This window comes from Sulfuriferula nivalis, assembly GCF_009937995.1.
Lineage (GTDB): Bacteria > Pseudomonadota > Gammaproteobacteria > Burkholderiales > Sulfuriferulaceae > Sulfuriferula > Sulfuriferula nivalis.
Window position 1 is genome coordinate 57672 of record NZ_AP021881.1, and the last position, 227972, is coordinate 285643.

Genomic DNA, 227972 nt, shown 5'->3' on the forward strand with positions numbered 1-227972 from the left:
GTCATGGCGCGACGGTCGTACATGGCAGTATCAATCAGATGCAGCCTGATCCTGAGTTTGCTGAATCTATCGTCGATTTTATGCAGAATTTTTGCACAGGCTTGCGGCAGACGACGACATGATAGCGCGCGGTGCCGCTGCGGAACAGGCGGCTGCGGATTATCTGGCGCAACAAGGGCTGGCATTGGTGACACGGAATTTCCGATGTCGTCTGGGTGAGATAGATATCATTATGCGTGATGGCAAGACGCTGGTGTTTGTTGAAGTTCGCGCCCGTGCCAGCCGTGAATTTGGCGGTGCGGCAGCGAGTATCGATGGTCGTAAACAGCAAAAGCTTATCGCCGCTGCGCAAATGTATTTAACTCAGGTATCCCCCACTCCGCCATGTCGATTTGATGCGGTGCTCATAGAAAACGGTGCGCTACGCTGGGTGCAGAACGCTTTTCAGACCTAGTGCGGGTATAATTTGCAGCTTAACTAAAACAGACTTTTGAATATGGATTTAACCGAACATATCGCCGAACATTTTAACGCCAGTGCGCAATTAAAGTCAGAGTGCGCATTTAGCCTTGCCCCACAAATCGCCGCAGCCATAGAGTTATTGAGTCAGTCACTATTGAGTGACGGCAAAATTCTGGCCTGTGGCAATGGCGGCTCTGCAGCTGATGCACAACACTTTTCTTCCGAATTGATTAATCGTTTTGAAATGGAACGTCCAGGTCTGGCGGCGATTGCGCTGACCACGGATAGTTCAGCGTTGACATCTATCGCCAATGATTACGATTTCAGTGTTATTTTTTCCAAGCAGGTGACTGCGCTAGGGCATGCGGGTGATGTGCTGCTGGCTATATCCACCAGTGGTAATTCACGCAATGTGGTTGAAGCCATTGCCGCAGCGCAACAGCGTGACATGCATGTTGTGGCGTTGACGGGTAACTCTGGTGGACTGATGAGTGAATTACTTACTGAAGATGATGTCCTAATTTGTGTGCCGTCGACCAGTACGGCACGGATACAGGAAGTACATTTGCTGGTGATACATTGTTTATGCGATGGCATAGATAAAATAATTTTAGGAGTCGAATAATGCGTAAAGCGATATTAGTAAGTGTGTTGGGTTTGTCACTGTTGCAATTACAGGGTTGCGTACCGCTGGTAGCAACAGGTGCAGGTGCTGGTGTGATGATGGCGACGGACAGACGGAGTTCAGGTATTTATATTGAAGATCAGGAAATTGAATTGCGTGCTGCAAACCGTACACGTGAAGCTTATCCGGCTGATAACGTTCACGTTAATTTCACCAGTTACAATCAACTGGTATTGATTACGGGTGAAGTGCCCGATGAAGCCACCAAGCAGAAAATCAATACCATCGTGCTGGGTGTTGGCAACGTGAAATCCACCTATAACGAATTGCGTATCTCTACACCTACGCTGTTAAGCGCACGGAGTAATGATGCCTATATCACGACCATGGTTAAAACGCGATTCTTTGATGACAAACGTTTCCCTGCTACAGCGGTGAAAATAGTCACTGAAAATGGCGTAGTCTATTTAATGGGTATGGTTACGCAACAAGAAGGTGCTGATGCTGCGCAAATAGCCAGTACCACTTCAGGTGTAGCTAAAGTGGTCAAGTTGTTTGAATACATAGTTAAGGTGCCGAATGCCTGAACATGCAACGCCTGATTTTGAATCTAAAATAGTAACGCCAGCAAACCTGACTGAACATCTGGTGCAACTGCAGGTGCCATTGGTATTTACCAATGGCTGCTTTGATATATTACATCGCGGTCACGTGACTTATCTTGCGCAAGCACGTGCACTGGGTGGAAGTCTGGTCGTGGGTGTGAACAGCGATGCCTCTGTGCGTCGTCAGGGCAAAGGAGATGACCGGCCTATTAATTCGTTAGCCAACCGTATGGCCGTATTGGCGGCGCTGGCGTCAGTGGATTTAGTGATCGCTTTTGATGAAGATACGCCGCTTAATCTGATACGTGCTGTTCGTCCGGATTTGCTGGTCAAAGGTGGCGACTGGGCGGTAGCGGATATGGTGGGTAGTGAAGATGTGCTGAGCTGGGGTGGCAGTGTTTTTTCCATCCCATTTTTGTACGAGACCTCTACTACCGCGATGCTCAAGCAAATAAGGAAATAAATGAAATACCACGACTTGCGCGACTTCATCGCCCAGCTGGAAAAAATCGGCGAACTCAAACGCATTAAAACGCCTGTCGATCCGGTGCTGGAAATGACGGAGATTTGTGATCGCGTGCTAAAAGCGGGCGGCCCGGCAATATTGTTTGAAAATCCCATAGGTCACAACATGCCCGTGCTCGCCAATTTGTTCGGCACGCCGCATCGGGTAGCGCTGGGCATGGGCGAGGATAATGTCAGCGCATTGCGTGAGGTAGGTAAGTTATTGGCATTTCTGAAAGAGCCTGAACCTCCCAAAGGCTTAAAGGATGCATGGGATAAATTCCCGCTGTTCAAGCAAGTGCTGAATATGGCACCGAAAGTCGTCAGCCGCGCACCGTGTCAGGATATCGTCTGGGAAGGCAAGGATGTTGATTTATCTCGTCTGCCGATACAAACCTGCTGGCCAGGTGATGCAGGACCGTTAATTACCTGGGGTTTAGTCGTCACGCGCGGGCCGCACAAATCGCGGCAGAATCTGGGCATCTATCGTCAACAAGTGATTGCACCTAACAAAGTCATCATGCGCTGGTTGGCACATCGCGGCGGCGCACTGGATTTTCGTGAATTTCAGCAGTTGAATCCAGGCAAGCCTTATCCTGTTGCGGTTGCTCTCGGCGCCGATCCGGCTACCATACTTGGTGCGGTCACGCCGGTACCGGATTCGCTGTCAGAATATCAATTTGCAGGGCTGTTGCGTGGCGCAAAAACTGAAATCGTTAAATGTCTGGGTAGCGATTTGCATGTTCCTGCCAGTGCCGAGATAGTGCTTGAGGGCTTCATCTATCCCGACGATATGGCTGTCGAAGGTCCATTCGGCGACCATACCGGCTATTACAACGAAACCGACAGTTTCCCTGTTTTCACCATTGAGCGCATCACCATGCGCCGTGACCCGATTTATCACAGTACCTACACGGGCAAACCGCCTGATGAGCCCGCGGTGCTGGGCGTGGCGTTGAATGAAGTGTTTGTGCCGTTGCTGCAAAAGCAATTTACCGAAATTGTCGATTTTTATTTGCCGCCCGAAGGCTGTTCATATCGAATGGCCATCGTCAGTATCAAAAAATCCTATCCGGGTCATGCCAAGCGCGTGATGTTCGGTATCTGGAGTTTCCTGCGCCAGTTTATGTACACCAAGTTCATTATCGTCGTTGATGATGACGTCAACATCCGTGACTGGCAGGAAGTGATCTGGGCGATCACCACGCGCATGGATCCCGTGCGCGACACGCTGCTGGTGGAAAACACCCCGATAGACTATCTCGACTTCGCCAGTCCGGTGTCAGGACTGGGTGGCAAAATGGGTATGGACGCGACCAACAAATGGCCAGGTGAAACCAACCGTGAATGGGGCACGCCTATCGTCATGAGCGATGAGGTAAAACAGCGCGTGGACGCGATGTGGGATGAGCTGGGGCTGTGAGTTTAAATGCCGTCATCAACTATCCCCTCCCCCTGCATCCGTAATTGTTGTCTGAATGAGGAGGATGTATGCCTGGGATGTTTTCGGCATATTGACGAAATCGTAAACTGGGGAGCGGCGGGGGATGATGAGCGGCGACAGGTTTTGTTGAACACTGTACAGCGGCGTAATGCGTATCAGCTAAAGTACCCTGATTCGGCCTGGATGTACGCTAGGGTTATAAACCCAGATATTGAGTAAGCAGTTTAAACGGCCATACCTTTTCCCAAAGAAAATGCTCTATCGGAAAGCCCAGGGTCAAACCTAGCCAGAAACCGCCAGATAACAGCGCGGATTTGGATTTGTGATAGCACTTCACCATCAAACCATTTTCATCTACATGCGTATGCGACATTGCTTAACCTTATTGTGTTTATGCCAAATGAAGAGTGTCTCATAATTTTAGACTATGCATGTCAGAAGTTGTTGTCACCAAAAGGTCAAAAAAACTTCATGGAATTCCACTATTCAAGACTTGCAGTTCTCGTTTATGCTCAGTGCTTTTTGAGGTGAGCTCTGTGGAAGAATCTCCATTCAAAGGCAAGACAGGTCCCAAGCGCGTAATCAATGCATTTTTCTATTCTGTCGATGGCCTGAAAGCTGCTCTGCAACATGAAGATGCATTCCGTCAAGAAATGTTACTGGCGTTAGTCCTCATCCCATTGGCGTTATATCTGGAGCCATCAGCGATCGGGCGTGTGCTGATGATAGCGGCGGTCTTGCTGGTGCTTATCGTCGAGTTGCTCAATTCTGCGGTTGAGGCTGCGGTAGACAGAATCTCGTTTGAGCATCATCACCTGATCAAGCGTGCCAAGGACATGGGTAGTGCTGCGGTATTAGTATCGCTGTTGAATGTTGTGGTTACTTGGGGATTAATCTTGCTGGGCTAAGTTATGCATCATGTTATATTTACATGATGCATACTCTACAACAATTACAAAACGGCGAATTAGCGGGGATTAAGCGACTGGATTTATCGTGCGGCTTGCGTGAATTTCCCGCTGAAATTTTCAACCTTGCGGACAGTCTGGAAATTCTTAATCTGTCTGGCAATGCATTGTCTACGCTACCCGATGACCTGCCGCGTTTGCACAAGTTACGGGTAATATTTTGCTCGGATAATCTGTTTACTCATGTGCCCGAAGTATTGGGTAAATGTACGCAGTTGCAAATGATAGGTTTCAAGGCCAACCAGATTCAGCACTTGCCAGCCGCTGCCCTGCCCCCGGCTTTGCGCTGGCTGATACTCACCGATAATCAATTGCGCGAGCTTCCTGACGCGCTGGGGAATTGCACACATCTGGAAAAACTCATGCTCGCGGGCAACCAGTTATCGGCGCTGCCTGATAGTCTGGCGGGGCTGCAGCAACTCGCATTATTACGTATTTCGGCAAATCAATTTACTGAATTGCCGGACTGGCTATTTCAGCTTCCTCGTCTTGCATGGCTGGCCTATGCTGGAAATCCAGTAAGTAGGCGCTCACACTTTCCGTCATGTGATACGGTTGCATGGGATGACTTGCAACTGGGTGAGCTGTTAGGTGAAGGCGCATCAGGGAAAATCTATCAGGCACAATGGCGTGATAATCAGCCCGTGGCGGTGAAGTTATATAAAGGCAGCGTGACCAGCGATGGCTTGCCGAGTTGCGAGCTGGCCGCGTGCGTGACTGTGGGGGCGCATCCGCAATTGATGCCGTCGCTGGGCATTATCGCCGACCATCCAGAAGCCACAGCGGGTTTAATCATGCCCATGATTGCCACCCACTACATCAATCTTGCCGCACCACCCAGCCTGGAAAGCTGCACGCGAGATGTTTATGCACCCGATATACAGTTCAGTCTGACCAGCGCTTTGCTGATGGCATCCCGTTTGGCCAGCGCAGTGCAGCATTTGCATGAATGTGGACTGACGCATGGCGACTTGTATGCGCATAACGTGCTGTGGGATGGCGTGGATGATGTGTTGCTGGGAGATTTTGGCGCAGCCACGTTGAGTGACGATGTAAGGGCGCAACGACTGGAAGTATTGGCATTTGCGCATTTGTTTGCAGAATTGCTGGAACGCACGGTGGATACCGATAAGTGTGTGCTCGCAGCCGCATGGCAACTACAGCAGCAGTGCGCGCAAACCGACATGACTCAGCGCCCATTGTTTGCGGCGATTGCAGCGCAGCTGACGGAACTATGTCAGTTATGCGCCAGTCACACTGGACATAATTAAGGAGCCACCATGTTAATCCGCCGCGCCAATGATATTGCCTCATCAGAAATTACGCCCGAAGCGATTTATCGGCAACGTCGCCAGTTTATGCAAGCGAGTGCGTTGTTTGCTACCGGCGCACTGCTACCTGGTATTAGTGAAGCGAATGTGCGACTGGCAGCGGCGGCGAATGCGCGTTACAGCACCACCGAAACTCCTACACCCTACAAAAGTGTAACGACGTACAACAACTACTACGAATTTGGCACAGATAAATCAGACCCCGCTGAAAACGCGCAGAATTTCAGAACTCATCCGTGGACAGTCAGCATAGAAGGTGAAGTCAAACACCCCAAAGTGTGGGATATCGACGCGCTGATCAAGGCGTTCCCGCTGGAAGACCGTACTTACCGGTTACGCTGCGTCGAGGGCTGGTCTATGGTGATCCCGTGGGTAGGATTTCCGTTGGCGAGCCTGATTAAGCAAGTTGAGCCGACAGGCAATGCCAAATATGTAGAATTCACCACGCTGCACGACCCTGCGCAAATGGCAGGGCAGCGTATCGGTGTACTGGATTGGCCATACACCGAAGGCTTGCGTCTGGATGAGGCCATGCACCCGCTGACGCTGATGGCGGTGGGTTTATATGGACAAACATTGCCTAATCAGAATGGCGCGCCGATACGTCTGGTGGTGCCGTGGAAATATGGTTTTAAAAGCGCAAAAGCTATCGTCCGCATCCGCTTTACCGACAAGCAGCCGCAAACCGCGTGGGGTCGTGCTGCGCCGAGTGAATATGGCTTCTATTCCAATGTGAATCCCGCTGTCGATCACCCACGCTGGAGTCAGGCCAAGGAGCGCCGCATTGGTGAATTCTTCAAGCGTGATACGTTGGCATTCAACGGCTACGGCGATCAAGTTGCGCAAATGTATCGTGGTATGGATTTGCGCAAATATTATTGATGAATGTCACCCGCCTGAAAATCGCCACTTTTCTGCTGGCGTTATATCCGTTAATTCGTTTATTAGTCTTTGCCGCAACTGATAATCTGGGCGCAAATCCCATAGAGTTCATTACCCGCTCAACGGGAACATGGACGCTGGTGGGCTTGATGTTAACACTCACTATCACGCCATTGCGTAAGATGACGGGCTGGAACAGCCTGTTGCGGGTAAGGCGCATGCTGGGGCTATTCAGTTTCTTTTACGCTAGTCTGCATTTCATTACCTATATCTGGCTGGATCAGTTTTTTGATCTGGGTGCGATTATTCATGATGTATACAAACGCCCATTCATCACCGTAGGATTCAGTGCGTTCATCTTGCTCATCCCGCTGGCACTGACTTCCAGCAATGCCATGATACGGCGCCTGGGTGCAAAACGCTGGCAGCAACTGCATAAGCTGGTTTACCTCATCGCCATCCTCGGCGTGCTGCATTACGTGTGGTTGGTGAAAAAAGACCTTACCCAGCCGTTGATCTACGCAGGCGTATTGACGTTGTTGCTGGGCTGGCGGCTATGGCATGCGAGGGAGACCAAATGAATACCGCAATAGTCTGGCTGCGTCGTGATTTACGTTTGTATGATCATGCGGCTTTGTACCATGCCACCAGGCAAGCAACACGGGTGGTCGTCGTGTTCATTTTTGATACCGATATTCTCGCTGATTTACCCCGCACAGATCGTCGAGTGGAATTCATCTGGGTGAGCTTGGTTGCGCTCAAATCCGAGCTGGAAGCGCACGGCAGCAGCCTGATAGTACGCCATGGACGCGCAGTCGAGCTGATTCCGCAATTAGCGGCTGAATTTCAGGCCGATGCCGTGTTCTGCAACCGCGATTACGAGCCGCAGGCGATAGCGCGTGATGCGCAGGTGGGTAACCAGTTACAGCAAGATGGCCGTGCACTGCACAGCTACAAAGATCAGGTGATATTTGAATGTGATGAGGTGCTGACTCAGGCTGGCAAACCCTTTGGCGTATTCACTCCCTATAAAAATGCATGGCTCAAACGCCTCACACCATTCTACCTGCAAGCGTATCCCGTACGCACCGAAACATATGCAAGCATGCCCGCACAACCCATGCCCAGTCTGGCTGAACTCGGCTTTGTCCGAACCAATTTAACCCAACTGCCTGTTAAACACGGCAGTGAAGGCGCGGCGCAAACCTGGCAGGATTTCCAGACACGGATAGACAGTTACCAGGATGCACGTAATTTCCCCGCGATCAAAGGTCCATCGTATTTATCCGTGCATATCCGCTTCGGCACGCTGTCCATACGGCAATTGGCGAATTACGCCTATCATCACGGCGGAGCTGGTGCCGAGACCTGGCTGTCCGAGCTGATCTGGCGGGAATTCTATCAACAAGTGCTATGGCATCACCCGCAACTCGCCGCTGGTCAGACCTATAAAGCCGATTTTAATGACATAGACTGGCCCAATCCAGACGGCCATTTTGCCGCATGGTGCGAGGCGCGCACAGGCTATCCGCTGGTTGACGCGGCGATGCGGCAGCTGAACAAGACCGGCTACATGCACAACCGCCTACGCATGGTGGCCGCCGCATTTCTGGTGAAAGACCTGCACGTCGATTGGCGTTTGGGTGAAGCGTATTTTGCCCAGCACCTGATAGATTTCGACCTTGCGGCAAACAACGGCGGCTGGCAATGGAGCGCATCCACAGGCTGCGATGCCCAGCCCTGGTTTCGTATCTTCAATCCCATCACCCAATCAGAGAAATTTGACCCAGAAGGTAAGTTTATTAAACGCTATCTGCCTGAACTGGCAGCCCTCCCCGCCAAATACATCCACGCTCCCTGGCTGCTCACGTCGGCACAGCAGCAAATGTACCATGTGCGCATTGGTGTCGATTATCCCCCGCCGATAGTCGATCATTCCGTAGCACGTGGAGTGACGCTGGTGTTGTTTAAGTCGGTAACGGGTGGTTAATTATTTGGATTTATTGCGCATAGCCATTTCCTAATGGGTTTTTTTGATGGGTATGAAAGTTAGGGTTGTGCTAGGAACGGTCAGTCATAGGCATGACCTTGAAGGTCTGTTGCTCGGCCAATCCGGACGGTCATAATCTCATCATTAAAGATCCGTATTACGCTCAACAGCAGCCACCAGATTGATGAATTTCCCCTGTTCCATTCCAGTCAGGCGAGCGTCATTGATTTACCGTATTATATCTTGTACGGACAGGGAAATTGATTGAGTTAATATAAATCAACAACTTACCAATAAACAACAAGCATCATTATTAACAATATTACTGACCGTTGGGTCCGTCTAATTACCGTTAGGGGAAAAACGCATGAAAGAATCTATCACGCCTCTTCGTTACACAAAGCGGTGGTTTGCGTACTTCGATCTGCTTGGGTTTTCTAATTTTGTAAGACACCATGAAATAGAGCACGTGCTACCTATATATGAGGAAGTGCTCAATATAATAAGCCAGAAGGCGGAACCCAAAAGAAGTCAAGGTATCTCGTATAGTTGGTTCTCGGATACCTTTATTATTTTTTCTCGTGGATCATCAGAAAGCGAGTTTGCATTAGTAGAACAAGCATCAAGATTATTTTTTCAAAAACTAATAATGCGTGAAATACCTGTTAGGGGTTCCCTCACTGTAGGAAAATTCTATACTCAACAAAAGAAAAATATTTTTCTTGGTGAAGCATTAATCGACGCCTATGAATACGGAGAAAAACAGAATTGGCTAGGCTTCATTTTGACGCCTAGTGTTTATCATCACCTGAAAGAAAGTACGCTTCATTTAGAAAGAAGAGCGCATTACCGGCCCGTTACAATCCCTAGCGTAATTAGCCATCATAATCCAGATAATGTATATGCGTTCGCTTTCAATAATGTTAGGTTGAATGGTGAAAATCTATATTTAAATGCGATTTCAGCCATGAGAGCTAGAGCCGGTATTAAATATGAAGAAAAGTACAAAAATACAGAACAGTTTATCCGGCTTCATGATGTGTAATGCCGTCTGGTTTGGCCGAATTCATGACTATCGCCGTTATTGATGCAACCGTCCGAATCTCGGCCATTGCGATCATTTCACATTGATATGTACAATGACTGCTGAGTGCCACAAACGTTCATCTGGTCATTTCGCCCACAGCAGGCATTCGGTCCGTTGCATCATTACATATGCGGACAGGCACCTCGACGAAACTACCGTGATGAATCGATCAGTTACGGCACATCAGCATGTTTCTGCGAATTTCAATAATACGGGCGGATCGGTCTGGTAAATAACTGTTGGGCGCTGGGGGAGCGATATGACTTCTATGAGCACGCTATCCATCGTAGGTCTTCAATAATGGCTAACCTTGACGGGGAATAGGTATGTTTAGTTTTATCAAGAAACTTTTTTCGGGCAACGTTAAACGGCTAGCGAACTACGGCGACGGGTTGGCCCAAGTCGCACAAATCACGTTGTACATGATCCTAATGGAACAGCTTTCAAACCAGAACTCCAACAAGGACAAGGACGCGATTCGCTCGGTCGCCTCGTCTTGGTCAAATTACCTGTTTGGAAGGCCGCCATCAGACCAACATAAGAACCTAGACCTTGATGCAGAACACGCCAAGGCTATTCGGTGGCTAGACAATGAGGGGGCGCCCTACCAAAAACTAGTAATTCAAGGTTTGCGAATAATAGCAACCGCCAACTATGCGAGAAGTGGAACGGCAAAGTCGATCGGTATTGAAATTCTGGAACGGTATGGAAAGAACTTTCCGGACTCGCCTGACTTGGATAGCTATGGGGCATCGCTAGTACTTATCATAGTAGGAGACCTTGACGAGGAAAGCCGTAATAACGTGTATCACTACATCTGGACGGGGCCATATGCCCCTTATTTCAAGACATCCAAAGCATTGGGGTGGAATTAGCAATGACTTTGCAGAACACCACTAAAGCAACCATAGACGGATTGGATCTTGAACCGCTGTCTCCCTGTTTTCGAAGTAACGGCAAAATCAGATAAGGCAATGCGATGAAATATAAATTCGCCACAAAGTCATTGGCCAGCGTTAGAGAGGCGCGAACAAATAGCACCATTAATTTGGTGGCTCTTTACCAACAACACACTTACAAAACCGTGCTTGAAGGCCTGCCGGATGCAAGAATGAATAAAGAAATACTAAATGAACTAGAAACCATCCCTAAGCAGAAACATCAGGGACAGGTCTAGATATGTAGTGCATTTATGCATATTTTCTCAAGCAGGCCTCAGGTTTCTTAGCTTCTTGGGGCTGGAAAATAGGCATGTATGGGTTACGAATCAAGATTTTGTATTTCCCGCCCGAGTTTTCTTGTATCCCCGCGGAGAAAAACGCCATCAATCACCGCAATAATGGCGGCGAATAATTTGCATCTGCGGAGAATGTGGAACATAATCTCCGCATGAATAGCGGTGATTACACATATATATGGCAAGCCAGTGATTGGCCGAACTGGCATTATGATCTGGCTGCGCTGGCTGGATCTATGGCTGAGGCCAGTCGCGCCCAGGGTTTGTTGATGGGGCGTTTGGCTGATGTGGGCATGGCATTGCGCGATCAGGCTAGCCTTGCTGCGCTAACTGAAGACGTGGTCAAGACCAGCGAGATTGAGGGTGAGATAGTTAGTGTCGATTCCGTGCGCTCTTCCATCGCTCGGCGTCTGGGTGTGGACATCGGTGCCTTGGTTCCGGCGGATCGTCACGTTGAAGGTGTGGTTGAGATGGTGATGGATGCTACTGTTAACTGTATGGCACTAGTCACCCAGGAGCGCCTGTTCGGCTGGCACGCGGCACTTTTTCCTACTGGCTACTCGGGTCTTGCTCAGATCAACGTGGGTGCCTGGCGTGACGATGGTAGTGGTCCTATGCAAGTGGTGTCTGGACCTATCGGGCGGCAGCGAGTGCATTTCGAAGCGCCGCCTGCTGAAAACTTGAATATCGAAACAGAACGATTTGTGGACTGGATCAATGGCTCATCTAATGAATCCCCGCTGATCAAGGCTGGCCTGGCTCACCTGTGGTTCGTGACTTTGCATCCATTCGACGATGGTAATGGACGTATCGCCCGCGCCATTGGTGACCTGTTGCTGGCTCGCGCTGATGGCAGTCCGCAGCGCTTTTACAGTTTGTCGGCGCAAATTCAGCGGCAGCGCAAAGTCTATTACGAAATTCTGGAGCGGACTCAGAAGGGGGCTATGGATGTTACTGAGTGGCTGGCCTGGTTTCTCGACACTTTGCATCAGGCTGTCAATCAAGCACAACTTACACTGGATGCTGTGCTAATAAAAACTCGCTTCTGGCAGCATTGGGCGACAACGCCGCTGAATGAGCGGCAAGTGAAGTTGCTCAATCGGCTGCTTGATGGTTTTGACGGTAAACTCACCAGCAGCAAGTGGGCGGCAATCGCCAAGTGCTCACCAGATACTGCCCTGCGCGATATTAATGATTTACTGGTGCGCGGCATTTTGTTAAAAACGGATGCAGGTGGGCGCAGTACCAGCTACGAGTTGAATAATCCAGGTCGAACAGAGCTGAGTTGACTCGTGGATGGAGCTAGATGTTAAATAAGTGATGACGCATCGTGAGTAAGATGAATGGTGTAAGCGCTATCGAAAAGGAAAGATCTAATCATGCAATCAGCTCAAGTTAATTTCGATATTCAAGCCATCCAGTCTTCCTGGGCGGTGTTCGATGCTATCGCGCACCTGCGTCCTATTCATGACGAGGTAGATTACGATCAGATGATAGCCCTCATGAATTCGCTGCTGGATGAGGTTGGCGACGATGAGGATCATGAGCTTGCTGGTTTGCTGGAATTACTTGGCGATATCGTATCCAAGTATGAACAGGAACACTATCCCATAGAAGCCGCGGCACCAAACGATGCGTTGCGATTTTTAATGGAAGCTCGGGGTCTGAACCAAGATGACCTGAGCGCTATCGTGCCGCAGAGCAATCTTTCTGCAATCCTGGCTGGAAAGCGAAAAATCAGTGCGACATTGGCAGGAAAGCTGGGTAAGTTCTTCGGCACCAGCCCAGCGCTTTTTGTGCCAAGGTAACTCTTCCTGTAACATTTATGAACGGTCAGTTAAGATTTTAGTTCATGTATTCTCAATGTTCACGTTACATGTACATCTTAAATGTATGAACAGATGCTGCCCTACTCCCCAAAATAAGCCTGCTTAATATCATGATCCTGCGCAAGCTGGGCGGCGTTGCCGTGCTGGGTGATCTGGCCGTTGGCGATGATGTAGGCGCGGTCGCTGTGGGCGAGGGCGAGGTGGGCGTTTTGTTCGACTAGCAGGATAGCTACGCCTTGTTGATGGGCTGCTGCCAGTGTTTCGAATATGGCTTTGACCATTAGCGGCGCCAGTCCCATGCTCGGTTCATCTAGCAGCAGTAAACGCGGGCGTGACAACAAGGCGCGGTTGATGGCGAGTAGTTGCTGTTCGCCGCCTGATAGCTGCCCGGCTGGCTGTTGGTGGCGCTCTCCCAGGCGCGGATAGCGTTGGTAGATAGTGTCGATTTCACTGGCGACTACAGCTTTGTCTTTGCGTATATAGGCACCCATGGCCAGGTTTTCAGCGACGGTCATGCGGGTAAAGATGCCGCGTCCTTCGGGAACCAGAGTGATGCCTAGCGGCACGATGTTATGTGATGGCAGGTGTGTGATGTTGTGTCCTGCGAACTGTACGCTGCCACCTGCGTGCGGGAGCATGCCAGCGATGGCTTTGAGTAGCGAGGTCTTGCCCGCGCCATTGGCACCGATCAGGCATACGCGCTCATTTTCTGCGACAGTCAGACTGACATCCTGCACTGCATGAATTTGCCCGTAAGCGACACGAAGGTTGTTGACGCTGAGTAACTCGCTCATGCGCCGTCTCCAAGGTAGGCGCTGATAACGCGCGGGTGTATGCGAATTTGATCGGGTGTGTCTTCGGCGATTTTTTCACCAAAATCCAGCACGGCGATGCGGTCACACAAGCTCATCATCCATTTCACATCGTGTTCTATGACTAACAGCGTTAGCCCCAGCTTATCACGTAAGTCACGAATCAGTTGTTTCAAGGTGTCGCGTTCTGCTGGGTTCATGCCTGCGGCAGGCTCGTCCAGCGCCAATACCTGCGGGTCGCTGGCGAGGGCGCGGGCGATTTCGAGTCGGCGCTGGTCGCCGTAGGACAGATTTTTTGCCAGTGTGTTGCTGTGGCGGCTAATGCCGACCAGATGCAGTAATTCATGTGAGCGGGTGCGGATGGCGGCTTCTTCTTCGCGGCTGCGACGATGGCGCAATATTGCACCGATTACGCCAGTACGCGTGCGGCTATGGCGACCAACCATGACGTTTTCCAGTACGCTCATGTTGGCGAATAATCTGATATTCTGAAACGTGCGGGCGATGCCGTGCTGCACTACTTGATGCGGCTGCAGGCCGAGCATGGATACATCATTGAACCATAGCTCGCCTCTGCTAGGTGTGTAAAAGCCAGTCAGAATATTGAACAGTGTGGTTTTGCCCGCGCCATTGGGGCCTATCAGTCCGAGTATCTCGCCTTTGTGTACACTGAGCGACACATCGTTAAGCGCACGTATGCCGCCGAACTGCTTACTCACATTTGTTACTCTGATCAGTTCAGTCATGCTTGAACTCATTTTTTCGCTGACGTGAGGGTAATAATCCCGCCGGGCGGAACAGCATCATCAGGATGAGGGCGAAGCCGAACATCAGCATGCGCAAGTCATCGGGTGCCACCACCACGTGACCTAACAGGCTGCGTTGCAAATCGCCGACGTAGCGCAGCGCTTCGGGTAACACGGTAAGCATGACTGCACCCAGTACCACGCCAGGAATATTGCCCATCCCGCCCAGCACTATCATGCACAGTATCATGATTGATTCCATCAGGTTAAAGCTCTCGGGGCTAATGAAGCCCTGGAATCCGGCAAATAATCCACCTGCCAGTCCACCAAAAGTCGCGCCCATGGCAAAGGCGAGCAATTTGGTATTGCGCAGATTGATACCACTGGCTTGCGCAGCCAATTCATCCTCACGTATCGCCGCCCATGCTCGTCCTATGCGTGAATCCTGCAAGCGCAAGGCAACAAAAATAGCGACCAGGGTGAGTATCAGGAAAAAATAATAATAAAGCTGGGGTGAGGAGACCGTGAACCCTAATATATGATGGGTTTTGCCTAATGAGAACCCTGCTATTCGGATAGGGTCAATCAGGTTTACCCCTTGCGGGCCATTGGTCAGGTTGAAGGGCGCGTTCAGGTTGTTGAGGAATATGCGTATGATTTCACCAAAGCCCAGCGTGACAATGGCCAAATAATCTCCACGCAGACGCAATGTCGGTGCGCCCAGTAGTAAGCCGAATAAACCTGCCAGTGCCGCGCCCATGGGCAGTAACAGCCAGAACGGCAGGTGCAAGCCAAAGTGTGGCGAAGCCAGCAGTGCGTAACAATATGCGCCCACTGCATAAAAAGCGATGTAGCCCAAATCCAGTAGTCCTGCATAGCCGACGACAATGTTTAGTCCCACGGCCAGCATCACGTAGAGCAGCGCCAGATCCATGATGCGTACCCAGGAGCGACCCAAGCCTGCTTCTACCAGAAAGGGTAACAGCGCTAAGCCTATCGCCAGGGCGACAAAGGTGAGCCAGGCGGACTTACGCGCGGTCATGGCTGGCTTGCCCTAATAATCCGGATGGACGTACGATGAGGACGACGATGAGAACGAAAAAGGCAAACACGTCCTGGTAATTACTACCGAGGAATCCACCGGTAATGTCACCGATGTAACCTGCACCCAGACTTTCAATCACGCCCAGCAATAATCCGCCCAGCATGGCGCCAGCCAGATTGCCGATGCCGCCGAGAACAGCGGCCGAGAATGCCTTTAATCCTAATAGAAAACCCATATAGTAATGGGCTAATCCATAGTAAGCACTCACAAGCACACCTGCAACTGCGGCGATACCAGAACCGATGATGAAGGTAAGCGAGATGACATGATTGGCATTCACACCCATTAAACCCGCCAGCTGTGGTGACTGCGCGGTGGCACGCATGGCGCGGCCGAGCTGAGTACGTTTGACTAGTAAGGTCAGCGCGATCATTAATACGACTGAGGTGATGAGGATAAGGATTTGCACATCGGTGATGCGTGCACCGAGTAAATTATGATGTCCTTGCGGCAAAATCGGGGGGAATGAAATATACTGCCGTCCCCAAATCAGCATGGCGATGTTTTGCAATACGATGGATACACCGATAGCGGTAATCAGCGGTGCGAGTCGTGGTGCGTTGCGCAGTGGCCGGTAAGCCAAGCGTTCTATGCCGTAGCCCAGCAACATACAGGCAGGTATGGCAGTGAGCAGCCCAAGCAGCGCAATGACTACCCCGGGTAAATCTACCCCCGCACCCATCAGTGCAGAAATCACTGCTAACGCAATCATTGCACCGAACATGGTAACTTCGCCGTGGGCAAAATTAATCAGTTCCAATATGCCGTAAACCATGGTGTAACCTAATGCCACCAACGCATAAACGCTGCCCAGCACCAATCCGTTAATCAACTGCTGTACTAAAATGTCCATGTGTTATTTGCTGTTGATGGTTTGCAGCGGCTGCCACTGTCCTGCCTTAACTTGATACAAAGTAACAGCGCCACCGGTCAGATCGCCTTTGCTGTCAAAGCGGATATGTCCTGTTACGCCCTGATAATCGGTCTTGGGCAGTTCTGCCAGATATTTCACAGGGTCAGATGATTTGGCGCGCTTCATTGCTTCCACCATGACATAGACTGCATCATAGGCGTAAGGTGAGTAATTCTGTATCTCACCAAAGCGTGCGTTGAATTTCTGCTTGAATGCTTCACCACCCGGCATTTTTGCTAATGGTAAACCTGGATTAGAGGCAATTGCACCTTCTGCGTCTGCACCCGCAAGGTCAATGAATTTAGGTGTTTGCATGCCATCGCCACCCAGGAACTGGGCATTGACTCCCAGCTGCTTCATTTGCTTGATCATAGGGGCGGCTTGCGGGTCCATACCCGCAAAGAATACCACTTGAGGATCATGAGATTTGATGGAGGTCAGTATCGCCATAAAGTCTGTGGATTTGTCCGTGGTGTACTCGCGCGCTACAACATCTGCGCCCGCTGCTTTGGCTGCACGTTCGAACTCATCGGCTAACCCTTGGCCATACGCGGTACGGTCATCAACGATGGCGATCCTTTTTGCACCTAATTGGCTGATTGCATATTCAGCAAGCGCTGAGCCTTGTTGCTTGTCGTTGGTCATGACGCGATATGCGGTATTAAAGCCCGACGCAGTGTAGGCAATAGCAGTCGCGGAAGGAGATATCTGCGGTATGCCTGCATCGAAGTAAATTTTTGATGCAGGAATAGTTGCGCCAGAGTTTAAGTGGCCGATTACGCCAACTATGCCTTCATCAACCAATTTTTGTGCAACGGTGGTTGCAGCTTTGGGATCCGCCTGGTCATCTTCAGCGATCAGGTCAATTTGGACTTTTTTACCATCTAAAGTCAGTCCCGCTGCATTAATTTCATCTACCGCTAAACGCGCACCATTTTCATTATCTTTGCCTAAGTGTGCTTGGGGTCCTGTGAGTGGAGAGGCTGAGCCGATTTTAACGATGTTGTCATCGGTACCGCTTTTGCTGCAACCAGTTAATAAAGTGGCACCTATCAGTGCTGTTAGTAAACTAAGGCGAAAAGTGGTTGGCACAGCGAGCTCCATGACAAAAATAATGAATGCTTTGTTATACCACAAAGCCTAATCAAGTTGAATGCAATACGCAAAAAAGCCAGCACTAGGCTGGCTTTTAGCTGGATTAGATCGATTTATTTGAGGCTAAGTATCCATTTAACGATAACATGCAAGTCGCCAACTTTAGCTTGTGGGTGAGGTGGCATAGGAATTTCGCCCCATACACCGGAACCACCCTTTTGCACTTTTTCTACCAGCTTGTCTTCAATGGCATTTTCTGCAGTTACTTTATCAGCAGGTTTTTTAAATACCATGGAGGATAGTTCGGTGCGATATTTGGAAGAAACATCCATAAATGCTGGTCCGACTATCTTTTTCTCAACACTGTGACAGGTCATACATGCATTTTTTTGTGCCATGGACATACCTGTTTCTGCATGAGCATTCAAGCTAAGTGTCAAGCATGTTGCAGCTATGATTTTGAAAGTCATTTTCATTGGATGTACCTATAGATTAATGAATACTTAATGGGCATCGTAGCAGATAGACTCATCTATTTGCTATGGTAAATAACTACTGCGCTGCGTTTAGCCAATTTAATAACGGTAACCATTGCTCACGTTCTCGCTGGGTTTGGTAGCTGGGTAGATCGAATACACTTTTGCCGTCAAACGCAGCATTGACGTAGGCTTGGGTATCCTGAATGTGGGTGAGCACAGGTAATTCGTGCTGCTCCAAAAAGCTTTCCAGTACTTGTGCCACACGCGTCCTCGGCGTGACGCGCATACCCACCATGCCGACAAAAGCACGTTCTTTGCGGATAGCTTTTTCGGTTTTGAGGGCATCCAGAAAAGTGCGGCTGGCTTCCATGTCGAACAGGGATGGCGCTATTGGCACAATGACACGCTCAACCATTTTCAATGCACGTTCCAGATTTTTGCCATGTAAACCGGCGGGTGAATCAATAATCAACCAGCCTGACTTATCTACGGTAGGCTGATCTTGCTGAAAAGGCCAGATTGCAGGTAAATCGGCAGTTCGACGCGCTAACCACGCGTTCGCTGACTGCTGTTTATCCAAATCCAGCAGACGTACGTTCTGCCCCGTTGCAGCTAATGCACCTGCAAGACTAACGGCCAGGGTGGATTTGCCACTGCCGCCTTTTGGATTGGCAATCAGTATTGCACGCAGGTTATTTTTACTCGCCAAGATTAACGCTTGCGCTCGACTTGGGTGACATCACGAATTGCACCAGTTGCCGCCGAGGTCGTCATTGCCGCATAGGCGCGTAACGCTACGGAAACTGCACGGTTGCGATTGACGGGTTGCCAGGCTTTATGACCTCGGTTATCCATATCAATACGACGCGCTGCCAGCACTTCATCGCTCACGGCCAAATGGATGCTGCGTTTGGGGATATCGATTTCTATGATATCGCCCTCTTCCACCAGACCGATGGTGCCACCTTCAGCTGCTTCGGGAGAAACGTGGCCTATGCTCAAGCCTGAGGTGCCACCAGAGAAGCGTCCGTCGGTAATCAGTGCGCAGGCTTTACCCAGTCCTTTGGATTTGATGTACGAGGTTGGGTAAAGCATTTCTTGCATACCAGGGCCGCCTTTAGGACCTTCATAGCGGATCAGTACGATGTCGCCAGCAACAATCTGGTCAGCCAGAATTGCTTCAACAGCGCTATCTTGCGATTCAAAAATACGTGCAGGACCGCTGAATTTAAATATGCTTTCATCCACGCCTGCGGTTTTGACGATACAGCCGTCCTTGGCAATGTTGCCATGCAATACTGCCAGGCCACCTTCTTTGTTGTATGCATGTTCCAGACTGCGGATGCAGCCAGCAGCACGGTCAGTGTCCAAGGTCGCCCAACGTTTATCCTGACTGAATGCGACTTGAGTAGGTACGCCACCTGGACCAGCACGGAAGAATTTCTGCACCGCTTCGTCACTGGTTTGCATGATGTCATATTTGGCTAATGCTGCTGCCATAGACGGGCTATGTACCGTCGGTAAGTCACGATGCAGCAGCCCGGCACGATCCAATTCGCCCAGTATGCCCATCACGCCACCGGCACGGTGCACATCTTCCATATGGAATTGTTGCGTCGCTGGTGCAACTTTGCACAGGTTAGGCACGCGGCGGCTCATGCGGTCGATATCCTGCATGGTAAATGGTACGCCTCCTTCATATGCAGCAGCCAGCAGGTGCAGCACAGTGTTGGTCGATCCGCCCATGGCGATGTCGAGTGCGATCGCATTTTCGAATGCGCCAAATGAAGCGATGCTGCGTGGCAACACTGTGTAATCGTCCTGCTCATAGTGGCGTTTTGCCAAATCCACGATCAGGCGCCCTGCTTCCAGGAATAGTTGTTCGCGGTCAGCGTGCGTCGCCAGAGTCGAGCCATTGCCTGGCAGGCTCAATCCCAGTGCCTCGGTCAGGCAATTCATCGAGTTGGCGGTAAACATGCCCGAGCAGGAGCCGCAGGTTGGGCAGGCGGAGCGTTCTATCTGCTCGACTTCAGCATCAGTTTCTTTGGTATCTGCGGCTGATACCATGGCATCAACCAGATCCAGCTTCATTACTTTGCCGTGGATAGTGGTTTTGCCTGATTCCATCGGGCCACCAGAAACAAATACCACCGGAATGTTCAATCGCATTGCTGCCATTAACATGCCCGGGGTGATTTTGTCGCAGTTGGAAATACACACCAACGCGTCAGCGCAGTGGGCATTGACCATGTATTCCACACTGTCGGCTATCAACTCGCGTGACGGCAGTGAGTAAAGCATGCCGCCGTGCCCCATGGCGATACCGTCATCGACAGCGATGGTATTAAATTCTTTGGCAACACCGCCTGCTTTTTCAATTTCACGTGCAACCAGTTGGCCCATGTCCTTGAGGTGGACGTGTCCTGGTACGAACTGGGTAAATGAGTTAGCAACGGCGATGATAGGCTTTTCGAAATCACCGTCTTTCATGCCGGTGGCGCGCCATAATGCGCGGGCTCCAGCCATGTTGCGACCTTGGGTAGTAGTGCGTGAACGATAAGTGGGCATGTGCAACCTTTAATCTAATGCGATAATAGCCTCAATTTTATCTCATTCCGCCCTGCTATGCTTATACATCCTCAATTTGACCCTGTTGCGATTGCTATTGGCCCTCTTTCCATACGCTGGTATGGACTGATGTATTTACTGGCTTTTGTCTTGTTGCTGGTACTTGGACGTGTACGTATTAAGCAACGTCCAAATTCGGGTTGGGATATAAAACAGCTCGACGATGTGTTGTTTTACGGGGTGCTGGGTGTGGTGCTGGGTGGCCGACTGGGATATGTGCTGTTTTATAAATTCAGCTATTATTTGGCGCATCCGATAGAAGTTTTCTATGTGTGGCAAGGTGGCATGTCTTTCCACGGCGGCTTTCTCGGTGTGGCGTTTGCCATGTGGTTATTTTCCCGTAAAGAGCACAAACCCTGGCTGGCAATTACTGATTTTATCGCGCCACTGGTGCCGCTAGGTTTAGGTGCGGGACGTATTGGCAATTTTATTAATGGCGAATTATGGGGTCGTCCGACTGACTTGCCGTGGGGTATGGTTTTCCCGCAGGTTGATTCAGTGCCGCGTCATCCTTCGCAATTGTATGAGTTTGGTCTGGAAGGCTTGGTATTATTTGCGCTGGTCTGGTTTTACTCTGCACGGCCTCGTCCAGTTGGCGCGGTTTCGGGATTGTTTCTGGTAGGCTATGGGACGTTCCGCTTTCTGGTTGAATTTTCGCGTGAGCCTGATGATTTTCTTGGCTTGCTGGCGATGGGTCTGAGCATGGGTCAATGGCTGTCGTTGCCGATGATAGTGGCGGGTGTATTCATGATGATATGGGCATATCGTAAAAAATGACTTTAACTGAGTTGCGTTATATTGTGGCCGTTGCGCGTGAACGGCATTTCGGGCGTGCGGCCGAAGCCTGTTTTGTATCGCAACCTACACTGAGCGTGGCGATTAAAAAACTGGAGGATGAACTTGGTGTAGCGCTGTTTGAGCGTGGTAATAATGAAATCAGCGTTACCCCGGTGGGTGAACGTATTGTCGATCAGGCGGCGCAGATACTGGAACAGACGCAATCACTCAAGCTATTGGCGCAACAGGGTAAAAACCCGCTGGTAGGAACATTTAAAATAGGCTCGCTGTACACAATAGCGCCGTACTTGCTACCCTATCTTATACCCGCACTGCAAGAAATTGCGCCGCAGATGCCGCTGCAACTGGAAGAAAATTTCACCCGTAAACTGGCCGAAAAGCTGCGGTTGGGCGAGCTGGATGTGATTATCGTATCGTTGCCGTTTGATGAGCCCGGTATGGAAACCTTGATGCTGTATCATGAACCATTCAATGTGGTATTACCTGTGCATCATCCGTGGGCAAATAAATCCAGTATTGCCGCGGTTGAACTGAGTGGTGAGAACATGTTGTTGCTGGGAGATGGACATTGTTTCCGCGATCAGGTGTTGCAGGCATGTCCAGCATTGAATCGTTCGGCGGCATCTTCGGGTACGATACAAAAGACACTGGAATCCAGTAGTCTGGAAACCATACGTTATATGGTGGCTTCTGGCACCGGAATCACTATCATGCCGTGCACGGCGGCCACTAGTGCGACGGTCAATCAGGGGCTGCTTAAATTTATTCCATTTGCGCACCCTGTTCCCACCCGTCCCGTGGTGCTGGCATGGCGTAAAAGCTACCCGCGTATGGCCGCTATTGAAGCCTTGCGTCGTGCTATTTTGCAATGCCCGCTGAGTTGTGTTGATTTTGTACCCAGTGCAGCGCTTGATAGTTAATTGCTATTAACATTATTGTGACAATCAATTAGATATATCAAATTGCCTTGCGTATTATGTGAACTGTGAGCACGCGCTCTCAGATTAATTAACCACAAGGAGATTTATCATGGCAAACACAGATTCAGTCACAGTTAAAAATATAGAAGCCGCATTTGCAGGCGAATCGATGGCGCATATTAAATATATGTATTTTGCAAAAATGTGTCGTGCTGTCGGCGATGAAGCCACAGCAAAAGTATTTGAAGAAACGGCAGCACAAGAAGTGATGCACGCTTTTGGTCATTTGGATCTGCTCTACCCTAAAGACACGATGAGCCCGGCCCGTTGTCTGGATATGGCGATAGCAGGTGAGACCTACGAGTACACCGAAATGTATCCTAATTTCCGTCATGCTGCGGTAGAAGAAGGCAATCAGGCGGCAGTAGCTGAAATGGACGAACAAATTGCAGAATCCAAAGAGCATGCAGCGCGTTTCCAGGCTATGCTGGAAAAGGCCGCTAAACGTTTTGCCGCATTGGCAAAAGTTGAAGAAAAACATGCGAATCATTATCGCGACACCTTGGCTAAAGTCCAGGCTGCGTAAAAATTACTGATTAATTATTTAGGAGTATGAACATGAAAACTTGGCAATGTGTAGTATGTGGCTTTATTTACAACGAAGCAGCGGGCTTACCTGAAGAAGGTATTGCAGCGGGTACAGCGTGGACGGATATTCCAGAAGACTGGGCTTGTCCTGACTGTGGTGTAGCCAAAGCTGATTTTGACATGATAGAGGTTTAATTATGAATACGTCCCCCATTATCATTATTGGTAGCGGCATGGCAGCTTATACCCTGGCACGCGAATTTCGCAAACTGGATGCTGATACTGCCTTAACCATCATCACCGCTGATGCGGGGGACGCTTACAGCAAACCTATGTTGTCCACTGCCTATACGCAAGGTAAATCAGCCGCACAGCTGGTGACTATGTCCGCAGATAAAATGCGTGAACAGCTCAAAGCTACGATCTTGACCCATACTCGGGTGATCGCAATTAATGTTGCCGCTAAACAAGTTCAGCTGGCCAGTGAAACGCTGGATTACAGTAAGTTAGTACTCGCACTTGGTGCAGATACTGTGAAACCTAAGCTGGAGGGTGATGCGACTGATGCAATCTACTCGGTTAATGATCTGGAAGATTATGCACGTTTTCGCACAGCCGCAGAGGGTAAGAAGCGCGTCACTATCTTTGGTGGTGGCTTGATAGGTTGCGAATTCGCCAATGATTTGGTCAATGCAGGCTACAGCGTTGATATTGCACATCCGCATCACTACCCTCTGGAAAGGTTAATGCCAGAAGTGCCGGGTATGGCGATTAAAAATGGTTTGGCACAATTGGGCGTGCGCTGGCATTTGGGTTTTGCCAGTGCAGTTAATCACGGTACTGATGGTTTAGTGGTTACCTTGAATGATGGCACTACGATAAATGCGGATGTCGTGTTGTCAGCAATTGGTTTGCGCCCACGCATACAGATGGCGCAAGCGGCGGGTATTAACGTTCAACGCGGTATCGTAACTGACAGGCAGTTGCGCACCAATGCGCCAGATGTATACGCATTAGGTGATTGTGCGGAAGTTGCGGGACATGTGCTGCCATATGTTTTGCCACTCATGGCTCAAGCCCGTGCACTCGCAGCAACCTTGTCCGGTACAGCTACCGAAGTCGCTTATCCCGCCATGCCCGTCGTGGTTAAAACGCCCGCCTGCCCCACCGCTGTTGCCACAGCGAACCCGCTGGATGGCGCTACCTGGCAAGTCAATTGCACTGAAGATGGTGTGTGTGCGCTGTATCAGGATGCAGAGGGTAAATTACTGGGCTTCGCGTTGACTGGCAAAGAAACCGCGCAACGGCAGACGCTTGCAAAACAGCTGCCACCAATATTGAATTAGTTCATGTTGTTATATAACTGAATGTTATTGCGGCCTTGGGATTTAGCGAAAAATAACGCCTTATCCGCATGCTGCAATAAATTATGACTGGTATCTGCATCATCGGGGAAAATTGCGGCCCCTATGCTGAGGGTGACTAATTTACTGATATCGTCGTCCATATTTTCTATTGCGCGCATTAATTTCTCGGCAATGTTGCAGATTTCACTCACCTGCTGCATTCCTTGCAATAGCACTACAAACTCATCGCCACCCCAGCGTGCCAATGTGTCACTGGTGCGTAAATTTGACTTCAAAATATTGCTGATGGCGATAAGAAGTTGATCTCCCGCCTCGTGACCATGAACATCATTAACCTGTTTGAAATTATCAAGATCAATAAACAATAGTGCAACTTTAAACTCCGTACGTCTGGCCTGATTAATGGCTTGTTCCATTCGTTCTTCCAACAATATGCGGTTAGGCAAGTTGGTTAATGCATCGTGCATCGCCAAATGAGCAATACGTTTTTCTTGTAAATTTGATTCGGTTACATCCCTTAAAACGCCGCGAATTACCGATTGCTCATGGTTATTAACAAATAATGTAAATTTACCTTCCACCCAATTCTCAGCAAGGTCTGCTCGCAACATGCGGAACCGTAATGTGCTGATTTCATTTTGTTTTAGTTGGCTGAGCAGCTGACTCAAAGCAGTGCGATCTTCAACTTCTACGAAGTCGGTAAAGGGCTTGCCCAGACAGGGGCAGCTGGTTATGTTGAAAATTTCTACACCCAATAATTTATTCCAGCTTTCAGTCAGCCGTATTAATTTGCCATCAGTGGAGAGTTTAATCACCACCTCACTCAGCATGTTTAAGGTCGCAAGATGGGCTGCATTAATTTTATTTAAACTCTTGATTTCATCCATCTCACTGCGAAACCCGAATTGTTTAAGGACTTTTTCCATTAAGCAAAAACGGGTAAAACTGGACTGAAGCAAATTTATACTGACAAAAAACAAGATCGTAAGCCAAATAAATTTCAAATCTGGACTCACATACAACAACACAACCGAGGCAGTGACGAGGCCACCTGCAATGGAGCGAATAGTTGGTTCGATGTAGGGAAGTTTAGCCATGAGACAAATTTTAAGAGTCGCGTGGGACTAATAATACGTCAATCAATTTTACTTTAATAGGCACAGCGCAAGATATTACTTAGAGTAATTGCATTAGCTGAAGCACGTATTTCAACAGGGCATGCTTGCTATTATGTGCGGTAGCGCACAGATAGTCATAGCAAATTAATCCACAGTACTCTTGTGGAAATTAAATGTTGGGATAAGCTTAAGTTTGTATTTGGTACTTAACTTATTGTTCAAAGTCAGCATGTATGATGTTTGCCCAATTTATCAGGTGTTGTCTTTATGCGCCATCATCCTGATGGTCGCTAGTAAATTAAGTCTGGAGGATAAAAATGCGTTTCAAAACTATTGCATTATCATTGTTGATTGTTCCGCTAGTGGCAACCGTAGCAGATGCTTCTGGGAGTCGCCCCACTCAAGTATCCGTTGGCATCAATTATCCTGGCGTCAGTCTCGGTATTAACATGCCAGCGTATCCGCGACTTGTCCCAGTGCCGGGCTATCCCGTCTATTATGACCCAAATGCAAATTCAAATTACTTCTTCTATGATGGGTTGTACTGGGTATTTCAGGGCGATAACTGGTATGCCAGCAGCTGGTATAACGGACCGTGGGATATGATCGGTTACGATTATGTGCCGCTATATGTGCTACGAGTGCCCGTGCGTTATTACCGCCAGCCACCGACCTATTTCCGCGGCTGGCGTGATGATGCGCCTCCACACTGGGGTGAGCATTGGGGACGTGACTGGGAGCAACGTCGTAGTGGCTGGGATCAATGGGATCACCATGCTACGCCTGCACCTGCGCCATTGCCGGCCTACCAGCGTGAATACTCGGGAGATCGCTACCCTCGTGCAGCAGAGCAACAACGTTCTATAGAGTCTGAGCACTACCGTTATCAGCCGCGTGAGCCTGTAACGCAGCAGTATATACAACGTCAGGGACAGCCAAATCAACAAAGGCAGCAAGAGCAGCAACGCTTGCAGGAACAGCAGGGTCAGCAACGCCAGTCAGATCAACAACATCAACAGGATCAGCAACGTCAGCAACAGCAACAGCAGGATAAGCAACAACAACAAAAACAGCAGGATCAGCAGCGCCAGCAGGAACAACAGCGCTCGCAAGATCAGCAACGTCAGCAACAGCAACAACAGCAGGATAAGCAACAGCAACAAAAACAGCAGGACCAGCAGCGCCAGCAGGAACAACAGCGCTCGCAAGATCAGCAACGGCAACAACAGCAGCAAGTACAACAGCGAAAGTTGGAGCAGGAACGACAACAGAACCAGCAACACTCACAAGGTCAGCAGCAACAACAGGATCAACAACGTCAACAGGATCAGCAGCGTCAGCAAGGTCAACAGCAGCAGGATAAGCAACAGCAACAAAAACAGCAGGCTCAGCAACGTCAGAAAGATGAACAGCATCAACAGAACCAGCAACACCCAGATCAGGGTAGTCAGGGTGGGTCGCAAGACCGAGGCGGGAAGCCCCAGAATGACGATCACAATCAGTATCGTTAATCATCATGGCTATTTGAATTAATCAGGAAGGTCGGTTTTAACGACTTATTATTGCGGTGTTAAATTGACCTTCTCATTCCGTTACCAAAAAATGGATTTAATGTGCGCGCAATATATGAATAACAGTACTCGCATCATTTTTAAATATTCATGGCGCTAAGACTATTCCCGACGCCTAAGCGTACACTTAGTTAAATCCATTTTTTATACTTGAAGAATAGATACATTCCCACGCCAGTCACCAGCATTAGCAGCAATGTGCCTTGCAGGCCATGGGGCCAGTCTAGCTCGGGAAAGTTACGGAAATTCATGCCAAATATACCGACGATGAAGGTGAGTGGCAGAAAGATGCTGGAAAATAATGTCAGTACTTTCATGATCTCATTAGTGCGGTTGCTGATGGTGGACAGGTACACGTCCTGCATGCTCGATAGCATGTCGCGGTATGTGTCGATACTGTCGGTAACGCGCAGCACATGGTCGTGCAAGTCGCGCAGGAATAGCTCGGTACTGTCGCGTATCAGCGGCGATTCGGCACGCTGCATGGAGGCAACTACGTCACGCAAAGGCCATACGGATTTGCGTAGAAAAATCAGCTCCTGACGCAGCTTGTGGATGTTGCGCAAAGTGTCCGGCTTAGGGTGTTTTGCCAATATCGTTTCCAGCGCTACGATACGGTCGCCGAATTTTTCAAGCACATCGAAATAACGGTCAACGACTAAATCCATTAAAGCGTAGGCGGTGTAATCGGCTTTCGATTTGCGAATACGGCTGGCATTCTTACGTATGCGCTCACGCAGGGCATCGAACATATCGCCAGGACGTTCCTGAAACGAAATTATGTAATTCTCGCCGAGCACCAGACTTAATTGCTCAACGACGATTTCATTTTTGCCGCTGTCGAAATCCAGCATTTTGACTACGAGGTACAGGTAATCACCGTAATCTTCATATTTTGGACGTTGATCGGTATGCAGGATGTCTTCCAGCATGAGCGGATGAAACCCCAATATTTTACCAAAGCTTTCCAGCAATCCAGGTGTTTGTACATCATCGACATTAACCCAGGTCACAGTCTGTGCGTTGATAAACGGCAGACATTCAGCAATCTCATGAATAGCATTTTCAACTACAAGCTGCTCATCGAAATCGAATAGGGTAACTCCTGCATCCCGAGTTGTGGGCTGATCTGTAGCATAGACCAAGGTGCCAGGTGGCATGCCAGATTTGTGGATATTCTTCTTGTGTCGCATAACATCAGCTTGCCAGGTCAGAATTGTTTATCCTAGCACAGACTTGTGCCCAGCAAAATTTACAGGGAGCAGGGGTTGCTGATTCTCAGCCAGTTCTCGCCGACTGCCCGCCTTGCCTGCCGCTACAGAATGGCGCAAAGCGGGGTGACTCCATTACAGCGCGACAAAGCGCCCAAGCGCTCCGCCCATGCTCAACATGGCACCTAAAACAAAGTTAGTGAGTATAAGCTTACGCACAAAATCCAGTTTCTTGGCGGCGGCAGCGTTATTTCCTGCCAGCAATTCAGTATTGAATTGGCGGAATGGCACAAAATAGGCGAATAGAAAAATAGCGAACATGGTGTTGCCAAATATCAGCATCATTTTGACATGCCATGGCAGACCGTCCATCTGACTGACTACAAAATAGCCGCTGGTGGCCAGGGTGATAACCAATATCCAGACCACTTTAAAAAATCGTTCCATAACGCCCCGCATCAACTTGATACGGAAAGGTCCCTCGAGATTTTCAATACAGGCCGGTCGCAAGATAAACAGAGAAAAAAACATACCCCCTATCCAGATAATGGCAGCAAATAAATGTAATGGAATGATCATGCTCATAGTGGTTTCCTTTGATGTTAAAGCGTTAAGGGGGTGATTTAGTAATCCAGACGGAATATCCAGTCGGGTACGCGGATTTCATCCTGTTCCGTACAGTCATACTGTGGTGTGACTGGTTTGATATCGATAATAGGCGTTTCATGCACGGCATCCAGCCCCTGTAGCGTGAGGATATTGTCTTTGATTTCCAGCAATCGTACGGTCGTGCAGCCAACAGGATTAGGGCGTGCAGGACAGCGGCAGGCAAAAATACCCACTTCGGGTACTAGTTCCTTGGCTTGCGGTACATGGACTGATTTGCTATAACAGACATAATGCATCCAGAAAACAACCATGACGTGCGAATAAGTTAATAGCCCCTGTAACGAAGCGGCGTGGGCTGGGTCAAGTACGATCTGGGAGATATGGTCTCGCCAGCCGCCGAAAATGGGCTCGATAATTTCACTGCGTACATGACCAATGGGCTGTACCGTAATTTCTTCTTGCATTATGTATGCATGGTTAGAATCGACTGTTTGTGCTACAGCGTTCATGACGTATCTCCTTTATTAATTATTTAATCGGCACATCAGGTGATGTGTGACGAGGAGCTAGCTTAACTAACAAAGTTGAATTTGAAACTGGCTGCGAGGCTATTTTTTCACGCTATCTTATTAGACAAATGGCTAGGTTATAACGCCTTAAAACTAGACCATTGGGGTATTTCATTAATGGTATTTTTCTACTATAAATATATACTTGGAAAATAATAACCTTTCGGGGATCAGGAGAATGTATTGTGGAGACATTAGCAGAGCAGCCAAAAAGTACGCAGGTGCAGATTAATCCAGTCCGGGTATTGGTATTGGCAAATCATGACTTTTACGTAGAAGGCATTTTGGGTATCTTGTCGCGTTCGTCAGAAATTGGTCTGGCGCGTTGTGAACGCCCGAATGGCGATTGTAAAAAAATACTGGCACAGTTTCGACCTGATGTATTGCTGGTGGACAGGCGTGTCGTACCCGATGAGCCGGGGTCATTAATCAAACAGTTCAGAGAAGGTGCGCCTGATGGTGGCGCGATAGTGTTTGGTCAGGGTATGCAGGATTTTTTATTGATCAAACTGGTACGTGCTGGTTTTGATGGGTATTTGCGCGACAGCATGACCGCGGAGGATGTGGTTAACTCGATATTGGCAGTAAGTCGTGGCGAAATTTGGGTAGAACGGCATATAGCCGCACGTCTGGTGCGTAATTCACGCCAGATTGAAGACATCATTCAGGAATCTATCGACGCAATCAAAAAAATACTGACCTCCCGGGAGGCAGAAGTATTTCGTTATGTACTGGATGGTTTATCCACTAAGGAAATCGCCAATGAAATGCATTTGTCAGAGCAGAGCGTCAAATTGTACCTGTCCAATTTATTCAAGAAATTTGATGTCAACAACCGTGCACAGTTGATTTTGCTGGCATTTCAGCGGGTTTGCCCAGTGAATAACGTGTTGAAACTGTTTCGGATGTCTATGGATAAGCATCGTATAGACCGGGGTGAGACCGCAATTATTCCAGATCCGTTAGATGTATTGTTTGATGCTGCCAAGGAAGAAAGTTGATACTTGGTATTTTGATGATTGTAGTACCTAATATTACTACCTGACTTTTACTTAATCAATCAAGGCGTGCCTGCTGCTCATCACCATCCAAAAAAAACTCGCGCCAAGTGACGCGAGTTTGTGTGGTGTTGCTGACTGGATTAAGCCTTGTCAGCTTTTGCCTGCTCTTCAGCGATTTCCTTGTGGACTTCTGCCATGTCCAGTTCGCGGACTTTGCCGATTAATTCATCCAGGCCTGATGCTGGCAATGAGCCTGCTTCCGAATAAATAATGACTTTTTCGCGGAATATCATCAAGGTTGGAATTGAACGGATTTGAAAGCTGCCTGCGATACCTTGTTCTACCTCGGTGTTTACCTTGGCAAAAACGATGTCGGGGTGCTTTTCAGCTGCGGCTTCAAAGGTTGGCGCAAAAGCACGGCAAGGACCACACCATGGTGCCCAAAAATCAACAATAACGAAGTCGTTGTCGAGGACGGTAGATTCAAAATTCTCTTCGTTTAAGTCTAAAACAGCCATGAGTTGCTCCTGATAAAAAGTGACATAACAATATCACGAGATTTACACGGTGTCACTTTGTGGTGACAGGCATTCTATGCCGTTTTCACTGGCTTGCAGCCAATGACCATCGCGGATGCGCTGTACGCTTACGATAGGCATGACCCAGATTAAGCCATCGCCTATCTGGCTGGTGCGACATTCGTCCATAATAACCTTGGTGATGACATCGACCATTTCATCCCGCGCGATAACGGAGACTAATACTTTATCAGTGAAGTCAGTCAGTTCCGCACGCAGGCTACTGCGGTCGGCTGATTCTGGTGCGGTGAAGCCTTCGCCGCGAAAAACGGTTACGCCGGGAAAGTGAGAAATATCCCGTAGCGCCTCGCGTAATTGCGACAGGCGTTTGGGGCGGATAACGGCACGGATTTCTTTCATGGTATTTTCCTATTCAAAATCAGGCTTCAATTGGTGGCTCATCGAACCATTTATAGAGCGAAGGCAACACTACCAACGTTAGCAATGTTGAGGTAATCAGCCCACCGATAACGACGATAGCTAATGGGCGTTGTATTTCAGAGCCGGGTCCGGTTGAAAACAGGAAGGGTACCAGCCCCAGCATCGCCACCGTCGCGGTCATCATCACCGGGCGGAAACGGGCAGTTGCGCCCTCGACCACGGCATCCGCGATAGATTTTCCCTGTTCGCGGAGTGAGCGTATATAGGTCACGAGTACTACACCGTTAAGCACCGCCATCCCCCACAGCGCGATAAAGCCGACGGATGCAGGCACGGAGAGATACTCACCCGTCACAAACAAGCCGATGACACCGCCGATAGAGGCGAATGGCAGCACCAGTATGATCAGGCTGGCTAAACGCAATGAGCCAAACAGCAAGAACAGTAAGAAGAAAATAGCGCCTATGGTAATCGGGATAATTAACATCAGGTGACCCATGGCGCGTTCCATGTTCTGAAACTGACCACCCCACTCCAGATAATAACCCTCTGGTAACTTGATCTGGCTGTCGACTTTTTGTTGCAGCTCGGTCACAAAGCCACCGAGGTCACGATCTTTGACGTTGACGCCCACTACGATGCGGCGTTTGCCCATTTCGCGGCTGATTTGCGCCGGGCCTTCGACTATATTGATTTTGGCCAGGCTGCTCAGATTAACTTGTGCGCCTGACGGAGTACTCATCAAGATATTGCGGATGGATTCGATATTGTCGCGGAAGCCTTCTGGTAAGCGCACAGTGGCCTGGAAGCGCCGCTCGCCTTCAAAAATTTCCGTGGCAACTTTACCACCGATAGCCGTTTCGATAAGGTCTTGTACATCGGCAACGTTGAGTCCATAACGCGCAATCGCGGAGCGATCAATATCAATTACCAGATATTGCTGTCCGGTGACGCGTTCTACCCGGATGTCCTGTGCACCGTTGACGGTGCGTGCGACTTTGGCAATGGCATCAGCTTTGCGTTTGAGTTCATCCAGATCATCACCAAATACTTTGATCGCGACGTCTGAGCGCACCCCTGTGAGCAGTTCATCCACTCGATCAGAAATCGGCTGCGCCATCACGATTTGTACGCCGGGTAACACTGATAACTTACTGCTGATAGCATCTGCAATGGTGTCCTGAGTCCAGCCTTTAGGCCACTCATCGCGCGGCTTAAGACTGACAATAGGGGTGGACTCATTAGGGCCTTGCGCATCAGCCGGGCTTTCACCACGACCAACGCCTGACACCACTGATTTTACGCCCGGCACTTGCATGACGAGTTTCATACCCTCCTGTTCCATGCGCAATGATTCTTCCAGCGAGATATTGGGCACGCGGTTAATCGCTGGCACGATAGAGCCTTCTTTCATTTCCGGGATGAAGCTGCTGCCCAGAAATGGTACGAGCAAGACTGCGCCGATAAACGCACTGGTGCTGATGATGAGGGTTTTGCGTCTGTGCAACAATGCGGTGTTGAGCAAATGCAGATAAGGTCGCTTGATCGCAGCAATCAGCCGTGTGTCATGCTCTGCGCCACCTTTGAGCAGGTAAGAGGACAGCACTGGGGTGAGTGTAAGCGACAGTACCAGCGAAATCGCCAGCGCGATGGAAATAGTGAAAGCTAAAGGCGCAAACATCTTGCCTTCCATGCCTTCCAGCGTCATCAGCGGCAGGAATACCAGGATGATGATGCCCACGCCAAAGATGACCGGAGTTGCCACCTCCGTTGCCGCGCCGAGGATAATCCGCGCTTTGCTGTCATGGGGCTTGGCATGGCCGAGCTTGCCAAAGGCATTTTCTACCATTACCACCGAGCCATCGACCATTAAACCAATAGCAATGGCAAGACCACCTAATGACATTAAATTAGCGGAGATGCCGAGCTGATTCATTGCCAGAAATGTCAGTAATGGGGTCAGTACCAGAGTTGCCACGACAATGAGCGACGAGCGCACATCACCCAGGAACAGGAACAACACGATGACGACGAGGATAACACCCTCTATCAGCACTTTTGTCACCGTATGCAAAGCGGCATCGACCAGTTCGGAACGGTCGTAATAAGGTACGATTTTAATTCCGCCCGGCAACATGCCTTTGGCGTTAATTTCCGCTACTCGGGCTTTGATGCGCGTGACCACTTCTTTGGCATTACCACCTCGCGCCATCATGACAATACCGCCGACGGATTCAGTGACGCCATTCTTGACGACAGCACCATAGCGGACTTCGTGGCCTATCTGCACATCCGCGACGTCACGCAGGAAGATAGGAACATCTTCTTTTTCTTTGACCACGATGGCGCGGATATCATCCAGATTTTTTACCAGACCGATACCACGGATTAAGTATTGTTCGGTACGTTGCGGCAAAATACCGCCGCTGGCATTGGCGTTGTTACGCTCTACCGCCTGATAAATATCGGCTATGCTGAGTTTGTAGTGGCGTAATTTATCTGGGTTAACCAGAATTTGATATTCTTTGACATAGCCACCCTGAGAGTTGATTTCGGCCACGCCGGGAATAGACCGTAACAGTGGGCGCACGACCCAGTCTTGCGCAATACGACGGTCGGTAAGCTCAGTTTGGGTCAATTCACGATTGCCGTCATCAGGTCGGTCGAGTGTGTATTGATAAACCTCGCCTAGCCCTGTCGAAACAGGCCCTAGCACGGGGGTGATGCCTTGCGGCATTTTGGGCTGTACCTCCAGCAAGCGCTCCATTACCAGCTGACGCGCAAAGAACACATCGGTTTGTTCGGTAAATACCAGCGTAATCAATGATAAGCCGGGTTTGTTTAACGAACGCATTTCAACCAGACCCGGCAGGCCGGTCATAATCACTTCCAGCGGTACAGTGATACCGCGCTCTACTTCTTCAGGTGATCGTCCCGAGGCATCGGTCGCGATTTGTACCTGGACGTTGGTGACATCAGGGAATGCATCTACGGACAGTTTGCGTGCTGCGTCCAGCCCAAAAAGCAGCATGGCAACAGCGACAACGACAATAATCAGGCGTTGAGCGAGCGCATTTCTAATTAATCCAGCAATCACGACTATGCTCCTTCCAGCGCTTGGCGATTGCGTTCGTTATTGAGGTGGAATGCACCGTCAATCACTACGTTATCACCCAGCTTCACGCCTGACAGCACTGGGCGTAAGCCATTCACTTCAGGCGCCAGACGCACTTCTGTCAGTTTGAATTGCCCCGGTTTGATTTGTAAAAATACATAGTCCAGGTTGTTTTCTCTAACCACTGCGGTGACTGGAACTGCCAGGCGTGGTACGGCTTCAGTCGCAATCAGCATAGTGGACAACATGGCGGGTTTTAATCGGCCATCAGTATTGTTTACTACTGTGCGTACCAATACGGTTCGTGTTTCAGGGTTGACGGTATTGCTGATGTAAACCAGATGGCCAGCCACGTGCTCACCATTTAATGCCGGGATTTCGATGGCGACTTCCTGGCCAATTTTGACATTGGCAGTCTGCTGCTCAGGCACTTCGGCAATCACCCATAAATGGGACAGATCAGCGATCGTGAACATAGGGTCAGAAGGTGCAACAACCTGACCCTGAGTTACATTGCGCTCCACGACTATACCTGACCTGGTTGCCGTTACTGGTTTTACGGAATCGATGCTGCCGGTTCGCGCAATACGTTGCAGACCGGCGCTGCTCATGCCCAATACTTTCAATTGATCAGCGGCGGCACGCATTTCCGCCTGTGCCATTTCCAGTGCATTTTCACGGCGTTGCAGTTCGGCAGTACCTATCACGTCAGCGGATAATAATAATTTTGCCCGTTCTACGTTACGCTGCTCCAGTGCAGACTGGGATCGGGCTTTGAGATACGCTAATTGCGCCTGACCCAATTCAGCGCTGTTTAATATGGCCAGTACATCACCTTCTTTGACGGTATTGCCCAAGTGCTGGCGAACTTCCACTACTCGTCCAGCGACGGTAGAACCAATGCGTTCGATACGCTGCTCATCAAAATCTACCTGCCCTGCCACGCGCAGCATGTCGGCTATTGGATGTTCGGTCAGTGGTGCGACTTTAATTCGGGCAACTACAGTAGCAGGCGGTGTAACCAGAGTAGGGTCAACCTCAACAGCAGCGGGCGCCGGAGCTGGTTTTTTTTCTTCGCCACAGCCAGTCAGGCCGAATGTTAGCGCACTGGCTACGCACAAACTGATAATTTTGGATGATGTATTCATGGTGCGGGGCTTTCTAAATTAAGGGCTGTGTAGCGTTCTAGTTCGACTAGTGCGGCGCCTTGTTCATAACGGGCTGCGATCAGATCATTGCGGGTAGTACGATATACACGCTGTGCATCCAGATAATCGAGGATGCCGCGTTCACCAAAACGGTATGCGGCTTCGGCAACTTTTAATGCGGCTTCAGCCTGGCGCATGACGCCTTCTTCCAGCGCAGATACCTGAGTGGTAGCAATTTCATATTCGTTTAATGCGGTAATCAGGCTTTGTTTGACGTTGTAATCCACTGCGTCATAACGATTGCGCGCTTGTGCCAGCTGCGCCGCGGCCACATCGATAGGGCCCTGACGCTGGTTCCAGATCGGCAGTGTGACTTGTATGCCGATACGTGAGGCATTGATGTCTGGTTCTCTATCCCAGTCTGCGCGTAAGCTGATGTCAGGCGTGCGCAAGTTGCGTTCAAGCGTGAGTTGTTGTTGTGCGCGTACCAGATCGGCTTGTGACTGACGCAAATAGGGGTTGTTGGCGATGGCTGCTTTCAAGTCAGCACCTGCTAACACCAGGCGTTTCACGCTGTAGTCTGCCACATTAAATTCAGGTGGTAATGCGCCACCGACCTCACGGCTGAGAGCCGTTTTGGCCTGGGTGACGCGTAAGGTTGCGGCTTGTAATGTGCGTTGGGTGTTGAGTAATTCGGTTTCAGCCTTAATCAATTCATAGCGTGGCGCTTCACCAGTATCTACCCTGACTTTTACGCGATTGAATATTTCCTGCACCAGTCTGTTGTTTTCTTGCGCTGCTTTTAGTTCTTCCTGGCGGCGTAGTACATTGAAATAGGCCAGCTTGATGCGTGCTCGCACTTCACTGGTGACTACAGTTTTCTCGCTGCTTGCATAGGCGACATTGGATTGCGCTACATCCACGCGGGCATTACGGACGTTGGGCAGATCCAGCCGCTGGATCAAGCCCATGGTCACTGTATTGCCTTCGGTTGCACCTGGCTGACGCGCGCGAATTTTGCCTGTGGTGGCTTCCAGCTCAGGGTTGGGGAAAGCGCGTGCACTTGTTATTCCTGCCTGTGCTGCCACGACGCCAGATTCGGCTGCCTGCACGTTTTGATTATTAGCCATACCCAGAGCGATCAGCTGTTCTACGCTATAAGTGGGTAAATCTGCCGCCCACGTTGATAGCGGCAGTAACAGTGCGGCTATTGTGACCTGCTTGAGCAAATTCAATGCTGCATTATCCTTGGCGTAAAGCATTTATGCGTTCCTCCAACGGTGGGTGAGTCATGAATAAGCGACGTAAGCCTGATGTGCCATTGCCACCAGCGATACCAAAAGCGGCCATTTTCTCTGGCAATGCAGCAGGTTCGTGGGCGCGTTGTAACGCTTGTAATGCAGCTATCATGTTTTGACGACCAGCCAGTTGTGCGCCGCCTGCGTCAGCACGGAACTCACGCTGGCGTGAAAACCACATGACGATAGTCGAGGCCAGAATCCCCAATACCATTTCTGCAATGAAATAAGTTACAAAATAGGCGGTGCCCTGTTCATTCTCGTTTTTAAACACCAATTTATCCACAGCATAACCAATTATTCGCGCCAAGAAAATCACAAAGGTATTCACTACGCCTTGTATCAAGGCCAGCGTTACCATGTCGCCATTAGCAACGTGGGCGATTTCGTGACCAATCACGGCCTCGGCTTCTTCGCGGCGCAATTGCTGCAACAGTCCCGTTGAAACGGCAACGAGTGCGCTATTGCGGTTCATCCCTGTGGCAAATGCGTTAATTTCAGGGGAATCATAAATTGCCACTTGCGGCATGCCTATACCGGCTTCTTTTGCGTACATCTGCACCGTGGCAAATAACCAGGCTTCCTGATTGTTTTGTGGCGAGGTAATCACCTGCCCACCGACCATACGTAATGCGCTCCACTTAGAAATCGCCAGTGAAATAAATGCACCACCCATACCCATCAGCGCCGCAAATCCGAGCAAGCTACTGAGGTGCAAGCCATTGGCGTCTAAATAACGATTCAGTCCGAACACTTGGGCGGTCACTGACAGCACTAAAATAATGCCCAAGTTGGTTAATAAAAATAAAAAGGTACGTTTCATGTTAAATGCTCCTGAAGTAGAGAGAGTTGATAACACCCATTTTACGCATCAACATTGCACATGAATAATCGAATATAATTGAATAATTGTTCGTAAAAAACTTACTATCATGAGTCAGATTAACTATAAACATTTGCATTATTTCTGGGTTGTCGCCAAAGCTGGCGGTGTTGGTAAAGCCGCTCAGCAATTGCATCTCACGCCCCAATCTATTAGTGGGCAACTCGGTATATTGGAAGAATCACTAGGTGTACAACTGTTTCGTAAGAGCGGGCGAAAGCTGGAACTGACCGAGACGGGGCGTTTAGTGCTTGGTTATGCAGAAGCAATTTTCGTGCTAGGTGAGGAAATGCAGGACGCGTTGCGTCAGCATCCGAGTAAACGCGCGTTGCAATTCAAGGTGGGTATTGCTGATGTCGTACCTAAAACCATGGCTTACCAGCTACTCGAACCCGCTATTCACATGGACGAGCAACCAAAAATGTTGTGTCGTGAGGGACGACTGGCAAGTTTGTTAGGCGACTTGGCGGTGCATAAACTGGATTTAGTCATTGCCGACAGAGCCATGCCCAGCAATCTGAATGTGCGTGGCTTTAGTCATTTACTGGGCGAATGTGGCATCAGCTTTCTCGCGAGCACCAGCCTTGCCGAGCAATATCAGGGGCTGGCTTTTCCTGCATTATTGGCCGAGGTGCCGTTGCTGCTGCCTGGGGAAGACGCGTCTATGCGACCGCGTTTGATGCGCTGGTTCGATAGTTTGCACATACGCCCTAATATCGTCGGTGAATTTGACGATAGTGCGTTGCTGAATGCATTTGGGCAAGAGGGTGTGGGCGTTTACCCTGTGCCGACTGCGGTAGTTAAACTGGTACAGCAGCAATCAGGCAGTGTCCTGCTGGGCGCCACCACGGCGGTTACCGAACAGTTTTATGCGATTTCTACCGAGCGGCGATTGACTCACCCCGCCGTGCTGGCAATCAGCCAGGCGGCACGGCAGGTGATGGTGGCGGGAACGAAGTTAAATACCGAAGTTCACACCAAATGAAGCATTCCAGCGCGGTGCGAGTTGCAAGCCTTCTACATATTGATAAACAGGCAATTGCACGAAGCCATAGACCTTAACTTGATCGCTGACTTTGATGGTAACGCCAGGGCTAAGGTAAGCCAGTTTGCCACCAGTGTTCATTGGGTCGCTTAAATTACCACTATCGCTCTGACGTTGCTGCGCGTTGATTTGCAATTGCGGCATGATGTTACCAAATCCCGTGTAGCGCATACCCAGATTGAGGTTGATGGCATTGCCGGGGCGATAATCATTACGCGCACTCATCGCTGTCTGGTACAGGCCTTGTGCAAACCAGTCTACAGTCGGGGTGAGCCTGTCAAAATGGTATGCTCCGATGATTAAATCAGTACTGCCCGTGCCTGGCTGCAGGCTGGCATCCAATGCGCCACCTGCTCCAGGGCCGCTGTTGAAGGTGTAGTCCTGCTTACCCGTGGCAAATTTCATCCCCAGCATCAGCCCGGTTTTGGCATCAGGAAACAGTCCTTGGTAGCGCCCTATCAGCTTGATGTCACCCAGACTTTGCGTGTGTGAAGATGTGACATCAGTTTCGCTTGCACCCAGCGTGCCATGTTCGCGATCCATGTAAGGCACTTGCAGATTCACACCCCAGTTACGGTTAATCAGATAATCCAGCCCTAAAGTGTAGTAATTGTTTTTGGTGTATTGCTCAGTTTCACCCGCGCTACCATTAGCTAGTGCGTTGGCGACATCTGCGCTACTGGCAACACCACTGCCATGCCGTAATTGATCCTGATTGATATAGTCATAACGCAAGTCCACGCGTAAACCTTCCTGAGTGGTCATGCCCTGGTTTTCCCCAGACAGGGCTTAGTGTGCAGCCGCAACTGGAGCATGCAAAAGCCGGAGTAGTAAGTAGCAAGCTGCTGAGTATGAGTAAATGTTGAGTTTTCATGTTGTTTTTGTAAATTGAGAAAAACAACATTATAAATAAAGGTATTACACACAAACCGCGTCAAATTGTCGCAGTCGGGTGTGTTTGCAGATTTGAGTGGGTAATAAATTTGCCCGAGAGGGCCAGATAGTTTTGTGTGGGTGCAGGCCAGTAACCGTCACCCTGAACTGATAGCTTAAATCAATTACGCTTTGATGTTAATGACGCCACCCACTGCAGAACCGATAGTTGGTTGATTCTGACTCGGAGGAACGCTGTTAGCCTGTTGTGCAATCTGTTTTTGCACTTCCTGAACTTGCGTATTCTGTTGCGCACTGTTGTTTTGCTGCGCTTGCATTAACTGTTGATAGGCCTGTAGTGAATTGGAACCACTACCTGATTGGCAAGAAGCACATCCGCTGGTACTCATCATAACCTCCTGTGTCACGGTACAACTAAAACAAATAAACTACTTCGTGTTCTGTTAACGGCAGCATTTCATGAATATTTAGCCCTGTTTAGTTAAGAATAGTATATTTTTTGCAAATAGGTAGATCATTCAGGCCGCCAGCGTTTCAATAAAAGCGCATTGCTCACCACGCTGACACTGCTCATTGCCATGGCTGCACCGGCAATGACGGGGTTCAGCATGCCTGCTGCCGCGAGGGGAATGCCGATGAGGTTGTAAACAAATGCCCAGAATAAATTTTGCCGTATCTTGTTATAAGTGCGGCGCGAAATATCCAGCGTGGCGGGGATGAGCATAGGGTCGCCGCGCATCAGTGTTACCCCCGCGGCATGCATGGCGACGTCGGTGCCTGTGGACATGGCGATACCGACGTCGGCTGCAGCAAGTGCGGGTGCGTCGTTGATGCCGTCACCGACCATGGCGACGATGGCTTTATTCTGTTTGAGCGCCAGCACCTGCGCGGCTTTGTCGACAGGCATCACTTCGGCGTGATATTCGTCTATGCCTAATGCCTGCGCGACGGCGGCTGCACTGGCGTGGTTGTCACCCGTGAGCATGACGCTGCGCACGCCCAAATCGCGCAATGCGCTTATTGCTGCGGCAGCGTTGGGTTTAATTTCGTCGCCAAATACCAGCATGCCCAGTAATTCGGATTTATCACCCTGCTGCCGTGCCAGCCATGAAATCGTGTGTCCTGCTGCGACATCGGTTGTGAGTAAAGCTGACAGGGTTGCCTCGTTAATCTGCAATTCCTGCATTAAGCGTGCATTGCCAAGATACAGCGTGGCGTCGTTGATTTGTGCGGATACGCCCAGTCCAGGCCGCGCAGTGGTGAGTGTAGTCGCTGTCGGCTGAATGCTGTGTTCCTTCGCCGTTTGCAGAACGGCACGTGCAAGTGGGTGCTCACTACCTTGCTGTACGCTGGCGGTCAGCTGCAATAATTCATCTGCGCTGATTTGATAGGGAATGTATGCTACCAGGCTGGGGCGACCTTGCGTGAGCGTGCCGGTTTTGTCGAAAGCGATGCAGGTTACGCTGTGTGCAATTTCCAGTGCTTCGGCATCTTTAATCAATATGCCGTAACGTGCTGCTACGCCTGTGCCTGCCATGATGGCGGTAGGCGTGGCTAAACCCAGCGCGCATGGGCAGGCAATGACCAGCACCGCGACGGCGTTTAATATCGCCACTTGCCAGTCACCACCGAGCAAGCCCCAGCCTAATAAGGTGATGAGTGCAATCACCAGCACCACGGGAACGAACACCGCACTGACTTTATCGACCAGATGTTGTATCGGTGCTTTGGCGGCCTGGGCGGATTCGACCAGCTGGATAATGCGCGCCAGCAGGGTATCGTGGCCGATAGCGGTGGTGCGGATAACTAATACGCCATCGTAATTCACTGTGCCACCGATGACTTTATCGTCCAACGCTTTATGCACGGGCACGCTTTCGCCTGTCATCATGGATTCATCAACCAGACTCTGCCCTTCTATGACTATCCCATCCACCGCAACACGCTCACCCGGGCGTGTGACGACGATGTCATCGATATGCACACTGGCTAACGGGATTTCGCTATCCACGCCATCACGCCGCACCCGTGCAATGTCAGGACGCAGCGCAATCAGCGCACGGATAGCCGCAGCCGTCTCCCGCTTGGCACGAGATTCCAGCCATTTGCCGAGCAGTACCAAGGTGATGACCGCAGCAGACGCTTCAAAATATAAATGCTGATCTTGCCCCTGCGTGAGTAAATACAGTGACAAACCATAGGCTGCGGAGGTGCCGATAGCGACCAGCAAATCCATATTGCCCGCGCCGGCCTTGACTGCTTTCCAGCCCGCCCGATAAAAGCGTCCGCCCAGCCAGAACTGTACTGGTGTCGCCAGCAGCCATTGCAGCCAGCCGGGCAAGTTGAATTCGGCACCGAACAGCATCGCAAACATAGGCAGCGTTAGTGGTATCGTTAATATTGCTGCGAAAGCAACCGGCAGCCAGTCGGGTGTACGTGGTGCTGGTGCGGGTTCGTCGGTCAGCGCCGTTAATTCAAACCCTGCCGCTGTCACGGCCGCTTGCAATTCGCCGAATATGACAGGTGTGAGGCTCACTACATGCGCGCGCTCAGTCGCCAGATTGACCGCAACTTCGGTCACGCCCTCCACCTTGCGCAGCGCCTTTTCCACTCGCGCCACACATGAGGCGCAGGTCATGCCTTTGATAGCGACATCCATGCTGAATTTGGCGACTTCGAAACCCGCAGCAACAACACCAGCCTCAAGCGTAGCGATGGAAGTGCCTGCCTGAGTATGCAGCGTCGCCTGTTCGGTAGCCAGATTGACACTGCATTCCACCACCCCGTCGACTTTCCCCAGCGTCTTTTCCAGCCGGGCGACGCAGGAGGCGCAAGTCATGCCTTTGATGGCGAGCTGATGGGTGCTGTATTGTGGTTTCATGATAGACCTGCTTATGGGTGTTTAACTGAGACAAGTACAGGAAGGAAAAATTCGTCCTGTGTCACCAGACGTATTAATTATCTTGCTGTTCGTCATTCGAGGTGCATCCAATCCGCATTTCTGCATCATTTGACGAACATTCCCCGTCTCGCATCATACGTCCAATAGAATTCTTTCCAGGCCCAACCCAGGCCTCTTTGTAATAAATCAAATTCATACACGAGGTGTTGGAATACCGCCCAGATGTCGGCGCGTGAAGAATAAAGTGGTATTCGGGCTGAACAAAACTACCGTTGAGTTTCTGAATCCCCTCTGGCGTAATGGGCGACTGGCTGGTCAAGTCGTCTTCATTACCCTGTATCACTAAATTAATCCGGGTTAAGTCAGCCGGGAATTCAGATAACGGAATGCGTTGCCATGCATTACTGTCGTATTTAAAAAATACATAAGGCGGATTGGGTCTGCCCCATTTGTTATAAGAAAGACAAAGATTGGGCGAAGTCACCAGATAGGGTGTGCCGTTTTCTACGTGCAAAGCCAACAAATCAAAATTGGCATGCCCAATGGCCTCAGTCGCCTTGTCTTCCCAGCTGATGGTTTTGTCTGTGCCAGGCAAAGTAAAACTCAGGGATTGTTTCTTTATAGGCGGCGACTGGCCAATTTCGTGACGGCCGCCATAACTTTGTGATCGGCTAACCAGTATCGTACTGCCATCATTTTGCAACGCCTCTTCCTTCCAGCTTGTGCCACCGAACCCGAATAATCCTGCATGGGCGTTCAGGCTTAACCCCACGGCCAACACCAGCCCGATTATTTGGAATATCCCCAACCACGATTGTTTGTTATTCATCTTGCCCTCTTGATTATGTTTGTATGTTTTATTTATTGATGTGGACTTAGTCTAGTCATTGCATCAGTTGATTACGCTACTTATCCAGTGCCCTATTATTTTACTTGCACTGATGACGGCTACGGCTACCAGCAGGTGTTTAATGATTTCCGGCAGCAGTTTTACCTTGCGCTCCCATGCCACCATGCTGGTGATGCTAGCCAGAAGCAGCATACCCCAGATGATGGATAATTGGTCTATATGTGTGAGCGGGAAGTATGCGATCAGGGGGATAAAGCTGATGCACAGCAGTAATCGGGTGATGAAGTTGGTGATGGTGCCGATGAATGCGGATTTTTGATCTAGTTGCGCTGATTCCTGAAAGACGTGGATGCTGAGTGCGTCGGTGAGGTTGTCAGCAAACGCGGCGATTAGCAGTGCGCTGATGATAATGGGTTTGGTGGCGTCAGCAGAATGGAGGCCAGTAATCAATGCCATGCTGGTAACGACAGCGGCTGTTCCGCCATAACTTATGCGGCTGGTCTTGAACATGGGTATGCCTCACGGAAATACAGAAGTTGATTGTATCTGGTTGGGACGCGTTATGGTTGTAGATGACAGGATTATGGAAATTCAGTCTCGGTACCCGCCCAGGTTGCATTGAGGTTAATCGCGTTCTCCGCAACTGACATGCCGCGTTCGGCGATGAAGCCTTTGCCTGCGGCAGTGAGTTTCAGGTGAAAGTTATCGGGAAACTCGGTGAGCATCCAGTGGATTTCGGAGGGATGGACGGGCATGTCGTTGCGCACCAGATGGCGTACCCAGAGCTGATTGTCGATGACTTTGACAATAAATGGTGTCGGAATATGGTGGGTGAGCAAGTGCTGATGCACGACCCATTCGATGGGCGTGGGGCGGCGTGAGGGTGGACGGCGGGCGTCAATGCGGAAATGACTGCCACCGCCCGCCTCTTTTACCAATTCACCTACCCAGCCTATGGTTAATCCGGTGTGGACGATAATTGTGCGTCCTGCAAACCGACTTAAAAAGCGTTCGCGTAATACTGTGGGATTGGGGCGGAATACCGCTATAATCTTATTTATCATTCAATGTCTAGAATAACTATGCAGTCTGCATCATCAACTCAAAATATGGTCGTCGCCGCACAAACTGCGCATTTCGACACCCCGCTGACGCTGAAAAGCGGCGCGGTGCTGGATAGCTACGACCTCGTTTATGAAACTTATGGCACGCTCAATGCGGATGCCAGTAATGCTATTTTGGTATGTCATGCTTTATCTGGCAACCATCATGTTGCTGGTGTGTATGAAGCAAGCGATAAAAAGCCGGGCTGGTGGGATAACATGGTGGGCGCGGGCAAGCCTATCGACACTGATCGCTTCTTTGTCATCGGCTTGAATAATCTGGGTGGTTGTCATGGTTCGACCGGACCTAAATCCATTAATCCTGCTACAGGTCATGCTTATGGCGCGGCTTTCCCACTGGTGACGGTGGAAGACTGGGTTGCCAGTCAGGCACGGCTGGCGGATAAGTTGGGCATACGCCAGTTTGCTGCGATTATGGGTGGCTCATTGGGTGGCATGCAGGTGTTGCACTGGAGTATTGCTTATCCCGAGCGTGTGCGGCATTGTCTGGTAATTGCGTCTGCACCCAAGTTGACGGCGCAAAATATTGCTTTTAATGATGTGGCACGGCAAGCGATTTTGACTGACCCTGATTTTCACGGTGGTGATTATTATCAGCATGACACTTATCCACGACGTGGCTTGCGGCTGGCGCGGATGCTGGGGCATATCACTTATCTGTCCGATGATGTGATGGGCAGTAAATTTGGGCGTATTTTGCGTCAGGGCGGGTTTAATTATGGCTACGATGTGGACTTCGAGATTGAGTCCTACTTGCGCTATCAGGGCGATAAATTCGCCGACAGCTTTGATGCCAATACCTATTTGCTGATGACCAAGGCGCTGGACTACTTTGACCCTACGCACACTGCGCCTGAAGCGGGCTTGTCAGCAGCACTGGCGCCTGCGCAGGCGGCGTTTCTGGTGATTTCGTTTACCACTGACTGGCGTTTCGCGCCGGAGCGTTCACGTGAGATAGTCAAGGCATTGCTGGATAACGGCCAGCAAGTAAGCTACGCCGAGATTGTTTCTAAGCACGGCCATGATGCATTCCTGATGCCTGACGCACATTACCATGCCCTGGTGCGTGCCTATATGGAAAGGGTGAGCGGATGATACGGCAAGATTTTAAAACCATCGCTGACTGGGTACCTGTGCGCGCGAAAGTGCTGGATCTGGGTTGCGGTGATGGCAAGTTATTAAAGCATTTGCAAGACACTAAACAGGCGCATGCCTATGGCGTGGAGCTGTCTGATGCCAATGTGCTGGCGTGCGTGCAAAATGGCGTGAATGTGATCCAGCGCGATCTGGAAGCAGGTCTGTCTGAGTTTGCGAACGATAGTTTTGACTATGTGGTGCTGTCGCAAACCTTGCAGGCCATGCATCACACTGAGGCCATATTGCGCGAAATGCTGCGCGTGGCGCATGCGGGCATTGTCACTTTTCCCAATTTTGGCTACTGGAAAAACCGCCTGCAAGTCATCCGTGGTCACATGCCGGTATCTACGGATATTCCCTATCAATGGTATGACACGCCTAACGTGCACCTGTGTACGATGCATGACTTTGAGGCCTTGTGTGCCAAACTGGACATCCGTATCTGCGAACGGGTGGTGATGACGGCGGGCAAGCGAGTGCATTTCATGCAAAACCTCGCTGGCAGTCTCGCCGTTTACCGGTTTGAACGCAACTAATCATGCTCCCCACGCTGCATGCTACCTCGACGGATAAGGCCATACGCCTGGAAGTTGCAGGGGCGTGGCGTTTAAGTACATTCAATCAGCTGATACCACTGGACTCACCTGCTGCTATTTTGCCTGTCGAGGTAGATGGTAGTGCCATTACTTATTTAGATACCAGCGGTGCCTGGGCACTGTTGCGTGCGCTGCATGATGGTGGGCTGGCACCAGATACAGCCACATTTTCTGGATTCAGTACTGAGCATCTGGCGATACTGGATTTGGTAAAACAGAATTTTGATGCCAGCTTGATCAGCAACCGTCACAGACAGCATTCTGCGTTAGCCGGTCTAGGTAAGTTAGCCACCACCGGCTGGCAACGCGCACATGGGCTGCTGGCATTTATCGGGGTGTTGAGCACAGAATTCATGCAGCTGCTCCGTTATCCCCAACGTTTTCGCACCAAAGAATTTACCAATCAAATCGAAGTGATACTGGTGTATGCCATTCCTTTGGCATTTGCCATGATGTTTCTGCTTGGCCTGGTGTTCAGTTATCTGTTGGGCATACAGGCCAAACAATATGGCGCAAATATCTTTGTGGTTGATGGCGCGGCATTAGCCGTGTGCCGTGAGCTTGCGCCAGTGATTGTGGCGATACTGGTGGCGGGGCGTTCAGGGGCTGCGATTACGGCACAACTGGGCACGATGAAAGTGTATGAAGAAATTGATGCGATTAGTGTGCTCGGATTGTCACCCTACGCTGTCTTGGTGATCCCCCGCATTCTTGCGCTGATCATCGCGCTGCCTTTGCTGGTATTTGTCGGTGATGTGGCGGGCTTGTTGGGGAGCATGCTGGTCGCGGCGCAACAGCTGGATATTACCCCTGCCAGTTTTATGAGTCGTCTGGATCAGGTGCTGGAAATAAAAACCGTATTGATAGGTTTGCTGAAAGCGCCAGTATTCGCGGCCTTTATCGGCGTGATTGCCTGCTATATGGGCTTTAATGTTGCCAGAGATGCACGCAGTATCGGCTTGAATACGACGGCGACGGTGGTGGAAAGCATCGTTTCAGTCATACTGTTAAATGCGATTTTCGCCATTTTATTAGTGAAGCTGGGTATTTGAGATGAGCGACGATACCCTTATCGCAGTTGAAAATATTGTGACGCGATTCGGCGTTAATACCATACACGATGGTGTCAGTATGTCGGTGCGGCGTGGTGAAGTGGTTGCGTTGATCGGCGGTAGCGGTACTGGTAAGTCAGTGCTGTTGAAAGAAATGATAGGCTTGCTGCGGCCAACAGCTGGGCAGGTGCAATTGTTTGGTGAGTCGGTGTGGACGTCGAGTGAGGCTGAGTTACGCAGCCTGCGCCAGCGTTTTGGCGTGCTGTTTCAGGATGGCGCTCTGTTTTCGTCCATCAATGTCGCACGTAATGTGGCCACGCCATTGTTTGAGCATACTGATCTGGCACAAGCCGATTGTTTGCAACTGGCGCAGCTTAAACTGGCACTAGCAGGATTGTCGCCTGATGCCGCAACGAAGATGCCAAATGAGTTATCTGGCGGTATGCGCAAGCGCGTTGCGCTGGCACGGGCGCTGGCGCTGGATCCGGAACTGCTGTTTCTGGATGAGCCGACGTCGGGACTGGATCCTATTTCAGCGCGGGCTTTTGATCATTTAATACGTACACTGGCGGATAATCTAGGGTTAACGGTATTGCTGGTAACGCACGACCTGGATACTTTACTGAGCATCATAGATCGGGTGATAGTGCTGTCTAACGGCAAGGTGCTGGGTTCGGGCACGGTCGCGGAAATTAAGCAAATTGATGATGATTGGCTGCAAGCGTATTTCGCAGCGCGTGCCAACACGGAGGATGGTAATGGAAAATGATGCGCGTTATACCTTAATCGGTAGCATAGTGCTGGCTATGGTGTTGTTGCTAGCCGCGAGTCTGGTGTGGCTGATGGGCGGCAGCGATAAACAGGATTATCAGCATTACAGCATTTATTTCCATGATCAGTCCATGGATGGGCTGGATGTGAATAGCGCGGTCAAATTGCGGGGGGTGAAAGTAGGTGAAGTAACTGATTATGGTTTTGTTGCTGGGACGAATGAAGCTGTACGTGTGAATATCAAGCTGCAAAGCAATACGCCTATTCATGTGGACAGTCTGGCATTCATCAAGCGTAATGTGGTTACAGGTATCGCTACGGTAGAAATCAGCAATCCCCATGCGGATACCGAATTGCTTACTCTACGGCTGCCGGGTGAACGTTATCCGGTCATTGCTGAAGGTCGTTCAGATATAGATAAAGTCACCACAGATCTTTCCAAAATGGCAGAAAATGGCGCACAGTTGCTGGATAAGGTTAATTTGCTGTTAAGTGTAGAAAACCGTGATGCAATGACCAGAACATTAAGTAATGTACAAGCGATAACGGGGCAATTGGCGGGTCACAAACATGCACTGGATGGCGCGATTAATGATTTTGCTGCGGCAGCGCAAGAAATGAAATTAACTGCACAAAACCTGAATCAGGTAAGTACGCATGCAGATATTGAATTACAAAATCTGAGTCATAAAGCCAGTCTTACGCTGGATCAGGCAACAACGGGAATGGCTGAGGTACAACAACAATCAGTGATTATTTCCAGGCAGTTACAGTTGCTGACTAATACCGCAAATTATCAAATCAAGCAGATAGGTCGAGATGTCCGTGATGGCAGTGATGCGATTACCGAGACCAGTCAGCGCTACGCAAATCCACGAGACCTGTTGTTTAATGCCGGCAAATCTGATGCCGCGCCAGGGGAAGAAAAATGAAGTCATTGATATTGGTACTGATGTTGGCTGGGTGCGTCAATTTAGGTGGTGAAACCAGACCGAGTACGACTTATATTTTGCTGGATGCTCACAGTGCGTCTGCGGCAAGCGCGCAGCAGTCGCAGACCTTGATGGTTGCGCCGATACGGACCAGTAGCTTTGATGACAATGATAAGTTGGTCTTTGCGCGCACTGCGAATACGCGTGCAGTCTATCAATTGGCACGTTGGAGTGAGCGACCCAGCAGTCGATTGAATGAATTGCTGTTCAGTCGTTTAAGCAATAGTGGGGTTTATGCCAATATTGTGCCTGATGACAGTGATGTGATTGCCGATAGATTGCTCACGGCAGATTTGCTGAGCTTTTATCATGATGCCAGTACGCAACCGGGTCAGGTATACGTGCGTATGCGTTTCACCTTGTACGATAATCAACAGCATATGCTGATTTCACAGCGGATATTTGAACAAACTGCAGCGGTGAAAACGTATGACGCAGCAGGTGCCGCGACTGCGTTTGATCAGGCTACTACGGCGTTATTGGATGATGTCGTGAACTGGTTAGCGCAGCCCGCTGTTACGCATGGCCATTAATCTGTCAACACGTTCAGCTGTGGCGGGGTGAGTACGAAACAGGCCTTGCACACCTTCACTACTGAGCGGGTTGATTATCATCATTTGCGCCGTTTCAGGATGCAGTACGGCTGTTTCCATGGGTGTGCCATGAGCATAGGCTTCGATTTTTTGTAATGCCATAGCCAGTGCTTCCGGGTCACCTGATATCGCTGCACCGCCAGCATCGGCACCAAATTCCCGCGCACGAGAAATCGCCATTTGTATCAACATCGCAGCTATCGGTGCAAGCAGCATAATCAGGATTGCTACTACTGGGTGTACGTTACGCTCACCCTGGCTGTTACTGCCACCACCAAATAACATGCCAAATTGAGCAATAGCGGAAATCGCACCGGCTATGGTCGCTGATATGGTGGAAATGAGCGTATCACGGTTTTTTACATGGGTGAGCTCATGTGCCATTACACCGCGTAATTCCCGTGGGCTGAGCATGCGGATAATGCCTGTGGTCGCTGCGACGGCAGCGTGTTCAGGATTGCGCCCTGTGGCAAAGGCATTGGGTTGAGCTTCGTCGATGATATAAACCGCTGGCATAGGCAGGCCAGCACGTTGAGCCAGTTCGGCTATCATGCCGTAAAACTCAGGCGCGGTAGATGCATCCACAGGTTGCGCATTGTACATTTTCAAGACGGCCTAGTCGGAGAACCAGTAAGCATAGATATTCATTGCGCCTGCAAATGCCAGCGCGATTAACATGCCACTTTTGCCACCCAGCAACATGCCCACCGTCGCAAATAAAACGACGATGCCTGCCATTAAAACAGTGGTCTTGAACCAGTTATCTAACATGTTTTCTCCTGTATGGAAGCGTTCCAGGGCAAAAACAGCATGCCCTGAACTAGGTGCTTGAAACTGGTAATTAGATGATGGTGTTTTTCAGAAATTCAACGCCAGGCCCAGCGATAAATTGTGCGGCAGATAACCGCTTGCCACCAGCTGGCTGTAATTCAGTGATACACAGGGCTTGCTGCTGGCAGGCTATGGTGATGCCGTGCGCGTCAGCGCTGATTAATTTGGCAGGGGTGCCGGATTGGTCTACTACGTGGGCTTGCCATACTTTGATGATTTTTTCCTGCGCAAGGAAATAGGCACCTGGGGCGGGGTTAAAGGCGCGAATGTTACGAGCTAATTGCTGTGCTGGCAGATTGAAATCCAGCAGTGCTTCGGCTTTGGTGATTTTTGCGGCATAAGTGACACCTGCTTCTGGCTGCGGCACTGGGGTAAGCTCAGTGATCTGTCCTAGCGTTTCCACTATCATGGTGCCGCCCAGTGTCGCTAGCTTGTCATGCAGGCTGCCTGTGCTGTCGTCATCAGCGATGGCGATAGTTTCGGTGGTTAACATTGCACCCGTATCCAGACCTGCATCCATTTGCATAATGGTGATGCCTGTAGTGCTGTCTCCAGCCAGTATGGCGCGATGTATGGGCGCCGCACCGCGCCAGCGCGGGAGCAGGGATGCGTGAATATTGAGGCAGCCGTATTTGGGCATATCCAGTACGGCTTGCGGCAAGATCAAACCATATGCAGCAACCACCATAACATCGGCGTTGAGTGTGATGAGTTGCTGTTGTATGTCACTGCTTTTTAACGTCAATGGTTGCAATACGGGAATGTTAAGGTGTATCGCTTCCTGTTTTACAGCGCTAGGTGTCAGCTTCATGCCGCGTCCTGCGGGACGGTCAGGCTGGGTCAGCACAGCAACTATTTCGTGACCCGCATTGTGTATGGCGGTGAGTGCAACACGAGCAAACTCAGGCGTGCCTGCAAAAATTACTCGCATTACATGGTCTCAAGTACACGCTTTTTAAGCTTGTTCTTGATGCGGCTTTGCTTGAGTGGCGAGAGGTATTGGACAAATACTTTGCCCAGCAAGTGATCCATTTCGTGCTGTATGCATACACCCATCAGGCCGTCAGCTTCTAGGGTAAAGGTTTTGCCGTCCAGATCCATGGCTTCTACTGTGATTTTTTCAGCACGAGTTACTTTGTCGTAGATGCCGGGCACAGATAAGCAGCCTTCTTCATGCACAGCACTACCGTCAGCAGTGAGGATTTTAGGGTTGATAAATACGCGTAAATCATCATGTTCTTCGCTGATATCGATGATCAGCAGTTGTATATGCTCATCGACTTGTGTAGCAGCCAGGCCTATGCCCGGCGCGTCATACATAGTCTCAGCCATGTCAGCAACCAGCTGCTTAATTCGCGCATCTATTTTAGCAACGGGTTGTGCTACCGTGTATAAACGGTAGTCTGGGTAACGTAAAATCGAGAGTTTAGCCATAAGTGCTTGCCTGCAAAGATAATTAGATGCAGAATTGGAAAAATGTATAGCTATTATACGATGGTTGCGGGTAGAGTTAAAATATAGTGTCAAATCATAATCAATTAAGCGCGAGGGGAAATAATGTATAAATTAGGGATTTCAGTTTTATTGGCAGGTCTGATGAGTATGACCAGTTATGCTGATGAATTGCAGCTGCAGAAAGACGCGCCTAGCCGTTATACCGTTGTCAAAGGCGATACGCTGTGGGATATTTCAGGAAAATTTCTGAAAGACCCGTGGAAATGGCCGCAGATCTGGGGCATGAATAAAGCTGAAATAAAAAATCCGCATTGGATATATCCCGGTGATATTGTTATTTTGGATCTCAGTGGCAAAACCCCAAGATTATCCCTGCAGTCTTCAGGCATGCTACAGACTGTGAAGCTCAGCCCGACTATGCGTGCTACCAGCATAGATGAAATGGGGATTCCCCCTATCCCTGCATCAGCGATTAATGCTTTTATTAAACAGCCGTTCGTGATGGGCGAGGGTGCGTTGGATAAAGCACCGCGTATATTGGCGGCGCAAGAAGACCGGATGATGCTGGGTGCGGGTGATTTGGCCTATGCAACGAATGACGGTAGTGACACAACGGACTGGAAAATATTGCGTCCGGGTAATGCATTAATTGACCCGGATACTAAAGAGGTGTTGGGATATGAGGTGAAATACCTCGGTGAAGCGCGTACACAGGTGAAAGGTGATCCGCAACGGGTATTGATTACTGCTGCAGTACAAGAAGTCCAGGCCAGAGACAGGTTGATTCCTGCGGATGATAATTATTCTTTCCGTTATGTACCACATGTATCTGGCAGTAATATTAACGGGAAAGTGATTTCCGTTTCTGGTGGTATGACTGAAGCGGGGCAGTTTGCCACCATAATTATTAACAAAGGTTCGCGCGATGGTGTCGATGAAGGTACGGTGTTAGCTGCTTATAAAAATGGCGGCAACTTGAAAAATGAACTCAGCGTGGCTAATGCACGGCTTAACTGTACTGTATCTGGCGGGGATTCCTGTGGCAAAGTAGAAGATATTACATTACCTGATGCGCGCTCTGGCCTGGTGATGGTGTATCGTGTGTTTGATAAGGTTTCGTATGCGTTAATTATGCAAACCACTCGTCCTATCAGCAAATTAGATTTTGTGCGCAATCCTTGAGTAAAGTTTGAACGACGCAGAACGTAACGCCTGGCTTGGCCTGTCACTGACAGCCGGGCTGGGTGCACTTTCATATCGCAAGTTGCTCACCGCTTTGGGCGGTCCCGAGCAGATTTATGCCGCTACAGTCAGCACACTGAAACTATATGTGCCTGTCGCCTTGGCGCAACGTATTGCCCTTGGCGTTGATACCGATGCTATTGCGCCGACATTGGACTGGCTGGCGCAGTCTGATAATTATTTGGTCACTTTGGCGGATAGTGATTACCCACAACGACTGTTAGAAATCCCCGATCCCCCGCCGCTTCTGTATGTTAAAGGGCGGCGGGAATTATTGAACAAACCGAGCTTGGCTATTATCGGTAGCCGTAGTACGACACCACAAGGTCGGCTTAATGCGGAAAATTTTGCGCATAGTTTGGCTGATGCGGGTTTGACTATCGTGAGTGGATTGGCATTGGGTGTGGATACGGCGGCGCATCAAGGTGGTTTGCTAGGCGCTGCAAGTACAGTGGCGGTCGTGGGTACGGGTTTGGATATTGTTTATCCGGCCAGCAACAAAGCGCTGGCGCATCAAATCGTCGCACAAGGTGCAATAATTTCCGAGTTTCCACTAGGTACGCCATCAATTGCAGGTAATTTTCCCCGTCGAAATCGGATTATTAGCGGTATGGGATTAGGTTGTCTGGTGGTTGAGGCAGCGTTGAAAAGTGGCTCGCTGATTACTGCGCGACTGGCTTCTGAACAAGGGCGTGAAGTGTTTGCGATCCCCGGTTCTATACATTCACCTGTGGCGCGTGGCTGCCATTATTTAATCAAGCAAGGCGCAAAGCTGGTAGAAAGTGCGCAGGATATTCTGGATGAGCTACGCTGGCAAACGGATGCTGTTCCTAGTGTTGTGCAGGCGGAAGTAAGCGACCCTCTATTTGATGCAATGGGGTTTGAGCCCTGCCATATTGACACACTCATTATGCGTAGCGGGTTGACGGCGCAAACGCTTTCCGCCATGCTGTTAGAAAAAGAGCTGATGGGGCAAGTGGCAACACACCCTGGCGGCATGTACCAACGAATATTTTAAATGACTATGCTAGAAATTCTGATTTTTTTATTTGAGAGCTACCCACAGATCGAGCTGGCACCCGACAGGGACGCGCTTACGGTAAAATTGCATGCAGCTGGTTTTAATGGGCTGGAGGTCAATCAGGCATTAGACTGGTTCGCTGATTTAGGTGCGCTTAATTCGTCACAGTACCCTACCAGTCTGGCGCAGCACTCGGGTGTGCGCATTTACGCTGAGGAAGAGCTGGCTCGTATAGATACCGCCAGCCGTGGTTTTTTGATGTTTCTGGAACAGGCAGGCATACTGAATCCGTTACAGCGTGAGTGGGTGATAGATCGTATCCTTGCGCTTGATGAAGATGAAGTGAGTCTGGAAAAAATCAAATGGATAGCGCTCATGGTGTTGTGGAGTCAAAACCCCAATCAAGATTACTCACTTTTAGAAGATATGCTGTTTAACGACGGTACTGGTCTTCCTGTACATTAAACCCATGTCCACGCTCGTTATTGTAGAATCGCCTTCCAAGGCAAAAACGCTTAATAAATACTTAGGTGCCGATTACGTAATCCTTGCTAGTTATGGTCACGTTCGTGATCTCGTGCCGAAAACGGGTGCGGTAGATACGGATAACGAATTCGCCATGAAATATCAGCTCATAGAACGTAATGAGCGGCATGTCGACGCCATATTGCGCGCAGCAAAAAAAGCTGACCGCATCTTGCTTGCAACCGATCCGGATAGAGAGGGTGAAGCGATTGCTTGGCATCTGGCAGAGATACTGGCGGAGAAAAAAATCACGCCGAAGAAGCCTGTCTCTCGGATAGAGTTCCACGAAATCACTCAAAGTGCGATACAGCATGCGGTGGATAATCCGCGTGAAATTGCTATGCCGCTGGTTGATGCACAACAGGCACGGCGGGCATTGGATTATCTGGTCGGGTTTAATTTGTCACCGCTACTATGGCGCAAAATCAGCCCGGGGCTATCCGCAGGACGCGTACAAAGTCCTGCGTTGCGGCTGATAGTCGAGCGGGAACTTGAGATTGAGAAATTTATTGCGCGTGAATACTGGAGTATCCACCTCGATAGTCACAAAGCCAGCCAGCCGTTTTCTGCGCGTCTGGTACAGTTCGCGGGTGAGAAACTGGAGCAATTCAGCGTGCCCACTGTGGACGCGCAACAGAACATACTTGACCAACTGGCACCGTTTAACACCGGTACAGTCACTCGCGTCGAAAAGAAACGCAAATCACGCAATGCCGCGGCGCCATTCACGACCTCTACGTTGCAGCAGGAAGCCGTGCGCAAGCTGGGTATGACCACTGATCGTGCCATGCGTACCGCGCAACAGCTCTATGAAGGTATAGATACCGGTAGTGGTGCTGTGGGTTTAATTACCTATATGCGTACTGACTCGGTGAATTTGGCACGTGAAGCGATAGAAGATGTGCGTGGCTATATTCAGAAGAATTTCAGCGCGGATTACTTGCCAGCTGCACCTGTGTATTTCCGTAACAAATCTAAGAATGCGCAAGAAGCACACGAGGCGATACGTCCGACAGCGATTGCACGTACGCCTGATTCTGTACGTCAGTTCCTGACTTTAGATCAGGCGCGGCTGTATGAAATGATATGGAAGCGTACCCTCGCCTGCCAAATGGCGCCTGCACAATTTGATACTGTAAGTCTGGATATTGCAGTAGGTAGTCCTGCCAACTTGTTCCGTGCCAACGGGCAAACCTTGGTGTTTCCGGGTTTTATTGCGGTCTATCAAGAACATCAGGATGATGCAGCGGAAGAAGATGAGGCGAAACTGCCTGTGTTGGTTGAGGGTGAAACGATATCGGTTGATAATTTAAGCGGCGAGCAGCATTTTACCCAGCCACCACCGCGTTACACAGAAGCCAGTCTGGTAAAGACCTTGGAAGAATATGGTATTGGTCGCCCTTCAACTTACGCCAGCATTATCTCTACCTTGCAAGACCGAGAATATGTTGAGCTGGATAAGAAACGTTTCACGCCTACGCCCACAGGCCGGTTGGTCAATTGTTTCTTAACTACGCATTTTACATCTTACGTAGATTATGATTTCACCGCAAAACTGGAAGATAAGCTAGATGATGTGGCGAATGGTGAGATGAAGTATCTGCCTCTGCTACATGAGTTCTGGGACGGCTTTTCCAGCACGCTGACTGCCAAAGCGGATGTAGAGCGTGGCTGTCCGATAGAAGATGAGCCCTGCCCTAAGTGTGGCGCAAAATTATTTCTGCAAGCCAGCAAGCGCGGCTTGTTTATCGGTTGTTCTGGCTATCCTACTTGCGACTATACGCGGCCATTACATGGCGGCAATGAAGAAGGTCCTGTGGTGCTGGGCAGCGATCCTGCCACTGGCGAAGATATCTTATTGCTGAACGGGCGTTATGGTTGGTACGTTCAGGTAGGTGCAACGCCAGAAGATAAAAAAATCAAGCCACGTCGCGCATCCTGGCCAAAAACTGTGCCGCACGAAGCAGCGGATTTACCTACCGCATTGCGACTGTTATCGCTGCCGCGTGAGGTGGGTACGCATCCAGATACCGGGTTGACTATTGTTGCCAATATTGGACGATTTGGCCCTTATTTGCAGCATGACGGCAAATTCAAGTCCGTCCCTAAAGATGACGATGTTTACACTATCGCTTTACCTAGAGCATTGGAAGTATTGCTGATGGAGCGTGCACCTCGTGCAGGCGCGCCTGTAGGTAAGCCATTAGGTAATCATCCTGAAGATGGCAAGGCAGTTACCTTGAACGAAGGTCGTTATGGCTGGTACGTCAAACATGGTAGTGTAAATGCCACCATACCTAAAGATACCAAGCCAGATGAAGTAACTCTGGAAATCGCATTACCTTTACTTGCGGATCGCGCCAGTAAAGGTAAACCAGCGCGCAGGAAAGCGGCCAGCAAAACGACAGCAGCGAAGAAGCCCGCAGCAACTAAAAAAGTCGCTGCTAAAAAGCCAGCTGCTAAAACCAGTGCAGCTAAGAAACCTGCTGTCAAGAAAACCGCAACTAAAAAAGCAGTCGCCTGATTATTAACCTCAATGCTCAATCAGCTCTGCCATAATCTCCAAGCAGCATTCAGCGATGATGGCAGAGCTGTGATTTTTACTTGGTGTTGTTTTTGAGATTATTAAGGGCGTATTTTATGGTGGATTTCGCGTAAAATTACGTTTTTATTACTCGCCTTACTGAACACGCTATGTCCGCAATTGCCGCAACTGTATTAGACCAACCCCAAATCTGGGAAGCTCAAGCTGATTTCAAAGAATATATGTCGGCGGTCAATCCGTCCATGCCTAAAATCGAGGTGGTTGGTTATCCCAATACCCTGCACGCGGATGGCCCAACACGGCTGATTCCATTTGATTTGTCCGCAAGTTTGCAAACCCGATATGCTGCGACTACACCTAATCTTTATGCGGGCTATCTTCGTATTTGTGCTGGCGAGCAATTGCAAACTGATTTTATTGCTGCGTCACAGATGTACTTTGTTATTAGCGGCGCAGGTAGTACCGAGATGGATTTTGGCACGATATTTTGGAAGACTGGTGACTTGTTCACTCTGCCCTCGATCAAGTCTGCCTTGCATCAAGCCAGCACAGATACCGTGCTGTTTTGGGTGAATGATGCGCCATTGATGCGCTATCTGGGCGTGACACCAACTGAGCAACGTTTTGAGCCTGTACTTTACACACAAGAGCGCATTACTGAGGAGCTCAATAAAGTTCGTGCTATGGGTGAGGATAGAAATCGTGTTGGCATATTGTTGTCTAACCCACATTTCCCCTCGACGATGACATTGACTCATACTTTGTGGTCGCTTTATAACATTTTGCCGAAAGGTGTAGTGCAAAAGCCACATAGACATAACTCGATAGCAATTGATCATTGTGTATCCGCAGGTGAAGATACTTATACGCTCATAGGTAAAGATGTGGATGCTGATGGCAATATTGTGAACCCTATCAAAGCCATGTGGGTTCCTGGCGCTACATTTATCACGCCGCCAGGCTGGTGGCATTCACACCACAATCATTCTGGACAGGATGCTATCGTTTTGCCTATACAGGATGCAGGTTTGGTGATGAATATGCAGGTGCTGGATTTTCAGTTGGTGAAATAATGTTGGGTCAAGCGCGGCTTAACTTAATGTGTGAATCTGCTTGTTAAATTGTATACAATTATCTTTAATTTGTATGAAATTAGTGGTAATCTTTCATTCACCATTACAAAAAAGTGGTTATTGTGGTGGTCATAACTGATTCGTTTTTTACGGCTCATGTTTTGGGAAAAATTATTAATAAAACAGCTAATTTTAATTTGCGAGAGGGATGATCATGGATTTGACGAGTGCAGTTGGTAAGCATGCTGAATGGAAAACAAAATTCCGTAGTGCGATTACTAAAAAAGAAGAGATGGATGCCGCAACAATCGCCAAAGATAATTGTTGTGAATTAGGTAAGTGGTTGCATGGCGAAGCCAAGGCACAATTTGGAGCGTTAACGAGTTATAAAGAATGTATTCAAAAGCATGCGGCGTTTCATACTGAGGCGGCTAAAGTTGCTGCGGCGATTAATGCGAAAAAATTTACTGAAGCAGAGGCAATGCTGGGTAATGGCACAGGATATACAAAAGTGTCGGGTGAAGTAGGTGTTGCAATTATGCATCTAAAAAAAGAAGCGGGTTTGTAATTAAAGATTTCCTGTAGATTCTCGCTACTGACCCAATTAACACCTAAGAGCCGTTGGTTTTTAGGTGTTTTTTATTACAAATGGGTAGTTTGGCAATTGCTAGATATGGCGCAGCGCATGTGATCTGTATGCAAATTGATCATGCGTATGTAGGCGGTATGGAAATATAAATTGTTCAGGGTGGTGGGATGGGCGGAATCGAACCGCCGACCTATGGGTTATGAATCCATCGCTCTACTAAATATAACCTTACTATTCAATTGGTTAGACATTAACCAACAGCCAATTATAACCTAATGAATGATGTTAGTGTGAACAGAATGTGAATGAAATAGGTAACACTAGTTGTTCCAAGGTAGGGCTATCGGCAAGGGAATGAAGGGGTGGGTAGGGGCAAATGTGCACCTGCTTATTATCTACATAAGGCACCTTGATATTTTTTATAATATTTTTAGATTTCTCAAAAGATATAACTTTGTAAGTTATTGATTTGTATAGGTTGCTCTTTGTTATGTAATATAACTTATTGATTTGTATTGTTATTTATTTCGCTTTTTAGCTTTTCATTTTCAAGGCGCAACTTTTCCATTTCTAACTCTCTCATTTGTATTAATTGCTGATTCTGTGCTGCTGTTTGTTGGTTCTCAAATTGCTGTTGCTGAAGTTTTTGATAGGCTGTACTTGAATAGACCATACCTTGTAAGCCTTGAGCATTATTATTATTGTAGGAACATGCCTGCTGGCAATACTGATATGTTGAGCCTTGCCCAATACAATTATTCTGGCATGTGTAATCCACATCGGCATAACAAATGGAAGAGATGAACAATGCCGCAAATAGAATTAGGGTGCTTTTGGTGGTCATGATGTGTCCTTCATATTTTACATGTGATAAAGGTTAACAATTTAATTTATAAATGTTATTTGCTGGTATTGTCTTTTAAAAACTGCATGTGAGTTGTCCCAATTTCCCCTGTGTCATCTAGCACATCCATTTCTTCCCATGCGCTTGGTTTTCCTGGTAAATCGCTAAATTGGGTTTGTTGCCATATCCGACCTTTTTGAGTATCTATTAAAAATGTATCAGCCCTCATCTGTGGATTAAATACTATTTGGAATCTTCCAATTCCAGTTGATGTAGTGGTGGTTGGTAAAGTAGGGGTTATTGGTAGGGGGGTGGGTGGTGCTTTAGTGGTGTTGTCACACCCAGTCACCCCAAGGGTTAGTAGCAATATTATGATTTTCAAATCTCTCATGATATGACCTTTGAGTTAAGTTAAAAATGGGGTAAATCCAGTTACCTTATAATAAGCATTAATGATTGTTTCATGTAGTAAATGTTTATCTTCCTTTTTAGCAATAAAGCTATCATGAACTGTAAGAACAGGCTTGCCTAGTCTGGTAAATTCTTTGATTACAGCTAAGGCTATTTCACTCTCAAGAAACATCATAGTGCTGCCTACTTCTCCATTAAAGAAAGGTATTTGTGGATGCTTAGCTATAAGCTTCTTTATTAATTCTGGGGCTTCTTCATTTACTCTTTTAGAGATGTTTTCTTTTCTGATGATTCGGGTAAGCCACCCCTGATTTTTCCCTTCATTGGTTGCATTGATTAATGAGCTAGAAATCTTCTTGAGTGCCTTTCTGTGATCTTCTCCTGTGTATCCTTCTATATAGTAAGGGTCTACCTCTTCTATCCATTCCTCATTACTTAGATCGCCCCAATAATCAATGCCTAATGAATGATAGACCAAGATAGGAAATGTAGCCCTTATGTCTATCTCTGTAACCTCTTGACCATCAAGCAGTATGGTAAGCCGCGCTTCTTTAGAAAAGCCCTGCCATAATCCACCAGACAGCCTACCGCCTCTATCCCAAGAGCCATTGTTAAATACCCTTCTTACATATTTATCATAAGGGGTGAATTCACCTTTAAAAATGTCTCCCTTTTTTCCTGTTATTTCAGCAGGTAAGCTGATGATAGTAGTGTCTAGAAGCTCTTGATACTTTTCTAAGAGCCTCTGACACTCTGCAATATGACTGGGTAGTCTTGCTACTGTTATAGGTTGTTTATCGGTATCCCTTAACTCTATCCTTGGTCTATCCTTCGCTGACTTGTATCTGTGCTTGTCTTTAGCTAAATTAACTAAATCTACTGCTTCTATTAACTTCGCTGTTGCTCTAAACCTTGTCTGTTTTCTCTTATCTGGATTCCAATGTTGATTACCTTTAACTAACTCACAATAACCATTTTCTTCTAATCTCTGTATTGCCTTGCTTAACTGTTCAGCCTTTAACCCTAAGGTGTAATATCTGCCACCTTTATCCCAGTCATTTTTATTTAAGCTTACTGTTTGCCATTTGGTTGGGTTTTTCTCAAAGACTTTGATTGAACTTATAACTAGGGTTCTAATTACTGTTCTTGCCTTTCCTTGCTTCGCTCTTGTGCTTAACTCTCTGACTGTATAACATTCCTTCATTACCTTGTTGCATACACCTAGAAGATGTTTATTATCTGTTACTAAGTACTTGTAAAAGCCTTGGCTGTTGTCGACCCCTACAGAAGGCTCTAGGATGCTCTCTGTTGCATTTAACTCATATTCTGATATGATTGTATAGACTTCTTCATTTAAATCGATTTTAGAGCTTCCTATGGCTTCATCATAGTTCATACATTTGCCTCATGAAGTCATGGGTGCCTAAACCTAGCATGTCGCATAAATCCTTAGCTTGTTCTCTGGCATAAGCCCGCGCTTCTTCAATGTGCCTGTTGTATTCTCCTATGCTGTGAAAGTATGGATAGATAATGTTCGGTATGCTTATGGTAAATCTTGAGCCTGACATTTTGGCTTTGAAACAAATTTCTTTAGACCAGTTGCTCCTAGCTGTCGGAAAACCATACCCATTAACACCAACAGGATTTACCATATATGGTAGCCCCCCTTTGACTTCCTCCTTGAAACTGCCAGTCCATAACCACCTCATCCACCCTTCATTGTGCATTAGGTTCTCACCAACTAAGGCTAAATCAATAATATAAACATCCTCTAGGGTTGACTTGGAATCATCTTCATCAGCAAGGCAATAAATAAGAAAAGATGACTGATATTTCCCTTCTAGTATTTTGTATATTTCTTTATCTCTTAGAACAAAATCGGTAGGGTAGTATTTTTTATTTCTATTCCCTCTTGCTCTGTAAGCTAGCCATATCTCTACACCATCCAATATCATTAGGGCATCTATACCATCTTTCATATCTTGGGAGTCTGATGCGCAAACGAATTCAGGGTGTTTGCAGTAGGGCACCAGCCCCCTCCCATGCAGCATGTGATAGGCGCTAGTATTTTGTGCGGAAATGTATTTGTCAGACCAGCTCCTTCTGTCTGGACTATAGCTGCTCAAGGATTAGCCCTCATCAATCGGGAAACATAATGCTGTTGCCATGATACTTCGCCTTTGCTGTTCTGATAGCCATGCTCTTTTAACCATTCTGCTATTTGGTACTGACTAAGCCCTTGAGAATGAAGCTCTCTGATAACAGCCATAATGTCTAATAACCAGATTAAATGTTCTTGTAATTTTTTTATTGAATTCACTTGCTCTTCTCCTTTAGTTGTTGTATAATCTTTTTAATCACTTAATTGATGATGTATTTATTCGCCTTTTTCAAGTGTAATATAACTATTATATCATCAAAAGCTTATGTTGTCAAGCATTATTTATGCCAGTTAATGTAACTCTATGATTTATTGGTAATCTATTTTTAATAGTGTCTTTAGCAAGCCTGGTGGAGTTTTTGAGACATGAAAGACAACAAAGGTTGGAAGTTTCCAGAAGCATGGCTTATAGAGGATGATGGACTGATAGTGCGGCTTATAAGAGGGGTTGCGCTTATTTTGACTTGGTTAATAATGATTGTTGTTTTCGGTATGCCGCTATACCAATTACTTTACCCAATTATTCTTAAAAGCTATTCTTAAAGGTAAAGGTAAAGGTAAAGGTAAAGGTGAAGCAGGGTTCTTCCAAGGTAGAGCGTAGCGACACTCTTATAGTGTCTTATTTACAAAGTATTGAATGGTTGTAAGCTTTATATAATAAATCCAATCACCAATCTGGCATCCAGTCTAGTGGCTCATTAGGTGGAAAGACTAGTATTATCAGCAGGAGTCCATAAAAAACACCAAGCCAGAAAAGTCTAGCGCCTCTGTCCTCATTATTAATTCTTCCTGCTCCATACCCAGTTAGTAGTACAACAGCTATTCGGAGTGATTCCATAGCATGATATTCTGTAATCATTATTACCCCCTTATTTCTAAAGTAGAAAATGGCTGTAAGCCTTATATAATAAAGCATACAGACTTATTATTAGAAATAACTCCCTTAGTATTGCTACTTATACCTATAATAATAATAACTAGTAAGTATTAAGGTAGAGCGTAGCGAGACCGATGGTCTCTTAGTGAAGTCTTACAGCTAAATCAGTAGCCTTTAGATGAGTATATCTTTTAAGCATTTGTAATGTTCTATGTCCTGTTATAGATGCTACTTCCATTACATTAAATCCCTTTTCAAAGAATCTTGTTGTGGCTTCATGCCTTAGGTCATGGAAATGAAAGTTAGTTATACCCGCTCTATTTAATGCAGTATGCCAAGACCTTTTAATGCTGTCGCTTCGCTTCCAAGTATAGAATATATAGACATCCTCCGATGTCGGCTTATAGAGATTGTCGTTATCTCTTTTAATGTCTCTTGGAATGGTCTTTAGCAGGTGTATTGCATGACTAGATAAGGGAACAGTGCGGCTATCTCCATTCTTGGTGGTGTTAAGCTTTATGGTCTTATCGGTGTAATTAACCATATCCCAAGTAATAGAAAGTATCTCACCTAACCGCATACCTGTTTCCATTGCAAACTCAACAAGGTATGGCAATAAGTGGCTATCAGACAAAGAACAAGCAGCTAACAATCTAATCAGCTCATCCCTGTCTAATCTTCTGTCTCTTGCATTGTCAGCCTTGGGCTTGCGAATATTGTCTATTGGATTAACTAAAGACATTCCCCATTCTTTCGCCGCAATTGTGAATAGGTGTGAAATGATTGCAAGTTCTGATCTAATTGTAGAAGCGGCTATTCCAGCCTGTAATCTGCTGTCTCTATGCTTGGCAAAGTCCAAAGGTTTTAATGTATCAAGGGGCTTTTGTGCTAGTGGATTCTGTAGCCATTGATTGATTCGGATTAGCTCTATCTTAGCCCCTTTCTTACTAGGGGTTATCTCAAGCCTGTATCGGTCTAATGCTTCTGCTAGTGTGGTAGTGTTGGTTTTGGTGTAGATATGCCTAATCATTTCAGACTCAGTAATCTTGACCCACTTGTCTGCTAGGGATTTACTTGGAAATGATTTAGATGCTTGTGGATGCCCTTTCATTCTAATTTGGGCATTCCATTTACCAGAAGGAAGCTTGCGAACTGTAGCCATAATCTTACTCACTAAGTGGAGCACAGCGACACTGTTGGTGTCTCACTGTGAACAGGTTGTGAATGGCATAGGTGTTTAGATAAGCTAAATAGGCGCAAAGCCTTATAGGTCTTGGTGGTGATGGGCGGAATCGAACCGCCGACCTATGGGTTATGAATCCATCGCTCTAACCGTCTGAGCTACATCACCAACATACTACGAAGCCGCGCATTATGCGGGCTAAATGGGTGTGCTGTCAAGGTGGTATTATTTAAAATTCAATAAAATCAAGTTTGCACCTTGCACATATTGAAGTTTTGCCTGATAATGACGTCCTTTCTGCGTACACGCCGCAGCACCTTAGGAAAAAATATGAAAGCTGATACCCATCCAACTTATGAAGAAATTAACGTGACTTGCAGTTGCGGTAATAAATTTGTGACTCGTTCAACCATGAACAAAGCTTTGCACGTTGAAGTATGTTCAGAGTGCCACCCTTTTTACACGGGTAAGCAAAAGATAGTAGATACCGCTGGTCGTGTTGAGAAATTCCGTCAAAAATACGGTATGAAATAATCAACTGCGCATTATGCAGGTGTTAATAAAAAAGACAGCTCAGGCTGTCTTTTTTGTTTTTTGGCGTAAAATTATGACTTTATCTCGTCAGCGAGTGCCGCGTGTCTAATCTGTTTACTGTTCGACCTTATCGATTTGTACCAAGCTTACTTACACTGGCTTTGTGTCTTGCTTGGTTGCTGCCTGGTTTAATTGGTCATGAACCGTGGAAAGGTGACGAAGCTGAAACTATGGGGCTGATACATAGCGTACTTTCAGGTATGCCTGTGGCAGTACCAACTTTGGCAGGTGAGCCTTGGCTGAGTGTGCCACCCTTGTATAGCATAATTGGTGCAGGGTTTGCGCAGGTGTTGGCGCCTTGGCTGCCTGCACATGATGCAGCACGTCTGGCGGGTGGTTTTTTTGTATTATTGGCATTGTTGTTTGCCGGTTTTGCGGGGCGAGAGTTATACGGTAGCGAACATGGGCGTTTAGCTGCGTTGGTATTAATTGGCAGTGTCGGGTTGTGGGTACGTGCGCATGAGGCGATACCGCAAACGATACTGCTGGCAGGTGTGGCGATGGTGGGTTATGGTGCCGCGTTGTCGGTGCGGCGGGCGTATGTCGGTGGTGCAGTAGTCGGCACGGGCTTGGGTCTAAGTTTCATGAGTGTGGGTGTGGCGGAAACCTTGGCACTGGCGCTGGCTTTGTTGGCACTGCCTGTTTTTAGTCCGCATTGGAGGCAATGGAATACAGCTAAGGCGGCCGGACTAACGGTGTTGTTTATGGCACCGTGGTTGCTGATTTGGCCTTGGGCTTTGTGGCAGTCGTCACCAGGCTTGCTAATTGATTGGTGGCATAGTCAGGTACAGGAGCGCTTTATTTTCTGGTCACCCCATGCACAATCGTGGACAGGGTACTATTTTAAGTTTCTACCGTGGTTTGCATGGCCGGCGTGGCCATTGGCATTGTGGACAATGTGGCATGCTCGTCGTGAGCAATTAACCACGACGGGGATCGTTCTGCCATTGGCAATGTGGCTGAGTTTAACAGTAGTGCTTGGGTTTACTGTTGATCCGTCACCTGATGATGGCTTGCCTATATTGATTCCTCTGGCGTGGCTGGCGGCAGGCAGTACATTTACGCTGCGCCGCGGCGCGGCAAACGCATTGTACTGGTTTGCCATGATGACCTTTGGTGTGGTCGCAATTACGGCGTGGGTGTATTGGAGCGCGTTTGATTTAGGCATTCCAGCTGCCTTATCTGCACATTTACACAAGTTGCAGCCAGGATATCAGGGGGAATTTCATCCATTCCCTGTGGTCATGGCAATTTTGTATTGCATCGCGTGGGTGTTGCTATTATTGCGTATGCAGCGTTCACCACAGCGGCCATTGATTGCCTGGGCAGCAGGAATGGCGTTAACTTGGGGTTTGGCAGCGAGTTTATTTGAGCGACCTATGGATGAACGTATGGGCTATGAATCAGTAATGAAATCCATGCAGCCACATTTGCCCAGTCGGTCATGTGTTGCCAGTCTGGGCGTGAATGCAGGAGCACGGGCGATGCTGGATTATTATCTGGGTGTACAGACTTTGCGGATGGAAGATACACATGCGCCTACCTGCCCTATGTTACTAGTGGAAGAAAATGGTGGTCAGGAAGCCTTGCCGCAACGTGAGGGATGGCGTGTAATATGGCATGGTAATCGTCCTGGCAATCGCACAGAACGCTATATCTTATATAAGAAAATTAAATCCAGGCAGCATGGTTGACGCTGTTATTCTTGCAGGTGGAGAAGCGCGCCGTATGCATGGGTGTGATAAAGGCTTGTTGCTACTGAATGAGCAACCTTTGGTGCAGCATGTGATTACTCGGATTGCACCACAAGTCGATGCTGTATGGATTAGTGCCAACCGGCATGTGGATGTATATCAGCGTTTTGGTTACCCTGTGATACGCGATGCAACTGATGACTATTTGGGACCATTGGCCGGTGTTCTGGCTGGGTTACAGCACGCTCAGGGCGAGTGGGTGTTGACGGTGCCATGCGATACCCCAAGTCTGCCAGAAAACTTGGTGGCACAGATGCTGGCTGCCAGCGCAGGCAAAGATGTCGTAGTTGCTGCTGCCGAGAGAGTGCATGCAACGGTGATGTTATGTCGGCGCAATTTAGTGAACAATCTCGCTGAATTCCTAGCGCGAGGGGAACGTAAGGTTCAGGTCTGGCAAGCACAGCAAAATTCTGCAATTGCTCAGTTTGATGATGAGTCTGCCTTTGCTAATTTGAATACACCTGAGCAGTTATTGCCTAAACAGTGAATCCTTCTGCCCAGATCAGGGTTTTGACATGCATCACATTAACGCTGTTTACATCCAGATGTATGGCTTGAGCCAATTCTGAGATTTGAGCCTGGTCACCTTGCTCGCAAGCAATCGCCAGACGCAGGTAAGGTGCATAAGGGCCATTGTCATCGACTAAGGCCTGGGTGAGCGCTTCGTTCAGATTTAATTCGGCAACTGCTGATTTGATAGGCGTGTTTAACAGCGTATCTAATAATGAAAAAATACCGACGATAAACAGGCTGTCTCTTTCACTCGCAGGTAAAGTATTTTCTCCCAATAATTCAGTTAATCGACCCCGTATCAGCGCATTTTGTAACAGTGCTCGACCTCGAGCATCCAGATTTCCGCTGCTAAACATAAGCAGAGTCAGCCAACGATAGAATTGTTGATAGCCTAACAGGATCAGCGCTTGTGAAATGGACTCAAGCTTGCGGGTCAGTCCATTGGCGGCAGAATTGATAAAGCTGAGCAATTTATAAGACAGCACTGCATCCCGTTTGAGTACGGCTTCTAATTCATGTATTTCTGCTTGTTTGATTACCATGTTAAGCAGTTCGATAACGTGGGCGCGATTTTTGTCTATGCGTTTTGCCTGATTGGGGATGGCATGGGTAAAGAAATATCCCTGGAAGGCATGAAACATCATGGACTGGTAAGCAACATATTCATCTTCTGATTCCACATGTTTTGCGATGATTGTGGCTTTGCTCCGCCCCAGTGTAGTAATCATATGTTTGCTGAGTTCAATCGCGCTATATTGCTCTGTATCAAAGCGTATATATTTTGCTAGCGCAATAATAGGCATCTGTTCAGCGCTAAAAGTAGGATTGTCGATGGCAATGCAAAAGCCTTCGGCGATACGTTGCTGGCAAAGGGCGAGCGTGGTATTGGGGTCTGTAATTTGTGTGCTATTTAACGCCAGGACAATATGGAAACTCGGTAGTCCTACTAACCAGTCACTTGCTAACATGGGTGGGGAGATGGAGATGAATGCCACTTTGTTACCGAGCATGGGCTTGAGGTCCAGATCGGTAATGCTGGCAATCAGCATTTCATCCTGCATTTGCTGGATGGTCGCAGTAACCGGCGCGTCGAGTTGATTGCGCAAACTGAATTCGTAGCCAATGATGGATTGGCTGTTGCTGAATATTGGCTGCCTCCCTAAAAAGCGCTTGGTCATTTCAATGGGGTTGTTGCGTTCCCCATAGGTAGGGATGTCGAGTGCATCAACTACGGTTGTGGTCGCATCAACCTCGCTGGTATTAATGCTGTAAGTTTTGGTGGTGGCTATGAGTGTTTGTGGTGTAAGTGCGGGTACCACTTCATCGACTGTAGGTGGCGGAGGAATATCTGGTTTGGCATCAGGGGGTTGTTCTTGTGATGGTTCTTTTTTGCCGAATGCTTTAAATAAGTTGCCCAGCATATATCCTCCTAGTAAGTGAGGATGATACCGTTATTTCTGTAGATTTGGAAATGACGTTAAAATTCACGTGATGCCTGCTAAGTGCTGGTTCGTAAGTAATGGCTATGAGTACACGGCACGGTGATCATGAATCTGATGTGTCTTAATCAAATGTCACCGTCCCGCCACCCTGCTCCGCCACCATACGCGCCAAGCTGGTAAATAACTCACTGCCGTCGCGCGAATTACGCCATGCGCCATCTTGCCATTGATAATGGAAACCACCCGATTTCGCAGCGACCCACATTTCATACATGGCGATCTGGCGGTTGACAATGATTTTGCCACCCGCGCCGCAATCTATCTCTAAAACGTTGCCTGCAGCCAGCTCAAAATCGACATCACCATCAGCATTTTCAAGTGCAGATTCGATGCGACGAAAGGTTTCGTCGGTTAGCTGATTAAATTCGGTTTCTGTCATGTTAGACTATGTCCTTTTATTGATTCAGTAAGCATTATGCTAAATCGCGCATTCACGTATTTTGTCCGTCTGTCGTTGTTGACCGCATTGTTGAGTTTGTCAGCATGTGGCATTAAAGGCGCACTGTATCTTCCCCAAAATCCATCTCAAACGCAAGCGACATCATCATGAATTTAACTGCATTACCCGCAATTCAGCTCAATCACATTGCTGAAACGTATGGCACACCCTGCTATGTCTATGATCACGCTGCTCTAGTGAGCGCGTTTCAAGCATTTGATACTGCATTGCAAGGTCGGTCACATTTAGTGTGCTTTGCGGTGAAAGCTAATCCCAGCTTGGCAATATTGAATACATTCGCTCGCCTGGGTGCGGGTTTTGATATTGTTTCCGGTGGAGAACTTGCGCGCGTTATTGCAGCCGGTGGAGATGCAAGTAAGGTGGTATTTTCTGGTGTGGGTAAAACTGCTGATGAAATGCGCCAGGCGCTGAACTATGGCATCAAATGTTTTAATGTGGAATCTGCCAGCGAGTTATCACGTTTGAATCAGATTGCAGGTGAGATGGGGAAAATTGCACCTATCAGCTTGCGCGTTAATCCTGACGTTGATGCTAAGACGCACCCCTATATTTCTACAGGTTTGAAAGGTAATAAATTCGGCGTGGCGCACGAGGATGCCTTGCGTATCTACCAGCTTGCCGCAACCATGCCTAACCTGAAAATTACTGGCATAGATTGTCATATAGGCTCACAGCTCACAGAAACTCGTCCTTTTGCCGACGCGCTGGATCGTGTACTGGCGTTAGTTGATGCGCTATCTGACGCGGGCATCACCTTGGAACATCTGGATCTGGGCGGCGGGCTGGGCATATGTTACGACAATGAAACCCCACCGCCAGTTGCTGACTACATTGCGGCCTTGTTGCAGAAACTGCAAGGTCGTAAGCAGATGATACTGTTAGAACCTGGTCGCGCGCTGGTGGGTAACGCAGGCGTGCTGCTAACCCGTGTGGAATATTTGAAAGCGGGTGTGGAAAAGAATTTCGCTATCGTTGATGCCGCAATGAACGACTTGATGCGGCCCGCTCTGTATGATGCTTATCATGCCATAGAGCCAGTCAATCCGCGCACATCGCCAGCTACTGTTTATGAAGTAGTTGGTCCTGTGTGTGAAACTGGTGATTTTCTTGGCCATGAGCGTGAATTGTCATTGGAAGAGGGTGATTTGCTGGCGATCATGTCTGCAGGTGCGTATGGCATGTCCATGAGTTCCAACTATAATACTCGCCCCCGTGTTGCGGAAGTGATGGTGCGAGATGGCGTGGCTACACTCGTACGCGAGCGTGAGCAGATTGCTGATTTGTTCAAGTTGGAGCGTGTTCTGGAGGCTTAAGTGAAGTGGCTTATCAGCTGGCCAGATGTCCGGCTGATAAGCTGGAATTAATTTGGTTTAGATAGTTCTGTTATCAATTTTGCCACTAAATCACGGCCTTTGGCGCTCATGCCGCGACTTAGTAAATCAATGTTGCGTTCACCATTGATGATGCGGCGCATAGAGCCACCTAATTTCGCCATATCGCCCCCCGCCTTTACCATTTGTTCGGCCATGTTGGCCAATGCTGATAATGCAGCGACATCGCCCTTGGCGGAAGCGTCTATCATGGAGGCTAATCCAGGTGCGGCTGCATTCGGGTCGGCGGATTGGTTCGGGTTAGGTAATGTAGTCGGATCTTGAATGCCGCGTAAAATGGCTTCGACAATAATCTGCTCATCCCCATCCAGTTCGGCATAAATACCGCTGTCTCGCCGTCCAGCAATAACCAGGCGCAATGCAGCTACCAGTTTGCCCCAGCCCTGTTGTTCCGCTTGCGCTAACATCGGTTGTAATTGATGTGTCAGCGCCGGCTGCGAACAAGCAGTAGCGACACCGTGGATAAACGGTGCATAGCTGATGATGATTTGCTGGACGCGGTCTGGTAGTGCCATGTTACTTAGTTTGCTGGTGGCACGTAACCTTGTACTTGATCTGCGCCATCACCAAAGAAGTATTTTTCAACTTGTTCCATCAAGTATTTACGCGCCTTGGCATCAGCCAGATTGAGGCGGTTTTCATTGACCAGCATGGTCTGTTGACGTAACCAGCCCGCCCAAGCTTCCTTGGAGACATTAGCAAACAGGCGTTGACCCATTTCACCAGGCAAAGGTGGGAAATCCATGCCTTCGGCTTCGCGACCTAATTTGATGCAATTGACTGTACGTGCCATGTTATTTACTCCTAATGCTTATAGATTGATAATAGTTGGTTCTTCGTCAGCAGCGCGAGTACGAATACTGCCTATGTGATGTACGGTTTCGCCCGCTGCTGTGAGTTGTGCTATTGCTGTTTGCGCATGTTCGGCGGCGACAATAACCACCATACCGATGCCACAATTGAAAGTACGGTGCATTTCAGCATCGGCTACCCCGCCTTGTTTTTGCAGCCATTGAAATATCGCCGGGAGCTCCCAGCTTTTGGCATCAATTTCGGCCGTTAAATTATCGGCAAGTATGCGTGGCACATTGCCGGTCAAGCCGCCGCCAGTGATGTGCGCCATGCCTTTTACTGGCAAGCTTGCCATCAATGCTAACAGTGGCTTCACATAAATGCGTGTCGGGGTCATCAACACATCGCGTAGTGGCTGACCGTGAAAATCACTGTCTAAATCCACACCACTGACTTCGATGATTTTGCGAATGAGTGAGTAACCATTTGAATGTGGGCCGCTGGAAGCCAGGCCTAATACCGCATCACCTGGGCAGATGGTACTGCCGTCGATAATCGCTGTACGCTCTACTACCCCGACGGCGAAGCCTGCCAGATCGTATTCACCAGCAGGGTACATGCCTGGCATTTCAGCAGTTTCGCCACCAATAAGCGCACAGCCGGCTTGTTCACAACCTTGAGCAATGCCCTTAATAACTTGCTCAGCGGTATCTACATCGAGTTTGCCGCAGGCGAAGTAGTCAAGGAAAAATAAGGGTTCAGCACCTTGTACCAGAATATCATTGACGCTCATGCCGACTAAATCAATACCTACGGTGTCATGCTTATTGAGCATGAATGCGAGTTTCAATTTTGTGCCCACACCGTCGGTGCCCGATACTAAAACAGGTTGTTTGTAGCGTTCAGGCAAACCCATGAGTGCGCCGAATCCACCTATGCCCCCCATGACTTCGGGACGCATAGTGCGCTTGGCCCATGGCTTGATACGGTCTACAAGCGCGTCGCCAGCGTCTATATCTACGCCAGCATCACGATACGAAAGAGAGGGTTGGGTAGGTTGCGTCACTATGATTTCCATGCATTGATTTAAGTAGCGATATTTTAACCTAGAAAGGGGGTTTGGAGGAGTTGATCTAGTGATGATAGATGAGTGCAACGGATTGAATGTAGTTAAGTTAGAACTGACCCCACATAAATATACGTGTTGCTGGTTCAAATGTATAATGTTGTTTTATCTTAAACTTGCCCGTATTTTAAAGATGACGACAGCGCTACTCGAATCACATATCCCTTCTTTGCAATTACTTTCTCGCGGTAAGGTGCGGGATTTGTATGCGGTTGATGATCAACGCCTGTTGATGGTGGCAACTGATAGATTGTCGGCATTCGACGTGATTTTGCCTACCCCGATTGCAGGCAAGGGGCTGATGCTGACCGAGATTTCTCATTTCTGGTTTAAGCAACTGGCTCAAGTGATGCCGAATCATTTAACAGGTGATGCACCTGAATCAGTGGTGCAGCCAAATGAAGTGGATCAGGTAGCGGGGCGGGCGATGGTGGTGAAGCGCTTGCAACCATTACCGATAGAATCCATCGTTCGCGGCTATCTGGTCGGTTCTGGCTGGAAAGAGTATCAGGCCAGCGGTAGCGTCTGTGGTATTCTTTTGCCCGCGGGGTTGGCATTGGCGGCGCAGTTGCCGCAGCCATTGTTTACACCGTCGACCAAGGCCGCGGTTGGCGATCATGATGAAAATATTGATTACGCACAAACGGTAAAATTGTTAGGTGCTGAGATGGCAGCGCAGGTGCGTGATGCGAGTATTGCGCTTTATACACAAGCCGCGGCTTATGCTTTAACCAAGGGTATTATTATCGCTGATACCAAATTCGAATTTGGTGTGGATGCAGCAGGCAAGTTGCATTTAATAGATGAAGTGCTTACTCCCGACTCATCAAGGTTCTGGCCAGCAGAGGGCTATCAAACAGGGTGCAATCCGCCTAGCTACGATAAGCAGTTTGTGCGCGATTGGCTGGAATCATCAGGCTGGAACAAGCAACCACCTGCGCCTGAATTACCCGCGGATGTGGCTGCTAAGACAGCAGACAAATACCGCGAGGCTGTGGCGCGATTGGTAGGATAAGTCGGGTTACTCGTAACCTATCCACAAGAATCAGGCGTCGCCCATGCCTAATTCTTGAATTTTTCGCGTTAATGTATTTCGCCCTAAACCCAACAGATTCGCTGCTTCTATGCGCCGTCCGCCCGTATGTTTGAGGGCGATGGTGATTAGCGTTTTTTCAAATTCCTGGGTTAAGTGTTCAATGATCCCCGTTTCACCCTGATTCAGCGCGGCCTCTGCGCTATGAGCCAGGGCTGCACGCCAGTCACCACCACTGATTTCTGCTGGTCCCGCGTTGAGAATTTCTGGTGGAAGATCGGAGACGTCCACGGTGTTGCCAGGCGCCATGACGGTGAGCCAGTGGCAGACGTTTTCGAGCTGTCTGACGTTGCCACTCCAGCTGTATTGACTTAGGTGTTTAATCGCGGCATCAGATAATTTTTTGGCATCGACAGCTTGTTCTTGAGCGCTCTTCTGCAAGAAGTGACGGGCAAGCAAAGGAATGTCTTCACTGCGTTCGCGTAACGCGGGCAAACGCAGGCGGATTACGTTGAGGCGGTGATATAAATCTTCACGGAACAAGCCTTCTTTGACGCGCGTTTCCAAATCCTGGTGGGTTGCAGCGATGACGCGAACATTGACCTTGATGGGCTGATGTCCACCTACGCGGTAGAACTGCCCATCGGAGAGCACACGCAATAAGCGAGTTTGTAGTTCAGCGGGCATATCGCCGATTTCATCCAGGAATAATGTGCCACCATCGGCTTGTTCGAAGCGCCCTCGGCGTTGCACCGCAGCGCCTGTAAATGCGCCACGTTCATGGCCGAAGAGTTCAGATTCCAGCAAATCCTTAGGAATCGCGGCGGTGTTGAGTGCAATGAATGGTTGGCGCGCGCGCGGGCTGTGCTTGTGTAGTGCGGAAGCAACCAGTTCTTTACCTGTACCAGATTCGCCTGTAATCAGTACCGTGGTGTGTGATTGTGATAAGCGCCCAATGGCGCGAAACACCTCTTGCATGGCAGGTGCCTGACCGAGTATTTCTGGTACTTCATCTATTTGCACAGCGGCGGCATCGTCAACCCTCAGGCTTTCATCTATGGCGCGGCGTATAAGGTCAATGGCGTGGTCGACATCAAATGGTTTAGGTAAATATTCAAAAGCCCCACCCTGAAATGCGGCAACTGCGGACTCCAAGTCGGAGTAGGCAGTCATGATAATCACTGGCAACTTGGGGAATTCTGACTTAAGTCGTTGTAATAAGTCCAGCCCCGAGCCGCCAGGCATATGGATGTCACTGACCACTACTTGCGGTAAGCTGATGGCTAAAGCAGCTTCAACTTCAGCAACAGAGGTAAAGCTAACAAAAGCGATGCCTGCGCGTTGTAATGCCTTTTCAAACACCCAACGGATGGAACGGTCGTCATCTATAATCCATACTGGTTTTGTCATGATAATTTCACTAAGTTGTAGTGGGCGTTATGCCCAATGGTAGGAGTAAGGTAAAGCAGGTTTTGCCGGGTTCGCTAGTAACTTCTATGGTGCCGTGATGTTGATGGACAAAGGTTTGTGCCAAGGTAAGTCCAAGACCACTGCCACCTTCACGGGCGGAGACCAACGGGAAAAAAATACGGTCGCGGATGGATTCAGGGATGCCAGGCCCATTGTCTATAATTTGTATCAGCGCTGCCAGTGGATAGCGCTTCATGGCTAATGTGACTTGGCGAGCAATGCGAGTACGCAGGCGAATTTCCCCTTGTCCGTGCATGGCCTGCACTGCATTGCGCACGATATTGAGAACCACTTGTATGAGTTGCTCACGGTCGCCGATAATGTCGGGGATGCTGGTGTCATAGTCACGTTGTATGCGCAGGCCTTTGGGTGTTTCTGCCAAAGTAACGCTGCGTACACGTTCCAGCACTTCATGGATATTCAGCGCTTTGATTTGTGGTAATCGGTGTGGTGTGAGTAGCCTGTCCATCAAGCTTTGCAGGCGGTCAGACTCCTGAATGATGACTTGGGTGTATTCACGTGTTTCGCTGGAAAGTTCATATTCCAATAGCTGAGCCGCACCGCGTATGCCGCCAAGTGGGTTTTTGATTTCATGCGCCAGATTGCGTACGAGTTCACGGTTGGCTTGTTGTTGCAGCAGCATGTGTTCGTCACGTGATATTTTCAGCTGCTGATCCATCGCGTGAAATTCCAGCATGAATGCTGCTGCGGGTGATTCAACTGGCGTAAATGTTCCGCTGAGTTGCAAAGTGCGGTCATCAATCTGCAGGTGTAACTCATGTTCGGTAAAGCTGGCATTGTTATCGATGGCGTAGTCGAGTGCAGCGTGTATCTGGGTTGGTTGATGAAACACCTGATCCAGTGGTAATCCATGTGTCTGTACTGCACTCAAGGCGAGCAGGTTTTCGGCTGCAGGATTGATGTAGCGAACGCAACGGTGCTCATCTAACGCGATGACCGCTGTCGCTAACCATTCTAAACCTACAAAATAAGGATTCATCACGCGGATACCATTTATATGGCGCACCAAACAAGGGCGTACGCCAGCTTAACAAGCTAATAATTGTGGTTATGCACCATTTTGAATTAAATTAAGCAATTTGTAAGCCAGCTAAATTTAAATTTGGACTATTTAACAGTACTGAGTTCTTTGCGTAGTGCATGGATGTTGTCTTGATGTAACTTGATAGCGTGGTCAAGCTTGTCGATACGGGTTAAATAGCCGGGGCTGCTGGCTTTCTCCCCCGCTCGTAGCGTTTCACCGTCTTTCTTGGCATTAACGGCATCTTCCAAAGCTTGCTCTTCAGTGTTTAACTCTTCAGTTAATACTCTTCGGCGCACACTATCGCGCTGGTTTTGAGTATTGCTGTCTATGCGTGGAAAGTCACTGGGTGTGCTGGTATTTCTACTGGACGTGCTGTGAGTCGATTTGTTGGTAAGCACTGGTGTGGATGATGGCATAGGGCCAAGATCCAGTCTTTTTGAGCCTTTAACCGCTTTGTCGGTGTAGGTTACTTCACCATTGGGAGCCACAATCTTATAAATCTCGGCATGGGCGGAGAGGCTCGTTAGCAATAATGGGAGCAGTAGTTTTAAGTGAGTTTTATGCATGAGCCAAGTTTAGAATAACCGCTGTGAACATACAAGCGTGATAAAAAAAGGGGCGGAAATCCGCCCCTTTTTTTGCTGCTGAAATTACAGTGAATAGTACATTTCAAATTCAACTGGGTGAGTCGTCATACGGAATTTCGTGACTTCTTCCATTTTGAGTTCGATGTATGCATCAATCATCTCGTTAGAGAATACGCCGCCACGAGTTAAGAAATCGCGGTCTTTGTCTAAAGCTTCCAACGCCATGTCTAAAGAATGGCAAACTTTAGGGATTTTTGCTTCTTCTTCAGGTGGCAAGTCATACAAGTTCTTGTCTGCAGCATCACCAGGATGTATCTTGTTTTGAATACCATCCAGACCAGCCATCATCAATGCAGTGAATGCCAAGTATGGGTTAGCTGATGGATCAGGGAAGCGAACTTCGATACGGCGACCTTTTTCACTCGCTACGTGTGGAATACGAATAGATGCAGAACGGTTTTTAGCTGAGTAAGCTAGCATCACCGGTGCTTCGTAGCCTGGAACCAAACGCTTGTATGAGTTGGTGCCTGGGTTGGTGATTGCGTTTAATGCTTTAGCATGCTTGATGATACCGCCGATGTAGAACAAAGCAGTTTCTGACAAGCCAGCGTAGCCGTTACCAGCAAACAGGTTTTTGCCATCTTTCCAGATGGATTGGTGTACGTGCATACCAGAGCCGTTATCGCCAACGATAGGTTTAGGCATGAACGTTGCTGTTTTGCCATAAGCATGTGCAACATTGTGAACTACGTATTTTAACACTTGAGTTTGGTCTGCGCGTTTAACCAGGGTGTTAAATACAGTGCCGATTTCGCATTGGCCGGCAGTTGCAACTTCATGGTGATGTACTTCTACTGGCACGCCCATGTCTTCTAAGGCTAAACACATTGCTGAACGGATGTCATGCAAGCTATCAACTGGAGGTACTGGGAAATAACCGCCTTTAACGCCTGGACGGTGTCCCATGTTACCACCTTCGTAATTCTCACCAGAACTCCAGGCAGCTTCTTCAGAGTTGATTTTAACAAATGTGCCTGACATGTCAGTTTTCCATGTCACAGAATCAAAAATGAAGAATTCTGGTTCTGGGCCGAAATAAGCAGTGTCACCTATGCCGGTAGATTTCAAGTAAGCTTCAGCACGTTTGGCGATAGAGCGTGGATCACGGTCATAACCCTTCATGTCAGAAGGTTCAATAACGTCGCAAGTGATGATCATGGTGGATTCATCCATGAATGGATCCATGCGTGCGGTGTCTGCATCAGGCATCAAAATCATGTCAGAAGCTTGGATGCCTTTCCAGCCAGCAATAGATGAACCGTCGAAAGCGTGGCCGTCAGTAAATTTGTCTTCTGTAAATTGCTTTACAGGTACAGTTACGTGCTGCTCTTTACCGCGTGTATCGGTAAAACGAAAATCAACGAATTTAACATCGTTGTCTTTAACCATTTGCATTACATCAGCAACCACCATCATCGTGTTTTCCTCGCTTAAAAATAATCTAAAAATTGTAACTTACCCAATCAGTCAAGCATGTTTTATGCTAATACATTGTTAATTAAAAAATCAAACTAGCTTAAACATATCCGTGATTATGCTGGTTTAGCTTGGTGTATGTAAAGGATGTTGATAAACAATTTTATGACGGAGTGAAATGCTGCGCACCAATATGGTGCTATGCAAAATAATGCAAACCAAAATGGTGCGAAATTTCGATTTGTGGTGTTCTGTATCTGTGGCTATACTGAACTTTGAGCTTCGTGCTTATCATAAAGGAGAATTATCATGCCGACCTTAAGTGCCATATTACAAACCGCCAGAGAACGTGCTGCTGCGGCTAATTTACCTTATTCTGGTTTGTTGACTCCGGGCGAGGCGCATTATTTGAGTCAGCATGCGCCGAGTGCACATATTGTCGATGTGCGTAGCCATGCTGAGCTTGATCTGGTTGGCGTTGTCGAATCCGCAGTAAATATTGAATGGCAAACTTTTCCTGGTTGGCGAGCTAATCCAGATTTTATCTCGCAATTAAAAGCGTCTGTTGATCCTGAGTCTCTGGTAATGTTCATGTGCCGCTCCGGTGGGCGTTCCAACAGTGCTGCGATTGCTGCTCAGGCTGTAGGATATAGTGAGGTATATAATATACTCGAAGGCTTTGAAGGCGATAAAAATGAAGAAGGGCGGCGTGGGTATAAAAGCGGCTGGAAAGTTGCTGGTTTGCCGTGGAAGCATAAATAGACTGTTGCTATATCGTGGATGACGTTAGAATCGTGACTTCTGATTCTATCTGATGAGCTAGTTCGTGGAAAAATATTATGCCGTTATTGGCAATCCTATTGCCCATTCCAAGTCACCTTTAATCCATGCTGCGTTTGCCGAGCAGCTGGGGTTGTCTATACGTTATGAACGACTGCTTGCACCGCTGGAGAATTTTGCCGGCACCGTTCGTCAATTTCAAACCGATGGCGGGCGTGGCGCAAATGTTACAGTGCCGTTTAAAGAGGTCGCCTGTCAGTTAGCGGATACCATCACTGCGCGTGCACGTTTAGCCGGTGCAGTGAATACATTGGTGTTTTCGGATTTGGGTATACATGCTGATAATACTGATGGGGCGGGACTCATTGCCGATATACAGGTCAATTTGGCTTATGCGTTAAAGGGGCGACGTGTGCTTATAATGGGTGCAGGGGGTGCGTCTCGTGGTGTTATCGCCCCTATTTTAGCGATGCAACCAGCCTTTCTGGTGATTGCTAACCGTACGTTAGCGAAGGCGCAGACATTGCGTGCGCAGTTCTCCCCCTACGGTATCGTCGAGGCGGCTGATTATGCTGCACTGAATGGTATGCAATTCGATTGCGTTATTAATGCCACTTCGGCGAGTCTGGCTGGGGAATCCATTGCTATGCCTGACGGTGTGTTTGCCCAAGGCAGTCTGGCGTACGACATGATGTATGCCTCTGCGCCAACCGCCTTTATGCAATATGCACAGCAACAAGGCTCAGAACGGGTAGCAGATGGCTTGGGTATGTTGGTTGAACAGGCAGCGGTATCATTTCATCTTTGGCATGGTGTACATCCCACTACGCAACCCGTCATTTCTTTACTGCGTAACTTATGATACTCAAATGGATTAAACGCAGTATTCTTGCGCTGCTAGCAATTATCTTACTATACCAACTCTGGTTATTTGCACATGTCTGGTGGTGGGTCGATCATAATCCTGATAATAGTGCGTTTATGGATGAGCGCCTTAACATCATGCAGCAGCAAAATCCAGATGCCGAATTACGGTTTAAATGGGTGCCATATAGTCAAATTTCCATCAATTTAAAGCGAGCGCTGGTTGCAGCTGAAGATAGTAAATTCTTGAATCATGATGGTTTTGATTGGGAAGGTATACAAAATGCAGCAGAGAAAAATATTAAGAAAGGCAAGATAGTTGCAGGAGGTTCAACTATTAGTCAGCAATTAGCTAAAAATTTATTTTTGTCGAGTCAGCGTACACCCTGGCGTAAACTCGAAGAGGCGATGATTACGGTCATGTTGGAACAAATGATGAGTAAGCGTCGTATTCTGGAAATCTATATGAATGTGATTGAGTGGGGTAATGGTGTATTCGGTGCGCAGGCTGCTTCATATTATTACTATCGTACCAAGCCAGCCAATTTAAGCTCGGCGCAGGCTGCCAAGCTTGCTGCAATGGTGCCGAACCCACGTTATTACGATACCCATCGTAGCGCTAGAGGTCTGTTACATAGAACGGCAATAATTCAGGCGCGCATGAGCCAAGTTGCGGTGCCTAGGTAAAAATGGCTTGACGTGGCTGGTTAATTAGCGTCTAATAGCGGGCTGTTGTGGCTGGATAGCTCAGTTGGTAGAGCAGCGGATTGAAAATCCGCGTGTCGCAGGTTCGATTCCCGCTCCAGCCACCATCAGAAAATCCATTGCAATCAAATGGTTGCAATGAATCTTCAGAAGGTTCAATCTGGACCCGGCTTGTTTTAAGGCGTTGTTCTGACACTTTTCTGTCAGTTTTGACCCGGACAGCCCGCGGTTACTTGCGTTCAACGGCGCTCAGCCGTAAATTTATGCGCAGAATTCGAATTTGATAGCTATACGCAACTCCCAACCAAGGAGTTGTCATTCATGTACTATCCCCTGTTTCACCCCCATCAAGTTAAGTTTCCCCCAGCTGTATCCTGGCCGCATCACGTCTTCGGTTTAACCGTGGAGGTGCACCATCATGGCTAAACCTTATCAAGAAGGTAAAACCTGGTCAATCCGCCTGCGCATCAAGGGTCAGGACATCTACCTGAGCGGTTTTGCCAGTGCTGCCGCTGCGCTGAAAGCAGCCGTTAAACAGCAACACGCACTGGAAAATCTGGGCAAGCCGATCGGGCAGGGACCCTGGCGCACCAGCGTCGGACAAGCTCTGCAAACTTACGCATGCGAGCGGCTACCCTTTCTAAAAGGGGCCCGCCAGGATGCGGATCGCATCAATCGATTCTTGCGCCACCTCGGTCTCGACCTGATCCGGCTCAGACGGCCTGATCCTGCAGCATCGGGCAACACCCCTAAAACCACATACTGGAAAGTTGAACTAGCCCCTTGCCCAAAAAAACGTGCGGTGCCGAAAGGCTTGCACGCGCACCGGAATCAGCAGCAGCGGCGCACCAAAAATACCGACGCGCATCGCGCCAAATTGGCATGCACCATGATGGCCGATGTGACGGCGCATCAGTTGCAGTCATTGATCGACGTGATGCGGCAAGACGGTTATGGTGCCTCCAGCATCGCGCTGGAACGGGCGGGACTACGCAGTCTGTTTAACCATGCACAGCGCAGTTGGTCTTGGCCGGAACCGAACCGCAATCCTGCCAGCGGGCTGATCATGCCAAAGATAGACAACGCACGTGATCGTGTCTTCAGTAATGCCGAATGGGACCGGCTTATCGCCGCCTTGCAGGAAAGCACAAACCCTTATGTCGCACCCGCACTGGCCCTGCTGTTGCAAACCACCATGCGTTCATCAGAAGTCCTGCTCAGGGCACTTTGGCAAGATGTCGATTGGGATCGCTGCATCCTGAAGCTGGGCGATGCTAAGGCAGGTGCGCGCGACGTGCCGTTGAGTCCACCCGCGATTGCTGTGCTGCGCGAGTTGCAAGAGCGGGCGGGTGAAGCGGATCCGCAAGCGCGCATACTGCCCATCACATACGAATCACTTAAAGCCGCATGGAACCGTGCGCGCGACCGTGCCGGCTTAGAAAACGCTAACCTGCACGATCTTCGCCATACCGGGGCCACACGCTTTGCTCTCGAATTTCACGGCAACCTGCCCGTGCTCAAACTCATAACGGGACACAAGACCGATGTGCAGCTGCAGCGCTACGTAAACGTCAAAGTTGACGACGTGGTGCGCTTGATGCACGGCCGGACACTCAATGAAAACGATGCACCCGCGGGCCTCACTGCCGCAAGGTTGGCGGAGCTTTTTAAGCTGGAGCCAGAAACCGTGGCCGTGGGAAATACGGAATCTCCGCCAGACAATGTGGTGCAATTCGATTTCAAGCGGAGGTCAGCATGAGTAAGCCAAAGTTACCATCCGTTGAAACACAGACCGTCGCATTCATAGAGGCGGTACGGGCCGGGAGCCGATTTCGTAACAGTTGGATAAAATTTCGCGGATTTGAGGTTTACTTGCGCTATGCGCAAACGTACAAGTCAGGTGAAATGGAGCTCGGTGAAACCCTGGTCATTGCAAATATTATGGTGCCCGGGCGTTACCAGAACCGTGGCTGGTTCATGCACTACTGCGAGCTGTGCTCTGGTTTAGTCGATGATGCAGTTGTCATTGAGTGCGTCGAAAACCCCCATCTGTATGCCTCTTTATTGCGAAAGGAGGCATTCATCGAAACCAAAGAAGCTGAATTCGTGCTGCCCAAACGACACCAGCGTACCGGATCTGGGATTATCATTAAACCCCGTCCTATACGCTAACAACGACCATCGCGCCTGCTTCCGCAGGCGCAAACACTTTCCAAATCACATCACGAAGCTTGCTGCAGTACGCAGTCCACCAGCATAACAACAAAAAATGGCGGGTTCTCATTGCGCGTAGCTATATGCGTATGTAAAGCAATGTAAGTGTGAATTGCAGTGCAAATCAGTGGAAAAGGCATTACACCGGATTTACACATGAATTACATCACTACAGTGCATTTACATTTTAACTACAACTACAGTAATTGGAGCGCATCATGTGTATAGAAAAGTACGTCAAGATTGTTGAAGAAATGCTCGCACGAAACGAAAAGGTAACATTGCAGGAAGTACGCCGCATTGCCGGTAAGGGCAGCTTTTCCACGATATCAGAAGCAATAAAGCTGGTGCTAACCCGGGGTTTAATACCTGTTGAAGTTACTGGCCCAGTGCCGGAACACCTGATTGAGGTGACAAACGAGCTTTGGCAAGAAGCATGTAAATTGGCAAGTTCGGCTGTCGCATCTGAACGGCTGGCACTGCATAGTGCACGTGTTGCATCGCAGGAGAATCTGCGTGAGTTAACGGCACTTGCGGATACATTAGCGGTGCAGGTAGATGATCTGAGCTTGCAAGTTGAAACCCTGCAAGTTGAACGCGACAAGCTGGAAAATCGGGCACAGGAAGCGGAGATCAGTTTGAAAACGATGAAACAGATGGTTAAAGATATTGGGCTAAAACCCGTAAAGCCAGACAACGAGAAAGGACAAATGGTTATCGAAGCTTAATTCTAGGTTATTCATTATTAAAATGGGGCAGGATATCCTGCCCCATTTTTTGTGGGTTGAAAGGCAGATTGGTTTATCGGTTGGCAGGCACAGGGCTGCAGATTATTTGATACTCGTCTAGCAACTGGCTGACAGATTTAAGACTCTCTGCACCCACTTGAATATAGAGTTGAACGAAGCCGCTATCGCGGAGAAATATTCCCGAACCATCAAATTACGCAGCATAATTTCGTCTCCCCCAGCAATGGAATTTTGATTACTGTACCACGAGGAGACGACATTGACAGCCCCCACACCCATCCCCGCGCACTTCGAGCACAATCACCAGCGACTGCTGAATTGCCTCAAGCTCAGAGGCATGCAGCCTAAAACCATCGCCTTGTATTCACACGGCGTACGGCGCGCAGCGGTGTATTTTAATGACCAGATAGACGCGCTCACCAAGCCACAATTAACCGACTATTTTGTTCGCATCCTGGATACCCATTCATGGAGTACGCTCAAACATGATCTGTATGGACTGAAGTTCTATTATGCCCATGTACTCAGCCAACCCTGGCCAGGTGCGGATCTGGTTAAACCACCCAAGTCATATAGCCTGCCCGACATCATTACCGTCGCCCAGGCACAACAAATCTTCATGGCCACCCGCGTATTGAGCTACCGCGTATTCTTCTTCACCCTCTACAGCCTGGGCTTACGATTAGGCGAAGGCTTACGCTTGCAGGTAGGGGATATCGATGCGGATCGGATGCGGGTGCAAGTACGCAACGCCAAAGGCAACCGTGATCGATTGGTGCCGTTATCAGAGAACACCTTGCAGGTATTGCGCCGTTTCTGGCTCACCCATCGCAACCCAAGCTTGCTCTTTCCTAATCGACACGGCGGTCTTGCCAAATCGCACTTGGCACGCACCCCGCTGGATCGTGGTGGTATCCAGACCACCTTGGGTCAAGTGACCCGTGACTGTGGCTTAAAAAAAGAATTACACCACACAGCCTGCGCCACAGCTATGCCACCCACCTGATAGAAGCTGGCATCGATTTACTCGAAATTCAGCAGATACTCGGACACCAGTCCATCCTCACCACCATCCGCTACACCCACCTCACCGAACAACGCCATCAGAGCGCACACACTCGCCTTAATCAATTAATGGAGAAATTCCACATTCATTGGGGCAAAGTCAAATGATCAGACTGGCGCACATCGTAGCAACCTACGCAGCTAAACTGCTTGCACAACACGGTCATCACCTATTGCCCAGCCAGCAAGCTGCCTTAACCGCCTTTCAAACCTGCCGTAGCCAGATGAGCCCGAGGATGCAACTTGCCTGTGATGATTGTCAAACACCCAGCTACCTGCCACATTCCTGCGGTCATCGGCATTGCCCGCATTGCCAGGCGCACGAATCACAGCGCTGGATAGACCAGCAATTACACAAATCCATCCCCGCCAACTACTTCATGCTCACCTTCACCGTGCCCGCCCAGTTGCGCACACTGGCCTGGCAACATCAGCGCGTCATGTATGACTTGATCACACGCTGCGCGTGGGAAACAGTCAACACCTTCAGCCAAAACGACAACAAGCTGCGCGGCAGCGCAGGGGCGGTGACTGTACTGCATACCCATAACCGCCGACTGGACTATCACCCCCATGTGCATCTCGTCATGCCCGCTGTCGCCTTTAACCCCAAACAGCGACGCATGCGTCATAAACACGGCAACTACCTGTTTAACCACAAAGCCCTGGCCAAAGTATTTCGTGCCAAATTACTGGCAGGCATCAGACAAGCAGGACTCACCCTGCCAAACGATTACCCGACCGATTGGGTGGTGGATTGCAAAGCCGTCGGCACTGGACAGCACGCTCTGATCTACCTTGGGCGCTATCTGTATCGGGGGGTGATACAGGAGAAAGACATCCTCTCCGACCGGCATGGTCAGGTCACCTTCCGTTACCGGAACAGCCAAACCAAACAAATGGAAACCCGTACCTTGAGTGGTGTAGCCTTCCTGCGACTGATACTGCAACACATTCTGCCCAAAGGCTACCGCCGCGCCCGCAACTTTGGCTACCTGCATCCCAATAGCAAACTACTCACCCAGCTACAGCTGACCCACCTATGGCGACGGAACAATCCGCCGCCAGCGCAACCCAGACCAGCGATACGTTGCCAATGTTGCGGTGGGGTGATGAAGATAGTGCGCACACGTATCAAAGCGATACCGCTAGCCACATCAGCCCCATCTATAAAACGGGAACACAGAGCAGATGACACAGGGTGGGAGACCATGCGCTAAACCAGCCCACACCGCCCACCTGCCAGACTAGGCAGGTATGGCCGTGCTCGCCCTGAAGAAGGCTGAAATTGGGTTAACATGCCCGAAAAGCCGACTAAAAACGGTGAGTTGAATAGAATAAGTTGCTGCAATGGCAACGTGAAGGTCGTGAAATGGCGGGTGGGATGCGTAACGCGTCCAGTTATGCCAGCATAGTCAAAAAGATATTTCCATAAGCGCTCAAGCAACACCCGCCCCAGCCATGCCGGGCTTGTCCAACAAACGGTTCAGATTGTGGCTCGCTTCGCGATCACAATCTAACCTTATTCGTTGGCTTTGGAGATAACGCTCATGCCCCAAGGCTTGATATTGCTTCAATGAGTCAGTATTAACACCATATGTGATCCGATTCAGCAACTGCAAATCAGCTTGCATCGTACCCAATGGTGCCGCATGCACCGAAGTAACTATACACAACAACCCTAGCAGCATAGGCATGCCAATATGCCGCACTACATAATGTTGACCTGACGATTTTTTATATAAGTGCATAATTTGACCAGTAAATAATTAAGGCCAGACAACATGAACTTGCTGTCTAGCCCAACAAACTAACAATAACAAATTAGTAATGTCGCATAATTACTGACCTATTTGTTTACTGACACCATTTTCTTGTTGATTCAGCGTTTTTTGGTCTTGCTTGGTGATGTGCCCACCATCCTGGTGCGCCATATCGCGCTCTTCCTGACGAATTTGATGGTCATCTTTATGTAGCTTGTTAGCTTCGCGTTTGCTCATGTCACCTTCTTTAACTTCCTTGTTAATGCGCTTATCCTGATTGTGTACACGATCATTGACTTGATCACGTCGTGGGTGCGTTTTTTCAAAATTGGATTCAGCCATTGCGCTAGTTGCTGTTGCAGCAATAAATCCAGTGAGTACAGTAATCAGAACAGCTTTGCTTGTGCGGTTTAACATGACAATCTCCATATCGGTTATTTGGTTAAGTAGCTACGTGCTACATTGCAAATAACGACAGGGGCTAATAGTTGTTGACCATGGTCTGGTTACAATAGGTTTCAGAAATGTATCAAATCGCTTAAGCTAAAACTACGCCATGCGGTAATGGCCTGGCTGGCTTTGCTGGTTAGCTGAACGAAGTGGGAGATGAGTCTGTCGCGAAAATGTGAAAATACAAACTGTGAGTTGTTAATTATGTTTACATGCACTCGTCTGTAAATGTAATATACAGGCAAGGGGCTGTTAATCTTATTTACAGCCCAAGGTTTGTATTGTTGCAGGACTCATGAACGGAGGAAAAAATGATTTATTCCATCAAGACGCTCAACCAGCTACCTCTGATCCTCAAGGGGTTTCGCAAGGAAAAAAGTTTGACTCAGGCGGCCATGGCTGAAAAACTGGGGATCACTCAGCAAAGTTACGCCTACTTTGAAGCCAATCCAGCAGCGGCGACGATTGAGAGGCTTTTCATGGTGCTGCGCATGCTGGATGTTGGTATTTCATTGGATAAAACTTCTCCCGCTGCCAGCGTGGGTGATATTCCTTCGGTCAAGGCCACTAGTCAGCCACCTAAAGGCAAAGCCATGGTTCAGAAAATCCGCAAGGCAGCCCCCGCTATAGCGATCGGAAAGGCAAAGCCATCGGCCGTTGCCAAAGTGGGCCGTATTGTTGCACCAACAAGAGCCAAAGAAAGTTGGTAACCATGCGCCGGCATGCAAAGATGCAAAGGCTAAACATCTGGATGAACGGTATCCCTGTTGGCTATTGGGAAACTACTCGACAAGGCGAACGCCTTGGTTACTTCGATGAATGGCTCATGGATGAACAGTCCCGTCCCTTATCCTTATCACTTCCATTCCTGCCTGGTAATGCACCCTATCAAGGGCAGATCGTTACTGACTATTTCGACAATCTTCTTCCTGACAACGACGCCATTCGCCGTCGCCTGGCGCAACGTCACCACACAGGCGGCATTGATGCTTTTCAACTGCTGGCGAAACTCGGCCGAGACTGCGTTGGTGCAATACAACTCCTGCCCGAAGATGAGGCTCCGATCGACGTGTATGAAATCAATGGCACGGTGCTGGACACTGCGGGAATCGCTCAACGACTGCGCAACATTACGTCTGTACAAGCCTTGGGGCAACATGACCATGACGAAGACCTGAGACTATCCATCGCGGGGGCACAGGAAAAAACTGCTCTGCTGCACCACAAAGGCCAATGGTTTCTGCCCCATGGAAGTACCCCGACAACGCACATCTTCAAGTTGCCATTGGGCTTGGTCGGGCATATGCAGGCCGATATGCGTACCTCGGTGGAGAACGAATGGCTGTGCTCAAAAATCATGGAGGCTTACGGAATCCCCGTTGCGAGGTGCGAAATCGAGAATTTCGAGGATCAGAAAGCCCTCATCGTCGAGCGATTCGACCGCACCCCATCAAGCGATGGAAGCTGGATTATCCGTCTGCCCCAGGAAGACATGTGTCAGGCAACGGGTACGTCGCCACTGCGTAAATATCAGTTTGACGGCGGCCCAGGAATTACTCAGATCATGGAATTGCTTCTCGGGTCAAATGATGCTGTGCAGGATCGGAATAACTTCTTCAAAACCCAGATCATTTTTTGGGTGCTAGCTGCTACCGATGGTCACGCGAAGAATTTCAGCATCGCCCACCTCCCCGGTGGCAACTACCGCGCCACGCCGATCTATGACGTGCTTTCTGCCCACCCCGTCATCGGGACAGGGAAAAATCAAATTTCACCATATAAAGCCAAACTTGCCATGTCAGTGAGGGGAAGTGCCAATTACTACCTGATTAAGCAAATTCAGCGACGGCATTGGATTAACCATGCGCGGCAAGTCGCGCTTGGGGCTGCAGCGGCAGAGCAATTGATTGAGGAAGTTGTTGAGTCCACGGAATCCGTAATCAGCAATGTGGGCAACTTATTGCCGGATAACTTTCCCATGGATATAACAGAAGCCATATTCAACGGAATGAGAAGCCAGACTGCCAAGTTAGCCGGGGTCCCCGAGAGTTGAAAGTAAAGCTGTCTTTTTGTGATAAATTGCATTTTGAAATGCAAATCCTGAGGATGCAATTTACCGCCATGAGCAGTCAGCCATAGCGATGTGCATGAAGGGTTGCTCTTCGGTGCGGATTCATGGTCGCGACCTGAATCCCGAGCAAACCAAGGTTGTAAACCAATAGCAACCCAATGAATGATCGATAACTTAGATGGTTGTGATCACGCGTCGGAGATTGTCTCCATTGTTTCACGGTCAACTCAGGATGATTATGGCTGCCATGACTCCTGGCTGGCGAACTTCAGCAGCTGCCATTTGCGCACGGCAAGCTCGCTCCAGTAAACATGTTTGCCTACGCGCACGCCAGCGGGGAATTGATTGTTTTTTACCATGTTTTCCAGAGTGCGAGGTGCGATTGCCAATTGCGTGCATACAGTTGCTTTGTCCAGGAGGGCAGGTAAGGATTCTTGTGTCATGTCGGTTACTTCTTGTAGTTAGGAAACAAGTATAGCGACAGAATTTGAATTTAGACGTTTATGAAATATGCCCGTGAAAATAGCCAGGATTCACACAATCCGGATTTGCGTTTATACTGTTTAGACGCTGCCATTTTCTGACACTTTTCTGTCACTGGTAGTGGAAATTGAGTGCGTTTGGGTGCGTTTGGCTGCGGCTGACTGCGCGCAAGCGCTTGATTATTAACGATGTTGTGTATAGCTGCGTTTCATTTTCGGCATTGAAAATCCGCGTGTCGCAGGTCCGATTCCCGCTCCAGCCACCATCAGATACATTAAGCACTTAGCGCATTATGCCTAGGTGCTTTTTTATTGCCGTTTAGTATATGATGAATTCGACTCGCGTGTATGCAGAGTGTGAGACTTTGGCGTGTTTCCATACCCGCCTCATCATTGTGTATAACGAGGCGGATATGATGTTATGAAGTGGCTGTTGCGGCTGTGCCGACTTCTTTACGGTAGTGATTAAGTTCTTTGGTATTGGCGAAATTGCGTCCAAACAGGTTGGATAATTTCGTTAGTATTGTGTTGATGACTTTGCTTTCCCATTGGCTATCGAATTTAATCTGGTTATCAAGCCAATGCTCAAGCCATGCAGGGTCTGGTAGATGGCTTTGTACAGTGTCCTTGGGGAACATCGATTGATTGACGTGCAGGTTAGTCGGGTGGAGTGCCTTGGCGGTGCGTGATGCGCTGGTCATCAATACGCCAACTTTTGCAAATGCTACGCGTGCTTCGTTGCCTAATCGATCTATTGATTGTTGCATATAACGGAAATATATTCCGCCATGGCGAGCTTCATCGCCTGATAATAAGCCATAAATATGTTTAATGACTGGTTCGGTATGCCATTGACCGGCGCAGCGATACCATTGGGTTAGGCGCATTTCGCCGCAAAAATGCAGCATTAGCGTTTCCATAGGCGGAGCTGGGTCAAATTCAAAACGGACCGCATGTAACTCTTCTTCGGTTGGCATCATATCTGGACGGAAGCGACGCAAATACTCCATCAGCACTAAGGCGTGTTTTTGTTCCTCATAGAACCATACGGACATGAATGCAGAAAAATCACTGTCATCATGGAAATCGCGCATGAACATCTCTGTCGCCGGTAATGCTGACCATTCGGTGATGGCGTTCATTTTGATGGTGGCGGCTTGTTCATCCGTTAATAAAGCGCTATCAAATTTGTCCCAAGGCACATCTTGTGCCATGTTCCAGCGTACACGTTCCAAGCTTAAAAAAGCATCAGGATAAATCATATCCAACCTTTCAATTAACAATCAGAAACATCTTAACCGAGATTTAATACTAGTTTGTGACAAATCGAAGAATAATTGTGCAATATGTTTACAGCCAATCGGCTAAATTGTATTGGTTTGAGGTTGGGTTCATAGATGAAAGTTAAAAAAAACCCAGGTAATTTTACCTGGGCTTAAAATCCTCTTATGAAGGAGGATGGAGGAGACAACACTGAAGCTCTTGGGGAAAGAGCTGAAGAATCAGCGTTATTAGTATTTTCTAATATAATAACTTGCTTGTCAACGATTATTTTAAAAATAAATGTTGGGGTGTTTAAGAGGGTTGTTATAACCCCAGCTGAGTAGGTGCAACAGATGCTTCGCCGGCATCAAATAAAATAGAGAAGCGGGAGTGAAGTAACCGCCAACGTGGCTTATCTTCTAATGTCAGGATAGATTTTAGATGCTGATAATGTGGTCGTAACAGACAAACCCCGCTATCGTTGCAAATAAAAGTGCTGTCATCCTTTGCTTCCACTGCTACTCTAATTTCGATTTGCGCTGAGAAGTCTCGCAACAGTCGCTGCATTCGCGCAGCACGACTGGTTAAATAGGTTGCGTCGCGCAATAGTATGCGTAAATGACGGTGGGTGCTGGCAGCGAGAAAGCTGCTTAACGCGCTAATTCTACTTGCGTCGTCAAGCGACATTTCTTGTAAGTCGGTATCAAAGATGAGTAATTCAACTTTTGCTGATGCAATGACCAAGTCTATAGCGCATTTGTACTCGCTTAGTGTAGCAAATGTTTGGTAGGAGGCATCGGGTGTAGAAGTGCTAGTCATGGGTAGACATTTCTACTACGACGTAGCCATCGAGATAGCAGGTGTATAACCAGTCCACCAAATTTTTTGGCCAGGCGGGTAATCGCAGTGTTCGCGTGTCTCCCAGTGTCATTAAGGCATCATCACATTCGTTAAGCGTGATGGGTTCACCATTAATAAAGAAACGTTCATGATGGAAAAGCAATCTGGACTGTGGTGATAATCGCACGCCGTTTATTTTGATTTTTTTTGCAAAAGTTTGTGGGCTGATGGGATCGTCGGGTGTGTAAAAGTAAATATGGGGTTTGGGTTCGGTTAAATATCGACCGGCAAAGTCGATAATGTCGCTTTCTCCCCATTGAATTTCTGCGATCATGGCTTTCCACTGCGACAGCATTGCTGAGCTAATTTCTGCGGGATGCATTTGCAAGGTTAAATCAGGATCTGCATAACGACCAGGCAGTGACAGCTTATCTTGCATATAAACTAAAAACTGCGTCGCTATTTCCTGTGTGGTTGGTGCGCGGAAGCCGATGGAGTATGTCATGCATTCATCTTCAGCAATGCCGTCGTGTGCATACTGAGGCGGCAAATAGAGCATGTCACCTGGTGCCAATACCCATTCTTGCTCTGGTGTGAAATGTTTCAGGATGCGTAGTGGCGCGCCATCAATCAGTGTTAAGTCGGTCTGGGCGCTGACTTTCCAGCGCCGGTAGCCATGTCCTTGCAATAAGAACACGTCATATGAATCAAAGTGCGGCCCAACACCTCCACCCTTGGGTGCATAACTGACCATTAAATCATCTAGTCGCGCATGGGGTATGAAATCGAATTGCTGTAACAGCGCCTGGCCACTTGCCAGATGGTGATTTAGTTCTTGGACTAAAAGTGTCCAGGGTCCGTTGTCGCGTTTAGGTTGTAATGTTTTCGGACTAAATGGACCGAACTGCAAGTCCCAACCAGATTTTTTTTGTCGCACCAGTCGTGCCTGGGTGTCTTCGTCACCAGCAAGCTCGAATAGCGCTGCAGGACTAATTAATCCAGCAAAATCAGGAATTGCATTACGGACTAGCAATGGTTGCTTTTGCCAGTAATCGCGTAAAAAAACTTCAGGAGTGATGCCGCCAAGTAATTGTTTATTCATAGTTGTGAATTATAATCTTGAAATGCGTTAAAATATGCGCATACAATTTATTCTGCCCCTCAAGGACTAAAACATGCAAATTGCAAAAAACACCATTGTCACCATTACTTATCAACTTAGTAACTTGGCTGGCGAACAGCTTGAAGATGGTAGCGAAGCGGTTAGCTACCTCCACGGTGGCTATGATGGCATTTTCCCAACTGTAGAAGAAGCCTTGGAAGGTAAAAAAGTGGGTGATGATGTTGAAGTCGTCATGGAGCCTGAGTATGCATTTGGCGAATATGAAGCTGAATTGATTCGCTCTGAGCCACGTCACCTGTTTCCGGCTGAAGTTGAAAAAGGTATGCAATTTGAGGGGGCGGCTGAAGGTACTGATGAATTCATGCTCTACACTGTAACCGATGTGACTGATGAAGCTGTCATCGTCGACGGTAATCATCCATTAGCCGGACAAACCTTGAAATTTAGCTGTCATGTTACTGACGTTCGTGCAGCGACAGAAGATGAAATTACGCACGGCCATGCGCACGGCGATCACGGTCACCATCATTGATTTCTTGGGCGACGTACAGTTATGCGCGCCGCCCTATCTTCAGCACCCAAATTCTCTAAAATGCCGTTTTAGCGCGGCTTATTGACACATGAAAACCACTTTTCTGGATTTTGAACAACCTATTGCTGAGTTAGAAAATAAAATTGAAGAATTGCGCTGTGTGCAAGATGATTCAAGTTTAGATATTTCTAAAGAGCTGCTCCTGCTCGAGAAGAAAAGCGAAAAGCTGACTCAGGATATTTATGCGAAACTGACGCCGTGGCAGATTTCACAAGTCGCGCGTCACCCGCAGAGGCCATATAGCCTGGATTACATCGGCGCTTTGTTTTCCGATTTCGAAGAGTTGCACGGTGATCGCGCTTTTGGTGATGACCATGCCATTGTTGGTGGTATCGCACGTTTTAATGATCAAAGTGTGATGGTTATCGGCCATCAAAAAGGGCGAGATACTAAAGAGAAGATACATCGTAATTTTGGTATGCCCAGACCTGAAGGGTATCGTAAAGCGCTACGTTTAATGCGCTTGGCGGAAAAATTCAATATACCTGTGATGACCTTTATCGATACGCCTGGCGCATATCCGGGTATCGGTGCTGAAGAGCGTGGTCAGTCTGAGGCAATCGCCCGGAATCTGTATGTTATGGCTGAGCTGCGTACGCCTATTGTTTGTACTATCATCGGCGAGGGCGGTTCAGGCGGCGCTTTGGCGATTGGTGTGGGTGATCAACTCAACATGCTGCAATATTCTACGTATTCAGTTATTTCACCAGAAGGCTGCGCTTCTATTTTGTGGAAAAGTGCAGAGCACGCGCCTGTCGCTGCTGAAACTTTAGGAATTACCGCGACAAAACTAAAATCATTTGATTTAATTGATCGTATTATTCCCGAGCCTGTTGGTGGGGCGCATCGCGACCCTGCAATGATGATGCATAATATGAAAACCGCGTTGCAAGAAACATTGGCTGCTTTGCAAAAGCAACCATTAGATGCCTTGCTCAAGACACGCTACCAGCGTTTAATGAGCTATGGACGCTATAAAGAAATCGCCGTTAAATAATATCTACGAACGATTCTGTGCTGCGGTGGCGCCTTATGTCACCGCAAATAGTCGTGTTTGCGTTGGGCTGAGTGGTGGCGTAGATTCGGTAGTGCTGCTTCACTTGTTTGTTCGGCTTCGTCAAAAACTCCAATTCGATTTATCCGTAATTCATGTTCACCATGGCATTAGTGCGCACGCTGATGATTGGCAAGACTACTGTCAGCAGTTGTGTGCTCAGCTTAATGTCGCGTGCACAGTGCGGAAAGTTGTGCTGGATCATCAGGCAGCATCAGGTCTTGAAGCCGAAGCACGCGCTGCTCGCTATCAACAATATACCCAACAGCAAGTGGATTTCATAGCGCTTGCACACCATAGAGATGATCAGGCTGAAACCTTAATGTTGCAGTTGCTGCGTGGTTCGGGCGTAAAGGGCTTGTCTGCGATGGCAAAATGCAGGCAGCTTGCTGGTCAGCCGGGTTATCTTCGGCCGTTGTTAGATATTGATCGTGGCTCCGTTGTAGATTGGGCGAAAGCGCATCAATTGCATTGGGTTGAAGATGAGAGTAATGCAGATACGCGATATGCGCGTAATTTTTTACGGCATGATTTCCTCCCAGTGCTCAATCAGCGCTACCCAGCTTGGCGTGAGAGCCTGGCGCGCAGTGCCGAAAATCTCGCGGAGGCATCATTGCTACTTGAAGAGCTGGCAAAGATGGATGCTGAGCATGGCATAGTTGAACAACGACTGTATTGTCCTTATATAAAACAAATTAGTCCCGCACGGGCGCGCAATTTATTGCGTTATTTTATAGCGCAGCACGGTTGTCGTATGCCGAGCCAAGCCAGGTTGGCTGATATGCTGGGGCAAATCATAAATACACAACATGATAACCATATGGCTATACAGCATGATGACCATACGCTATATCGTTATCAGGACTACGCCTGCTTGATAAAGCGGCTGCCGAGCATTGATCGGACTGCACAATGGTGCTGGCCAGAAGAAGATGAATTGCATATCCCCTTACTCGGTCGACTGGAAGTATTGCAGAGTGTGGGTTGTGGCATTGCAAAGAATAAATTCGTGGAAGTCAGTGTGCGGTTTCGGCAAGGGGGAGAGGTTATTAGGCCAGATTGTAAGCGGCCTAAGCGAAAACTTAAGGATTTGCTACAGCAAAGTGAAATTCCTGTGTGGCAAAGAGACAGGATGCCACTTATATATAGTGGAGAAACATTGATATGTATTCCGGGTGTTGGAGTGGACTGCGAGTGGCAAGCTAAGCAGAACGAGCCAGCTGTGCTGGTCACTTGGCAGCCGGCATCGTAGAGTTATCGTGGTGAGATGTTAGGGGCAAATATTTGCTGGAAATGTGGTGTCGAATTGCAGTTTGCCTAACTGCTTGATATGAAAAAATAAAAATCACTTGGTTTGAAAATTATTGAGGCGAGATTAGAGTATTTTTCAATAAAGTGTTGACTTCGATAGGCAAGGCTTGCTATAGTCTCACCTCTCGACGCGGCGTGAACAACGTAGCGAAGAGTTAAGAAATAATCGGACGCGGGGTGGAGCAGTCTGGCAGCTCGTCGGGCTCATAACCCGAAGGTCGTAGGTTCAAATCCTGCCCCCGCAACCAACCGGAAGCAAGCGCTCTTTAACAAGAAGACAATCGATAAGTGTGGGTATTTACTGCGGTGAGTTTGGTGCGGTACTGGGCAACTGGTGCTGTACTGAAACGAAACTAAAAGTAGTAAATACGCATGCTGAAATAGAAATATGTAAGCAAGCGACAAGCGAAAGTTGCATTTATGTAGCGAGTAGCACAACAGGAATTAAACTGAAGAGTTTGATCCTGGCTCAGATTGAACGCTGGCGGAATGCTTTACACATGCAAGTCGAACGGCAGCACGGAGCTTGCTCTGGTGGCGAGTGGCGAACGGGTGAGTAATGCGTCGGAACGTATCCACTAATGGGGGATAACGCATCGAAAGATGTGCTAATACCGCATACGACCTACGGGAGAAAGCAGGGGACCTTCGGGCCTTGCGTTAGTGGAGCGGCCGACGTCTGATTAGCTAGTTGGTGAGGTAAAGGCTCACCAAGGCGACGATCAGTAGCTGGTCTGAGAGGATGATCAGCCACACTGGAACTGAGACACGGTCCAGACTCCTACGGGAGGCAGCAGTGGGGAATTTTGGACAATGGGCGCAAGCCTGATCCAGCCATTCCGCGTGAGTGAAGAAGGCCTTCGGGTTGTAAAGCTCTTTCAACAGGGAAGAAACGTTACTGGTTAATAACCAGTAATAATGACGGTACCTGTAGAAGAAGCACCGGCTAACTACGTGCCAGCAGCCGCGGTAATACGTAGGGTGCGAGCGTTAATCGGAATTACTGGGCGTAAAGCGTGCGCAGGCGGTTTATCAAGTCTGATGTGAAAGCCCCGGGCTTAACCTGGGAACTGCGTTGGAAACTGATAAACTAGAGTACGGCAGAGGGGGGTAGAATTCCACGTGTAGCAGTGAAATGCGTAGATATGTGGAGGAATACCGATGGCGAAGGCAGCCCCCTGGGTCGATACTGACGCTCATGCACGAAAGCGTGGGTAGCAAACAGGATTAGATACCCTGGTAGTCCACGCCCTAAACGATGTCAACTAGTTGTTGGGGAGGGAGACCTCCTTAGTAACGCAGCTAACGCGTGAAGTTGACCGCCTGGGGAGTACGGTCGCAAGATTAAAACTCAAAGGAATTGACGGGGGCCCGCACAAGCGGTGGATTATGTGGATTAATTCGATGCAACGCGAAAAACCTTACCTACCCTTGACATGTACGGAACTTGCTAGAGATAGCTTGGTGCTTGAAAGAGAACCGTAACACAGGTGCTGCATGGCTGTCGTCAGCTCGTGTCGTGAGATGTTGGGTTAAGTCCCGCAACGAGCGCAACCCTTGTCATTAATTGCCATCATTTAGTTGGGCACTTTAATGAGACTGCCGGTGACAAACCGGAGGAAGGTAGGGATGACGTCAAGTCCTCATGGCCCTTATGGGTAGGGCTTCACACGTAATACAATGGTCGGTACAGAGGGTTGCCAACCCGCGAGGGGGAGCTAATCTCAGAAAGCCGATCGTAGTCCGGATTGTAGTCTGCAACTCGACTGCATGAAGTCGGAATCGCTAGTAATCGCGGATCAGCATGTCGCGGTGAATACGTTCCCGGGCCTTGTACACACCGCCCGTCACACCATGGGAGTGGGTATTACCAGAAGTAGGTAGCTTAACCTTCGGGAGAGCGCTTACCACGGTAGGATTCATGACTGGGGTGAAGTCGTAACAAGGTAGCCGTAGGGGAACCTGCGGCTGGATCACCTCCTTTCTAGAGTAACCGTCAGTAAATACTCACACTTATCGATTGTCAGCGACGCACAAGGAATGGCGCGGCAAGGCAAAGCCTGAGACAAGCAGAGCAACGCGACTCAAGCAGCCTCACACGACCAGACCTGTCAAAGGGTCTGTAGCTCAGTTGGTTAGAGCACCGTGTTGATAACGCGGGGGTCGTTGGTTCGAGCCCAACCAGACCCACCAAGAATGAATGGGGGATTAGCTCAGCTGGGAGAGCATCTGCTTTGCAAGCAGAGGGTCAACGGTTCGATCCCGTTATCCTCCACCACTCACCTTAGTGCGAAGTAAAACTGTTAGGAAGCGAAGACCTGAAGTGTCAGGTGTAGCGTGTTGCATGAAAAACAAAGCAAACACCCTAGACCTTACACTTTAAGTGTAAATGCTCTTTAAAAAAATGGAAGAAGTAAAGTTGTTGATAAGTGGATTGACCAGGTGCAAGCCTTGTTGAGAAGCGAATTGACGAAATGGGTTTTAGATTGTATCAAACCAACTTGGAACTTAGTCGAACCGAGTTGGCAACACAAACGTTGCACTAACCTATGACTGAAAGCTCTGGCGACAGAGACTTAAGGTTATAGGGTCAAGCGACTAAGTGCATGTGGTGGATGCCTTGGCGATTACAGGCGAAGAAGGACGTTGCAGCCTGCGAAAAGCTGCGGGGAGCTGGCAAGCAAGCTTTGATCCGCAGATGTCCGAATGGGGAAACCCACCCTTAGGGGTACCCTAGACTGAATACATAGGTCTAGAGGAGCGAACCGAGCGAACTGAAACATCTAAGTAGCTCGAGGAAAAGAAATCAACCGAGATTCCGCAAGTAGTGGCGAGCGAACGCGGAGCAGCCTGCAAGATATAGCTAACACGTTAACAGAACGGTTTGGAAAGGCCGACCATAGTGGGTGATAGTCCCGTATGTAAAAACCTGTTAGTAGAACTAAGCTTGCGACAAGTAGGGCGGGACACGAGAAATCCTGTTTGAACATGGGGGGACCATCCTCCAAGGCTAAATACTCGTAATCGACCGATAGTGAACCAGTACCGTGAGGGAAAGGCGAAAAGAACCCCGGGAGGGGAGTGAAATAGATCCTGAAACCGCATGCATACAAACAGTGGGAGCGGACTTGATCCGTGACTGCGTACCTTTTGTATAATGGGTCAGCGACTTACGTTCAGTAGCGAGCTTAACCGAATAGGGGAGGCGAAGGGAAACCGAGTCTGATAAGGGCGATAGTTGCTGGGCGTAGACCCGAAACCAGATGATCTATCCATGGCCAGGATGAAGGTGCGGTAACACGCACTGGAGGTCCGAACCCACTAATGTTGAAAAATTAGGGGATGAGCTGTGGATAGGGGTGAAAGGCTAAACAAATCTGGAAATAGCTGGTTCTCTCCGAAAACTATTTAGGTAGTGCCTCAAGTATCACCTTCGGGGGTAGAGCACTGTTATGGCTAGGGGGTCATCACGACTTACCAACCCATTGCAAACTCCGAATACCGAAGAGTGCGAGCTTGGGAGACAGACATCGGGTGCTAACGTCCGGTGTCAAAAGGGAAACAACCCAGACCGTCAGCTAAGGTCCCAAAGACACAGTTAAGTGGTAAACGATGTGGGAAGGCATAGACAGCCAGGATGTTGGCTTAGAAGCAGCCATCATTTAAAGAAAGCGTAATAGCTCACTGGTCGAGTCGTCCTGCGCGGAAGATGTAACGGGGCTCAAACTGTGCACCGAAGCTACGGATATGTCATTTATGACATATGGTAGGAGAGCGTTCTGTAGGCCTGAGAAGGTGAGGTGTGAACCTTGCTGGAGGTATCAGAAGTGCGAATGCTGACATGAGTAGCGATAAAACGGGTGAAAAGCCCGTTCGCCGAAAGCCCCAGGTTTCCTGTTCAACGTTCATCGGAACAGGGTGAGTCGGTCCCTAAGGCGAGGCTGAGAAGCGTAGTCGATGGAAAACAGGTTAATATTCCTGTACCGGTCTTGAATGCGATGTGGGGACGGAGAAGGTTAACTCAGCCAACTGTTGGAATAGTTGGTTTAAGTGTGTAGGCAGAGATCTTAGGCAAATCCGGGATCTTAATGCTGAGGCATGATGACGAGGTGCTACGGCACTGAAGTGAGCGATACCATGCTTCCAAGAAAAGCCACTAAGCTTCAGTTCAAGAACGACCGTACCGCAAACCGACACAGGTGGGCAGGGTGAGAATCCTAAGGCGCTTGAGAGAACTCAGGAGAAGGAACTCGGCAAATTAACACCGTAACTTCGGGAGAAGGTGTGCCTCAAGTATGTGAATCCCCTGCGGGAGGAGCAGAACGAGGTTGCAGTGAAAAGGTGGCTGCGACTGTTTAATAAAAACACAGCACTGTGCAAACACGAAAGTGGAAGTATACAGTGTGACGCCTGCCCGGTGCTGGAAGGTTAATTGATGGGGTGCAAGCTCTTGATCGAAGCCCCAGTAAACGGCGGCCGTAACTATAACGGTCCTAAGGTAGCGAAATTCCTTGTCGGGTAAGTTCCGACCCGCACGAATGGCGTAACGATGGCCACACTGTCTCCTCCTGAGACTCAGCGAAGTTGAAATGTTTGTGAAGATGCAATCTACCCGCGGCTAGACGGAAAGACCCCATGAACCTTTACTGTAGCTTTGCATTGGATTTTGAATAGACTTGTGTAGGATAGGTGGGAGGCATAGAAGCAGGGACGCCAGTTCTTGTGGAGCCAACCTTGAAATACCACCCTGGTGTGTTTGAGATTCTAACCTAGGTCCATTATCTGGATCGGGGACCGTGCATGGTGGGCAGTTTGACTGGGGCGGTCTCCTCCCAAAGCGTAACGGAGGAGCACGAAGGTATCCTAGCTACGGTCGGAAATCGTAGCGATAGTGCAATGGCAAAAGGATGCTTGACTGCGAGACTGACAAGTCGAGCAGGTGCGAAAGCAGGTCATAGTGATCCGGTGGTTCTGTATGGAAGGGCCATCGCTCAACGGATAAAAGGTACTCTGGGGATAACAGGCTGATTCCTCCCAAGAGTTCACATCGACGGGGGAGTTTGGCACCTCGATGTCGGCTCATCACATCCTGGGGCTGTAGCCGGTCCCAAGGGTATGGCTGTTCGCCATTTAAAGTGGTACGTGAGCTGGGTTTAAAACGTCGTGAGACAGTTTGGTCCCTATCTGCCGTGGGCGCTGGAAATTTGAAGGGACCTGCTCCTAGTACGAGAGGACCGGAGTGGACGAATCTCTGGTGTACCGGTTATCACGCCAGTGGTATTGCCGGGTAGCTAAATTCGGAAGAGATAAACGCTGAAAGCATCTAAGCGTGAAACTCGCCTTGAGATGAGATTTCCCGGGGGTATAACCCCCCTAAAGGGTCGTGGAAGACCACCACGTTGATAGGCTGGGTGTGGAAGTGCAGTAATGCATTAAGCTTACCAGTACTAATTGCCCGTGAGGCTTGACCCTATAACCTTAAGTATGAGGTTAGTGTGACGAGTGTTATAAGACATGCAGTCTAAAACCTGACTTTACTTCTTCCAGATAAGAGATGTTGATTTAATCAGCATCTCACCCCTTACGTCTGACGACAATAGCGTCTTGGAACCACCTCTTCCCATCCCGAACAGAGCCGTGAAACGAGACTGCGCCAATGATAGTGTGGATTACCCATGTGAAAGTAGGTCATCGTCAGACTCCCCATTCTAAAAACCCCCTCCAGTTATCTGGTGGGGGTTTTTTATTGCTTGTGAGATTCTAGCGTCTAGTTTAGACGTTACTATATTAGATAGCAGTGCTAGATCAAGTTCTTGGATTGATATAGTTAAGTGATAATGCGGTGTAGTAGTCAGCGGACTTCTTAAAATAGGCTATTTCTTCTGGAGTTAATGCGCGTATTTTTTTTGCGGGACGGCCTAAATAAAGAAATCCAGATTCTAATATTTTACCTTCCGATACCAGGCTACCTGCGCCAACAATTACATTCCTCTCTACAATTGCATCATCCATAATTAAGCTACCCATACCGATTAGGCATTCATCCTGAATATTGCATCCGTGCAGAATTACATTGTGACCAACGGTTACGTAGTTACCTATGTTGAGCGGAGATCCATCTGATTTTATGGTTGTAGGATGAGAAACATGCAGCACGCTTAAATCTTGAATATTGGTGTGGTGCCCAATGTTAATATGGTTTACGTCTCCTCGAATAACTGCACCACACCATATCGATGAATGATCAGCTATCTTTACTCTGCCTATGACATTTGCACTATGATGCACCCAGGATGAGGCTGAAATTTCTGGAAAATGTTGTATATAGGCTTCGATATTCTTTGAATGAGTAGACACTGATATTCCTTTTCCCTGTTTGGTGTGCTGCTTGCTACTTATTATATGTGTCATAATTAACAATGCATATGATTATTAACTGAATTGAAAGTAATGAAAAACTAATGAATCCATTAAAAGCATCTGTTGGTCTACCAAAATTTGAATTAATTCAAGCTACACATGTGACACCTGCCATAGATGAAATATTGGCCGTAAATACAAAGTTGCTAGAACACTTAATTCAGGATGATGCTGTGCCAACGTGGGACAATTTTGTAATGCCGATGGAAGATGCAAATGAATTGCTTTCATGCGCATGGGGTCCGGTCTCACATCTTAATAGTGTAATGAATACGGATGAATTGCGTGAAGCATATAATGAGAATCTGCCAAAAATCACTCAATACTATGCAGAAATGGCGCAAAATTTGTCGTTATATGAAAAGTATAAGAATCTAAAGGAAAGTGAAGCTTTTGGGTCAATGTCGATTTCACAGAAAAAGATTATAGCGAATGAACTCAGGGATTTTAGGTTAGGTGGTGCCGAGTTGGCGTCAGCTGAAAAAGAAAGATTTTTAGAGATTCAAGAACAGCTGTCTAAATGTGCGTCGCAATTTGAAGAGAATTTATTAGATGCTACAAATGCATTTGGCTTAATTATATCCGACAAAAGTGAATTGGCTGGTTTGCCTGATGACGTTCTGCAATCAGCATCTGAACTTGCGGAGAAGGAAAGTAAGAAGGGTTGGAAGCTTACATTGCATGCGCCTTCGTTTATTCCTGTTATGCAGTATGCAGAAGATCGAGCTTTACGGGAGACATTGTATAAAGCATATGTGACCAGGGCATCGGAGCATGAACCTGCTCAGTGGGATAATAGCAATTTAATTACGCAGATAGTGAGTCTGCGTCATGAAGCAGCAGTGATGTTGGGCTTTGATAATTATGCGGACTTATCGCTGGCAACCAAGATGGCTGATACTCAACAACAAGTTGAGTCATTCTTGATGTCGCTGGCGCAGCGTGCCAGACCATCTGCTGAGGCTGATCTTGCTGAATTGAAGCTATATGCCAAAACAAAATTAGGCATTAACGAACTACAAGCTTGGGATATTAGCTTTGCCAGTGAAAAACTGCGTATGGAAAAATATGCGTATTCCGATCAGGAGTTAAAGCAATACTTTCCTGAAGAACAAGTGTTGCAAGGCTTGTTTAAATTGCTAACTTCATTATATGGTCTGACTGTCTCATTGGCTACTGCTCAAGTTTGGCATAAGGATGTTCGTTTCTATGCAATTAAAAATCAGCGGGGAGATTTAATAGGTCAGTTCTATTTAGATTTATATGCGCGAGAACATAAGCGCGGTGGTGCCTGGATGGATGATGCATTGGCACGTAGACGTAAGGGTGCGGAGATCCAAATTCCTGTGGCTTATTTGACTTGTAACTTCTCGCCACCTGTTGGAAACAAACCTGCATTATTTACTCATGATGAAGTGATAACGCTATTTCATGAGTTTGGGCATGGATTGCATCATATGCTGACGCAGGTAGAAGAGTTGGGAGTTTCAGGTATAAGCGGTGTTGAATGGGATGCCGTTGAGTTGCCCTCACAATTCATGGAGAATTTTTGTTGGGAGTGGGATGTGCTACAGCACATGACTCAGCATGTTGATACCGGGGAAGCATTACCTCGCAAGCTGTTTGATAAAATGTTGGCGGCTAAGAATTTTCAGAGTGGGTTGCAAACTTTACGACAAGTGGAATTTTCGTTATTTGATTTGCGTTTGCATAGTGGAATAGACATTCATAAAACATCTGCTTTACAAGTGTTAAAGCAGGTTCGAGAATCGGTGGCCGTAATCACTCCGCCTGACTATAATCGTTTTCCAAATAACTTTTCCCATATTTTTGCGGGAGGATATGCGGCAGGTTACTATAGTTATAAATGGGCTGAGGTATTATCAGCAGATGCGTACAGCCTGTTTGAAGAGCATGGTGTATTGTCGGCAGAGATTGGGCAGAAGTTTTGGGCAGAAGTTTTGTCGGTAGGTGGTTCACGGCCTGCTCTCGAGTCATTTATTGCATTTCGAGGCAGGGAACCAAGTATTGATGCATTGTTGCGTCACAATGGTATGTCTTAATTTGATCCACAAGATAATATTGAACGGAGGAGATGAGAATGAAAAAACATTTATTATGGCTGGTGTTGGCTGCAGTTGTTCAACAGGCAAATGCAGGTGAAGTCTATCGTTGGGTGGATAATGCTGGCGTGGTGCATTATAGCGATCATGCGCCTACGACACCGGTAAAGAAACTGGAACAGCGAAAGCTGGAAACCAATGTCATTGACGGGCAAGGTTCGTATGTACTTAAGGATGCGGCGACGAAAAACCCAGTTATTTTATTTGCGGGTGACTGTGGTCCGTTGTGTGTTAATGCGAAAACTTTATTAGATAAACGGGGTATTCCATACGCGTTGAAAGATCCACAGAAGAGCAAAGCCGATGCTGATGCGTTGAATGCCTTAACAGGCGCAATGGATTTGCCCGTGTTAAAAATTGGTAGTAACCCTATTAAAGGTTTTGAACCTAATCGCTGGAATCAGATGCTGGATGAAGCTGGTTACCCAAAGACCAAGATGCCAGGTAGTCGTGATGTGCCGGCTAAATCTGCTGAACAGCCTTCCAAGTCAGAACCCGCAGCTAAACCATGAGGCTTGCAGCATGGAATGTTAATTCATTAAAGGTGAGATTACCCCATTTGCTAAACTGGTTGCAGTTGCAGCAGCCAGATGTGGTGTGTTTGCAGGAGACCAAAACAGAGAATGTTAACTTTCCAACTGCTGCGATTACCGATGCAGGTTATAAGGTTATTTATAGTGGGCAAAAAACTTATAACGGTGTAGCAATTTTAAGCCGTTATGAACTGGATGATGTAGTCGTGGGTATTCCGGGCTGGGAAGATGCTCAGCAACGGGTGATCTCAGCTACAGTTGAAGGTGTTCGCGTAATATGTGTTTATGTTCCAAATGGACAGGCACTGGATAGTGACAAATACACTTATAAACTAGCTTGGTTGAAGGCGTTGCAAGATTATGTATCTCAACAGTTATTATCCTACCCAAAGTTAGCTATTTTAGGTGATTATAATATCGCTCCGGCTGATGAAGATGTGTATGACCCACAAGGCTGGGGAGATGGTATTCTGGTTTCTCCGGCGGAACGTGACGCATTTCTGAAACTACTGGATTTGGGCTTGGTTGATAGTTTCAGGTTGTTTAATCAGCCTGATAAAAGCTATACTTGGTGGGATTATCGGATGGCCGCTTTCAGGCGAAATATGGGAGCACGCATAGACCATATTTTGCTGTCAGATGGCTTGGCGAAACGTTGTGTCAGTTGCGAAGTGGATGTCGCTCCAAGGAAATTAGAGCGTCCGTCAGATCACGCACCTATCATTGTTACGATAGGTGGTGAATAGCCGCTTAACCTTTACCTATTGCGGCTAAGCCTCGTTTTAAGAAGGTTTCAGCAACTTCATCGTTAATAGTCAGTTTAATGAGCTTTTTACAGGACAGTAAGACCTGTTCTAATGCTTCCGGTGTTCCGTCTACATCTTCAATCTTCTTGATGACGCGTTCGGCGTGTTCGCCTAATAACTCTTTCGCTATTTTGACAATTGCCACCTTGAGCAACAATCCGGCGCCGCCGGATTGCGAGACTGTAGCCCCCTGTATAGTCTTCACATCATCGTGAATGAGACCTAACGAGTACAACTCTTTGAGCACGGTCATGACATCGCTAACCCAAAATACCTTCTTGGCTAATGTTGCCACAGAAGTTTTCCCATCCACCGCCAGTAAGGCGCGACGTAAATTGGAAGCTATTTGGTGACCGTGTCCTTGAGCAATTTCTTCACCCTTCGCGGTGCGAAATAAAATTAAATCTGGATGCATGGTTAATCCTATTTATTCAGTCAATTCACGGATGATGTTGAATATCAGACGAACAGTAACCACAACATAAATTGCACCAAATAGGAAAATAAGCGCGACTACTAATTGTAGAATATCAGGAGGGAGTTGGTCGAAGAAAGGTGTGCCTAAATAACCAATGGTAAATAACCCAACCAGCATGGTTAAAAAGTTCCAGCGTTTACCCACCATGCCACCTGGTATGGCAGACTTGAGTGATAGCACCAGATACAAGCAATAAAACATGGTAAGTATGGCTAAGTAATTAACCACCATCGTGATATCAAAATCCATTTATTAGTCTCCTGTTTGAAATTATTGTTAACTTCAGATTGTACTATGTAATTTTTCTTTAAACCAATATTTTCATTATTATTATCCTAGGCTTACGCAAAGCTGACTGCCGCGCAGTTAGTGATGTTATCAGCAGCACTACTTATTCCCCGCATGTGCAAACAGTCCTACAATACGCATATTACCTTGGGTTCGTTATGAATTGCCATGTTGCTCACGCCTATGGACGTTAATACGGGTGCGGTGCAATGTAGCGACAATATCTAAGTGCGGAGCGCTTTACTTCCTGACCAACCTTCTGGTGCATGATTATTCGTTGTCATAGCCTGATTTCAGGTGTGTGTCAGGCGACGATATTGTATGGCTTCAGCAATGTGTTGACTGGTGATGTCGGTCACATGGTTTAGGTCAGCCACTGTGCGCGCGACTTTAAGTATGCGGTGATAAGCGCGGGCAGATAAATTTAAGCGGCTAATGGCATTTTTGATTAAAGTTATACCGGCGGTATCGGGGGCGCAGTACAAATCAATTTCCTTACTGCTCAGCATGGCGTTGGTTTTGCCTTGGCGTGCTAATTGCACGCCACGTGCAGTGTCGACACGCTGTTGTATGGTTGTGCTGGATTCTCCAGTGCCAGCATTGAGCAGCTCGTCCTGATTTAAGCTGGGCACTTCAATTTGTATGTCAATGCGATCTAACAATGGGCCTGAAAGTCGGCCACGATAACGCGAAATCTGATCTGGCGTGCAACGACATTTGCCTGATGTATGGCCTAAATATCCACAAGGGCATGGGTTCATTGCGGCAATGAGTTGAAATCTTGCAGGAAAATCGACTTGCCGAGTCGCGCGTGAGATGGTGATGTTTCCAGATTCTAATGGCTCACGCAGTACATCAAGCACCGTTCTTGGAAATTCGGGCAGTTCATCTAAAAATAATACACCATGATGCGCTAATGAAATTTCACCAGGGCGCGGATTGCTGCCTCCACCCACTAATGCAACGGCAGAGGCTGTATGGTGCGGCGAGCGAAATGGACGTTGCCGCCAATGCTGGAGACGAAACCCGCCATTGAGTGATAGTAGCGCGGCAGATTCTATCGCTTCAGTTTCATTCATCTTGGGTAAAATGCCAGAAAAACGACTTGCCAGCATGGATTTACCAGTCCCGGGAGGTCCAGACATTAATACGGAGTGCGCGCCTGCAGCCGCAATTTCGAGTGCGCGTTTAACACCAGCTTGGCCTTTGACTTCACTAAAATCGGGATAATGCGCCTGCTCGGTAGCTGTTTGGTGGGGCTCGGGTGTTAATAGTGTAGTTCGAGTTAAATGCGCGCATACCGCGAGTAAAGATGCGGCAGGATACACGACAGCACGTTCTACTAACGCCGCTTCGGCAGCGCTAGCCTGTGGCAAGATAAAAGCGCGACCGCTGGAAACGGCGCCCAAAGTCATAGCTAATGCACCGCGTATCGGGCGTAATTCACCCGTAAGTGCCAGTTCTCCAGCGAATTCATAATCTTTTAAACTGGCAATAGGGATTTGCCCTGATGCAGCTAATATACCTAATGCAATAGGCAAGTCATAGCGGCCTGATTCTTTGGGTAAGTCTGCAGGGGCAAGATTGACGGTGATGCGACTAACAGGAAATTCAAATCGTGAATTTTGTATGGCGGCACGCACTCGGTCACGTGCCTCTTTTACTTCTGCTTCAGGTAGACCCACTATAGTAAAACTGGGTAAACCATTAGCTAAATGCGCCTCAACAATAACTTCAGGCGCATTCATCCCCGTGAGTGCGCGACTATGTAGTACCGCAATCGCCATGCGTCAGAAATTTAATCAGGTTGTGGTGCCGTAATGGCTTTTTCCAGTTCCACCACGCGCGCTTCCAAAGCGACTAGCTGCTCACGTGTGCGCAATAATACTTCCTGCTGCACATCAAACTCTTCTCTAGTCACAATGTCGAGCTTTTGCAGAGCGCTTTGTACTAAGGCGCGCAAATTATGCTCCATGTCTTTAAATGGGCCTTGGTTGACTGCCTGACTGATTTTTTCGCCGATGTCATCGAGAAATTTCTGGTTGGGTAACATGACACACCTCATATATGAATAACACGATACCTATTCTAACTGGCAAATTGTCTGACCGCTAGGCATAGTCAGCGGAATATTAATATATGACGCACGCTATTGGTGCTTAAGGTGAATTTAAAGCTTTAATTTGGTGCGATGCAATATAGGGGGTGTTGTTGTGATATGTTAGTGCCATGTTTATACAGAGAAATATTTCTGGCACGGGTTGTGCTATATTAATTTTCGCAATGTTGCGATTTTTTTACATAGGGAGTTTTCAATGCGTACTTTGAACAAAACCATTCTGGCTGTTGCGTTAGCTACTGTAACAGCTTCTGCTTTTGCGGATGATGCACCAGCACCAGCTGCTACCCCAGACTTCACCTCAACAGCTAATGTTAGTTTAATTACTGATTATCGTGTTCGTGGTATTTCTAACACATTTAAAGAGCCAGCGATTCAAGGTGGTTTTGATATTACGCATTCCAGCGGTTTGTATATTGGTACTTGGGAATCCAACGTAAGCAGCACTTACAATCCTGGTTCTAGCCTTGAGTCAGATTGGTACGGTGGTTACAGAGGTAAAATTACTGATGATCTGACCTATGATGTTGGTGCGATCTATTTTTACTACCCAGGTGGTACTATGACCAATCCAACCGAAAACACATGGGAAGGTTATGCTGGCGCAACCTACAAATGGTTTAACGTTAAATATACTCAGGACTTAACTAACTATTTTGGTTATGTTGATTCTAAAGGTACTAACTACCTTGAAGGTAATGTGACTGTTGCATTGCCAGCGGCTATCACCATGCTTGCTCACTATGGTGAACAAAATTCTAAAGGTGCCCAATATCTTAGTGTTAATGGTTTCAATAGGATTGATGACTGGAAGCTAGCATTTTCTAAGGATATGGTTGGTGTGACTTGGACAGCTGGCTATATGGATACCAACAGAACAGTTCTTTCTACCGAAGGTACAACAACAAAGAATCTGTCAAATGGCGAGTTCTACGCTTCTGTGGGCAAAACTTTCTAAATTTGAATTTTTTCAATAGTTAGAGTAGTTAAATATACTGCGGGCGCAACTAGTTTGCGTCCGCATTAAGGAGAAAACATGAAATTCGTTACGGCAATCATTAAGCCGTTTAAGCTCGACGAGGTACGTGAAGCACTTTCCGCCATTGGCGTGCAAGGTATCACTGTTACCGAAGTTAAAGGCTTTGGTCGGCAAAAGGGGCATACCGAACTGTATCGTGGTGCGGAGTATGTGGTTGATTTCCTGCCTAAGGTCAAGATTGAGGCGGCAATTGCCGACGAGTTACTCGATCAAGTGATCGAGGCGGTAGAAAAGTCAGCCCATACCGGCAAGATCGGTGATGGCAAAATATTCGTATTCAACCTGGAGCAGACTGTACGTATCCGTACTGGCGAATCCGGGCCTGAAGCACTGTAAAGGGAGAGCAAGATGAAAAAATGGCTCATAGCATTAAGTATGGTGTGTAGTTTTGGTATCGCTGGCATGAGTAATGCCGATGATACAGCTGCGCCCGCCGCTGCACCTGCAGCAACAGTAGCGGCACCTGACGCTGCTGCACCTGCTGCTGCACCAGCGCCAGAAGCGGCTGCACCTGCTGCCGCTGCACCCGCCGCTGCAACACCCGCACCGGCTGCTGCACCGCCAGTTGCTGATAAAGGTGATACCACCTGGATGCTGGTGGCAACTGCACTGGTTATCATGATGACTATCCCTGGTTTGGCATTGTTCTACGGTGGTTTGGTTCGTGAGAAAAACATGTTGTCGGTATTAACGCAAATCTTCACTATCTTCTGCATTATTTCGATTTTGTGGGTAGTGTATGGTTATTCAATGGCGTTCTCTCCAGGCAATGAGTTTGTGGGTGGCTTGTCCAAAGCATTCCTCAAAGGGGTTGATGTAAACGCAATGGCTGAAACTTTCTCCAAGGGCGTTTATATTCCTGAACTCGTGTTCATGGTGTTCCAGTTGACCTTCGCTGCAATTACAGTTGCACTGATCGTCGGTGGTTTGGCTGAGCGTGTGAAATTCTCTGCAATGCTGATATTCGGCGTGTTGTGGTTCACCTTCTCTTACCTGCCTATGGCTCACATGGTTTGGTTCTGGGGCGGTCCATCAGCATTCAGCGATCCATCTGGCTTCTTGTTCGGTAAAGGTGCGTTGGACTTCGCTGGTGGTACTGTTGTTCACATCAACGCAGGTATGGCAGCATTGATGGGTGCGATCGTGTTGGGCAAGCGTATTGGTTACGGTAAAGAAGCAATGGCACCACATAGCTTGGTGATGACCATGATCGGCGCGTCCTTGTTGTGGGTGGGTTGGTTTGGTTTCAACGCTGGTTCTAACCTGGAAGCAACAGGTACTGCAGTGCTGGCAATGGTTAACACCATCGTTGCAACTGCTGCGGCTGGATTGTCCTGGATGTTTGTTGAATGGATGATCAAAGGTAAGCCTAGCATGTTGGGTGTTACTTCAGGTGCGGTAGCTGGTCTGGTAGCGGTTACACCAGCAGCAGGTTTCGCTGGCCCTATGGGTGCCATCGTACTGGGTGCGGTTACAGGTGCAGTATGCTTGTGGAGTGTAACTGGTCTGAAGCACATGTTAGGTTACGATGATAGCTTGGATGTGTTCGGTGTACACGGTATTGGCGGTATGATTGGCGCTATCGGTACGGGCATCGTTGCTAGCCCAGCGTTAGGTGGTTCAGGTGTGTTTGACTATGCGGCTAATAAAGTTGCTGATTACGATATGTCTGCTCAATTGGTTAGCCAGTTGTGGGCTGTTGGTACAGCAGTGGTTTGGTCTGGTGTAGTGAGCTTCATCTTGTTCAAACTGATCGATATGTTCATGGGTTTACGTGTTCCTGAAGAAGAAGAACGCGAAGGCTTGGATACAACTACTCACGGCGAACGTGCTTACAATATGTAATCATAGTTAGCAGTGATGTTAAAAGGGCGCTCAGTAATGAGCGCCCTTTTTTATGCGGGTAATATTTCTTTGAGTAACGGTACGGTAATCGCGCGCTGTGTTTGCAGCGAGTATTTATCCAGACTGTCCAGCGCTGCCATTAATGATGGTAAATCACGGCGCCAGTGGTTAATAAGATAGTCTGCTACTTGCGCTTGCAAATTAAAACCACGTGCTTCGGCATGTTTGCTGAGTGCGTAACGTTTATCCGCATCAGATAAAGGGTGAATTTGATAGACAGCATCCCAGCCTAAACGGGTAGTAACGTCATTGCGAAGTGGCAATTGCATAGGTGCCACATTGCCGGCAGTGACTAAGCGTCCTTGCCCATCGCGTATCTGGTTAATGAGGTTAAACAGGTGTATTTGTCTATCGGCATCCAGTTGTTCGACGTTATCAATGGCAACGAAGGCGAGGTCAGCTGTGTCGGCCAAGGTAAAGCTACCAGCATCGAAATAGCGAGCTGGCACTCCATGAGATAACACAGCTTGCACACAAGCATGCAATAGATGTGTTTTGCCACTACCAGTCGCTCCCCATAAATAACATTGGGGACTGACACCAGTTAATGCAACGAGATTGGTCAGGGTGCTGATTAACTCAGCATTGGATGCGGTAACAAAATTAGCAAAGCTGGGTGCAGGCGGATCAATAATATCCAGTATCAGTTGCTGCATAGCTCACAACGCTTGTCTTGATGCACCCGCATCGGCTAATTGTTGTAAATAGCGTGTCCACAACATATCCTGATTTTTGCCTATTTCAAACAGATAATCCCAGGAATAAATTCCAGAGTCATGGCCATCAGAAAAGCTGGGTTGTATTGCATAGCTACCGACAGGTTCGACACCGGTAATCGTCACATCCTGTTTGCCGACTTGCATTACTTCCTGTCCGTGGCCGTGCCCGCGTACTTCTGCTGAGGGAGAAAATACCCGCAAAAATTCATAAGGAAAGGAAAATGTACTGCCATCATTAAACGCCACTTCGAGTATGCGAGAAGTCTGATGTAATTTAATTTCAGTCGGGATTGGGGTGTTTTTGTCTAAACCTGCCATAGCGTGCTCCTGGATAAGCTGATGATAATAACATAGCTACCTTAACGCTGCCGCCACACGTGCTATCAGACTCTCCCAGTCACCTGCTTTTTCTTGAGTAAAAATGCGTATTGTTGGATACCACGGGCTGTCTTCGCGGTTGCGCATCCAGCGCCACTCACTGGCATGGCGATTCAATAGCCAGGTTGGGCGTCCCAGTGCGCCAGCTAAATGCACCACAGACGTATCAACCGAAATAACCAGATCAAGATTATTGATCAGTGCAGCAGTATCATCGAAACTGCTGAATTCATCCGACCAGTCGATTAGCTTTCCTGCTTCTATCCAGGCTGTTTTATCTGCATTGGGTTCTTTTTGTAAACTGAACCATGCGCAATCTGCCCGATCTAGTAATGGACTGAGCTGTTGCAAGCTCAGCGCGCGCAGTGCTGCATTTTTCATCAGGCTACCCGGTTTCCACACTATGCCTATCTTACGTTTCGTGGCGGGAAGATTCAGTGTGGAAATCTTCGCAGCCCAATAATCTGTCTTTACAGGATCTGCAATAAGGTAAGGTACATGATCGGGAATGTTGTTGAGCTGCGTGTTGAATGCCAGCGGTAGTGACATTAACGGGCATTGCCATTGCCAGAGCGTTTGGTCAGCGGGTGGAGTATCCAGAATTTCTATGGATGGGAATGCGCGCTTCAATAATGCATGTAAGGCAGGTGCGGCGACCAGACTGACGCCTGCAGGGAAGCGTTGCGCCAATAATGGCAAATAACGTGAAAACTGGATTTGGTCACCCATGCCTTGCTCTTTGAAAACCAAAATGCGGTCATTGGGTGAGGGTGCTTGTCCTTGCCATAGTGGCAATGTCGTTGCAGGACGCTGCATTTTTTTGAGCGTATAGGCATCCCAGCGAGATTCGTATGCAGGCCAGGCTTCGGCTAATTTTCCCATGGTTAATAATACATGGCTTAAATTGTTTTTTGCATCAGCAAAATTGGGGTTGATGTGCAGTGCCTGTCTGTGGCTGGCTTCAGCATCCTCCAGTTTGCCAAGGTCTTTCAGGGTGTTGCCCAGATAGCTATGCGTTTCTGCATCGTTTGGATTGAGTTGCAGTGCGTTACGATAGCTGATTTCAGCTTCATCCAGGCGATCCATATCGTGCAATGTAATCCCAAGGTTGCGATGCGCGTCAAGATAGGCTGGATAAAGCGTTATTACCTTGCGATAACATGCTTCAGCTTCCTGCAGTTGGCGTAAATCATGGAGCGTGGCGCCTAAGTTGTTATGCGCTCTGACATAATCAGGCTGGTATTGTAAAGCTTTGCGGTAGCAGGCAACGGCTTCATCCAGGCGCATCAGGCGGTGTAATGCAGCCCCCAGGTTGCTGTGAGCCTGAGCATAAGTCGGGTTGATTTTTAATGCCTGACGGTAACTGGCTGCGGCTTCTTCATAGCGACCTAAAGCATCCAGTGTAATGCCCAGATTGTTGTGTGCCTCAGCATCTTTGGGGACCAGTTTGGCAGCGCGTTGCATGGGTTCAAGTGCATCAGCATGGCGCCCCATTTGTTGGTATGCCACGCCCATCGCTTTCCAGCCTGCATCGTGATTTGGGTAGCGGGTGGTTAAAATTTTCGCCAGGGCAAGCGCTTCGGCAAGTTGTCCCTGATTGAAGTGGGTAATAAGCGCATTGATTTCTTTCTGATCAGGTTGAGTACTCGTCGATGGAGTTAACTGGATGACAAGCTTATCGACCTCCTGCCCCGACAGGCCATGCTGTTGCGCCAGCGCCAGAATTTGTCGAGCATCATCCAGTTGTCCTGCCTGGCATAATGCGTTTATATAACTAATCCAGTAACGTCCATTGGCCGGATCCGCATCCAGTGCGGTTGAAAAATAAGGCAGGCTGGCAACTGCCTGATCGTTATGCAATGACAGTACACCCATATTGTGATTCGCTTCTGCGTGATTGGGCTGGGTTGACAGTATGTTGCGATACAGCTTTTCAGCCCCTGCAAAATCGTTTGCTTGATGACAGGCAATAGCTTGCGCTAAGGTTTTTGCTGCGATTGCCGCAAGTGCTTGCTGGGGTGTGGTGGGTGATGTCATTGTTGGGATACCAGTACGCAAGAGATGTGGTGATTATGTCGGCTGTTGGTAGTGCTGTAAAATTTTTCTTGAATCGGTGAAATGTGTCTGTCTTCATAGGCGAAAACAACGCTAAATGATAAGCTGTCGCATCTGTGCTAGTAGTCTGCTAGCTACGCGATAGCTAAATTGAAATTCATTGAGGAGTAAGAATGTCCGCAATCATCCCCGCGCCACTATTCGTGTTAGAGATGGCCAATAATCACATGGGTGATGTCGAACATGGGTTGTCAGTTATTCGTGCGTTCGGTGAGGTATGTCGTGATTTTCCTTTCCGCTTTGCTTTCAAACTGCAATATCGTGATCTGGATACATTCATCCATCCCGCGGCACGTGGGCGGGACGATATCAAATATGTGAAACGGTTTTCTGAAACACGGTTGAGCCGGCCGGATTTTGATCGTCTGGTTGATGCGATGCGTGAAGCTGGTTTTATGACCATGGCGACACCCTTTGATGAACCATCAGTGGATGTCATTGAAGCGCAGAATTTAGATTTTATCAAAATTGCAAGTTGTTCCTTTACCGACTGGCCATTGCTGGAGCGCGTGGTGCTCAGTGCAAAGCCGATAATTGCTTCTACCGCAGGCGCGAGTCTGGATCAGATAGACAGGGTGGTCAGTTTTCTGATGCACAGGCACAAGGATTTTGCCATTTTGCACTGCGTCGGCGAATATCCAACACCAGACGAACATATGCATTTGTCGCAAATTGATTTCCTGCGTAATCGTTATCCTAACGTGCGTATCGGCTTCTCTACCCACGAAAATCCGGACCATACAGACATAGTGAAGCTGGCAGTTGCCAAGGGTGTGACACTGTTCGAAAAGCATGTGGGTGTGCCCACGGAGAAATATCCGCAGAATGCTTATTCAGCCAGTCCTGCACAAGTGCGGGCATGGCTAGAGGCGGCGCAACACGCCTGGGTGCTGTGTGGCGAAGGTGAGACACGTTTGCCGCCTAATCCAGAAGAGGCGAATAGTTTGCGTTCCTTGCAACGTGGTGTGTTTGCCCGCCGGGCAATTACGGCAGGCGAGACCATACAGCGCGAAGATGTGTATTACGCATTTCCACCTCAGGTGGGACAATTTACGGCCAATGACTGGTCGAAATACGCAGAACTCACCTCAACCACAGCCATTGCGCAGGATGCGGCTGTTGCGCCGAATAATGCCTTATATAAAGATGGTCGTGCACGGGTGTGGGATATTGCACAGCGGGTGAAGGCGCTATTGGAACGTACTCACATCGTGGTGCCCGGCAGTGCGGATCTGGAAGTGTCGCATCATTATGGGCTGGATCGCTTTGATGAGTTTGGTCTGGTATTGATTACAGTAGTAAATCGCTGTTACTGCAAGAAATTGCTGGTGATATTGCCGGGGCAATCACATCCGGAGCAGTATCACAAAGTGAAAGAAGAAACTTTCCATGTGGTGTACGGCGAAATTACGCTGGTGCTGGATGGTGTGAGCAGTGTATGCCAGCCTGGGGATGTGGTGACCATAGAGCCAGGAACCCGCCATGCTTTTAGCAGTAAAGATGGTGCGGTGATAGAAGAGATATCAACCAGTCATAATACAGATGATTCGTTTTATACGGATGAGACCATTATGGCGAATAAGCAGCGCAAAAGCCTGTTAACTTACTGGATGGATTGATGAGCGTGAAAGAGCAATATCGGGTTGCGGATTTTATTGCAGACTTTGTCGCCGATTTGGGGGTGCAGCAGATATTTCTCCTGCCGGGTGGCGGTGCAATGTATCTGGTTGATGCGGTAGCCAAGTGTGATCGACTGGAAGCGGTTGCGTGCCTGCATGAACAGGCAGCGGCGATTGCAGCGGAAGCATATGCCCGTATCAATGAAAATTTGGGTGTGGCCATGGTGACGACAGGTCCGGGTGCAACCAATGCGATTACTGCAGTTGCTGGCGCGTGGATAGAGTCTGTGCCATTGATGATTATTTCGGGGCAGGTGAAGCGTGCGGATATGCTGCGCGATGCACCTTTGCGGCAAAATGGGGTGCAGGAAGTTGATATCGTCAAAATCGTAAAGAGCATCACTAAATATGCGGTGACGGTGGAGCGGCCTGAAGATATACGCATGGTGATGGAGCATGCGGCGCATATTGCCCGCAGTGGTCGGGCGGGTCCTGTATGGATAGATGTGCCGCTGGATGTGCAAGGTGCACCGATTAATCCTGAGGATTTGGCACATAGTCAAAATGATTCGGACGAAACCGTAACACCCGATTACACAGCAGAGCTTGCTCAATTGCAGCAGTTACTGCGCGAGGCCAAGCGCCCATTGTTGCTGGCGGGGCATGGTGTGCGTCTGGCGGGTGGTGCGCAATTATTCAAAACACTGGCTGAGCGGCTCGATATTCCTGTGGTGACGACCTGGAATGCGCTCGATCTGTTGCCTTACGATCACCCGCTATTGGTAGGCCGTCCTGGTGTGGTCGCGTTACGTGCACCGAATTTCGCTGTGCAAAATTGTGATCTGCTTATCAGTATAGGTAGTCGTCTCGATAATATTATTACCGCCTATAACCCTCGTGGCTTCGCACGCGAGGCCAGGAAGGTCGTCGTTGATGTCGATAGCTATGAGATCGCCAAGCTGGATATGGAGATTGCTTTGCCTGTGACCGCCGATGCGGCCGAATTCTTGCAAGCGTGGCTGGATACGAAAACTGAGGTATATCCTGACTGGAGCGAGTGGATAGCACGTTGTGCGGATTGGAAGCAGCGTTACCCCGTCAATGATGGCGCGGCATTTCCTGTCAGTGGCGTAATCAGTCATTATCAGTTGATGGATGCGCTGTCAGATGCGTTGCCTGAAAATACGGTTATCAGCACGGGTAGTTCAGGGCTGGCTGTCGAGGCGTTTTACACTATCTTCCGCAATAAGCCAGGACAACGTGTGTTTTTAACGTCTGGTTTGGGCGCGATGGGGTATGGTCTGCCTGCGGCGATAGGCGCTTGCTTTGCGGGTAATCGGCAGCCCATGGTGGCGATAGAGAGTGATGGCAGTTTGCAGCTGAATATTCAGGAACTGTCTACTCTGAGGGCGTTTAATTTGCCTATCTGTCTGATCGTGATGAATAACAATGGCTATGCTTCGATACGCAATACTCAGCGTAATTATTTCGACAGCCGTTTTGTGGGTACTGGACCTGAGGCCGGCTTGTTATTGCCTGATCTGGAAAAAGTGGCGGCAACTTATGATTTACCTTTTTTGCGGATTACCGATGTGTCTGAGTTGCAAGCCAAGCTACAGCAGGCATTGTCGCAATCCCGCCCCTTGCTGGTGGATGTCAGACTGGTCACCGATGAGGCGCTGGCACCGAAAGTATCTGCATTACCGCAGCCTGATGGCTCGATGAAATCCATGCCGCTAGAGGACATGACCCCGTTACTGCCATTGGCAACGCTGCAAGCTGAAATGCTGGTTGCATTGACGCCACAGTCGATAGCTGCGCGCAGTTAGTAAGCAGCGAAAGTGAATATGGGCAATTGTCTTTGTAAAATGTGTGGCAATGTTTTGCCTAAGCACAGTTTGCTGCATTTTCACGATATGCCAAAAGCCGCACAGTTTCTGCCTGATGCACACGATCTGGCAGCCGACGCAGGTGTTGATTTAGTCATCTATCAGTGCACCAGTTGTGGCTTGGTGCAATCTAGCAGTGAGCCTGTTGCTTATTACAAAGAAGTGGTTCGTGCAGCAGCATTTTCTGAGGAAATGCAGGCGTTCCGACAGGTGCAGTTCGCACAGTTTGTACAAGACTATGCCCTGCAGGGTAAAAATCTGATTGAGATAGGTTGTGGGCGGGGTGAGTATCTGCGGTTGCTGCAATCGGCAGGCGTCATGGCTTATGGGCTGGAATATGGTGCAGACTCAGTTCGGCAGTGTGTAGCCGCAGGGTTGGATGTGACACCAGGCTACATTGATAGTGCCGAATACGTGCTGGAACACGCGCCTTTTGATGCGTTTGCCGTGCTCAACTTCATGGAACACTGGCCGGATCCTAACGCCAGTTTACGTGGTATCGCAAATAATCTGGTTGAAGGCGGTATAGGTTTGGTTGAAGTGCCTAACCTGGACATGATATTAAAAAACAACCTGTTTACTGAATTTATCAGTGATCACATCCTGTATTTCACCCGTGAGTCACTGGTGACCATGTTGCGACTCAATGGGTTTGAGGTGCTAAGTTGTGCAGAGGTGTGGCATGGCTACATACTTTCCGCAGTCGTGCGCAAGCGGAAATTTTGTGATGTCTCTGCATTTGCTAGCAGCCGTTTGCAAATAAAATCCGAGGTGGGTTGCTTTATTCAGCAGCATGCCGCTGAGGGTGTGGCGATATGGGGTGCGGGACATCAGGCGCTGGCTGCAATCGCATTGCTGGGTCTGGCAAAGGAAATTAAATACGTCGTAGACTCGGCGCCGTTCAAACAAGGCAAGTTCACACCAGCCAGTCATATTCCGATAGTGGCCCCTGCTTACTTAACCGAGCACCCTGTGGGCGCGGTTATTGTGATGGCCGCGAGTTATTCGGACGAAGTGGCGAATATCATCCGTCGAGACTGGCCTGCGGTCACGCATGTTGCGATTTTGCGGGATTTTGGGTTGGAGTTTGTCTGATATGGCGCTGCAACCGTTGATAGGTGAGCTGGAGTCCAAAATAATAAATTCGGCACAAGGTTTGCCGGAAGAGGTATTTCTGTTCGTGAGCCGACTGACACCAATGGTGAATGTTGATTTGCTGTTAAAGAATGCGCAAAATCAGACGTTACTTACATGGAGGGATGATGAATATTACGGCCCGGGTTGGCATGTGCCTGGCGGCATAGTGCGATTCAAAGAATCCTTTGCGACAAGAGTCTCAGCAGTGGCTGCAAACGAGTTAGGTGCCAGTGTGATATTTACGCCGGCGCCGCTGGCGGTGAATGAAATCATGAATCCAGCCCGGAATACGCGCGGACATTTCATTTCTTTTTTGTATGCATGCACGTTGACCAGTTCGTTAGATCCGCAGCGCGAATACAAGGAAGGAAAGCTTCAGTCAGGTGTTTGGGCGTGGCACGATGGCTGTCCAGAAAATCTGATAGCGGTGCACGAGATTTATCGGCAGTTTATCGCAGCATAGTGGTGGCAAAGTAAGGTAAGTAGCTGCTTAGACTGAGCGGATGGTCGGATAAACTGTTAGTATGATACAGGCTGGTAACGGGCGAATACCCTGATAAAAATACATTTTTATCGCGTTTTCCTCGACATAAATTTATAAAAATATTCGCTATATCTGTTCCTGTAGGAATGATGGATAGTAAGAGACGTACATAAAAAGGAAGTTCTGCCATGATGCCTGTTGCGGAAACGCCAGATAATAAATTGACGCCAGCGGAACGAGCCAAGCGCGAGGGACTTAGAGCAAGAAAGCCCTACGTGGCTGCCAAACTGGCAGCGATCGCCGCGATGGAAGAGCGTGGGGAAATCAGTCCCATAGTACGTCTGGAAAAAAGCTATCTTTGCAATTTTCAGTGTACGCATTGTTCGGCCGAATATTATATGGACAGGCATAAGAAGAAAGTATTCAAGATTGAAGATGCGCGACGCAAAATTGATCTGGCCGATATACGTGAATTCTCCCGTCAAGCTGATGAATTAGGGCTGGCGCGATTCGTGATCACGGGTGGGGAGCCCTTGGTCATGAAAGATTTTGATGAGGTCGTTGCAGCCATCGATCCGGAAAAGCATTATGTGATAGCAGATACCAACGGCTGGTTTCTGGATGACAAGCGAGCGAAACATCTCAAGGAAATCGGCGTAGAAAAGGTGCAGCTATCACTCGATAGCTTTATCGAACAGGATCATGATAATTTCCGTAACAAGCCTGGTTCTTATAAGCGAGTAATGCGGGCGATAGATGCGTCATTGGACGCGGGGCTCAACTTGTTGTTATCTACAGTGCTGGTCAAAGGGCGCGCGAAAACAGACGAGTTTCTGGATATGTGCAAATTTGCGACTGAAAAAGGTGTGGGTCTGTATGTGTCATATGCCAAACCGACTGGCTCTTGTTCGGATCATCCCGAATTTGTGATAGATAAAGAAGATGCTGACATTTTGCGTGAGCTGGAAAAGACCTATAACGTTTTCACTCACATGACGCCGACTTATGGTTCTTACAAAGGCTGTATCACGGTTAAAGGGATCATTACGGTCACTTCTACATTTGAAGTAACGCCATGTCCTTACATAGATTTTTCATTGGGTAATCTGCGTGAAACGCCATTGAAAGAAATTTTGGCGCGCGGTATGCGTAATCCGTGGTTAGGGCCATATCGGCCAGATTGCTTAATCGGCGAAGATCCGAAATTTATCAAGATACATATGGAAAAAACTAAGGGCGTTACCCACCTTCCTGTGCCCTGGGGGCAAGGCTTTTCAGATCAGGACAGCTTGTGCGATTAATGGTGGATGCCGATGAACAGGGTGTGGCAGTGGCTGCACTATTTGATGATTATGGACGCTGCATACCTGCGGCTGATTTAGCAGGCGCGGTGCATCGCAAGACCCGGCGCTATTTTACGCTGACGCAGCCTGAGATTGACTATGCCGCCATACATGCGCGGATACAGCATCTGGGCGCGGATATAAGTGTCGTGTCGTTTCAGCAGCGTGCTGAGGCGATATTGCAGGGTTTGCGTCAGCATGCGGATACGGCAGCCATTGTGAATGGCGTGGGTGTGCCGTTCTTTTTACCTAAGGCGACTTACGCCGATTATGGTGAGGCATTGGAGCGGGACTATTTACCAGCGGTGCAACAGGCTTATGCGGATAAATTGCCGCAGTATGATTTTACCAACCACCATAAAGATGGGTTGGCGGGCAAGTTAAGTATCGCGCCTAGTTCGCGTCATGAGCTACTGCTCGAGGCGATGCAGCGTGGGCCAGTGGTGGGATATTTTTTCCCGTGTTTGACGGAATATGCGGTTCCTGCGGCGGTTGAGCAAGTGAGACATTTGCCCGCCCAGTTTTTGATGGCGGGCGGTTTTGATACTTGCGCAGCGATGATGGGTTCGCCTGATTTGTTGCTGCGTACGGATGGTTATCCGCCAGTTTTATGGTTGGGGGCGATGCTGGCTGAAAGCGCAAAGGCAGGTTATCACTTCGAAGCCTATGGCTACAACCTGACTTTTAATCGCAGAGTACATTTTGATCGGGTAGCAGAGTCTTGGGCCTGTGGTTTGGTGGTGTTGGGATAATGAATATGCAAAATCATTTGATATCGACAGCCGTATTTGATTTTGATGGCACGCTGATAGATTCTGCACCGGGCATACTGGCAGGTTTTGCTGCGGCATTGCAAGCAGCCGAATTGACGCCTTGCGTACCGCTGAGTGACAGTTTAATTGGTCCACCACTTAACGAAACGCTGATGCGATTAAGTGGTAGTGAAGATGTTGAGTTGATTGCGTATTTAACTGAGCAGTTTAAGCAATACTATGACAGCACGGGCGTAGTCACTACCCCCGCGTATCCTTACGTGGAAGCCATGCTGGAACAATTGCTGACTGCTGGTGTGGAATTGCATATTGCGACCAACAAGCGTCTTGCTGTGACTCATGCGATTCTGGATCATCTGGGCTGGCGTGATTATTTTGTTTCGGTATATGCGCTTGATATGGTGGCGCCGCGTTTAGCGAATAAGCCGGCATTGCTGGCGAAACAAATTGCCGAGCAAGGTTTGGATATAACGAACACCATCTATATTGGTGATAAGTACGAGGACGGAGAGGCTGCGACAGCAAACCAGTTAGGCTTTTATTATGCTGCTTGGGGCTATGGTGGTTTGCAGCGCGCACAAATGGAAACGGACTGGAACTGGCTGGATTGTCCCTCAGCATTTCCCAGCGTGATGGTGAGTCAGCGATAAATGAGTGCATCAGGTTACTGCTTGCAGCATGATTTGGATGCGGTAATCAGTCGTACGGCTGGGTCATGGGAGAACTTCCGTGGTGTATCGATATTTGTAACGGGTGGAACTGGACTATTTGGTCGCTGGTTGCTGGAGAGTTTGCTGTATGCGAATCGCCAGCTGGATTTGCGTTTGAAGATCACTGTGCTGACGCGCAATGAGCAGGCATTTAGGTTAAAAGCGCCACATCTGGCACTGGATGCAGCAGTTGATTTTGTCGTGGGCGATGTGCGTGATTTTACATTTCTGGCGCAGCATTATGATTATCTGATACATGGGGCAACGACCTCGGCAGATGAGACATTCCGGGGCGAGGAGGCGTTACAAAAGTTTGATACGCTGGTGACGGGAACACGTCATGTATTGGAATTTGCCGCGCAGTGTGGTGTGAAAAAAATGCTGTTTCTCAGCTCTGGTTGTGTTTATGGCGGTGTGGGCGAGCCGGTTACGGAAACGTATGCGGGCGCACCCAATACCACTAATCCTGATACGGCATTGGGACAGGCTAAACGCGCCGCTGAGTTTTTGTCAGCCTGTTATGCGCAGAAATATGGCTGGGAATTGGTTGTTGCCAGATGCTTTTCGTTTGTTGGGCCGTTACTGCCGCTGGATATACATTACGCCATAGGTAATTTTATCGGGCAGGCAGTGAGGGGTGAATCAGTTGTTGTTAAGGGCGACGGCACACCGATACGGTCGTATCTGTATATGGCAGATCTGGTGGTGTGGTTGCTGACCTTATTGAGTCATGGACGCAACGGGGAAATATACAATGTGGGTTCGGATCAGTCGATATCGATTCGAGAATTGGCAAATTTGGTTCAGGGAATTATTTGCCCTGATAAGCCTGTCATAGTCATGAGTGAGCCGGCTTATTCGGTAGGAAATGAAGTGCGTAATGTGTATGTTCCGAATGTCACGAAAGCCCGTAACGAGCTGGGTTTGGACGTATGGACTGATTTGGAGGCGGCTGTTAGACTAACTGCGGCAAGTGTTACTGGCGCAGCAGCGTGTCAATAAACCGTTTAATTTTGTGATTTTTTGATATCAGAAAGAGGTTGCTATGAAAGTCTTATTCACTAATCCGCCATGGTATAAAGCGCCGACAGCAACTCAACCTGGATGGCGCGGTGTTCGTGCTGGCTCCAGATGGCCGCATACCTTTGAAGTGCACTCGCACACGATTAAAGATGGGATGATCGCTGAACTGGTTGGGGGTTACCTGCCTTTCCCGGTGTGGCTGGCGACTGCTGCAGCATTTGCCAAGCGCGAGGGTTTCGATACCGTGCTTCGTGATTCACTCTCCATGGGCGAAACTTACGAAAGCTTTTATGATTTCGTTAAAGATTGCGCGCCAGATTTCGTGATGCTGGAGAGCTCGACACCGACTGTGCGTTCTGATCTGGAAATTGCAGCACGTATCCGTACGCTGGTTCCGAATGTCAAAATATTATTCACGGGTTTGCACGTAGAGTTCGAGCAAGAAGACTTCCTCGAGGCGCATCCTGAAATTGACTACACCATCTATGGTGAATATGAAGTCCCGACTTTAAAGCTGCTGTGTGCATTGCGTGATGGCAATGATCTGGATGATATTCCTGCGTTGATACATCGTAATAACGGCACAGTGAAAAAGAATAAAGACGAGCCGCAACCAGCGAACGTCATCAAGATACAAAAAAATCCGTTTGCCAGGTTGCCAGACTTGTCCACTTTCCCGTGGGCGGAGCGTGATGGCTTGCCTAACCTTAATTATTTCGACGGGGTTTGCGGCCTTGAGCGTCCTCAATTGCAATTGATGGCAACGCGCGGTTGTCCATATGGCTGCATTTTCTGCGCATGGCCACAAATGCTGTTCCGTGGCCCACGCTATCGTAAGCGTTCGGCTGATGACGTCATTGATGAGATTAAGGCTAATTTGGCCAAAGTGCCTTATAAGAGCATTTATATCGATGATGATACGTTCAATATCAGCAAAGAGTATGTGCTTGAGTTCTCCAAAAAAATGATCGCGGCTGGCATAGGTGGCGTGATTCCCTGGTCGACCATGGGGCGTGCTGACTTGATGGACAGGCAAACACTGGAAGCCTTGCGTGATGCAGGTTTATTCAGCATCAAGTATGGTGTTGAGTCAGGTGATCAGGCCATCATCGATGAAATCGACAAGCGCATGAACGTGGAAAAGAATATTGCCATGATACGGCTGACCAAGGAATTGGGCATACGCGTGCATCTGACCTTCACTTTCGGTTTGCCTAGCGATACAGCGGAAACCATAGAAGCGACTATCGCTTTGGCGTGCTCATTGCCTGCTGATACTGTGCAGTTCTCGATTGCTACGCCTTTCCCCGGTACTGAAATGTACCGCATGTATGATGAAAAGGGCTGGATCGTTTCCAAAAACTGGGATGACTATAACGGTTCAACGGTGGCAGTCTCAAGAACTGAGAATTTCACCGGTGCTGAGCTTGAGGCTTATGTGGCTGAAGCTTATCGTCGTTTTGATAAGGCGCAGGTCGAGCGCAGCTTCTCTGCAGGTCAGGCGATGGAAAAATTACGTATAGCAGCGGCAGCTTTGTCACCAGGAGACAGCGTGGTTGTCATGCAGACTTCTCGCGTGCCATTAACCCGCTGGATGTTGAGCACTTTGCAGAGTTTCGGTCTGGATGTGCATGTAGTGACACCGATGCGCTTCAAGGACGAGTTTGCGTCTATGGTCAGCAAAGATAAAATTCATTCCATGACTGGGCATAGTCACTTCAGTTATGAACTGAATCGTGAATGGGCAAGTAAATTGCGTGCAGAACATCAGTTTAAGGGCGTATTTATTCCTTATACGTTTGAATCACGGGATGGTTATGGCGAAGTAGAGCAATTAGCCGAAATCCTGGGCGGGCGTATTGTGGCAGGTATTACCCAGCGCGGTAATCTCTTTTCTTACGCTGCATGAGGGTACTGGCACTCGGCGCACTTTGGGTGCCTTATATCCGTGATAACTGGTTTGATGCGATTCGACATGTGCTGGGAGACGACGTTGTTTGTGTAAATGCAGGGCCTTTGTTGGCCAGTAAAGAGAAGCATGCTGGCCAACCGGAGGGATATCACTCCGCCTACATTTACGACTTGCTGCGTCGTGAGAAATTCGATTATCTGTTCTTTTATCACGACTGGATTTTTGGTGATTTCCCGGATGCGTTTTTTGAAAAAGTGCGTCTGGCAGGCGTAAAAACAGTCGCGTTCCATCCTGACGATGAGCCTGAACACTGGTATGCACGTAACGCCACCTATGATCATCATTTCGATCTGGTTGCCTCGCACTCTACCGCGGGTGTTGCCCGTCGGCATGCGGATGGCTGGGGTGAGCGGGCAATGTATTTGCCGTGGGGATACAACTCGCGTACCTGTTATGCTATACCTGATACCGAAAAACGTTATGACGTTGTATTTATCGGCAAGCACAAGGTGAATGATAACCAGGGCCAGGTGCATGTAGAAGATGGTGCCCAGCGCGAACAGGTTCTGGTTCGTCTGGCAGACGCCTGTGAACGTCGTGGTTGGGTGTTCCGTGTGTTTGGTTACGGCTGGGAGCAGCATCCGCAATTAAAACAGTATGCAGGCGGCGTGCCATCACAAGAAGAAATGGTGCGTATCTATAACGAAACACGAGTGGTATTCAATCCCGCCTGGTCATCAGACGGCAATCCCAATGCGGTTCAGACTAAGCTCAGGCATTTCGAAGTGCCGGGCTGTGGCGCGTTTCAAATTACCAATGAGAATCCCGAACTCGCAGAATTGTTCAAGCGCGATGAGGAAGTGGTGTTTTATACCACCGACGAGGACTTGCTGGAGAAGGTTGAAAAATACGTTGCGGATGATGTAAGCCGAAATGCAATCGCTGCTGCCGGGCATCAGCGTGCGCTCAGTGAGCACACGCTGGATCACCGGGTGAGTTCACTGTTTCAGCACGCGTGTTCGGTGTTCCCTCCGAGTGCGCAGCGTAATGCCAAGCCTGCAAAGTTCAGAACTATCCATGTGCAAGATGCGGCTGCATTGCTACAGCTGCGTCACGATATGGATAACAATCCTGCATTGTTTGAAAACGCTGACTGGATACATCTCATTGGCGGTGAGTTCTACAGTATAAAAACCGATTATGCGGTGCTAGCACCATTTTTCCGAGGTTGTCCTGAGCAGATACTGGCTGTGAGCACATTCTTTGATTTCACAGGGCTTGCATCTAATCCTTTGCAGCCAAAACTGATGGAAAGCGATGGATGTGTGTTGGTAGAAGATGTGGATGTTAAAAGCTTTGATTTGCCATTGCTGAATACGCAAGGGGGGCGTTTCCTCGGCGTTGGGCTGGAGGAGCATGCTTGTTTGCTGGTGAATTACATTGCACCGCGTAGTCGGATCGTTGAATTAGTCGACGCTTATATCTCGGGAGCAATAGAAGCTGTTCATCAACTGGAGGCGGTGCAGACTGGGCGTATCGTGACGGAATTATTGCTTACCGTGCCAGAAGGTTATGAATTCTCAACATTGGGTGTAAAAAATGCTAAATATGTGAAACGCTTGCGGCATTTGCTTCCGCGCTTTGTGGCGATGAAGCAGCGAGTTGTTATTTATGGTATTTCGGGTATGGGCGAAGCAGCGTTGAAGCTGGCTGAGCAGGCACCAGGTTTGAACCTGGTCGGCGTGGTTGATCGTTCACTCAATGTGGCATCGTTTCAGGGCATTCCCGTGCTTAAGCCAACGCAGTTGCAGGATGTTCGGGCTGATGTGATTATTCTCGCTTCGGGGTCATCCGGGCCTAGTATCTATGCAAGTATTGCACATCTGGAAGCGATGACCTGCATTTTGCCGTTGTATGATTTGAATCATCCAGTGTGGAGCGTAGTGAACTGATGAAGGTGTTACTGACAGGCTCAACAGGTTATGTTGGCAAACTCGTATGTGCAGGGCTGGGGTCACGCTGGGATATGGTGGGCGTGAGTGCACATGCCGACGAAGCGCAAGGACTGTTCCGATGTGATCTGGCTGATGCCGAGCAGGTGAAGTTGTTAAGTCAGCGAGTCACGCCAGATGTGATCATTCATGCGGCGGGAGATAAAAATCTGGCACGCTGCGAGGCATCACCTGTGGATGCTTATATGGCCAACGTGCAAACCACGATTAATCTGGCTCAGCATTTTCCAGAGGCACGTATTATTTATATCTCCAGTGATTATGTGTTCCCTGGGGATAGAGGCGGCTATCGGGAAGATGACCCCTTGGGACCCGTGACCGTATATGGACGTACCAAAGCTTGCGCGGAGCTGGCGGGCTTAACCCTCAGCCCGAATTTTTATGTATTGCGTCTCAGTGCTTTATACGACGCAAATGCGACATTTTTGCGTTTTGTGCGTGATTCACTGACCCGAGGTGAAGCGGTTAACTGCTTCGAAGATGCATATTATTCACCGACTTATTATGGTGATTTTCTAATTGTGTTAGAGCGTTTAGTCGAATCGCAGGCATTATCAAGGCGTATATATCATGCCTGTGGACAACGCATTTCGCGGTACTTTTTTGCCAAAACATTTGCACGCGCAGCGAATCTTGAACAGTCTCTGGTGCACCAGGCTAGCCGGGTGACTGAACAAGCCTCTTTTCTCTTTGCAGACATTTCGCTGGAAAATACCCTGACCTGTGAATCGCTCGATGTTTCAGTGGGCAGGCATCAGGAGTATCTGAGTTTTCTGGAGATGAATTCATGAAAAGAATTGAACCCTACATGCGTCGAGAGGATGCCAGAGGCAAGTTGATCGGTTTAATGAACGAAGGTCTTTGGGAAGAATTTAATTATTTGGAAACTGGTGCTGGGCAGGTTCGTGGTAATCACTACCATGAGAAAACCCTGGAGCTATTTTTTATTATTGATGGTGAAGTTGATATTGTGATTGTTCGACCTGATGGAGAGGTAATCAACGATCATCTTGTGGCGGGCGATATGGTGTTAATTGAACCAGGCGAAACACACACTTTTTACTGCTTAACGAATACGCGCTGGATCAATTTTCTTACCAACCGCTTTGATCAGGATAACCCTGATCTGCATTTCAACAATTAACAGATTCATAACAGAAAGATAAGAAATGGATATTCTTGTATTTGGAACTGGCGGCTCTTCGGTAGGTATCGAGCACGAATGTGTACTATACGGTTTCAATATCGTCGCATTTCTCGATAATAATCCGGCAAAATGGAATACCGTGCGTGACGGGAAACTGATTTTGCCACCTGAGGCAGTTGCCACATTGAAATTCGACCGGATTATTACTGCAACGGCCTTGTTCCATGAAGAAATGCGACAGCAGCTCATAGCGCTGGGCATACCTGATGAACAAATTTTTGCTACCCGTGTTGATTCCAGACACTGGGCAGAAGGCTGCCGATACCTGATTTTCCGTCAGCATGCGGTAGATCCGGTTTCCGAAAAGCTGATGACAGAAAGAGTGAGTTTTGAGGTTGGGGCAAAGGCGCTGGATGACATCCCGCCACCAGTTGAGAAATCTGCCCATACTGCATTAACCCAACGCCTGTGGGATGCATTGTTGATTGCTGAACGTGATCTTGAAGGGGCGTCGACGCCCTATCAGGTAGGCGCTAATTGGCAGAGTTTCCTGCGTGATACACGGCCTGAATATTTTGAGGCTCGGCAAGCAAATGATGTCGAAAAATTGGGAGACCTGTTGGCGAATTTTTGCCGGAATAACATGAGCACCGGCATATTGGGTGGTCGTGCAGCTTTTGACGACTATGCCGCGCATCCCGATATGGTGAGTGGCATCCGCCAGAATTTCAACGTCTGGTCATACAGCATAGGAGGGGCGCCCGTACATGAGCTCGCCTCGCCGCCCATAGGCAATCCTTTTGGGCATTGGATCGATGGCGTTATTGTTCATCCAAATACCTTCCTTAATCATTACCGGGGACGGTTTGTCCAGAAGTTGCTCTCAAATATCAAACGGCCAGTGATAGCAGAAATCGGCGGGGGCTTTGGTGGTTTCGCCTACTATGCGCTCAAATTTGTGCCTGGTTGCTGTTATATCAACTTCGACCTGCCAGAGAATCTGCTGATATCTTCATATTATCTCTCGCTGGCTTACCCGGATTTACGTATTCATCTATATTCTGGCAAAGAGGATATGCAGGCTTTGATTGATAATTACGACATTATCCTGATGCCGCAATATGCACTCCCGTGGTTACCAGATCGATCGGTAGATTTCTTCATTAATACCATTAGTTTGTCAGAAATGGCTTATTCGACTATTTGTGAATATTTGCGCCAAGTAGAGCGTACGACAGATGGTTATTTTTATCATGAGAATCTTATCTCCAATGGTACGGGTTATCTTTATTACCCTATCGATACATTCCCTAAACTCACCGAGTTTCATGAATTAACCCGTCAGCCATCGCGTTGGCCCTATTTCTCGGCATCCTCGCTGCAGCACTGTCACATGGAGCAGTTGTTTGTTCGTTCTGACCGATTACAGGTAGGTGTGAATCGAACTTAGTGCCTGCTACGAGGGAAAAAGTGAAGAAACGTGATAACTATCTGGCTTTTGGTACGCCGAATTTTACCGATGCTGAGATCGATGCCGTAACACGTGTCATGCGCTCTGGCTGGGTGGGTATGGGGCCGGAAACCCTGGCTTTTGAAACGGAGCTGGCAGACTATCTGGGCGCTCCCGAGGTGGTGACTGTTAATTCGTGCACGTCGGCGCTTTTTCTGGCGCTGCTGGCTGAAGATATAGGACCAGGGGATGAAGTGATCGTGCCCAGTTTAACCTGGTGTGCGACGGCAAATGCTGTGCTTTATCTGGGTGCTACGCCGGTATTCTGCGACGTCGATAGCCTAACCATGTGTGTGACGGAAGCATCTGTTGTCGCAAAATTGACACCTCGTACCAAAGCCGTGATTGCGGTTCATTATGGTGGCTATGCGGTTGATGTAGAGGCTTTGCGTCAAGCGTTGCCAGCTTATGTCGCTATCATTGAAGATGCGGCTCATGCATTAGGGGCAACATACCCTGATGGCCGGCACGTTGGTGCATCGGGGAATTCAGTTTGTTTTAGTTTTTATGCGAATAAAAATCTGTCTACCGCTGATGGTGGGGCGATTGCGCTGTTTGATAAAGATAAAGCCGAACGATTACGTTCATTACGTATGAGTGGTATGAGTTCCAATGCATGGTCTCGTTATACCAATCCATCATCTTCTGTTATGCAAGGGTTGACAGAATTAGGCTATAAGATGAATTACACTGATCTGCAAGCAGCAATAGGCAGAGTGCAGTTAAAGCGCATGGATGAAATGGCTGCAGCTCGGCAACAAGTTGCTGAGCATTATCAATACCGTTTGGCGGAAAAGGGCTTGGCGATTGAATTTCAAAGTAAGGTTTTTAACGCTGGTCACGCCCGACACTTATTAGTTTGTCGGATTGATCAGGAATACACTGGTGAGCATCGCGATGCATTGTTCCTGAAATTAAGAGCACAGAATATAGGCGTGAGTATCCATTATCGGCCATTACATATACAGCCACTCTATTGCAAAGATGTGGTGATTACCCTGCCAAATACAGACTATCTGGCTGATTGCATCATGACGTTGCCTATCAGTGCACAAATGACGCTGGATGATGTCGACTATGTGGTCGACAATTTGGCAGATTTAATTATGAAGTGTAGGGAGGCGATATGAGCGAAGCTGAATCGGTAGGTGTAGCCTCTTCTGAATATGGATTTAATGGCCGTTTGCAGGCTGATTTTCCTTCCCAGATATTGATGGATATCACGGAAGTGTGCAATCTGGCCTGTACCCATTGTCCGCATCCGACTTTTGTTAAATCAGAACACTATGGTGGTCGCCATATGGATCCTGCTTTAAATGAAAAGATGATAGAAGAAGTCAGGTTGCACGGTCAGGGTAAAACTCAGTATATACGGTACTCCAGCAATGGCGAGCCGCTGGTTCATCCTGAGGGCTACAGCATGATAGAAGCTGCCGTCAAATATTCAGGTGTTTATGTGACGTTGACGACCAACGGCAAGATCATGAATGAGAAGCGCACGCAGCGTTTACTGGAAGCGGGTGTGCACATGATAGACATCAGCATAGACGCATTCAAGCCGGAAACCTACGCTAAAATCCGCGTCAAAGGCAATCTGGACGTGACGCGCGAAAATGTATTGAGACTGATCCGTTGGGTGCGTGAATCGAAAGCCAATACGAAAATTGTGGTCAGTTTTGTGGAGCAGCCACAGAATACAGCAGAGGCGGCTGATTTCGAGCATTACTGGAAAGATAATGGTGCCGATAATGTCGTTATCCGTCGTTTACATTCTTGTTCAGGGGCGATTCAGGATCTAGCGGATATGCGACGTAAGGACTTGCGGACAGCCGCGCGCCGTCCCTGTCTGTATCCCTGGGAGCGAATAGCCATCAATGCCCGCGGGGATTTGGCCTTCTGCCCGTCAGACTGGGTACATGGTTCTTATATTGCGGATTATCGTAATACGAGCATATATGCCGAATGGCAGGGCGAGTTTTATCAGGCATTACGCCAGGCGCATTTGAACAACGATTACAGCCAGCATACCTTCTGTGGCAATTGTCCAGACTGGGCAGCTACGCGCTGGCCGCATGAAGGCCGCAGTTATGCAGACATGGTTGAAGAATTCATTACTCAAGAGCCGCCACCGCTATGATTACACAAGCTATTGCAACCCGTATTGCGGATGCTGTCGAGCATGTTCCTGGCTGGTCACCACTTGATCAGTTGTTGAGCTTGTTTACTTTGGCGTACAGCAGCGCTGATATGCAAGGTGATGTATTGGAATTGGGTTCCTGGTGCGGGCGTTCGGCTATTGCGCTGGGGATGGCCGCACAAGTGACGGGGCACACTAAAGTCCATTGCGTGGATCTGTTTCCTGAAAAGCAGGATTGGTATGTGAATACTGATGGCACGCACTCATGTGTCGTCAATATCAATGGTCGTATGGTGGGTGCTTATGGAGAGCAGACCGTGTGGGCGGAACCCTATGAGCGTGATATTGAGCCTGTGTATGAGCGCTATTCTGGCATATTGGATGCTTTTAATGCATCCATTGCAGCATGTGGACTTTCAGACCATATCATTCCTGTTAAAGGAGATTTGACCAGCTTCGCGGCTAGCGTACCGCCTGAATTTAAGCTGCGTATGGCTTTTATCGATGGCGATCATAGTTATGAAGCTGTGTCCAAGGACATAGCAATTGTTGAACGGTTTTTAGTGCCAGGTGGCTGGATTTGCTTTGATGATGCATTCTCCAGTTATGCGGGCGTTGATCAGGCGATTACGGAGTGGGTGATAAAGAGCGGCCATTACCAGCAGTGTCAGCAATTAACGCGTAAGTTTTTTGTGGCCCGTTATACAGGTTGATAAGTACATCATATGACCGAAGATAAGAGAATGCCACGAACTAAGTCCACGAATATTTTTCAGAGTGATGAATGTGCGGTTGATACGTTCGGCGGCGAGACCAAGGTCGTGGACGAATACTTCCGGCAGCATTCTGGCAAACGTTCGCGAATCGTCCAGTTTCCATGGCATAGTCATCCTGTAGATAGCATTGAGGTTGATTGGTGAGGGTTGGCATAATTCAGTCCAGCTTTATCCCATGGCGGGGATATTTCGACTTTATCAACAGTGTAGATATATTCGTGTTTTATGATGATATTCAATACACCAAGGGTGATTGGCGTAATCGTAATCGGATTAAGACTGAACAGGGTTCAAAATGGTTAACCGTGCCAGTTTGTTATGAGAGACTCTCGAAATTGATATGCGATACGGTGATTGATGACACGCAAGACTGGCGCAAAATTCACATGCAACAATGGCTAGCAAGTTATGCTAACGCGCCCTACTTTGACGATGTGATCAACCTGTTGGGGGCGATGGGTAGGCACGAGGATCTGACTATTAGTCAGTTGAATATTCGATTGATTAAGGTGATTTGCGACTATCTCGACATTGATACCCCTTTGCTATTATCCAGTGAATTAAACGTGCAGGGTGTAAAGACGCCACGTTTAATTAATTTGTTGCAGGCATTGGGTGCAACAACTTATCTTTCTGGCCCCAGTGCGGATAATTACCTGGAGAAACAGTTGTTTTATCAGGCAGGTATACGCTTAGAATACAAATCTTATGATTATGAGCCTTATCCGCAGCTATGGGGTGCGTTTGATAACGCATTGACGATATTAGATTTGATTGCTAATTGCGGGGCAGATGCAAAAAACCGGATAGCGAGTCGGTCTGCGAATAGCATCGTGGTTGCTTGAGAGGGTAGCTGCACGCATTGGCGGGAAGCGTCATGTGCAAGTAGTGTATGCGCAAAATGGGCTGAACTTTGAGATAGTGCCATTAGCATAGAAGTTGATCCAAAAACTATACTGAAAAGGTTGAACATGGGCTTTATACGAGGAAACATGATTCCTTTGTTAAAGGAATGTAAGCGTCGTCCATTTGGCGGTAGCTTGTTATTGTTAGGGCAGGGCGATGTTTATTTTAATATGGCACAGCTGAAAAGTATGGCGGTGCACGCGGGCGTGCCATTGGATGAGGCTATTCCATACAGACCGTCTCATATACCAACATTTGCTCAACAGGGATGCCCGCATGGGCATACCTTATTTGGAATGCTAGGGTTCTCCAAAATATCCGTACTGGATTACAGCGGTTTTGACGGGGCAGATATACTCTTTGACTTGAACCTGGCAGACCTACCCGAAGCGCTGATGGAACAATATGATGTGATTATTGATCATGGCACATTGGAGCATGTGTTTCATTATCCGAATGCGCTTAATAGCGTGTTCAGAATGCTGAAAACAGGTGGTCGCTTTGTGTCGAGTGCCCCTTCGGGTAATTTTTTTGATCACGGGTTTTACATGTTGCAACCCACCTTGTTTGCAGATTGGTTTGCCGTTAATAAATGGCAGGTTGAGTCTATCCAGATAATGCAGTTTACTTCCAATCAGAATGATGAGCCTTGTTTTTATGCTGATTATGAGCCGGGTATGTTTGATAGTGTCAGTTATGGCAAGATGGATAATAAGCTCTATGGCACTGTGAGCGTGGCGACTAAAGTGGCGGGTACCACAGGTGATTTATGCCCACAGCAAGGAATGTATGCGAGACAGCATCAATGGGTGGATGGAGTGAAAGAATGATCAACCTGGGGGAAATAGGCTCCATTGAACTCAATGCTATACCGAGTAGTGTATTATCGGCTACACATCCAGACCCAGATGAACTGGGTGATGCCATGGTGCATGTGCTGTCCTCTCGTTTTTTCCCCGAGTTATCGCCCTCACAACAGATTGCTTGGATACTCCATTGTTTCCAGACAGTAGTTACACGCTATTTACCTGAATTGGGAGTGGTACGCAGCTTGGTGCAGTTTCATTCCGTGCGTTTGTATGAAGATGCTGAACTGACATTGGCTGATGCCTGCGTCATGACCGAATCGATAATGGGATTGAATTGGGGTGATGCTGCCAGTCTGTTTGATATGCGCGGTTATGACAGATACGCCATACAGCCATTTAGAAATTATGTACGTGCACGTACAACTACGCCAATAGGTGAGAAAAAGCCTATTCAGGCTGGAAAAACACTGAAAATTATTTATTTCAGTCATTATGCCTATACGAACTCGGACAAATCGCTAGCCAATCCGTTGGGCCCATTCATACGAGATATACTCCTTAGTCATGCGGCCTATGGAGAGGCGGAAATCATTTGCTACTGTGTGCAGTGGCAAGATCAAACCTACATAGACGTACTGACACAGCGTGGTATTACTGTTCGCGTCATACCTCAGGAACTGGCGTTTGCCAGACTGGACGAATTACGGCTGACGATACTGGCAGATGCCCCGGATGTGCTCATTTCCGATGTCCCTTCACCTATCGCCAGCTGGTTATTTATCCACCGGGTCGCGCCATTACAGATCTATCTCGATCCAGGTTATCCGCACTGGAATCTGCCGGAAATCGACTGGGTGTTGTTACCTGGCAAAGTGTATCAGCATGGATTTGAACTGCCGAGCAATCGCTGGAGTACCATGCGCGTCGCATTATGCGATACAGCATTGGACATAGATGCCGGTATGTCGCCAGCGCAAGTCCGCACGCAATCTGGAGACTGCATACGTTTCGGCGTGTTTGCACGGCTTACTAAAATCACCAACGCTTGGCTATCGGCTGCCGAATCACTTCTGACACAGTTGCCTGATGCCACTTTGCTTATAGTCGGTGCAGGTAATCCGGTGCTGGTACAGCGTTTACTCAAAAATCCAGATTATGCCGACAGAGTCAGTTTAATTAACGAAATGGTTGATCTAAAAGCGCATCAACATTTGATTGATATTTTCCTGGATACGTTTCCGTTTATTGGAGGTCTGGTGTGTCGCGAATTCATGGCATATGGTGTCCCTGTCGTGTCGTTACTGGCAGGGGAGTGGGATGAGTTGCTGCGAGATCAGCGCGATCCCGAATTGCTTGCACAATCGCCGGATGAATTTGTTGCATATGCACTGCGTCTGGCAATGGATGTCGAGTTCTATCAAATTGCCAGCATAACGTCGATACGCCTGGCATCACGGCAAAACAAGCCAACTTACATGGTAAGTGACATCGAGGATGGCATACGCCAAGCCATGCATTTTCATGGTCATATGTAAAATTTGTGATGAATGTCGTTATATTGTTGAACGAACACTTGTTTTGTTAAGGCTAATATCTTGAATATCAATATCCGCGTTATTACATTTTTTGTGCATCATCCTTCGTACTATATGGCGCTCAGGTATTTTATGGCGGCGTGGCGAATTAATGCGGGTGAGTATTATAAGAATATGCGGTTTGGTATCGTTGTTCCGCGAGACTTGGGTTATAGCAATTTTCTTAATGAGCTGGTGTCGGAATATCCAATAGATATCATGCAGGTAACGCAGGAGACGGCTGAGACATATCAGTATTTCTGGCCTATGAGCCTGCTTGATGGAAGTTATACCGAGGATGTGATAATTTTCGCGCCTCCAAATATTCTGGTGGTAAATGATATTGCTCGGCTGGTTGAAACTGCATACAAGGATAACGTCGCCATTGTGCCGTCATATTTTGGCGCTGCACCAGAATCGGCTGATACGTTGTTATCGACGAACTTTATGGTGTTGCCAAAAAATGCATTCGCAAATGTAAGTGGCAAGTTCTTATCCATGCTTATGCAAAGCGGGTTTCCTGGTGAAGTGATGCCAAATTATCATTTAGCCATGTCGATTCTGGCCAGGGCGTTTACCGCATGGTTGAAAGTAAAAAAGATAGACTATAGGTTAATTGATGAACATGATTTTCATGAATTGGGCGGTCAGCAGATAGCAGTTAATCATGAGCATGCCTGTGTGGATTATGACAAGCTGGTGATTTTTTCGGTTGCCGATGCGCCAGAGAATGATATTTCATGGAGCCGGATATTTTATGACTCGCGTGCTTTGCAAAAATTCTTGGAGCATGATCGGCTGTGCGGTGCCTGGTTATACTTTCAACGTGATTTGCGGCATATTTATACGTCGTTTGGTATTGAGTTAGCTCGACGTAATTTATTTCAGACGACCAATAGTCCTTATTACATCTATGGACTGGATTTCATGCAGCAGTCTGCGGGTATCCGTGCCCTGCATTATCTTTGTCATGCGCTCAATGAAAGTGGGCAGGAAGCCTATATCACCTGTGAGAATGTGTCACCGCAATTACGCACCCCTGTGCTTACCGAGGCAGTGCTAATGCAGCATTACGTGGCTGGCAGAAAGCCGATTATGGTTTACCCGGAGATCGTGTCGGGCGATCCGATGGCGGTGGGCGGCGTGGTGGTGCGCTGGTTGTTGAATCAGGCTGGGCACATTGGTGGGGATACTACGTTTGCAGCGGAAGATATTATCTTTGCTTATGATGATCAGCATTTGACACAGGATGTTCGTGGCGAAATATTGCATATCCCCACTGGCAATACTGCCATATTCAATAACGACGATAATCCTTATGATGATGCGCGTGATTTGGTGTGCTATTACGCGCATAAGTATTTGTATAACGGCGGTCAGCTAACCGAACAAGTACAGGGCGCGATTAGCCTGTGCAAGGATCAGGTGTTAACTCATGCTGAAATTGCCGCGATATTACGGCGTTCGAAGTTGCTTTATGTTTATGAATCGACTTCACTGATAGAAGAAGCCTTGCTTTGCGGCTGCCCGGTGTCGGTTATTGAGACGGATTACTGGCGTAACAATATGGCAAATTATGTTTATACAGGCGACATTGGTGTGGTGATGGATGACAGTCCTGAATCAATTGCGCTGGCGACTGCGAACGTACATAAGTATCGTGAAGTGCATGAAGATGTTGTGGTCAAAGATGCCTGGTGGCAGATAGATCGTTTCGTTGAAATCACTCAACGTGCCGCAAAATTAAAGGCTAAATGTAATTAGTCGTTTGATGCATCGTTGCTGTTCTGAGTCGTTTGCCATATTTCAATTAGGCAGCTACCAAAATTAACTGCGAATTTTTGACCGTCCATCATAGGTGACGTTGATAGTTTTTGCCGTAGATTCAGGCGGAGCAGGCTGAGTGCCGGCAAGTCGCTGGTATGCGCTATCGCTCGCTTCACGTAGTCTTCCGCACTTTCAGCTACCCATTCCGTTAGTCCCGCATTCATCAAAATACCGGCACCTTGCCTCGATAAAAAGCTGCTTGCAGCCAGAGTGAGCACTGGCACTCCCATCCATAATCCTTCCACAGTCGTGGTGCCGCCAGGGTAAGGGAACGGGTCTAGTGCAATGTCTACGCGTTCGTAAGCGCGCAAGTAGGTGGCTCTGTCGTCATGGCCTTCTAGTATAAGGCGTTGCTCGGCTATGCCGTGTTGTGCATAGCGATCCAGCGTTAACTGGCGCTGGCTGGGGTCGTTGAATTGCTTGGTTTTGAGGAATAGTTTGCTGTCGGGCAGGGCGGTCAGTATCTGCGCCCAGAGTGCCACGACATCGTCGTTCATTTTGGTCAGATTGTTAAAGCAACCGAAGGTGATATGGGCATTGCTGAGTGCAGGCAAAGGTGCGACGGTCAGGTCGATGTTCGGCGGAGCAAAGCACAGCCGCGTTTCCGGTAATCGCCAGATGCTTTCGGTGAAATAGCTGGTTTCGCTCTCCGGCAGTGTCCATGCATCGGCAACCAGATAGTCCATCTCATTCATACCCGTGGTCGCAAAATAACCTAGCCAGCTGACTTGCACCGGTGCCGGTTTCCACGCGAATATGGGCAGTCTGTTATAGCGGGTGTGACCAGCCAGATCGATAAGGATATGGATGCCGTCATCGTGTATCAGTTTGGCCGCTGCTTCATCATTCAGACCGGATAATGGCCGCCATGCGTGGAAGTAAGGCTGAATGCGGTTGGTGAGTTCATCTGCGCGATGGTTGGTTGGGTAGGCGATTAATTCAAAGGCAGCGGGGTCGAGTTGCGTAATCAGGCTTTCCAGAAAATAGCCGACAGGGTGGTTGTTAAAGTCACCAGAGACGAAACCGATGCGCAATCTGACAGCCAGTGGGTCACATTGCCAAGTGGCGTAAGTGTGCTTTGGCAGTCGTGTAACATTTTGACCATATCGCAGTGCTTCCTCGAAATTTTGCGCGGGCGTGCTCAGCGGGTCGTAATTGAGCATGAACAACAGATTGCTGTGGGCGACGGTGTAATCCGGGTTGAGCGCTAACGCGTTGCGATAACTTGTTGCGGCCTCAGCCAGCCTGCCCATAGCCTGTAACGTATTGCCCAGATTGTTGTGAATTTCTGCAATGTTGGGATTGAGTTGCAGAGCATGTTGATAACAGTTTTCGGCTTCAATTAAGCGGCCTGAGTCTTGCAGGATATTACCCAGATTACTGTGCGCCTGTACCAGATTGGGCTGTATTTGTAGTGCGCGCCTGACTTCGGTTTCGGCCACAGCTGATAGTCCTGACTCATGTAAGGTAATGCCCAAATTACTATGCGCTTGCGCATACTCAGGTTGAATGGCGAGGGCTAGTCGATACGCGGCTATGGCATCCTGATGTTGTCCTAACGTGCGGAACAGATTACCCAGATTGTAATGCGCCTCAGCCAGATCAGGTTTGATGGCAATCGCGCGCTGATAGCTGGCTACTGCTTCATTCAAACGCCCCATGTCCTGTAACGTACTGCCCAGATTGCTGTAAGCCTCCGCAAAATTCGGGTCGATAGCGAGCGCACGGCGCAGACTGCGTTCAGCATCCGCATAGCGCCCCAGGTCGTTGAGAACATTGGCCAGATTGCTATGGGCATAAGCATCTTGAGGCGCAAGTTTGGCTGCTTTTTGTAAGGCGGCAAGTGCTTCGGTATTTCGTCCTAGCGCCTGTAGTGCCGAGCCCAGTGCTTTCCAGCCAAACCCCTCGCGTGGGTAACGCGTGGTCATGGCTAATCCCTGTTTGACGACTTCGTCGTATTGCCCCTGCGAAAACAGGTCGATGATGGCATTGGTTAGCCCTTCGCGACTAGTCTTGGCTGTTGGTTTGTTCTGTGGCTGTGCTGGGGTGGGCGATACCGTCTTGGGTGTCAATCGCGCTGCCAGATTATCAAACTCAGCACCCTGCAAACCCTGCTGGCGGGCGATGGTGAGCACTTCGCGTGCGGCATCAAGCTGATTCGCCAGCATCAACGCTTCAATATAGCCCAGCCAGTAAGTGTTTTGTGTGGGATCGGCCTCCAATGCAGCCATGAAATAAGGCAGGCCGACTATGGGCTGGTTCTTCTGCACACATAATATGCCCAGGTGATGATTGGCCACAGGGTGCTGTGGCTGTTGTTGCAGGATGTCGCGGTAAAGTAATTCAGCCTCGTCCAGCAGTCCAGCCTGATGCTGGGCGATAGCCTGTTGTAACGCTTGCGCTAGTGCTACCGGGGTGGAGGATGGGAATGGTGGGTTCATGGTGCTAGTTTAGCAGAGGTATGTCAAAAAAATGGCAATCGTAGCAGACGAATGCTTATGCTGAAGGCCATGACTTTCTGTGTGATTTGTTTAATACGCTTCTTGATATATGGATAATTATCTATATAATCATTCTATGAGATCGACTTTTACCTTGACTTGGGATGAAGCAAAACGTCAGAAGACGATTAATGATCGTGGTATCGATTTTTCTGATGCGGCGATTGTATTTGCTGGTCCCACGTTTGAGTTTGAGGATGTTCGGCAACATTACGGTGAGTGTCGGTTAATTTGTTTTGGTTTGCTGGCAGGCCGAATGGTGGCAATCGGTTATGTGCAACGTGGTGAGAAGCGCCACATTTTTTCGATGAGGAAAGCGAATGAACGCGAAATCACACGATATCAAGAGCAGCTTGGGTAAATTGGATGCTCATAATATTGAGCCAGACGAATTTGATGAAATACCAGAATTGACGGCAGAGGACTTTGCTCGTCCAGATCTCGTATGGCATGTGGACGGGAAAGCTGTAAGTAAAAATGAGGGAATCAACGCGTTTTCGGCAAGTATGAAAAAGCAGAAAATAAGTATCGCAATTGATCCTGATGTGGTGGCTTGGTTTAAATCTAGTGCAGGTGGTCGTGGATATCAGTCGCTTATCAATGCTGCCCTACGTGAGGCTATGCAGCGCAAGACTATCGAAGAAACCATACGTCGAGTGATTAAGGAGGAGTTGCATTCTGTTTGAGGATAATCGATAAATGGGAATGACAGTTAATTGAATTTTGCATGATGGGGGACTAGTCTAAGTCAGACCAAGTTCTCTGTCTGGGTGATTATGCAAACAATCAATATTCACGATGCCAAATCGCAACTTTCTAAACTGGTTGAAGCTGTGTTGCAGGGCGAAGAAATTGTCATCGTAAAAGCAGGAAAGCCTTCCGCATTACTCGTTTCGTTACCTACAAAAGGTAGTTTTGTTAGTCGCCCAGGTTCTATGAAGGGGGCAATTATCATTGCTGATGATTTCGATGCACCATTGTCAGAAAAAATTAGAGCTGATTTTGAAGAGTGATAACGAGAGTATTACTGGATACTCACCTATTTTAGGTTTGCCTATATCTGTCGAAACTGCTTGTTTTGGGATAAGGCACAAATGATATCAATTGAGCTATAATGCAATCATTGATGTTAAATTGAAGGAGTGAAAGCAATGGCATCTGTCACCGTCCGCAACTTACCTGATGAAACGCACCGTGCGCTGCGTGTGCGTGCTGCTACGCATGGCCGCAGCACTGAAGCTGAAATTCGGGCGATCCTCGAATGTGCTGTTCGACCTGAGAGTCGGATTAAGCTCGGCACCCTGCTAGCCGAGATTGGCCGTGAAGTGGGCGGCATCGATCTTGAGATTGAACGCGATAAAACTCCGTCCGAACCAATGAGCTTTGAATGATCCTGCTCGATACCAACATCATTTCTGAACCATTGAAAGCGGCAGGCAACGCGAACGTACTTGCCTGGATAGACGCACAGATCATCGAAACGTTGTACCTCTCGACTATCAGTCTTGCGGAACTTCGCTTTGGGATCGCGGCGTTACCAGAGGGAAAACGCCGCGATACGCTACATTTCAGTCTTGAGCAGCGTGTTTTACCGTTGTTTGTGGGGCGCATCCTATCGTTTGATGATCCTGCATCGCAATCCTATGCAACGCTACGCTCAAGCGCGCGTGCAGCTGGGTTGGCCATTGCGCCCGCAGATGGCTATATTGCGGCCATCGCGGCGACGCATGGTTTAGCGGTAGCTACGCGCGACACGTCGCCTTTTGAAGCTGCCGGCTTGACTGTCATCAACCCTTGGACGTGGCAGGCACATTGATGCCCATGCGCTTGATGTGACTTTAACGACCCAAGCAACTCTCCAGCGCCACTTCCCAATCTGGCATCACAATGCCAAAAGCCTGTTGTACCTTTTCACCTGACAGCACTGAATTTACCGGACGGGTCGCCGGGGTGGGGTACTGGCTGGCGGGGATGGGGTTGATGCTGACTTGTTTGCCATCGGCGAGTTCGGTACGGGCTAATATCGCCTGGGCAAAATCATACCAGCTGATGTTGCCTGCACTGGTCAGATGGTAAATGCCGTTGTGATCCAGGAATGGACGTTGCGCGAGGATTTGGGCGCTGGCTTCGGAGATCATGCGTGACCAGGTTGGTGCGCCGTATTGGTCGTTTACTACATTCAACGTGTCGCGTTCGCGGAACAAGCGTTGCATGGTCAGCAGGAAATTGCCACCACGCAGGCTGTACACCCAGCTGGTACGCAAAATCACATGCGGAATACCTGAGGCGATAATCGCCTGCTCGCCAGCCAGCTTGGTTTTGCCATACACGCCTAGCGGGTTGGTGATATCTGCTTCCACATAAGCGCCAGTCTTGCTGCCATCAAACACATAATCAGTCGAGTAATGCATCATCGCCGCACCCAGCTTGGCGGCGGCTTCTGCCATTACCGCAGGGGCAACGGTGTTGATCGCATGGGCGAGTTCAGGCTCAGATTCAGCTTTGTCCACCGCCGTATGGGCAGCCGGGTTGACGATCACATCAGGGCGTGTGGTGTGGATAAATTCACGCAGCGCGGCAACGTCGGTTAAATCCAGTTGCGCACGGGTAGGGGCGATCACCTCGCCCAATGTTGCCAGCGTGCGGCGCAGTTCCCAGCCGACTTGACCGTTCACTCCCGTGAGCAAGATTTTCATGGGAAAACCTCACACTGAGAAAATGGCAAACCAGCGGCATCTTTCGCAGCAATCGTAGGCTCGCCTGTCAGCGGCCAGGTAATGCCCAGTGCAGGGTCATTCCACAGCAGGCTGCGTTCAAATTCAGGTGCCCAGTAATCGGTGGTTTTGTAGAGGAATTCTGCATTATCTGACGTGACCACAAAGCCATGGGCAAAGCCGGGCGGTATCCACGCCATACGTTTGTTCTCGGCGGAAAGCTCTACCCCGACCCACTTGCCAAACGTAGGCGACGATTTGCGCAAATCGACAGCGACGTCATACACGCTGCCGCTAATCACCCGCACCAGTTTGCCTTGCGTATGCTGGGTCTGATAATGCAAGCCGCGCAACACGCCACGTGCCGAACGCGAATGGTTGTCCTGTACAAAGTCATCAGGGATACCCGCTGCAGTCATGACCTTGCGGTTATAGCTTTCATAGAAAAAACCACGCTCGTCACCAAAAACTTTGGGCTCGATGATGAGCACGTCAGGGATCTCAGTCGGGATAATATTCATGATTAAAATAAACGCTCATTTAACATGGATAACAAATACTGCCCATATGCATTTTTCTTCAATGGCTGCGCCAGCTTCTCAACTTGAGCTGCATCAATATAGCCCTGGCGATAAGCAATCTCTTCCAGACACGAAACTTTCAAGCCCTGACGTTTTTCTATGGTCTGAATAAATGTAGAAGCTTCCAGCAAGGATTCATGCGTACCCGTATCCAGCCAGGCATGACCTCGTCCCATCACCTCAACTTGCAGCTGGCCCATTTCCAGATAATGCCGGTTGACGTCGGTAATCTCCAGCTCGCCGCGTGGTGAAGGCTTGAGATTGCGGGCGATGTCGATCACCTGATTGTCGTAGAAATACAGACCTGTCACCGCATAGCGCGATTTAGGCTTGAGTGGTTTTTCTTCCAGACTGATAGCGTGACCTGCTTCGTCGAACTCGACCACGCCGTAGCGTTCAGGATCATGCACAGGGTAGGCGAATACCGATGCGCCGTCTGGCTTGGCCGCTGCAGTGCGTAAATCGTGGGCGAATTCATGACCGTAAAAGATGTTGTCGCCCAGCACCAGCGCGCTATTATCTTTGCCGATGAAATCCGCACCGATGATAAATGCTTGCGCCAGGCCATCGGGTGACGGTTGCACCTTATAGCAAATGTTCAAACCCCATTGTGAGCCATCGCCCAGCAGCTGTTCAAAGCGCGGTGTGTCTTGTGGGGTGGAAATAATCAGGATGTCGCGTATCCCGGCCAGCATCAGTGTAGACAGCGGATAGTAAATCATCGGCTTGTCGTAAACTGGTAGTAGCTGTTTGGATACCGCTTGCGTCACTGGATATAAGCGCGTTCCCGAGCCGCCTGCCAGAATTATGCCTTTACGTGCGCTCATGCTTTGCTCCCATATTGTTTTTCTACCCAGTGGCGATATTCACCGCTGGCGATATTGGCTACCCATGTCTGATTCGCCAAATACCAGGCGACAGTTTTGCGTATGCCAGTCTCAAATGTCTCGCTCGGCATCCAGCCCAGTTCGCGCTGTAACTTGGTGGCGTCGATGGCGTAGCGGCGGTCGTGGCCGGCGCGGTCTTTCACATAGGTGATCAAATCAGCATGCGGTGTAACTGGAGAGCCTGCGTGCAGGTCATCCAACATGGTGCAGATGGTTTTTACAACATCGATATTGGCTTTCTCGTTCCAGCCACCGACGTTATAGACTTCTCCTAGCTTGCCATGCGCCAGCACGGTGCGGATTGCGCTGCAATGGTCGCCTACATACAGCCAGTCGCGCACGTTCAAGCCATCGCCATAAATAGGCAGCGCCTTGCCAGCAACCGCATTCATCATCACCAGCGGGATGAGTTTTTCTGGGAACTGCAGCGGGCCGTAATTGTTAGAGCAATTGGTGGTCAGTACAGGCAAGCCGTAAGTGTGATGATAAGCGCGTACCAGATGGTCAGAAGCGGCTTTGGAAGCAGAGTACGGGCTGTTCGGCGCATAAGGCGTAGTTTCAGTAAATGGTGCATCATCAGGGCCGAGCGAACCGTAAACTTCGTCAGTTGAAACATGTAAAAAACGAAATGCGGATTTAGCCGATTCGTCCATTGCCGTCCAGTAAGCGCGCACTGACTCCAGCAGGTGGAAAGTGCCGACCACGTTGGTCTGAATAAAATCTTCAGGTCCCAGAATAGAGCGGTCTACATGGCTCTCAGCCGCAAAGTTAATCACAGCACGAGGCTGATGTGTTTGCAATAACTGTGTCATCAATGCGCTGTCACCGATATCACCCTGCACAAAAATATGGCGGGGATCATCAGCTATAGACGCCAGGTTCTCCATATTGCCCGCATAAGTCAATTTATCCAGATTGATAACAGTCTCATCCGACTGTGCCAACCAATCTAAAACAAAATTCGCGCCGATAAAGCCTGCGCCGCCTGTGACTAAGATCATAAGTGAGCTCTCTTTAAGATGAACAGGGTGTTGCTACAATATAAGCAATCTGCATGCCAAATGGACAAGTTTGTTCTTGCGTTTATTATAAAATACTAATGTTGCAATAATACTAAACATATTGCTTTTTGTCTTACGAGATGGGAAGAAAAATATATCGTTATTGATTTGAGCTAATTGTCTGGTGTTGATTGCTCCAATTAGTGTACCTAACGATTGCAAGCATATTTGCATTAATGAAAAATATGCTCAAAATACAAAGTAGGAATTTAATTCTTATTTCCTGCTTATTGAGGGGTTGATATGTCACAAGTGAAATTGCGAGAAAAAGGTCAGGTGACCATTCCAGCAGAATTGCTGCAAGAATGGAGCAGAAAAAACCATGTTTCAACTAATGACACAATAGAAGCAACATTGGCAAACGGTGTTTTGATGCTTATCCCCAAAAAAAGACATGTTGCTAAGCGTGACATTATGTCATTTGCAGGCACAGGCAAAGGGCTTTGGGGTAGCAGTGTTGAAGAAGTCGATGCTACGCTTAAAAAAATCCATAACTCATGGACAAGATAAGTGCTGCGCTGTCACGCATACAAGGGCGACGTGTTTTATAACGTCCATACTTACTCGCAGCATAACACTCACCATAATCGCTCAAAGTTTACCACCCGTTCTTCACCGCAGTGACGAACCCATACGTTACTTGCAAAATTTAGGTTTTCTTTTTGACTTTCTTTACAAAGCCAACCTCGAGGCCAAAAATATCGCCTATTTTGTTGAGGGTTTCAACATTAACAGACCCGTTTCCGGTTTCTATTTTCCGTAACGTCGCAAGTGAAATCCCACGATGTTTGGCAAACTCGGGTTGAGTCAAACGACTGATGCGGCGCATCGCTTTAGTTGCATCACGTATGTTAAATTGACCTTCCGTAAAGTTTTGGAAGAAATCATCCACTAATTTTCTTTCGAATTCCCTGTCGCTGGGTTTTAGTCGTTTATCCATTGTCGTAGCCTTGTTCAATGTTCTCACAAACCTGAATTATTGATCGCGCACATTGCTTAATAATATCCGCATCGACTTCGCACTCGGCCATCGTCAGCGGTAAATTTTCAATCACCTTAGTAAAAGATTTGATAGCAAGCATAACAGTATTTTTTTCTTCGTTTTTTAACGGCAATGCTTCAATTACATCGACAAAGTTATTGATGACCTTCCCACTTTTGTCGAGCCATCTACTGGCTCTAGCCATCATATCTCTATCCATGAACATCGGCGCGATGTCGAACACAGGGGTTAACTGTACTGTGCCGTTTGCTAATTGTTGAATAGCTGTGTTGCGAGCATGATTGTCTGTATTAAGGATAGCCAGGTTCAATAAATCACGTTTGATATACTCAATAACCTCATTCACAGGATCAGTCACAAAAGGCAAGAAGGCGCTGACCAGATCATAATGGTTGGGGCGAATACCAAACGAATGATGCCCAGCGAGCGACGCAAGGCTTTCCTGGTGCAATCGCGTTACCACCCCATTCTCTGTCGTCCGGTCAAACCTTGGCACAAACAGCATTCCATCTTTGTGAAAAGTCTCGCCGTGCGATCTCAACCCGCACGCACGGGCAACTTTCATGTATGCCGCTTCGTTCTTGAGAATCGCCAGATCCGTTTCATGCTTGCCCCGCGGCAATTTTAAGAGCCAGTGGGATGCGATATCAGATTCTTTTGCGTAAGCGTCGATGAACCACAAGTCTTCATGGTTTTTAACCAACATGAATTTTGCGGATGCGCCTTGTAGGCCCGTTGTTCCCGCCCCTAGCATGCCATGCCTAGATAAGTTTTCTATGAAATCATCTTTGCGGCCCACAATCTCATTCAGCGTGAAACCGCGTTGCAAAGAACTGTCATTCTCTTCAACATTATTTGCGTATGTCACAGCAGTATCGAGCCGAAGTCGACCGACAGGATTGAAAGCCCCATGCTGTATAAGTGGCAGGATCAGATCATCTGAATCGATCAGCCCTAGCTGTTGTATTAGAAACCGACGACCATTGCCCTGGGGCACCATATCCAGCAAAAATGAAGGGCATACGCCCATGGGCTGTCGCGTTTCCAGCGATACAGGGAGTGTTAACGATACGGGCTGACAAACATCCCCGAAAACGTACTCAGGCAAGTATTCGAATGTGCAACGATCGCGCCCGCCCGATTCAATCAGAGCGGCTTCGTGCCATATACCATCAACGTAAATTTCAATTGTGCTTTTCATGTTAAAAAGTATATAAAATGCAATACTCCATGTCAATTATTTATATACTTTTATACATAAACTATGAATTATCCATGATGGACAGGCTCAAAGAGCTGGAAGACTAGAATCGTCGGCTTAAAAAACGTCTTGCTCGTTTATTTACTGACATTTCACCACTTCTATTTATTGAGCTTCAATTTGGTCATGACACACAAATCAAGTTTTCCTGAAAATTATCCGCTGACCACCGAAGCTCAAAAAGAGATATAGCGGCGAGCTATGGAAAAGGTGCGTCGTCAGTATAAAGCGCTCACGGGTGAACTACCGCCGATCGAAGTTTAGATAATGAATGAGCATATGCACTGATCACTCATTATTCAGCCACTTTCAAAACATTAAAAACGTCTTGCTCGGTTAATCCGGACTTTCCATTGATCAGGTAAAGTCCTTCAGGCGATGAAAACAATTCCGGCGCATCATCCAATATTAGCCATTTTCCGTCGTAGCCAGCACTGTCTATCCATTCCTGCACTTCCGCACCGCGATCGCTGTATTCAATGCTTGGTGTGGCACCAATGAATCGATGCGCCAAATCCTCGCCACCGCCTACCGTTGCAAAGTCAACTAGCTGATCAAACGGATAATCGTCGCGCCAGCTGGTCGTGAATACGACATTGGCTTCAATCGCACGAAGTATCTGCCAGAGATATTCAACGCGACTGAACACAGCACCGCCACGATAGGGGTGCGTTACGCCATCAAAATCAAGGAAGATAATCATTGCCGCTACCCTCAAAAAGCAAAACTATAATCAACTATAATTGGCTATAGTTACCGTATTTTGCGAACCGCCTTAATTGTCCAATCACCGCTTGGACAATTGGCAATCTTGACCATAGTTACCGTATATTGCCAACCGCAGCAAGCGATGCCAGCCGATTTGCTTTTGCATCATCCAATGCATGATGACGTCGCGAACCTCGTCTGAACTGCCTTTCAACCGCTTGGTTAAACTCTTTGCTCATCGCAAGGGATAAAGGCTTGCCGTCAAGATTCTGCGGCCAGTTATCACGGTCGTAAAATATCTCTTGGATCCACGGCCAATCCCACGAGATTGAGTCCGTGACTAGCCTCACTGGCTGGCCAATGCCCTCTATCCACGCTTTAAGCTTTGTTACGAGCGTATCCATCGTCATTAATGACTCGCCACCTTGCAGATGCGGGATAACCGCTTCCCGCACGAAATCATTACAGTCATCGATCTCGTAGGTGTCCGACAGCTCCGCATAAAACTCATGACCATCATCACCGACCAGGCCGATCGAGATCAGGCGTGGATCAAGCCCAAGCTCTGTAAATTCAGTATCGAAGAAAACCAGCATCATATTTTTGCTCATGTATTCACCATCACAAATTCAACAATTTCCGCTTCACTGATGGGTTTCATATCCCACACATCAACACCAACATTCAGCATGCGCGGCTGTCCGCTGTCTTGACGGATTTTCCAATCTGAATGCACGTGACCATGCAGCAACAGGCTTTCTTTACCAATCTTCGGTCTGATATTCATATATCGCAGCTCGTAGTCCTGTAGCCCTTCGAGCGATGGCGGCAAATAAGGAAAATGTGATAGTTGAACCAGGCCGATACCCTCTATTTCAATCTCATGCTGAAAATGCAGCTCGCTAAATCCAAGCTCAAGCGCAAGCACTTTGGCTTCAGCCATCTGGCCGTTGACGACGCGCTTAAAAAACGGATCATGATTACCTGTTACCAGGATTTTAGTGCCATTCAGAAACGGCAGGATGTCGCGCAGGATTTGCGATTTAAACGCAAAGTCACCAATGCAATACACTGCGTCGTCAGCCGACACGGTCGCGTTCCAGCGATCGACAAGATGCGCATCCATCGCCTCAATCGATGCAAATTTATTGCCTGATTCGTCCCGTCTATCCTCGTATTTGAGGATATTGGCGTGACCGAAATGCTGATCACTCGTAAAAAATTTCATGATCTCATCACAAGTTATCAAACAGCGGTTTAAATTGTAGCTTGAGCCGCTGGAATTCCAGCCAGCCTAGTCGGTTAGCTCGCGCATCGTCTAGCGCATGATGACGACGCAAGCCATTGTCAAACGCCTCTTCAACGATTGTGACTTGAATTTCCATCGGTAATTCAAGCAACATCGGACGGTGATCCACATTCGCCGGCCAGGTGCTTTTCAATGTAAAAATCTTGGTGAACCACGTCCAGTCATACTCAATAGAATCGCAACACATCGTCACAGGCTCATCGAAATCCTCAAGCCACGCGCCAAGCTGCATGACGAGATCATACGAATCCTTTTGCGCGTCACCGCCATCAAGCAATGGCAGCACGGTTTCACGCACGAACTCTGAGCAGTGCTTATACTCGTAAGTGTCAGTCAGCTCCGCATAGAACTCGCGACCGTCATCAGCCACTAGGCCAATGGATATAAGCCTTGCGCGTAGATGTAACGTAGTGAATTCAGTGTCAAAGTGAACGATCATTTCGGCTCCATAAAATGTTTAGCTGATTCCGCCTCATGCTGCTCTTTAAGCAACTTATTCAGCTGCTGCTTTGCAAAAAAATCATTCAACCCAAGCTTTCCCTTCGTTGCTACCAGCTGATCGAACTGAACATCAGGCCAATCAGCATGATCGTCGTCAATTGCGAACCAGTGACCAATTTTGTGCCGCACAGCATGCGAGTAAATCTGTTGGTGCCGCGTCATCATTCCCCAGCGCATGTTGTTAGTGAATTCCTCATCTCGCTCTATCTTGCTGTGATACGTCGCACCAATCACTAATCGCGATAGCTCATCTGGTAGATAGCTCTTCGCACGATTAAAGCCAAGCTCTCGCACCCATGACGTTGACAGAACAATCCTGGCGTCAGGGTATGGCACCAGCGCATCGATCAGGATGCCTGCATGCTCAAACAGCTTACCGCCGCCACGCAATTCAACGCCACGCTTGGTGCGGTAGGCTTCGTCTGCGTGCAGGACTCCGTCGTAATCAAGATAAATAATCATTTGTCCTCACTCATTCCGTGGATTGCGTTACCTGCGGTTCTGCTTCTCTAACGACGACCGTGAAATCTTTTTTCGATGAGTCCAGAGAAAACACCTCGACAATATCGACTTTATGGCGATACGCACCGATGATCACAATTAACTGCCATCTTGAGCGTCTGGACGACCAGCCGTCGATCCACGTTATTGCGTCAATATCTCGATCCTTAAGCGTTCGCAATGCGAACAGAAGCAAGAGATGCGTGTCCAGATGATCCACAGTGATTTCTATCGTGCGAGCTTTATCATCAACCACACAGTCGAATACAACATCAGGGACTGGTGAGCCAAAGTGCTTCAAGTACACTTTAAATTCGTTTTCGGCAGTCATATCAATCCTTAAAATTGCGAAGCAATATATCACCGCAGTAGTACCCGCGTCGGCTCATGGCTAGCGGCGTTGTTTCAATCATCAGCTCTCGCGAGCGTTTGCCACCCGTATACACCGGTTCTGTAAGAAATCGCAACCTACTGAAACACCATGCTGGTGCCTGCCTGGATGCATTGTCAGCAATCAACTCGGCGAATCCGCCGAGCACTGCATCAGTCGTTGCGTCACCCGTCAGCTTCGGCTCATCTGTGACCATGGCCAGCGCAACGTCATCGTCAGTAACCTTGCTTAATTCATCGATAAACTCTTTCATCGCCATCGAGATGCTGACACCGGACATGATCATGTCTGTCACTTCTTTTAATGTTTTTGGACGAGAATAGCTCAACAGTCACCACCACTCATCTCGCGCTCATATTCATAATCATTCTCGCTGTACGGCGGAAACTGTTTATTGAGCAAGTTTTGCAAAATCTGCTCAACGTTAGATTCTGTGACGAAGGCATGCATAAACGACTCAACGATAAGCTCCTCAGTCGGCCGCTCAAGTGCACATCGGTGACGACGCATGAGCTCAATCGCACGAATCGCTGCCTTGATGGCATCAGCTTCTGGACAGTCGTGATCCTCTGCAAGAAGCCCATTGAGCACGTCCCTTTTATCGTTCTCAGCAACGTTCGCCATCTCACGTACAAGCTCACGAATGTTTTTGTCAATATCGCAATTTATCATTTCAAATTCCTCCAGGTTATGCGTCAAAAAATCCCTCAGCAGATCATGTTCATTGCAGCTAAAGAGCTCGACTCATCGACAACGGCATACTCTCAATCACCAGCTCTCTGTATTAAAAAATTAGTTGGTAATTCGATCCATGGCGGGGGGGGTGTGGCCATGAGTAAAGCTAATCAATCAGCAATATTCGCCTTGATACAGCAATGGCAACTTTCCCCGTCAATGGTGACTAAAGGCGAAGCATCGACCTCAATTGAGGTATTCCGGCCTTAGCGCTACATCTTCAGCCATGATCTGCTGCATCATTCTAATCAGCGCACGAACACTACGTTTCTTTGCAAATGCCTGCCGCAGTACCATCAGCACTTCGTTGTCCATGATGGGTAGCATCTCCAGACGTGCATCATGCTTTTTAGCAATATCATTACGCAAGCTTAGCAATATCGCATCAAAGTCCTTGGCTTGCGGTGGTGCGACGTGGATAACGCGCATACGGCTGAGCAGCACGGATGGCATATGATGAATCGAGTTCGCCGTAGCTATCCAGTTGATATGTGAATAGTCGACCTCGCCCAGCAGAAACTCATCAAAGATATTCTGGGCGGTCTGCGGTTCCAGCATGCCAAGCAAGTTATCCCATACGTTGCCGTTATGTCGGTTCTCTCCGACTTTATCAATCTCATCCAGCCCGATGATGGGATTTGGGCATTTTTGCTGCAGCATCATATCAACCAGTATGCCCGGACGGGATGTGCCCCAGCCACGACCAGCACCTTTGAGCATCATGTTGTCAGCCATGCCGTTTAGTGACAGCACCCGAGATGGCGTGGCTAACACTTCGCCTAGCCGTTTAATAAAACGGCTTTTGCCGATACCTGCACTGCCGACCAGGCAGACAGGATCAAAATGCAGTGTCGATTGCCCCATGTTCTTGCGGAAGGTAGCGCTAAGCTTAATATGATCGATGACTTCACCCATCCACGGAAACTCATACTTGAGTATCTGAGCCCATTGGGTATTTTCAGGGCAGGCTGCAAGTGGTATCGGCAACCGCAATTGTGAGTAGCGTGCCAGCGCATCTTTCTCACGTTTATCTTCTGATTTGGTAATAGAGCGGATGACACGAATATGCCCTGCAGGGACAGGCTCAGCGGGATTGTCATCAAACGCTTTAATTGCCATACGCTGAAGCTTATCCAGTTGATCATCTTTCAGATTCACCAATTCAAGGGGTGACGTGTTCTGTAGCAACAGGCGTGCAATTTTGGGATTGTTGTCTCGAATTGCCAATTCCGCTGCAACTGCCTTCGCTAATATCTCTATCGGCCGCTCACGTGTAATGCCGCGATGGGTGAGCCATTCTTCGCACAATGCTGCAGCTTCCTCAGCACGAGTAAAGTCATTCTTTAATAACGCTAGGTATATCTGATGTAATTTGCCTTGCTCCGAGCCCATTTCGGCAGCGATGGCCCACCATGCATCCACGATATAGTCATCAAACTCGCCAGCTTGTTTACCCAGCGCCTGGGCAACACGCTCTACCAATTGCATTTGATGGCGGGCGTCCATGAGGAATAGTGACAGCAAGCTAAATGCCAGCTTGTTGTCTTTCTTAATGGCTTTGAATTTATCTGCCACCTCGTAGCGATTCAGCACGGCACCCTTAAACAGGTCGGTGAATACTTTTCTGGCGGTGACTGGCAGCTTAGGGAGTAGCTGACGAATTGGCTTGTGTATGTGATCTGGTACGTTTGCTAATGCTAGGTTATGTAAATCTCCATCGTTGCTCGAATTTAAATTCATTGTGAATTCTCCAAAGATATGTAATAATACCATAGCGTAGGCATTTTGTCAAGACCCAGGCATGCGCGCGTCCATTCATAGGCATTGAAATGAGTTCAGATTTAGTCCATACCGATACCGGCACCATCAAAATCCTTGATCGAGCGGGGAATTTTTTAATCCTTTTGCCACACATCGATCTACAGGGTGTGAAGAAAATGCCACTGCCCGTACCTGTGGCACTCGCCGATAAGTTATCTGCAGGGACGAGTGGCAGCACAACTCATGCATTCGCCATACTGGCACGCTGGGTGCTTGAAGACTTGATAAAGCCAGACATGCAATTAATTGCACGGTCCGAAGGGGCTGCCTTTGCTTTCGAACTGAAGTCGCGCGAAGAGAATAGTGTTGGAGATAGCAGTATGCCCGTGCAGGTATATGGGCAACTGGATCCCAAAGGGACACGACCTATACTGGCAAGCTTGCCGCCAGCACTGCATGAGAAGCTGCGCGAGATGGGTTCCGGTTCGATGCGTCAGACACTGCTGGCGTTGCTTCAGTATGGTTTGGAGCAGTTGGATAAAATCGATCGAACACTAACGCTGATAAAACCCGAAACAGAGTCGGTTGAGGATAAAGCCGTAATACTGCTGGTAGATGGTAGTGGTTCGTGTGAGCACTGGATCAACCAGGCCGTACCTGTCATGCAATGGTTGGGGTATCGAGTTGAAGTCGCCCAGAAACAAGACTTACAGCACGCACCCAAAGCCAACTGTGTCGGAATGTTCGTCGTGAGTAGGCCACGTGAGGTGGTGCCGGATTGGTTGCTAGATCAGACAGTGACGCCAGTATTTGGTTATGAGATTGAACTTGATGCGGCTGGTGCTTTCTCTTCTCCTGACGGTGTGCTATCCAGGCATAAACGTCCTAAATTCTTGAACGAAGCACGTAGTGCCTATTGCGAGCAATGCGATCGTGGGGTGAGTGTGATTGAGGAAAGTGAATGCAGGCGCGATGCTAATAAAATGTATCATCGAGTTTATTGCCGAGCATGTAAAAGTTTGTTTGGTTTAGATCGCTAAAAATGGTTGATGTCACACTTCGTTAATTAAATGGGGTCAATTGATTAACATTTATCACCAGAAATGGTGGCGATTTGTTGGCGATTGATTAATGCTCAGTAACCGAAATGGTGCTGATTGATTAATTAATTGGGGCAGAATAATACACTTCACTCGATTTCATGGTGTTAAAAAGCGTTAGGTTGGGAATAGCAAAGGGGAAAATTAGATGCTACTCTTAAGGCTATGCGCAGTTTGGACTAGGTAAGTGCGGTATGATTGAGCAAGTTGATATATTAGAAAAGTCGCCAATATTCAAAAAAATATCCGTATTGCGTGTTAACGAAAACTTGACATCCTCCCCCACCTAAATGCGGGGGATTCCTACGGGTTCACGCGATGATTTGCGGATGCCTTCAGTGGGTTCGTGCTTCATCGTGCGGTCTTGTTGCACCGTCACTCCACGCGCTAACACGGCATGTCCTGCCGCTAATATATTGATTGCCCCAACCAAGTCAGCATTGTCGCTATAGCCACATTCCACACATTCAAACTTTGCTTGTGTGAGACGGTTTTCTTTGGCTACATGCTTACAACACGGACATGTACGACTGGTGTTGCGCGGATTGACCGCGATTACCTCGCCACCTTTCCATGCCTGTTTGTATTCAAGCTGTCGCCTGAATTCAAACCAGCCTTGATCCAGGATGGAACGATTCAAGCCTGACTTGGCTTTGACGTTGCTTCCTTCGGTTTCCATCGTTCCTTTGGCGCTTTTGCTCATATTGCTGACCTGCAAATCTTCTATCACTATCATGGCGTGGTTTTGGCTGATGCGGGTAGTCGTCTTATGCAGGTTGTCTTTCCTGATATTCGCAATCGTGCTGTGGAGTTTGGTTATTTTGCCTTTCTGCTTTTTCCAGTTACTGCTGAATTTAACCTTACGCGCTAATGCGCGTTGATAACGCGCAAGCTTGGCTTGCTTTTGTTTGAAGCTGTTGATAGCTGTGAATACTTGTCCGTTGCTTAACGTAGCAAATCTGGCGATACCTACGTCAACACCCACCATGCTGGTAGATAGGTGTCTTGGCTGCTCTATCTCACGCTCAGTCTGGATGCTGGCGTACCACTTGCCGCATTTGAGTGATACGGTGATGTTCTTTGGGGTGCCAAGCATTGCTTGGCTATTGCGGTAACGTAGCCAACCCAACTTGGGTAAAAAGATGCGATTGTTCTGTTGCTCAATTTTGAAGCCTTGTGGAAATTTGAAGCTGTCACTCATGCCTTTCTTTTTGTACTTGGGAAACTCAGTGCGTTTAGCAAAGAAGTTCCTGAAGCTGGATTCCAGATTCTTTAGTGACTGCTGCAATGTTTGGCTGGGTGCGTCTTTGAGCCAAGTAAGTTCTGTTTTCCATTGAGGCAGTAAATTGGCTGTTTTGGTGTAGCTGAATTTGAAGGTATTGTCGGCTTGATATTGTGCATTTTGCCACGCTAGGGCTTTGTTATACACCACACGGCAACAACCCGCGTATTGACGCATGGCGCGTGATTGCTCACCGTTAGGCATGAGTTCAAACTTGTAGGCTTGCAAGCGTTTCATGGTTTTATTATACTAGGTCTATGGATCAAAACAATGACATTAGACATGGAAGACACTGCGTTTTTTTAATGCATGTACATTTGGTCTTTGTCACTAAATATAGACGAGAAGTGTTTACAAAAACTATTTTGGACGAATTGCGTCCGATATTTGCAGCAGTGTGCAAAGACTTTGAGGCGGAACTGGTGGAATTTGATGGTGAAGATGATCATGTGCATTTACTAGTGAACTATCCGCCCAAGGTTTCAGTTTCCATCCTGGTCAACAGCCTTAAAGGCGTATCTAGCCGAATGATTCGGAAAAAGGACTACCCAAGTATCCGAAAGAAGTTGTGGGGTGGTGCGTTATGGTCACCGAGTTATTTTGCTGGTAGTTGCGGCGGTGCGCCGATTGAGATTATTAGGCAATATATTGAGCAACAACAAACACCGCATTGAACGGCTTCGCCGTTCGCGCTTACATCCTCGCCCTGAAGGACGAGGTTTTACGCGCCGACTGATAAAACACAGTCAAGGTGAGTCACGCTTTCACGCATTAGGCAAGACAGACGAGGGACGTACATTACATATTACGTTCACATTGCGTAATGCCAGTGAGAAAATTCGGGTTATTTCGGCCAGAGATATGCACAAGAAGGAGCGCATGATTTATGAACAAGCAACTTAAACCGATTCCGAAATTTGCTAATGAGGCAGAAGAGCAAGCCTTTTGGGATAAAGAGGATTCAGCGGATTATTTAGATTGGACAAAGGCGCGCAAGGTTGTGCTGCCTAATTTGAAGCCGTCGACAAAAACAATTTCGCTGCGCCTGCCTCAGCATCTTCTGGATTCCATTAAAGCCGCTGCGAATTCTCGCGATGTGCCTTACCAGTCGCTTATCAAAATTTGGCTACAAGAGAAGTTGCACAGTCACTAAATAGTTTCTACATATTTACCTGGTGTTTTATCAGGTGATGCTGCTACTTACTCAAAAATTGGAGTGAGCTTTGCCAATACTTCTTCCATATTGGAGGCGGGTAAGGTGTCAACCTTGCTTGCATTGCGGCCACCAAGATCAAGCACGCGAGGTTGATCGCAACGAATAACACCTGTTGTCTTAATTGTTGTCAGTATCCAAGTATAGTGGGGATTACCATCTGTAAATTAGCCTATATTGTAGCACTGCAGTGCTACAATATAGTGTTGCTGATAACTTATAGGCGTTCAACATGTCTACTACAACCATACGCTTACCCGATGATCTGAAAATGCGGATAGCTGCCGCTGCCGAACAGATGGGTGATACAACGCATCACTTTATGTTGCAAGCAATTATGGAAAAGACGTTAGAGGCGGAACAGCAGCTTGAATTAAATAAGCCGGCAGATCAACGATATGCCAATATCGTCGCAACGGGTAATGCGATTCCTTGGTCAGAAATGCGTATTTATCTTGAAAATAAAATAGTGGGGAAAACAGACAGCGTTCGTCCAAATGCGCGTAAGTTAGCACGTTAAGCATGGCGAAAATTGAATTGGCGCCCGAGGTGGGTGATGATATTGATCAAATTCTTGATCATTTAGCACAGTCTGAAATAGAAGACGCGCCATTGCGGATTTTAGCCATTACTCAGGCGATCAATGTCTTGGAATATAACCCACTTATTGGTCAACCTGTTGATGGTAATAAACGACAATTGGTGATTGGCCGACGCTCGCGTGGATATATTGCTCTGTATCGGTATGTTGTGGAAATAGATACGGTTTTCGTGCTGGCCTTGCGTAGCCAACGAGAGGCTGGCTATAGTTGAGCATAAAATTTATGCTGCTGCCTGATAACGCCGTATCTGTGGCAGCATGACTGCCAGCTTGTTTTCAGCCATGCGCCTATCGTAATCCGCTTGTAACCCCATCCAAAACTCAGCAGGCATCCCAAAAAAACGAGCTAACCGCACTGCGGTATCGGCGGAAATCCCTCTTCGTTCCAGCACAATATCATTAATACGAGGTGCGGGAACATGCAAAGCCACAGCTACAGCGCTAGCGGACAAACCCATCGGTTTCATAAATTCTTCCCGCAAAATCTCACCCGCATGGATAGGCTTTAGTTTTCCTGCCTCAGCTACATCACTAAAATCCATACCAGCCACATCGTCTATCGTAATACTCATAACATCCTCCATCAGTGGTAATCCACTATTTCAACATCGAATACATTGCCATCCTCAAACCGAAAACAAACTCGCCATTGATCATTGATGCGGATACTGTATTGGCCTAGCCTGTCCCCCGATAAACGCTCGAGACGATTACCTGGTGGAATCTGCAAATCATCTACGCTAGTTACATGATGCAACTGCGCCAGTTTACGACGCGCTACCTGACGAATATCGGGTGGCAATCTTCTAACCCGTTCATCGGCAAATAATGCAGCTGTTTCTTTATTAGCGAATGTTTTGATCATGGTTATATGATATAACGATAGGCGTTAAATTGGAATCGTTAAATTTGGAGTGGTTGATGTTGCGTTGTCCGATGACTGCACTGTGTTGACGCTGATCAGGTATGCGATGCTGGGGCGCTACCTTATGGCTACTACTATAACAATCATTGAATAGCAAGATTCATACAAATTATAGTCGTCTGCGCGTATCAACAATGTTGACACATAGTGGTAAATCTATTGACGTATCAACATTGAATCAACAGGCGGTGTTATGCGTGTAATCGTGAAGAAATGGGGAAACAGTGCTGCTGTTCGTATCCCTGCTGGAATAATGGAATCAGCTTGTTTGAGTCTGGATGCGTCGGTTGATGTTCGGGAAGAAGGTGGCCGTATTATTATCGAGCCGATTCGGTCAACTGAATATGATCTGGCGCAATTGCTTGCTGACATCACACCAGAAAATTTGAATATCGGCGCTGATTTTGGTACGCCAGTCGGCAAGGAGTTTTTGTAATGGGGCAAAGCTATGTACCTGAATCAGGTGATATTGTGTGGTTACAATTCGATCCGCAGGCAGGGCATGAGCAAGCCGGGCATAGGCCAGCGGTAGTTGTCAGTCCCGCATCCTACAATGGTAAAACCGGATTGATGTTGTGTTGCCTGATAACTACGCAGATCAAAGGTTATCCATTCGAGGTTGTGATCGCTGGTGATCGATCAAGTGCCGTGTTGTCTGACCAGATAAAAAGTCTCGATTGGGTTGCGCGCAAGGCTACTTATAAGGGAAAAATAACTCCCGATGAGTTAATGATAGTGCGAAATAAAGTATCTGCCCTTATTGGCAAATAATCGGCAGTTGGATGCAATTCTACGGAACTCCACCACTCATAAAGAGCAAAGCCCTTTCACATTGACGGTCTGCGAAAAGATCAGACGGTTCTGACCTCATTAAGCAGATCGGGGTGACGATCCAGCAGTTTGAGCAGTTTAACTAATGCCAACGGTGGCTTGGTTTTGCCGTTCTCATAGCGCGAGAATGCATTGATGCCACCACCGAAGATTTCGGCAGCCTCACGCTGTCCAAGGTCTAGCTTTTTGCGTACGCTGATGATGAAAGCAGGGTCAACAATGGCCGCGTTCACCTGTTTGTTGAATGCCTGCATCTCACGCATGACACGCTCAGTTTCAACTATGTCGGTGATGGACTCATCACAAGCAGGACAAAAATCAGCGGTTACCACTGGAATAACAGTGGTTTCACCCTTGTAGGTATAGGGCAGGTCGCGGGTGTCGTGAATAAGTTCCGCAGCGCCGCAAACAGGACATTTCATGCTCATGCTCTTGTAAAAATCAGCTGGCGTGAGCGCGTCACCACTGCCAGCATGTCGGAAGGTTCCAATCCCAATGCAGTGGCTCCAAGTCTAGCCGTATTGGTTGTGCGTACTTTGCCAGCTTCAACGAAAGCTTTGACGATGGTTAGCTTGCAATGTGGGGTTGGTTTCTCCATGAATAAATTCTAACCTAATTGGTTATGTTGTCAAATGGATTGATGGCGGCCATTTCGATGGCACCAGCTTAGTGCCCAGCCCAAACGATGCATCGTATTTTGCTCTTTCCTCTGCAATGTCCTCTCGGCAGGTGAGTTATTCACCTAGAATTGAGACTCCGTGGGTTTTGCATCGGCAGCATGAGGCTGGCGACACTTGATCATGAGCACACTCAGTGCAAACCAGCCGTGACTAACTGATATCTTTCCAGGCGGAATGCGTAAGACTACGCAGCTGGTATTGCCGTATCACACTTCAGATGCTAACATAAGCACATCAGGCTTAAACCTACTAGCCATAACCTTAACATCGCGTCCCAATCTGAGCAGTGTGCTCCTTTTGAACCCTTTATTCAGCTTGTAGTTAGCGGGAGATAATATGAGCAAAAGTGTATCGACTCGCGTAGTACACAAGTACGCATCTTTAGCGAAAGGCCAGCGGCGGCACGATGTGCGGTCTGAGCCTGTGCCGAATTATGTTGATCAGACGCGGACTCACTTAAATTCAATCTTCCTTGAGCCGCGTGCCGAAAAAGCGTTGCGTGATATTTGTTTAGACCGTCGCGCATTAAGAAACCCGCAACGTGCAATGAAAAAGGATGCTGCTATTGCAACTTTGGGTATTATCACCTTTAGCCATGAAGCCCAACCAGTCATTAACGCGCTGTCCATCGCTGAGCAAAACGCCCTTTACAAAGAAGCGGCGGATCGAATCTCTGCAGAACTAAATACAACATTGACCGGGCTTGTCGTTCATCGTGACGAATCGGCTCCTCATGCACACTATCAAATGCCAGCATATAATCTGGAAGGCATTCCTTTGTCAAAATCAATCAACAGGGAAGTGGCGAAGCGACTGCAGGATGTCGTGGGAGAAGTCTATCAATCGCATGAGATACATCGTGGAAAACCAAAATTTGAGCGCATATTAGCTGGTGAAGATTATTCTAAAACGATAAATCGGACGGTTAGGCAACTGCACGAAGACCTACCAAAAGAATTAGAAGCAGCCAGAAAAGCGCTTGATGCTGCGCTAGAAAAACTGCGAAATAATGAAACGCTTGCTCTGAAAGTGCAGGAAGAACTTGATGCCAAAAAAGGTGATATCGACAAATTACAACTGAACATCGCAACATATGAGCGCCGCCAAGCGCAGGCAAAAGAGGATGCTGATGCGATGGAAACAAAACTGTCAAATGTTCAAGCAGCGGTTCAGGCACTAACCAACGGCGCGCCGGTTTTGCCAAAACTCGAATACGAAACTGTCGAAGTTGTAACCCGTCGTGAGGAAAATTTAGTCGGAGAGTTAATAGTAATCACTGAAAAACGCAAAATGCTCAACCTAGACGATGTTAATACGTATTTGCAAGTTTCACGCGCACAACAACAGTATTTCAAAAATGAAGTTGCCTCTCAGATTGTCGATATTGTAGAGAGGAACAAAATAATTGATGCTCGCGTGGATGCGGTTGCTAAGAAAGAGGCTAAGTTAACTGACTTGGCAAGCACGCTTATAGAACTCGACGAATCTTACAGTTCTGAAGTGAATTCTTGGGTTCAGCAGGTAGTGCTGAATCCTATTGAATCTGCACAACAAGTCATCAATGCACAGACACTAATCCGGTACGGCGTGCTTGTACAGATGCATAAAAGCCGTGTGCATATACTGCCTCAAGAGGCGACAGACGAACTAAAAGCAGTTGCACTCTACCGCATAGCCAGAGAACAGGCGGATGCCGAAAAATGGCCAGAAATCGTTTTTACAGTCAACGAGGCTATCGCCGAAAAAATTTACGAAATGGCGATAGCTGACAATTTAGTTGCATCAGTTCATGTCAGGAGTAAAGATGGTCAGGTGCGGCTTTATGAACTGCCGCAGATATGCGAAGAAGTGTTGCAATCAAGTGGTATGACTCCGTCCTGATTTCGGCTGCCTTCCAATCGTCTATGCTAACCTGTGAGCAACGCAGTAGCGTGCAGGCGATAAATCCCTAGCCAGGATAAGCCAGATTAAATTGTTCATAAAACAAGGGGAGTGATGCCGCTGGTAAGTGGTTAATCCCTGCCGCACCTTTACGTCCACCACCACTAGGGAACTGTCTGCATAAAGTGTCTGCACCTGTTTTGTTGACCATAGGTGCGCGTACGCTGACTGTGTAATCGCCTGCTGAGTTATGGCTGAGTATGGCATGCGCACGATTAGGGTGGTTGGATGCCAGGTCATTGCTGTACACACCGCTCACGCGTCGGCTCCATACTTCGTCTGGCAGTATGAATACAGCGCCACCAGCTGTTTGATGTGCAGGCTGTAGCATTGCTGCCTTAGCCATATCTTCGGCATAGCCAGCGCGCAGAGTAGCGAACACAGTATCCTCGCGCATAAACACGAACGGATCTGCGTAAGCACGCATACGCATGGAAAGTTCTGCTGGCTTGAAATACAAGTCGTCCTGTGTTTCGCCATAAGCATTGTAATTAAGACATTCGCCCAATTCATGCAACAACGCTAGTTGTTCGGTTGAGAGGTTGAGTGGCGCGGCAATTTGCTCGGCTACGGCAGCGAGATTATCGCCATAAGCACCGACTATCGCCCAGATGGCGAATTGCCCATTCAATGACTCGTTCACTATTGCACTGGTGCAAGTTTCTGCACTCAAATTGATGTGTTGATGCAGATTGGTGTGGGGCGGAATATCACCCGCAAAATGGTGATCGAAATAATGCACCTGCACACCCATATCCAGCAGTTTCACTAAAGCATCACGATTCTGGTCGAGCCCAATATCCAATACAGTGACAATATCCCCAGGTTCGGCGCGTACCTGCTGGAGCAGAGTAATATCGCGCTTCACTCCGGTAATCAGCTCTGAGTCAACAGGATGAGACAAGCGCAATTGTTGTAGTGCGCAAAGCCCATCTGCATCGCCGTTGAATACGTCTATGTAAGTCAATTTTGGCTTGAATGGTTAAAGTGTATAAATGATGTGGGTGCATAAGCGAGTTATAACCACTCTAACAACAAGTCCTCATACTCCTTGAGAACTTTTTCCCAAGTAAACTCTGCATCAAAACGGCTACGGCTGGCAGCTTTCATGTTCGCTATCTCCGTATCGTTATCAAGCAAGTTATCTAATGCAGCAGCGCATTCATCTTCGTTTTTGAAATAACGAGCGCCATCCGCTACCACCCAGCGATTGAATGGATTGTCATGCGCCAATACTGCATTGCCAGCGCCCAACGATTCAACTAACGATGGATTGGTGCCACCTACCTGATGGCCATGCACATACAATTGTGCGTGAAAGCGTAAAGCTGCTACGGTAGGTTTGTCGTAAACCGCACCGATAAAGCGCACTTCGTCAGAGGCGGCTTCTTTCACTGCGCGTTGATAGGCGTGGTTAGGATCGTATTTGCCTAACACCACTAACTGCATACCCCGTTGTCGACGCGACCAGGCGCGAACGACTTCGAGGATGGAGTTCTCTGGTTCTGCACGCGCGATCAGAATTGCATAGCGATTAGGGGTGAGTTGATAAGGCGTTAATGCGCTGATATCAGCATGATCAACTGCATCAGCACCATAAGGTATGGTCGTGATCTTGTCACGGCTCACCCGCGTGGCGAGGTGATTTTTAATCTCGGGATGATCCGCGACTAAATGGTTACCCAGCCAGCACCCAGCCCAATCATTCATCCAGAACCAGAGCTTGGCAATTGCGCCCCATTTTTGTCGATGCCACTCTATGCCATCCATATTGATGAGATTTTTGTGACCACGTAAACGATACAGTACACAGAAAATCGCCGTGTTATAACCAAGCGTTAATATCAAACCAGATTCGCCAGCGGCATGCACAGTCGATTTCCAGTCAAATACGATAGTACCCGCAGCACCCTCAGTCGCCACGGGCATACGCACGCGGCGCACACCTTGCCAGCTATCTTCAAATACATGTCCTTCGCCATCTTCCTGGCAATACACTGTGACCTGCCAGCCTTGCTTGACCAGATACAATGCCAAATGTTCGGCAAAGGTTTCAAAGCCGCCATGAGCAGCGGGGACGCCTCGTGTGCCGAGGATGCGGATAGTTTTTTGCATAATACTTCTCTCAGACCAATGTTAATTATTGCGGTATTGCAAATTATTGTTATGTTTTTAAGCCCAGATCAGCGTACATTTTTAATGTTGAATTTACATAACCAGCACGATTAAATCGTTCTTCTACCAGTGCCCGCCCCGCCCTGCCATGTTTGGCAACTTCAGCATCAGGCATCGCATTAACACGTGATAAGACTGCAGCTAAATCTTCAACATTTCTGCTTTCAAACTGCCAGCCAGTTAATCCATCTTCTATCATTTCGGGTATGCCACCAATGTTTGCGCCTATTACTGGTTTACCAAACCCGTAGCTTTCAAGGATACTCATAGGTGCATTTTCATACCATTCTGATGGCAGCACGATTGCTCTCGCTCCAGCTATTAATGCATGCAAAGCGGCACCACTTTGATATCCGAGAAATTCCACATCGCCTTGTAGCTCAGCCTGTAAGGCATGCATAGCTTCTTCTTCTGGACCTGTTCCTGCAATCTTTAGCTTAATCCCTGCTTGCTTTGCTGCGCGCAGGAGTGTGGCTACGCCTTTTTCTTGTGCCAAGCGCCCAAAGAACAGGAAGTAGTTTCCTGGCTCATAGGTGGGTGTAAAACGGCTTGCATCAATATAATTTGGGATATAAACAAATTTATCGCGAGGCCAGCCCCACTCAATAAACTTCTCCATAAAGAATCGGCTAGGCACAACGATTTTGCTTAAATATTTTTTATAGGTGTTGAGCTTTTGATGCAACAGACTTTCCATGGCAACAATAGCGCTAGGGGCAAGAGATCCTCGAATGCAACGATTCGTTGCGACATTCAGTAAATTGCCACCCTTACATTGTTCACAAATACCATTATCGTTGAGCATCTTATAAGCTGGGCAGGCGATTTTGAGATCGTGTGCCGTCATGACTATCGGCACGCCAGCTTTTGCTAATGTGGGCAAAATCGAGGGGGATAAGTGGTGATAAATACAATGCAAATGCGCCACATCAGCAGGGTAATCGTTTAACAAGGTGTTTAATTTCTTTTGTGCCTCGAATGAATAAATAACTTTAGAGGCCATTTTCAGCTTATCGATTACTGAGTAACTATGTCCAAATTCAATTTCATCGATGAAATATTTAGACCATTTTGTCTCTATATTTTTGGGGTGGTTCATGGAAAAAAAAGCATTTTCCCAACCCAGTTCTCCCATCAAATCTGCGTGATCAAGATAAACGACGTCAGAGCCACCTCGTCGGTAGTGGTAGTTGTTAATACTTAGTAACTTGATCACGTTTTACTTTCATTTTGAAGGGTATTTATATGTGTCACTCTTATTAGGGGCTTGGTTTTCACCTGATAAGAGTGAGGGTGTTGTTAAAATTTATCCATTAGTTTTTAACATGCTGTTATGGATAATGTATTCATGAACATCAATAAATTGTTTTAATTCGTATATATTTTTTTGTTGGGATGCTGGTGCTGGTGCTGGTGCTGGTACTGGCACTGGTATTGGCACTGGTATTGGCACTGGTATTGGCACTGGTACTGGTACTGGTACTGGTACTGGTACTGGTACTGGTCGTGTAACCATACTGGTATAAATTAAGGAGATCCGTATCCGAAGCCGTACTTACCCCAAACCATTGCCATTGACCTGTGATAAGTTTAAATCGGCCTATATCAATACTAGTGTTAGTCGTGTTTTGATTCCATGCGGCCATGGTGTTTAGCCAATAATCACCACCGACGCTAATGACATATGCACCATTGCCACCAGGGGCTGTTCCTCCAGATGCTTTGGTGACAGTTCTTGCCTGTAGGACGGATAAAGTGCCGCAAATATTTGTGCTTGGTAGCAATACACGCCCCTGTTTATACCAATAATGGAAAGCCTTGTTTCCAGTGTCGATACCGATAGTAGCTAATCCTGAATTTGTTATTTGTAAAAAATAAGGAGGGGGTGTATTTACATTATTGACATAGTCAGAATCAAACTCACTTCCATCTATGTCTCCTTGCTGTAATAGAGACCAACTATGAGCGCCATTGCTTACAGTGCAAATTAAAGTTTTAAAATTTTGTATTTGAACATAATCATTGCTTGAAGTGATTCCCTGAGCCCACATTATTTGAGCCCATCCAGTAATTGCAGTAAAACTACTGGGAACATTATTGCCAGCATGCATCCATGGGTGCCCCCCCCATCCATAGTTTGTCGGTACACCTTGAGGGTATGCTTCACTAGATAGCGTCTGGTCGATATTAAATTGCTGTAATTGTGATTGACTAATTCCTAGCTTTTGACTATTTGGAGCCGCGTTTGCATTTAACGAAAAACCGAAACTTGCAAACAACCCGATGCCGAAAATCAACCCTCTGTTTATCGTATTCATAAGTTCACCTCAATAAAGTTGTTATAGAATAATCATGAAATTGGTTTTCCACTACTACAAAGGTAGTTCATTTTATAAAATCCACCATGAGTTAATACTTTTAATGGAGAGTATATATACGCATTTAAATAAATATTAAGTTTTCTTGATTGCATATACAAAATTCAAATTAATTTTAATTCTGTGGAGCTAAATGTTGAAAAATGCTATCGGCGATAGCGGCCCAGTTGGCTGACTGTTTTGCATTGTTCATTGCTTCTGAATATGGTTGGTAGGTGCACTTAATTTGCGTGATGGCATTTAAGAAGTTTTCTGCAATGTTTGTGTCGCAGGATACTAGGATGCCACCACCTTCAGGAGTTTGTTCAGGCAAATCGCCAACGCTTGTTGCAATAATCGGTTTGCCAAATGCTAAGGCCAGTTTCAATACACCACTTGTTGAACCTTCTAAATAAGGTAGTGCGACTATGTCACAAGCCGAGAAATAATTCTCTACGTTTTCAAATTCGATTCGTGAGTCGTGAATAATTACATTTGGTAAGGTGCGTGCAGCATCTAATTCATCAGAGTATTTTTGTCCATGTTTCGAAAGATCATTTTTACCCGCGATTAAAAACTTTATTTCTGGCTGATTACACATTTTCGCCATCGCTAAAAACTCCATTAATCCTTTTCTAGGTTCCAAGTGACCGAAAAAAAGAACAATAAAATCATCAGATACTAACTGGCCAATTTTTTTACGAGCATTTAATTGAGTTATGTTAGTTAAATTGAATATGTCGTAAACACCATGCGGTACGATCAAAATATCTTTAGTGATTTTTAATTGATTGAGAAGTATTCGGTTCGCAGCTTCTGAATGAGCAATAACTTTATCAAAAGATCGATAATAAAACCCAAACTCAAATATGCTCCATTTGCGTGGGTAATGTGGCAAAACATCATGAACAGTTATAGCCGTTTTAATGCCAAATAAACGTATTAGTCTAACAACTAAAGCATCAATAAGAGGGAATTTTATTGGCCCTTGAAATATTATCCAATCTGGTTTTCTGGTGATCACCCCAAATAAAAATTTGAAAATATCAATAGGGTATTGGCGACTTCGGCGAAAGACGCGCTCTATTTTGAAACCCATATTATTAAATGTGTTGGGGAGTGACTGCGCAGAAACAACTCGTATTTGCGCATGATTAATTAATGCGCGAGCAAGTGAAATGGCGTAGTCAGTTAACCCAGAATTGCCTGTAAAACTAACGATCTCAATTTTCATGAATTGTTCGGCCTATATTTTTTATGATCTAAGTACCAAAATTTGAAAGGCAACTTAAGGCTTCCTTGGGCCAGATTGCATCAACAGTCCATCGACTAGTGCGGTGAAAGTAGTGTTGGCTAGTACATGCTCTTTTTGATAAATCAGCCGCAACCATTCTCTGATAACACGTAGTAATGCAACTGGTATCAACCAAGGCATTCTTAGCATGTAAAATCGTATTAAATTGCGGTTAAGATAATACTGTGACAGAGCTGACCGCTTGGCACGGCTCGCTGTGCCAATTGATCCGCCTTCTTTGTGATAAACAATACTATCAAGCGCCATAGCGATTTTCCATTTTGGCTTAGCACGTACCGCCCAATCAATTTCTTCGAAATATAGAAAATAGCTTTCTTCCATTAAGCCCACGTCGCGCAAAAATTCAGATCTTACAAATAAGGATGCGCCAGAGATATAAGTGAGAGCGTCTTTTGCTGGTTCCACTACTCTGATATCGTCGGTCGATAGACCCTGACCGAGCTGGTTACCTCGACCCAGCAAAAAATTAAACTGAACGCCACCAATGGCCTGCACTACTGTACGGTCATCGTAATAAATGAGCATGGAGCCGCACATACCAACTCCGACATCCTGAGCCATACACTGTTCGAGTGTCACTAAGGCTGCTGGATCGACTATTGTGTCATTATTTAACAACCAGACATACTCGCAACCAGCCTGTAATGCCAATCGAATTCCTAAATTATTGCCTGCCGCAAAACCACCATTACTTGACGATTGAATGTATATATATTCAGAATTTTTAAATTCGCGATGAAAGCTTCCAATATCTACTTCATTGATTATGGCATCGATATGTGCGCTGGGATTATGGGTAGATATCCATTCTAGTAATTTGGCACGTGAGTCGTCTGTAGAGGCATTATCTACCACCACTATGGCAAAATCTTGGCGTTCAAGGGAGCGCAGACTTTCCAGACATTCCAGAGAGTCCTTCCAGCCATTCCAATTTAGGATAATGATCGCAATCCGTTTGTTCATGAGCAATACACCAATTCAAATTAGCTAGATATGGTTGAAGTGGGAGGGGGGTATTTAGAGTCATTTCTAGATGTGTTAGAAAATGCAGCTAATGCAGCTCCACTAAGAATAAATGTAAAAAACATGTTATAAGGCATCCACAATACAGTGTGGGTTAGCGTTGTCACAATCAGGCATCCTAATATTGCAGCAAAATATTGGGGGAGGTGGGGGGTACCATTGATTAAACGGTTGAATATGACCCACATTGGATAAATTAAACACGCTAAAAGCAATAAAATTGCGGGCACTCCGCTTTCAATAGCAATTGCCAAGAAGTAATTATCAAGCGTACGAACGCCCGACCCCGTCAGGATGCCAGCAACCATACCGCCTGTTCCAGGTCCAGTCCCTAATAAAGGGTATTGTTCAATACTGGGTATGCCAAGTTTGAGCATTTGTACACGAGCCGCTGTGCTGGTCACTTCACTCTTGGATTTGCCTTGTGACAGTAGTGTTACTGCAGGTAGAGCGATAGCAAGTGCGGCGATGAGTGTCATTATGAATGACAGTTTTCGTAAGGCCGATTTGCCACTTGTTATTTGTTGTTTAGGTGAAAAAAACCATAGCATGCTTACCATGCTACCACCCGCGGCAACTGTGACGAGTGCACTGCGCGATCCTGATAAAAAGGCAGCAGCGATGGCGCCAATCAACGTAATTGTTCCCAGCACCCGGAAAGCCAGTGATTTATTAGTCCATAACATGGCTGCCAAGCCAAAACATACTGCCATGGCAGAAAATTCGGCTAATAGTAAAGGATGCTCAAATGTGCTTTGTGATCTGAAGAATCCATCACGCAGACGAGACAAGGTAAGCGCAGCTTGAAAATCAGCAAAGTCTTTCCCGCTGGGAATAAATTGCAGCAGGATGTTTTTTTTCATTATCCATTCGATGCCTGCATAGCCAGATATCAAGATCGCGAGCACCATAAAGACAGTCATGACCCAGCCGTGTAAGCTTGGGCGACTGAAAAATAATGCACCTACAAAAAACATGCTGTAGTAGTACAGTATTTCCCAGAAAACTTGCACCAGCGACTCAATCGGTGAAGGGGAAACGAAACATGATGCGATACGCCAAATGGCATAGGCGGTGACTAGTAAGCTACCTGTGCGTAATGGACCGATATTCTCTTTAAATAGGGAGCGATATATATCTTTACGAGAGATTAAGAAGAAAAACATGGCGGCTAAACTTAAGCCCGCGACGATTCTACGTGCATCAATCGCGGGAAACTCTCCAATTTTAATAATCATATAGGTAGGCCATAAGGCCATGGTGCCAAGCAATATGGCCAGCCAAACTTTGAGGAATCCATCACTTAATGGTTTGTCGGTCTGGCTAAGGAAGGCCATTGCAATTGTAATAAGGAGCAGCGGGATAAGTAATAATTTTGCGGCAAAAACTGGGGTCGCTGCAGTTAATGCGCCAGCAATAAATAGTGCAAAACCGATGAAGCCAAATAATGCTATTTTGAAAAGTAATGACTGTGATTTGTTGGCTTCTGAATATTTGGAGTTCATGAGTATTTACCAATCATGCAGAGCACAATATAGTCTTCATATTTCTGTAAAAGTGTATTTGCAGTTTGATTGCCCTCTGCAACCTGATTTTTCAATAATTCCCTTTTATCGTAGCCTTCCATGATTGTCTTGAATGCAGTGGCAGTATCCATTGATTTGCCATCCGCGATCCATGGGTAGTTGAGCGATGAGAAAAGGCCATTAAATTTACGGCTATAAGCGAGTGGGACAACTGGAACGCCAGTGGAAAAAGCTGCGATGCAGGCATGCATGCGTGCACCCGTCATGAAGTCCATGCCCGAAATGAATGATTTAGCTTCGCTTGGGCTGTTAAAGTCAGGTGCACGCTGTGCACTTGGAAACTCGGTCAATAATGCATCAATTGCGATTCGATCATCTTCGACGGGCAGGTCATCTGGAATAACATGGGGAATCAGCCATACCTCATTTTGCGGGTCGTTAGTCCATTCGCGTAATAATTCGCGAATGAGTGCTGGATAATCTAGCGTTAATCCAAACTGGTTGTTTTCTGTGTATCCACCCGAGAACAGCAGCCCTGAAACATTTACGCCAATATGTACCTTGTTATTTGTATGATGCTCTGGGCGAGTAAATGGCAGGCGAAATGCAACGTCAATTACTTCAGTGGTATTTCCCCTAACACCGTTTTTTGTAAGGTAGCTCGATGATAGTCCATCTCGGGCAAAGACCTGATTGCAACGTTGCATTACCGCGATAGCCAGTTTGCGAGGTAACCAGTGATCAAACGGCCCTATTGTTTGGGGGCTGAGTATTAGGGGTTTATGTTTTGCTAATACGGCGATTTTGCTGACGATTAAGAAAATAAATCGCTTGATGCCGTAAATGTCGGCAAAACTATCACCTTCACCTATGTCTAATATCAGATCGCATTGATCGAGTTCTTTGAGAAATGGTGAGTTTCCACGCATCATCTGCTTGATTGAAATACGGCTACCTATACGGACAGAAATGCCTTGGGGCACATAATGCTTACCGCCCGTTGTGCCAAATATTAAGTAATTTACATCGACTCCTGCGCGAACGGCTGCGGCTTGGCATATTGCAATTTGTGATTCTGTTAATGCGCCAACGCCAAGATTGTCTGAAGAGATGGAGTGCCAGAGCAGTCCGATAGTAATTTTCGTTTTAGGTATTGTTGTTTGGCTCACTGTACTTCTCCATTTGCCCGACGATATGTGCCAATGGCATTGCGAATAAAATTCATGGGTGCTGCACTCGTAGATGCTCGTAGTAGACTTAGATTTCGATATGTTGGCGCAATGCCTAGCGCAAAGCGGGTGGCAAGTGTTCTTGCCAGTGCTACTTGTTTGCGTTGTACTTGATAAGGTTGCATTTTGGCAATTTCGTCGATTTCGAGATTGTTGATTTGGATCGTATTATTTGCCAGGGCATCTGCAATGAGTGTTTCCCCTGTATCTGTTCTCGATAATAATAAACTACGACCATCACGTTCGGTGAAATCGGGGTATCCATCTTTACCGTACCATGCATCGGCACAGACTATATCAGCAAACTCTCCTGTTCCATCTGGACAAATTTTGCAACGAAACTGAAGGTGCCGATTCAAGATAGTCCCCCATGACGTGTTGTAATCCATTTCGAATGTCTGGCCATCTTTTTGTACTGCACGCGCCATACCTGGCCAACCATCACCACGATAACGGAAACTGGATAATTTTGTACTATCAGTACCGAGCTTCTCCAATACTTCGTATGTGCCCTTCATGCTGGGGATGCCAGCGCACATAAATGAGAGCATGTAGGGTATTTGTGTTTTGATTTCTTTGTTTAATTCTGAATATCTGCGTAATGCCGCAACGTCACATGGTTTGCCAACAAAGGCAAATTTTTGGCTTGTTGCAAGTAAATCTCGCAGAGTGCGTAATGGAGCAGAAGGTGCGTAACGCGAACCAGCTGCCCGTAATACATCTGCTCGGTTGCGACTGATTTGCAGTTCATTAGCGAGAGGGTTTTGCTGGCTGGTGGCAATTTGTGCTACAAAGTCAATCTTGCCAGATTCCAATAAGTGAATTAAAAGCGCAGAGATGACGCCGCCAGAGGAGCCTTGTTTTCTGGTTTCTGGGTCGGTTGCAAATCCTGTTCGCACTTTGACTAAGGGCCCCCAAATCGGATGGTAGCCTTTGATGCCAGCAGGATGTTGTACTGTTACTCCTGGGCATACTTCTGCAATTTTATTTTCGGTTGCTGATGACAAGGTCTCAAGTGTGCGTGGTCGCAAGTAACCTGATGCGTTTAGTTCTACTTGAATCTGCCCTTTGGGCGCAATCGACTCACATAGCCCACAACCTGTGCACAAGCCATTTTTTGTGATGGTGTCGATTAACCCGTCAGTAGGTGAGTTTGGCTTTAGTTTCATTTCGCTTGTGCGGCTCAATTAAAATGTAAAAATGGGAAGAAGGCGCCACAGCTAACAAAAGCAATGAGTGTATTGCTGCGGGTAGGGCGTACAAATTTGATAGAGGCTACAAAATAAACAATGGCTAGCAGTAGGTTTCCAATGGTGAGGGATAGTATCCAACCAATATCGCCATATTGAGGGATGAGCACCGTTGCTATTGTTAAGATGATGATCCATTGCGCTGCATTAATTTTAGCGCGGAATTTTTGGCGCCCTGCTGAAGTAAGCATGATGCCGAATGCTGATGCGAGGAACCTTACGAAAAACAATAATCCAAACCATGGCAATAAGTTAACCAAGTCATTGAATTGTTCGCCGAATAGTAAATAAACAATCGGTTTGGCACCTATTGCCAATATGAGACCGAATAAAGCACCTACGGTAATAAATGCTGTTTGTAAACGCTGCCCTTCATGTTGTAGTTGAGTTGCATTATGGATGACACCAGAAATGCGGGGTATGAATACGTTGCTCAATACATTAGCTGCCTGAGCGCCACCGAGAACCAGGCGCATACCAGCCTGGTATAAACCCACTGCAGCAGGTCCTAAATAAAAGTTAAGCACTACGCTATCAATTTGCCCAAATAAACTTTGCAATGCGAAATCTACTGCATAGGATAAGCCTAGGCGTAATTGGTGTATTGCGCGGTGTAACGGGGCAGGGCGTAGATTCGCAAAGTATTGTGCTTGATCCCACCAAGTTAATGTGAGTACCCCTATGCGCGATATAAGAAAGCCTAAAGCGGCGGCTAATACGCTTGGTGCATACCAGACGCTGGCGGCAATGATGGTAAATTGCATTGCTGATGCAATAGTGGCAATGCGTGTTTCCGCCGCATACCGATTGGTGGCGCGATAACCTACGTTTAAGAAATCTGTTACCGAGTCAATTAACAATGCGAGCATGATGGTGAGGAATACCCATCGGTTGGTTGCTGCGATAAACGGCATTGCGCAGAGTGCGGCTAATATCAATATGCCAGATATGAGTATTTTGGCGGACAGCACCTCGCTCATTAGCGTATGTGCTGTATCAGGTTTGACACCGATTTCACGTAGTAAGTAGGGGCTAAATCCATAATTGGCTATTAAGCCCAACAGTGTGGCAATAGATAACCAAACCATGAATAAACCAAATGAAGCGGGACCGAGCAGTCTTGCGAGGATGGAGAAAGTCAGCAGTCCAAAGACTAAGCGGATAGCGGTGCTCGACCCCATGAAGAATATATTCTTCATGTTATCCCGCCTGACCTGGGTTATGCCCAATAAAACGGTCGCGGTCTTTAAGCGCTATGCCGTCTACTAATGCATTGATGAAGGTATCTTGCAGGGCAAAAGCTTGATTGGAGTTCGTGTCAATAGATGAAACTCGGAATAGCATGCCATCTGGTATTTTCCCCGTTAGGCCATATTTGAGTTGGGCTAATTTCCATTTCAGGCTCTCTAGTGCAATTTGATCACCTACGGTAATCCAGTAAGTGACTGGCTCCACTCTTTCACCTAGTGAAGTAACCAGACGTTTGACAGGGATGTCTCTTTTATCTTGGGTTAGGTGTAGTGTTCCCGTGTTCATGTGCAACACTTGAAAACCTTGAGCAGGGTAGCAAATCTCTGGTTTGTGAACTTGCATTTCATCGCGTTGATTGCCGCCATAGGCTAGGGAGAGCATGATTTGCTCGCCCTTCGTATTCACGTAGGTGCGTGATAATGTTTGTTGATAGATTTTGTCGAGGTTAGCTTGCACTGCTGGGTTTACTGCAATGACGTCAAGCTCTTGCAGTTGATGCCAGTCCCCAAACTGCTTAGGTATCATGGTTTCTAAATCAATCTTGGGGGCTGTTGCAGCAGTGAGTCTAGTGGGTGTTAACACTATGGACAACAGTGCAGCAGCTACCATGCATAGTCCGATTATCCAGGATTTGAGTGGGATGGTTTTCATGCGCTATGCTTTCTGGTCGTGAAGAGTAGCGCCAATATTGCATCCCATAGCATGAAGCTCAGTAGTGCAACGATGAATAAGACTATACCTGCAAAACCGTGAATAAAGCCTTGACCTGCTTCATCACCCCAGTGGTATGTGACCAGTGTAAGAATAATGACGCGCACAACATTGGCGGCAAAGGCGATGGGCAAAATGCTGGCAAGTATTAAGCCGTTTCTGAACCAGTTGCGATATTGCATCATGTATAGATACAGAAACCCTAACGCGCTCAGCGAGAACATGGAGTTGAGTCCTGAGCAGGCATCTGCGACTAATAGCTGATAGTAGCCAATCGAGAGTATCACGCCATTACGGGCGATGGGGTAATTGAAGTAATACAGTATGTTTTCTACTGCGATGGAGACATACTGTTTTAGCGGGCCAGTCAGTGCGTCGATTAGCGAGCCAGGCAATGGAATCATGAACAGTATAAATGCAATTGGAAACCAGAAACTGCGTAGTCCAGCTATCCCTCGCGTGATGAGCAACATGCCTGTGAGGATAGGAATTAGCCCGCCGACTTCAAATATGTAGATGCTTTGCGAGCGACCTAATGCATAGAGCAGTAAACCTATGGCTAAGATGGTGCTGCCAGTGATGGGAGATGTAGATTTGGCTGGCTGGATGAGTACATCACGTTTTAACCAAAAGTAATACAACACTACTGCCAGAATTAATGGGCCGTGACCTTGTTCCTCGGTATCCCATAATGTGGTTGCGAGTTCGTAAAAAGTGGGCATCAATAATGCTGCCAACCCGATGATAATTGGTAGCCAAACCAGCGCAATGTTCAGATTTCTGTTAACTGGTGATGGTGTCGGGTTGGCAGTGGTCATGTCTAGGCTTCGTTGAATACAGTGCCGATAAGGTGTGCACTGGTGCCATTGAGGGTGTTGCGGATTAGTTCTAGATCACGATGCCTAGTGCTGTCTTGCCGTGCGACGATGATGCTGGCTTCACTAATGATGGCGAGGCTGGCGCTTTCGGCGTGTATGTTAAACGCAGGGGTGTCAAACAGGATGGTGTCGAAATGCTGACTTAGTTCATTGAGTAGCTTAGCGTTCAAGCCGCGTGCGATAAGTTCAGCAGGGTTGGGTGGAAGCGCTCCGCTTGGCAATACGGATAACCCTGCTAATGCGTCCATTTTGACTATGCTGGTCAGGTCACCACGACCAGCTAGCAGACTGGTTAAACCCGCATGATTATTCAGATTGAATATTTCGTGCTGGCGTGGGTTGTGCAAGTTGGCATCTATTAACAGGGTGCGTTGCCCTAGCTGGGCGTAAGTTACCGCAAGGTTGGCTGCTACATAACTTGCACCCGCTCCACTGTTAGCCCCCAATATCGAGAGTGTTTTTTTGCCATGACTAAACCAGCGGGACATGAGCTGGTTGCGCAGGACGCGTATCTTTTCTGCGGGCTGGGTAAATGGCCGATAGGCGCAAACGAGCTCGCTGCTGTAACCCCCCTCGCCTGGTAGCAGGTAGGTGAAATCAAATTGGTCAGCGAGGATACGGCGAATGTCATCGTCAGTGACTAAGCCTAATTTAATCGCAGCTTCACCGAATCTGAGTGAGTCGGATTGTTGTAGTGCGATGATTTTGGCTACGTCGGGTACGCTGATTTTACCTGCGCGCATCAGCAGGTTGCCAATGGAGTCGTCGGCTGCGGCTGTCTGTGGCTGGATGTTGGTTAGGGTCGTGATCATATTTGTTCTCCAGATTTAATTCAGTTGTGCTTGTTGGCGATTGAATAAACCCAGTAGTCGTTTAGGTTTTTGCGGCTGGATGCTGTTGAGCGTGACCAGTACGGGGAGATCAAGTACATCGGTGAGGTCGCTGTCTGTACGCACGCGACGATCCAGCATTTCTGCTACTAAAGTAAGCGCCAAGCCTAGGAAGCTACCCATGAACAGTGCCAGTATGGCAATAATAATGATGCTTTTGCTGGCGGGTTTGGTTGGCATAGTTGCCGGATTAAGCAAGGAAATGTTGGTCTGGTTGGTTTGGCTGGCCATGCGAGTTTCGGTGGCGCGTTGCAATGCCATGTCATAGGCTTTTTGTGCACTTTCTACGTCTTGCACGAGTATGGCACCTGCATCACGGTTCTGTTTGAGCGCGAGCAGTTTTTCTTTCTGGCTGGCCAGTGAGCCACGAAGATCAGCTTCACGTTGCTGGGCAACACGCATACTGGTGTTGATGCTTTGTTGGGCATTACGCGTTTCTATTGCGAGTTGTTCATGTAGCGCACTGACTTCAGCGGTGGCGCGTTGATAGTCTGGGTGATTTTTCCCTACACTGCGCGAGAGCTGATCCAGCTTGGCTTCCGCTGTGGCGATTTGGGTGCGCAGTGATTGAATAACGGGGTTGTTCATGACGTCAGACAGTTGGTCACCTGAGCGACTGTTGCGTGAGCTGCTGTCGAAAGTCTGATCTTGTGCTGCGGTGAGTTGCGTGGCTGTGCCTGCTAAGCGTGAGCTTTCAACGTCCAGTTTCTCATCTACATTGACGATGCCTTTGCTTTGCTGATAGTCAGATAATGATTTTTGTGCCGTTACAAGTTTAGTACGCAGTTCGTTTAATTGGGATTCATACCATTTGTTGGTTTGAGCGGCGGGCGCAGTTTGTAGCTCGAGGTTGGTTTGAATGTAGGCTTTAACAAATGCGTTAGCAATAACCATGGCTGACTCTGCATCGGTAGATTTGTATGCTACGTCGATGAGATTGCTTTCACGTGATGGAGTAATGTTTAGATCCTTGAGTAGTGCGTCTGCGAGCCAGTCGCGTATGCTTCCTGCACCGTGGGTATCATTCATGAATTCTTGTTTGGCTTGCGGATCTGTTGTGAACTTGAGGTCATCAACAACTTTGAGCGCGACATTGTGGCTGCCAATGACATCCACTTGGGTTGCAATATAGCCAGGCATGAGCTGGGGTGAGAGCATAGCACCTGTCACCGTGTCGGGCTGATTGGCATCGACAAGTACACTAGCCGTAGCCACGTAGGATGGCGGCAGTATGCTTTTGATAGCAATGGCAGACAGCAATGTCACTGCTATGGTGGTTAGCAGGATTTTTTTGCGCGCCAGTAGGACTCTTAAAAAACTGATCATGTTCATGGTGTTTACCTTTGTGCCTGTGCGATTAGAACAAGCTTTCTTTTACATAAATAACGTCGTCTGGCTGTACGGTCGCCATGGCGTCAGCCGGAATAACAACGGGTTTGCCATTATCATCTTCACGCCGTATCTGTACGCCGCGCTCGGTGCCGCGCAGGGTGATGCCACCACCTAGCGAGATGGCTTGCATGATGTTCATGTTTTTCTCCAGGCGATAGGCACCGGGTTTTTGTACTTCACCGTAGATGTAGAAAACCTCAGCGCGTGGAACGTAGAGGATGTCGTCGTCAGCAATGGTGTAGTTGAGATCCAGCTTGCCGCCTTTGAATAAGGCCAGGGTGTTAATCGGGGTTTGCTGGAGTTTGCCATCGACTTTGTGAATAAGGATGATGTTGTCTGAGCCAAGTGGGCTGATGCCGCCCGCGAGGGCTAACAGGTCAGAGACATTGCTGGTGGATTCCAGTGCGTACTTGCCGGGCTTGTTGACTTGGCCAAGGACAGAAATTTGTTTGCTGCGATATTGTTGGACGATGAGGTTGATGTGCGGATTGATGATAAAGCCGCCTTTCACCAGTGCACTCTCTATGCGCTTTTGAGCCGCGCTAGTAGTGAGGCCCGCAACGGGTGTTGCACCGATGAGGGGTACAGACAGGTTCCCGTCCTCGTCGATTTGTGCGGCATCGACCAGTAAGTCAGGATGGTCGTAAACGGTGATGTGAACGACGTCGCCTGCACCTAAGAGGTATTCTTTTGCATGTGCGGGCAGCGTGAATGTTAATAACGCTAGCATAAGGAAATAAAACAGTTTACGCATGATGTTCTCCATCGTGGTGAGGTTGCTTGAGGTTATAAGATTAGAAAGCATTATTCAGGCCCAACATGACACTGTTGTAACGGTAGCTATCAAGCGCGGCGTTAGAATGGCGGACGCCGCGTTCAGCAATGAGGTCAATCTTGGTTTTGCGAAATAGTTGATAACCTAAATCCAGGCTGGCGGTGGTGAGCTCATCTGTACGAATAGGAGTGCTTTGAAAATCGATGGTTTCATGTTTACCTAATAATGTGGCGGTAACTTTATCTGTGGCTAACCATATGGCCTGGGCGGAAACACCCTGGGTAACGTCATAGCTGGAAGTGCTGGTGATGTAGGTATTGAGGTCACGGTAAATAGTGAGGTTCAGTGTGGTTTTGCTGGTTGCAAACCAGTCTGCTGCTATTCGACCAGTGACACCTGCATAGTCGTTTTGTTGGCTATTAGGATAGTCGCGCTTGGTGTAATTGAGTCTTCCGCTTAATTTGGTTTTGCCTGTGGCGATCCAGTCAAATGTGACGCCGTTGTCGTATTGGGTGTAGGTGTACAGGTTGGTCAATTGTTCAGGATAGTTGCCGTTACTGACTTTGCTAAGAAAGTCGAATGTGCTGCCTTTGGGTGTGATGTAACGAAAGCCTGCGTTGTAGCTGTCTATATTGATATCGTTGTATTGTTGGCTATTTGGTGGCGTGGTGTAACTATTGATTGTGTGAGTCGTGTCTGCACCTAACTTGATTTGCCAGCGGTTGTTGATTTTGACGAAGCTATTTATAAATGCTGTGCGGGTGGTGAGCAAGTTCGCAAGGGGCTTTTTTGTGTAAAGAAACGGTGCGAGGGTTAGTTTGTCTGATACGCCAACGTCACCTTGTAATATGCTATCTACCAACCAGTCCCATTTCAATGCAAGGTCATGCCCTGTGTAATTCATGCCGGTATAAGTGTTGAAATTGACCTGGCTGATTTCAGCGTGGCCGCTAATTACCTGACGACTGAGCTGCCAGTTCATATTCACCCCAGCCGCATAGGCTTGATAGGTTTCTGACATGTTGGTGGTGCCAAGATTAGCAAGCGCTGCCTGATCGTTTTGCAGCAGGAATAAGTTGCTGTTGTAGGCAGTTGCTGCGCTGACGTAGGGTGAAAAGGTGTTGCTCAGATCGGCATGTGCCATTGCGCTGATGCTCATGAAGCCGATTGCGTATAGGGTTTTTTGTACTGGTTTATGCATTGCGTTGGTATATGTCTTCGTAGCGAACAATATCGTCTTCACCCAGGTAGGCGCCTGATTGCACTTCTATCAGGTGCAATGCGACTTTGCCCGGGTTTTCCAGTCTATGTTTGCTGCCAAGTGGGATGTAAGTTGATTGATTTTCTGTGAGGATGATGGATTCTTCATCACGCACTACTATGGCGGTGCCTGAGACCACTACCCAGTGCTCTGCACGATGATGGTGCATTTGTAGCGATAGTTTGGCGCCTGGATTGACCATGATGCGTTTGACCTGGAAGCGGTCGCCACTGTCTATGCCCTCATACCAGCCCCACGGACGATAGACGCGTTCATGATAGAGATGCTCATTGCGTTTGAGGGCTTTGAGTTGGTCTACGATGAGTTTGACATCCTGGGCGCGATCTTTGGGGGCGACTAATACGGCGTCGGCTGTTTCTATTATCATTAGGTCATCGACGCCCAGCGCAACCACTAATCTGGATTCGGCACGGATGAGGTTGCGATTTGCGTCTTCGGTGATAACGTCACCACGGATGGCGTTGTGCTGTGTGTCTTTGGCGCTGGCTTCCCATACGGCGCTCCATGCACCTATGTCACTCCAGTCTATATCGGCTGGGATGACGGCGGCTTTGGTGGTGCGCTCCATGACGGCATAGTCTATTGAGTCTGCCGGGCATGCGCTGAAAGCGGCAGGGTCGAGGCGGATAAAATCCAGATCGTTTTTGGCGAGCTCCAGTGCCTGAATGCAGGCGTCGAGTATGTCAGGACTCAGTCGACGCAGTTCGCTGATCAGGTCGTCGGCACGGAACAGGAACATGCCGCTGTTCCAGTAATATTCACCGCTGGCGACATATTGTTCGGCAATTTCGCGGGCTGGCTTCTCTACAAAAGCTTGAACCTGGTAGGCGTGGTCGGTAATGGCTGTGCCTTGTTGTATGTAGCCAAACCCTGTTTCAGGGGTGTGAGCAACGATGCCGAATGTGGTGAGATAACCTTGCTGGGCGACAGTTGCGGCGTGCTCTACGGCAAGGGCAAATGCGGCTGGGTCGCCGATAAGGTGGTCCGCAGGCAATACCAGCATGAGTGCATCAGGATCGGTGCGCTGCAACATGAGTGCGGCGACAGCGATGGCAGGTGCGGTATTGCGACCAACGGGTTCCAGCACGATACCCTGGGCGGCAACATCGATGGCGCGAAGCTGCTCGGCGATCATGAAGCGGTGTTCTTGATTGCAAATAACCAGTGGTGCTGCGACATTGGGGAGTGAGGCGACGCGTTGTACGGTTTCTTGCAGCATGGTTTGTGCTGATAGCAATGGCAACAGTTGTTTAGGCATTGCTGCGCGCGAGAGCGGCCACAGTCGTGTGCCTGAGCCACCTGATAAAATAACGGGATAAATCTTAGGGATTGTCATTTTTTCCTTGTTTTGCCTTGTTTCACTATGTCGCACAGTCTAAATCAAACTTTTTCATACTGTTGTGCGGTAACGCACAAACAATTGCATATCTAAATGCTAACCTGAGTTATCTAAGCTAAATCTATGCCACGTAATTTGGTTCGTGAGTTGTCAGTCGAACTAAGATTTGTGACGTAAGTATAAAATGAAGCAATTGTATCTTTTTTTTCTTACAATTATATGGCTAAATACTAATACGTTAATATGCTCATGTGTATATTAGCAGTTTTGTATGACATTTTGAGTGTCGTATTTTGAGTATGCTCGTTTATTTGTCATACTTTTTGCTTAGTATATTGGGATAAGCGATAAGCAAGTTAGTGAAATACATGTTGGATGCTGGGGCAATGAGGCTTTAGTGTGCGGTTTTTGAAATGGTTAGATGAGATTGGTCGGTTATTGCGATGCGAGGCTGGCAAATTTTCTAAAGGTGTAATTTATGATAGTGACTAGTTATGAGCACCCAGCGCTGGGTCTGGCTAAGCGTCTGGTGAATCCACTGGTGATTTTTGTTTCGTTGATGATTTCGGTTGCTGTTGTTGCGCCACCCTTTAGTGATATGGATTTGTTGCTGGGGGTGCTGGCTTTTTTTGTGGGCTCCGAGGTGTTTGACGGGTACAAGTTTTTTGAGGTGGAAGGCTCATCGTTGGGGCATACGCATCACTATGTGATGGATTTGTTAGTGGCCTGGTTCTTAACTATATTGATTTTGGGTGGTTTGGTATATGTCACTAATTTATATATTTGGTATTCCCCTGAGATTTTGGGAGTGTGGGCGCTGTTGGCATTGGTGATGTTGTATGTGAGTCAGTTCGCTGTGCGGACTTATTTGACTGGCCTACGTAAGAAGGGCGAGATACGCCGAGCCGTTATTGTGGGCGCCACTGAGGTCGGTTGTCTATTGGCTAATCGTATCCATCAGCAGCATAGTCTGATGACGCGAGTTGATGCATTCTTTGATGATCGTGTGGATGATAGATCCGATCAGCGCCTGGTAGCCGCTGTGACGGGTGGGTTGAAAGAAGTGGCGGATTATGTTGACAAGAATAATATAGATTTGGTGTATATCACGTTGCCTATGCTCAATCAGCCTCGGGTGATAGAACTGGTGAACTCGTTGCGTGATACCACTGCGTCCATTTACTTTGTGCCAGATGTGTTTATTTTTGATCTGGTGCAGGCGCGACTGGAAAGTGTGAATGGTGTGCCAGTCATTGCGGTGTTCGAGTCTCCTCTGGTTGGCATCAATGCGGTGCATAAAAGGATCTTTGATGTGCTGGCATCGGCTTCGATACTGTTGATGATTTCACCCATACTGTTGGTGATTGCGGCTTTAGTGAAATTGACTTCCAAAGGGCCGGTTTTCTTCAAACAGCGTCGTTATGGCATGGATGGTGAGGAGATTTTTGTCTATAAATTCAGGTCTATGACTGTTACTGAAGATGGGGCAACGGTGACACAAGCGACCAAAAATGATGCGCGTGTGACCCCGCTTGGTGCATTTTTGCGTAAATCATCACTGGATGAGTTGCCGCAACTCATCAATGTGTTGCTGGGTTCCATGAGTATAGTCGGCCCGCGCCCGCATGCAGTTGCACATAATGAGCATTACCGTAAGCTGATCCATGGCTATATGTGGCGGCATAAAGTGAAGCCCGGTATTACCGGCTGGGCGCAGGTTAACGGATTTCGTGGCGAAACCGATACCATTGATAAAATGGAGGGTCGCGTGCTACACGATATTACTTATTTGAAGAATTGGTCGATAGGGCTGGATATATCCATCATGCTTAAAACGGTTAAATTGGTGTTTAAGGATACGCAGGCTTATTAGTCTCAGTTGGCTTGGTAATGTGCGTTTGTGTTGAGTAGATGTGGACTGCATTTCTTCTTACGAACTTTTGTGATGAAAGTGCGTCTATGTAATGGGCGTGTAAAGCTGAACTGGTGGTAGTGTTTGTTCTGTCATCAATATTTAATATTCTAGGAGGCATTCTGTAGGGTCTCCTGCCGTAGTATCTAATATATATAAATTGATAAACTTCTTGCATTTGTAATGCTTTTTGATTGTCATAATAAAGCAGATAGGGATACTGCCTTGTATTATATTTCGTATTTTATTGTGTTTTTTAACTATTTTTAAAGGAAATTAAATGAAACTTATTAAATTGATTAGCATTGCTGCATTGTTAAACGTTGGGTTCGTAGTTGGTGCTCAGGCTATGGAAATTCATGAAGGGCATCATTTTGGCCATCATTTCGAACACCATTTTGGTCATAACGTACCTGCTGTACCTGAAGCGGATACCTGGGCGATGATGGCAGTTGGTCTGGGTTTGGTCGGTTTGCGTTTACGTCGTAAAAACAAAGACGCCGTTAAGTAAGCAATAACTGAAGTAGTAATTTAAAAAAACGAGGTTATGCCTCGTTTTTTTACGTCCATGGTGGGTTTTTTTGTAGATTCTGTAGTTTTTGTCTGTCTTTTTTATAAAGATAATATGGAGAAATGAACGGAATTGATGCATACGTCGACTTGTTTTGGTGCGTTTTCAGACTTTATAGATGTGGGTGGTGTGGCGATATGGGAGATATAAGGCATGTGCGATAAATAGGGTGTGAGTTTGTCTTGCAGTGCAAGATAGGCTTGTTTGCTGGAGTGTAGCCAATATAGTAGATTGCAATAAGGTTTTCAGGATGTGTTTATTAGCTAACATTATGCTTTATAACAGAAACTTAAAATAAGCTTCATAAATATGGCATATAAAATGCTTATCATTGAGTGGGGCGTTTAGATGCCATTAAGTTGCTCCAGTATTTATTTTCGTAAATTTTTCAAGGAGAAATATCATGAAATTAGTTAAAGCCGCTGGTGCTGTTTTATTGTTGAGTTTGGGTCTTACTGCCGCTGCTCATGCAGTTGAGTTTGATGGTCCTCATGGCCCAAAATTTTGCCCTCCTCCTATCCCAGCTGTTCCAGAAGCAGATACATGGGCGATGATGGCAGTGGGTCTGGGTTTGGTTGGTTTGCGTTTGCGTCGTAAAAACAAGTCAGATGCTGCTGCATAAGTTGTTGCTGTATATTTAAGTAAAAAGACGAGGTTAAGCCTCGTTTTTTTACGCCATATGTAAATTTTTCTCGCTGTTGTTACAGTGTTTGTCGTTTTCGTTGTAAGTGTGATGCGTAAAAATGTACGGAAATGATGCATGCAATGACATGGTTTGGTGCATTTTCTGACATTTTGCTTACTTGCTTTTGCGGTGTTATAGGTATGTAAGTGATATTCGTTAAATTTAATGTATTTTTGGCTCACAAGTCGAAGATGCCCTAATTTACTGATATGTAGCCAAGTTGGCAGTTTGAAAAATAGTGTTCCTGATGTGTTGATAAGCTAATATTTTGTTTTATATAGGAAACTTAAAATACCCTTCATTAATTTGGCATATAAAATGCTTATCATTGAGTGGGGCGTTAAAAAGATATAGGCAGCTCCGTTGTTTATTTTTTCAAATTTTCAAGGAGATTGATCATGAAAGCGATTCAAACTGTAAAGTTGTTGGGTGTGGCAGCAGTTTTGGCATTGGGTGTTGCTGGTAATGCAAGTGCTACAACATATGTAGGTTCTAAGTATGTTGTGACTGGTATAGGTACAGGTTCTGGTACTTGGTATAAAGTGCCTGCTGTACCAGAAGCTGAAACATGGGCGATGATGGCTGTGGGTCTGGGTTTGGTGGGTATGCGTTTACGTCGTAAAAACAAATCTGATGCTGCTGAATAAATTGTTGCTGGGTGGTTAAGTAAAAGGACGAGGTTAAGCCTCGTTTTTTTACGTCTGGTGATAGTTGGTTTGTGGAGGTATTGTGGTATTTGTTGGGCGGATTGTATGGAAGAGTGATCAGAACTGATGCATGTCATGACATGTTTTGGTGCGTTTTCTGACATTGTTCTGACTAATTTTGTGGTGCTATACGTGGGTAAGTCATATTTGATAAATATTGTGTATATTTGTCGTGAAAGTCGAAGATGGCTTATTTTACTGATGTTGCAGCCAATTTCATGATGCGTTATTGGCTAACATTTTGCTTTATATAACAAACTTCAAATAAGCTTCATTAATCTGGCATATAAAATGCTTATCATGAAGTGGGGCATTTAAAAGGTTTGGGTAGCTCCATTGTTTATTTTTGCGAATTTTCAAGGAGATTTATCATGAAATTTGTTAAAGCTATTGGTGCTATTTTATTGCTGAGTTTGGGTCTTGCCGCTACTGCTCACGCAGTTGATTTTGATGATCATCATGGCCCAAAATTCTGCCCACCTCCTATCCCAGCTGTACCTGAAGCTGATACATGGGCGATGATGGCAGTGGGTCTTGGCTTGGTTGGTTTGCGTTTGCGTCGTAAGAACAAATAATTGTGTTGTTGTTTGCTAAATTGCACATCGTGCTGCGGGTATGATGTGCAAAAATGCTCTTGGTTTTTTGTAGTTGATACTCTTTAATTAGTATTTAATAAATATTTAATATTGTAAGCGTTGTTCTGTAGTTGTGAGTGTAGTATCATCCGAGCATGAATAAGTTGATGTGCTTCCGTATTTATTTCGGCTTATGCAAGATAAAAGCAGTATCAGTAGATGTTGTTAGTTTAGTTAATTGCACGTAATTTAAGTTGTTCCACTTTTTATCATTATTTTTAGAGGCTAGTTAAAATGAAATTGTTAAATACCGTTAAATTGTTAGGCGCTGTTGCTGTTGTTGCTTTCGCAGGTAACGCAGCAGCTTCTGTAACCGTTACTGGTTCACATGGCAGCACCATATTCTCTGCACACTACCCACACATCACTCACGTACCAGCTGTTCCAGAAGCTGATACATGGGCGATGATGGCTGTTGGTTTGGGTTTGGTTGGTATGCGTTTACGTCGTAAAAACAAAAACGCTGCTTAAGTTTTAGCACGTTGGTTTTAAAAAAAGCGAGGTTATCCTCGCTTTTTTTACGCCTGATGTTTGCCTTCCATTAACGGTCGCATGGCCGTGAGTAAGCTGGCGAAGAGTTTTGGATGCGATTTTTCCTGATCGGCGAGCATCAGCTTCAGGCTTTGCCGTTGCTGTGGTTTACTGAAGCAGGCAGGGCAGTTGTCGTGGACGACAGGCAGGTTTGCGCTCTTTGCAAAGTCACTGGTCTGTCGTTCACGTGCATACACTAGTGGCCGGATGATGCGTACGTCGCCTGCGTCGTTGGTGTAGTTGGCTTGCATGGTACGCAGCTTGCCACCAAAAAAGGCAGACATCATGAAAGTTTCCGCCAGATCATCCAGGTGTTGCCCTAGTGCAAGCACGTTGTAATGCTGCTCACGTGCAACGCGGTAGAGTATGCCGCGGCGCATGCGGGAACAATAGGCGCAGTAGGAGTCACCGGTCATACTGGTTTTGGCAGACTCGATGATGGGCTGGCTTTCATAAAAATAGGGCACATTAAGTGTTGCCAGATAAGGTTTGAGCACGCTGGGGTCGAATTCATCCGATTGGGGGTCAACGGTGCAGGCACCTAGTTCAAACTTTATCGGTGCGCGTTTTTGTAAATCCAGCAGTACGTGTAGTAAAGATAATGAATCTTTGCCACCTGATAAGCCGAGCAAAATACGGTCGCCGTTTCTGATCATGTCAAAATCAGCAATCGCTTTGCCTGCAGCAGACAGCAATGAACGCGGTGGTTTGATGGCGATATCACTCATGGAATTGCAATCTGTGCAGGTGTGCATACGTGCCATTTTTTTGTATCAGTTCAGCATGTTTGCCAATTTCAATGATATGACCCTGTTGCATGACAACGATGCGGTCTGCATTTTCTATAGTGGATAAACGATGTGCAATGACTAGCGTGGTGCGGCCTTGCATCAGTGTTTCCAGTGCAGCCTGGACGTGACGCTCTGACTCGGTATCGAGTGCTGAGGTGGCTTCATCCAATATCAACACCGGTGCGTTCTTCAACAATGCACGGGCGATGGCGATGCGTTGGCGTTGTCCGCCTGACAGTTTTACGCCATTCTCCCCGACCATGGTCTGCAAGCCTTGTGGTTGCTCACGGATAAACTCCATGGCATGTGCAGCTTCGGCAGCGCGGATGATATCGGCTTCGGACGCACCAGCTTGCGCACCGTAGGCGATATTGGCGGCCAGCGTATCGTTAAACAGGATGACATCTTGTGACACCATAGCGATATTGGCGCGCAGGCTATCCAGGCGGATGTCAGTGATGTCGTGATTATCCAGCAATATGCGTCCGCTACTCGGCGTATAGAAGCGTGGTATGAGGTTGACCAGACTGGTCTTGCCACTGCCTGATGCGCCTACCAGTGCAATGGTTTCGCCCGGCTGGATGTCTAGGCTGATGTTGTTCAATGCTGGATTAGGTTTGTCGGTGTAGTGCAGGCTGAGATTCTCAAAACGCAGTTCACCACAGGCGCGGGCGATGGTTTGTGTGCCGGTATCAATTTCAGGTACGCTGTCGATCACTTCAAATACGACTTCAGCGGCTGCCAGTCCACGTTGTAGTTGTTCGTTAATGCCGGTTAGCCGTTTTACCGGGCCAAATACCATGAGCATGGCGATCATGTAAGAAACGAAGCCGCCTACCGTCAGCTGGCCACGCAAGGCTTGTTGGGTGGCGATATAAACTACGATAGCAACACCGAATGCGGCGATGAGTTGTACTACTGGGCCATTAGCTGCTGCGGCTGTTACGCCTTTCATGGTGTAGCGGCGGGCGTTGTTGACTGCGCTGGTAAAGCGGCGTGCTTCGTATTCCTGACCGCCAAATATTTTCACAACTTTGTGTGCGCCAACTGATTCTTCTACCACATGGGTGATTTCGCCCAGGTTTTGTTGGGCCTGGCGGTTGATGCTGCGTAACCTGCGGCTGACCTGGCGTATGGTGACGATGGCGACGGGCGCAATGGCGATGATGATGAGGGTGAGCTGCCAGTTCAGCCATAGCAGCCAGCTGAGCAGGCCGATGATGGTGAGCGAATCGCGCACTAGCAGGGTAACAGCACTGGTGGCAGACTGGGTGACTTGGGTGACATTGAACACCACATGCGCAATCAGCGTGCCTGTCGAGCTGTTGTCATAGTATTGCGTTGGCATGGCAATTAGCTTGTTGAACATGGCGGTGCGTAAATCCATCACCAGGCGGCTACCTACCCAGTTCATGGCGTAGGTGCTGGCGAAATCTGCCAGGCCGCGGATGAAAAACAATCCGACCATGAGAATAGGAATAATGCGGATGAAGTCAGGATCTTTACGGACGAAACTGCCATCCAGCAAGGGTTTGAATAGCGCGGGTACCGCAGGCTCTGCTGCTGCCATCACTGCCATGGCCAGCATGGCACCTGCAAACATGCGCCAGTACGGACGCACGTATTGCAGCAGGCGCAGGTAGAGTTCCAGACTTTCGTGTTTAGGATCGGTCACGCGCCAAATACCTGTTTGCTCAAACCCCACTTGTTTGCCAAGGTTTCAGTGGCGTTCTGGATTTCTTCGGTACGGGCTGGATGGTTGTAAAACATGGAGGCAAAATGCGCGAGCGCATCTTCGTTGCCGTATTGCTGGGCGATAGCATGGATGATTTCACCCGCTTCCGCACCGACCACTTCCGCGCCTAACAGTGCACCACTGTCCATGTCGGCAATCAGGCGAACAAAGCCATTGATGTCATCCTGACCCAGTGCGCGCGGGTTGCTTTCAAACGCTGCAAAGCCGACAGCAGGTTCGAGTTCATTATCTTCAGCTTCGTCTTCGTTCATGCCGATACGACCTAATTCGACTGCGGAATACACTAGTTCAGGTACGGCGGCGACATCCTGTTTGCGCGATTTTGGCGCAAGAATGTTCGCAACGGCAACTGAAGCATCTGCCAGCGCCTGATTGGCGGTCATGCGTGAATTGGCTACGTCACCGATGGCATATATGTGCGGGATACTGGTTTGCAGGTAAGCGTTTACTTTCACGTAACCCTTGCTGTCAAGCGCTACGCCAGCGGCTTCAGCATTGAGTGCTTCAGTATGTGGGCGACGACCTGAACCTAGTAATACCCAGTCTACGGTTTCATTGCTGCCATCAGCAAAGCTGAGTTTGACTCCATCTGCCAGCACTTCTACCTGCTGTGCGCGACTGCGGGTGCGCGGGATAATATCGAGTTTAGCGAGCGCCTCGTGCAGGATTTTGAGCGCAGGTGCGGAATACTGGCTGTTGGCCAGTGGCTTGCTGTTGGCGATCCACACGACTTCACAACCGAGCTGTGACAGGATAAAGGCGAATTCAGTGCCGATGACACCACTACCAACAATGGCGACACGTTTGCCAGCAGGAGGTGGGTTATCAAATAAATCGTCGGTAGTGAGTACGCGTCCCGCGGTGAGAGGGTAATTGTCTGGCACGTACGGGCTGGAACCCGTGGCGATGATGATGTTTTTGCCGCTGATGTGTTCGTTAGTGATGGCGATCGTGTTGGCATCGACAAATTGCCCGCTGCCAGTAAATGCACTGATGCCCAGTCGTTTCATGTAATCGGTGTAGCTGTCGCGTACGTTTTCTACGACTTTGTGCTGGTGATCCCAGGCGCCATGGATGTCCGCACTGAGTGTGCCAGTGATGCCGCGTTCGGCAAAATCCTTGCTGTGCGCAACCAGCTGTGCAGTATGGTGCCAGTCTTTTTTGGGTACGCAACCACGATTTAAACAGCAACCGCCCCAATCTGCTTTTTCGATGATGGCGACATTCAAGCCGCGTAATGTAGCTAATACTGCTGCGCGATAACCGCCAGGACCTGAACCGATTACGATGAGATCAAATTGTTGCATGTTGCTTCCTTACGTTAGATAAGGCATAAATAATGCCGCCAGACCGAGAAAAATAAAGAATCCGCCACTGTCAGTGACGGCAGTGAGGAGTACGCTAGAGCCTACCGCAGGGTCACGGCCAAATTTATGCATGATGGCAGGAATGGCGACCCCCATGAAGGCGGCGAGTAATAAATTGAGTGTGAGCGCGCCCATCATGACCACGCCCAGAGCGGGCTTGCCATAGAGCAGGTAGGCGAAGATGCCTACGACGCTTCCCCAAATCAGGCCATTAATGAACGCGACGCCGATTTCCTTACGGAACAGTTTTTTGGCATTGTCCGGGTGTATCTGTCCTAATGCCAAGGCGCGTACTATCATGGTCAGTGTTTGATTGCCCGAGTTGCCGCCGATACCAGCGATGATGGGCATGAGCGCGGCAAGTGCCACCAGCTTTTCTATCGTGCCTTCAAATTCACCTATGACGCGCGAAGCAACAAATGCCGTGACCAGATTAATGGCCAACCACGCCCAACGGTTTTGCACCGATTTCCATACGCTCGCGAAAATATCTTCTTCCTCACGCAAACCCGCAATCGAGAGCATGTCGCTATCGGATTCTTGACGAATATGGTCAACCACCGCATTAACGGTGAGTCGGCCAATCAAGTGTCGATCTGCGTTTATGACAGGGGCCGATACCAGGTCGTAGCGTTCAAACGCGTTTGCCGCGTCAGAGGCGTCATCTTCGGCATGAAATGTAACCACTTCTTCCGCCATGACATCCGCTACTTTTTCATCGGGTTGTCTGAGCAACAGGCGTTGTAACGGCATCACACCCTGCAGCGCGCCATTTCTGTCGACCACAAATAACTTGTCAGTCTGCTCGGGTAATTCGCCTAAGCGGCGTAAATAACGCAGTGCAACTTCCAGCGTGACATCGGCGCGAATAGTCACGATGTCATAATCCATTAGACCACCGACGGTATCTTCCGGGTAGGATAGGGCGGATTGCAGGCGCGCACGTTTTTGCGTATCCAGTGACTCTAGCAAGTCCTGGATAACGTCTTTCGGCAAGTCAGGCGCCAAGTCGGCGATTTCATCAGTGTCCAGCGTTTCCGCAGCAGCCAGCAGTTCATCACTGTCCATCGCCTTGATCAGCGATTCACGAACTGCGTCGGACACTTCGAGCAGGATTTCACCGTCGCGTTCGGCTTTGACTAAATCCCAGACCAGTAGGCGATCATTCAGCGGCAAAGCTTCCAGCACACATGCCACGTCGGCAGAGTGCATGTCATCGAGCAGGGTGTGTAATTCAGTCAGATTTTGCTTGTGGACGAGATTCTCTACCAGATCGCGGCGCGGCATGTCCTGTTTGTGAACAAGGCGTGTAACCAGATCGTGTTTACGCAACAACTCCACCACCCGGTTCAGGTTGTCTTCAGCGCTGTCGTGGGCTTTGTTGCCCGTATCGAAATTATCAGCCATGATGGGTGGAGGGGTAGACGTAAAGTCGTGATTGTACGGGATTTAGCAGGAAAACGGCAGGGGTAGCAGGTGCTAAATAATGGGTTTTATTTTTGATAATAGATTTGTCAAAGTATCGCAATTTTTTTGACATATTGCGCGGAAGTCTGTGCTGATGCGGCTATCTTGGGCACAGTGGTGCCAGTAGTGGGTAGCGGCGGCAGCAGCTTGATGCCATAGCTGTTGTTCTGCGGGTAGTGGCAATGCGGGTTGGTAGGCTGGAGCGGGCACTTCGCCGCTATTTGCAGGGGCATACATCATTGGTAGCATGTCGTAGATGGGCGCGAGCATGAGGCCTGGGACGAATGCGAGATTGCCATCGTGCATGTCAGTGTTGGCTATGAGTTTGCCAAACCACCATGCGAGTGTAATACGTGTTACATCGTCACTGGCTAACCAGCCCAAGGTTTGTAATGTACGGGCAGAATTTGGCCATTCTGTATTTTTGCCAATAAGCGCAGCATTGATGCTGGCCAATGTGCAAACGGGCGAGCGTCCATAGTCACCATGCCTATCGAATCGCGTAATTTCCAAAAAAGTCCGACCTGCATGTTGAAAAATTGTTGAGCTGACTGCGGCAATTTTTAGCGTGTCATTGAGTATCTGGGCAGCGATATGTTCGCACACTAGCAAGTCAGTCCATCGTTGCACTGCAGCCGAATTATCAGCTGCCGAGAATTTGACGATGACATGGCGTGTTTGTTGCTGGTTGTACCGGTGAGCAGTAAATTTTGGAAATTCGCCCCCTGCGGAGGAGCCTGCAATGCCTGATGTCATTGCAAGATTGGCTAGTTGCGGATAGCGTAGGCTGACTTCATCATCGGCTATAGGCGGTGAGCCTGGCATGCTGATGTTATTCAAAAATAGACGATAAGCGGTGTCGCCTATAATCAGATCTCCTGGTTGGTCATGTCCCAAGTTAGACAGTGCATAAAGGGTGTCATTGTCAGACCAGTTGTCTGGGTTGTCTGCAAGTTGTAAATTGTGAGCGTAAGTTTTGGCAAAGCGTCTGCCTAAAAACCCCTGTGGGCGCATGTCGATAATAGGGTAGGGCAGGCCATCAAACCAGCCATCCGCCATGTCCTGATCAAGTGGCCAGCGGAAAAGCATGGTAGGTGTGAGGTGGTAGCCTTCGGGATGAGTGAGTGTAAGCCGCCCGATTTCATGGCCTTGGCCCTTTTCATCGATGCGGTAAACAGGGATGGGCTGTGCATCACCACGTAATGTACGGCGCAAAGCATAACGTGTGCGCTTGGATCCACCACCACTGATGATGTTATTCCCTAGCTGCTTAATAGCGCGGCTTAATGTGGCGCGACTAATGTCACCTAATTGCGTGCGTAGTGCGGCAGCACCTATGCGTGGCTGGGCGCGTAGGATGTTGATAATGCGATCGCTGCGAATTTTAGTCATGTTGCACCACTTATAATGATACAAATTATGAAACGAATTTATTGTAATTTGTTTATTGCTTATTGGGTTATTTATATTGATTAAATTGCAATATTTTTATATTTTGGTATGGTGAATGTGTAGTTTAATGAAACGAATTTTTTCAGTTGATTGTTGGCTGTTGTTTCTAGGACTCTGATTCGCGCAGGCGTAAAAAACCCCGCCACAAGGACGGGGTTCAGGTTGTGACGAATCACATGAAGCGGAATTACATCATTCCGCCCATGCCACCCATACCACCCATGTCGCCCATGCCTGCGCCACCACCTGAAGATTTGTCTTCTGGCAATTCTGCAACCATAGCATCGGTTGTCAGCATCAAGCTGGCAACTGAAGCAGCATTTTGCAATGCGGTGCGAGTTACTTTAGTTGGATCCAGCACGCCCATTTCTACCATGTCACCGTAGACGCTGGTAGCTGCGTTGTAACCGTAGTTGCCTTTGCCTTCCAGAACTTTGTTAACCACAACAGAAGCTTCATCGCCGCAGTTGATAACGATTTGGCGCAATGGCTCTTCGATAGCGCGCAAGATGATTTTGATACCAGCATCTTGATCAGCGTTGTCGCCTACCAATGAACCGATACCTGCTTTAGCGCGTAACAGTGCTACGCCACCGCCAGGTACGATACCTTCTTCAACTGCCGCACGTGTTGCATGTAGCGCATCTTCTACACGTGCTTTTTTCTCTTTCATTTCAACTTCGGTAGCAGCACCGACTTTGATCACTGCAACGCCGCCAGCTAGTTTGGCTTTACGTTCTTGCAGTTTTTCTTTGTCGTAGTCGCTGGTTGCTTCATCCATTTGACGGTTGATTTGTGCAACACGGCCAGTGATGTTTTCAGCTTTACCAGCGCCATCGATGATGATGGTGTTGTCTTTGCTGACATCGATGCGTTTAGCCTGACCTAATTCAGCCAGAGTAACTTTATCCAAAGTCAAACCAACTTCTTCAGCAATCACAGTACCACCGGTCAAGATAGCGATATCTTCCAGCATAGCTTTACGACGATCACCGAAACCAGGTGCTTTAACAGCACAAGTTTTCAGGATGCCACGGATGTTGTTTACAACCAGAGTGGCCAATGCTTCGCCGTCGATATCTTCAGCGATGATCAGCAATGGACGACCAGCTTTAGCAACTTGTTCCAGTGCTGGCAGCAAGTCACGGATGTTGGAGATTTTCTTGTCGTGTAACAACACGAAAGGATTGTCCAGACCAGCGATTTGCTTGTCATTGTTGTTGATGAAGTAAGGTGACAAGTAGCCACGGTCAAACTGCATACCTTCAACTACGTCCAGTTCGCTTTCCAAGCTGGTACCATCTTCAACAGTGATAACGCCTTCTTTACCCACTTTGCTCATTGCGTTAGCAATGATGTCGCCGATGGTGCTTTCTGAGTTAGCAGAAATAGAACCAACTTGAGCGATTTCTTTAGAAGTTGCGCAAGGTTTGGAAATGTTTTTCAGTTCTTCAACGATAGAGCTTACTGCTTTGTCCATACCGCGTTTCAAATCCATAGGATTCATACCGGCAGCAACAAACTTCATACCTTCTTTCAACATGGCTTGAGCCAATACAGTAGCGGTAGTAGTACCGTCACCAGCTACGTCAGCAGTCTTGGAAGAAACTTCCTTAACCATTTGCGCGCCCATGTTTTCGAATTTGTCTTTTAATTCGATTTCTTTAGCAACTGAAACACCGTCCTTGGTGATGATAGGTGCGCCGAAAGCGCGATCTAACACAACGTTACGGCCTTTAGGGCCCAAGGTTACTTTAACTGCGTCGGCCAGAATGTTCACGCCGATCATCATTTTTTGACGGGCTACGTCACCGAATTTTACGTCTTTTGCTGGCATAACTTACTCCTGAATTGATAGGTTAAATAATGATAAGGGGATGGATTATTCCATGATGCCCATGATGTCTTCTTCACGCATAACCAATACTTCATCGCCGTCGATTTTTACAGACTGACCTGCATATTTACCGAACAGAACACGGTCACCTACTTTTACATCCAAAGGACGCACGGTGCCGTTTTCAGCAATTTTGCCATTACCAACAGCCAATACTTCGCCTTGGTCTGGTTTTTCAGTTGCGCTGTCAGGGATAACAATACCTGAAGCGGTTTTGCGTTCTTCTTCCATACGTTTAACGATGATACGGTCGTGTAAAGGACGAATTTTCATTACTGAAGCTCCTAATTAAATAAACTAAATAAAAAACGGTGTGACAAGATGTCACGCAAATTTCATCTCGGGCGGTGCGATTTTAGCACTCTCGTCCGAGGAGTGCTAATAATAGGGGCGGTTAGGTGGATTTTCAAGAGGCAGATGAAAAAATTAAATGCGTATTAGTCGAAGCGGAAGGTGTAAAACAAATCCAGTGCTGACTCAGCGCCGCTTTGTGCGCGTATGGAGAAGCGGCGACTGAGCTCGTAAGTCATTTTAACCAGTTGCTTGGTGTTGGTCAGACCTTGTTGATAGTTGATATAGACTTGATCAGAGAGTCGTTTGCCCAGACTGAGCATGCTGCTGTCTAAGGTACCATCTCCATCGATGCCGATTTTGTCTAGCCCAGTCAGTTGCGTGAGTTTGGATTGCAGGGAGATGGAATTGTTTTTGCCAAGGAAGTAGCTGGCCGCTGCTTGCAGAGCTTTGGTGTCTGCACCATCAGTGCCTTTTTCGCTGCCGTGACCGAGTACCAGCCAGGATAATTTTTCACTGTCAGTCATGTTAGGGATGGAAACCAGTTTTGCCACGGGTTCAAGAGCAGTGCCGGTGATTTGTGTTCCGACGGTGACATCGGTGTAGGTGCGTGTCGCCAGGATGTCCACGCCCGGGTTGTCAGTTGTAGATACAAAATTAAGTATGCCACGGTTGATGTCCAGGCGTTGGCCAAATGCGGTGTAGGTGCCTTCAGCTATGCTAATCGTGCCATTTGCAACCGCTGGGCTGCTGTCATGCTGTACTAATTTGAGCGTGCCTTTCAAGCGTGCATCTAGCCCTGATCCAGTAATTTGCGTATGTTTGCCCAGATTGAGTTTGATATCAGTATTGACCTGCCATGCAGGTGTTGTTGTGCCGGATGGTTGGGTTGATTTGTTCAGGTCATGTGTTCTACCCACGATAACTACATCATTACTCAGTTGCGGCATGTTGCTGTCATTCAGATTGAGCAGGGCGTGATCAATAGTGATATCTGCTATCGCGTTGATGCGCTGGTTCTGACCGGTAATATCGGCTGTACCAGTTATAGTAACTTGACGTTCAGGACGGTTGATCAGATTTAGCTGTGTCGCCTGAGCATGGAGTTGCAGGGTTGTCAGCCCTTGATTGATTTTAATATCACCTTGTACATTCAAATCTCCTCCAGCCTTAAAGTGCAGCTGTTTGATGTGCAACGTGTCCTGATTAAATTCGGCGTTAAATGTGCCCTTTTGCAGTGCGATGCCTTGTCTTGCATGGGTAAATACGAGTTGGTTGGCATTGATTACACCGTTAAACACAGGTGCATAAAGACTGCCGTGCAGATTGACCTCGGCTTGCATGGCACCATCTAAATGCACATCGTCGCTCAGGATGCTGGTTATCCATGCTAGCGTGGGTAAGTCGATTTTTGCCTGGGCAAGTACGGGCGCATGGGTCGAGAGTATAAGTTGATGATTGCTTTGCGCTAATGTAGTGCTGCCTTGCATGCTGATTTTGCCCAGCGTGGTGCCGTGTATGTCCAGTTGTGTAGTCAGATGATTATGCTGCGCCTGCAGGGTCAGATGTGTTTGATCAAGTCCTAATTGAGTCGTTTTGTCACCTATGATGCCGATGTCGCCAGCTTCACGCCATATTTCCAGTGCGCCATTAAGTTGCTGGTCTAGGTGTGCCTGCCATTTTCCACCTGCTATGAGTGTGTTGTGTATGCGCGGGTTGGGGTAAAGGCTTTGCTGAATAGGACCTATATCTATATGGCTGGCACTCCCTGTAGTCGTTATGCCGGATTTGGCATAATCGAACTGCTCCAGCTTAACCGTGCCTTTGGCGAAATCGAAATAGGCGTGACGCAGTTGCGCGCTGTTGGACTGGATGGACAGTTGCGCGGGTGTTTGCAGGGTGAACGGGTAGCTGCCGACATTGTGGAGCTGGTTGATGCTGCCGTCCCAGCGCTGGTCATGCCAGTTGCCCGTCAGCGTGGTATTTAAGTCGAATTGAGGATTGGTTGCTGTCAGGTTGATGGTGTGGCGGTTCCGTGTGCCACTGATGGTGACTTGCGCGTGCTGGAGTTGCTGCTTACCTGTGTGTATGCCCTGTATATCCGCATCCGCTTGCACTGCGCCATTGTTACCTGAGGCTATATTGATATGCGCGTTGATTTTAGCGAGGCTTAACGTTGACAGCCAGTGGATCTGCTCCCCTTGCAGGCTCAGTTCACCAGCCGGGTTGTCCAGGGTGCCATGTAATGTGCCGTGCGCGATCACCTTGCCAGAAAAACCATCGCCCAGATTGGCAATGTTGGGTGCATTGAGTTGCCAGGTGATACGGTCTTTAGGTGCGCCATAACTGCCTTGCCAGTTTAAGGTGTTGCTGCCTAATTGTAGTTGCACATTACTGTTGTTGATGCGCTGCGGCGCGATTTCAACAGTTGCGTGACCACTGAGCGCAGCATGGTTGTAAGTGCTGTGATCAATATCAAGCTGTAGCTGGGTCTGCAATTGTGGCTGAATTTGGCCTTTGGTGTTGAAGTTGGCGTTAATGTTGGCGCTGGGGTAGCGGCCGAAATGAGCAGGGTCAAAATGTTTTAATTGCCCCGTTGCAGAAAATGGATGGTTGCCGGTAAAGCTAAGCTGACCCGCAAAATCCAGTTTGCTAGTACCCGCATTGAGTTGTGCGCTGGCGATATTAAGCTGTTGCTGTTTGTAGGTGGCGGCGAGCTTGATTGCATAGTCTGATTGTGCAAGGTTAGCGGTGAAGGTTTGCTGTTGGGCGTCCGCGTGGGCATTCAGGGTGCCATTTAGTCGGGTGGCGTATAAATCATTGTGTATGTTGTGCAGGTCCAGTTGTTTTACATCCATCTGTAATGCCAGTCCATGGTTATCCCACTTACCTGCACCAGCTATGCGGGCATTTGTGCCCAGTGCCAGCATTAATTTATCAAAGTTGAGTGTGTTGGGTGAGCCATTAAATTGCGTGGTTATCTGGGTAACGGGCAGTTTGTTCTGATCCAGACTGCCTGCCCGACTATTGTTAAGCATAATGTTGCCCAGGTAATTGTTACCATCAGCAGGGCGTATGTCTATCTGTCCATCTATCATGGCCAGTGGAAGCCCATTGGCAATAGCGGCGGGATTTAGATTGTGGATATCGACGTGAGCTTGCATTAACGGTTGAAGGTTAAATGGGCTGAATTGCGCTGTGATGGTGGCGTTGGCGTCATGCGATTGTGCCTGGCTATTCAGGGTGATGTTGTTGAGTGTGCCTGTCAGCAGGGTATGCGCATCATAAGCATGTACGCCATCGTGCATGCCGAGCTGGATGTCACTGCTAAGTTTGTATGGTGCGGTATCAGCCAGCATAGCCTGTAATTGTGCGTTACCCCATTGCGAATTGGCCTGTGCCTGGATTTGGTAGTGCTGCTGGTCATAGCGTAGGCTGAAGGTAATGGGCTGCAAGGTGATAGTCGTACCATTGTTTATTATGCTGAGGGTGTTGATGCGAGCATGTTGTAATATTGCGGCAAATGGGAGTGTCAGGCTGGTGGGCAGGGTTAAGGGCTGGTTGTCGGGTTGCTTGGACAGAATCACCAGTTGGTTAATGGCAAGCTGGTTGATTTCCAGTTGTCGATGTTGCCATGATGATTTGGCTGACCATGAGTAGGTGGTCTGTTGCAGGGTGATGGTTTTAGTGGGCGTATCCAGCTGTATGTGTTCTATATTCAGGGTATTGAATAGTGAGCCGGAAATGCCCTCGATGGTGATTTGTCCTGCGCTGATACGGTGGATAAGCTGGGCAGCTAATCGTAATACAGGTGCGCTGCCTGATACGCCGATCAGCACGGCAATTAATATCGCTGTACCTAGCAGATAGCGTAATGGTTTGGCGTAAATCCGCCAGTTCAGTAAGTTGGCAGCAGTCAAAATGCGCTCCCCAAACTGAAGTGGATGTGAAAACTGGAAACCGCTTCACCATAAGCCACATCAAGACTCAAAGGGCCAAGCGGACTGCGCCAGCGCGTACCTACACCGTAGCCTGCAACAGGATGCAGGGTGGCGAATGTGTCGGCTGCATCGCCTATGTCATAAAATATTGCCGCACCCCATTTCGGAGTTATCCAGTGGGTATATTCTGCACTGGCTGTCGACAGGTAGCGGCCACCGACGATAGCGCTGCCATCAGCAACCCCCAGACTCTGGTAGTTATAACCACGCACCGACTGGTCGCCACCGGTACGAAACAGGAAATCAGTAGGGATGCCGTTGCGATCGGGTGCGATGACGATACCCATTTCACCTCGCAGGGTGAGGCTGTCATATTTGCTGATAGGGTAAAAGTAAATGGCACGGTTATAACTACGCAAAAAGCTTTGATCGGATAAAACTGCTTTAGCGCCACCACCAATTTCGGTACTGAATACGTAGCCTCGGGTGGGGAAGAGCAGATTGTCCAGATTGCGATAAGTCCATATGTAATTGAGGGTAAGGGCTTGCAAGTTGTCACCCACGGCGCCTGACACTGTTTTATGTTCGGTAGTGTACTGAGTGGTGATGCTGGTTTCGATGCGGCCTTTATTGCGCGTGCGTTTGAGTGCAATACTGTTCTGGGTAGTGATTTCACCTTCAATGTCGGCATGTTGGATGAAATGACGGATGCTGTCTATGTAACCCAGTTCATCGCGAGGCCGTTTCAGCTGCGTGTCCAGACTTTGTATGTTGGGATCAATTTTCAGCGCGCTGGAAAATACCAGATTGCTGTTTAACATGTTCAGATTCTGATATTCGATTTGGGCATGTGGGCCATTGTCGGTACTGGCCCCTAAACCCAAGCCTAGTTTCTGACTTCGTACTTCCTTGACATTGATGGCAATGGGCAGATTGGTTGCGTTGTCCTCGTTGGGCTCGACCAATATTTCAACAGATTGGAAATATGGGGTGCTTTGCAATTTGGACTGGAATGCCAGCAGTTTGGCCTGATCATATGGCTCGCCGGGAGTAATGGGGTTCAGGCGCTCAATAATACTGGCTGGATAGCGTTTTAATCCGGTAATGGTGGTGATGCCAAACTGGTAAGATTTTCCGCTGTCCAGGAGTATATCTATAGCGACTTGATGAGTGTCAGGGTTAACTTGCGCGACGCTATTTACGATTTTGGCTTTGGGGTATTGGTGCAAAATCAGACTGGCAAGTAAATCACGTTTGGCTGCTGCCCATGCGTCCTGAGTAAATACGTCGCCTTTTTTTAAACGCAAGGGTGTATCTTGTAACCACGTCTGATATTTTTCTGGATGGTCAGTAATCGGGCCGATGGCTTTGATGGTAGTGCTGGTCACCAGGCTGGGTTCGCCTGGCTCTACCTTGAAACTGGCAATAAAGTTATCGCCATTCTGTTCCAGGGATGAGGTGGTTTTGGCGGAAAAATAGCCTGCGGTAGATAATAGTGTGCTGATGTCGTCCGGGGTCAGGCGATAAAGTCTGCGGAGTTGCGCTTCATCCAGTGCAGGATTGGTACGCCAGCGGTAGATGTCCAGATGTTGTGTGAGCAGTGGTTTTATATCAGCAGGCGCATCCAGTTTTATCTGATAATCCAGTGCGAACGCGGGCTGACTTAAGCTGTATATCAGCAGTGTGAGGCAGAGTGTGAATAGTTGCCGCATCAATTCACGCATTTAGATGTCCACAGCGGGAAACAAGCAGGGTAAAATGCAACGATGTGGCTTGAATGAGAGAATATCCATGACTTATGTAGTAACTGAAAATTGTATCCAGTGTAAATATACCGATTGCGTCGATGTGTGTCCCGTGGATTGTTTTCGCGAAGGCGAAAATTTCCTGGTCATAGATCCGGACGAGTGCATAGATTGTACGTTATGCGTGGCTGAATGTCCTGCTGAAGCGATTTTTGCTGAGGATGATGTGCCCGCTGATCAACAGCATTGCACCGAATTGAATGCGACGTTGGCGCGGGGCTGGAAAGCGATTATCGAACGCAAAGATCCGTTGCCTGACGCGGATGATTGGAATGGTAAGACAGATAAATTAGCGCTGCTTAAACGTTAATCTCTGCTCCTCGTGTTGCCTGCTTTTTATGCGCGCGTGGCGCGTGACATTGTTGCGCAATGCCAGCTAGCACAAGTCGAACTGGCCGATGCGCTGATCCTGGTTCCCAATTTTCATGCGGCGCCATTGCTATATCAGCAGTTAGCTGTGGCCAGCGAGCGTGAGGTAATCATCCCGCCGCCAGTGTTGACCTTACCTGCATGGGCGCAATCAGTAACGCTAAACACACCAACTTTAGCTAGCAGTCAGCGCAGTGCGTTGCTGTATCAGGCACTTAAAGCCCAGGGCTGGTTTGATACCGCATTGCTCTGGGCGATGTGCGATGAGATTGCACACCTGTTTGACGAGCTGACGCATCAGGCCGTTGATATGCCGCTGGACGTGGATGAATTTGCTGCGCAATTGTTAAGTTATTATCAAGTCCAGCAACATCAGGCAGTGACGTTTGAAGCGCGGTTAGTGCATGATTTGTGGTTTGCACTGAATCAGACAGCAGATAGCCCAGCTGCCCACTATGCCCTGCAACTGGCGCAATTGGCGGAACAGTCACGCGCCCCCCTGTTTGTGGTGGGCTTGTCCAGCCTGTCGCGACTGGAGCAGCGTTTTCTTGCTCGTTATGCCGAGCATGCCTCCGTTAACTATTACCACCTTGAAGATGCGCTGACGCCGATTGCACAGACGCTCTCCGCAGCTTGGCCAGAAACATTGGCGGTACCGTTACGCCAGCGTGCGTTGCAATTACGCCAGACCTTACCGGTTAATCCTATTGCCCCTAGATTAAGCTATTGTGCGGCCACCAGCCTGGAAGATGAAGCGCGCGCGGCGGACACGCAAATTAGACTGTGGCTGCACGAAGGTAAACGCAATATTGCTGTGGTGGTGCAGGATCGGGTCAGTGCGCGGCGGTTGCGGGCACTGCTGGAGCGGGCGCAGATATTGGTGGCAGACGAAACTGGCTGGACGCTGGATACCACTACAGCAAGTACGGTGGTGATGCGCTGGGTAGCGGTGTTGCTGACCGGGGCTAATCATGTCGATGTGCTAGACCTGATGAAGTCACCTCATGTGTTGAATGAATTAGACAGTGAACAGCGTCTGCTTGCGGTGCATCAATTGGAACAGGGGTTGCGTCAACATGGCCCAGCTCAGGGATGGGCGCGTTTAATTGCGTTATTGCCAGCAGATGCGCTGGTGGCACAGGCAGTATTGTCGGCATTGCAAGATGCGGCGTTATTGGTCAATACGCAGCGCATGAATAGTTTGGCTGGCTGGCTGGATCAATTACAAAGCAGTTTGCAATTGCTGGGTGTGAGTCAGTGTCTGGTGGATGATGCAGCCGGTGTGGCGTTGATTGATGTGTTAAGGCAGCGCCGGATGGAATTGGCGGGGGATGTCGGGCTGTTTGAGCTGGCCGAATTTCATCGCTGGTTAAGCCGTGAATTAGCCAGCGCGGCATTCGTCGAAACCGATGTGGATAGCCCAGTGATATTTACCCATCTGGCTGCGACACGTTTGCGTCAGTTTGATGCGGCATTATTGCTGGGGGCGGATGCGCGTAACCTGCCGTCATTGCCTCAGCAGGGTGTGTTTTTTAATCAGTCCGTACGCAGTGCTTTGGGTTTACCCACCCGAGCGCAGGCCGTTGCACAGGTACAGGCTGATTTGCAGCAACTGTTGCTCACGACTGCGCCGGTACAAGTGTTGTGGCAGTCCCTCATTGAAGGTGAGCTCAATCCTGTCAGTGCGTGGCTGGAGCGGCTGGATAGCGTGTCCCAATTGGCATGGGGCGGGAGTCTGGTCAATCAGGATTTGCATGCGCAAGCGGCGGTAGCTATGGTCATCAGCGCTGATAATGCGGTGTTGCCTGTGCGGCAGCCTATGCCACAGCCGAGTGTGCCGAGTGAGTTGATACCCAGCAAAATTAGTGTCAGTGCCTATAACGCATTGTTAGCTTGCCCATATCAATACTATGCGCGTTATATGCTGGGTTTGAATGCGGTGGATGATATTAGTGCCGACGTGGAGAAGTCTGATTACGGTCAGGTTGTGCACCTTATTCTGCGGCATTTTCATGAGCAACACGCTAGTGTCATGGCGTTAGGACGTGAAGCTGCTATTGCCGCACTTATCGAGCAAAGTGACGTTGATTTTGCGCCGTTGATGGTCAATGATTATTTCGCCCGTGCCTGGCATGTGCGCTGGCTGGCGCAAGTAGAAAGCTATATAGACTGGCAAATCTTGCGTGAGCAGGAAGGTTGGTACTGGTATCAGGGCGAGGTTGATGCCAGTCAGGTATTGGCACTGGATGCAGGGTATGCAATCAAGCTCCACGGTCGACTGGATCGCATTGATAAACTCGGTGACAACTATGCTGTACTTGATTATAAAACCAGTAATGGCAAAGAATTGCAAAATAAGGTAGACAAAGGCAAAGAAGAAGATGTGCAGCTATTGGCTTATGCCTTGTTGTTGAGTGAGGACATAGTCCAGGCTGCTTTTGTGAGTCTGGATGATGATGCAGTAAGCTCTTTTGATTTGGCGCAAGAACCTGAAGCGGCTGCCGAAACCTGCGCAACACGTCTGGTGACGATATTTAATCAGCTTCATCAGTCCGCACCATTGCCTGCCAATGGTATCGCCAAAGTTTGCCAATATTGCGAGATGCGTGGTGTGTGCCGGCAAGATTACTGGGTTTGAGGTGGAGATAAAAAAAGGGAGCGATTCAGCTCCCTTTTTTGTTAACTGCATATCTCAAATTAATTTGAAGCTGTGCGTTCGATTTCTTCAACCGTGGTATGACGTACATCTTTGCCTTTAACCATGTAAACCACATATTCAGACATGTTTTTGGCATGATCGCCCATACGTTCTATGGCTTTGGCAACGAACATGATGTCAATGAAGATGGAAATGGTGCGTGGATCTTCCATCATGTAGGTGATCAGGTTGCGCAAAACTAAATGATATTCTTCATCTACCTGTACGTCGCTACGGCATACTTCGATTGCCGTGGTTGCATCCAGACGGGCAAAGCCGTCCAGCGCTTTGTGCAGCATCTCGAGAACAATGGTGCCCATAAATTCAATCTGGTTGAATTTTGGCTGATAGATACGGCCGTTTTGATGAATTTCCCGCGCCATGCGCGCTACTTTGGCTGCTTCGTCACCTATACGCTCCAGGTCGGTAATGGTTTTAACAACAGTCATTACCATGCGTAAGTCAGATGCAGTCGGTTGGCGACGGGCAATAATTTGCGCACAGTCTTCGTCTATACCCACTTCCAGCGCATTGACCAGATGGTCATTGCTAATCACTTGATCAGCTAATACGAAATCAGCATTAACCAGCGCTTCCATCGCCTGAGTGATTTGTTGTTCTACCAGGCCACCCATTTGTAGCACGCGAGCGCGCATGTTTTCCAGATCGGTGTCGAATTGTTTATAGGTATGTTCTGTGGGCATGTCGTACTCCTGTAATTGCTTAAAATTATAAGGTGTAATTGTGACAGTTTGGTGACAATTTATCCGTTAAATGGTATTTCAACCTGCTTATTGTCTATGTTTAACGTCAATATCCAGTCATGTCGTCCAGTCACGCAAACGGGTAAAACGACACGTGCTTGCCATTGCTGTGGGGATAGCGCCAATAATCGATATTGATTGTATCCCATTTCCATCTCTTTCATGGTGAAATGGGCGTGGATTTCCTGTGCATGCGCGATGCTTACGCGCAGGGTAAATGGGTGTAAGCCGGATGGCGGCTCTATGAATTCTACTTTTACCGGTTGCTGGTCTAACAGAAACTGACAACCCTGAGCTGGGCTGTTGCAGGTGATACGGGTAGTCGCTGTGTGTTGATGTTGCCAGGTCTGGTATAACCCCCCTGCGATGGCTACGCTGATGAGCAATGCAGGTAAGGCGTATTTGAGCAGCCAGTCAAATTTCATTGCCATGCTCCACGTAACAAGGCAATGCCGTGTGCACCATGCTGTTGTGCAGTTTGCAAATCAGCTGGTGTGAGCCCACCTAGTGCGAATATGGCCAGACTGCGCTGCTGGGATAATCGGGTAAATTCATCCCAGCCTAGCGTGGGTGCGCCAGGGTGGCTGGCAGTAGGTAGCACGGGGGACAGCAGTGCATAGTCGCAGCCTAGTTGTGCTGCGCGGCTTAGTTCGTCAGCGTTGTGGCAGGATGCGCCTACCCAGAGCAAATCTGGTCGTGTATCGAGTTGAGCAAGCTGGCTGGATGTGAGCTGTACGCCATCGGCACCTGTGGCTAGTGCCAGGGCTATGTCGCTGTTAACGATGGTATAGGCGTGCTGGGCATGGGTGCGTAGTGTGACTTCACGTGTAAATGCTTGTAATTCGGCAGCAGGCATATCCTTTTCACGAATCTGGATGAGCTTCAATCCATTGGCTAATGCACTATCCAGTTTGGAGAGAAAGCCATGCGGGTCAGATTGTGCCTGGGTAATCCCCATCAATGTTGGCAGTGACAGCGCTTTGATAATGGGTGAGTTCGCAGGTAAGAGCGGAGCAACGGTGATATTGTCGGCATCTTGCCAGCTAAGGGTCTGCCCTTCACGGGGATGTGGCTGGCCTTCCCAGGCCGTGACTCGGAAAAAATTAAGTACAACGGTTGCGGTGGCGTATTCGTGGGTGCGGGTAATCCACGGCGTAGCCTGCGTAATGTGTATTCCCAGCTCTTCTTCTAATTCGCGTACCAGCGCCTGATGAGCAGACTCTCCCGCTTCGATCTTGCCACCAGGAAACTCCCAATAGCCCGCATAGGGTTTGTCGGCGGGTCGGCTGGCGAGCAGGAATTGTCCGTCAGGGCGGATAATCGCGGCTGCGGCAACGTGAATGAGGGGTGGCTGCATTAGTGTTTCCTAATTTATCTGAGTGACGTACAATGAGGACATTAATATCTTTTTAGTGAAACCCGATGTCTATAGAACTTTACAATGATGGTGACCATGTTTGCATGATGTTTAATGATCTGGTTGATGATAATGCCGCAGCCGTCCAAGCAAATCAATTCCTGATTGTATCAAATGGTGAGGGTGCTTTGATTGATCCTTCTGGCAATATGACATTTAATGGTTTGATTGTGGGTATGGGTAAGTTCTTTCATTACAAAAATCTTAAATATTTGCTGGCATCCCATCAGGATCCAGACATCGTTGGTTCATTAAATAAGTGGATGATGTCCACCGATGCTGATTTGTATGTGTCCAGCTTGTGGTCACGCTTCGTACCCCATTTTTGTACGGGCGATAAAACGTCAGGACGTATCGTCGGGATTCCTGATGGCGGCATGCGAATTAAGTTGGGCAAGGATGAGATAGTTGCTGTTCCTGCCCATTTCTTACATGCGGAAGGTAATTTTCAGTTTTATGATCCGCGTTCCCGTATTTTATTCAGTGGCGATATGGGTGCATCCTTAGTGCATCATGATCAGGTGACGCAACCTATCGTAACCCCAGCTGAGTTTCGTGAACATATTGAGCATATGCAGGGGTTTCATCAGCGTTATATGGTGTCGAGCAAAGTTTGTCGCTATTGGGTCAATATGGTGAAAGAAATGGATATACACGCCATCGTGCCACAACATGGGCGCTGGTTTCAGGGTAAGCCCGCAGTCCATGCTTTCCTCGACTGGATTGCCACATTGGACTGTGGCATTGATCAATTTGACCAGAGTAATTATACCTTGCCACGTTAATTCCGGCCTGTGTAGTCCCGAGCAAATTGCCATGCGGTGCGGCCTGAGCGCGTGCCGCGTGCGAGCGCCCATTGCAGCGCTTCACGACGAAGTAGCTCAGGGTCAGTAATTTCAACCTTGAGCGCATCCAGCCATACTGCAACGGCTGCAAGATAAGCATCCTGATCGAATGGATAAAATGATAGCCATAGCCCGAAGCGTTCTGATAGTGAAATTTTTTCTTCTACTGCTTCATTAGGGTGAACCTCTGCACCGTGATGTTGGGTCTTTTCATTTTCACTCATGTATTCAGGCATGAGATGGCGACGGTTGGAGGTGGCGTATATGAGTACGTTGTCAGGCGGTGCGGCGAGTGTGCCGTCAAGGGCTGCTTTGAGCGCCTTGTAGCCCGCTTCCTCCGCTTCGAACGATAAGTCATCGCAAAATATGATATAGCGTTCGGCTCTGCCTGCCAGTTGCTGGGTGATGTCGGCTAAATCGACCAGATCGGCCTTGTCTACCTCGATGACGCGTAATCCTAGTGGCGAATATTCCGTCAGCATGGCTTTGATCAGTGATGATTTTCCTGTGCCGCGTGCGCCTGTGAGCAGGACGTTATTGGCAGGTTTGCCCATGACAAAGTGCTGGGTGTTTTGGCTGATACGCTGTTTTTGCTGGTCTATGCCTGTGAGTCGTGCCAGATCCAGCATTTGTGGATGGGCAATGGCTTCCAGCCAGCCACGTTCACCACGCCGCCGCCAGCGGTAGGCGATGGCGGTATCCAGATCAACGCTCGGCGGTGGCGCAGGCAGCCAGTCTTCCAGTCGCGCCAGCACGCTTTCTGCACGGGTAATTAACCCGCTCAAATCAGCTGCGGTATTCGGCATTGATCTTCACGTAATCATAAGAAAAATCGCAGGTCCATAAAGTGGCATCCGCATCGCCGCGATTGAGGACAATGCGCACGGTGATATCAGCCTGTTTCATGATGCGCTGACCATCTGCTTCCTGATAGCTGGCAGCACGGCCGCCGTTCTCGGCAACCAGTACATCGCCTAAATACATTTGCAGCGTGCTGACGTCGAGGTCAGTCACGCCTGCGTAGCCGATCGCTGCAAGGATGCGTCCAAGATTGGGGTCGGATGCAAAGAATGCGGTTTTAACCAGCGGAGAGTGGGCGATGGCGTAGCCTATTTTGCGGCATTCGTCACGATCACGTCCGCCTTCGACTACGATGCTCATAAATTTGGTTGCGCCTTCACCGTCACGCACGATAGCTTGCGCGAGTTCGCGTGAGAGGTCGGTAATTGCGTCAGCCAGCGCCAGATAATCTGCGCTGTTGCAGTCGGTGATTTCGGCATTGCCAGCTTGTCCTGTTGCGATGAGCATGAAGGAGTCATTGGTCGAGGTGTCGCCATCGACGGTGATGCAGTTGAAACTCAAATCTGCCGCATGTTTGACCATGCTCTGCAAAGCTTCCTGATTGATTACGGCATCGGTAGCGACATAGCCGAGCATGGTTGCCATGTTGGGATGGATCATGCCCGAGCCTTTGGCGATACCCGTAATACTGATGGTTTTGCCAGCTATTGTGACTTGGCGTGATGTGGCTTTGGCTACGATGTCCGTGGTCATGATGGCATTGGCAGCGGCAAACCAGTTGTCAGCACGGCAGTCTGCAATCGCGGCAGGCAAGGCAGCGATAATTTTGTCGGCAGGTAGCGGTTCCATAATCACGCCAGTCGAGAATGGCAGAATTTCAGGTTCGCTGCAGGGTAGCAATGCAGCCAGTGCCTCACATACAGCGCGGGCGCGTGCCAGACCGTCGTCACCCGTGCCAGCGTTGGCATTGCCCGTGTTGATGATAAGCGCACGTGGTGCGGTTTTGCCTAGATGCTTTTTCGCGACGATGACGGGAGCTGCGCAAAAGCGGTTTTGGGTGAACACGCCTGCGACACGACTGTTGGGTGCTAGCAGCATCAAAGTCACATCCTTGCGACCTTCTTTTTTAATGCCTGCGGAGGCAATGCCTATGGTGACGCCCGCAATGGGTAACAGATTTTCAGCAATGGGTGGCGCTAGATTCACAGGCATGGTGACTATTCTCGTAGTGTAAAAGTAGATTCTAACCTGATTTGTGACGTTGTTGCAGCTTCATAATGTTGCAACAGACTTGCAATAAACTGAAGGCTTCTGTGAGTTGCTTGGGTATATAAAAATTATGTTGGTTTATTTGCGTTTGATGGTGGTAATAGCGTTTTCACTGTTCATAACTATGAGTTATGCAGCGGAAATACGGGTAGGGCAGTCTATTGATATGACGGGTGACAACGGCGATCTGGGTAAGGATTTTCTGGCCGGTGCGCGAGTTTATGTGGATTACATTAATGGTAATGGCGGTGTGCATGGCAAAAAAATCGTATTGGATGTACGTGACAATCAAGGTTCGGTTGAGAAGTCTAACCAGATTACTCATGACTTTTTGACTAAAGATAAAGTGGATGTTCTGTTTGGTTACTACGGTGATAACGTGGTGGAGGCGACATTAGCTAATCCTGAGTTTGAGCATGGCGATACCGTTTTGGTCGCCCCATTTTCTGGTGTGAATGTGGCACAAAATGCACATGTGTATTTTATGCGGCCGAGCTATGCACAGGAGATCAAGGCAGCATTGGATTATTTAAAAACATTAGGTTTAACTAAGGTGGCTGTGGTTTATGCAGCAGATAGCTACGGACAAAATGGCTTGCAGGCTATGAAAGCCAGCTTGCGCGGTAGTTCCCTGCAATTGGTGGCTGAGCAATCTTTGCGTGAAAACAATGCAGCAGATACGACTGCGGCGATACAGAAAATTAAATCGGGTGGTGCGCAAACTACATTAATGATATTGGAAACTTTGCCAGCAGCGGAGTTTGTGAAAACTTATCATCCTATGTCGCCTGGTGCAGTCTTGATAGGCTTGTCGCTCATTAATCATCAGACGTTGATGGAGATCGCCGGTAAAGCTTCCGCGGGTGTGGTGATTACACAGGTCGTACCTCATCCTGGAAATTTCTCCATGGCATCGGTACGCGAGTTGGAGAAGTTAATGAAAAAATACCGAGATGAAGCGCCGTCACACTTGACCATGGAAGGTTATCTGGCGGCGAAATGGTTGGTAAAGGGATTGATGCAGGCTGATAGTGGCAAGCAACTTGGTCAGGCAATCGCCAATACCCATAATCTGGATCTGGGTGGCTACTATTTGACTGTGAACTCAGCGCACAGAGCTTCAGATTATATAGATATCACTGCAATTAGCGCGCGTGGTGGTTTGTTGCACTGATATCTGCTTATTAGCCTAACAGCATTTTTATCCCTAATGCATACAATAGTGCTGCAAACAGGCGTTTAAGTACGTTCACAGGTAAGCGGTGCGCCAGGCGCGCACCTATAGGGGCGGTGAATATGCTGGTGCTGGCGATAGTGGCGAAAGCTGGCAGGTAGACATAACCGGCGCTATAGGCGGGCAAGTGGCTAACAGACCATCCCGTGAAGACATACCCAAGCGCACCTGCTACTGCAATGGGGAAGCCAATCGCGGCGGAGGTGGCGATGGCCTGGTGCAGTTTGACATTGCACCATAGCATAAAGGGAATGGATAGCGTGCCGCCGCCGATACCGACCCAGCTCGATACTATCCCGATGATGCTGCCGACCGATGACATGCCCAGGTAGCCTGGCAAATTACGGTGAGCTTTGGGTTTGAAGTTAAGCAGCATTTGTGTGGCTGCGTAGAACAAAAATGCGATAAAAAAATGGTGCAGAAAAGTGTTGGGCAGTTTGCTGGCCAGCCAGGCACCAAACAAGGTGCCGAACAGTATGCCAGGCAGGATATGTTTGACCGTGTTCCAGTTGACCGCGCCATGTGCGTGATGTGCGCGTACGCTGGAAATGGCGGTGATGCTGATCACGCCCAGTGACGTACCTAACGCCATGAGCATGTTGGATTCATGGGCAAACCCTTGCATGCTGAATAACCAGACCAGTAACGGAACCAGTATCAGTCCGCCACCTACGCCGAGTAAGCCTGCGATGAAGCCGGAAAGTAGCCCCATCGCAAGATAGTAGGCGAGATAAATACTCACGCCTTCAAACGCATGGCTTCATCATTGAATGCGCCGTCGATGGCGTGGACGATATTTTCTACCAGGCGGAAGCCTTCTACAGGAGCATCATCCTTCATGTAGAACAGGCGTATTGGACCCAGCGTTTTAATTGCCAGCGCACGCTCAATTTCAGCATTGGTGTCGGTCAGGCCGCTGTTTTTGTACATTTGCGCAATGATGTCGCCTATCACGGCATTTTTGTGTTTGCCTTCCAGAGCAACGGTCAGTGTGTTGTTGATGTCGCCATCAGTAATGTCGTATTTGCTGTGTGTACTGATAAATGTGAGCAATTCGATAAATGTCATGTTATTTCCTTTAGTGTTGAGTAATGAGTCCTGCGCGTAAGCTGGTATGGCAGGCGGTTTCTACGCGTTGTATGTAGTACATCAAGTCCAGTGGCATGGTTACGCCATCCAGTAATTGTAGCGGAAAAAGATCCGTTGCAATCAGGATGTCACAAGCACTGAGGCTGTTGTTGAGATAAAAGCGCTGTTTGGCGAGATGCTTGCCTAATGCGATCAAATTAGACTGTGCGACCAGCTGATTAAATCCGTCATAACGGTCATTGGATAAGGCTTCTACACTCATGCCATAGCGATGTTGTACGTTGGCTTTGTAACTGGCCAGCTCTGTTTCGCTGCCGCCGATATCTATGAATGCCGGGAGCACAGGTGCATAGAGTCGCTCACGTATCGCCTGTACGCTGGTGCGCCAGTTCAGTAAAGCTTGCCATGCATCATCGCTGACCAGGCCGTTATAAATGGGTGTGCCACCTGCCCAGTCGTCCAGATTGCGCAGGATGGTGAGGGTATCTGTTTGCAAATCATGATCAGGTAATTGCAAAGCCAGATCAGCACGCGCGCAACCGAGTTCAAACCATATTTCATCATCCTGTTGGTTTAAGGCGATTTCGTTAGCCGCTATTCCTTTGAAGTGTAATGCTATACGAACTTGCTGTGCAGCCATGGATGACCAGCGGTGATATAAGTTGATCATAATTTACTTAAAATGAACTCGTATTCGCGCGGGTCAACTGGGGTGATAGACAGGCGATTGCCACGTTGCAGAATGCGCATATGCTCGAGCTCGGGATATTCACGGATTTCCTTGAGCGGCATCAAACGAGTTTTTTTGACCAGTTGTACGTCAACGTTAAGCCAGCGCGGTGTTTCGTGGGTGGCTTTAGGGTCGAAGTATTTATTGCTGGTGTCGAATTGTGTTTCGTCTGGGTAAGCTAAGCGACTGACTCGTGCCAGACCAGCAATGCCGGGCTGATCGCAACTTGAGTGATAGAACAGCACAGCATCATCAACTTGCATCTGATCACGCATAAAATTCCGCGCCTGATAATTGCGGATGCCATACCAAGCAACTGATTGATTGGGGAAGCTGGCAAGGTCATCTATGCTGACATCGGAGGGTTCGGACTTCATTAACCAATAACGCATGGGGTTCTCGACGTATAATAAGAATCTGCTTATTTTACTGGAAAACACTATGACTGCGCTTGAACAAAAATTGACCGAATGGTTTCAACACCCTGCTATCCAATGTCATAGCTGGGATGTGGGTTTATTCTGGGTGGCTATAGACGGGCGTCATCCGTTCGGTCGTATGAAAGTTGATGCGCGAGAATTGGAAGTGCTGTTTGCGGCATTGTTAGAAGCCCCATCAGAATGTCTGGCAGAACTGAATGCGGAATCACTGGCGCGTGGCGACTATATGCCACGTGGTGATTTTCTGGCAGCCAATGCACGGCGCCATGAACTGCCATTATTAACTCGTGTTTACGCTTAGGAGGCGAATTTGAAGCAGTTAAGTTTTAGTCGGTTGGACGATATCAGCGCGCAAGCAGTTGCTTCGCCACGTTTCCGTATGAATGCAAATATGCATGACGATTTGGGTGACAGCATACAGCGTCTGGCTATAGCGATGGAGCCGAATACGGTGATACGTCCGCATCGCCATGAGCATACCTGGGAATTGTTAACTGCTTTGCGTGGGCGTTTTGTCGTGCTGCTGTTCAGTGACGACGGTTTTGTCACCCACCGTGTGGTGTTGGGCGAAGATTGTGCTGTGCAGGAAACGCCAGCTGGCGTCTTGCATGGCGTGCTGTCGCTGGATGAAGGTGGTGTGATTTTTGAAGTGAAACATGGGCCGTATAAAGTAATCAATGCGAGTGACTTTGCTCCTGGATACGAGGTGGATGATGCGCAGCAAGGTGAGGCGTTGAATCGCTGGTATGCACAAGCCAAAGTAGGCGACAGATTGTGGGGCGGATAGCCCTATCGCACCCAATAAAAAACCCGCTTTACGCGGGTTTTTTATTGGGTAGAGCTAGTTACGCGTAGCTGCGTAATTTATGCGAGAACGATTGCAACGAAGTTATGTCGCTGGTTTCCGCACGCTGACACCAGTCTTGTAACTGCTTGAGCAACTGCTCTTTAGACGCATTGGAACGTGACCAAAGCTGAGCCAGTTCCTGACGCATGGTGTAGACAGTATTGAGCTGCTGACTTTGTTTCAACACTTCAGCCAGGTTGGCTTTTTCAGACTCATCAAGATCCGCAGCATCAGTGTGTAACCATGCTTTGACTTTCTTGAATTTTTTGTTGTCATGCAACTGTGGAAGTGACGCTTGCAGCTTTGCCAGTTCAGTGCTGCAAGAAGCAGTAACTGTGCGGGCATAGCGAGTCAACACATCATAGCGATGAGTAATGACTGCATTGAGCAGATCCTGGTCACATACTTGCTTGGCGACATTGAATTTCGCTGTAGGTGCGACTTTTTTGACTTTAGCTAGACCGACTATTTCCATGCTGCGTATGTATAACCAGCCAATGTCAAATTCATACCATTTGTTAGAGAGTTTCGCAGAGCTACCATAAGCGTGGTGATTGTTATGTAGCTCTTCACCACCAATCAAAATACCCCAAGGGAAGACGTTGGTGCTGGCATCTTCGCAGGTGAAGTTACGATAACCCCAGTAGTGGCCGATACCGTTAATAATGCCGGCTGCGGTAATAGGTATCCACGCCATTTGTACTGCCCAGATGGTGAGGCCGATAGGTCCAAACAGGACAAGGTTCACCACCAGCATCAAATAAATACCTAATCCACTGTGTGGGGTATATACGTTCTTTTCTAACCAGTCTTCTGGCGTACCTGAACCATATTTTTCCATAGTGGCGGAAACCTTACGTGCTGCGCGGTAAAGTTCTGCACCTTCAAAAAATACTTTTTTGATACCCAATACTTGCGGGCTATGTGGGTCTTCTTCAGTTTCGCATTTGGCGTGATGTTTGCGGTGGATAGCTGCCCACTCTTTGGTGATCATGCCAGTTGTAAGCCACAGCCAGAAACGGAAGAAATGGCTAGGTATAGCGTGTAGTTCCAGCGCACGATGCGCTTGGTGGCGGTGTAAGTAAATTGTAACCGCAGCAATGGTAATGTGAGTAAATGCCAGTGCTACGAGTACGTAACCGTACCATGGCAAATGACCCACTAAACCGTTTGCAATAAAATCCATCATAAGTGTGTTACCTCATTTGTGTGTTTCAAATATCGTTAGATACATTCAGGACATATTTATCCTGTTATCAAACTTTAATGCATGAATATACCAGAAGTCAAGCAATTGTCATAATTTGTTCGCGTCGTTAATCATGTAAATATCGCGTCTAGGATAGGGGATTTGTATTCCTTCGTGCTGGAAGGCTTGCCAAATAGCGAGATTGAGATCAGAGCGTAAATTGTTTTGTCCATTTTCTGGATCGTTGATCCAAATTGATAATTCCAGATTGATACCGCTGTCGGCAAACTCTATCAGTAATACACTGGGGGTGTATTCTTCAGTTTTTAATACGCGTTTATGCGCAAGTGCGATTGACTTCATCAATTCACGGGTACGTTCGACATCGCTGTCATAGCTGATTTGTATGGGGAGCTTGATGCGCACATCACGTTTAGTGAAAGAATGGTTGATAACGGTGGATGTGAGTAAATTTTCATTAGGAATAATAATTTCAGTGCCATCGAGCGCGCGCAACAACGTGTAGCGGGTATTAAGTTGACTGACTTCGCCGTAACTGGTGCCTACAGTGATCATGTCTCCTGGTCTTATGGAGCGATCCAACAAGATGATAAATCCCGATGCATAGTTACTGGCGATTTTTTGTAAGCCCAGTCCTAACCCGACACCTAATGCGCCACCGAATACAGATAATACGGTGAGGTCTATGCCGACTGCAGGTAATGCTACAAGTACAGCAATAATTACGAGTAATGTGCGCATTGCTTTAATAAGCGCCAGCCGTAGACTAACGTCCATACTAGTGATGCGCAGTAGGCGTGATTCTATGAACTGAGCCAGCCAGAGTGAAGCAATGATGGATAGGGTGATAACAGCAAGTGCTTCAAACAATAATAAGAGTGAGAAATGATGATTTCCAGATTCAAAAGAAACGGCATCCAATGCGCGTTCAATACGAGGCAGTAAACCTGTGATATGAAGTGCGAAGCCTGACCAGATGATCCAGGCGATATAACGTTCCCAAGTTTTAATGGTTTCGCTGTTATTAAAGGCGAAGCGCAACATGTATACCAAGATGCGTACGATAACGAGAGAGCCTAATAATGGCGTTACGATATTGAGCAGATGAGTCTCGTGCCATTGTTCCAGTATTGCGCGACTAATGAAGACAAGTAGCAACCCTGTAATCGGTAGCCCTATGCGTTTGGCGGCGGCATTGCCTATACGCCAAGTGGCGCGCTCATGAGCAAGATAAGGGGTGAGCCAGTGCATTATTGCCCAGCTGATCAAGCCACATACAGCTAGTATTGCGACTTGCCACAACAGATCCGTCTGGTGTGAATCGTTAATTAAGTGCTCCAGCAAATTATCGAAAGGTATGGGTGATTTCATAGCGGTAGGGAATGTAGGTAATGAAATTGCCAGTTGTCATGATATGCCTGAGTCAGCATTAGATTGTCGCGAAATATCAATAAATTTTCAGCATTTGTGAATTGTGCAGCATGGGTGAAATTATAACTGCCTGTGATGACTGCCGGGTGTGGTGAGTTTGCATCAATGATCATTACTTTGTTGTGGGCGCTGCTGTGTTCGCTATCAAACACGATTGTTATACCTGCCTGCGCCAAATCGTGAATGAGGCTAGTCGGAATATGTTCATCCTGATTTTTGTCGGCAATCAGAATGACGTCAACACCACGTCGATGTGCCTTTATTAAGGCGTCGGCGATACCCAAGTGGGTAAAACTGTAAGCTTGAACCAATATCTGCTGATGTGCCTGTCTAATCGTGTTGATAATGAGCTGGTCTGCTGCGTCGCCAGGTGTGAAGGCGATTTGTATCGTTCCAGTAGCAGCCTGTGGTGATGTATGTTGTGCTGCTATGGCAGTTTGTGCCAGTAGCAGCATTATTATAGTGACTGCTCTAAGCAGCATTTTCATTTTCAGCTGGGTCTTTCTTGATGGCCGGTGCGGCTTCAAGTACCGCAGCAAAGAAGCCATCAGTGCCGTGGTCAGCAGGGTTAAGGCGCAGATAGTCACCAGTATCCAAATCAATTTGCTGACTACTTAATACTTCAGCAGCATTTTTCAAATGAAAACGCGGATTGTTGGCCAAAAATGCGCTAACAATATCCTCATTCTCTTCCGGAAGTAAGCTACAAGTTGCGTAAACCAGGCGACCGCCAGGCTTAACCAGATTAGCTGCCGCAGCCAGGATGCTGGCTTGCTTAACGGTGAGCTCCGCAACGCTTTGTGGATTTTGGCGCAGTTTCAAATCAGGGTTGCGGCGCAGGGTTCCTAAGCCACTGCAAGGTGCATCAACCAGCACGCGGTCGATTTTGCCTGCGAGGCGCTTGATGCGATTGTCGTGCTCGCTGGTGATTAATTGCGGTGTCAAATTGGATAAACCTGAACGTTTAAGTCGTGGCTTGAGTTTGGTCAGGCGTTTTTCAGATACGTCAAAGGCATAAAGTCGACCCGTTGAGTTCATCAGCGCACCAAGTAATAAGGTCTTGCCACCAGCACCTGCGCAGAAATCCACGACCATGTCACCGCGTTTGGGCGCAACTAAATAGCCAAGTAATTGGCTGCCCTCATCTTGTACTTCGAATTCACCCGCTAAAAAAGGCTTGTACTTGTTCAGCGCAGGCTTGTCAGCCAAACGGATGCCGACGGGTGAATAGGGTGTGGCGGTTGCCGTGATGCCTGCGGCGTTGAGTGTGGCTAACAGGTCATCACGTTTAGTGCGGATGGTGTTGGTGCGTATATCTAATGGCGCAGAACGGCGAAGTGCAGCAGTGAGTTTGGTCGCGGTGGCTTCACCAAAAGTGGCTAGCAGGCGTTCAGCCAGCCAGTCAGGCACATCCCATTGTACTGCGAGCGGTTGCTCAGCCAGATTGAATGCTTTGATTTTTGGCAGCATATCCATCTCTGGGCCGCGTAAATAGGGCTCAAGCTGGCGCGCACTCATTCCATGTATGCGGGCTAACCAGGCAATAGCTAATAAACGCGGCGTGGGTTTTTCGCAGGCATTGTCCAGTGAGCGTAAATTACGTAACACGCCAAATACTAATTCAGCGATAAAAGCGCGATCTTTTGCACCTAGCTCAGGATTCTCACGAAAAAAACGACTGAGTAAAACATCGGCTGGTGCATCCAGTGGCAACACTGAACGCAGTGCGATAACAGCGGTTTCGAGAGGAAGTACGGTAGGGAAATTGGTGTGTGCCATGATCAAGGGAGTTCAATAAAGTGACGCTAAGTTTAGCTGATGCTGGCAGCTAATCCAAATCGGTGTGGCAGGTGTTTGCTGAGACCGCGTAAATAAGCGATAATTCAAGTGTTTTGTTGTTAATTATCACTATAAATTGAGGTTGCCTTGAAAAATTCTATCACCTGCCCGCTTTGGCTTTATAAGGTATTCCCATTCTTGCGTTGGTGGCCTACAGTAAGTAAGGCCACTACTAAAGCTGATCTGATCGCAGGTTTGACCGGTGCAATGATAGTGTTGCCACAAGGTGTGGCATTTGCGACTATCGCCGGATTACCACCTGAATTTGGTCTGTATGCTGCAATGGTGCCGGCAATTATGGGGGCAATGTTTGGCTCCTCCTGGCATTTGGTCTCAGGGCCAACGACAGCTATTTCTATCGCAGTTTTTGCATCGGTAAGTCCCTATGCTGAACCTGGTTCAGCTCACTATATTAGCCTGGTATTGACGCTGACGTTTATGGCAGGTCTGTTCCAGTTGATTATGGGCATGGCGCGTATGGGTGTGCTGGTTAATTTCATATCACATACAGTAGTTATCGGATTTACTGCTGGTGCTGCGGTATTAATTGCCGGTAGCCAGATTAAAAATTTCCTGGGTTTGCAAATGGCGCGAGGCTTGCCATTTCATGAAGTGCTGGAGCAAGTTTATTTACAGTTTGATAAGATCAATCCATACGTAACTGCGGTAGGTGTGGTGACATTGGTGTCGGGCATAGTGTTGAAAAAATATATGCCTAAGTTGTATATGATATTAGCGATGGTGATCGGTAGTGTGGCCGCGCTGATTATCAATCAGATGTATGGTGGTACCGATGTAACGCATATTAAAACTGTAGGTGCCTTGAGTGCGAGTTTGCCACCGCTGACACATCCTGATTTGTCGCTCACTGCAATTAAGCAGGTGCTGTTCCCTTCATTGATTGTCACCATGCTGGCTTTGACTGAAGCAGTCTCTATTTCACGCGCAATAGCGGTGAAATCAGAACAGCGTATTGATGGCAATCAAGAGTTTATAGGACAAGGTTTGTCGAATATCTTCGGTAGCTTCTTTTCCAGTTATGCGTCCAGTGGTTCATTTAACCGTAGTGGTGTGAATTACGCGGCGGGCGCGAAAACGCCTTTGGCGGCGGTTTATTCTTCTGTCTTCCTGGTTATTATTCTTCTGCTGGTGGCATCACTGGCTGCATATTTACCTACTGCCGCAATGGCCGGGATATTGTTTCTGGTGGCGTATGGTCTGATCGATTTCCATCATATCCACTCGATTTTACATACCAGTCGTCAAGAGACAGCAATTTTAGCGGTCACTTTAATTGGTACGCTGGTTGATTTGGAAAAGGGGATATTCCTTGGCATTATGCTGTCGTTAATGCTTTATTTGTATCGTACCTCACGTCCTGAAGTTGTCTCGGTTGTACCAGATGCTGAACCCGACAGTTACCATTATGTGCCACTTAATGGCTCGCCTGAGTGTCCACAATTAAAGATTATACGTGTACATGGATCGGTTTTTTTCGGCGCTGTAAACCATGTTCAGCAAGTTTTATTAGATGTGGATGAGCATAATCCGCAGCAAAAATCTTTGTTGTTGGCATCCAGTGGAATGAGCTTTGTGGATGTGGCTGGTGCGGAAATGCTGGTGCAGGAAGCGCGTCGCCGCAAGAAAATTGGTGGTGGACTGTATTTCTATCGTATGCAAAACGATGTGCATGATTTGCTGGTTAAAGGTGAGTACATGGAAGAAATCGGCGAGAACAATAGCTTCCCTGCCAAATCACGTCCGATAGACACTATTTATCCTAAGCTGGATAGTGAAATTTGCCGTAATTGTAGTGCGCGAATTTTTGCGCCTTGTCATCAGTCTTTACCTAATGGAGAACCTCGCAAGTGATACGTAAGAATCCAAGTGGTGATTTGCCTGTCATACATGAATCTGCATTTGTAGATCCAACCGCAATTATTTGCGGAAAGGTATTCATAGGTGAAAATGTATTTATAGGACCTTATGCGGTGATACGTGCCGATGAGGTTGATGAAAATGGTGAAATGGAGCCGATTATTATTGGTGCGAATTCCAATATACAAGATGGCGTCGTAATCCATTCCAAATCTGGTGCACGTGTTCAGATAGGTGAACATACATCGATAGCACATCGCTCTATTGTGCATGGACCATGTGTGGTTGGGGATAATGTATTTATAGGTTTTAACTCGGTATTGTTCAACTGTACTGTGGGCAAACGTTGTGTGGTGCGACATAACTCAGTAGTTGAGGCGTGTGCACTGCCAGATGGTTTCCATATCCCTTCTACCACCAATATTCATGCCGATTCGGATTTAAGTTTGGTCAAACAAGTTGGGTTTAGCGAGAAAGACTTTTCGGAGGATGTCGCACAAACCAATATTAATTTGGTTAAGGGATATAAGAAATTGCAGAATGAGTTTTGATTTGTTATGCTGATGTGAGTCGTTCTATTTAGGATACTCAATCGAATTTAAACAAAAAGCCGCCTGTTCAATATTGAATAGGCGGCTTTTTGTTTTGGAGTTGCACTATGATCGTTTTAGTCGAAGCTTATCGAGCCGGTTTGTTTAAGCGCTATGATTTATTTAAAAATGTATTAGCTGGGGTGATAGTGGGTATTGTTGCCCTGCCTTTGGCCATGGCTTTTGCTATTGCGAGTGGTGCAAAGCCGGAACAAGGGATATACACAGCCATTATCGCAAGTCTGGTGACCAGCGTGTTTGGCGGCAGTCGGGTGCAGATATCGGGGCCTACTGGGGCGTTTATCGTCATTCTGGCAGGCATTACCGCGAAATATGGCTATGATGGTTTACAGATTGCCACGCTTATGGCTGGGGTAATACTCATCGCCATGGGTTTTGCCAAGTTCGGTACGGTGATACGGTATATTCCAAAACCGGTTATTACAGGCTTTACTACGGGTATCGCAGTGCTGATTTGGGTGGGGGAATGGAAGGACTTTTTTGGTTTGCATCCTGCAGAGATGGGGACGCATTTCCGCGATAAATTAATCCATTTGTTAATGGCATTGCCGACACTGCATATTGCAACCACGTTGCTGGCGGTGTTGGGGCTGGCGATACTCATTATTGCACCTCGATTTGTGAAGCGAGTGCCGGCGCCATTGATTGCCATGGTGGTGGTTACATTGGTGCAGTATGTAGGTGCGTTTCCAGGGGTTGCAACGATAGGCTCCGCATTTGGTGGTATTCCTTCCAGTTTGCCGGGTTTCCATTTTCCCGCGATGACTTATGCGCAAGTGGTGGAATTAATTGGCCCCGCATTTACGATTGCTTTACTTGGTGCAATAGAGTCATTGTTGTCCGCGGTAGTGGCTGATGGGATGGCCTGCACTAAGCATAATTCTAATCAGGAGCTAATCGGGCAAGGTGCGGCTAACGTGTTATCGCCGATATTTGGCGGTTTTGCCGCAACTGGTGCGATTGCCCGGACTGCAACTAATATCCGCAACGGTGCAACCAGTCCGCTGGCTGGCATCATTCATGCACTGACTTTGGTGCTGATTGTAGTCATGCTGGCACCGTTTGCAGCGTATATTCCATTAGCGGCATTGGCAGCAATATTATTTGTAGTGGCGTGGAATATGAGCGAGATCCATCATTTCATAGCTATCGCTCGTCATGCACCTAAAAATGACAGGGCGTTGTTGCTGATTACGTTTACCCTGACGGTGTTTACCGATTTGGTGATCGCGGTCAATGTCGGGGTAATGTTAGCCGCCTTGTTATTTATGAAGCAAATGACTGAATCAGTTAAAGTTCAAGGTGAAACAGATGAGAGTATGGTTGATTTCTGTCCCGTTGGCGTACCTAAAGGTGTGCAAATCTACTCTATAGATGGGCCTTTTTTCTTTGGTGCGGCATCAAGTTTTGAAAGTACGTTGGCCAGTTTGCACGAGAGTATGACGGTGCTGATTATTCGTATGGGGCGAGTGCCCTTTATTGATGTGACTGGAATATATATGCTGAGGGATACTATAGCGCGTTTTCAGAAACGGGGTGTGCGAGTGATTCTGTGTGAGGCTAATCCAATTGTCCAGCGTAAGTTGGCGCAGTCAGGGGTGGATAAGTTGTTAGGCGATGAAAACTGGTTGAGTGATGTGAGTATGGCGCTATCATCCTTACCAGTTATCCAGAAAAATGTTATATCGTAGTCGTTTTTCTTCAGGCTTTTTTGGTAAAGACTATATCCCATACGCCATGACCTAGCCGTATGCCGCGTTGTTCAAATTTAGTCAGTGGGCGGTAGTCTGGGCGGGGTGCATAGTCAGTCGCCGTGTTGATGAGTGTCGGTTCGTCACTGAGTACCTGCAAAATCTGGATAGCATAGTCTTCCCAGTCAGTGGCGCAGTGAAGATATCCACCAATTGCAAGCTTTTGGCTGATCAGAGCGACAAACTCCGGTTTGATTAGTCGGCGTTTGTTATGACGCTTTTTATGCCAAGGATCTGGAAAAAAGATGTGTACGCCAGCCAAACTATGGTCGGGTATCATGTCGCGCAATACTTCTACCGCATCATGTTGCACTATGCGCAAGTTGTGCAGTTCACGGTGCTCAATTTGATTGAGCAGGCTGCCTACGCCTGGGCCGTGTACTTCTATACCCAAATAATCATTTTCTGGATGTTCTGCTGCAATGGTAGCGGTGGCATCGCCCATACCAAAGCCGATTTCAAGGATTTTTGGCGCGTTGCGCTGGTAAGTGGCGTTCAGGTCTATGGCCTGTGGCGTATAGGTAATGCCATACACTGATTGCAACTGATCATAGGCACGTTGCTGGGCAATGGACATGCGTCCCTGACGCAGCACAAAGCTGCGGATAGGGCGACCGACTGGACTGGTAGTATCTGTCATTTAAGAACCAATTACGCCTGTGGTAGGTGAGGACGGGCTGGCAGTATAGATTTTCTTAGGCATGCGGCCTGCTAAGAATGCGCTGCGTCCTGCTTGTACAGCCTGCTTCATTGCATCTGCCATGAGTATAGGCTGCTGTGCACCAGCAATGGCGGTGTTCATGAGTACGCCCGCACAACCAAGCTCCATCGCAATCGCAGCATCACTTGCTGTACCGACACCTGCATCGACAATGACCGGAACTTGCGCTTGGTTGATGATGATTTGCAGATTCCATGGGTTGAGTATGCCCATGCCGGAGCCTATCAGGGAAGCCAAAGGCATAATAGCTACGCAGCCTATCTCTTCCAGTTGTTTAGCAATGATAGGGTCATCGGAAGTGTAAACCATGACTTTGAAACCTTCTTTGATGAGGATTTCTGCAGCTTTGATGGTTTCGATAACATTCGGGTACAAGCTTTTTGGGTCACCCAAGACTTCAAGTTTTACCAGATCATGACCATCTAGTAATTCGCGCGCCAAGCGCAATGTACGCACAGCGTCATCTGCACTATAACAACCTGCAGTGTTGGGCAAGTAGGTGTAGCGACTGGGTGGCAGTGCGTCGAGTAAGCTGGGTTGGCTGGCATCTTGGCCAATATTGGTACGGCGGATGGCAACGGTGACAATTTCAGCGCCACTGGCTTCAACGGCCAAGCGTGTTTCAGTGAAATCTTTATATTTGCCTGTGCCAACTAACAGGCGCGACTGATAGCTTTTTCCAGCTATGATGAGATTGTCCATGAATATCCTATGAAATGATTAGCCGCCACCGACAGCAACGACGATTTCGAGTTTGTCATTGGGCTGGAGTGCGGTAGTATCGAATAGACTGCGAGGTACGATTTCGCCATTACGCTCAATCGCAATTCTCTTGCCTGTGAGATTGAGTTCTACTATAAGCTCGGTGACATTTGATGATGCATGCAATTGCTGCGCGACACCATTGATAGTGAGTGCTATCAAGTTTCCCTCGGCTAGATATTGGTTAATGAATGTGCATTCTAACACAGTGCTCATGCGCATAGAATCACAGTTGAACATTCCAATAAACCCACGTAGAATCAGCGGCTATGCGGGTGTAGTTCAATGGCAGAACTTTTGCTTCCCAAGCAAATAGCGTGGGTTCGATTCCCATCACCCGCTCCATATTTCTATTTGTTATTTTCATAATTTGTACTACACTGGTATACGTAGTGTTAGCTGTCTTGTTTTTAAGCCTGACACTTGAAAAACGCAAACTTGGTGAAAGCTAAGGACGCAAAACTTCCAGTCTAATGCGTGAGTTGTGACGCGATGATAGTGGGGTTACCAAGTGGGTGGTTAATATACCCATTAATGCCAGTTGGTATGTGTCATCCATCATTGTGATGGTTGAGGAGGTATGTAAAATGAGTCAGCGTAACGTTGTGTCTTTACCGCAATTTGATAAGTCTCGGAATGTACTGAGTGCAGCTGATGTGATGGTGGTGCTAAATGCCTGCCGTGACCAGCTTATCACCGCTGTTGATCTCGTTTGGAATGAGCGGCGTGATAAAATCGAAGATGACTTATTGGATTTTGCCGATCGCTCTCCTTTATTAGAAACACGTAATCTCTATTACGCGGCACAGAGTTTGTTGCGTAATCGAAATGAATCTCTCTCTACTGCAATCCGACAACAGTTTGTGCAGCAATTTGACAAGCAAGTTCGCGGGGATCAGCAAACTGAAAAACCGGATGTTGGCGTTGATTTAGATCTTTCCCTGATTGACGAGGATGCATTTGAAGAAAGTTTGGCGTTAAGCAAGGCATCAACGCGGATGCAGTCCAGCTCGGTTGAGGAGTTAGCTGCTTTGGATCAGCGTATAGCTGCTTTAATGCATCAGTCTCACAGTAAATCCTCAATTAACCCGTTGGCACCAAAATTGATTTGTGATGCCTTTTTAGAAGCGTGCAAAACAATAGATGCAACTGCACGGATGCGCCTAGTGTTATTGCAGCACTTTGATGCGCATATTGCGCCTATGATGCCTGGTATTTATCGTGGTTTGAATCAATATCTGGTTGATAAAGGGATATTGCCAAATATTAAGATAGGTGCAACTGCGCCGCGTGAACGACATCAGCCTCCAGCTCCCATGGTAGCCAGTGCCACTGATTTAGGAGGCAATGTTGGTGCGGCCATGCCATCTGCACCCAGTGCCGAAGATGGTACTGATGTTTTTGCATTGTTGCAGCAATTATTTATGAAACAGTTTGCGAGCCAATCGGGCAGCCCTGTGGGGATGTCGCAGGGGTTTATTGGTGGAGTAGGTGGAGTAGGTGGAGTAGGTGGAGTAGGTGGAGTAGGTGGAGTAGGTGGTGGCGCCGCAGTGGGTGGTGGCTTACCACCAGTTTCGTTACATGAGCGTATTGCTTCATTAACAACTTTACAGCGTGGTCAATACACTGGTTTGGTCAATACTGGATTTGATCCCGCATTGATCCAGGCAGGTACTGCTAATGTCCTGCGGGATATGCGTGATGCTGGGTTGGTTCAGGTTGATAATCAGGCAGATAGTTTGACTATAGATATTGTAGCCATGCTGTTTGATTACGTTTTTGATGATAAAAACATTCCTGCTGAACTTAAAGCCCTGATAGGTCGGTTGCAAATTCCTGTATTGAAAGTGGCGCTGCTAGATAAGCAATTCTTTTCTAAAAAATCCCACCCTGCACGGCGGTTGCTGGATGAAATTGCGGAAGTATCGGTTGGCTGGACTCAGCAAGGGGCAAGCAATATTGCCTTATTCGATAAAATTGAGTCTATTGTACAGTCCGTGCTCAATGATTTTACTGATGATGCTGGGATTTTTGAGCGGTTGCTGCTGGATCTGCAGGAATTCGTTGCTACAAATGAGGCTGAGACTCAAACTGCCGTCGCTGAAACGACCACTATTATTGAAACAGCTGAACGTGCTCAACTTGCTCAAACTGTTGTGAAAGATGAGATTGCCAAGGCGCTGGCTGTACATGAGGGGTTGCCTGAGGTTATTGTTGAATTTGTACAGACTATATGGCAGCAAGTATTGACGCATGTGTATCTGCAAGAGCATGAGTTGGGCGCGGCGTGGTATGAAGCATTGCAGACTATGCAGAATCTGATCTGGAGTGTGACCCCTAAACTTAATAATGACGACAGGTTAAAATTGGTCGCCATGTTACCAAGTTTGCTGAATCAATTACGTGATGGTATGTCATTTCTGAATATGGAAATTGAGCGACGCGATGCGATTTTTGCGGGTTTGGTTGCGTGCCACGCAGTAGCAGTTAAAGCAGGTCTGCAAGTGAAATCAGAGCTGGTGCGCGATGAAGAAATGGTTAAAGCGATTGAAGCTGCACAGCTTGATGTGCCTGAAACGCTACCGGAAATTGCCGCGCTTGATGAGGTCGTTGTGAATATGGATGCTGAGTTTTCAGCATCAGCCGATATTGATGAAGAAGATGAATTCACGGAACAAGCCAGATGTTTGAAAAAAGGTGAGTGGTTGAGTTTTGATAATGCCAATGGCACTACTAGAAATGCCCGTCTATCATGGGTGTCTGGTTTGCGGGGCATGTATTTGTTTACTAATAAACAGGGGTTGGATGCGATGACTATCGCCTTACCTCGTTTAGCGGCAAGATTGCGTGCAGGCGAAGCGCATGTGATTAAAGCAAACTCGCTGACTGAACGCGCTGTTGAACGCTTAATAGGGAAATTGCAAGGTCGTTAGTCGTTATTGTTGCAGTTACGCGCAGACATTTGAGTGCATTTAGCAATCAGTAAGTGATAATTGCTTGTACATGCAGCCAGGTGTCACCTTTTTCTAATACATGAGCAAGTTTGACCAGATGGGTTTCGTGACCCATAGTAACTTTAAATGTACGGTTGCCGGAATATTGGGCACCATCAATAATTAAATTGAATTGTGCGTTGACGATGTTAGTGGTCATGATGACGGGAATAGGTAAATTGTCATCAATTGCACTCACTTCATGTGCTAGTGCAAGTTGTGGTGTGGTTGGAAGTGTGGCGACATGTAGCATGAGTACAGCAGGATGTTGGGCGACAACTTCCATCCCTGCGTGTGTACCTTCTGTTGGTGCACGAAACAGACGTCTAACGACTGCAAGTTTCCAAAATTTTTCACCGTCGGCACGAACTGCCACTAAACGACTTAGTCTTAAC

234 protein-coding genes, 7 tRNA genes, 3 rRNA genes, 3 pseudogenes and 1 riboswitch (2 of these 248 cut by a window edge) are annotated in these 227972 nt (G+C 48.0%); of the genes and pseudogenes, 122 read left to right on the plus strand and 125 right to left on the minus strand.

What is annotated here, in order from left to right; all coding sequences use genetic code 11:
- The 7 genes in view from SFSGTM_RS00255 to SFSGTM_RS00285 are tightly spaced (at most 42 nt apart) and all read left to right on the plus strand, a layout consistent with a single transcriptional unit that may run on beyond the window.
- On the plus strand, positions 1-122 hold the 3' portion of the coding sequence (locus SFSGTM_RS00255) for a hypothetical protein (protein WP_162083407.1). The gene continues 247 nt to the left of window position 1, outside the view; 122 of the gene's 369 nt are visible here — the last part of the coding sequence; the start codon falls outside the window, past its left edge; it ends in the stop codon at positions 120-122.
- Entirely contained in the window at positions 119-454 is a 336-nt protein-coding gene (locus SFSGTM_RS00260) for a YraN family protein (protein ID WP_162083408.1), read from the plus strand. Before SFSGTM_RS00255 ends, SFSGTM_RS00260 begins: the two co-directional genes overlap by 4 nt.
- A gap of 42 nt (positions 455-496) precedes the next feature.
- Complete coding sequence (locus tag SFSGTM_RS00265; RefSeq protein ID WP_162083409.1) at positions 497-1087, plus strand: phosphoheptose isomerase; 591 nt, start codon at positions 497-499, stop codon at positions 1085-1087.
- A complete protein-coding gene (locus SFSGTM_RS00270; RefSeq protein WP_174237377.1) occupies positions 1087-1674 on the plus strand; it encodes a BON domain-containing protein in 588 nt (195 codons plus the stop codon). Before SFSGTM_RS00265 ends, SFSGTM_RS00270 begins: the two co-directional genes overlap by 1 nt.
- Complete coding sequence (gene rfaE2 / locus SFSGTM_RS00275) at positions 1667-2155, plus strand: D-glycero-beta-D-manno-heptose 1-phosphate adenylyltransferase (protein WP_162083410.1); 489 nt, start codon at positions 1667-1669, stop codon at positions 2153-2155. Before SFSGTM_RS00270 ends, rfaE2 begins: the two co-directional genes overlap by 8 nt.
- Entirely contained in the window at positions 2156-3619 is a 1464-nt protein-coding gene (gene ubiD, locus SFSGTM_RS00280) for a 4-hydroxy-3-polyprenylbenzoate decarboxylase (protein ID WP_162083411.1), read from the plus strand. It begins immediately after the preceding gene.
- 6 nt (positions 3620-3625) lie between these two features.
- Positions 3626-3859: a DUF1289 domain-containing protein gene (locus SFSGTM_RS00285; RefSeq protein WP_162083412.1), complete on the plus strand. Its 234-nt coding sequence runs from the start codon at positions 3626-3628 to the stop codon at positions 3857-3859.
- Here the strand turns inward: SFSGTM_RS00285 and SFSGTM_RS00290 are convergent.
- A complete protein-coding gene (locus SFSGTM_RS00290) occupies positions 3837-4013 on the minus strand; it encodes a hypothetical protein (RefSeq protein ID WP_162083413.1) in 177 nt (58 codons plus the stop codon). The genes SFSGTM_RS00285 and SFSGTM_RS00290 overlap by 23 nt on opposite strands.
- A gap of 154 nt (positions 4014-4167) precedes the next feature.
- Here SFSGTM_RS00290 and SFSGTM_RS00295 point away from each other — a divergent pair, with 154 nt between their 5' ends.
- The 10 genes from SFSGTM_RS00295 to SFSGTM_RS00340 all read left to right on the plus strand — a co-directional run bounded on the left by SFSGTM_RS00295 (position 4168) and on the right by SFSGTM_RS00340 (position 12943).
- A complete protein-coding gene (locus SFSGTM_RS00295; protein ID WP_232526007.1) occupies positions 4168-4548 on the plus strand; it encodes a diacylglycerol kinase in 381 nt (126 codons plus the stop codon).
- 23 nt (positions 4549-4571) lie between these two features.
- Positions 4572-5879: a leucine-rich repeat-containing protein kinase family protein gene (locus SFSGTM_RS00300; protein ID WP_232526008.1), complete on the plus strand. Its 1308-nt coding sequence runs from the start codon at positions 4572-4574 to the stop codon at positions 5877-5879.
- Between the two features lie 9 nt (positions 5880-5888).
- Positions 5889-6821: a protein-methionine-sulfoxide reductase catalytic subunit MsrP gene (gene msrP, locus SFSGTM_RS00305; protein WP_162083415.1), complete on the plus strand. Its 933-nt coding sequence runs from the start codon at positions 5889-5891 to the stop codon at positions 6819-6821.
- Positions 6821-7402 carry a protein-methionine-sulfoxide reductase heme-binding subunit MsrQ gene (msrQ, locus tag SFSGTM_RS00310; protein ID WP_162086130.1) on the plus strand — a complete coding sequence of 194 codons (582 nt, stop codon included), beginning with the start codon at positions 6821-6823 and terminating at the stop codon, positions 7400-7402. Before msrP ends, msrQ begins: the two co-directional genes overlap by 1 nt.
- Entirely contained in the window at positions 7399-8811 is a 1413-nt protein-coding gene (locus SFSGTM_RS00315; protein WP_162083416.1) for a cryptochrome/photolyase family protein, read from the plus strand. The genes msrQ and SFSGTM_RS00315 overlap by 4 nt, the downstream gene beginning before the upstream one ends.
- Before the next feature lie 367 nt (positions 8812-9178).
- Positions 9179-9856 carry a hypothetical protein gene (locus SFSGTM_RS00320; protein ID WP_162083417.1) on the plus strand — a complete coding sequence of 226 codons (678 nt, stop codon included), beginning with the start codon at positions 9179-9181 and terminating at the stop codon, positions 9854-9856.
- A 368-nt stretch (positions 9857-10224) separates the two neighbouring features.
- Positions 10225-10773 carry a hypothetical protein gene (locus SFSGTM_RS00325; RefSeq protein ID WP_162083418.1) on the plus strand — a complete coding sequence of 183 codons (549 nt, stop codon included), beginning with the start codon at positions 10225-10227 and terminating at the stop codon, positions 10771-10773.
- Positions 10774-10877: 104 nt separating this feature from the next.
- The gene (locus tag SFSGTM_RS00330) at positions 10878-11075 is read left to right on the plus strand and encodes a hypothetical protein (protein ID WP_162083419.1); all 198 of its coding nucleotides are present in this window, start codon (positions 10878-10880) and stop codon (positions 11073-11075) included.
- Positions 11076-11269: 194 nt separating this feature from the next.
- Positions 11270-12424, plus strand: coding sequence for a Fic family protein (locus SFSGTM_RS00335; RefSeq protein ID WP_232526009.1), 1155 nt, complete (start codon positions 11270-11272; stop codon positions 12422-12424).
- A 90-nt stretch (positions 12425-12514) separates the two neighbouring features.
- Positions 12515-12943, plus strand: coding sequence for a helix-turn-helix domain-containing protein (locus SFSGTM_RS00340; RefSeq protein WP_162083420.1), 429 nt, complete (start codon positions 12515-12517; stop codon positions 12941-12943).
- 101 nt (positions 12944-13044) lie between these two features.
- On the opposite strand, the gene SFSGTM_RS00345 is transcribed toward SFSGTM_RS00340, so the two are convergent.
- The 8 genes from SFSGTM_RS00345 to ilvD form a co-directional block, all read right to left on the minus strand.
- On the minus strand, positions 13045-13758 hold the full coding sequence (locus SFSGTM_RS00345) for an ABC transporter ATP-binding protein (RefSeq protein ID WP_162083421.1): 714 nt from the start codon (positions 13756-13758) through the stop codon (positions 13045-13047).
- Positions 13755-14522 carry an ABC transporter ATP-binding protein gene (locus tag SFSGTM_RS00350; RefSeq protein ID WP_162083422.1) on the minus strand — a complete coding sequence of 256 codons (768 nt, stop codon included), beginning with the start codon at positions 14520-14522 and terminating at the stop codon, positions 13755-13757. The genes SFSGTM_RS00345 and SFSGTM_RS00350 overlap by 4 nt, the downstream gene beginning before the upstream one ends.
- The gene (locus tag SFSGTM_RS00355; RefSeq protein WP_162083423.1) at positions 14515-15564 is read right to left on the minus strand and encodes an ABC transporter permease subunit; all 1050 of its coding nucleotides are present in this window, start codon (positions 15562-15564) and stop codon (positions 14515-14517) included. Before SFSGTM_RS00355 ends, SFSGTM_RS00350 begins: the two co-directional genes overlap by 8 nt.
- The gene (locus SFSGTM_RS00360) at positions 15551-16480 is read right to left on the minus strand and encodes a branched-chain amino acid ABC transporter permease (protein ID WP_162083424.1); all 930 of its coding nucleotides are present in this window, start codon (positions 16478-16480) and stop codon (positions 15551-15553) included. Before SFSGTM_RS00360 ends, SFSGTM_RS00355 begins: the two co-directional genes overlap by 14 nt.
- A gap of 3 nt (positions 16481-16483) precedes the next feature.
- The gene (locus tag SFSGTM_RS00365) at positions 16484-17632 is read right to left on the minus strand and encodes a branched-chain amino acid ABC transporter substrate-binding protein (RefSeq protein WP_232526010.1); all 1149 of its coding nucleotides are present in this window, start codon (positions 17630-17632) and stop codon (positions 16484-16486) included.
- A 116-nt stretch (positions 17633-17748) separates the two neighbouring features.
- Positions 17749-18111 (minus strand): c-type cytochrome, encoded by a 363-nt coding sequence (locus SFSGTM_RS00370; protein ID WP_162083426.1) that lies wholly within the window; start codon positions 18109-18111, stop codon positions 17749-17751.
- Between the two features lie 76 nt (positions 18112-18187).
- The gene (locus SFSGTM_RS00375; RefSeq protein ID WP_232526011.1) at positions 18188-18823 is read right to left on the minus strand and encodes a nucleotide-binding protein; all 636 of its coding nucleotides are present in this window, start codon (positions 18821-18823) and stop codon (positions 18188-18190) included.
- Between the two features lie 2 nt (positions 18824-18825).
- A complete protein-coding gene (gene ilvD / locus SFSGTM_RS00380; protein ID WP_162083427.1) occupies positions 18826-20682 on the minus strand; it encodes a dihydroxy-acid dehydratase in 1857 nt (618 codons plus the stop codon).
- 57 nt (positions 20683-20739) lie between these two features.
- Between ilvD and lgt the strand changes: the two genes are divergently transcribed.
- The 5 genes from lgt (at position 20740) to SFSGTM_RS00405 (ending at position 24394) form a co-directional block, all read left to right on the plus strand.
- Complete coding sequence (gene lgt / locus SFSGTM_RS00385; protein WP_162083428.1) at positions 20740-21519, plus strand: prolipoprotein diacylglyceryl transferase; 780 nt, start codon at positions 20740-20742, stop codon at positions 21517-21519.
- Positions 21516-22460: a hydrogen peroxide-inducible genes activator gene (locus SFSGTM_RS00390; protein WP_162083429.1), complete on the plus strand. Its 945-nt coding sequence runs from the start codon at positions 21516-21518 to the stop codon at positions 22458-22460. The genes lgt and SFSGTM_RS00390 overlap by 4 nt, the downstream gene beginning before the upstream one ends.
- A 109-nt stretch (positions 22461-22569) precedes the next feature.
- Entirely contained in the window at positions 22570-23046 is a 477-nt protein-coding gene (locus tag SFSGTM_RS00395) for a rubrerythrin family protein (protein WP_162083430.1), read from the plus strand.
- A 32-nt stretch (positions 23047-23078) separates the two neighbouring features.
- Complete coding sequence (locus tag SFSGTM_RS00400) at positions 23079-23243, plus strand: rubredoxin (RefSeq protein ID WP_162083431.1); 165 nt, start codon at positions 23079-23081, stop codon at positions 23241-23243.
- A 2-nt stretch (positions 23244-23245) separates the two neighbouring features.
- Positions 23246-24394 carry an FAD-dependent oxidoreductase gene (locus SFSGTM_RS00405; protein ID WP_162083432.1) on the plus strand — a complete coding sequence of 383 codons (1149 nt, stop codon included), beginning with the start codon at positions 23246-23248 and terminating at the stop codon, positions 24392-24394.
- Here SFSGTM_RS00405 and SFSGTM_RS00410 read toward each other — a convergent pair.
- Both SFSGTM_RS00410 and SFSGTM_RS17275 read right to left on the minus strand, forming a co-directional pair.
- Positions 24391-25302, minus strand: coding sequence for a GGDEF domain-containing protein (locus SFSGTM_RS00410; protein ID WP_232526012.1), 912 nt, complete (start codon positions 25300-25302; stop codon positions 24391-24393). The genes SFSGTM_RS00405 and SFSGTM_RS00410 overlap by 4 nt on opposite strands.
- A gap of 33 nt (positions 25303-25335) precedes the next feature.
- Positions 25336-25512: pseudogene (locus SFSGTM_RS17275) on the minus strand (YgaP-like transmembrane domain); the annotation flags it as partial.
- A gap of 338 nt (positions 25513-25850) precedes the next feature.
- Between SFSGTM_RS17275 and SFSGTM_RS17040 the strand changes: the two are divergent.
- Positions 25851-27044 carry a hypothetical protein gene (locus SFSGTM_RS17040; RefSeq protein WP_198420582.1) on the plus strand — a complete coding sequence of 398 codons (1194 nt, stop codon included), beginning with the start codon at positions 25851-25853 and terminating at the stop codon, positions 27042-27044.
- Positions 27045-27235: 191 nt separating this feature from the next.
- Here the strand turns inward: SFSGTM_RS17040 and corA are convergent, their stop codons facing one another.
- The 3 genes from corA to tsaA form a co-directional block, all read right to left on the minus strand.
- Positions 27236-28297, minus strand: a complete 1062-nt coding sequence (gene corA, locus SFSGTM_RS00420) for a magnesium/cobalt transporter CorA (protein ID WP_162083434.1) — start codon at positions 28295-28297, stop codon at positions 27236-27238.
- A gap of 153 nt (positions 28298-28450) precedes the next feature.
- The gene (locus SFSGTM_RS00425) at positions 28451-28900 is read right to left on the minus strand and encodes a hypothetical protein (protein WP_162083435.1); all 450 of its coding nucleotides are present in this window, start codon (positions 28898-28900) and stop codon (positions 28451-28453) included.
- Between the two features lie 38 nt (positions 28901-28938).
- Positions 28939-29433, minus strand: coding sequence for a tRNA (N6-threonylcarbamoyladenosine(37)-N6)-methyltransferase TrmO (gene tsaA, locus SFSGTM_RS00430; protein WP_162083436.1), 495 nt, complete (start codon positions 29431-29433; stop codon positions 28939-28941).
- A 245-nt stretch (positions 29434-29678) separates the two neighbouring features.
- Here tsaA and SFSGTM_RS00435 point away from each other — a divergent pair, with 245 nt between their 5' ends.
- The gene (locus SFSGTM_RS00435) at positions 29679-30494 is read left to right on the plus strand and encodes a helix-turn-helix transcriptional regulator (protein ID WP_162083437.1); all 816 of its coding nucleotides are present in this window, start codon (positions 29679-29681) and stop codon (positions 30492-30494) included.
- 140 nt (positions 30495-30634) lie between these two features.
- Here SFSGTM_RS00435 and trxA read toward each other — a convergent pair whose 3' ends face one another.
- From trxA to htpX (SFSGTM_RS00465), 6 genes are read right to left on the minus strand one after another with little or no spacing between them, the layout of a single operon-like run.
- Positions 30635-31012 (minus strand): thioredoxin, encoded by a 378-nt coding sequence (gene trxA, locus SFSGTM_RS00440; protein ID WP_162083438.1) that lies wholly within the window; start codon positions 31010-31012, stop codon positions 30635-30637.
- Positions 31013-31054: 42 nt separating this feature from the next.
- Positions 31055-31432, minus strand: coding sequence for a P-II family nitrogen regulator (locus SFSGTM_RS00445; protein WP_162083439.1), 378 nt, complete (start codon positions 31430-31432; stop codon positions 31055-31057).
- Between the two features lie 19 nt (positions 31433-31451).
- Complete coding sequence (locus SFSGTM_RS00450; protein ID WP_162083440.1) at positions 31452-34550, minus strand: efflux RND transporter permease subunit; 3099 nt, start codon at positions 34548-34550, stop codon at positions 31452-31454.
- A gap of 2 nt (positions 34551-34552) precedes the next feature.
- Complete coding sequence (locus tag SFSGTM_RS00455) at positions 34553-35716, minus strand: efflux RND transporter periplasmic adaptor subunit (RefSeq protein ID WP_162083441.1); 1164 nt, start codon at positions 35714-35716, stop codon at positions 34553-34555.
- A complete protein-coding gene (locus SFSGTM_RS00460; RefSeq protein ID WP_162083442.1) occupies positions 35713-36978 on the minus strand; it encodes a TolC family protein in 1266 nt (421 codons plus the stop codon). The genes SFSGTM_RS00455 and SFSGTM_RS00460 overlap by 4 nt, the downstream gene beginning before the upstream one ends.
- Positions 36959-37837 (minus strand): protease HtpX, encoded by an 879-nt coding sequence (htpX, locus tag SFSGTM_RS00465; protein ID WP_162083443.1) that lies wholly within the window; start codon positions 37835-37837, stop codon positions 36959-36961. Before htpX (SFSGTM_RS00465) ends, SFSGTM_RS00460 begins: the two co-directional genes overlap by 20 nt.
- A gap of 109 nt (positions 37838-37946) precedes the next feature.
- Here htpX (SFSGTM_RS00465) and nhaR point away from each other — a divergent pair, with 109 nt between their 5' ends.
- Positions 37947-38882, plus strand: a complete 936-nt coding sequence (gene nhaR / locus SFSGTM_RS00470) for a transcriptional activator NhaR (protein WP_162083444.1) — start codon at positions 37947-37949, stop codon at positions 38880-38882.
- On the opposite strand, the gene SFSGTM_RS00475 is transcribed toward nhaR, so the two are convergent.
- The 6 genes from SFSGTM_RS00475 to SFSGTM_RS00500 all read right to left on the minus strand — a co-directional run bounded on the left by SFSGTM_RS00475 (position 38856) and on the right by SFSGTM_RS00500 (position 44652).
- Positions 38856-39707, minus strand: a complete 852-nt coding sequence (locus SFSGTM_RS00475) for a TonB-dependent receptor (RefSeq protein ID WP_162083445.1) — start codon at positions 39705-39707, stop codon at positions 38856-38858. The two genes, nhaR and SFSGTM_RS00475, sit on opposite strands and share 27 nt — an antisense overlap.
- Before the next feature lie 293 nt (positions 39708-40000).
- Positions 40001-40228, minus strand: coding sequence for a hypothetical protein (locus SFSGTM_RS00480; RefSeq protein ID WP_162083446.1), 228 nt, complete (start codon positions 40226-40228; stop codon positions 40001-40003).
- A 122-nt stretch (positions 40229-40350) separates the two neighbouring features.
- The gene (locus SFSGTM_RS00485) at positions 40351-42717 is read right to left on the minus strand and encodes a heavy metal translocating P-type ATPase (protein WP_162083447.1); all 2367 of its coding nucleotides are present in this window, start codon (positions 42715-42717) and stop codon (positions 40351-40353) included.
- Between the two features lie 73 nt (positions 42718-42790).
- Positions 42791-43567: a hypothetical protein gene (locus tag SFSGTM_RS00490; RefSeq protein WP_162083448.1), complete on the minus strand. Its 777-nt coding sequence runs from the start codon at positions 43565-43567 to the stop codon at positions 42791-42793.
- Positions 43568-43630: 63 nt separating this feature from the next.
- Positions 43631-44098, minus strand: a complete 468-nt coding sequence (locus tag SFSGTM_RS00495; protein ID WP_162083449.1) for a hypothetical protein — start codon at positions 44096-44098, stop codon at positions 43631-43633.
- Positions 44099-44169: 71 nt separating this feature from the next.
- Positions 44170-44652 (minus strand): hypothetical protein, encoded by a 483-nt coding sequence (locus tag SFSGTM_RS00500; RefSeq protein WP_162083450.1) that lies wholly within the window; start codon positions 44650-44652, stop codon positions 44170-44172.
- Between the two features lie 3 nt (positions 44653-44655).
- On the opposite strand from SFSGTM_RS00500, the gene metX reads away from it, so the two are divergent.
- Genes metX through SFSGTM_RS00530 form a run of 6 tightly spaced genes read left to right on the plus strand, consistent with a single transcriptional unit; the run spans position 44656 to position 49793 of the window.
- The gene (metX, locus tag SFSGTM_RS00505) at positions 44656-45807 is read left to right on the plus strand and encodes a homoserine O-succinyltransferase MetX (protein WP_232526013.1); all 1152 of its coding nucleotides are present in this window, start codon (positions 44656-44658) and stop codon (positions 45805-45807) included.
- A complete protein-coding gene (metW, locus tag SFSGTM_RS00510; RefSeq protein WP_162083451.1) occupies positions 45804-46385 on the plus strand; it encodes a methionine biosynthesis protein MetW in 582 nt (193 codons plus the stop codon). The genes metX and metW overlap by 4 nt, the downstream gene beginning before the upstream one ends.
- Before the next feature lie 2 nt (positions 46386-46387).
- Entirely contained in the window at positions 46388-47497 is a 1110-nt protein-coding gene (locus SFSGTM_RS00515; protein WP_162083452.1) for an MlaE family ABC transporter permease, read from the plus strand.
- Position 47498: 1 nt separating this feature from the next.
- Entirely contained in the window at positions 47499-48266 is a 768-nt protein-coding gene (locus SFSGTM_RS00520) for an ABC transporter ATP-binding protein (RefSeq protein WP_162083453.1), read from the plus strand.
- Positions 48256-49200: an MlaD family protein gene (locus SFSGTM_RS00525; protein ID WP_162083454.1), complete on the plus strand. Its 945-nt coding sequence runs from the start codon at positions 48256-48258 to the stop codon at positions 49198-49200. The genes SFSGTM_RS00520 and SFSGTM_RS00525 overlap by 11 nt, the downstream gene beginning before the upstream one ends.
- Positions 49197-49793: an ABC-type transport auxiliary lipoprotein family protein gene (locus SFSGTM_RS00530; RefSeq protein ID WP_162083455.1), complete on the plus strand. Its 597-nt coding sequence runs from the start codon at positions 49197-49199 to the stop codon at positions 49791-49793. The genes SFSGTM_RS00525 and SFSGTM_RS00530 overlap by 4 nt, the downstream gene beginning before the upstream one ends.
- On the opposite strand, the pseudogene htpX (SFSGTM_RS00535) reads toward SFSGTM_RS00530, so the two are convergent.
- From htpX (SFSGTM_RS00535) to def, 3 genes and pseudogenes are all read right to left on the minus strand, one after another.
- Positions 49761-50624, minus strand: a pseudogene (gene htpX / locus SFSGTM_RS00535) (zinc metalloprotease HtpX). The gene SFSGTM_RS00530 and the pseudogene htpX (SFSGTM_RS00535) overlap by 33 nt on opposite strands.
- A 70-nt stretch (positions 50625-50694) precedes the next feature.
- A complete protein-coding gene (fmt, locus tag SFSGTM_RS00540; protein WP_162083456.1) occupies positions 50695-51615 on the minus strand; it encodes a methionyl-tRNA formyltransferase in 921 nt (306 codons plus the stop codon).
- Complete coding sequence (gene def / locus SFSGTM_RS00545; RefSeq protein WP_162083457.1) at positions 51615-52118, minus strand: peptide deformylase; 504 nt, start codon at positions 52116-52118, stop codon at positions 51615-51617. Before def ends, fmt begins: the two co-directional genes overlap by 1 nt.
- A 123-nt stretch (positions 52119-52241) precedes the next feature.
- Between def and SFSGTM_RS00550 the strand changes: the two genes are divergently transcribed.
- The 6 genes from SFSGTM_RS00550 to SFSGTM_RS00575 all read left to right on the plus strand — a co-directional run bounded on the left by SFSGTM_RS00550 (position 52242) and on the right by SFSGTM_RS00575 (position 59113).
- Positions 52242-53321, plus strand: coding sequence for a LysM peptidoglycan-binding domain-containing protein (locus SFSGTM_RS00550; protein WP_162083458.1), 1080 nt, complete (start codon positions 52242-52244; stop codon positions 53319-53321).
- Positions 53322-53328: 7 nt separating this feature from the next.
- A complete protein-coding gene (gene dprA, locus SFSGTM_RS00555) occupies positions 53329-54399 on the plus strand; it encodes a DNA-processing protein DprA (RefSeq protein WP_198420583.1) in 1071 nt (356 codons plus the stop codon).
- Complete coding sequence (locus SFSGTM_RS00560) at positions 54400-54867, plus strand: Smg family protein (protein ID WP_232526014.1); 468 nt, start codon at positions 54400-54402, stop codon at positions 54865-54867.
- A 4-nt stretch (positions 54868-54871) separates the two neighbouring features.
- Complete coding sequence (gene topA, locus SFSGTM_RS00565; protein WP_162083459.1) at positions 54872-57451, plus strand: type I DNA topoisomerase; 2580 nt, start codon at positions 54872-54874, stop codon at positions 57449-57451.
- Between the two features lie 170 nt (positions 57452-57621).
- On the plus strand, positions 57622-58545 hold the full coding sequence (locus tag SFSGTM_RS00570) for a cupin domain-containing protein (RefSeq protein ID WP_162083460.1): 924 nt from the start codon (positions 57622-57624) through the stop codon (positions 58543-58545).
- Positions 58546-58759: 214 nt separating this feature from the next.
- Entirely contained in the window at positions 58760-59113 is a 354-nt protein-coding gene (locus SFSGTM_RS00575; RefSeq protein WP_162083461.1) for a CZB domain-containing protein, read from the plus strand.
- Between the two features lie 183 nt (positions 59114-59296).
- Here SFSGTM_RS00575 and SFSGTM_RS00580 read toward each other — a convergent pair.
- From SFSGTM_RS00580 to SFSGTM_RS00605, 6 genes are all read right to left on the minus strand, one after another.
- Positions 59297-59399 (minus strand) — tRNA-Met (locus SFSGTM_RS00580).
- A gap of 237 nt (positions 59400-59636) precedes the next feature.
- Positions 59637-59978: a hypothetical protein gene (locus SFSGTM_RS00585; protein ID WP_162083462.1), complete on the minus strand. Its 342-nt coding sequence runs from the start codon at positions 59976-59978 to the stop codon at positions 59637-59639.
- Positions 59979-60033: 55 nt separating this feature from the next.
- Positions 60034-60369: a hypothetical protein gene (locus SFSGTM_RS00590; RefSeq protein WP_162083463.1), complete on the minus strand. Its 336-nt coding sequence runs from the start codon at positions 60367-60369 to the stop codon at positions 60034-60036.
- A gap of 15 nt (positions 60370-60384) precedes the next feature.
- Positions 60385-61785 carry a hypothetical protein gene (locus SFSGTM_RS00595; RefSeq protein WP_162083464.1) on the minus strand — a complete coding sequence of 467 codons (1401 nt, stop codon included), beginning with the start codon at positions 61783-61785 and terminating at the stop codon, positions 60385-60387.
- Positions 61775-62368, minus strand: coding sequence for a hypothetical protein (locus tag SFSGTM_RS00600; RefSeq protein WP_162083465.1), 594 nt, complete (start codon positions 62366-62368; stop codon positions 61775-61777). Before SFSGTM_RS00600 ends, SFSGTM_RS00595 begins: the two co-directional genes overlap by 11 nt.
- Positions 62369-62511: 143 nt before the next feature.
- The gene (locus SFSGTM_RS00605; protein WP_162083466.1) at positions 62512-62709 is read right to left on the minus strand and encodes a hypothetical protein; all 198 of its coding nucleotides are present in this window, start codon (positions 62707-62709) and stop codon (positions 62512-62514) included.
- A gap of 207 nt (positions 62710-62916) precedes the next feature.
- On the opposite strand from SFSGTM_RS00605, the gene SFSGTM_RS00610 reads away from it, so the two are divergent.
- A complete protein-coding gene (locus SFSGTM_RS00610; protein WP_162083467.1) occupies positions 62917-63093 on the plus strand; it encodes a hypothetical protein in 177 nt (58 codons plus the stop codon).
- Positions 63094-63569: 476 nt separating this feature from the next.
- Here SFSGTM_RS00610 and SFSGTM_RS00615 read toward each other — a convergent pair whose 3' ends face one another.
- Positions 63570-64589 carry a tyrosine-type recombinase/integrase gene (locus SFSGTM_RS00615; RefSeq protein ID WP_198420584.1) on the minus strand — a complete coding sequence of 340 codons (1020 nt, stop codon included), beginning with the start codon at positions 64587-64589 and terminating at the stop codon, positions 63570-63572.
- A gap of 112 nt (positions 64590-64701) precedes the next feature.
- Positions 64702-64778 (minus strand) — tRNA-Met (locus SFSGTM_RS00620).
- A 162-nt stretch (positions 64779-64940) separates the two neighbouring features.
- On the opposite strand from SFSGTM_RS00620, the gene rpmE reads away from it, so the two are divergent.
- From rpmE to mobA, 3 genes are all read left to right on the plus strand, one after another.
- Entirely contained in the window at positions 64941-65144 is a 204-nt protein-coding gene (gene rpmE / locus SFSGTM_RS00625) for a 50S ribosomal protein L31 (protein ID WP_162083468.1), read from the plus strand.
- A gap of 101 nt (positions 65145-65245) precedes the next feature.
- The gene (locus SFSGTM_RS00630) at positions 65246-66898 is read left to right on the plus strand and encodes an ArnT family glycosyltransferase (RefSeq protein ID WP_162083469.1); all 1653 of its coding nucleotides are present in this window, start codon (positions 65246-65248) and stop codon (positions 66896-66898) included.
- Positions 66891-67445, plus strand: coding sequence for a molybdenum cofactor guanylyltransferase MobA (gene mobA, locus SFSGTM_RS00635; RefSeq protein WP_162083470.1), 555 nt, complete (start codon positions 66891-66893; stop codon positions 67443-67445). The genes SFSGTM_RS00630 and mobA overlap by 8 nt, the downstream gene beginning before the upstream one ends.
- Here mobA and SFSGTM_RS00640 read toward each other — a convergent pair.
- Together SFSGTM_RS00640 and cyaY are read right to left on the minus strand one after the other, a co-directional pair.
- Positions 67435-68892, minus strand: coding sequence for an EAL and HDOD domain-containing protein (locus SFSGTM_RS00640; protein ID WP_162083471.1), 1458 nt, complete (start codon positions 68890-68892; stop codon positions 67435-67437). The two genes, mobA and SFSGTM_RS00640, sit on opposite strands and share 11 nt — an antisense overlap.
- Positions 68893-69034: 142 nt before the next feature.
- A complete protein-coding gene (cyaY, locus tag SFSGTM_RS00645) occupies positions 69035-69352 on the minus strand; it encodes an iron donor protein CyaY (protein WP_162083472.1) in 318 nt (105 codons plus the stop codon).
- Between the two features lie 36 nt (positions 69353-69388).
- Between cyaY and lptM the strand changes: the two genes are divergently transcribed.
- Both lptM and lysA read left to right on the plus strand, forming a co-directional pair.
- Entirely contained in the window at positions 69389-69523 is a 135-nt protein-coding gene (lptM, locus tag SFSGTM_RS17280) for an LPS translocon maturation chaperone LptM (protein ID WP_162083473.1), read from the plus strand.
- The gene (gene lysA / locus SFSGTM_RS00655; RefSeq protein ID WP_162083474.1) at positions 69520-70746 is read left to right on the plus strand and encodes a diaminopimelate decarboxylase; all 1227 of its coding nucleotides are present in this window, start codon (positions 69520-69522) and stop codon (positions 70744-70746) included. The genes lptM and lysA overlap by 4 nt, the downstream gene beginning before the upstream one ends.
- A gap of 47 nt (positions 70747-70793) precedes the next feature.
- Here lysA and SFSGTM_RS00660 read toward each other — a convergent pair whose 3' ends face one another.
- From SFSGTM_RS00660 to purM, 3 genes are read right to left on the minus strand one after another with little or no spacing between them, the layout of a single operon-like run.
- Positions 70794-71339 carry a hypothetical protein gene (locus tag SFSGTM_RS00660; RefSeq protein WP_162083475.1) on the minus strand — a complete coding sequence of 182 codons (546 nt, stop codon included), beginning with the start codon at positions 71337-71339 and terminating at the stop codon, positions 70794-70796.
- Between the two features lie 5 nt (positions 71340-71344).
- The gene (locus tag SFSGTM_RS00665; protein WP_162083476.1) at positions 71345-71617 is read right to left on the minus strand and encodes an oxidative damage protection protein; all 273 of its coding nucleotides are present in this window, start codon (positions 71615-71617) and stop codon (positions 71345-71347) included.
- A gap of 18 nt (positions 71618-71635) precedes the next feature.
- Complete coding sequence (gene purM / locus SFSGTM_RS00670; protein WP_162083477.1) at positions 71636-72682, minus strand: phosphoribosylformylglycinamidine cyclo-ligase; 1047 nt, start codon at positions 72680-72682, stop codon at positions 71636-71638.
- 193 nt (positions 72683-72875) lie between these two features.
- Here purM and SFSGTM_RS00675 point away from each other — a divergent pair, with 193 nt between their 5' ends.
- The gene (locus SFSGTM_RS00675) at positions 72876-73757 is read left to right on the plus strand and encodes a phosphoribosylaminoimidazolesuccinocarboxamide synthase (protein ID WP_162086137.1); all 882 of its coding nucleotides are present in this window, start codon (positions 72876-72878) and stop codon (positions 73755-73757) included.
- Between the two features lie 30 nt (positions 73758-73787).
- Here the strand turns inward: SFSGTM_RS00675 and ntrC are convergent, their stop codons facing one another.
- From ntrC to glnA, 4 genes are all read right to left on the minus strand, one after another.
- On the minus strand, positions 73788-75185 hold the full coding sequence (ntrC, locus tag SFSGTM_RS00680; protein WP_162083478.1) for a nitrogen regulation protein NR(I): 1398 nt from the start codon (positions 75183-75185) through the stop codon (positions 73788-73790).
- Between the two features lie 10 nt (positions 75186-75195).
- Positions 75196-76245 (minus strand): nitrogen regulation protein NR(II), encoded by a 1050-nt coding sequence (glnL, locus tag SFSGTM_RS00685; protein ID WP_162083479.1) that lies wholly within the window; start codon positions 76243-76245, stop codon positions 75196-75198.
- Between the two features lie 128 nt (positions 76246-76373).
- Positions 76374-76856: a DUF4124 domain-containing protein gene (locus tag SFSGTM_RS00690; RefSeq protein ID WP_162083480.1), complete on the minus strand. Its 483-nt coding sequence runs from the start codon at positions 76854-76856 to the stop codon at positions 76374-76376.
- 84 nt (positions 76857-76940) lie between these two features.
- Positions 76941-78350, minus strand: a complete 1410-nt coding sequence (gene glnA, locus SFSGTM_RS00695) for a glutamate--ammonia ligase (protein WP_162086138.1) — start codon at positions 78348-78350, stop codon at positions 76941-76943.
- 312 nt (positions 78351-78662) lie between these two features.
- On the opposite strand from glnA, the gene SFSGTM_RS00700 reads away from it, so the two are divergent.
- The 9 genes and pseudogenes from SFSGTM_RS00700 (at position 78663) to SFSGTM_RS00745 (ending at position 85950) form a co-directional block, all read left to right on the plus strand.
- Positions 78663-79115: a rhodanese-like domain-containing protein gene (locus tag SFSGTM_RS00700; RefSeq protein ID WP_162083481.1), complete on the plus strand. Its 453-nt coding sequence runs from the start codon at positions 78663-78665 to the stop codon at positions 79113-79115.
- A gap of 64 nt (positions 79116-79179) precedes the next feature.
- Positions 79180-79995: a shikimate dehydrogenase gene (gene aroE, locus SFSGTM_RS00705; protein WP_162083482.1), complete on the plus strand. Its 816-nt coding sequence runs from the start codon at positions 79180-79182 to the stop codon at positions 79993-79995.
- Complete coding sequence (mtgA, locus tag SFSGTM_RS00710; protein WP_162083483.1) at positions 79992-80684, plus strand: monofunctional biosynthetic peptidoglycan transglycosylase; 693 nt, start codon at positions 79992-79994, stop codon at positions 80682-80684. The genes aroE and mtgA overlap by 4 nt, the downstream gene beginning before the upstream one ends.
- 49 nt (positions 80685-80733) lie before the next feature.
- A tRNA-Phe gene (locus SFSGTM_RS00715) sits at positions 80734-80809 on the plus strand.
- A 311-nt stretch (positions 80810-81120) separates the two neighbouring features.
- Positions 81121-82461: a tyrosine-type recombinase/integrase gene (locus SFSGTM_RS00720; RefSeq protein ID WP_162083484.1), complete on the plus strand. Its 1341-nt coding sequence runs from the start codon at positions 81121-81123 to the stop codon at positions 82459-82461.
- Positions 82458-82874 (plus strand): hypothetical protein, encoded by a 417-nt coding sequence (locus SFSGTM_RS00725; protein ID WP_162083485.1) that lies wholly within the window; start codon positions 82458-82460, stop codon positions 82872-82874. Before SFSGTM_RS00720 ends, SFSGTM_RS00725 begins: the two co-directional genes overlap by 4 nt.
- Positions 82875-83134: 260 nt before the next feature.
- Positions 83135-83644, plus strand: coding sequence for a DNA-binding protein (locus SFSGTM_RS00730; RefSeq protein ID WP_162083486.1), 510 nt, complete (start codon positions 83135-83137; stop codon positions 83642-83644).
- A gap of 280 nt (positions 83645-83924) precedes the next feature.
- Positions 83925-84838 (plus strand): annotated as a pseudogene (locus SFSGTM_RS00735) (tyrosine-type recombinase/integrase).
- The gene (locus SFSGTM_RS00745; RefSeq protein WP_162083488.1) at positions 84835-85950 is read left to right on the plus strand and encodes an IS91 family transposase; all 1116 of its coding nucleotides are present in this window, start codon (positions 84835-84837) and stop codon (positions 85948-85950) included. The pseudogene SFSGTM_RS00735 and the gene SFSGTM_RS00745 overlap by 4 nt, the downstream one beginning before the upstream one ends.
- 219 nt (positions 85951-86169) lie before the next feature.
- Here the strand turns inward: SFSGTM_RS00745 and SFSGTM_RS00750 are convergent, their stop codons facing one another.
- Together SFSGTM_RS00750 and SFSGTM_RS00755 are read right to left on the minus strand one after the other, a co-directional pair.
- Positions 86170-86481, minus strand: coding sequence for a hypothetical protein (locus tag SFSGTM_RS00750; protein WP_162083489.1), 312 nt, complete (start codon positions 86479-86481; stop codon positions 86170-86172).
- A gap of 90 nt (positions 86482-86571) precedes the next feature.
- Positions 86572-86910, minus strand: a complete 339-nt coding sequence (locus tag SFSGTM_RS00755; protein ID WP_162083490.1) for a hypothetical protein — start codon at positions 86908-86910, stop codon at positions 86572-86574.
- Between the two features lie 344 nt (positions 86911-87254).
- Here SFSGTM_RS00755 and SFSGTM_RS00760 point away from each other — a divergent pair, with 344 nt between their 5' ends.
- Positions 87255-87653: a helix-turn-helix domain-containing protein gene (locus SFSGTM_RS00760; RefSeq protein WP_162083491.1), complete on the plus strand. Its 399-nt coding sequence runs from the start codon at positions 87255-87257 to the stop codon at positions 87651-87653.
- A gap of 41 nt (positions 87654-87694) precedes the next feature.
- Positions 87695-88996 (plus strand): type II toxin-antitoxin system HipA family toxin, encoded by a 1302-nt coding sequence (locus tag SFSGTM_RS00765; protein WP_232526015.1) that lies wholly within the window; start codon positions 87695-87697, stop codon positions 88994-88996.
- Positions 88997-89250: 254 nt separating this feature from the next.
- On the opposite strand, the gene SFSGTM_RS00770 is transcribed toward SFSGTM_RS00765, so the two are convergent.
- The 4 genes from SFSGTM_RS00770 to SFSGTM_RS00785 all read right to left on the minus strand — a co-directional run bounded on the left by SFSGTM_RS00770 (position 89251) and on the right by SFSGTM_RS00785 (position 92701).
- Positions 89251-89457 carry a helix-turn-helix transcriptional regulator gene (locus SFSGTM_RS00770; RefSeq protein WP_162083493.1) on the minus strand — a complete coding sequence of 69 codons (207 nt, stop codon included), beginning with the start codon at positions 89455-89457 and terminating at the stop codon, positions 89251-89253.
- A 458-nt stretch (positions 89458-89915) separates the two neighbouring features.
- Positions 89916-90758 carry a ferritin family protein gene (locus tag SFSGTM_RS00775; protein ID WP_162083494.1) on the minus strand — a complete coding sequence of 281 codons (843 nt, stop codon included), beginning with the start codon at positions 90756-90758 and terminating at the stop codon, positions 89916-89918.
- Between the two features lie 325 nt (positions 90759-91083).
- Complete coding sequence (locus tag SFSGTM_RS00780; RefSeq protein WP_162083495.1) at positions 91084-91578, minus strand: DUF7931 domain-containing protein; 495 nt, start codon at positions 91576-91578, stop codon at positions 91084-91086.
- Positions 91571-92701 (minus strand): cupin domain-containing protein, encoded by a 1131-nt coding sequence (locus tag SFSGTM_RS00785; protein WP_162083496.1) that lies wholly within the window; start codon positions 92699-92701, stop codon positions 91571-91573. The genes SFSGTM_RS00780 and SFSGTM_RS00785 overlap by 8 nt, the downstream gene beginning before the upstream one ends.
- 73 nt (positions 92702-92774) lie before the next feature.
- Here SFSGTM_RS00785 and SFSGTM_RS00790 point away from each other — a divergent pair, with 73 nt between their 5' ends.
- From SFSGTM_RS00790 to rrf, 9 genes are all read left to right on the plus strand, one after another.
- Positions 92775-93254, plus strand: coding sequence for an FKBP-type peptidyl-prolyl cis-trans isomerase (locus SFSGTM_RS00790; RefSeq protein WP_162083497.1), 480 nt, complete (start codon positions 92775-92777; stop codon positions 93252-93254).
- Positions 93255-93342: 88 nt separating this feature from the next.
- Positions 93343-94311, plus strand: coding sequence for an acetyl-CoA carboxylase carboxyltransferase subunit alpha (locus SFSGTM_RS00795; protein ID WP_162083498.1), 969 nt, complete (start codon positions 93343-93345; stop codon positions 94309-94311).
- The gene (gene tilS, locus SFSGTM_RS00800; RefSeq protein WP_162083499.1) at positions 94280-95620 is read left to right on the plus strand and encodes a tRNA lysidine(34) synthetase TilS; all 1341 of its coding nucleotides are present in this window, start codon (positions 94280-94282) and stop codon (positions 95618-95620) included. The genes SFSGTM_RS00795 and tilS overlap by 32 nt, the downstream gene beginning before the upstream one ends.
- Before the next feature lie 230 nt (positions 95621-95850).
- A tRNA-Met gene (locus SFSGTM_RS00805) sits at positions 95851-95927 on the plus strand.
- Positions 95928-96125: 198 nt separating this feature from the next.
- Positions 96126-97663: ribosomal RNA gene (locus SFSGTM_RS00810) — 16S ribosomal RNA — on the plus strand.
- A gap of 132 nt (positions 97664-97795) precedes the next feature.
- A tRNA-Ile gene (locus SFSGTM_RS00815) sits at positions 97796-97872 on the plus strand.
- Between the two features lie 9 nt (positions 97873-97881).
- Positions 97882-97957: transfer RNA gene (locus SFSGTM_RS00820), tRNA-Ala, on the plus strand.
- Positions 97958-98267: 310 nt separating this feature from the next.
- Positions 98268-101151: ribosomal RNA gene (locus SFSGTM_RS00825) — 23S ribosomal RNA — on the plus strand.
- 114 nt (positions 101152-101265) lie between these two features.
- A 5S ribosomal RNA gene (rrf, locus tag SFSGTM_RS00830) occupies positions 101266-101379 on the plus strand.
- Together the 16S, 23S and 5S rRNA genes with 3 tRNA genes alongside form the textbook arrangement of a ribosomal RNA operon.
- Before the next feature lie 105 nt (positions 101380-101484).
- Here rrf and SFSGTM_RS00835 read toward each other — a convergent pair.
- Complete coding sequence (locus SFSGTM_RS00835; protein ID WP_434784336.1) at positions 101485-102036, minus strand: gamma carbonic anhydrase family protein; 552 nt, start codon at positions 102034-102036, stop codon at positions 101485-101487.
- Positions 102037-102140: 104 nt separating this feature from the next.
- On the opposite strand from SFSGTM_RS00835, the gene SFSGTM_RS00840 reads away from it, so the two are divergent.
- The 3 genes from SFSGTM_RS00840 to xth are packed head-to-tail and all read left to right on the plus strand — an operon-like array spanning position 102141 to position 105501.
- Positions 102141-104162 (plus strand): M3 family metallopeptidase, encoded by a 2022-nt coding sequence (locus SFSGTM_RS00840; protein WP_162083501.1) that lies wholly within the window; start codon positions 102141-102143, stop codon positions 104160-104162.
- A 38-nt stretch (positions 104163-104200) separates the two neighbouring features.
- Entirely contained in the window at positions 104201-104734 is a 534-nt protein-coding gene (locus tag SFSGTM_RS00845; protein WP_162083502.1) for a glutaredoxin family protein, read from the plus strand.
- On the plus strand, positions 104731-105501 hold the full coding sequence (gene xth / locus SFSGTM_RS00850) for an exodeoxyribonuclease III (protein WP_162083503.1): 771 nt from the start codon (positions 104731-104733) through the stop codon (positions 105499-105501). The genes SFSGTM_RS00845 and xth overlap by 4 nt, the downstream gene beginning before the upstream one ends.
- 4 nt (positions 105502-105505) lie before the next feature.
- On the opposite strand, the gene SFSGTM_RS00855 is transcribed toward xth, so the two are convergent.
- The 4 genes from SFSGTM_RS00855 to SFSGTM_RS00870 all read right to left on the minus strand — a co-directional run bounded on the left by SFSGTM_RS00855 (position 105506) and on the right by SFSGTM_RS00870 (position 108380).
- Entirely contained in the window at positions 105506-105976 is a 471-nt protein-coding gene (locus SFSGTM_RS00855; protein ID WP_162083504.1) for a hypothetical protein, read from the minus strand.
- 12 nt (positions 105977-105988) lie between these two features.
- Positions 105989-106288: a hypothetical protein gene (locus SFSGTM_RS00860; protein ID WP_162083505.1), complete on the minus strand. Its 300-nt coding sequence runs from the start codon at positions 106286-106288 to the stop codon at positions 105989-105991.
- Positions 106289-106620: 332 nt separating this feature from the next.
- The gene (locus SFSGTM_RS00865; protein ID WP_162083506.1) at positions 106621-108114 is read right to left on the minus strand and encodes a YifB family Mg chelatase-like AAA ATPase; all 1494 of its coding nucleotides are present in this window, start codon (positions 108112-108114) and stop codon (positions 106621-106623) included.
- 11 nt (positions 108115-108125) lie between these two features.
- Entirely contained in the window at positions 108126-108380 is a 255-nt protein-coding gene (locus tag SFSGTM_RS00870; protein ID WP_162083507.1) for an accessory factor UbiK family protein, read from the minus strand.
- 262 nt (positions 108381-108642) lie between these two features.
- Between SFSGTM_RS00870 and SFSGTM_RS00875 the strand changes: the two genes are divergently transcribed.
- The 3 genes from SFSGTM_RS00875 to SFSGTM_RS00885 all read left to right on the plus strand — a co-directional run bounded on the left by SFSGTM_RS00875 (position 108643) and on the right by SFSGTM_RS00885 (position 111330).
- A complete protein-coding gene (locus tag SFSGTM_RS00875) occupies positions 108643-109404 on the plus strand; it encodes a TorF family putative porin (protein ID WP_162083508.1) in 762 nt (253 codons plus the stop codon).
- A 78-nt stretch (positions 109405-109482) separates the two neighbouring features.
- Positions 109483-109821, plus strand: a complete 339-nt coding sequence (gene glnK, locus SFSGTM_RS00880; protein ID WP_162083509.1) for a P-II family nitrogen regulator — start codon at positions 109483-109485, stop codon at positions 109819-109821.
- Between the two features lie 12 nt (positions 109822-109833).
- Positions 109834-111330, plus strand: coding sequence for an ammonium transporter (locus tag SFSGTM_RS00885; RefSeq protein WP_162083510.1), 1497 nt, complete (start codon positions 109834-109836; stop codon positions 111328-111330).
- A 50-nt stretch (positions 111331-111380) separates the two neighbouring features.
- Here the strand turns inward: SFSGTM_RS00885 and hda are convergent, their stop codons facing one another.
- From hda to SFSGTM_RS00900, 3 genes are read right to left on the minus strand one after another with little or no spacing between them, the layout of a single operon-like run.
- Complete coding sequence (gene hda, locus SFSGTM_RS00890; RefSeq protein WP_162083511.1) at positions 111381-112046, minus strand: DnaA regulatory inactivator Hda; 666 nt, start codon at positions 112044-112046, stop codon at positions 111381-111383.
- A gap of 3 nt (positions 112047-112049) precedes the next feature.
- Positions 112050-112427, minus strand: a complete 378-nt coding sequence (locus SFSGTM_RS00895; RefSeq protein WP_162083512.1) for a gamma-butyrobetaine hydroxylase family protein — start codon at positions 112425-112427, stop codon at positions 112050-112052.
- A gap of 36 nt (positions 112428-112463) precedes the next feature.
- Complete coding sequence (locus tag SFSGTM_RS00900; protein ID WP_162083513.1) at positions 112464-114524, minus strand: tetratricopeptide repeat protein; 2061 nt, start codon at positions 114522-114524, stop codon at positions 112464-112466.
- A gap of 191 nt (positions 114525-114715) precedes the next feature.
- Between SFSGTM_RS00900 and SFSGTM_RS00905 the strand changes: the two genes are divergently transcribed.
- From SFSGTM_RS00905 to SFSGTM_RS01000, 20 genes are all read left to right on the plus strand, one after another.
- Positions 114716-116221 (plus strand): N-acetylneuraminate synthase family protein, encoded by a 1506-nt coding sequence (locus tag SFSGTM_RS00905; RefSeq protein WP_174237379.1) that lies wholly within the window; start codon positions 114716-114718, stop codon positions 116219-116221.
- Entirely contained in the window at positions 116221-118050 is a 1830-nt protein-coding gene (locus SFSGTM_RS00910) for a thiamine pyrophosphate-binding protein (protein ID WP_162083514.1), read from the plus strand. Before SFSGTM_RS00905 ends, SFSGTM_RS00910 begins: the two co-directional genes overlap by 1 nt.
- An 87-nt stretch (positions 118051-118137) precedes the next feature.
- Entirely contained in the window at positions 118138-119205 is a 1068-nt protein-coding gene (locus SFSGTM_RS00915) for a class I SAM-dependent methyltransferase (protein ID WP_232526016.1), read from the plus strand.
- The gene (locus SFSGTM_RS00920; protein ID WP_198420587.1) at positions 119198-119710 is read left to right on the plus strand and encodes an NUDIX hydrolase; all 513 of its coding nucleotides are present in this window, start codon (positions 119198-119200) and stop codon (positions 119708-119710) included. The genes SFSGTM_RS00915 and SFSGTM_RS00920 overlap by 8 nt, the downstream gene beginning before the upstream one ends.
- A gap of 209 nt (positions 119711-119919) precedes the next feature.
- Positions 119920-121032, plus strand: coding sequence for a radical SAM/SPASM domain-containing protein (locus SFSGTM_RS00925; RefSeq protein WP_174237380.1), 1113 nt, complete (start codon positions 119920-119922; stop codon positions 121030-121032).
- Positions 121023-121826, plus strand: coding sequence for a hypothetical protein (locus SFSGTM_RS00930; RefSeq protein ID WP_198420588.1), 804 nt, complete (start codon positions 121023-121025; stop codon positions 121824-121826). Before SFSGTM_RS00925 ends, SFSGTM_RS00930 begins: the two co-directional genes overlap by 10 nt.
- Complete coding sequence (locus SFSGTM_RS00935) at positions 121826-122497, plus strand: HAD family hydrolase (RefSeq protein ID WP_198420589.1); 672 nt, start codon at positions 121826-121828, stop codon at positions 122495-122497. The genes SFSGTM_RS00930 and SFSGTM_RS00935 overlap by 1 nt, the downstream gene beginning before the upstream one ends.
- Positions 122498-123559 carry an NAD-dependent epimerase/dehydratase family protein gene (locus tag SFSGTM_RS00940; RefSeq protein ID WP_162083515.1) on the plus strand — a complete coding sequence of 354 codons (1062 nt, stop codon included), beginning with the start codon at positions 122498-122500 and terminating at the stop codon, positions 123557-123559.
- A gap of 43 nt (positions 123560-123602) precedes the next feature.
- Positions 123603-125489: a B12-binding domain-containing radical SAM protein gene (locus SFSGTM_RS00945; RefSeq protein ID WP_162083516.1), complete on the plus strand. Its 1887-nt coding sequence runs from the start codon at positions 123603-123605 to the stop codon at positions 125487-125489.
- Complete coding sequence (locus SFSGTM_RS00950; RefSeq protein ID WP_162083517.1) at positions 125486-127444, plus strand: glycosyltransferase; 1959 nt, start codon at positions 125486-125488, stop codon at positions 127442-127444. Before SFSGTM_RS00945 ends, SFSGTM_RS00950 begins: the two co-directional genes overlap by 4 nt.
- Positions 127444-128295 (plus strand): SDR family oxidoreductase, encoded by an 852-nt coding sequence (locus SFSGTM_RS00955; RefSeq protein WP_162083518.1) that lies wholly within the window; start codon positions 127444-127446, stop codon positions 128293-128295. The genes SFSGTM_RS00950 and SFSGTM_RS00955 overlap by 1 nt, the downstream gene beginning before the upstream one ends.
- Complete coding sequence (locus tag SFSGTM_RS00960; protein WP_162083519.1) at positions 128292-128648, plus strand: polysaccharide biosynthesis C-terminal domain-containing protein; 357 nt, start codon at positions 128292-128294, stop codon at positions 128646-128648. Before SFSGTM_RS00955 ends, SFSGTM_RS00960 begins: the two co-directional genes overlap by 4 nt.
- Before the next feature lie 25 nt (positions 128649-128673).
- Positions 128674-130101 (plus strand): putative sugar O-methyltransferase, encoded by a 1428-nt coding sequence (locus tag SFSGTM_RS00965; RefSeq protein WP_162083520.1) that lies wholly within the window; start codon positions 128674-128676, stop codon positions 130099-130101.
- Positions 130102-130121: 20 nt separating this feature from the next.
- Entirely contained in the window at positions 130122-131291 is a 1170-nt protein-coding gene (locus SFSGTM_RS00970; protein ID WP_198420590.1) for a DegT/DnrJ/EryC1/StrS family aminotransferase, read from the plus strand.
- Positions 131288-132298: a radical SAM/SPASM domain-containing protein gene (locus SFSGTM_RS00975; protein WP_198420591.1), complete on the plus strand. Its 1011-nt coding sequence runs from the start codon at positions 131288-131290 to the stop codon at positions 132296-132298. Before SFSGTM_RS00970 ends, SFSGTM_RS00975 begins: the two co-directional genes overlap by 4 nt.
- Entirely contained in the window at positions 132295-133011 is a 717-nt protein-coding gene (locus tag SFSGTM_RS00980; protein WP_162083521.1) for a class I SAM-dependent methyltransferase, read from the plus strand. Before SFSGTM_RS00975 ends, SFSGTM_RS00980 begins: the two co-directional genes overlap by 4 nt.
- A gap of 203 nt (positions 133012-133214) precedes the next feature.
- Positions 133215-133919, plus strand: coding sequence for a WbqC family protein (locus SFSGTM_RS00985; protein WP_162083522.1), 705 nt, complete (start codon positions 133215-133217; stop codon positions 133917-133919).
- A 147-nt stretch (positions 133920-134066) separates the two neighbouring features.
- Entirely contained in the window at positions 134067-134810 is a 744-nt protein-coding gene (locus SFSGTM_RS00990; RefSeq protein ID WP_162083523.1) for a methyltransferase domain-containing protein, read from the plus strand.
- Entirely contained in the window at positions 134807-136324 is a 1518-nt protein-coding gene (locus SFSGTM_RS00995; protein ID WP_162083524.1) for a glycosyltransferase, read from the plus strand. Before SFSGTM_RS00990 ends, SFSGTM_RS00995 begins: the two co-directional genes overlap by 4 nt.
- Before the next feature lie 132 nt (positions 136325-136456).
- Positions 136457-138127 (plus strand): hypothetical protein, encoded by a 1671-nt coding sequence (locus SFSGTM_RS01000; RefSeq protein ID WP_162083525.1) that lies wholly within the window; start codon positions 136457-136459, stop codon positions 138125-138127.
- Here SFSGTM_RS01000 and SFSGTM_RS01005 read toward each other — a convergent pair.
- The gene (locus SFSGTM_RS01005; RefSeq protein ID WP_162083526.1) at positions 138124-140631 is read right to left on the minus strand and encodes a tetratricopeptide repeat protein; all 2508 of its coding nucleotides are present in this window, start codon (positions 140629-140631) and stop codon (positions 138124-138126) included. The two genes, SFSGTM_RS01000 and SFSGTM_RS01005, sit on opposite strands and share 4 nt — an antisense overlap.
- 109 nt (positions 140632-140740) lie before the next feature.
- On the opposite strand from SFSGTM_RS01005, the gene SFSGTM_RS01010 reads away from it, so the two are divergent.
- The 5 genes from SFSGTM_RS01010 (at position 140741) to SFSGTM_RS01030 (ending at position 142507) form a co-directional block, all read left to right on the plus strand.
- Entirely contained in the window at positions 140741-141052 is a 312-nt protein-coding gene (locus SFSGTM_RS01010; protein ID WP_232526017.1) for a BrnT family toxin, read from the plus strand.
- Entirely contained in the window at positions 141012-141377 is a 366-nt protein-coding gene (locus tag SFSGTM_RS01015; protein WP_198420592.1) for a BrnA antitoxin family protein, read from the plus strand. The genes SFSGTM_RS01010 and SFSGTM_RS01015 overlap by 41 nt, the downstream gene beginning before the upstream one ends.
- Before the next feature lie 90 nt (positions 141378-141467).
- The gene (locus SFSGTM_RS01020) at positions 141468-141704 is read left to right on the plus strand and encodes a type II toxin-antitoxin system Phd/YefM family antitoxin (RefSeq protein WP_162083527.1); all 237 of its coding nucleotides are present in this window, start codon (positions 141468-141470) and stop codon (positions 141702-141704) included.
- 138 nt (positions 141705-141842) lie between these two features.
- Positions 141843-142082 (plus strand): FitA-like ribbon-helix-helix domain-containing protein, encoded by a 240-nt coding sequence (locus SFSGTM_RS01025; protein WP_162083528.1) that lies wholly within the window; start codon positions 141843-141845, stop codon positions 142080-142082.
- A complete protein-coding gene (locus SFSGTM_RS01030) occupies positions 142079-142507 on the plus strand; it encodes a type II toxin-antitoxin system VapC family toxin (protein ID WP_162083529.1) in 429 nt (142 codons plus the stop codon). Before SFSGTM_RS01025 ends, SFSGTM_RS01030 begins: the two co-directional genes overlap by 4 nt.
- Positions 142508-142529: 22 nt before the next feature.
- On the opposite strand, the gene rfbD is transcribed toward SFSGTM_RS01030, so the two are convergent.
- Genes rfbD through rfbB form a run of 4 tightly spaced genes read right to left on the minus strand, consistent with a single transcriptional unit; the run spans position 142530 to position 145874 of the window.
- The gene (rfbD, locus tag SFSGTM_RS01035) at positions 142530-143387 is read right to left on the minus strand and encodes a dTDP-4-dehydrorhamnose reductase (protein WP_162083530.1); all 858 of its coding nucleotides are present in this window, start codon (positions 143385-143387) and stop codon (positions 142530-142532) included.
- Positions 143384-143926, minus strand: a complete 543-nt coding sequence (gene rfbC / locus SFSGTM_RS01040; protein WP_162083531.1) for a dTDP-4-dehydrorhamnose 3,5-epimerase — start codon at positions 143924-143926, stop codon at positions 143384-143386. Before rfbC ends, rfbD begins: the two co-directional genes overlap by 4 nt.
- Before the next feature lie 2 nt (positions 143927-143928).
- On the minus strand, positions 143929-144813 hold the full coding sequence (gene rfbA, locus SFSGTM_RS01045; protein ID WP_162083532.1) for a glucose-1-phosphate thymidylyltransferase RfbA: 885 nt from the start codon (positions 144811-144813) through the stop codon (positions 143929-143931).
- Positions 144810-145874, minus strand: coding sequence for a dTDP-glucose 4,6-dehydratase (gene rfbB, locus SFSGTM_RS01050; protein WP_162083533.1), 1065 nt, complete (start codon positions 145872-145874; stop codon positions 144810-144812). Before rfbB ends, rfbA begins: the two co-directional genes overlap by 4 nt.
- Positions 145875-146177: 303 nt before the next feature.
- Between rfbB and SFSGTM_RS01055 the strand changes: the two genes are divergently transcribed.
- Complete coding sequence (locus tag SFSGTM_RS01055; RefSeq protein ID WP_162083534.1) at positions 146178-146444, plus strand: AbrB/MazE/SpoVT family DNA-binding domain-containing protein; 267 nt, start codon at positions 146178-146180, stop codon at positions 146442-146444.
- Positions 146445-146583: 139 nt separating this feature from the next.
- Here the strand turns inward: SFSGTM_RS01055 and SFSGTM_RS01060 are convergent, their stop codons facing one another.
- From SFSGTM_RS01060 to SFSGTM_RS01110, 11 genes are all read right to left on the minus strand, one after another.
- Entirely contained in the window at positions 146584-146874 is a 291-nt protein-coding gene (locus SFSGTM_RS01060; protein WP_162083535.1) for a helix-turn-helix domain-containing protein, read from the minus strand.
- Entirely contained in the window at positions 146867-148138 is a 1272-nt protein-coding gene (locus tag SFSGTM_RS01065; protein WP_162083536.1) for a type II toxin-antitoxin system HipA family toxin, read from the minus strand. Before SFSGTM_RS01065 ends, SFSGTM_RS01060 begins: the two co-directional genes overlap by 8 nt.
- Positions 148139-148493: 355 nt before the next feature.
- Positions 148494-148901 (minus strand): HAD domain-containing protein, encoded by a 408-nt coding sequence (locus SFSGTM_RS01070; protein WP_162083537.1) that lies wholly within the window; start codon positions 148899-148901, stop codon positions 148494-148496.
- A gap of 118 nt (positions 148902-149019) precedes the next feature.
- Positions 149020-149517 carry a 3'-5' exoribonuclease domain-containing protein gene (locus tag SFSGTM_RS01075; protein ID WP_162083538.1) on the minus strand — a complete coding sequence of 166 codons (498 nt, stop codon included), beginning with the start codon at positions 149515-149517 and terminating at the stop codon, positions 149020-149022.
- Positions 149514-150134, minus strand: coding sequence for a metallophosphoesterase family protein (locus SFSGTM_RS01080; protein WP_162083539.1), 621 nt, complete (start codon positions 150132-150134; stop codon positions 149514-149516). Before SFSGTM_RS01080 ends, SFSGTM_RS01075 begins: the two co-directional genes overlap by 4 nt.
- A gap of 7 nt (positions 150135-150141) precedes the next feature.
- Positions 150142-150654: a 3'-5' exoribonuclease domain-containing protein gene (locus SFSGTM_RS01085; protein WP_162083540.1), complete on the minus strand. Its 513-nt coding sequence runs from the start codon at positions 150652-150654 to the stop codon at positions 150142-150144.
- The gene (locus tag SFSGTM_RS01090; protein WP_162083541.1) at positions 150651-151178 is read right to left on the minus strand and encodes an HAD domain-containing protein; all 528 of its coding nucleotides are present in this window, start codon (positions 151176-151178) and stop codon (positions 150651-150653) included. The genes SFSGTM_RS01085 and SFSGTM_RS01090 overlap by 4 nt, the downstream gene beginning before the upstream one ends.
- 10 nt (positions 151179-151188) lie before the next feature.
- Entirely contained in the window at positions 151189-151548 is a 360-nt protein-coding gene (locus tag SFSGTM_RS01095; RefSeq protein ID WP_162083542.1) for a hypothetical protein, read from the minus strand.
- Between the two features lies 1 nt (position 151549).
- Positions 151550-151936 carry a hypothetical protein gene (locus SFSGTM_RS01100; RefSeq protein WP_162083543.1) on the minus strand — a complete coding sequence of 129 codons (387 nt, stop codon included), beginning with the start codon at positions 151934-151936 and terminating at the stop codon, positions 151550-151552.
- A complete protein-coding gene (locus SFSGTM_RS01105) occupies positions 151933-152280 on the minus strand; it encodes a hypothetical protein (protein ID WP_162083544.1) in 348 nt (115 codons plus the stop codon). The genes SFSGTM_RS01100 and SFSGTM_RS01105 overlap by 4 nt, the downstream gene beginning before the upstream one ends.
- Positions 152281-152529: 249 nt before the next feature.
- Positions 152530-154083 carry an AAA family ATPase gene (locus SFSGTM_RS01110; protein ID WP_162083545.1) on the minus strand — a complete coding sequence of 518 codons (1554 nt, stop codon included), beginning with the start codon at positions 154081-154083 and terminating at the stop codon, positions 152530-152532.
- Positions 154084-154172: 89 nt separating this feature from the next.
- Here SFSGTM_RS01110 and SFSGTM_RS01115 point away from each other — a divergent pair, with 89 nt between their 5' ends.
- The gene (locus SFSGTM_RS01115; RefSeq protein WP_162083546.1) at positions 154173-155144 is read left to right on the plus strand and encodes a hypothetical protein; all 972 of its coding nucleotides are present in this window, start codon (positions 154173-154175) and stop codon (positions 155142-155144) included.
- 346 nt (positions 155145-155490) lie between these two features.
- Here the strand turns inward: SFSGTM_RS01115 and SFSGTM_RS01120 are convergent, their stop codons facing one another.
- Positions 155491-156723, minus strand: coding sequence for an RNA-guided endonuclease InsQ/TnpB family protein (locus tag SFSGTM_RS01120; RefSeq protein WP_162083547.1), 1233 nt, complete (start codon positions 156721-156723; stop codon positions 155491-155493).
- A gap of 20 nt (positions 156724-156743) precedes the next feature.
- Between SFSGTM_RS01120 and tnpA the strand changes: the two genes are divergently transcribed.
- The 3 genes from tnpA to brnA are packed head-to-tail and all read left to right on the plus strand — an operon-like array spanning position 156744 to position 157639.
- A complete protein-coding gene (gene tnpA, locus SFSGTM_RS01125; RefSeq protein ID WP_162083548.1) occupies positions 156744-157160 on the plus strand; it encodes an IS200/IS605 family transposase in 417 nt (138 codons plus the stop codon).
- A complete protein-coding gene (locus SFSGTM_RS17285; RefSeq protein WP_353545247.1) occupies positions 157105-157389 on the plus strand; it encodes a BrnT family toxin in 285 nt (94 codons plus the stop codon). The genes tnpA and SFSGTM_RS17285 overlap by 56 nt, the downstream gene beginning before the upstream one ends.
- On the plus strand, positions 157373-157639 hold the full coding sequence (gene brnA, locus SFSGTM_RS01135) for a type II toxin-antitoxin system BrnA family antitoxin (protein WP_162083550.1): 267 nt from the start codon (positions 157373-157375) through the stop codon (positions 157637-157639). Before SFSGTM_RS17285 ends, brnA begins: the two co-directional genes overlap by 17 nt.
- Before the next feature lie 47 nt (positions 157640-157686).
- Here brnA and SFSGTM_RS17260 read toward each other — a convergent pair whose 3' ends face one another.
- Positions 157687-157836 (minus strand): type II toxin-antitoxin system PemK/MazF family toxin, encoded by a 150-nt coding sequence (locus tag SFSGTM_RS17260; RefSeq protein WP_332836253.1) that lies wholly within the window; start codon positions 157834-157836, stop codon positions 157687-157689.
- A 95-nt stretch (positions 157837-157931) separates the two neighbouring features.
- On the opposite strand from SFSGTM_RS17260, the gene SFSGTM_RS01145 reads away from it, so the two are divergent.
- Both SFSGTM_RS01145 and SFSGTM_RS01150 read left to right on the plus strand, forming a co-directional pair.
- On the plus strand, positions 157932-158219 hold the full coding sequence (locus SFSGTM_RS01145) for a CopG family transcriptional regulator (protein WP_162083551.1): 288 nt from the start codon (positions 157932-157934) through the stop codon (positions 158217-158219).
- A 2-nt stretch (positions 158220-158221) separates the two neighbouring features.
- Positions 158222-158512 (plus strand): type II toxin-antitoxin system RelE/ParE family toxin, encoded by a 291-nt coding sequence (locus SFSGTM_RS01150; protein WP_162083552.1) that lies wholly within the window; start codon positions 158222-158224, stop codon positions 158510-158512.
- A 9-nt stretch (positions 158513-158521) separates the two neighbouring features.
- On the opposite strand, the gene SFSGTM_RS01155 is transcribed toward SFSGTM_RS01150, so the two are convergent.
- Positions 158522-158872 carry a HigA family addiction module antitoxin gene (locus SFSGTM_RS01155; RefSeq protein WP_162083553.1) on the minus strand — a complete coding sequence of 117 codons (351 nt, stop codon included), beginning with the start codon at positions 158870-158872 and terminating at the stop codon, positions 158522-158524.
- Between the two features lie 11 nt (positions 158873-158883).
- Positions 158884-159165: a type II toxin-antitoxin system RelE/ParE family toxin gene (locus SFSGTM_RS01160; RefSeq protein ID WP_162083554.1), complete on the minus strand. Its 282-nt coding sequence runs from the start codon at positions 159163-159165 to the stop codon at positions 158884-158886.
- Positions 159166-159418: 253 nt separating this feature from the next.
- Between SFSGTM_RS01160 and SFSGTM_RS01165 the strand changes: the two genes are divergently transcribed.
- Together SFSGTM_RS01165 and mazF are read left to right on the plus strand one after the other, a co-directional pair.
- A complete protein-coding gene (locus tag SFSGTM_RS01165) occupies positions 159419-159661 on the plus strand; it encodes an AbrB/MazE/SpoVT family DNA-binding domain-containing protein (protein WP_162083555.1) in 243 nt (80 codons plus the stop codon).
- Complete coding sequence (gene mazF / locus SFSGTM_RS01170) at positions 159661-159996, plus strand: endoribonuclease MazF (RefSeq protein ID WP_162083556.1); 336 nt, start codon at positions 159661-159663, stop codon at positions 159994-159996. The genes SFSGTM_RS01165 and mazF overlap by 1 nt, the downstream gene beginning before the upstream one ends.
- Before the next feature lie 80 nt (positions 159997-160076).
- Here mazF and SFSGTM_RS01175 read toward each other — a convergent pair whose 3' ends face one another.
- Together SFSGTM_RS01175 and SFSGTM_RS01180 are read right to left on the minus strand one after the other, a co-directional pair.
- Positions 160077-160478: a type II toxin-antitoxin system MqsA family antitoxin gene (locus SFSGTM_RS01175; protein WP_162086150.1), complete on the minus strand. Its 402-nt coding sequence runs from the start codon at positions 160476-160478 to the stop codon at positions 160077-160079.
- A gap of 2 nt (positions 160479-160480) precedes the next feature.
- Positions 160481-160654 carry a type II toxin-antitoxin system MqsR family toxin gene (locus SFSGTM_RS01180; protein WP_198420594.1) on the minus strand — a complete coding sequence of 58 codons (174 nt, stop codon included), beginning with the start codon at positions 160652-160654 and terminating at the stop codon, positions 160481-160483.
- Between the two features lie 418 nt (positions 160655-161072).
- Between SFSGTM_RS01180 and SFSGTM_RS01185 the strand changes: the two genes are divergently transcribed.
- On the plus strand, positions 161073-162617 hold the full coding sequence (locus SFSGTM_RS01185) for a plasmid recombination protein (protein WP_162083557.1): 1545 nt from the start codon (positions 161073-161075) through the stop codon (positions 162615-162617).
- A 67-nt stretch (positions 162618-162684) separates the two neighbouring features.
- Here the strand turns inward: SFSGTM_RS01185 and SFSGTM_RS01190 are convergent, their stop codons facing one another.
- The 17 genes from SFSGTM_RS01190 to SFSGTM_RS01270 all read right to left on the minus strand — a co-directional run bounded on the left by SFSGTM_RS01190 (position 162685) and on the right by SFSGTM_RS01270 (position 182067).
- Complete coding sequence (locus tag SFSGTM_RS01190; RefSeq protein WP_162083558.1) at positions 162685-163644, minus strand: acetyltransferase; 960 nt, start codon at positions 163642-163644, stop codon at positions 162685-162687.
- Positions 163645-163694: 50 nt separating this feature from the next.
- Complete coding sequence (locus SFSGTM_RS01195; RefSeq protein ID WP_162083559.1) at positions 163695-164792, minus strand: DUF1972 domain-containing protein; 1098 nt, start codon at positions 164790-164792, stop codon at positions 163695-163697.
- 49 nt (positions 164793-164841) lie between these two features.
- Entirely contained in the window at positions 164842-166068 is a 1227-nt protein-coding gene (locus tag SFSGTM_RS01200) for a glycosyltransferase family 4 protein (protein WP_198420595.1), read from the minus strand.
- A 139-nt stretch (positions 166069-166207) separates the two neighbouring features.
- Positions 166208-167170 carry a hypothetical protein gene (locus tag SFSGTM_RS01205; RefSeq protein WP_162083354.1) on the minus strand — a complete coding sequence of 321 codons (963 nt, stop codon included), beginning with the start codon at positions 167168-167170 and terminating at the stop codon, positions 166208-166210.
- A 175-nt stretch (positions 167171-167345) separates the two neighbouring features.
- Positions 167346-168443, minus strand: coding sequence for a glycosyltransferase family 4 protein (locus SFSGTM_RS01210; RefSeq protein ID WP_162083560.1), 1098 nt, complete (start codon positions 168441-168443; stop codon positions 167346-167348).
- A gap of 54 nt (positions 168444-168497) precedes the next feature.
- Positions 168498-169487 (minus strand): glycosyltransferase family 2 protein, encoded by a 990-nt coding sequence (locus tag SFSGTM_RS01215; RefSeq protein WP_162083561.1) that lies wholly within the window; start codon positions 169485-169487, stop codon positions 168498-168500.
- A gap of 20 nt (positions 169488-169507) precedes the next feature.
- Positions 169508-171052, minus strand: coding sequence for an O-antigen ligase family protein (locus SFSGTM_RS01220; RefSeq protein WP_162083562.1), 1545 nt, complete (start codon positions 171050-171052; stop codon positions 169508-169510).
- Positions 171049-172242 (minus strand): polysaccharide pyruvyl transferase family protein, encoded by a 1194-nt coding sequence (locus SFSGTM_RS01225; protein WP_232526018.1) that lies wholly within the window; start codon positions 172240-172242, stop codon positions 171049-171051. Before SFSGTM_RS01225 ends, SFSGTM_RS01220 begins: the two co-directional genes overlap by 4 nt.
- On the minus strand, positions 172239-173471 hold the full coding sequence (locus tag SFSGTM_RS01230) for a Coenzyme F420 hydrogenase/dehydrogenase, beta subunit C-terminal domain (protein ID WP_162083563.1): 1233 nt from the start codon (positions 173469-173471) through the stop codon (positions 172239-172241). Before SFSGTM_RS01230 ends, SFSGTM_RS01225 begins: the two co-directional genes overlap by 4 nt.
- Positions 173472-173485: 14 nt before the next feature.
- Entirely contained in the window at positions 173486-174751 is a 1266-nt protein-coding gene (locus SFSGTM_RS01235; RefSeq protein ID WP_162083564.1) for an oligosaccharide flippase family protein, read from the minus strand.
- A gap of 1 nt (position 174752) precedes the next feature.
- The gene (gene epsI, locus SFSGTM_RS01240; protein ID WP_162083565.1) at positions 174753-175454 is read right to left on the minus strand and encodes an exosortase-associated protein EpsI, B-type; all 702 of its coding nucleotides are present in this window, start codon (positions 175452-175454) and stop codon (positions 174753-174755) included.
- Positions 175451-176332, minus strand: a complete 882-nt coding sequence (xrtB, locus tag SFSGTM_RS01245; RefSeq protein ID WP_162083566.1) for an exosortase B — start codon at positions 176330-176332, stop codon at positions 175451-175453. The genes epsI and xrtB overlap by 4 nt, the downstream gene beginning before the upstream one ends.
- Positions 176333-176334: 2 nt before the next feature.
- A complete protein-coding gene (locus SFSGTM_RS01250; protein ID WP_162083567.1) occupies positions 176335-177204 on the minus strand; it encodes a polysaccharide biosynthesis tyrosine autokinase in 870 nt (289 codons plus the stop codon).
- Between the two features lie 15 nt (positions 177205-177219).
- Positions 177220-178614 (minus strand): chain length determinant protein EpsF, encoded by a 1395-nt coding sequence (gene epsF / locus SFSGTM_RS01255; RefSeq protein ID WP_162083568.1) that lies wholly within the window; start codon positions 178612-178614, stop codon positions 177220-177222.
- A gap of 25 nt (positions 178615-178639) precedes the next feature.
- On the minus strand, positions 178640-179428 hold the full coding sequence (gene epsE / locus SFSGTM_RS01260) for a polysaccharide export protein EpsE (RefSeq protein ID WP_162083569.1): 789 nt from the start codon (positions 179426-179428) through the stop codon (positions 178640-178642).
- 40 nt (positions 179429-179468) lie between these two features.
- Entirely contained in the window at positions 179469-180608 is a 1140-nt protein-coding gene (gene epsL / locus SFSGTM_RS01265; protein WP_162083570.1) for an XrtB/PEP-CTERM-associated polysaccharide biosynthesis outer membrane protein EpsL, read from the minus strand.
- Positions 180609-180642: 34 nt separating this feature from the next.
- On the minus strand, positions 180643-182067 hold the full coding sequence (locus SFSGTM_RS01270) for a mannose-1-phosphate guanylyltransferase/mannose-6-phosphate isomerase (RefSeq protein WP_162083571.1): 1425 nt from the start codon (positions 182065-182067) through the stop codon (positions 180643-180645).
- 481 nt (positions 182068-182548) lie between these two features.
- Here SFSGTM_RS01270 and SFSGTM_RS01275 point away from each other — a divergent pair, with 481 nt between their 5' ends.
- The 6 genes from SFSGTM_RS01275 (at position 182549) to SFSGTM_RS01300 (ending at position 187051) form a co-directional block, all read left to right on the plus strand.
- On the plus strand, positions 182549-183943 hold the full coding sequence (locus SFSGTM_RS01275) for an undecaprenyl-phosphate glucose phosphotransferase (protein ID WP_162083572.1): 1395 nt from the start codon (positions 182549-182551) through the stop codon (positions 183941-183943).
- A 319-nt stretch (positions 183944-184262) separates the two neighbouring features.
- Positions 184263-184493, plus strand: a complete 231-nt coding sequence (locus tag SFSGTM_RS01280; RefSeq protein ID WP_162083573.1) for a PEP-CTERM sorting domain-containing protein — start codon at positions 184263-184265, stop codon at positions 184491-184493.
- A gap of 463 nt (positions 184494-184956) precedes the next feature.
- Entirely contained in the window at positions 184957-185175 is a 219-nt protein-coding gene (locus tag SFSGTM_RS01285) for a PEP-CTERM sorting domain-containing protein (RefSeq protein ID WP_162083574.1), read from the plus strand.
- A 461-nt stretch (positions 185176-185636) separates the two neighbouring features.
- The gene (locus SFSGTM_RS01290; RefSeq protein WP_162083575.1) at positions 185637-185885 is read left to right on the plus strand and encodes a PEP-CTERM sorting domain-containing protein; all 249 of its coding nucleotides are present in this window, start codon (positions 185637-185639) and stop codon (positions 185883-185885) included.
- Between the two features lie 431 nt (positions 185886-186316).
- Positions 186317-186520, plus strand: a complete 204-nt coding sequence (locus SFSGTM_RS01295; RefSeq protein WP_162083576.1) for a PEP-CTERM sorting domain-containing protein — start codon at positions 186317-186319, stop codon at positions 186518-186520.
- A gap of 294 nt (positions 186521-186814) precedes the next feature.
- Positions 186815-187051: a PEP-CTERM sorting domain-containing protein gene (locus SFSGTM_RS01300; protein WP_162083577.1), complete on the plus strand. Its 237-nt coding sequence runs from the start codon at positions 186815-186817 to the stop codon at positions 187049-187051.
- A 47-nt stretch (positions 187052-187098) separates the two neighbouring features.
- On the opposite strand, the gene SFSGTM_RS01305 is transcribed toward SFSGTM_RS01300, so the two are convergent.
- From SFSGTM_RS01305 to SFSGTM_RS01345, 9 genes are all read right to left on the minus strand, one after another.
- Positions 187099-187839, minus strand: a complete 741-nt coding sequence (locus SFSGTM_RS01305; protein ID WP_162083578.1) for a PP-loop family protein — start codon at positions 187837-187839, stop codon at positions 187099-187101.
- Entirely contained in the window at positions 187832-189505 is a 1674-nt protein-coding gene (gene msbA, locus SFSGTM_RS01310) for a lipid A export permease/ATP-binding protein MsbA (RefSeq protein ID WP_232526073.1), read from the minus strand. The genes SFSGTM_RS01305 and msbA overlap by 8 nt, the downstream gene beginning before the upstream one ends.
- A 68-nt stretch (positions 189506-189573) precedes the next feature.
- Positions 189574-190965: a dihydrolipoyl dehydrogenase family protein gene (locus SFSGTM_RS01315; RefSeq protein ID WP_162083579.1), complete on the minus strand. Its 1392-nt coding sequence runs from the start codon at positions 190963-190965 to the stop codon at positions 189574-189576.
- Between the two features lie 9 nt (positions 190966-190974).
- Positions 190975-192432, minus strand: a complete 1458-nt coding sequence (mgtE, locus tag SFSGTM_RS01320) for a magnesium transporter (RefSeq protein WP_162083580.1) — start codon at positions 192430-192432, stop codon at positions 190975-190977.
- 72 nt (positions 192433-192504) lie between these two features.
- Complete coding sequence (yjjJ, locus tag SFSGTM_RS01325) at positions 192505-193884, minus strand: type II toxin-antitoxin system HipA family toxin YjjJ (protein ID WP_162083581.1); 1380 nt, start codon at positions 193882-193884, stop codon at positions 192505-192507.
- A 247-nt stretch (positions 193885-194131) separates the two neighbouring features.
- The gene (gene groL / locus SFSGTM_RS01330) at positions 194132-195781 is read right to left on the minus strand and encodes a chaperonin GroEL (protein WP_162083582.1); all 1650 of its coding nucleotides are present in this window, start codon (positions 195779-195781) and stop codon (positions 194132-194134) included.
- A gap of 45 nt (positions 195782-195826) precedes the next feature.
- Positions 195827-196114: a co-chaperone GroES gene (gene groES, locus SFSGTM_RS01335; protein ID WP_162083583.1), complete on the minus strand. Its 288-nt coding sequence runs from the start codon at positions 196112-196114 to the stop codon at positions 195827-195829.
- 164 nt (positions 196115-196278) lie between these two features.
- Positions 196279-200052 (minus strand): translocation/assembly module TamB domain-containing protein, encoded by a 3774-nt coding sequence (locus SFSGTM_RS01340; protein ID WP_162083584.1) that lies wholly within the window; start codon positions 200050-200052, stop codon positions 196279-196281.
- Positions 200049-201797, minus strand: a complete 1749-nt coding sequence (locus SFSGTM_RS01345) for an autotransporter assembly complex protein TamA (protein ID WP_162083585.1) — start codon at positions 201795-201797, stop codon at positions 200049-200051. Before SFSGTM_RS01345 ends, SFSGTM_RS01340 begins: the two co-directional genes overlap by 4 nt.
- A gap of 67 nt (positions 201798-201864) precedes the next feature.
- On the opposite strand from SFSGTM_RS01345, the gene fdxA reads away from it, so the two are divergent.
- On the plus strand, positions 201865-202188 hold the full coding sequence (fdxA, locus tag SFSGTM_RS01350; RefSeq protein ID WP_162083586.1) for a ferredoxin FdxA: 324 nt from the start codon (positions 201865-201867) through the stop codon (positions 202186-202188).
- 12 nt (positions 202189-202200) lie between these two features.
- Positions 202201-204885 (plus strand): PD-(D/E)XK nuclease family protein, encoded by a 2685-nt coding sequence (locus tag SFSGTM_RS01355; RefSeq protein ID WP_162083587.1) that lies wholly within the window; start codon positions 202201-202203, stop codon positions 204883-204885.
- Positions 204886-204944: 59 nt separating this feature from the next.
- Here the strand turns inward: SFSGTM_RS01355 and phoU are convergent, their stop codons facing one another.
- From phoU to SFSGTM_RS01370, 3 genes are read right to left on the minus strand one after another with little or no spacing between them, the layout of a single operon-like run.
- Complete coding sequence (phoU, locus tag SFSGTM_RS01360) at positions 204945-205649, minus strand: phosphate signaling complex protein PhoU (RefSeq protein WP_162083588.1); 705 nt, start codon at positions 205647-205649, stop codon at positions 204945-204947.
- A gap of 59 nt (positions 205650-205708) precedes the next feature.
- Positions 205709-206134 (minus strand): hypothetical protein, encoded by a 426-nt coding sequence (locus SFSGTM_RS01365; RefSeq protein WP_162083589.1) that lies wholly within the window; start codon positions 206132-206134, stop codon positions 205709-205711.
- Positions 206131-207066 carry a Nudix family hydrolase gene (locus SFSGTM_RS01370; protein WP_162083590.1) on the minus strand — a complete coding sequence of 312 codons (936 nt, stop codon included), beginning with the start codon at positions 207064-207066 and terminating at the stop codon, positions 206131-206133. The genes SFSGTM_RS01365 and SFSGTM_RS01370 overlap by 4 nt, the downstream gene beginning before the upstream one ends.
- A gap of 65 nt (positions 207067-207131) precedes the next feature.
- Between SFSGTM_RS01370 and SFSGTM_RS01375 the strand changes: the two genes are divergently transcribed.
- Positions 207132-207911, plus strand: coding sequence for an oxygen-binding di-iron domain-containing protein (locus SFSGTM_RS01375; RefSeq protein WP_162083591.1), 780 nt, complete (start codon positions 207132-207134; stop codon positions 207909-207911).
- Here SFSGTM_RS01375 and SFSGTM_RS01380 read toward each other — a convergent pair.
- The gene (locus tag SFSGTM_RS01380; RefSeq protein WP_162083592.1) at positions 207908-208777 is read right to left on the minus strand and encodes an ATP-binding protein; all 870 of its coding nucleotides are present in this window, start codon (positions 208775-208777) and stop codon (positions 207908-207910) included. The two genes, SFSGTM_RS01375 and SFSGTM_RS01380, sit on opposite strands and share 4 nt — an antisense overlap.
- A complete protein-coding gene (gene argJ, locus SFSGTM_RS01385) occupies positions 208758-209984 on the minus strand; it encodes a bifunctional glutamate N-acetyltransferase/amino-acid acetyltransferase ArgJ (RefSeq protein WP_162083593.1) in 1227 nt (408 codons plus the stop codon). Before argJ ends, SFSGTM_RS01380 begins: the two co-directional genes overlap by 20 nt.
- 181 nt (positions 209985-210165) lie before the next feature.
- On the opposite strand from argJ, the gene SFSGTM_RS01390 reads away from it, so the two are divergent.
- On the plus strand, positions 210166-211215 hold the full coding sequence (locus SFSGTM_RS01390; RefSeq protein ID WP_162083594.1) for an ABC transporter substrate-binding protein: 1050 nt from the start codon (positions 210166-210168) through the stop codon (positions 211213-211215).
- A gap of 10 nt (positions 211216-211225) precedes the next feature.
- Here the strand turns inward: SFSGTM_RS01390 and SFSGTM_RS01395 are convergent, their stop codons facing one another.
- The 4 genes from SFSGTM_RS01395 to SFSGTM_RS01410 are packed head-to-tail and all read right to left on the minus strand — an operon-like array spanning position 211226 to position 213486.
- A complete protein-coding gene (locus SFSGTM_RS01395) occupies positions 211226-212017 on the minus strand; it encodes a sulfite exporter TauE/SafE family protein (RefSeq protein ID WP_232526019.1) in 792 nt (263 codons plus the stop codon).
- A complete protein-coding gene (locus tag SFSGTM_RS01400) occupies positions 212014-212343 on the minus strand; it encodes a hypothetical protein (RefSeq protein ID WP_162083595.1) in 330 nt (109 codons plus the stop codon). The genes SFSGTM_RS01395 and SFSGTM_RS01400 overlap by 4 nt, the downstream gene beginning before the upstream one ends.
- 10 nt (positions 212344-212353) lie before the next feature.
- Positions 212354-213034, minus strand: coding sequence for a glutathione S-transferase (locus SFSGTM_RS01405; RefSeq protein WP_162083596.1), 681 nt, complete (start codon positions 213032-213034; stop codon positions 212354-212356).
- The gene (locus SFSGTM_RS01410) at positions 213031-213486 is read right to left on the minus strand and encodes an EVE domain-containing protein (protein WP_162083597.1); all 456 of its coding nucleotides are present in this window, start codon (positions 213484-213486) and stop codon (positions 213031-213033) included. Before SFSGTM_RS01410 ends, SFSGTM_RS01405 begins: the two co-directional genes overlap by 4 nt.
- 49 nt (positions 213487-213535) lie before the next feature.
- Between SFSGTM_RS01410 and SFSGTM_RS01415 the strand changes: the two genes are divergently transcribed.
- Both SFSGTM_RS01415 and SFSGTM_RS01420 read left to right on the plus strand, forming a co-directional pair.
- Entirely contained in the window at positions 213536-213835 is a 300-nt protein-coding gene (locus SFSGTM_RS01415) for a PIN domain-containing protein (protein ID WP_162083598.1), read from the plus strand.
- Positions 213836-213844: 9 nt separating this feature from the next.
- Entirely contained in the window at positions 213845-214321 is a 477-nt protein-coding gene (locus SFSGTM_RS01420; protein WP_162083599.1) for a WbuC family cupin fold metalloprotein, read from the plus strand.
- Between the two features lie 58 nt (positions 214322-214379).
- Here the strand turns inward: SFSGTM_RS01420 and SFSGTM_RS01425 are convergent, their stop codons facing one another.
- From SFSGTM_RS01425 to SFSGTM_RS01440, 4 genes are all read right to left on the minus strand, one after another.
- Entirely contained in the window at positions 214380-215570 is a 1191-nt protein-coding gene (locus tag SFSGTM_RS01425; protein WP_434784337.1) for a DesA family fatty acid desaturase, read from the minus strand.
- Between the two features lie 108 nt (positions 215571-215678).
- The gene (locus tag SFSGTM_RS01430; protein WP_162083600.1) at positions 215679-216962 is read right to left on the minus strand and encodes a mechanosensitive ion channel family protein; all 1284 of its coding nucleotides are present in this window, start codon (positions 216960-216962) and stop codon (positions 215679-215681) included.
- On the minus strand, positions 216959-217477 hold the full coding sequence (locus SFSGTM_RS01435; RefSeq protein ID WP_162083601.1) for a phospholipase D family nuclease: 519 nt from the start codon (positions 217475-217477) through the stop codon (positions 216959-216961). The genes SFSGTM_RS01430 and SFSGTM_RS01435 overlap by 4 nt, the downstream gene beginning before the upstream one ends.
- Positions 217478-217493: 16 nt before the next feature.
- Entirely contained in the window at positions 217494-218801 is a 1308-nt protein-coding gene (locus SFSGTM_RS01440) for an RsmB/NOP family class I SAM-dependent RNA methyltransferase (RefSeq protein ID WP_162083602.1), read from the minus strand.
- 147 nt (positions 218802-218948) lie between these two features.
- Between SFSGTM_RS01440 and SFSGTM_RS01445 the strand changes: the two genes are divergently transcribed.
- From SFSGTM_RS01445 to SFSGTM_RS01455, 3 genes are all read left to right on the plus strand, one after another.
- A complete protein-coding gene (locus SFSGTM_RS01445) occupies positions 218949-220733 on the plus strand; it encodes a SulP family inorganic anion transporter (RefSeq protein ID WP_232526020.1) in 1785 nt (594 codons plus the stop codon).
- On the plus strand, positions 220730-221290 hold the full coding sequence (locus SFSGTM_RS01450) for a DapH/DapD/GlmU-related protein (RefSeq protein ID WP_162083603.1): 561 nt from the start codon (positions 220730-220732) through the stop codon (positions 221288-221290). The genes SFSGTM_RS01445 and SFSGTM_RS01450 overlap by 4 nt, the downstream gene beginning before the upstream one ends.
- A gap of 107 nt (positions 221291-221397) precedes the next feature.
- The gene (locus SFSGTM_RS01455) at positions 221398-223041 is read left to right on the plus strand and encodes a SulP family inorganic anion transporter (protein ID WP_162083604.1); all 1644 of its coding nucleotides are present in this window, start codon (positions 221398-221400) and stop codon (positions 223039-223041) included.
- Positions 223042-223051: 10 nt separating this feature from the next.
- On the opposite strand, the gene trmB is transcribed toward SFSGTM_RS01455, so the two are convergent.
- Genes trmB through thiS form a run of 3 tightly spaced genes read right to left on the minus strand, consistent with a single transcriptional unit; the run spans position 223052 to position 224746 of the window.
- Positions 223052-223741 carry a tRNA (guanosine(46)-N7)-methyltransferase TrmB gene (trmB, locus tag SFSGTM_RS01460; protein WP_162083605.1) on the minus strand — a complete coding sequence of 230 codons (690 nt, stop codon included), beginning with the start codon at positions 223739-223741 and terminating at the stop codon, positions 223052-223054.
- Positions 223742-224524 carry a thiazole synthase gene (locus tag SFSGTM_RS01465; protein WP_162083606.1) on the minus strand — a complete coding sequence of 261 codons (783 nt, stop codon included), beginning with the start codon at positions 224522-224524 and terminating at the stop codon, positions 223742-223744. It lies immediately after the preceding gene.
- Between the two features lie 18 nt (positions 224525-224542).
- Entirely contained in the window at positions 224543-224746 is a 204-nt protein-coding gene (gene thiS, locus SFSGTM_RS01470) for a sulfur carrier protein ThiS (protein ID WP_162083607.1), read from the minus strand.
- 109 nt (positions 224747-224855) lie between these two features.
- Between thiS and SFSGTM_RS01475 the strand changes: the two genes are divergently transcribed.
- Together SFSGTM_RS01475 and SFSGTM_RS01480 are read left to right on the plus strand one after the other, a co-directional pair.
- Positions 224856-224929 (plus strand) — tRNA-Gly (locus tag SFSGTM_RS01475).
- Between the two features lie 76 nt (positions 224930-225005).
- A riboswitch (cyclic di-GMP riboswitch) is annotated at positions 225006-225096 on the plus strand.
- A gap of 75 nt (positions 225097-225171) precedes the next feature.
- On the plus strand, positions 225172-227517 hold the full coding sequence (locus SFSGTM_RS01480; RefSeq protein WP_162083608.1) for a DUF1631 domain-containing protein: 2346 nt from the start codon (positions 225172-225174) through the stop codon (positions 227515-227517).
- A 46-nt stretch (positions 227518-227563) separates the two neighbouring features.
- Here SFSGTM_RS01480 and SFSGTM_RS01485 read toward each other — a convergent pair whose 3' ends face one another.
- Positions 227564-227972: the end of a cyclic-di-GMP receptor FimW-related protein gene (locus tag SFSGTM_RS01485; RefSeq protein ID WP_162083609.1), read on the minus strand. Its footprint extends 1259 nt past the window's final position; only the last 409 of its 1668 coding nucleotides appear in the window; its start codon lies off the right edge, out of view; the stop codon is at positions 227564-227566.

Excerpts from the sequence above, each read along its gene's own strand:
- SFSGTM_RS01025 (WP_162083528.1), top strand. The coding sequence starts at position 141,843 with ATGGCATCTGTCACCGTCCGCAACTTACCTGATGAAACGCACCGTGCG.
- SFSGTM_RS00260 (WP_162083408.1), top strand. The coding sequence starts at position 119 with ATGATAGCGCGCGGTGCCGCTGCGGAACAGGCGGCTGCGGATTATCTG.
- SFSGTM_RS00585 (WP_162083462.1), bottom strand. The coding sequence starts at position 59,978 with ATGACCACCAAAAGCACCCTAATTCTATTTGCGGCATTGTTCATCTCT.
- SFSGTM_RS01365 (WP_162083589.1), bottom strand. The coding sequence starts at position 206,134 with ATGAAATTTGACTGGCTGCTCAAATACGCCTTACCTGCATTGCTCATC.
- argJ (WP_162083593.1), bottom strand. The coding sequence starts at position 209,984 with ATGCCTGTGAATCTAGCGCCACCCATTGCTGAAAATCTGTTACCCATT.
- SFSGTM_RS00760 (WP_162083491.1), top strand. The coding sequence starts at position 87,255 with ATGATTTATTCCATCAAGACGCTCAACCAGCTACCTCTGATCCTCAAG.
- SFSGTM_RS01400 (WP_162083595.1), bottom strand. The coding sequence starts at position 212,343 with ATGACATTTATCGAATTGCTCACATTTATCAGTACACACAGCAAATAC.
- SFSGTM_RS01230 (WP_162083563.1), bottom strand. The coding sequence starts at position 173,471 with ATGAAACTAAAGCCAAACTCACCTACTGACGGGTTAATCGACACCATC.
- SFSGTM_RS01440 (WP_162083602.1), bottom strand. The coding sequence starts at position 218,801 with ATGGCACACACCAATTTCCCTACCGTACTTCCTCTCGAAACCGCTGTT.
- SFSGTM_RS01145 (WP_162083551.1), top strand. The coding sequence starts at position 157,932 with ATGTCTACTACAACCATACGCTTACCCGATGATCTGAAAATGCGGATA.
- SFSGTM_RS00925 (WP_174237380.1), top strand. The coding sequence starts at position 119,920 with ATGATGCCTGTTGCGGAAACGCCAGATAATAAATTGACGCCAGCGGAA.
- SFSGTM_RS01110 (WP_162083545.1), bottom strand. The coding sequence starts at position 154,083 with ATGAATTTAAATTCGAGCAACGATGGAGATTTACATAACCTAGCATTA.
- SFSGTM_RS00370 (WP_162083426.1), bottom strand. The coding sequence starts at position 18,111 with ATGAAAATGACTTTCAAAATCATAGCTGCAACATGCTTGACACTTAGC.
- htpX (WP_162083443.1), bottom strand. The coding sequence starts at position 37,837 with ATGAAACGTACCTTTTTATTTTTATTAACCAACTTGGGCATTATTTTA.
- SFSGTM_RS00600 (WP_162083465.1), bottom strand. The coding sequence starts at position 62,368 with ATGAAAGATGGTATAGATGCCCTAATGATATTGGATGGTGTAGAGATA.
- SFSGTM_RS01210 (WP_162083560.1), bottom strand. The coding sequence starts at position 168,443 with ATGAAAATTGAGATCGTTAGTTTTACAGGCAATTCTGGGTTAACTGAC.
- SFSGTM_RS00320 (WP_162083417.1), top strand. The coding sequence starts at position 9,179 with ATGAAAGAATCTATCACGCCTCTTCGTTACACAAAGCGGTGGTTTGCG.
- tsaA (WP_162083436.1), bottom strand. The coding sequence starts at position 29,433 with ATGAACGCTGTAGCACAAACAGTCGATTCTAACCATGCATACATAATG.
- epsI (WP_162083565.1), bottom strand. The coding sequence starts at position 175,454 with ATGAAAACCATCCCACTCAAATCCTGGATAATCGGACTATGCATGGTA.
- groES (WP_162083583.1), bottom strand. The coding sequence starts at position 196,114 with ATGAAAATTCGTCCTTTACACGACCGTATCATCGTTAAACGTATGGAA.
- SFSGTM_RS00955 (WP_162083518.1), top strand. The coding sequence starts at position 127,444 with ATGAAGGTGTTACTGACAGGCTCAACAGGTTATGTTGGCAAACTCGTA.
- SFSGTM_RS00855 (WP_162083504.1), bottom strand. The coding sequence starts at position 105,976 with ATGCATCCAGATTTAATTTTATTTCGCACCGCGAAGGGTGAAGAAATT.
- cyaY (WP_162083472.1), bottom strand. The coding sequence starts at position 69,352 with ATGACAGAAACCGAATTTAATCAGCTAACCGACGAAACCTTTCGTCGC.
- mtgA (WP_162083483.1), top strand. The coding sequence starts at position 79,992 with ATGATACTCAAATGGATTAAACGCAGTATTCTTGCGCTGCTAGCAATT.
- SFSGTM_RS00265 (WP_162083409.1), top strand. The coding sequence starts at position 497 with ATGGATTTAACCGAACATATCGCCGAACATTTTAACGCCAGTGCGCAA.
- SFSGTM_RS00550 (WP_162083458.1), top strand. The coding sequence starts at position 52,242 with ATGTATAAATTAGGGATTTCAGTTTTATTGGCAGGTCTGATGAGTATG.
- SFSGTM_RS00870 (WP_162083507.1), bottom strand. The coding sequence starts at position 108,380 with ATGTTACCCAACCAGAAATTTCTCGATGACATCGGCGAAAAAATCAGT.
- SFSGTM_RS00390 (WP_162083429.1), top strand. The coding sequence starts at position 21,516 with ATGACTTTAACTGAGTTGCGTTATATTGTGGCCGTTGCGCGTGAACGG.
- SFSGTM_RS01020 (WP_162083527.1), top strand. The coding sequence starts at position 141,468 with ATGCAAACAATCAATATTCACGATGCCAAATCGCAACTTTCTAAACTG.
- hda (WP_162083511.1), bottom strand. The coding sequence starts at position 112,046 with ATGCAGCAACTGATACTGGATATTATTGATCCGCCTGCACCCAGCTTT.
- mazF (WP_162083556.1), top strand. The coding sequence starts at position 159,661 with ATGGGGCAAAGCTATGTACCTGAATCAGGTGATATTGTGTGGTTACAA.
- SFSGTM_RS00480 (WP_162083446.1), bottom strand. The coding sequence starts at position 40,228 with ATGATGAGTACCAGCGGATGTGCTTCTTGCCAATCAGGTAGTGGTTCC.
- SFSGTM_RS00575 (WP_162083461.1), top strand. The coding sequence starts at position 58,760 with ATGGATTTGACGAGTGCAGTTGGTAAGCATGCTGAATGGAAAACAAAA.
- SFSGTM_RS00360 (WP_162083424.1), bottom strand. The coding sequence starts at position 16,480 with ATGGACATTTTAGTACAGCAGTTGATTAACGGATTGGTGCTGGGCAGC.
- SFSGTM_RS01115 (WP_162083546.1), top strand. The coding sequence starts at position 154,173 with ATGAGTTCAGATTTAGTCCATACCGATACCGGCACCATCAAAATCCTT.
- SFSGTM_RS00515 (WP_162083452.1), top strand. The coding sequence starts at position 46,388 with ATGCTCCCCACGCTGCATGCTACCTCGACGGATAAGGCCATACGCCTG.
- msrQ (WP_162086130.1), top strand. The coding sequence starts at position 6,821 with ATGAATGTCACCCGCCTGAAAATCGCCACTTTTCTGCTGGCGTTATAT.
- SFSGTM_RS00285 (WP_162083412.1), top strand. The coding sequence starts at position 3,626 with ATGCCGTCATCAACTATCCCCTCCCCCTGCATCCGTAATTGTTGTCTG.
- fdxA (WP_162083586.1), top strand. The coding sequence starts at position 201,865 with ATGACTTATGTAGTAACTGAAAATTGTATCCAGTGTAAATATACCGAT.
- SFSGTM_RS01030 (WP_162083529.1), top strand. The coding sequence starts at position 142,079 with ATGATCCTGCTCGATACCAACATCATTTCTGAACCATTGAAAGCGGCA.
- SFSGTM_RS01080 (WP_162083539.1), bottom strand. The coding sequence starts at position 150,134 with ATGAAATTTTTTACGAGTGATCAGCATTTCGGTCACGCCAATATCCTC.
- SFSGTM_RS00690 (WP_162083480.1), bottom strand. The coding sequence starts at position 76,856 with ATGCATAAAACTCACTTAAAACTACTGCTCCCATTATTGCTAACGAGC.
- SFSGTM_RS00860 (WP_162083505.1), bottom strand. The coding sequence starts at position 106,288 with ATGGATTTTGATATCACGATGGTGGTTAATTACTTAGCCATACTTACC.
- SFSGTM_RS01185 (WP_162083557.1), top strand. The coding sequence starts at position 161,073 with ATGAGCAAAAGTGTATCGACTCGCGTAGTACACAAGTACGCATCTTTA.
- SFSGTM_RS01215 (WP_162083561.1), bottom strand. The coding sequence starts at position 169,487 with ATGAACAAACGGATTGCGATCATTATCCTAAATTGGAATGGCTGGAAG.
- SFSGTM_RS00660 (WP_162083475.1), bottom strand. The coding sequence starts at position 71,339 with ATGGCACTACCAGACCGCGTCCAGCAAATCATCATCAGCTATGCACCG.
- SFSGTM_RS00290 (WP_162083413.1), bottom strand. The coding sequence starts at position 4,013 with ATGTCGCATACGCATGTAGATGAAAATGGTTTGATGGTGAAGTGCTAT.
- SFSGTM_RS01425 (WP_434784337.1), bottom strand. The coding sequence starts at position 215,570 with ATGATGGATTTTATTGCAAACGGTTTAGTGGGTCATTTGCCATGGTAC.
- SFSGTM_RS00840 (WP_162083501.1), top strand. The coding sequence starts at position 102,141 with ATGAATCCATTAAAAGCATCTGTTGGTCTACCAAAATTTGAATTAATT.
- SFSGTM_RS00995 (WP_162083524.1), top strand. The coding sequence starts at position 134,807 with ATGATCAACCTGGGGGAAATAGGCTCCATTGAACTCAATGCTATACCG.
- SFSGTM_RS00330 (WP_162083419.1), top strand. The coding sequence starts at position 10,878 with ATGAAATATAAATTCGCCACAAAGTCATTGGCCAGCGTTAGAGAGGCG.
- epsF (WP_162083568.1), bottom strand. The coding sequence starts at position 178,614 with ATGAACATGATCAGTTTTTTAAGAGTCCTACTGGCGCGCAAAAAAATC.
- SFSGTM_RS00945 (WP_162083516.1), top strand. The coding sequence starts at position 123,603 with ATGAAAGTCTTATTCACTAATCCGCCATGGTATAAAGCGCCGACAGCA.
- SFSGTM_RS01205 (WP_162083354.1), bottom strand. The coding sequence starts at position 167,170 with ATGAATACGATAAACAGAGGGTTGATTTTCGGCATCGGGTTGTTTGCA.
- SFSGTM_RS00910 (WP_162083514.1), top strand. The coding sequence starts at position 116,221 with ATGAGCGTGAAAGAGCAATATCGGGTTGCGGATTTTATTGCAGACTTT.
- groL (WP_162083582.1), bottom strand. The coding sequence starts at position 195,781 with ATGCCAGCAAAAGACGTAAAATTCGGTGACGTAGCCCGTCAAAAAATG.
- SFSGTM_RS00960 (WP_162083519.1), top strand. The coding sequence starts at position 128,292 with ATGAAAAGAATTGAACCCTACATGCGTCGAGAGGATGCCAGAGGCAAG.
- SFSGTM_RS00675 (WP_162086137.1), top strand. The coding sequence starts at position 72,876 with ATGACGACAGCGCTACTCGAATCACATATCCCTTCTTTGCAATTACTT.
- SFSGTM_RS01390 (WP_162083594.1), top strand. The coding sequence starts at position 210,166 with ATGAGTTATGCAGCGGAAATACGGGTAGGGCAGTCTATTGATATGACG.
- rpmE (WP_162083468.1), top strand. The coding sequence starts at position 64,941 with ATGAAAGCTGATACCCATCCAACTTATGAAGAAATTAACGTGACTTGC.
- lptM (WP_162083473.1), top strand. The coding sequence starts at position 69,389 with ATGCTAAATCGCGCATTCACGTATTTTGTCCGTCTGTCGTTGTTGACC.
- SFSGTM_RS01160 (WP_162083554.1), bottom strand. The coding sequence starts at position 159,165 with ATGATCAAAACATTCGCTAATAAAGAAACAGCTGCATTATTTGCCGAT.
- rfbA (WP_162083532.1), bottom strand. The coding sequence starts at position 144,813 with ATGAGCGCACGTAAAGGCATAATTCTGGCAGGCGGCTCGGGAACGCGC.
- SFSGTM_RS00845 (WP_162083502.1), top strand. The coding sequence starts at position 104,201 with ATGAAAAAACATTTATTATGGCTGGTGTTGGCTGCAGTTGTTCAACAG.
- lgt (WP_162083428.1), top strand. The coding sequence starts at position 20,740 with ATGCTTATACATCCTCAATTTGACCCTGTTGCGATTGCTATTGGCCCT.
- SFSGTM_RS01195 (WP_162083559.1), bottom strand. The coding sequence starts at position 164,792 with ATGCAAAAAACTATCCGCATCCTCGGCACACGAGGCGTCCCCGCTGCT.
- rfbB (WP_162083533.1), bottom strand. The coding sequence starts at position 145,874 with ATGATCTTAGTCACAGGCGGCGCAGGCTTTATCGGCGCGAATTTTGTT.
- SFSGTM_RS01155 (WP_162083553.1), bottom strand. The coding sequence starts at position 158,872 with ATGAGTATTACGATAGACGATGTGGCTGGTATGGATTTTAGTGATGTA.
- rfbD (WP_162083530.1), bottom strand. The coding sequence starts at position 143,387 with ATGAAAATCTTGCTCACGGGAGTGAACGGTCAAGTCGGCTGGGAACTG.
- corA (WP_162083434.1), bottom strand. The coding sequence starts at position 28,297 with ATGCGACACAAGAAGAATATCCACAAATCTGGCATGCCACCTGGCACC.
- SFSGTM_RS00345 (WP_162083421.1), bottom strand. The coding sequence starts at position 13,758 with ATGAGCGAGTTACTCAGCGTCAACAACCTTCGTGTCGCTTACGGGCAA.
- SFSGTM_RS00950 (WP_162083517.1), top strand. The coding sequence starts at position 125,486 with ATGAGGGTACTGGCACTCGGCGCACTTTGGGTGCCTTATATCCGTGAT.
- SFSGTM_RS00455 (WP_162083441.1), bottom strand. The coding sequence starts at position 35,716 with ATGAATACATCATCCAAAATTATCAGTTTGTGCGTAGCCAGTGCGCTA.
- SFSGTM_RS00720 (WP_162083484.1), top strand. The coding sequence starts at position 81,121 with ATGGCTAAACCTTATCAAGAAGGTAAAACCTGGTCAATCCGCCTGCGC.
- SFSGTM_RS00940 (WP_162083515.1), top strand. The coding sequence starts at position 122,498 with ATGAGTGCATCAGGTTACTGCTTGCAGCATGATTTGGATGCGGTAATC.
- ubiD (WP_162083411.1), top strand. The coding sequence starts at position 2,156 with ATGAAATACCACGACTTGCGCGACTTCATCGCCCAGCTGGAAAAAATC.
- SFSGTM_RS01480 (WP_162083608.1), top strand. The coding sequence starts at position 225,172 with ATGAGTCAGCGTAACGTTGTGTCTTTACCGCAATTTGATAAGTCTCGG.
- SFSGTM_RS01235 (WP_162083564.1), bottom strand. The coding sequence starts at position 174,751 with ATGAAGAATATATTCTTCATGGGGTCGAGCACCGCTATCCGCTTAGTC.
- mgtE (WP_162083580.1), bottom strand. The coding sequence starts at position 192,432 with ATGGCTGATAATTTCGATACGGGCAACAAAGCCCACGACAGCGCTGAA.
- SFSGTM_RS00865 (WP_162083506.1), bottom strand. The coding sequence starts at position 108,114 with ATGGCGATTGCGGTACTACATAGTCGCGCACTCACGGGGATGAATGCG.
- def (WP_162083457.1), bottom strand. The coding sequence starts at position 52,118 with ATGGCTAAACTCTCGATTTTACGTTACCCAGACTACCGTTTATACACG.
- SFSGTM_RS00300 (WP_232526008.1), top strand. The coding sequence starts at position 4,572 with ATGATGCATACTCTACAACAATTACAAAACGGCGAATTAGCGGGGATT.
- SFSGTM_RS00935 (WP_198420589.1), top strand. The coding sequence starts at position 121,826 with ATGAATATGCAAAATCATTTGATATCGACAGCCGTATTTGATTTTGAT.
- SFSGTM_RS00795 (WP_162083498.1), top strand. The coding sequence starts at position 93,343 with ATGAAAACCACTTTTCTGGATTTTGAACAACCTATTGCTGAGTTAGAA.
- SFSGTM_RS00325 (WP_162083418.1), top strand. The coding sequence starts at position 10,225 with ATGTTTAGTTTTATCAAGAAACTTTTTTCGGGCAACGTTAAACGGCTA.
- SFSGTM_RS01075 (WP_162083538.1), bottom strand. The coding sequence starts at position 149,517 with ATGAGCAAAAATATGATGCTGGTTTTCTTCGATACTGAATTTACAGAG.
- SFSGTM_RS01295 (WP_162083576.1), top strand. The coding sequence starts at position 186,317 with ATGAAATTTGTTAAAGCTATTGGTGCTATTTTATTGCTGAGTTTGGGT.
- SFSGTM_RS00775 (WP_162083494.1), bottom strand. The coding sequence starts at position 90,758 with ATGATTTATCCTGATGCTTTTTTAAGCTTGGAACGTGTACGCTGGAAC.
- SFSGTM_RS00975 (WP_198420591.1), top strand. The coding sequence starts at position 131,288 with ATGAGCGAAGCTGAATCGGTAGGTGTAGCCTCTTCTGAATATGGATTT.
- yjjJ (WP_162083581.1), bottom strand. The coding sequence starts at position 193,884 with ATGACTAAAATTCGCAGCGATCGCATTATCAACATCCTACGCGCCCAG.
- tilS (WP_162083499.1), top strand. The coding sequence starts at position 94,280 with ATGGACGCTATAAAGAAATCGCCGTTAAATAATATCTACGAACGATTC.
- SFSGTM_RS00750 (WP_162083489.1), bottom strand. The coding sequence starts at position 86,481 with ATGCACTTATATAAAAAATCGTCAGGTCAACATTATGTAGTGCGGCAT.
- SFSGTM_RS00340 (WP_162083420.1), top strand. The coding sequence starts at position 12,515 with ATGCAATCAGCTCAAGTTAATTTCGATATTCAAGCCATCCAGTCTTCC.
- SFSGTM_RS00785 (WP_162083496.1), bottom strand. The coding sequence starts at position 92,701 with ATGAATAAACAATTACTTGGCGGCATCACTCCTGAAGTTTTTTTACGC.
- SFSGTM_RS00895 (WP_162083512.1), bottom strand. The coding sequence starts at position 112,427 with ATGGCAGGTTTAGACAAAAACACCCCAATCCCGACTGAAATTAAATTA.
- SFSGTM_RS01065 (WP_162083536.1), bottom strand. The coding sequence starts at position 148,138 with ATGAAAAGCACAATTGAAATTTACGTTGATGGTATATGGCACGAAGCC.
- msrP (WP_162083415.1), top strand. The coding sequence starts at position 5,889 with ATGTTAATCCGCCGCGCCAATGATATTGCCTCATCAGAAATTACGCCC.
- SFSGTM_RS01000 (WP_162083525.1), top strand. The coding sequence starts at position 136,457 with ATGGCGGCGTGGCGAATTAATGCGGGTGAGTATTATAAGAATATGCGG.
- SFSGTM_RS01180 (WP_198420594.1), bottom strand. The coding sequence starts at position 160,654 with ATGGAGAAACCAACCCCACATTGCAAGCTAACCATCGTCAAAGCTTTC.
- SFSGTM_RS00445 (WP_162083439.1), bottom strand. The coding sequence starts at position 31,432 with ATGAAAGAAATCCGTGCCGTTATCCGCCCCAAACGCCTGTCGCAATTA.
- SFSGTM_RS00900 (WP_162083513.1), bottom strand. The coding sequence starts at position 114,524 with ATGACATCACCCACCACACCCCAGCAAGCACTTGCGGCAATCGCAGCA.
- SFSGTM_RS01315 (WP_162083579.1), bottom strand. The coding sequence starts at position 190,965 with ATGCAACAATTTGATCTCATCGTAATCGGTTCAGGTCCTGGCGGTTAT.
- SFSGTM_RS00495 (WP_162083449.1), bottom strand. The coding sequence starts at position 44,098 with ATGTTCAAGACCAGCCGCATAAGTTATGGCGGAACAGCCGCTGTCGTT.
- SFSGTM_RS01220 (WP_162083562.1), bottom strand. The coding sequence starts at position 171,052 with ATGAACTCCAAATATTCAGAAGCCAACAAATCACAGTCATTACTTTTC.
- glnL (WP_162083479.1), bottom strand. The coding sequence starts at position 76,245 with ATGAATCCTTATTTTGTAGGTTTAGAATGGTTAGCGACAGCGGTCATC.
- SFSGTM_RS00725 (WP_162083485.1), top strand. The coding sequence starts at position 82,458 with ATGAGTAAGCCAAAGTTACCATCCGTTGAAACACAGACCGTCGCATTC.
- SFSGTM_RS01250 (WP_162083567.1), bottom strand. The coding sequence starts at position 177,204 with ATGATCACGACCCTAACCAACATCCAGCCACAGACAGCCGCAGCCGAC.
- topA (WP_162083459.1), top strand. The coding sequence starts at position 54,872 with ATGTCCACGCTCGTTATTGTAGAATCGCCTTCCAAGGCAAAAACGCTT.
- SFSGTM_RS00520 (WP_162083453.1), top strand. The coding sequence starts at position 47,499 with ATGAGCGACGATACCCTTATCGCAGTTGAAAATATTGTGACGCGATTC.
- glnA (WP_162086138.1), bottom strand. The coding sequence starts at position 78,350 with ATGGTGGTTGCTGATGTAATGCAAATGGTTAAAGACAACGATGTTAAA.
- phoU (WP_162083588.1), bottom strand. The coding sequence starts at position 205,649 with ATGCCCACAGAACATACCTATAAACAATTCGACACCGATCTGGAAAAC.
- trmB (WP_162083605.1), bottom strand. The coding sequence starts at position 223,741 with ATGACAGATACTACCAGTCCAGTCGGTCGCCCTATCCGCAGCTTTGTG.
- SFSGTM_RS00990 (WP_162083523.1), top strand. The coding sequence starts at position 134,067 with ATGATTCCTTTGTTAAAGGAATGTAAGCGTCGTCCATTTGGCGGTAGC.
- SFSGTM_RS00640 (WP_162083471.1), bottom strand. The coding sequence starts at position 68,892 with ATGCTGGGCAACTTATTTAAAGCATTCGGCAAAAAAGAACCATCACAA.
- SFSGTM_RS00530 (WP_162083455.1), top strand. The coding sequence starts at position 49,197 with ATGAAGTCATTGATATTGGTACTGATGTTGGCTGGGTGCGTCAATTTA.
- SFSGTM_RS00350 (WP_162083422.1), bottom strand. The coding sequence starts at position 14,522 with ATGACTGAACTGATCAGAGTAACAAATGTGAGTAAGCAGTTCGGCGGC.
- SFSGTM_RS01280 (WP_162083573.1), top strand. The coding sequence starts at position 184,263 with ATGAAACTTATTAAATTGATTAGCATTGCTGCATTGTTAAACGTTGGG.
- SFSGTM_RS00700 (WP_162083481.1), top strand. The coding sequence starts at position 78,663 with ATGCCGACCTTAAGTGCCATATTACAAACCGCCAGAGAACGTGCTGCT.
- SFSGTM_RS01015 (WP_198420592.1), top strand. The coding sequence starts at position 141,012 with ATGAACGCGAAATCACACGATATCAAGAGCAGCTTGGGTAAATTGGAT.
- SFSGTM_RS01275 (WP_162083572.1), top strand. The coding sequence starts at position 182,549 with ATGATAGTGACTAGTTATGAGCACCCAGCGCTGGGTCTGGCTAAGCGT.
- SFSGTM_RS01370 (WP_162083590.1), bottom strand. The coding sequence starts at position 207,066 with ATGCAGCCACCCCTCATTCACGTTGCCGCAGCCGCGATTATCCGCCCT.
- SFSGTM_RS00770 (WP_162083493.1), bottom strand. The coding sequence starts at position 89,457 with ATGACACAAGAATCCTTACCTGCCCTCCTGGACAAAGCAACTGTATGC.
- SFSGTM_RS01380 (WP_162083592.1), bottom strand. The coding sequence starts at position 208,777 with ATGCCGAATACCGCAGCTGATTTGAGCGGGTTAATTACCCGTGCAGAA.
- SFSGTM_RS00400 (WP_162083431.1), top strand. The coding sequence starts at position 23,079 with ATGAAAACTTGGCAATGTGTAGTATGTGGCTTTATTTACAACGAAGCA.
- SFSGTM_RS00475 (WP_162083445.1), bottom strand. The coding sequence starts at position 39,707 with ATGACCACTCAGGAAGGTTTACGCGTGGACTTGCGTTATGACTATATC.
- xrtB (WP_162083566.1), bottom strand. The coding sequence starts at position 176,332 with ATGACCACTGCCAACCCGACACCATCACCAGTTAACAGAAATCTGAAC.
- SFSGTM_RS01105 (WP_162083544.1), bottom strand. The coding sequence starts at position 152,280 with ATGATAAATTGCGATATTGACAAAAACATTCGTGAGCTTGTACGTGAG.
- SFSGTM_RS01055 (WP_162083534.1), top strand. The coding sequence starts at position 146,178 with ATGTCACAAGTGAAATTGCGAGAAAAAGGTCAGGTGACCATTCCAGCA.
- tnpA (WP_162083548.1), top strand. The coding sequence starts at position 156,744 with ATGGATCAAAACAATGACATTAGACATGGAAGACACTGCGTTTTTTTA.
- SFSGTM_RS00395 (WP_162083430.1), top strand. The coding sequence starts at position 22,570 with ATGGCAAACACAGATTCAGTCACAGTTAAAAATATAGAAGCCGCATTT.
- epsL (WP_162083570.1), bottom strand. The coding sequence starts at position 180,608 with ATGAGCATCAGCGCAATGGCACATGCCGATCTGAGCAACACCTTTTCA.
- glnK (WP_162083509.1), top strand. The coding sequence starts at position 109,483 with ATGAAATTCGTTACGGCAATCATTAAGCCGTTTAAGCTCGACGAGGTA.
- SFSGTM_RS00595 (WP_162083464.1), bottom strand. The coding sequence starts at position 61,785 with ATGAACTATGATGAAGCCATAGGAAGCTCTAAAATCGATTTAAATGAA.
- fmt (WP_162083456.1), bottom strand. The coding sequence starts at position 51,615 with ATGCGAGTAATTTTTGCAGGCACGCCTGAGTTTGCTCGTGTTGCACTC.
- SFSGTM_RS01345 (WP_162083585.1), bottom strand. The coding sequence starts at position 201,797 with ATGCGTGAATTGATGCGGCAACTATTCACACTCTGCCTCACACTGCTG.
- SFSGTM_RS00570 (WP_162083460.1), top strand. The coding sequence starts at position 57,622 with ATGTCCGCAATTGCCGCAACTGTATTAGACCAACCCCAAATCTGGGAA.
- SFSGTM_RS00665 (WP_162083476.1), bottom strand. The coding sequence starts at position 71,617 with ATGGCACGTACAGTCAATTGCATCAAATTAGGTCGCGAAGCCGAAGGC.
- SFSGTM_RS00460 (WP_162083442.1), bottom strand. The coding sequence starts at position 36,978 with ATGCTTTACGCCAAGGATAATGCAGCATTGAATTTGCTCAAGCAGGTC.
- SFSGTM_RS00485 (WP_162083447.1), bottom strand. The coding sequence starts at position 42,717 with ATGAAACCACAATACAGCACCCATCAGCTCGCCATCAAAGGCATGACT.
- SFSGTM_RS01095 (WP_162083542.1), bottom strand. The coding sequence starts at position 151,548 with ATGACTGCCGAAAACGAATTTAAAGTGTACTTGAAGCACTTTGGCTCA.
- SFSGTM_RS00915 (WP_232526016.1), top strand. The coding sequence starts at position 118,138 with ATGCCAAAAGCCGCACAGTTTCTGCCTGATGCACACGATCTGGCAGCC.
- SFSGTM_RS01285 (WP_162083574.1), top strand. The coding sequence starts at position 184,957 with ATGAAATTAGTTAAAGCCGCTGGTGCTGTTTTATTGTTGAGTTTGGGT.
- SFSGTM_RS01090 (WP_162083541.1), bottom strand. The coding sequence starts at position 151,178 with ATGATTATTTATCTTGATTACGACGGAGTCCTGCACGCAGACGAAGCC.
- SFSGTM_RS01085 (WP_162083540.1), bottom strand. The coding sequence starts at position 150,654 with ATGATCGTTCACTTTGACACTGAATTCACTACGTTACATCTACGCGCA.
- mobA (WP_162083470.1), top strand. The coding sequence starts at position 66,891 with ATGGTTGACGCTGTTATTCTTGCAGGTGGAGAAGCGCGCCGTATGCAT.
- SFSGTM_RS00610 (WP_162083467.1), top strand. The coding sequence starts at position 62,917 with ATGAAAGACAACAAAGGTTGGAAGTTTCCAGAAGCATGGCTTATAGAG.
- ilvD (WP_162083427.1), bottom strand. The coding sequence starts at position 20,682 with ATGCCCACTTATCGTTCACGCACTACTACCCAAGGTCGCAACATGGCT.
- SFSGTM_RS01305 (WP_162083578.1), bottom strand. The coding sequence starts at position 187,839 with ATGAGTGATATCGCCATCAAACCACCGCGTTCATTGCTGTCTGCTGCA.
- SFSGTM_RS00730 (WP_162083486.1), top strand. The coding sequence starts at position 83,135 with ATGTGTATAGAAAAGTACGTCAAGATTGTTGAAGAAATGCTCGCACGA.
- SFSGTM_RS00490 (WP_162083448.1), bottom strand. The coding sequence starts at position 43,567 with ATGAATAACAAACAATCGTGGTTGGGGATATTCCAAATAATCGGGCTG.
- SFSGTM_RS01410 (WP_162083597.1), bottom strand. The coding sequence starts at position 213,486 with ATGCGTTATTGGTTAATGAAGTCCGAACCCTCCGATGTCAGCATAGAT.
- rfaE2 (WP_162083410.1), top strand. The coding sequence starts at position 1,667 with ATGCCTGAACATGCAACGCCTGATTTTGAATCTAAAATAGTAACGCCA.
- SFSGTM_RS00980 (WP_162083521.1), top strand. The coding sequence starts at position 132,295 with ATGATTACACAAGCTATTGCAACCCGTATTGCGGATGCTGTCGAGCAT.
- SFSGTM_RS01060 (WP_162083535.1), bottom strand. The coding sequence starts at position 146,874 with ATGGATAAACGACTAAAACCCAGCGACAGGGAATTCGAAAGAAAATTA.
- ntrC (WP_162083478.1), bottom strand. The coding sequence starts at position 75,185 with ATGACAAAACCAGTATGGATTATAGATGACGACCGTTCCATCCGTTGG.
- SFSGTM_RS00780 (WP_162083495.1), bottom strand. The coding sequence starts at position 91,578 with ATGACTAGCACTTCTACACCCGATGCCTCCTACCAAACATTTGCTACA.
- SFSGTM_RS01175 (WP_162086150.1), bottom strand. The coding sequence starts at position 160,478 with ATGAAATGTCCTGTTTGCGGCGCTGCGGAACTTATTCACGACACCCGC.
- SFSGTM_RS00270 (WP_174237377.1), top strand. The coding sequence starts at position 1,087 with ATGCGTAAAGCGATATTAGTAAGTGTGTTGGGTTTGTCACTGTTGCAA.
- SFSGTM_RS01010 (WP_232526017.1), top strand. The coding sequence starts at position 140,741 with ATGGATAATTATCTATATAATCATTCTATGAGATCGACTTTTACCTTG.
- SFSGTM_RS00560 (WP_232526014.1), top strand. The coding sequence starts at position 54,400 with ATGACTATGCTAGAAATTCTGATTTTTTTATTTGAGAGCTACCCACAG.
- SFSGTM_RS01005 (WP_162083526.1), bottom strand. The coding sequence starts at position 140,631 with ATGAACCCACCATTCCCATCCTCCACCCCGGTAGCACTAGCGCAAGCG.
- SFSGTM_RS00965 (WP_162083520.1), top strand. The coding sequence starts at position 128,674 with ATGGATATTCTTGTATTTGGAACTGGCGGCTCTTCGGTAGGTATCGAG.
- SFSGTM_RS00885 (WP_162083510.1), top strand. The coding sequence starts at position 109,834 with ATGAAAAAATGGCTCATAGCATTAAGTATGGTGTGTAGTTTTGGTATC.
- SFSGTM_RS01290 (WP_162083575.1), top strand. The coding sequence starts at position 185,637 with ATGAAAGCGATTCAAACTGTAAAGTTGTTGGGTGTGGCAGCAGTTTTG.
- SFSGTM_RS00405 (WP_162083432.1), top strand. The coding sequence starts at position 23,246 with ATGAATACGTCCCCCATTATCATTATTGGTAGCGGCATGGCAGCTTAT.
- SFSGTM_RS00410 (WP_232526012.1), bottom strand. The coding sequence starts at position 25,302 with ATGGATGAAATCAAGAGTTTAAATAAAATTAATGCAGCCCATCTTGCG.
- trxA (WP_162083438.1), bottom strand. The coding sequence starts at position 31,012 with ATGGCTGTTTTAGACTTAAACGAAGAGAATTTTGAATCTACCGTCCTC.
- SFSGTM_RS01150 (WP_162083552.1), top strand. The coding sequence starts at position 158,222 with ATGGCGAAAATTGAATTGGCGCCCGAGGTGGGTGATGATATTGATCAA.
- msbA (WP_232526073.1), bottom strand. The coding sequence starts at position 189,505 with ATGTTTGCAGGTGCCATGCTGGCCATGGCAGTGATGGCAGCAGCAGAG.
- SFSGTM_RS01375 (WP_162083591.1), top strand. The coding sequence starts at position 207,132 with ATGTCTATAGAACTTTACAATGATGGTGACCATGTTTGCATGATGTTT.
- SFSGTM_RS01430 (WP_162083600.1), bottom strand. The coding sequence starts at position 216,962 with ATGAAATCACCCATACCTTTCGATAATTTGCTGGAGCACTTAATTAAC.
- SFSGTM_RS00875 (WP_162083508.1), top strand. The coding sequence starts at position 108,643 with ATGCGTACTTTGAACAAAACCATTCTGGCTGTTGCGTTAGCTACTGTA.
- SFSGTM_RS00755 (WP_162083490.1), bottom strand. The coding sequence starts at position 86,910 with ATGTTAAACCGCACAAGCAAAGCTGTTCTGATTACTGTACTCACTGGA.
- SFSGTM_RS01465 (WP_162083606.1), bottom strand. The coding sequence starts at position 224,524 with ATGGACAATCTCATCATAGCTGGAAAAAGCTATCAGTCGCGCCTGTTA.
- SFSGTM_RS01300 (WP_162083577.1), top strand. The coding sequence starts at position 186,815 with ATGAAATTGTTAAATACCGTTAAATTGTTAGGCGCTGTTGCTGTTGTT.
- SFSGTM_RS00355 (WP_162083423.1), bottom strand. The coding sequence starts at position 15,564 with ATGACCGCGCGTAAGTCCGCCTGGCTCACCTTTGTCGCCCTGGCGATA.
- xth (WP_162083503.1), top strand. The coding sequence starts at position 104,731 with ATGAGGCTTGCAGCATGGAATGTTAATTCATTAAAGGTGAGATTACCC.
- lysA (WP_162083474.1), top strand. The coding sequence starts at position 69,520 with ATGAATTTAACTGCATTACCCGCAATTCAGCTCAATCACATTGCTGAA.
- SFSGTM_RS00615 (WP_198420584.1), bottom strand. The coding sequence starts at position 64,589 with ATGGCTACAGTTCGCAAGCTTCCTTCTGGTAAATGGAATGCCCAAATT.
- metW (WP_162083451.1), top strand. The coding sequence starts at position 45,804 with ATGATACGGCAAGATTTTAAAACCATCGCTGACTGGGTACCTGTGCGC.
- SFSGTM_RS17040 (WP_198420582.1), top strand. The coding sequence starts at position 25,851 with ATGCGTTTCAAAACTATTGCATTATCATTGTTGATTGTTCCGCTAGTG.
- SFSGTM_RS00590 (WP_162083463.1), bottom strand. The coding sequence starts at position 60,369 with ATGAGAGATTTGAAAATCATAATATTGCTACTAACCCTTGGGGTGACT.
- SFSGTM_RS01165 (WP_162083555.1), top strand. The coding sequence starts at position 159,419 with ATGCGTGTAATCGTGAAGAAATGGGGAAACAGTGCTGCTGTTCGTATC.
- SFSGTM_RS00425 (WP_162083435.1), bottom strand. The coding sequence starts at position 28,900 with ATGAGCATGATCATTCCATTACATTTATTTGCTGCCATTATCTGGATA.
- rfbC (WP_162083531.1), bottom strand. The coding sequence starts at position 143,926 with ATGAATATTATCCCGACTGAGATCCCTGACGTGCTCATCATCGAGCCC.
- SFSGTM_RS01270 (WP_162083571.1), bottom strand. The coding sequence starts at position 182,067 with ATGACAATCCCTAAGATTTATCCCGTTATTTTATCAGGTGGCTCAGGC.
- SFSGTM_RS01405 (WP_162083596.1), bottom strand. The coding sequence starts at position 213,034 with ATGATCAACTTATATCACCGCTGGTCATCCATGGCTGCACAGCAAGTT.
- SFSGTM_RS01435 (WP_162083601.1), bottom strand. The coding sequence starts at position 217,477 with ATGCTGCTACTGGCACAAACTGCCATAGCAGCACAACATACATCACCA.
- nhaR (WP_162083444.1), top strand. The coding sequence starts at position 37,947 with ATGAGTCAGATTAACTATAAACATTTGCATTATTTCTGGGTTGTCGCC.
- SFSGTM_RS00905 (WP_174237379.1), top strand. The coding sequence starts at position 114,716 with ATGTCCGCAATCATCCCCGCGCCACTATTCGTGTTAGAGATGGCCAAT.
- SFSGTM_RS00315 (WP_162083416.1), top strand. The coding sequence starts at position 7,399 with ATGAATACCGCAATAGTCTGGCTGCGTCGTGATTTACGTTTGTATGAT.
- epsE (WP_162083569.1), bottom strand. The coding sequence starts at position 179,428 with ATGCGTAAACTGTTTTATTTCCTTATGCTAGCGTTATTAACATTCACG.
- SFSGTM_RS00500 (WP_162083450.1), bottom strand. The coding sequence starts at position 44,652 with ATGATAAATAAGATTATAGCGGTATTCCGCCCCAATCCCACAGTATTA.
- SFSGTM_RS01415 (WP_162083598.1), top strand. The coding sequence starts at position 213,536 with ATGACTGCGCTTGAACAAAAATTGACCGAATGGTTTCAACACCCTGCT.
- SFSGTM_RS00790 (WP_162083497.1), top strand. The coding sequence starts at position 92,775 with ATGCAAATTGCAAAAAACACCATTGTCACCATTACTTATCAACTTAGT.
- SFSGTM_RS00525 (WP_162083454.1), top strand. The coding sequence starts at position 48,256 with ATGGAAAATGATGCGCGTTATACCTTAATCGGTAGCATAGTGCTGGCT.
- SFSGTM_RS01070 (WP_162083537.1), bottom strand. The coding sequence starts at position 148,901 with ATGATTATCTTCCTTGATTTTGATGGCGTAACGCACCCCTATCGTGGC.
- SFSGTM_RS01120 (WP_162083547.1), bottom strand. The coding sequence starts at position 156,723 with ATGAAACGCTTGCAAGCCTACAAGTTTGAACTCATGCCTAACGGTGAG.
- SFSGTM_RS01455 (WP_162083604.1), top strand. The coding sequence starts at position 221,398 with ATGATCGTTTTAGTCGAAGCTTATCGAGCCGGTTTGTTTAAGCGCTAT.
- metX (WP_232526013.1), top strand. The coding sequence starts at position 44,656 with ATGTCTAGAATAACTATGCAGTCTGCATCATCAACTCAAAATATGGTC.
- brnA (WP_162083550.1), top strand. The coding sequence starts at position 157,373 with ATGAACAAGCAACTTAAACCGATTCCGAAATTTGCTAATGAGGCAGAA.
- SFSGTM_RS00765 (WP_232526015.1), top strand. The coding sequence starts at position 87,695 with ATGAACGGTATCCCTGTTGGCTATTGGGAAACTACTCGACAAGGCGAA.
- SFSGTM_RS00745 (WP_162083488.1), top strand. The coding sequence starts at position 84,835 with ATGATCAGACTGGCGCACATCGTAGCAACCTACGCAGCTAAACTGCTT.